Origin of the sequence: Lacticaseibacillus mingshuiensis (assembly GCF_016861785.1) — a bacterium.
Classification (GTDB): Bacteria; Bacillota; Bacilli; order Lactobacillales; family Lactobacillaceae; genus Lacticaseibacillus; species Lacticaseibacillus mingshuiensis.
In genome coordinates this window covers 1-195,154 of sequence record NZ_BOLS01000002.1, presented here as the reverse complement: position 1 = coordinate 195,154, position 195,154 = coordinate 1, and the positions used below count along the sequence as shown (strand labels likewise).

Sequence of the window (195,154 nt, the reverse complement as noted above, 5' to 3'; positions counted from 1 at the left end):
TTCATCCACTACAATCTTCTCGGTGGCTTCCTCTGGGTGACCATGTGCTGCGTCGCCGGCTTTTTCTTCGGCAACCAGCCATTCGTCAAGGCCCATTTTTCCCTAGTCGTCATTGGCATCATCGCCATTTCGCTCGTTCCGGTCCTGATCACCGCGTTGCGCAATTACCGAACCGTAGCAAGATAACGATAAAGGGTATGGTTTCATCACACGTGAGGATGGCAGCGATGTCTTCGTTCATTTTTCAGCGATCCAAGGCGACGGCTACAAGACGCTCGACGAAGGCCAGTCTGTGACCTTCGAAGTTGAGCAGGGCGACCGTGGCGCACAAGCTGTGAACGTCAACAAAGACTAATCGACACGAAATGGCATCGCACACTCGACTTCGGGTGGACGATGCCATTTTGATTCCCAATTATTTTTGAATCATGCGAGGCACGAACGCACCAGGCCTGCTCACAGATCTGTTTCGTCCGGATACGTTACGCCCCATGCCCGGCGTGCCGCGGTGATAATGGTCATTGTGTCGCGGGTCCAGCGCAGCGTTGGGTCACTGCCCGTCGTCACCGCGTTCGCCATGTCTTCGATCTCATAGACAAAGGCCAGACTGTTATCGCCGGCCTCGATCTCCTGGTTTTTACCATCCAGGCCAGTGAAGATCGCCGTGGTGGCCCGGCCATAATCGGTGATCGTCAGATAGCCATTTTCATAAGCGACCACGCCGCGGTTGGGCAGATTGGTCTGAAGTGCTAGGGCGATCTGCGCCTGTTCCTGATGCGCGGTGGTCAGCAGCAGGCTCGAGCGGTCATCGACGCCGGTGGCAGTCGGCACCATTTGTGTGGCGAGAAGGGTCGGCGACTCAGTCATGAAGCGCCGGGCAAAACTCAGCGCATAAATGCCGATATCCAGCATGGCCCCGCCGGCGAGCTGCGGATTGAGCAGGCGGTCTTCTGGGTCATTGGGAACATGGGTGCCGAATGCGACCTGGATCATTTTTGGCCGGCCAAGTTGGTGGGCGGCCTTGAACTCATCAAGTGCGTGATAGAGCGGCATGTGATAAATGGTCTGCGCCTCCATCAAGATCAGACGGCGTTGGGCGGCCAGCAGCACCAACTCATCCAGCTGGGCCTCGTTGAGGGTGATCGCTTTTTCGGCAAGGACATGCTTGCCTGCGTTCAGCGCCGCCTTGATATTGTCATAATGAAAATTATGCGTCGTTGCGACATACACGATATCGATCGCTGGGTCGGCCAAAAGACTCGCGTAATCTGGATAGGCATGCGCCACCTTGTGTTTGGCTGCGAAGGCTGCGGCCCGGCCGTCGTCCTTGTGCGCGGCGACGCCATAAAGATGCTGACTGGTCGGGAAGACCTCGGCAAAATAGTCGGCGATGCGACCCGTTCCGATGATGCCCCAATTATAGGTTGTCATGAGCAAACACTCCTTTGTTTTCGTCCCGTCTATCGTAGCACGCCTGCAACCGCTTGCGGCACTATTTTCTTCCGGTGCGCTTCTGCTACAATATAGAGGAGGTGAGGAAGATGAATGATCAAACATTAGTTGAACTAGCCATCTTAACGACCCAGCAGCAATACGGCGCCCGCAGCACTTATCTGACCGATACGCTGTACATTCCAGTGGGCGCGGTGCTGCGCGGCCATGCCCAGCTGACGGCAAAGCAGCGTGAGAAGTTGCGTTTCCTATTTACTGATTACGAGTGGATGCTCGCGCAAAAAATTGCGGTGCTGGCCGCCAGCGACCCGGATGTCCGCAATGTTGCGTGGCGTTATCAAGACGCAAAATTGCAGATCGCCAAAAAGTGGCTGACATCGCCGCTTTTGGCCACAAGCTATTCAAAATAGCCACGCGCAAACGGGACGGTCAGTGTGCACCTGCAGCTGCGCCTACAATATGGCGACCATGGCTTAGAGGATATCCTGGACTTCGTGGTGTCCAGCCAAGAGGCCAAGCAATTGCAAAACGACAAGCTCGATCTGCTGACCTGGACGAACCAGCAGATCGCGGATAATGCGAGTAGTAAATAATTAGTCCGCCAGCGCGAAGCCTGAACGCCGGCCAAAGAATTTGCACCAAACCACAACGGAAAGAGGCGAGACAATGGCGCGGAAGAGTCATCGAAGACGAAAATTGAAACTGCCGCGCGTGATCTGGATCTTTCTGCTTCTTTTTATCGCGGCGATCGGTGTGGTGGGCGGCCAGATCTTGAGTCAGCGCGCGCAGATCGCCGATGAGGCTCGCGCGCAGTCAGAAGCCACGGCCAAGCAAGAGGCATTTATTTCGCGACTTGCCCCGTATGCTCAAGAGCTCCAGCAGGTCTATGGCGTTTTGCCCAGCATCACGTTAGCCCAGGCCATTCTTGAATCGGATTGGGGCACCAGCACCTTGGCGGCCAACTACCATAATCTTTTTGGCATCAAAGGTACCGATCCGGCGACCAGCCGCATCATGACGACCAAGGAATATCAAAATGATCAGTGGGTGACGGTCCACGCGCGGTTTCGTGTGTATGCCAGCGACCAGGAGTCGATGAAAGATCACGCCTTGCTGTTGGTGAATGGCACCGACTGGAACGCAAACCAGTATGCAGCGGTCTTGGCGGCCAAAGACTATGTCACGGCGGCCAAGGCGCTGCAGACAGCGGGGTATGCGACTGATCCGGATTATCCCAGTAAGCTGATCGCGCTGATTCAGCAATGGCATCTCGCACAATACGATGGGAATTAAAGCGCGACATTGCCTCGGCGCTGGCTGGCGGCCACCTGGTCGGACGAATTTTCACGACAACGCACGCACCAATAAGGAGGCGAGCTGATGACAGTTCCGGAGATCATGACCACGCTGCGGCAAGACATTGTGCGCGTGCCGAAGATCATGCATGAAGCGCCTGGCCTCAAGGTGCTTGGGCACACGATTCACACGCTGTTGTTCAGCACCGATGTCGCCCTAATTCGCAATACAGATGCCGATGGGGTGATCGCCGTTTATCCGTTCACGCCGCATCCGGCGATCATTCAGGCGATCTGTCAGGTCGCCGACATTCCGGTTTTTGCCGGCATCGGTGGAGGCCTGACCTCGGGCAAGCGCTCGGCGGATATCGGGCTGCTGGCGGAGGCGAATGGCGCGATCGGCATGGTCGTCAACGCCCCGACGACGCTGCGCACGGTGCAGATGATCAAAAAAACGGTCGATTCGCCGCTCGTGCTCAGCGTCGTCGCGGTCGATCAGGAGATCGATGCGTTTCTTGAGGCCGGCGTCGCGTTAGTCAATGTGTCGGGTGGGCGGCACACACCCGAAATCGTGGCCCGTTTGCGGCGGCAATATCCGGACTTGCCGATCATTGCAACGGGCGGACCGACGGATGACTCGATTCGCGCGACGCTGGCGGCTGGCGCAAATGTCCTGACGTACACGCCACCGACCAATGGGGAGCTGTTTCGCCACAAGATGGACCAGTATCGCAACCAGATCGCCAAAAACTCAAAATCCGAATGATCGAAGATTCGCAGCGATGCGGATCTTTTTTTGATTCGCCAGTCAAAATAGGCGGCCGCGCGACTTTTGCTGGAAAATCCCGGAAAATGGCCGTGTAAAAAGTCACACATTCACGCCGTTTCGTATTGTTCGAGTGCGTGATTAATGGTAGAATTTGTGAAACTCGAATCTTGAAAAGGGATGTGGCAACGGTGAAGTTATTGGAAGACCGGATCGAAAAGGATGGGCGCGTATTAGGTGAAGATGTCTTGAAGGTGGACAGTTTTCTCAATCATCAGATCGACCCAGATCTGATGGTCGCCTTGGGCAATGAATTCTACGCCCGTTTTAAGGATGAACCGATCACGAAGATCTTGACGGTGGAAAGCTCCGGCATCGCGCCGGCGCTGGCAGCGGGCATGGCGTTTCATGTGCCAGTCGTGTTCGCGCGCAAGCACAAGAGCCTCACGCTCAAGGACAACTTGTACACCTCGGAGGTTTATTCGTTCACGAAGAAGACCGCTAACCAGATCGCGATCGCTGAGAAATTTCTTTCTAGCGATGATAAAGTTCTGATCGTCGATGATTTTCTCGCCAATGGCCAGGCTGTTGAAGGCTTGATCGACATTATCGGCCAGGCTGGCGCCACGCTTGAAGGCGTTGGCATCGTCATTGAAAAAACGTTCCAGAAGGGTCGCCAGCTCCTCGATGACCGGCACATCCGGGTCGAGTCTCTGGCCCGCATCGCAGCGTTTGAAAACGGCCACGTCGTTTTCGCCCAAGACTAAAGAGGAGGAGTCATGCAAAAATCTGCGGATATCTCGAATCCAAAAGCCGCTGTGCTGGGTCTCCAGCACTTGCTTGCCATGTATTCCGGCTCGGTGCTCGTGCCGATTCTGATTGGGAACGGGCTGAACTTTAACGCCGAGCAGATGACGTATCTGGTCTCTATCGATATTTTCATGTGTGGGGTCGCCACGGCCCTTCAGGTATTCGCAAATAAGTTCTTTGGCATCGGCCTGCCAGTCGTCCTCGGCTGTGCGGTCCAGGCCGTCACGCCGCTGATCATGATCGGCCAAAAATATCAGATTCAAACCATGTATGGCGCGATCATTGCCGCTGGGATCTTTGTCTTCTTGATCAGTGGGGTCTTCGCGAAGATTCGGCGCCTGTTTCCGCCATTGGTCACCGGGACGTTAATCACGGTGATCGGGTTGTCACTGATTCCGGTCGCTTTTCAAAATCTCGGCGGCGGGGATACAGCCGCGAAGAGTTATGGTAGCTTGGCCAATCTGGGCATTGGTGTTTTCACCGTCCTGTTGATTCTCGCCCTCAATGTCTGGGGCCGCGGCTTTATTCGCTCGATCGCGATCTTGATCGGGCTTGTCGCAGGGACGCTGCTGGCGGCGGCCTTTGGGATGGTCAGCTTGACGCCTGTGGCCGAAGCCAGCTGGTTCCATGTGCCAACGCCATTTTATTTTGGCACGCCACATTTTGAACTCAGCTCCATTGTGACCATGATCTTGATCTCCCTTGTTTCGATGGTCGAAAGTACCGGCGTCTTTTTTGCCCTCGGCGATGTTGTCGGGCGCAAGATCGGCGAAGAGGACCTGAAAAAAGGGTACCGAGCGGAAGGACTGGCAGTTCTGCTTGGCGGGATCTTCAACACCTTCCCGTACACCACGTTCTCGCAAAATGTCGGCCTGGTGCAGTTGTCCGGCATCAAGACGCGCAAACCGGTCATTTACTCTGCAGGCTTTCTGATTTTGCTGGGACTTTTGCCTAAAGTCGGCGCGCTGGCAACGATTATTCCATCGCCGGTGCTGGGCGGCGCGATGCTGGTCATGTTCGGCATGGTGGCGGTCCAGGGCATTCGGATGCTGCAACAAGTCGATTTTCATAATGATAAAAATCTGTTGGTTGCCGCGATCTCGATTGGGCTCGGCCTGGGCGTCACCGTGCAGCCAGACATCGTGCAATTTTTGCCAAAAACGCTGCAGTTGTTCCTGTCGTCTGGCATTTTGATGGCCAGCCTCAGCGCGGTGGTCCTCAATTGGCTGTTCAACAACAAGGAACCGCAACCTGAGCTTGAGACGGCGGACGGGTTGAACGAACGCGATGACGAAGACGGGGCAGGCGCTGCGCCGGCTGAAAGCGTTGCGGACGCCGCAGCACCGACTGAGGCGATCGCCGAGACGCCGGGTGCATCGGATCAGGACGTCCCGCAAGACACGGAAGACACTAAGAAGCAGTAAAGGAGCGATTTGCGTGGCACAATTCATCGAACCCGGAAGCGTCGTTGGCATCATCGGCGGAGGGGTGTTGGGTTACCGGCTGGCGCTGGCTGCCCGGCGGCTCGGCATGCACACGGTGGTGCTGGCGGGGCAAGGGGATGTCGCGCTTCAAGCCGCCGACATGAGTTTGGCTGGCGAGATCAACAACGAAGAGAACCTGAAGCGCCTGGCCAGTTTGGCAACGGTGATCACGTATGCCGATGAAACGATCGACGGCACGTTGCTCAGTCGCGTGGCGCGGCCGGAGCAGTTGCCATCTGGGACCGACATCCTGGCCGTCACCCAGGACCGTTATCTTGAAAAAGTGTATCTGGATGACTTGAACATGAACATTTTGCCCTATGCCCAGGTGGTCACCCCAAACGATATCGCCAAGGCCGTTGAAACGGTTGGCTTCCCGGCGTTGCTCAAGCCGATACAAAAAGGGGTCGGTGTTGATCAACAGTTGCGCCTGACGCAGCCGCAAGATGTGGCGCGGGCGGCTCAGCTCCTGCAGCAGCGGCCTTATATTGTCGAGGCATGGCTCGATCAGCCGGAAGAGTTTTCCGTTTTGGTCGCTAAGGTCGATGATCAGGTCACTGTTTTGCCCGTGGTGCAGAATTTCTTCGACCAGCATCAGCTGACTGCCTCGCTGGTCCCGCCGGCGTGCGACGACGCGGTTCAAGAGGAGATTCAGCGCGTGGCCGGGGTCCTGGCGAAAAAAATGGCCTACAACGGTGTCTTCGGTGTGGAGCTATTTTTGACGAAAAATAGGACCCTTTATGTGAAACGTCTGTATCCTGGCCCGCAGCTGTTCGGGGATGTCCTCGAGCACACGACGGGGTATTCACCGTATGAGCTCCATCTCCGCGCGCTGTTGGGCTGGCCGCTGCCGACGCCTGTTGTCACGCGGCCGGGTGCCTTGCTGCCGCTGCGACTGGGCGATCGTACCGCTGCGATGACGCAGGTGCAGATCAAACCGGAGTGGCAGTTCCATTTCTTCCCGGAAGGTGCGCCGCTGATTGGGGAGATCGCTGTGTTCGGCGAGTTGGCTGAGCTCAACAGTAGCATCAACGCCACGGAACATTTTCATATCGGCACTGGAAACTAGGGTCAGTTGCGAAATGGCGGGACTATCCCGCGGGTTGCCACACCCTGATAGTTGGGTTTCAGCCCGCATGGTGAGGCCATCTAGCCGACTCGTGCACTCGATGGCCAAGTGCGCCATCAAGCACCCGAGCCAGGTTAGCTGGCTCGCCATCCCGCGGGCTTTCACACCCTGATAGTTGGGTTTCAGCCCGCATGGCGAGGCCATCTAACCGACTCGTGCACTCGATGGCCGAGTGCGCCATCAAGCACCCGGGCCTGGTTAGTTGGCTCGCCATCCCGCGGGCTTCCACACCCTGTCTCATAATAGGAGGAGAACACACCAATGATCGATCGATACAGTCGGCCAGAGATGGCCAGTGTTTGGACGGAAGAGAACCGCTATAAGGCATGGCTCGAGGTCGAGATCTTAGCGGCGGAGGCTTGGTCCACGCTCGGCGAGATTCCAGAAGCCGATGTCAAAGCGCTGCGGAAAAACGCCTCGTTCACCGTCGATCGTATTCACGAGATCGAGGCCGTGACGCGCCATGACGTGGTCGCCTTCACCCGCACCGTGTCCGAAAGCCTTGGCGATGAGAAAAAATGGGTCCATTTTGGCCTGACGTCAACGGATGTTGTTGATACGGCACAGGGCGCCGTTCTCAAGCAGGCAAACGCGATCTTGCGGACGGACATTGAGGCGTTGCTGGCGGTGCTGGCCCGCATCGCCAAGCAGTACAAGCACACGGTCATGATGGGCCGGACCCATGGCGTGCATGCCGAGCCCACAACCTTTGGCCTGGTCGTTGCGACCTGGTACTCCGAGATGAAACGCGATCTGGCGCGCTTCAATGAAGCGGCCGCGGATGTTGAAGCTGGGAAGATCTCTGGCGCGGTCGGCACGTTTGCCAACACCCCACCAGCTGTCGAAGCCTATGTTTGCGAGCATCTCGGCTTGCGCGCCCAAGAGATCTCGACGCAGGTGCTGCCGCGCGATCTGCACGCCCATTACATTGAGATTCTGGGCCTGATCGCAACGTCGATCGAACGCTTTGCGCTTGAGGTCCGCCATTTGCAGCGGACCGAAGTGCATGAAGTCGAGGAACATTTTAATCCTGGGCAAAAAGGTAGTTCCGCGATGCCACATAAGCGCAATCCGATCAGCTCCGAAAACGTGACTGGCCTGGCGCGCGTCATTCGTGGGTATATCACCCCAGCGCTGGAGGATGTCAGTCTCTGGCACGAGCGCGATATTTCACACAGTTCTGCGGAACGGATGATCTTGCCGGATGCGACTGGCCTGCTGGATTATATTTTGCATCGCTTCACGGGCATCATCGACACGTTGGATGTTTTTCCCGACACCATGCTCGCGAACATGCAAAAAACGCACGGCTTGATCTTCAGCCAGCGCGTGATGCTCAAGCTGATCGAGACCGGCCTCAGTCGCGAGGCCGCGTATGACCTTGTGCAGCCAAAGACGGCTCAGGCCTGGGATGAGCACCGCGATTTTCGCCAGTTGCTGGAAGCCGATCCGGCTGTCACGGATCGCCTCACGAAGCCCGCGCTGGATGATGCCTTCGATTATCATTATCACCTTCGCCATGTCGATGAGATCTTCGACCGCATTGGGTTAGGTGACTGAGCGCACTGATCGGCGACGGCAGTGGACGCAAAGAGGGGTAGGAACGATTTTTGTTCCGGCCCCTCTTGATGTTTTACGAGCTTGGTCCTTACAGCGAAATGTAACTTGCTGGGAGACTTGTTTCGATCGGCAGATCCGCGGGCCAGGTGCTCGTCAACGTCGGATTGCGGTGCATCTCACTGGAAACCGCGTTGCGCGCCATTTGGTCGGCCCATTCGTTGAATTTGACCCCGGTGTGGCCCCCGACGTTATGGAAATGGACGTCGATGCCGGTCGCCGCTTGCGGCAGCAATTTTGCATATTCAATGGAGACGGGACTATTTTGGCCCCAGCCATAAGGGGTCGCCACGGTGCCGACATAATCATGTACAAGATCGACGCGGTCATACCCATTTGCCTTTGCCCACTGAATGGCGATCAGCGCGGCATTCAGCTCGCCGGTGATCTGGTTGGAGCTGGAAAACGTGGTGTTGGTGATGGAAAATGCCTGAATCGCGACGCCATCTTTGACCAAGATCACCCCGGAGCCAGAGTTGGCCACGCCCTTTGTGAAGGAGCCGTCGATGAATGCAAACAGGCCCTTGGTGTGGTCAAAAGGACTGAAGAATTCTTTCAGCTGTGGACTGTTGACGAACTTATCGGCCTCGGCTTTTTGCGACTGCGTGAAGCTTTGGATGATCGTGTTGTTCTTGCCGTCGCGACTCGTTGCCTTTAATGCCTTGATCTTCACCTGACGTGCCGGATTGCTTGGAAAAAGTCCGGTGAAGTTCTCCCCAGCCAGTGCATAGTAAAATGGTTTTTCTGCCATTGTGTGACCCTCCCAGAATTTAACTTGTTTGATGGGTCAATTATACCTGATATCAACTATTTTTCGAGGCTTTTGAACACTGTCAGCGCGTGCCGGCTTTTTCCTTATAGCTAGCCGAGTTACTCGACCATCCCGCGCACCTGCGCACCTTGTAACTGGGCTCCGGTGCGCATGAGTGAGACGTCTAACTGTGCTGTGCACTCGGTGGCCGAGTGCGCCACCAAGCACCCAGCCCAAGTTAGCCGTTCACTCATCCCGCGCACCTGCGCACCTTGATTAACTGGGCTCCGGTGCGCATGAGTGAGACGTCTAACTGTGCTGTGCACTCGGTGGCCGAGTGCGCCACCAAGCACCCAGCCCAAGTTAGCCGCTCACTCATCCCGCGCACCTTCGCACCTTGATTAACTGGGCTCCGGTGCGCATGAGTGAGACGTCTAACTGTGCTGTGCACTCGGTGGCCGAGTGCGCCACCAAGCACCCAGCCCAAGTTAGCCGTTCACTCATCCCGCGCACCTTCGCACCCTGATTAACTGGGCTCCGGTGCGCATGCCGGAAGCATCTAGGCAGTTCGTGCACTCGATGGCCAAATGCGCCATCAAGCACACGAGCTGACCTATCTGTTCCACCATCCCGCGCACCTGCGCACCTGCGCACCTTGTTTGTTATACTATGGTGAAGGAGCTGATGGTGATGACGAAGATCAGTTTACAGACGCCGGTGCGTGAGCTTGTTCAAGTGCATCCGGAGGTCGTGCCGGTGATGGTCAAGATGGGCCTGTCCGGGGTGACCGATCCGGCACTGCTCAATACGGTGGGCCGGTTCATGACACTTGAAAAGGGTGCCCGCATGAAGCACATCGCGCTGGCTGATTTGCTGACAGCGCTGACTGCGACGGGCTTTGAGGTGGAAAATAATGACTGAGACACATGCGACTGACAGGCAAAAAAAGATCGTGGAAATTCTTCAGATGCTGCACCAAGGCGGCAGTTTTGAAGACGCGAAAAAGATCTTCGACGAAACATTTGACGGCGTGGATGTCGCCGAGATCACAGGTGCGGAGCGCGAATTGATCGCCAGTGGCCTGAACCCGATGGAGATTCAAAACCTCTGTAATGTCCATGCAGCTGTTTTTCGCGGCAAGATCAACGACCATGCGAAGACGCCGATGGAAGAGACCCCAGGCCATCCCGTTCAAGTGATGAAGCTTGAAAACGTGGTGTTGGAAAGCCTTCTGAACGATGAGCTTTTACCGAGCCTGAAAAAATGGCAGCAGCAAGACCCCACGCAACCGGCCGGCCCAGATGATGCGATTCTGCTCGCCCGCATCAATAACGCCCTGGCGGATCTGACGACCATCAATAAGCATTATCAGCGGAAGGAGAATCTGATTTTCCCGTTGATGGATAAATATGGCATCACCGCGCCGCCAAAGGTTATGTGGGGCGTTGATGACGAGATTCGCGGCTGGATCAAGGCCGCCCAACAGCTCGCTTCCGCGCCGGTCATCCCGGATCGCTATGCAGTCGAGACGGCGATTCAAAAAGCAGCTAAAGAAGTCGACGAGATGGTCTTCAAGGAAGAGGAGATCATGTTGCCGATGGTGCTTGAGGTCTTCACCCCGAGCGACTGGGGCATGATTGCCAAAGAGTCGGATGCAATTGGCTACACCTTGATTCCAGACCCGCTACCATGGCAACCAACCGCAGAAGAGTTGGCCCAAAAACCGAAGCCATCCGCGCTGGCCAAGGAACTCAACGAAATGGCTCAGCAATTGGCTGATAGCCAGCAACTGGGCTCTGCGCGGAAAAATCAGACATCAGACCGCGATGTGATCAATGCGATTCACCAGGATACCCCGATGCCGGTGGCGCCGCCTGAAGTGATGGCAAAATTGCAGGCGGCTAAGGCCGCAGACGCTGGGGCAATGACCGCCCGTGCGCCACTTGCGGCCGGGGACAGCAATGCCCCGCGCATCAACGTCGCCCGGCCAGCTCAGCAACCAGCTTCCGTGGCCAGCGACGCGACATCTGGCACGGAGGAAGGCCGCATCGCAATCGATGGCATTAACCCAGCCAAGATTCTCCTGCCGACCGGGAGTTTTGACCTCGATCAGCTGACCAACGTGTTGCGCCTTTTGCCGCTGGACCTGACATTTGTCGACAACACCGACACTGTCCGCTGGTTCTCAGACTCTGGCAGTCGCGTCTTTCCGCGGACAACGGCTGTGATTGGCCGCCTAGTGCAGAATTGCCATCCGCCAAAGTCAGTGGACAAAGTCGAAAAGATCCTCGCCGATTTTCACAGTGGTAAGGAAACGCACGCCGATTTTTGGATCGACATGCACGGGAAAATGGTCTACATCCGCTATTTTGCGATTACGGACCCAAGCGGCCACTATCTCGGCTGTCTAGAAGTTACCCAAGACATCACAGGCATCCGCGCCCTAGAAGGCGAAAAACGTCTATAGCAATGAACGGCTTCACAGAGGCACGCTGATCTGTGAGGCCGTTTTTCTGTATAAGTTGTGTGTAAAGCTAGACCGGTTTCTCGCATAGTTAAGGTGATTATGCTCTAGAAATTAACTGTTTGAGGCCAGGCCAGTCGCATGATGACGGCCGAAGCCCACCCGGACCCCCAACACTGAGCTAATTTGTTCAGCCGCCGCTCGCTACCGGCCAAGTGCGGTTTCTGGTACAATGGGAAGGACTCAAACGCGTTTTAGAAAGGACGTTATCAATGCCAGCACCGATGCTTAAAGGAATGAACGACAAACAAACAGAAGCGGTCCTCGCCACTGAAGGACCGGTCCTCATCATGGCAGGAGCTGGCTCCGGGAAGACGCGGGTGCTGACTCACCGCATCGCTTACTTAATAGAAGAAAAAAACATCAACCCATGGCGCATCCTCGCGATCACCTTTACCAATAAGGCGGCACGAGAAATGAAAGAACGTGTGGGCAAGCTGCTGGACGCCGAGCTTGCGCAGGATGTGTGGGTTTCGACCTTCCATGCCCTTTGCGTGCGAATCTTGCGACGCGATATTGAAAAACTCGGCATGAGCCGCAGCTTCACCATCGCCGATCCGGCCGAGCAGCGTACGTTGGTCAAACATATTTTGAAGGATCTGAATCTCGATCCAAAGCGATTTGATCCAAAGTCTTTGCTGAGTGCGATCTCCAATGCCAAAAACGACCTGCTGACACCGGAGGACTATGCGAAAACGGCGTCCTCGCCTTTTGCCCAAACGGCGGCCATCGTCTACAAGGAATATCAGAAGCGGCTCCGCGGCGACCAAGCCATGGATTTTGATGACCTGATCATGCAGACGATCGTGTTGTTCCAGCAAGACCCAGAGACCCTGAAGTTTTACCAAAACAAATTTCAATACATTCACGTCGATGAGTATCAGGATACCAACGAGGCCCAGTATCAGCTGGTCCATTTGCTGGCCGACCAGTGGCAGAATCTGTGCGTGGTGGGGGATGCCGACCAGAGTATTTACGGCTGGCGCGGCGCGAACATGCAAAACATCTTGGACTTCAAGAAGGATTACCCCAAGGCGCAGGTGATCTTGCTGGAGCAGAATTATCGCTCGACCAAGACCATCTTAGGTGCGGCCAATGATGTGATCAAAAACAACACCAAGCGTCAGGTCAAAACGCTGTGGACGGAAAACAAATCCGGCGACAAGATCACGTATTACCGCGCACAAAGCGAATTGGATGAGGCTTATTTTGTCATCCGCAACATTGAAAAACAGATGCGCGAGCACCATCGGCGATTTGGCGACTTCGCGATCTTGTATCGGACCAACGCCCAGTCTCGGACGATTGAGGAAGCGTTCATCAAGAGCAGTATTCCTTACAAGATCGTCGGCGGCCACCGGTTCTACGATCGCAAAGAGATCAAGGATGCGCTCGCGTATTTTCGCCTGGTGGTCAATCCAGATGACGACATGAGTTTCAATCGCATCGTCAATGAGCCAAAGCGCGGTATCGGCAATGGCAGTCTGGAAAAATTGCAGGAATTTGCCAACCAAAATAACTGGTCGCTGCTCACCGCGGCGCAAAACGCCGAGCTGTCGAACATCGGTGGCCGCGGGCGCCAGGCACTCAGTGATTTTGGCTTCATCATCAAGCAATTGCAGGCAAAAAAAGAGGCCGGCAGTGTCACGGACCTGATGCAGGCCATTTTGACCGACACCGGCTATTTGCCGGCACTGCAGATGCAAACGGAAAGCGTCGAGGCCGAGACCCGGGTCGATAACTTGAACGAATTGTTGTCCGTGACGCAAAATTTTGATAGTCGTTATGAGCCTGAAGACGAAGACAGCGATATCGACGCGGACTTTTTGGCCGAGTTGTCGCTGCTATCGGACCAAGACGAGATCGAAGAGGAAGCCCAAGAGGTCACGATGATGACGCTGCATGCAGCGAAGGGGTTGGAGTATCCGGTAGTGTTCCTCGTTGGCATGGAAGAGGGTATCTTCCCACTGAGTCGCGCGGCCATGAATGAAAGTGACCTCGAGGAAGAGCGGCGCCTGGCTTATGTCGGCATCACCCGGGCCAAGGACAAGCTGTTTTTGACCAATGCGTATGCCCGCATGCTGTATGGTCAGCGGCAAAATAATCCGGAGAGCCGCTTCATCGCCGAGATCGATGAGAGCCTGCTGGAAACCGCTGGCAGTGCGGCGGCTCCGCGGACTGGGGTACCGTTCGTCGACCGGACGCGCGAAGCCGTGACCCCGGTGTATGGGGCCCATAGCCGGGAAACGGTAAAGACGCGCGGGACCAAGACCGTGGTCACGCATTCGGTCGCGCCACAGACCCATGCCGGGCAAACCAGTTGGGCGGTCGGCGACAAGGTGGCGCACCGCAAGTGGGGAGAAGGCACCGTGGTCCGGGTGTCTGGGACAGGCGACGACCAGGAACTGGACATCGCGTTCAAGGCGCAAGGTATCAAACGGCTGCTGGCCGCCTTCGCCCCGATCGTGAAGGCCGAATCTTAGGAGGAACAAGCGATGGCAGAGCAATCAATCAATGATCACGAAGTTGCGGCCGCCAAAGTGCGCGACCTGGTGACCCAGCTCAATGGCTGGCGCACGCAGTATTACGACCAGGACGCGCCAACGGTTGAGGATCATGTTTACGATGAGACCTACCGTCAGCTGCAGGACCTTGAGGCGGCTTATCCGGATCTGATCACGCCTGAGTCGCCGACCCAGGCCGTGGGCGGCACTCCGAGCGGCGATCTGCCCAAGGTCCCGCATCCGATTCCGATGCTGTCCATGGGGGATGTCTTTTCCCTGGCCGAGTTGAAGGATTGGGCGCAGCGGCTGGAAGCTGGCGTAGACGACCCGGTGGCGTATAACGTTGAACTCAAGATCGATGGCCTTTCGCTGTCGCTTGTTTATGAGCAGGGCCGCCTGGTGCAGGGATCGACGCGCGGCAATGGCCGCATCGGCGAAGATGTGACGGCCAATGTGCGGACCATCGCATCGGTGCCCCAGACCTTGCCGGAGCCACTAGACATCGAGGTGCGCGGGGAATGCTACATGCCCAAGGCCGCGTTTGCCGCGCTCAACGCCCAGCGGGAAGCCGACGGGGCGCCGACCTTTGCCAATCCGCGAAACGCGGCGGCTGGATCGCTTCGGCAGCTCGATTCCAAGGTGACCGCCAGTCGGCAACTCGACACCTTCATGTATACGGTGATCGACCCAGCAACGTATGGCATCACGACTCAGCATGAGGCGCTTGCGTTTATGGCCAAGCTGGGTTTTGCCACGAATCCGACCGCGATCGTCGCCGAGGATCTGACCACGATCGACGATTACATCACCGCCCAAACCGCTGACCGCGACAGTTTGGCCTATGGCATCGATGGGATTGTCGTGAAGGTCAATGACCTCGCCCTTCAAGAAGAATTGGGCAATACGGTGAAGGTGCCGCGCTGGGAGATCGCGTATAAATTTCCCGCCGAGATCGCCAAAACGGTGGTGCGCGACATCGAATGGACGATCGGGCGCACCGGCGTCGTCACCCCAACCGCTGTGATGGACCCCGTCGCACTGGCAGGGACGACGGTCAGCCGGGCGACGCTCCACAACGCCGACTTGATCGCTGCCAAGGATATCCGCATTGGCGACACCGTCTTGCTTTACAAGGCCGGTGACATCATTCCGGAAGTGTCGGAAGTGGTGCTTGCCGACCGACCAGCAACCAGCGTGCCAGCCTTGGCCCCGACTCACTGCCCATCGTGCGGGGAGCCGCTGGTCCATTTGGATGCGGAAGTCGCCCTGCGCTGCGTCAATCCGCGGTGTCCTGCCCAAGTACAAGAGCAGCTGACCCATTTTGCCTCGCGCAACGCGATGAACATCGACGGTCTCGGTCCGAAGATCATCGGCCAATTGCTGGCAAAAAAGATGGTCGAAGATGTGGCGAATCTGTACCAATTGACCGAACCGCAACTGTTGACGCTTGAAAAATTCAAAGAAAAGTCCGTTAATAATTTGTTAAAGGCCATCGATGCGAGTCGGCAAAACTCCCTTGAACGGCTACTATTTGGGTTAGGGATTCGCCATGTCGGCAGTAAGGCGGCGCAGTTGTTGGCGGCACAGTTCGGCGACATGCCGACGCTGATGGCGGCTGACGAAGCGACGATCGCCGATGTGCCAAACATCGGCCCAACCATCGCTGCGGCCCTGGTGACCTATTTTGCCAGTGCTGGCGCCCAGCAGTTGATCGCCGAACTGACCGCGGCCGGGGTGAACATGGCTTACACCTCGGGCACTGCGACGCCGATTGCGACGGATAGCTTCGTGGCTGGAAAAACAGTGGTGATCACCGGCAAATTTTCGGCGTTCAGCCGGCCAGCCCTGACGAAGCGGCTCGAGGCGCTGGGGGCCAAAGTGACTGGGTCAGTCTCCAGGAAGACGGATCTGGTGGTGGCTGGTGAAGACGCCGGCTCCAAGTTGGCCAAGGCACAGACGCTATTAGTGCCGGTGATGAATGAGACAGAATTGATGCAGAACCTGGAAAAGTGAGGCTTATTGATGAAGCGTTTTTGGATGGCGGTGACGCTACTTTTGACCGCTGGCGTGCTTGGCGCGTGCAGCAATCTTGGATTCAATGATTCAAGTGAAAGCACGGCCAGCTCTGGCACGAAAACAGCGACCTACCAAACCACAGGGACCGTGGACTCCGGCATGTACCAAGGGGTGATCAAAAACGGGCGCTACCAGACCAGCAAAACGCGCGGGCTGGCCACGTCGACGAACACCCAAAGCGGGACCTATAACATCAAGAGCATGGAAAACGGGTTGCTCGATCTGGCTAAGAAGCAATTTTCCACCTCGAAGTATGTCTTTCAGGAAGGGCAGCTGATCACCGAAGCAACGGCGGAAAATTGGCTGGGCCGGAAAAGCAAGGACAACGCCAATGGCCTCAATCCGGCCAGCAATGGCAAGCTCGATGAGGACACCCGCGCCCCAATCTACCTTCAGACGCTGCTTGAACAGGACTTCATGACCCAAAGCGGTAGTAAGCTCCAACTCGGCGGCATCGCCATTGCGCTGGGGATGAACGAGTATGATTACTACCAGAAGGTCAAATATGGTGCGACGTACACCACGCACATCAGCGATGCCAAGCTCGTCTCAGAAGGCGAAAGCATGGCGGCCGAGATCGTGGCGCGGCTCCGGCGATTGTCAGGCGTCGGCAAAAACGTTCCGATTCTCGTCACGCTGTATAAAAACGCCGGATCAGACGCCCTGGTCGGCGGGACCTTTTTCCGCTCGGTCTTGTCCACCAGTGGCAGCGACCTCGGCAAATGGTCGACCATCGATCAACAAAATGAGACTCTGCCGACCGTGAACAATGCGAAGCCGATCGACAGCAATGTCTCGACTGATTTCTCGGACTTTTCCGAACAGATCGAGAACTTTTTCCCGACCCTGGCAGGGGTCACGGCCCAGGCGCATTATGAAGATGGCTCACTGGCGGGGCTCAACATCTCGATCAACACCCAGTTCTACAGTGAAACCGAGATCATGAGTTTCACCCAGTATGTCGCGACCACCGCGCAGAAATATTTGCCGGATGGCGCGAAGATCGAGATCACGATCGCCTCGACTGCCGGGACCCAGGCCCTGATCACACGCGAGGCAGGCGCCAAGGGATTTTACACCCATGTGTTTGGAAGCTATTGATTTATGTTAAACTCATAATGGTTTCGCGCAGAAACAGGGCTTGCCGTCATGCGCGGCGGCCCTGTTTTGCCAATTTAAGCGAAGAAAGTAGGGAGCACATGATCACCAAAGAAAGTGTGGCACATGTTGCCGATCTTGCCCGCCTCAGTTTCACGGACGACGAGCTTGAACAATACACCAGCCAGCTCGATGAGATCTTGAACATGGTCGACCAACTGGCAGAAGTTGACACAGAAGGCGTGGCGATCACCACGCAAAGCGTCCATCTGGAAAATGTGATGCGGGCGGATGTTGCCGCAGCGCCGACCGACTTGGCGCCGATTCTGGCTAACGTTCCGACGCATAAGGGGACGCTGATTCAGGTGCCAGCGATCATCGACAAGGAGGAGGACTAAGCGTGGATTTTTTCAAAAATGATCTTTCTGCATTGCATGATCAGCTTGCTAGCGGCGAATTGACGGCTTCCGCCTTGACTGACGAGACGTTGGCGGCCATTCACGCGCACGATGACGTCGATGCGTTTTTGGCGCTGAACGATGACGCAGCAAAGGCACAAGCAAAGGCTTTGGATGAAGCCGGCACATTTGAGCGCCCGCTGGCCGGCCTGCCGATCGCGATCAAGGATAATATCGTCACTAAGGGCTTGACCACCACAGCATCCTCGAAAATTCTGGGGAATTTTGTGCCACCTTATGACGCCACGGTCATTGAAAAGCTCAATGCCGCTGGGGCGATCAATGTGGGAAAGACCAACCTGGATGAGTTTGCCATGGGCTCGTCCACGGAAAATTCGGCTTTCAAGGTCACCAAGAACGCCTGGGATCACACTAAGGTGCCCGGTGGGTCGTCAGGTGGTTCGGCGGCCGCAGTTGCTTCTGGTCTGGTGCCTGCTGCATTGGGCTCCGATACGGGTGGCTCGATTCGCCAGCCCGCGGCGTTCAACGGCATCTTCGGCTTCAAGCCAACATACGGCCGTGTGTCGCGCTGGGGGCTGATCGCTTTTTCATCAAGCCTGGACCAGATCGGCACGTTGACGCGCACCGTGAAGGACTCCGCATTGGTGCTCAATGTGATCGCCGGTCATGATGACAAAGATGCCACCACCGCCGAACAGCCGGTTCCGGATTTCACGGCTAAGATCGGCCAAAGCATCAAAGGGATGAAGATCGCCATGCCGACCGAATATCTCGGTGAAGGTGTTGATCCGAAGGTGGCCGACCAGATTCGCAAGGCCGCCGATCAGTTGCGCGATCTTGGTGCAACGGTGGATGAAGTGTCCTTGCCGCACACGAAATATGCGGTGCCAACGTATTACATCATCGCAAGCTCCGAGGCCAGCTCGAACCTCCAGCGTTTTGACGGCATTCGGTATGGCTTCCGCGCCGAAGATGTCAAAAATCTGAAGGATGTTTATGTGCGCTCGCGCTCCGAAGGCTTTGGGCCAGAAGTGAAGCGTCGCATCATGCTGGGGACCTTCAGTCTGTCCGCCGGCTTCTATGATGCCTACTTCAGAAAAGCTGCCCAGGTGCGGACATTGATCACGGATGATTTTGCCAAGGTCTTTGACAATTATGACCTGATCATCGGCCCGACCACGCCGACCACGGCCTTTACGATCGGGGAAAAAGTGACGGATCCGCTGACCATGTACATGAACGATATTTTGACGATTCCGGCGAACCTCGCCGGGCTGCCGGCTGCGTCTGTTCCGGCCGGGTTCGTTGAGGGGATGCCAGTTGGCCTGCACATGATCGGCAAGCATTTTGACGAGCAGACTGTTTATCAAGTCGCCGCCGCCTTTGAAGCTGCGAATGATTATGTCGCTCAGATTCCGGGAGGTGCGCGTTAATGAACTTTGAAACGACCATCGGACTAGAAGTCCATGTGGAATTGAAGACCAAGTCGAAGATGTTTTCGCCGTCGCCGGTCAGCTATGGCGCAGAGCCCAACATCAACACGAATGTGATCGATTGGGGCTATCCTGGCGTCTTGCCAAGCATCAACCAGGGCGCCTACAGCCTGGGTATCATGGTGGCCTTAGCGCTACATGCCGACATTGCGCACTGGACGCATTTTGACCGGAAGAACTATTTTTACCCGGATAACCCAAAGGCGTACCAGATCACTCAAAGCGAGCAGCCGCTGGCAACGAATGGCTGGATCGAGATCGAAGTCGATGGCAAGAAGAAAAAGATCGGCATCGCGGAGCTTCATGTCGAGGAAGACGCGGGGAAAAACCAGCATGAACATGACGGCTATTCCTATGTCGATCTGAACCGGCAGGGCACGCCTTTGGTCGAGATCGTCTCAAAGCCCGACATCGCCAGTCCGGAAGAAGCCTATCAGTATCTTGAACAGCTGCGCCAGCTCGTGCAATTCACCGGCGCCTCTGACGTCAAGATGGAGGAAGGCTCGATGCGGGTGGACACGAATTTGTCCGTCCGTCCCGTTGGCCAGGATCATTATGGCACGAAGACGGAGATCAAGAACCTGAACTCCTTCAACCACGTGCGCGATGGCCTCGCCTATGAGCAGCAGCGCCAGATTCAGACGCTGATGGCTGGCGGCGCGATTCGTCAGGAGACCCGGCGCTGGGATGTGGACAAGAAGGAAACGATTCTGATGCGTGTCAAGGAAGGGGCGGATGATTACCGCTACTTCCCTGAGCCGGACCTACCGCCGATTCATGTCACTCAGACCTGGATCGAAAAGGTCGCCGCGCAATTGCCAGAGGCTGCGGCCAAGCGCCGTGAGCGCTATGTGAGTGAGTGGAATATCCCCGCCTATGATGCCGGGGTGCTCACGCTGACTAAGGAAATGGCTGACTTTTTCGAAGCGACGGTTGCCTTGGGTGCCGATCCAAAATTGGCCTCAAACTGGCTGATGGGTGAGGTCTCCGGTTATCTGAACGCCAATCATTTGGAACTGGCGCAAGTGGCCCTGACTCCGACGCATTTGGCGAAAATGATCGCGTTGATTCAAGATGGCACCATTTCCAGCAAGATCGCCAAAAAAGTCTTCCAGGAGATCATTGCCAACGACACGGATCCGGAGCAATGGGTCAACGATCAAGGCCTCATTCAGCTGTCCGACCCGGCGAAATTGACCCCGGTCATCGATGGCGTCCTCGATGCCAACCAGCAGAGCATTGATGATTTCAAGGATGGCAAGGATCGTGCGATCGGCTTTTTGGTCGGCCAGATCATGAAGCAGACGCATGGCAAGGCTAATCCAAAAGTGGTCAATCAGCTGTTGATGGCTGAGATCAAGAAACGCTAACGGAGGGCACCTGACGATGACACAGCGTGCACGTTTGATCTATAATCCGACAGCCGGCAACGAGGGCATGACGCGTTACGTGGCTGAGATCTTGAATGTGCTGGAAAGTGCCGGCTATGAAGCCAGCGCCTTTCAGACAACGCCGGAACCATTTTCGGCAAAAAAAGAGGCGTCCCGGGCGACCGAAGACGGGTTTGACCTCGTGGTTGCGGCAGGCGGCGACGGCACCATAAATGAGGTCGTCAATGGCATCGCGCCACATCAACGGCGCCCGAAAATGGCCATCATTCCGGCTGGGACGACGAACGATTACGCCCGTGCCTTGAAAATTCCGCGGGAGGATCCGGTCGCAGCGGCCAAGGTCGTCGCATCCGGCAAAACGTTGCGAATGGACATCGGCCAGGCCAATGATACCTACTTCATGAACATCGCGGCGGGCGGGCTGCTCACCGAGCTGACCTATGCCGTACCATCAGAGTTCAAGTCGATCTTCGGCTATTTTGCCTATGTTATGAAAGGCGCAGAAATGTTGCCGGCAGTGCGGCGCTTCCCGCTGCACCTGGAATATGACGAAGGTACCTATGACGGCCCAGCAAGCATGTTTTTGCTGGCGATGACCAACAGCATCGGCGGATTCGAACAGATTGTGCCGGATTCCGCGCTGGGCGATGGCAAATTCTCCCTGATCGTGGTGAAGACCGCGAACATGGCCGACATTCTGGTCCTCATGGGAAAAGTGTTGACCGGCGGCCGGCATGTCGATGATCCGAATATCATCTACACCAAAACGCGTGTGCTCAAAGCCTCGCGCGGCGATGGCGATGAAATGAAGATCAACTTGGATGGCGAATACGGCGGCTCGGATCCGATGACCTTCACCAACTTGAAGCAGCACATCGAGATGTATGCCAACGTGGATGAGATCCCGGCGGCCGCGATCGGTGGCGCAGCGGATCACGTCAAAGAAGTCGAAACAATTGCCCATCAAGACATCGACGGCGATGGCAAGATCGGCATTAAGTAGCAAGCGGAAAAGCGGCGAAGCGATTCGCTGCTTTTTTGATTCTGGGCGGAAGGACGCTGAAACCCACTTTATGCTAATTAGCGGGTTGAAGAGTGATTAGAAATCGATACAGCAAACTAGGGTGAAATTCAGAGGGCATTCGACCCCCATTGATACAATGGACTGTGTGAGGGTGGGCTGCGGCCGAAAACGGCTCGCTTCGCATCTCTTGGCGTAAGGCATAAATGCCTAACGCCAAGAGCAAGCCCCCTCGTCGTTGTTAGCGGCCGAGCCGCTAACAACGAAAGTGAGCTTTGAGACCGCGTACTTGGCGGGCTCAAAGTCACTTGTCCGCTCTACTCCGGTCGCCAGCCAATTTTCGGCCGCAGCCCACCCGGGGGTTTTCACAAACTTGCATCGAATCGTCAGAAGTCCTCTCCCTCTAGCGTCGCCCGCGCAATTCTGGTACACTGGACGGGACTTTAGGCAGACTAATTAGGAGGCAGCAACGTGCAGACACCGGTGCAAAAGAATCAGGAACTGACCGTGACGATCGCGGATCTCACATATGAAGGCATGGGTGTCGCCAAGATCGACGGCTACCCCTTATTCATCGAGGACGCTTTGCCCGGCGAAGAAGTTCGCATTCACGTGTTGAAGGTGCAAAAACAATACGGCTTTGCCAAAATGGTGACACTGCTCAAGGCGTCGCCGGAACGTGTGGCACCAGTGGATGCGGCGCTTACGCAAACGGGCATTGCGCCACTTCAACACTTGGCATATTCCGCGCAACTTAAATTCAAGCAACGCCAGATCGAGCTGCTCTATCACAAGGCTCATTTGGATGACATTCCGGTATTGCCGACGCTGGGCATGGCGGACCCGACGCATTACCGTAACAAGGCCCAGATTCCGGTGCGCGAGATCAATGGGGTACTCGAGACCGGCTTTTATAAGCGGCGTTCCCATGAATTGGTTCCGCTGACCGATTTTTACATTCAGGACCCGTTGATCGATCAGGCCGTTGTTGTCGTGCGCGACCTGCTTCGAAAATACGGGGTGTCCGGCTATGATGAGGCGCGTGATCACGGGTTGGTGCGCCACATCATGGTGCGGCGGGCGCGTGCGACCGGCGAGATGATGGTCGTGTTGATCACCCGCAACTGGGCGGTGCCGCACCTAGATGAGATCGTGGCCGGCATCCAGGCGGCACTGCCACAGGTCGTTTCGGTGATGCAGGACCTGAACGCCAAGCGCACGAATGTGATCATGGGCAATGAGGTCAAATTGTTGGCCGGCCGTGATCATATTGAAGATGAGCTATTGGGGCACCGGTTCCGAATTTCCGCGCTCAGTTTTTACCAGGTCAATCCCCAGCAGACCGCCGTCCTTTATCAGACCGCGATCGATGCGGCGGCGCTGACGGGCGATGAGGTCGTGATCGATGCGTATTCCGGTATCGGGACGATCTCGATCGCGCTGGCTGAGCACGCGCGGCGCGTCGAGGGTGTCGAGATCGTGCCGGCTGCCGTCGCTGATGCGCGGCTGAATGCCAGTCTCAACGGGCTGACCAACGTCCAATTCACGGTTGGCAAGGCCGAAGAGGTGATGCAGACGTGGCAGGCGCAGGGCATGAAGGCGGATGTGTTAATGGTGGATCCGCCGCGTAAAGGGCTGGCGCCAGAATTTTTGGCGGCCGTGGGTCAACTGTTGCCTCCGAAGATGGTGTACATTTCCTGTAACCCGGCGACACTGGCCCGCGACTTGGTCGAGCTGCGCAGTTTTGGCTATACGGCGCACAGTACCCAGCCGGTGGACATGTTCCCGCAAACGACGCACATCGAATCCGTCACCGTTTTGACGCTGGGCGATCAGGCCACGGAGTAGGGGAAAATTGTTCTCGTCAGTTCAAAGGAGAGGTTCACATGGTTCAAGTGGCGATTCAGGATATTGTGGATGCAATCGGAATGACCGGCACCGAGGATCAGTATTATCTTGATCTGGGCACGGGCGACCTGCTCTTTTATTCAGACATGGCCGCCGATGAAGATGACGTTCAAGAAAGGCTCGACGCGGGGGATGACCAGTTACTGCCCTTGCCCGATCTGTATGAGATCAACGATTATGCGACCATGGCGGCCTTTGTCGACACGCAGGACGATCCAGTCAATGGCGAGTTGGCCCGCGCGATTCAGGGGCGCGGGGCGTTTCGCCGGTTCAAGGATGAGATCATTCGCCTCGGCGTTGCCCAAGCCTGGTACGCGTTTGAAGCGGCCGCGCACTATGAACTTGCGGTTGCCTGGTGCAACGAGAACCACGTGGCCTACACCGAAAAGGCCTGATCTTGACCAAATAAAAAGCCGGCGCGATGTTGCTGCAAGCTTTCGCTTGCAGCTGACACATCGCGCCGGTTTTTGCGTGGCCTTATTTCTTTTGGCCGGTGGTTGCGGCCAGCACTTGGCCAACTGCTGGCAAACTGCCCAGCGAATCGACGGCGGTGCTTGGCAAAACAACGGTGTTGCTGGTCCCTTTGGCAAGGGCCTCAAGTGCTTCAACGTTCTTGTACTTGAGGTACCGATCGCCGTTGTTTTCAAGGCCGGCATTGATCGAGTTGATCTGATCCTTGATGGCGTCCGCGATCAGGCGCTGACTTTCAGCGCGGCCCTGGGCTTCCAGAATCTGGGTCTGTTTATTGGCCTCAGCCTCGAGAATCGCGGATTGCTTTTCACCTTCCGCCTTGGCGATGGCGGCCTGCTTGAGCCCTTCAGCCTCCATGATGTTGGCTTCCTTTTCACGGGAGGCGCGCAGGAGCTTGTTCATCGATTCCTGAATTGTCTTATCGACCTGAATCGAATCGATATTGACGCGATCGACGTTCAGCCCATAGCCGGCCGTGGTCGTCGCGATCTGTTGAAACAGCGTCTGGTTGATGGTCTCGGTACCGTTGAGCACATCGTTGAGGTCCATGTTCCCGATGATGCCACGCAGATTGGCGCGGGTGTCCTGGACCATGGAGAGAACAGAATCCTTGTTTTGATAAACATACGCATTAACGTCGGTGATGTGATATTTCAACGTTTCAGAAATGCGCACCACCACGTTGTCCTTCGTGATCACTTCCTGCTCGTCGACCTTCAGCGGAATCTGCTTCATGTTGACGATCTCGGTGATGCGATAGACCAGTGGCGGCACGACATGAAACCCGGGTTGCAGCGTCTGAACGTATTTACCCAGCCGCTCGACGATGCCAACTTCCCCAGTGTGGATGATCGCGACGCTGGAAAACAGGATGACCAGTAGCGCGATGACAACGATCACAATGACAATACCAATGATGAGACCTGTCATGTCAAATTCCTCCTCGAAGGCTTTTCTCAGTACTTCAACTGACGATCCGCGCGGCGCACTTCAAGGCCGAGTCGACCCACGGCCACAATCACGACCTGGTCGCCGGGCCGCGCGTCGTCCAGCACATGAAAATGGTAATGGATGCCAAACATCATGACAGCTTGTACGGGTGGTTCTGGTAGGATGAAAACACTGCCGATCAGCCGTTCATCAAGCATGGCCGTCCCTCCTTTATGAATGCGCTTCGCCAACACAATCATACGCCAAAACGTGGGAAAAAACAGGGTGCGAAGCCGAGCGGTTTTGGGGTGGGCAGGTAGTTCGGCATGGGCGGTTGATGGCGTACTTGGCCATCGGGCGACCAGGACGACTACATGACCCACCCCTGCTCGGCGAAGCCCAACTCAAAACAGGGTGCGGCGCCGAGTGGTTAGGGGTGGGCAGGTAGTTCGGCCTGGCGATTCACCGTCCGGGATTGACGCTGTTGATGACGTTTTACTTCAGAATGATAAGCCCGCATCCCGATTTCTGAAGAAGGGCTGGTTTTCCGCCCATAGTTCGCTACACTAACAGAAGAGCGTTCGCGAAAGGAGGAACCGAGATGCCGCGCAAACAAGTCAAACCAATCTACGCCGATACCTACCAGCGGCATCACCGCCGCCTCGTGCTGGCGGGTAGCACGGCGCTCGTGGTGGCCGCCTTGCTGGTGCTGGTCGTGGTGGTCATGCACCTGCAGAAGCCGCCTGCCTTGCGCGAGAATCCCGTTCAAGGTGTCGTCCTCAGTCAAGACGACGCGACGCAAGATTTTTCGGCCCTGAAGAAGGCGGGCCTGCGTTTCGCTTATCTCAAAACGACAGAAGGTGCGAGCTATTTTGACGATCGGTTCGCTGCCAATTATGACCAGAGCCGAGGCGGGCAATTGGCGATTGGCGTGTATCATCAATTCAGTTTCGACAGCACGCCTGCCGCACAAGCGCAACATTTCATCGCCAAGGTCGGCCATGACATCGGCACCTTACCCATCGGCATCGCGCTAAGTTATTACGGGGATTATGCCGAAAAACCGCCGGCTGCCGCCACTTTTCAGCGCGATCTGACCACCTTCATCAACCTGCTTCAGGCGCATTACAACCGGGTCGTGATCCTGATGGGCAGCGTGCAAGTTCTCAGGGCGGTGTCGACTGTGGCGCCATCTGCCGGCCGGTGGGTGACGGCGTCTGCCAAGCCAGCCCAGGCGCAGTACTGGCAATATGGCAGTGGCAAGATTGCCGGCCAGTCGCTGACCCGGGTCGCATTTCTTGGGACTGTCGCCAATTTTGCCAATCAATCTAACAAAACTGTTCGCTGAGTGTTCGCCAAAGCCATGGCATCGCCGCCGAATTGTTGGCATACTAAGCGGTGAGGTGAGTTCATTATGAAAAAATTTCTGATCGGGCTAGTTGTGCTCGTGGTTCTGGTCTTCGGCGGGTTGAAACTCTACAGTGTCACGAATTATGGCGGCACGTCGTATTACACCCAGATCACGACGGACGGCAAGAAGATCACGCAAAAAGACGATAACGGCGCGACCTACACCGATTATGAGTACACCCTGGTCGGCTATGACGAAAATGGGGCACCGCGGACCCTGAATTTTAACGCGAACAAGGCTCGGCCCCTGAAGAAAAACGCGTATCTCAAGCTGGTCTATAACGAGAAAAAAGGCGTCACCAGCTGGGAAGCAGTCGATGACGTCGATGTGCCAAAACAGGCAATGACCAAACTCGAACAGGAGTAACAAAAAAAGTGGGAGAGATGCAGGCGCAATTGCGCTGACATCTCTTCCACTTTTTGTCTATCGGTTTTTACCCGCGTTCGTCCGGGTCGTCTTCATCATCGGTCGGCCGGGGGTTATTTGGATTAAAGATCGCATAGGTCGCATCTTCCGCTTCATCATAAACGGATTCCGGCCCATGCGCGCCGTTGGTGATGATCAGCTCATAGCCGTAATGGTCGAGGAAGGTCAGCTTGGCCGTTGTGATCCCGGTGACCTGGCCAGGTAGGGAACGCCCGTCGATCTGAATGTCCAGCTCAGGCGAGACACTCAGCTGATGGCTTTTGTTGGTCAGCTCATCTAAAAACGCATATTTGCCCGTGTAGTGACCGGCCAGCGTCAACGCTGGGTTCGGCGTTGCTTTTGGCTTTTTCCGCAGCGCCTGGCTCAGGCCGCTTGCGAGTCGATGAAAGCCCAATGCCATTTTCGTCCCTCCTCGTTTCGTTCCCCATCATGATAGCACGAAGCAACGGAAGACGGGTAGGTTGGCCTGCTTTCTCAAGCAATTACTGTTAAAATGAAAAGTAATTGCAACAATTGTCATAAAAGGAGCGACGTTATGAAACTCGGTGTGATCGGCACCAACTGGATCTCGGAACAATTTGTCGCCGCGGCAACGGCCAGCGGGTTATATCAACTCACGGCTGTGTATTCCCGGCGACTCGATACGGCGGAAAAATTTATCGCCAAAACGGCGCCGGCGCGAGCCTATGTGGATTTGGGCGCGTTTCTTGCCGCGGACTTTGACGTCCTTTACATCGCCAGTCCCAACAGCCTGCACGCCTCGCAAACAATTGCTGGCCTGAACGCGGGCAAGCACGTGATCTGTGAAAAACCAATGGTCGCGGATCTCGGAGAGCTCGCGGCCCTTGAAAAAACGCGCGCAACTCACCCAACGCTGCTGGTCTTTGAGGCGGCACGGCATTTGTATGATCCAAATTTTGCGGTCATCAAAGATTACGTGCAGAAACAGCCGATCAGTGGTGCGACCTTGTCTTATGTGAAATATTCGTCCCGTTATGATGCCTACCTGGCCGGCGAGCAGCCAAATGTTTTTTCGCCAGCATTTGCCGGTGGGGCACTGATGGATCTTGGGGTCTATCTGGTCTATGCGGCTGTGGCCTGGTTTGGCGTGCCAAACACCGCGCAGTATTTGCCACACCTGTTGGCCAGCGGCGTCGATGGCGATGGGGTGGCGCGCTTTGTGTATGATGATTTTGCCGTGACAATGCTGTGCGGCAAGACGACGAATTCATACGCGCCAAGTGAGATCTATTCCGGGCGGGCCACACTGAGTTTCGACAGTCCCGGGGAATTAAATTCACTGGCGCTGATCGATGGGGCGCGCCAAGATCTGACGCAGCCCAAGGACGACAACCCAATGGCCGACGAGGTGCGGGTGTTTGCCCAAGCCATCGCGGCCGGCGACCAGGCATTTGCCCAACGCCAATTCGACCTGGCGACGCAGGTGCACACGCTGATGTGGCAGCTGCGCCAGCAGGCTGGGATTCATTTTCCCGGCGACCCGGTCAACTAGGAGGAGAACATGACAATTTCAGAGATCTTTCAGCCGCTGTGGCAGGCGGCCGGCTTTCAGGCCCCGACGCCGATTCAAGATGCGGTCTATGCGCCGCTGAAAAATGATGAGAACATCGTCGGCCTCGCTCCGACTGGCTCGGGCAAAACGCTGGCATTTGGCCTGCCATTGCTAGAAAAAATGGTGCCAGGCGATGGGCTTCAGCTGCTGATCTTGGCGCCGTCGCAGGAACTGGCGGTGCAGACGCGCGATGTCTTGCGGCCGTATGCGAAGGCAGCCGGACTGACGGTGCAAAGTGTGACCGGGTCCGCGAATGTGAAGCGCCAACTGGAACAACTCAAAGCCAAGCCGGAAGTGATCGTCGGTACTGCTGGTCGGGTATTGGAGCTGGTCTCAAGTGGCCGGCTGAAGCTCAGTGGCCTGCAGACGATCGTCATCGATGAGGCGGATGAATTGCTGCGCGACCCTGGGCTGGATCAGGTCCGCGAACTTGCGATGGCCGCGCCGGCGGAAGTCCAACTGGCCTTTTTCTCCGCCACGGCGAGCCAGATGATCAACAGCATTCCGCAGTGGTTTGGCCAAGAGGTGCACGTGATCGATGTGCGCGATATCGACCACACGCAAGGCGCCGTGCAGCATCTTTTCATCCAGACGGACAACGCCCACCGCGCGCTGTGGTTGCGGCGCCTCGCCCATCTGGATCACTTTCAGGCACTCGTGTTTTTCAATCAAAACGCGGTGATGGAAAGTGTCGCGCGCACGTTGCGGCATCAGGCCGTGAAATTCGCCATGCTGTCGCGCAATGACCGCTCGATCGTGCGGGCGCAGGCGTTGACGGCGTTGCGCAAGGGCAAGATCACGTTGTTGCTGGTGACCGATCTGGCTGGGCGCGGGCTCGACATTCCGAAGCTGCCGGCCGTGATCAATTATCAGGCGCCGAGTCGCAAGGAAGCTTACATTCACCGCGCCGGGCGGACGGGCCGCATGGGCGTGCCGGGCACGGTGATCACGCTGGGCGATGACCACGACCGCCGAGACCTGCAGCGCCTCTTGCCGCAATACGATATTCAGCGGGGTTATCTGGTCGATGGCAAATTATCGACGGCCGCGCCGGAAAACGAGACACCTGTTGCAAATGACGCGACAGCAACACCGGCAGCCGCCTCGACCCGCCCTGCATCGGCCCACCGCTCGGCCTTGGCCGCAAGTGAGGCGACCGAGCAAACTGTCCGGCCCGCACAGACGCCAAAGCCGCGCACACCGCATAAAAAAAATCGGCTGCGCGACCGAAAGAACAAAGGGAAGCACAAGCCGAAAGCAAAATAATTGGTTAGCGGTCGCCGGCACTCATTTGGCGGGCATCGATCGCCGCGCTATTGAGGAACCAGTGGCGGTGCCAGTCGCCGCTCAAGGCTGTAAAGGGCAGCGGCGTTTGACCGGCCGCAGCCACTTTTTCCAATAGGTAGTTGCGCATGATCCACGGATCTTCAAGTGAGGTCTGAGTCAGCGTCATGATGTGATCGAACTTTGCCGCTGAGATCCGGAGGTCAGCGCAAACCTGCGCTTGGGTCAGCCCGGTTTTGGCAAAATTCTCCGCGAGTTCGTGTTTGGTCGCGGCCTTTTGTTCGGGTGTTAAGGACATGATTTTGCTTCCTTTCAAAAGTCCCGGCTGTGGAAACGGTTTTACTTTCGCAAAGGGGACGTGTAGAGTTATCACTAAAGCGGCGTTCAGTGTAACATAAGCCGCCACTTCACGCCGTGTTTTTTCCCGGTGTGTCATAAGGGGGAACCATAATGGTCATTGAAACGGATGTTGATGTTCCAGTTGCATTTTTCTATCAGCGCGTGATCGCGTCTGTTCTGTACGATATCAAGCAGGCGACTGGCCAGGATGTGCCGGCGTCGAAGCTCCAGGGCTATTCTTACGGCAAGAGTTTTGGCAAAAACAAGAGCGGCCGTATTGTGATCACCAAGAACATCCTGAACAAGGGCTATGCGTTTGAGACGCGGACGGCCAGCGGGACTTACTCGGTCGATTATGACATTCAGGAAACGCAAGCCGGCACGACGCATGTGGTCTACAACGAGACCAGTGAGTTCAATAGCGCCAGTCAAAACGCCAATCAGGGCATCATGGCCTTTGTCTTCGGCCGCCGTCGCAAGCGCCAATTTAAACTGATGATGGACCAGATCGCCGCCAGTTACCGGGACGGGTCGGTCGGGGCGTAAAACCAAGTGAAAGGGCGGTTCACATTGACAGCCTTTTCACTTTTTGGCAAAATGGGTAAGTTCGCACTCTTAGCTCAGCAGGATAGAGCGACCGCCTCCTAAGCGGTAGGTCATCGGTTCGATTCCGATAGAGTGCAGTCGTGGTCGTGGCACTGGCAAAGGTCAGTTGTCGCGGCCTTTTTCATTTAAACGGAGGTGAGTGGATGTCTGTTTGGCAGAATTTACTTGAAACAGCCGGCGCAAGCTTTGCGCTTCTTGTGGTCGCGACGGTTGGATTGTCTTGGCTCAATGGCCTTTTGGTGCAACACATTGTGAACCGGCGCGGTAAGGCCTCTAGTCAGCTTTGGTTGATGAAACCAGGTCTGCTCGTGCATGAGAGTCTGCACGCGCTGGTCGGCAAATTATTCGGGTTGCACATTGCGGAATATTCGTTGCGCCCAGATGCAAATGGCCGAACCGCGGGACATGTGACGTTCACTTATTCAAAAAAATCGTTGTGGCAACGGCTGGGCCTGAGTGTTGCCGCCAGTGCACCGCTGTGGGGCATTTCCGCGATCCTAGTGCTGAGTGGCAAATGGATCTTGTGGCCGGGTCAGCCGTGGCGGGCAATCAGTGTGGCCACAATTTCCGCGCCTTGGTGGCAGATTTTGCTTTGGGTGGGGGTGGCGCTGCTGCTTAGCTTTGGCGCAAATCTGTCATCGCAGGATCTAAAAGGGGCGGCGAAAGGATTGCCGTTTCTCGTGCTCGTCTTGCTTGCGATGTTTGCGCTTAGCTGGTGGCTCGCGCCTGCGTTGTTGCTCGGCTGGCGGCAAGTGAATCTTGTGGCGTGTGGCGTTGTCTTGCTGCTTGGGTGTTTTTCCGGACTGGCTGCGGTGATCACTCGGTGAGCTAAGGCACTCGGCGCCGCTCGCCCGAAAGCCCCGTGCCGCACCCTTTTCAGTCGGGCTCCGGTGCGCATGGTCGAGGTCTCTAGGTACGCCTGTCACTCGGGCTAAATGCGCCCATGCGCCAAGCTAGCCTAGTGACTCGACCATCCCGCGCACCTGCACACCCTTTTCAGTCGGGCTCCGCCGAGCAGGGGTGGGACATGTAGTCAAGCTGGTCGCCCGATGGCTAAGTGCGCCATCAACCGCCCAGCTCGAGCTACCTGCCCACCCCTAAGCGCTCGGCTGCGCACCCTTTTTCAGTCGGGCTCAGCCGAGCAGGGGTGGGACATCTAACTGGCTTGTGCACTCGAGGCGAAGACCGCCTCAAGCACCCAAGCCAAGTTAGCTGCCCACCCCAAAACCACTCGGCGCCGCACCCTTTTTCTATGACACGCGGTCTATATCGGTCCTTGGCCTGAGGTGACTGGGGCGCGGCTGTGCGATGATCGTACCCATGTGACAAAGCGTCGCCCAGGCGGCGTTTGCGGCGTCTTGGCGTCAACCAGCGGATGTGCCTCGTTTCAATTTTTTGCAGGCGAAGTGACAAGACGTAACGTGCTACTATAAAAGAGATAACTGGCAAGATCGATCATTGCGACGGGGGAGTCCTTCAGTCGCCGCCCGACCACTGTCAATTTTTATGAAGGAAGTGCTCACGTGCTCGAACTTAAACACATCAAGAAATACTATCAAGTCGGCGACACGCTCACCAAGGCGCAAGACGATGTTTCGGTGGCGTTTCGCAAGCAGGAATTCGTCGCGATCCTCGGGCCATCGGGTTCCGGGAAAACAACGATGCTCAACATCATCGGTGGGCTGGATCGCTATGACTCGGGCGACCTGCTGATCAAGGGCAAGTCGACCAAGGATTTCAAGGATGCCGACTGGGACGCCTACCGCAATAATTCGGTCGGCTTTATTTTCCAGTCCTACAACCTAATCTCCCATCTCTCGATCATTCAAAACGTCGAGATGGGCATGACCTTGTCCGGTGTGGCCAGTGCGGAAAAGCGCCAGCGCGCCGAAGATGCCCTGATCCGCGTCGGCCTCAAGGATCACATGCACAAACAGCCGAGTCAGCTTTCTGGCGGCCAGATGCAGCGTGTGGCCATTGCCCGCGCGATCGCGAACGACCCTGAGATTCTTTTGGCCGATGAACCAACCGGCGCGCTGGATTCCGAGACGTCTGAAGAGATCATGCAGCTGATCAAAGAATTGTCCCAAGAGCGGCTGGTCATCATGGTCACGCATAACCCGGACCTCGCGCATAAATATGCCGACCGGGTGATCGAGTTTGCCGATGGACGCATTCAGCACGACTCTCATCCCCATGTCGAAGGTACAAAGTCCGACCAGTTCAACCTCAAGCGCACCAAGATGAGTTACTTCACCGCGCTTAATCTGTCGTTTAACAACATTCGGACGAAAAAAGGGCGCACGTTCCTCACTGTTTTTGCCTCAAGCATCGGGATCATCGGCATCGCCGTGGTGCTCGCGCTGTCCAACGGCTTCCAAAAGCAGATCAACCAGACGCAATCCGAGGCGATGGCCTCCATGCCGGTGACGATCTCGCAGGTCGGCTCCGACAACACGGCCATGACGGGCACGTCGCAGAAGAGTTTTTCCAAAGCCGACCAGGTGACGGCCAAGACCTCTGCGGCGGATAAGGCGCAGCATGTCAATAAGCTGTCCGATGCCTATCTGGACTATGTGGAAAAAATGCCGGCGAAGGATGCCAAAAACATCGCGGTCTCATATGGCACCGGCATGAACCTGATGCGCGAAGTCGATGGTAAATACAAGACGGTCTCGTTCTCCAACAGCAATCCGGACAGCACGACCTTCAACGCGTCTGCCATGTTGGCCAGCACCACCGGCGTTGGCGGGAGTATTTACCCGATCGATCGCGATGGTAAGCAGAGTTTTCTGAAGACCTATTACAAGACGATCGCCGGGAAGTATCCGACCAAGGCGACCGATTTGGTGCTGGTGGTCAACAAGGACAACAGCATCAATATCAACGCGCTGAAGAACCTTGGCTTCAACGTCAAGGAAAATGAGCACTTCGATTACGATCAGCTGGTTGGCACTCAGATCAAACTGGTGGCCAACGACGACTACTACACCAAGTTGCCGACGGGGACTTACATCCCTTCCCAAAAGCTCGACGACCTGGCCGCAAAGCCGAAGACCCAGACGCTGACCATCACCGGCATCGTGCGCGTGAAGTCGAAAAACTCGGATGGCCTGTTGGCGGCGGGCGTGGCCTACAGCAGCAAGCTCACCGAAATGGTCCTGAATGAAAACAAGGACTCGGCGATCGTCACGGCGCAAAAGGCAAGCGCGACCAACGTGATGACCGGCCAGACGATGGATGCCTCCACAAAGGCAAGCGTCCTCACCGTGCTTGGCGGCAGCAGTACCCCGTCCTCTATTCAGATCTATCCGACGACCTTCAAGCTCAAGGACAAGGTGCTTAGCTACCTCGACAAATGGAACAAGGGCAAGGACAAGGCGGATAAAGTGATCTACACCGACTTGGCCGGGACCGTTTCCGACATGACAGGCGGGTTGATGGACGCGATCACCTATGTGCTGGTGGCCTTTGCCGGCATCAGCCTGGTCACCTCGATGATCATGATTGCGATCATCACTTACACCAGTGTGCTGGAGCGGACCAAGGAGATCGGTGTGCTCAAGGCGTTGGGCGCGCGGAAGAAGGACATCACCCGCGTGTTCGATGCAGAGACCTTCATCCTCGGCTTTGGTGCCGGGCTGTTCGGAATCTTCGTCGCGTGGCTGTTGACCTTCCCAATCAATATTGTGCTAGAAAATGTGACCGGCTTGGCCGGCGTGGCGGTGCTCAATCCCGTCCATGCCATCGTGCTCGTCATTATCAGTACCATCTTGACCCTGCTTGGCGGCCATGTGCCGGCTCGCATGGCGGCCAAGAAAGACGCAGCCGTGGCGTTGCGCGCAGAGTAAACTTGCTTCAATGCAAAATCGCTCATCCAACCGCAAGTTGCGGAAGATGAGCGATTTTTGCGTGGGACGGACATTGTCAGGTGCGCTTTTGAAAAATAGTTGGCGTTAGGCCCAATCCCCATTGCGGAAAACAGGAACGATGGTGCCGTCCGCCTTGATGCCATCGATGTTCATTTGCGCGGAGCCCATCATGAAGTCGACATGGGTATCGCTGCGGTTGAGGCCATGCGCGGTGAGCGCCGCATCATCCATGCTGGTGCCGCCTTTCACTGAAAATGGATAGGCGGAGCCAAGTGCCATATGATCGGAGGCATTTTCGTCATAAAGCGTGTTGAAAAAGATCAGGCCGGACTGGGAAATCGGCGATGGATCCGGTACCAGCGAGATCTCGCCCAACGAGCGGGCACCGCGAATGGCGAGCAGATGTTGCAACACCGCATCCCCCTGGTCGGCATGCGCGTCAACGACCTGCCCATTTTCAAAGGTGAAGTGCATGCCCTGCAAGATCGTCCCAGCGTAGGAAAGCGGCTTGGTCGAGGCAACGGTGCCATCGATGCGGCGGTTATCCGGCGCGGTGAAAACTTCCTCAGTCGGCATGTTGGCCATGAATGCCTCGCCATGATTATTTTGCGTGCCGCCGCCAGCCCAGACATGGTCTTTTGGCAAGCCGACAGTCAGGTCTGTGCCTGGGGCTTGATAGTGAAGATGGTCAAATTGCTGGGCATTGAGCCAGTCCGCCTTGGCATGCAATTTGGCATTGTGGGCCTGCCATGCAGCCTCGGGATCATCTTGGTCGATACGCGTGGTCTTGAAGATTGCTTGCCACAGGGCGGTCGTTGCGTCTTCGGCGGACAGTTCCGGAAAGACTTTTTGTGCCCATTTTGGCGAAGCCGCCCCGATGATCGTCCAGGAGATATCATTGTTGGAGATCGCATTGATGAGTGGGGCATAGACTTTCTGGAAGGCGTCCTGGTAGCCAGCGATGCGGGCGGCGGGCAGGCCCGCTAAATTGTCCGGATCGGCCGAGATCACGGTGATGCGCTTGGCCTGATGGGCGAGCCAATACTCAAACTGGACGCCGACGTGTGGCGGAATGTTGAACAGGCGCTCCTCGGTCATGTTGGCCATGTCCAGTCGCTTGAGCGTGTCGTCTTGCCACTGCACCTGAACCTCGGCAGCCCCGCGGTCATACGCGGCCTTCACGATGCGGCGCGCCAGGTCGGCCTGGTCGACCGCGACCTGAACATACACCGTGTCGCCTGGCTGGACCTTCACGCCAACATCAACGGCCAATTCGGCATAGCTTTGAAGCGCTTGGTCAAAAGTTTTCTCTGTCATAGTCTCCCAACTTTCTGCTTGTTTGCTTAACTGTACCATAGAAAGGGTGCTCCGCCGACTGGAAAAGGGTGCGGAGGGGCGCGGGATGGTGGTGGGATAGACCGGACTGACAAATGCCAGGGAGGCGCGTCGACCGCGCCACAAAACGCGCCGTAGCCGGCTTGAACCATTCACGGGGCGAATGTATCGAATATAACGAATATAATGTGAGACCCTGAGGCAAATGGCCGCCAGTCCTTGTTATACAAGCTCTTCGGGCAAGGGATGAAGATAAACTTCATAATTCGTGGTATTTAATGATTGCGTTTCCGCTAGACTTTGGTAAAATAACGTTAAAAGTTGCTGTAAATGTAAAGAGTCGGTGTAAAGACAGGACGCGGTCGGCAACTGCTGTCGTCTAGTGTAAGCAACGAAAGTGGGGGAACACTTTGGCACGGAAGAAAACGATCACCAAGGATCAGATTCTGACGGCTGCATATGATCTGGTTGTTGAAGAAGGATTCAAGAGCTTTACAGCGCGAAATATTGCGCGGGCCATGAATTGTTCGACGCAACCGATCTACCTTGAATTCACCTCGATGGGCGAACTCAAGCAAGCTGTCATGGACGAGATCAAATCAACGCTTCGCACGAAAATGGCGCGGCGTTTCACCCAGGATCCAATCGTCGATCTGGGATTGTCCTATATTAATTTTGCGCTGGAAAATCGGCCGCTGTACCGGGCCGTTTTCGTCGAGGACCACTTCGGCGTTGACGAGATGCGCGAATACGCACTTGGCACCGCGATGGAGCGCCTGCAAACATATGCGCCGGCGCAGCATCTCAGCGACGAGCAGCAGCGCAACACCATCTCCGGGCTGTGGATCGTCGCAACCGGCATTGCCAATCTGATGGCGCCGGGCTTCATCGACATCACGCGCGAGCAGATGATCGATATTCTCAAAGCGGTCATTCACGACTTTATCGTCAACGGCCGTTTCTCCGACAAGGCAAGCATTGTGGATCTTTCCACGACCTTGGCCGGCTGAACCGAAAATTGAATGTGGGAACTGGCCATTGGCTGGTTCTTTTTTGATTCTCTAGGAAAGGCTAGGCCACCATCCCGCTCCCCGCCGCACCCTGCCGCTTTTCCCTTGCGCCGTCCCTTTGGTTGTTGTAGCTTAGCTATGAGGTGACCCGTGATGAAAAAGACGATGCTTCAGCAGCTTTTGCGCGATCAAAGCGTGATGAAAAACGACACCGCACTGGATGCGCTCAAGGCGCAGGGCAAGGCGCTGCGGGACACTATTCCGGCGGAGACACTGGGCGAACGGACACTCAGCGGGCGTGATCCGGTGGCTTACATCGAGGCGATCGAACAAAATCTGATTCAGGAACTCATGCCGCAGCGTCATGCCAAAATGGCGGCGAGTCCGGCTGCGTTTTTCCGTGGCACCGCCGAATTGATGGCGTATGACCTGAGCCATGAGCCGCAATCAGGCATTCGTGTACTCAGCGATGGGGATGCGCATCTGCAGAATTTCGGGTTTTATGCTTCGCCTGAGCGCAACTTGCTGTTTGATCTCAATGATTTCGACGAAGCCGCGCCGAACTCATTTGAATTCGATCTCAAGCGGCTGGCCACCAGTGTTTATTTGCTGGGCGCCCAGCGGCATTTTGATGAAGCGCCGATGGATGACTTGGTGCAAAATTTAGTGCGTACGTATCGCAAGGCGCTGAAGCACGCTTTTAAGGAAGGGGCGCTTGAACGGTTTTACGCCTCGTCTAATGTTGAGCAGCTGCTGGCGGCGTTGCCGGATGAAGACGATGTCGAATTCGTGAAGCGGGTGATGGCCAAGGCGCAAAAGCAGACCAATGAATCGGTCGTCGCCAAATACACCGAGCGCGCCACAGCCACGCGCCTTCGTTTCAAGGATGCGGCCCCGCGATCGGTGCATGTGGAGCCGGGGCGGGAGATCGCGTTGATGCGTGGGTACCTGGATTATCAAAAAACCACCCGCGCGGATATCACCTTGCTGCTGGGCCAATATCATGTCTCTGATATTATTCGCCATAGTGTTGGTATCGGCAGCTTTGGCACGTACTGTTACCTGATTCTGCTCACTGGGCTTGGTGGTAGTCATCTGGTCCTGCAGGTCAAAGAGGCACTGCCACGACGGCGCGAGCTTGCGCCAAACAATCTCGCGGTGACCTTGGATCGCGAAGTCAGTGAGGGCCAGCGCATCATCGCGGCCCAGCAAATTCTGCAAAAGGCTTCCGATCCGTTTTTAGGCTGGTTCAACTTGGATGGAAAAAGCTTTTATGTCCGCCAGTTCCGGGATATGAAGGAATCCATCAACCTCGACCGCCTCGAATGGGGGCAGTTTGAAGCCTATTGCCGCATCTGTGCGTACCTGCTGGCGATGGCGCATGCGCAAAGCCCAACCGCCGCGGTGGCCGATGGGTACCTTAACCGCGACGTCGATATTGCCATCCAAGGCTGGGCGAAGGACTACCTGCACCAGGTGGTCGATGACTACGCCGCCTTTGTCGCAAAATACGGCGTGGATCAGTGACCGGCGCAGGCCAGCCATTTTTCAAGCAATTTACTTGTGTCACCCGAAAATGAGTTTTACAATTATCAACAATAACTGAACGCGTAACGGCTCCTTAGACCAAACTAGGTAGGGGAGTAGTGACGCGTTTTTTTTCGAAATAAGGATGTGAGTCAATGTTTACGATCGTGATGCAACACTTGCGCGGCAAGGCCCGCCTCGCATTTTTTGCCGCGCCGTTGATCATGTTGGGCGAAGTCTTCTGCGACCTGCAGCAACCGACCCTGATGTCTCAGATCATCGACAACGGACTGGCCAAAGGGGACATGGGCTATGTGATCAGGCACTCGGCGCTGATGCTGCTGTTTGCGGTGCTGGGGCTGCTGTGCGGCGCAGGCTCCGGCGTGTTTGGCACCATCGCGTCGCTGAAAATGGGCGAGGCGCTGCGCAGCCACATGCTCCAAGTCGCCTTGGAAAATCGGGACCCGGCTGGTTTGAAGCCGGCGACTTTGATCACCCGTATCACCAACGATGTTACCCAGATGCAAAACCTGGTGATGATGGTGACCCGCGGCATGGTGCGCTCGCCGATGCTGTTGTTTGGGGGCATCGTGATGTCCGTCATCGTGTGCCCAAACTTGGCGCCGATTCTGTTGATCGCGATGCCACTCTTGGTGATCTTCATGCTGGTCATCGTGCGCCGCAGCATTCCGCTGTACACGAAGATGCAGCAAGCCGTCGACCGGGTGAACCTGGTGATGCGGGAAAATCTGCAGGGCGCCAAGACCATCAAGGCTTATGTGCTGGAAGATCATCAAAAGACTCAGTTTGACGACGACAACGTCAACTTGCAGGACACGAGCTTACGCGCGGCCATGGCGACGGTTCCGCTTGCGCCGGTCATTCAGTTGGTGTTGAACCTCGGCGTCGTGGCGGCGCTCGCCTATGGTGGCAACCTGACCATTGCCGGCGCGATCAGTGATGGCCAGATCATCGCCTTCGTGAACTACATGATCCAGATCACCAACGCGATGGTCCAGACCGTCAACATCATCACCGCTTTTTCCCGCGCCATCACCAGTGCGACCCGGGTGCAGGCGGTTCTGGCTGAAACGCCGAAGCCGCAGGAATTGCCCACGACGCCGGCGACCCCGCAGGATAGCAGCATTGCCTTTGACAACGTCACATTCGGCTATCAACAAAGCGAGCCGATCTTGGATCAATTGACCTTCACGGTGCCGGCGGGTGGCTGGTTGGGCATTATCGGTGCGACCGGCAGTGGTAAGTCCTCTGTGATCAATCTGCTGACCCGGACGTATGACGCCTATACCGGCTCGATCACGATCGGCGGCGCGGATATCCAGCAGATGCCACTGACGGCGGTGCACCGGGAAGTCGCCGTAGCCTTGCAGGACTCCCTGCTGTTTTCCGGCACAATCAAAAGCAATCTCGTGTACGGTGCGCCGGCTGCGACGACCCCGCAGCTTCAAGCGGCCGCAGACATTGCGGCGGCCACTGAGTTCATCGCCCCGCGGGACCTCGGCTTTGACGCCCCTGTTGAACAGCTCGGGAAAAATTTTTCCGGCGGTCAGCGCCAGCGCCTGAACATCGCCCGGGTGGTGGTGCCGGATGCGCCGATTCTCGTGATGGACGATGCCACCTCTGCCGTGGATCAGGTCACCAATGCGGCGATCAAGGCCAACTTGGCCAAGGCGCGGCGGGATAAGACCACCGTGATCATTTCCCAGCGCGTGACCAACGTGATGGATTGTGATCAGATCATCGTGCTGGATGGCGGACGCATCGCCGCGCGGGGCACGCATGACGAGTTGCTCACTCGCTCGCCGTTTTATGCGCAGCTCGTGCAGACGCAGTTAGGAGGCGAGTAGCATGGACATGAGACGACATGGCCCGCGCAACATCCATCAGGAAAAAGTCATTCTGGTCGATTGGAAACAGACGGTCCGCCGCGTGTGGGGGTACCTCGAAGGCGGCCGGACAAAATTGGTGATCGTGTTTGCGTTGACACTGTTGACGACCCTGGTCACCATTCTCGGCACCCGGCTGAACGGCATCGTGATCGACCAATACATCGCCAAGGGGCTGGTGAAGACCCTGATGCTGGTCTGCGGCGGAATGGCTGTGATCTATGCGGTGTCGGCGGTCTGCACGTATTTTCAAAATGCCTTGATCATCGGCGTCGCCCAGCGCACGTCGACGCGAATCCGGGGCGATGTGTTCGCCAACATGCAGCGCCTGCCGATGCGGTATTTCGACACGCATGACAACGGCGACATCATGAGCCGGCTGACAAATGATGTCGATAACATCAATACGGCCCTGATGCAGACCTTCGTCCAGCTGTTCACCGGCATCATCAGCGTCGTTGGGGTGGGGCTGGCGATGATCTTACTGTCGCCGCTTTTGACCCTGATCGCCTTGGCTGCCTCGTTTGTCACGTTCTTGTTCACCCGCGCGGTGTCGCATGTGACGCAAAAGGCTTTTGCCACCCAACAAGACAAGCTTGGCAGCCTCAACACGCAGATCGAAGAATCCGTTTCCGGCAAACAGGTCGTGCAGCTGTTCGACCATCTCGACGAAACGATGGCGACGTTTGATCGGACCAATGCGCAGTACACCGCGGCGGCCATTAAGGCGCAGACTTTTTCCAGCATGATCGGCCCGTTTTTCAACATGACCAACAATATCGCGTATCTCTTGATCACAGCGGCCGGCGCGATCTCCATCATCACAGGCAACACCGCGGTGACGGTCGGGGTGATCTTCACCTTCCTGATCTACCTGCGCAACTTCACCGGCCCGATCAATAACGTGTTGGATCTGATCAACACCTTGCAGCTGTCGCTGGCTTCGGCGGAGCGCGTCTTCGCGTTGATCGATGAAAAACCGGAAGCGGACGCCCCAGATGCGGTCGCCATGCCGCAAACGACGGGCCATGTCCGCTTCGATGATGTGTCATTTGCCTATGACACGCGGCCGATCTTGACTGATGTCAGTTTGACCGCTGAACCCGGGCAGGTCGTCGCGCTGGTCGGACCGACTGGCGCCGGCAAGACGACGATCATGAATCTCCTGACCAACCTGTATCCGCTGCAAAAAGGGCGGGTGCTGCTGGACGGGGTGGATGTCGCACATATTCGCCGGGCGGATCTGCGGCGCCTCGTCACCGTGGTGCAACAGGAACCCTACCTCTTTTCCCTGTCGATCAAGGAAAATATTCGGCTGGGGCGACCAAGTGCAACGGATGAAGAGGTGATCCAAGCGGCAAAAAATGCTGGGGCGGATTCCTTCATCAGCCAGCTGCCGGAGGGATATAACACTGAGCTTAGCGAAAATGCGGCCAGTTTGTCGCAGGGCCAGCGCCAGCTCTTGAGTATTGCGCGCGCCTTCACCGCCGCTGCACCGGTCCTGGTGCTGGATGAGGCGACCGCGTCGATCGACTCCAACACCGAAGCCGCGGTGCAACGCGCCATGACCGCCTTGATGGCCGACAAGACCAGTTTCGTGATCGCCCACCGGTTGTCGACCATTCGCCGCGCGGATCAGATCTTGGTGATCGACGGCGGACGCGTCATCGAGCGTGGCACCCATGAGGCCTTGCTTAAGCAAAATGGCTTTTACGCGAAGCTCTACTACAGCCAATTCGATACCGCTTCGGCATAAAAAATCAGGCGCACCCGGGTCTTCCGGATGTGCCTGACTTTTTACGGTTCTGTATAGTGGTCATGTTGAGATTCGTCGCCGGCGACCAGCGAACGGAAATTCAAGAAGCCGGCGTTGAGTCCGCGCAGGAGGACCTCCGCGGACCCCAGGTTGGTGGCCAGCGGGACATTGTACACATCGGCGAGCCGGATCAGCGCATTCACATCAGGTTCATGCGGCTGGGCGGTCAGCGGATCGCGCAAAAAGATCACGAGGTCCAACTGATTCTGGGCAATGAGCGCGCCGATCTCCTGGTCGCCGCCAAGTGGCCCGGAGTTGAACGCATGCACCGGCAAGCCCGTCTCCTCAGCGACCAGCTGGCCAGTATGTCCGGTCGCAAACAACTCATGTCCCTGCAAAAAAGGCTGGTACGCCCGCACCAGCTGGCGCATCATTGGCTTTTTCTCATCATGCGCGATCAACGCGATCTTCATTTTTTTCACCTCGCTTCTATTATACAGGATAACTGAAGCGGAAAGGGCGGAGAGAGACTGGCATCTCCTCTCGTCGAACTTCTTTACTTATTTTGCGGAAGCCCCTGGCCGCAGCCCACCCGAGCGAAACCACAAACTCAGCTTTTTGAACTTCTGATGTCTGATGTCGTGGCGAGTCAAAATCTTTGCCTTTTTTGCCAAACGGGGTTAACCTTTTCGGCAAACAGGGAGGCGAGCAAAATGGCGTTGGAGACGGTTTTGCAGGCAATGGCGGACAACGCGGTGAAAGTGGACAGCAGCGATCCGGCTGTGATCGCGCTGGTCTTTGCGTTGTCCGATTACTGGCCAGCCGCGCCGGTGAGCAACCGTGTGGCGACCAAAGTGGATCCTCGGCAGTTCCGCGCCGCGGTGGCTGGGCAGCTGCTGGATCCCGCCAACCAGAACATCGAGCTGACTCTTGCGCCGACGCATGCGGCGCTGGCCCGCTATTTTGACGAAGACGCTGGGGCGGTCCGCGCGCTATTTTCCGCAAGTGCGCCGTATCGCATCCGCCTCCTTGCGCCGACGCACCTTGTCTTCATCAAGAAGGCGCTGCCCTGAGCCACGCAAGAATTCGCCGCTGCGGGTAAAAATCGCGTCGAGCTCGCCCCGCCATCTCTGCTATACTGAAATCAAACGAAGAACGGGGTGGCAATGTGCAAAAAATCAAAGTGATGACCGTATTTGGCACGCGGCCGGAAGCAATCAAGATGGCGCCGGTCGTGCTCGCGCTGAAAAAAGATCCAGCGCATTTTGAAACGGTGGTCACGGTCACCGCGCAGCACCGTGAAATGCTCGATCAGGTGCTGGCGATCTTTCACATCACGCCGGATCATGATCTGAACATCATGAAGCGGCGCCAGACGCTCGATGGCATCACCAGCAATGTGCTCACCGAGCTGGGTAGCGTGATCGATGCGGAAAAGCCCGACATCATTTTGGTCCACGGCGACACGACCACCACGTTTGCGGCCAGCGTCGCAGCGTTTTATCATCACGTGGCGGTCGGCCATGTGGAAGCCGGGCTGCGTACCTGGAACAAGAACAGTCCGTATCCCGAGGAAATGAATCGCCAGCTGACTGATGTCCTGGCTGATCTGTATTTTGCGCCAACGGATCAGAGCCGCGCGAATCTGCTGCAGGAAAATCATCCCGCGGACCGCATTTTCGTGACGGGCAACACCGCCATTGATGCGCTGAAGGAAACGGTGCGGCCAGATTATCACCATGCCGTGCTCGACATGGTCGATCCGGCCAAACGCCTGATTCTGGTGACGATGCATCGGCGCGAAAACCTCGGCACCCCGATGCGGCGGGTCCTGACAGCGATGCGCGCCGTGATCGAGGCCCATCCGGATACCGAAATGATCTATCCGGTCCATCTCAATCCTGCCGTGCAGCAAGTCGCGCATGAGGTGCTGGACGGCTCGCCCCGCATTCATCTGATCGACCCGCTGGATGTGCTCGATTTTCATAATCTGGCGGCTCGCAGCAATTTCATCATGACCGATTCCGGTGGTGTGCAGGAAGAGGCGCCGTCGCTTGGCAAGCCGGTGCTGGTGTTGCGCGACACTACGGAGCGGCCGGAAGGGGTCACGGCCGGCACGCTGAAATTGGTCGGCACCGAGCCGGCCACGGTGACGGCGGCGATGACGCAATTGCTCGATGATCCGGCCGAGTATCAGCGCATGGCCAGCGCAAAAAATCCATACGGGGATGGCCACGCAACGGCGCGTATTTTGCAAGCCGTGCAGTATTATTTTGAGCAAGTACCAGAGGCGCCGCAGCCGTTTCGCGGCGGGGTAAAGGGGGAGCAGGCATGACATACGCAATGATCGGCACATGGGCGATGGCGCTGAGCGGCGTGCAGCGCGCCGCGGCGACACTGGCCGCAGATGGCACCGCGGGGGATGCGGTGGAGACCGCGATTCAGGTGATCGAAGATGATCCGTCGTTGACCTCGGTGGGCTATGGCGGGCTGCCGAATGAACAGGGCATGGTCCAACTGGATGGGGCCTACATGAACGGGGACAATTTTCAGATCGGTGCCGTCGCCGGCGTGGAAGATGTCGCAAGTCCGATCGCGTTGGCCCGGCTGCTGGCTAAGGAGCGCGTCAACAATTTTCTCGTCGGCACCGGCGCTGAGGCCTATGCGGATCAGCACGGCTTGGCACGGAAAAACATGCTGACAAGTGGCGCCAAGACCGCTTGGCAAAAACGGCAGGTGGAAGTCGGCCAAGGCGGGCGGCTGACCCCGTATGACGGCCATGACACGGTCGGCATGATTGCCCTGGATGCGCGCGGCCACATCCGCGTCGGCACCTCGACATCCGGGCTGTTCATGAAGCACGCGGGGCGGGTCGGGGATTCCCCACAGCCCGGCAATGGTTTTTACGCCGACAGCGCAGTGGGGGCGGCCGCCGCAACAGGCCTGGGCGAGGATCTGATGAAGCGGCCGCTGTGCTTTGAAATCGTGTCGCTGATGGCGCAGGGAATGCCGGTCCAAGAAGCGATGGACAAGGCCGTCTATACCTTCATCGATCAGCTCCAGGCGCGCAACGGGGCCGTGGGCGAATTTTCCTATATCGCGCTGGATCATCAGGGCAACTTCGGTGTGGCGACGAATGTTGAGTTCCAGTACGCGGTCTTCAGCGATCGCGTGGCGCCGCGGCTGTATCTGGCAATGCCGGGCAACGACCACCATGTCACCATCACGCCGGCATAAAAAAAATTCGATCAACGGGGGCGTCGCGACGCCTCCGTTTTTGTGCTCAGTTTTCCCCAAAACGGCTGGCGACTGAATTCTAGGCCCCGCTTTGATATAATTAACTTAATTAGGGGAAAGGAGCGGGCGTATGGCCAAGAAAAAGGCAAATCGGCACGCAAAAAAAACCGTCCAACGGTTGACGCCGGCGCAACAGGCGGCGATCAAAGACGGCCGCGTGCCGCTGGCGGATATGAAGCTGCCGCGCAAAGTCAAGTTCCGTGAATTTCTGAAAATGGCGTTCACGCGCATCAACGACGCGCAGATCGGGGCTGCGTCAGCGAGTTTGGCCTATTATGCGCTGCTTTCACTTTTTCCCATGCTGATCACGGTGGGGAACTTGCTGCCGGTGTTCGGCCTGAGTTACGAGAATATCAGCGGGTATCTCACGCAGGTAGTGCCAAGCGACATCATGAAATGGATCGACCCGATCATTTCAAACCTGCTCAATAGCACCAGCGGCGGCATCCTCTCGATTGGGGCCGTCGCCACGTTGTGGGCGGCGGGGCTTGGCATCAGCGGGCTGAAAAATGCGATGAACCGCGCGTACGGGGTGACCTCGTCCTCGAACTACCTGATTCAGCGGCTGCTGGCGATGGTGTCGATGTTTGTGTTGATCTTCCTGCTGGGTTCCGTCATGATTGCGTTTGCGTTTGGCCGCCAGTTCCTGGAATGGCTGGGGCCGATCGTGGGTCTGTCGGATGCCTGGCTGAACACCTTCAATGCGTTGCGGTGGCCGGTCACGGTGGCGGCACTGTTGATCGTGATCTTGTTCATCGATTACTTTTTGCCAAACGTTCGCGTGAAGTTTCGGACGATCTTGCCGGGTACCGCGTTCACCTCGGTAGGCTGGTTGCTGTTGGCTCAGGCGTTTTCTTGGTACATGAAGCAGTTCGGCACCCGGTACAACTCCTATGGGACGATTGGGACGCTGATCGTGTTATTGCTGTGGTTGAATTTTTCGGCGATGATGCTGCTGATCGGGGTGGTGCTCAATGCCGTGATCGCAGAATACTTCACAGGTGAGTTGCACCGTAGCCGCGGCAAGGTCCATGACTTTGTGCGCAAACGCGCAACGCATTTTCGCACCCAGCGCGATGCCCGCGCGGCCGAACATGAGGTCGAAGAAACAACGTCGCTCAATGAATAAAATAAGCCTGTCGCACGCACAATCTGCAATTGCGTTGCGACAGGCTTTTTGGTTTGGGTGAGTGGGGGAAGCTGCTGCGGTTTGAGCGCGTGTCAGTTTGCGAGCAGCTTGGCGATGTCTGGGGCGATCTTATCCGGCGTGGTCTTTGGAGCGTAACGCTTGACCACATTGCCGTTTTGGTCGACCAGAAACTTGGTGAAATTCCACTTGATCGCCTTGCCAAGCGCACCCGGCGCGGCGTCCTTGAGCGCGTCGAACAGCGGCAGGGCATCGTCGCCGTTGACGCTGACCAGGCTGTGCATCGGGAAGGTCACGCCATATGTGGTGCGGCAGGCCTCCGCTGCGGCTTGCCCGTCTGCCAGCTCCTGATGGAATTGATCAGACGGAAAGCCCAGCACGACCAGCCCTTGGTCCTTGTATTCCTGATACAGCGCCTCAAGCCCTGCAAACTGCGGGGAAAAGCCACACTTGGTCGCCGTGTTCACGATCAAAAGCGGATGCCCTGCGTATTTTGCTAGGGTGTAGTCTGTCCCGTCTTCGAGCGTCACTTGTTCATCATAGATCGACATCTCTTTCGCCTTCTTTCTGTCTTCATTATACACTTTCGTTTTGTAAGCGTGCTCGTTGCTTTGGCCAGACGAAAAAAGACCGCCGCAGCGATCTTTTTTGCCCAATTACATGGCGGCTTGTTTATCGACCAAGTCCTTCGTGAATTTTTCAAGGGCGGTGATGTCATCGGCTTCTGGGGCGAGGTCGATCTTGACGTTCGTCGCGCCTTGCGTGGCACCGGTCTCGGCGAATGCCTTGGCGAAGTCGTCGACGCTTGTCGCAAACGCGTCGTAGAATTTATCGCCACTGCCGCAGCAGCCGTACACTTTGCCGGTCAGGTCCAACTCTTTGAGATCCTCGTAAAAATCGACCGCTTCATCGGGCAGAACGCCGTCGCCAACATCCGAATACGTGTATGTTGCGACGACACAGATGTCCGCATCCTCAAAATCTTCGGCGACGGCCTGCGAAACTTCGGTGACCGTGGTGTCGACGCCATATTTTTGCAATTCGTCCTCAACGATGCCGGCGATCTCTTCATTGTTGCCGGTCATGCTGGCATAGACGATCTTTGCCACTACCATGTGCTAACTTCCTTCCATCCTTGCGTTTTGTCCTAAGCATTATAGCAGACAACCGGCGGGAAAAGAAAGGGTGCGAAGGTGCGCGGGATGGTGGGGCAGTCAACTTGGCTCAGGCGCTTGATAGCGTTCCTTGCTATCGAGTGGATGAGACAGTTGAGTGTCCCCACCATGCGCACCGTAGCCCGACTGGAAAGGGTGCGAAGCCGAGCGTTTAGGGGTGGGCAGGTAGTGCGGTCTGGGCGGTTGATGGCGCACTTTGCCATCGAGCGACCGGGCCGACTACCTGCCCCGCGGTGCCCGACTGGGAAAGGGTACGGCGGTGCGCGGGATGGAATGCCCCCCACCAATGCCCCTACCTGTTTTCACTTGCATCTTGTGTTACACTAAGTTTTGAAAATATTGAAGCAGAATGCCATTTTAAATAGGAGATGCGAATTTTGATCACATTAAAGTCGCCGCGTGAAATTGAGGGCATGGCAAAGTCCGGCGCGATCTTGGCCGGGATGCATAAGGCCGTCGCAGAGATCATCAAACCAGGGGTATCGAGCTGGGAGATCGAAAAAGTCGGCCGTGAATATATTGAAAGTCACGGGGCGATTCCCGCGGAACTTGGTTTTGAAGGCTATAAATACGCCACCTGCGTCTCGATCAACGATGAAGTTGCGCATGCGGTGCCGCGCAAGGGCCTCTTTTTAAAGGAAGGCGACATTGTGGCGGTCGATACCGTCGTCGACTTCAACGGCTACTTCAGCGACTCTTGCTGGACATACGCGGTCGGTCAGATCTCTGAGGAAAAACAGAAACTGATGGATGTCACCAAGAAGGCGTTGTATCTTGGCATCGATCAGGCCGTTGTCGGCAACCGGCTCGGCGATATCGGCTATGCGATTCAGCATTATACCGAAGATGAAAATGGGTACGGGGATGTCCGCGACCTGATCGGCCATGGTATTCAGCCCACGATGCACGAAGCGCCAAATGTGCCGCATTACGGCGAGCCCGGCCACGGCCTGCGTTTGAAGGCTGGCATGACCATCACGATCGAGCCGATGATCACCACCGGCACCTGGAAGATCAAGGCTAAGCAGGTCCCGAACGACGATTGGGAATATTATGTGACCGCCGATGGTTCCCCTTGCGCCCAATATGAGCACACGTTGGTCATCACCGATGACGGCCCGAAGATCTTGACCAGTCAGGATCCAGAGTTTGACGCAAAATATCTCCTGTAACGATCACCTATCCAGAGGCGGGTCATCCCAGCGATGACCCGTTTTGTGTGTCAGGGTGCGAAGGCCCGCGGGATGGTCGAGTAGCTAGATTGGCTCGTGAGCTTGAGGCGGTCTTCGCCTCGAGTGCACGAGCCAACTAGATACCTCGACCATGCGGGCCGGAACCCAACTACAAAAGGGTGTGGCGGTCCGCGGTCAGCACCTTGCGCCGTTCATAAGCCAAAAAAGTTGCATGAAAGCCGTTCGTTATCTAGAATGGAAAAGGCTTTTCTTCAAAAAGAGTAACGCTTTTCGCGAGTTCGCCCCGCGGCTTGCGGGCAAGCGTATACTTCAGCATGGAGTTAATCAAAAAGTGAAGGGTTCTGATGGATTGGTAACAGCACAGGCGCCAGGCAAATTGTATGTGGCTGGTGAATATGCAGTCGTTGAAACGGGGTACCCCGCGATCATCGTCGCAGTGGATCAGTTTGTGACCGTGAACGTGACGGCCGCAGCCGATGCCTATGGGAGCATTATCTCCAAACAGTACCAGGAGAATTCCCTTTTTTGGCAGCGCAATGGCGACGAGATGGTCTTCGACAACCGCGATAATCCGTTTCACTATATTCTCTCGGCGATCAAGCTCACCGAGACATATGCCCGCGAGCAGGGGAAAGACCTTGCGCTGTATCGCCTGGACATCGATTCGGACCTCGATTCGACTGATGGCAAAAAATACGGGCTGGGCAGCTCTGCGGCGGTCACTGTGGCGACGGTCAAGGCGCTGAATCTGTTTTACCAATTGAACATGACCCCGGACATGATCTACAAACTCGCCGCGATCGCCCATCTGGACATCCAGGGCAACGGCAGCCTGGGCGATATCGCCGCGTCTGTGTATGGCGGCTGGATCGCCTATCGCAGTTTCGATAAGAGCTGGCTGGCAGCGCAGCGGCGCAATTATTCACTGAGTCAACTGATCACGATGGCTTGGCCGGAGCTGTCGATCGAATTGCTGACGGCACCGGCCGCATTGAAGTTGGTGATCGGCTGGACCGGCTCGCCGGCGTCAACCAGCCAGCTCGTCGACAAGATCGCGATCGCCAAGGCGGAAAAGCGGGCGCAGTACACCCAGTTTTTGGAAGCGAGCCGCGAGACCATCGAAAGCCTCATTCAGGGCTTCCGCGATAAGGCGTTGGAAAAGATTCAGGCGGGCATTCGCGAAAATCGTCGACTGTTGAATGAGCTTGCGGCCTTTTCCGGCGTCGCCATCGAAACGCCGAAGCTGACGACCATGTGTGATCTCGCCGAAGCGGTTGGCGGGGCCGCCAAGTCCTCCGGGGCAGGCGGCGGCGACTGCGGCATCGTCTTGCTGGATGAACAGATCGAGACCGCCCCGCTGTTTGATCAGTGGCGCGAACAGGCCATCGAGCCGTTGACATTTCAAGTTCATGAGTTGGCAAAATAAAGCGAGATAATAGATACACCTGGGCATGCATCGTGGCCTGGGTGTGTTTTTTTCTCGGGCAACAGCCTTTCCTTGGCCGAAAATTGGCCCCAGAAAAATTGCAGGACGCAGGATGATTTTTACCGAAATGTGACGCGCGACTGGCTGACTAAGTATGCGATAATCGCTCTGACAGGAGGGGTTCGCGATGAACAAGGGCAGGTTAGAGGCGTTCACGGATGCGGTGATCGCGATCGCGGCGACCATCATGGTGCTGGAGCTGCGGCCGCCAAAATCGGTCAGTCTCCGCGGTTTGGCGGCGGATTGGCCGATCATGGTTGCTTATGTGTTCAGCTTCACGATGATCTATGTGGTTTGGTATTCCCACCACAATCTTTTCAACAAGGCAAAGATCATCTCGACCCGGACATACCTCTTCAACGGTTTGTGGTTGTTCAGCCTGACCTTGGTGCCGGCCAGCACTGCCTGGGTGGGGCAGCACGCGGACAAAACACTGCCGGAAGTGGTTTACCTCGGGGTGCTCCTGCTATGGTCGCTGGCGTTTCAGCTGATGGACGAATCGGTGATCCAGGATAACCCCGGCATCAGTCGGGATGTCTCGAACAATGTGGCGGCGCGGCTGTGGCTGTATGGCGGGTATCTCGGCGGTATCTTGGTCGCGCTGGTGTGGCCGATCGGGGCGCTGCTCATTGTCGGCGGCATCAGTTTCGGGTTGACGGGCCAATTGTTGCGCACCAAGCCGACGCCGGTGAATAAGTAAAAAAAGATCGTGTCGAGATAATAATAGCCCGCGACGTTTTTTCCCGTCGCGGGCTTCTTCGTGTCAAAGCTTCAGAACCTTGTTGCTTCTAGTTGCAACGATGGTTCGCGACACTGCGAATAGCGGTGCTCTGTGACACTTTTGTCCAAAAACTATTACAGTGTGCTGGCCAAGGTGATCACAGTGCGCTGGCGCCATGGCTCGCCTGGTTGCAGGTGCAAGGCCCCATCATCTGGCGCGACGAGTGGCCGCAGCCCCGCGGCGATGTGGGGCTGGCCGACGATGCCGTTGAAGTTATCAACGGCGCTGATCTGCGGATACGAGCTGACGCAAAGGCCAGGCGCATCGGTCTCAAGGGCGAGTTGCCAAAGCGGCGCAGTTAGGGTGGCTGTCGTTTCCTTCGTCAGGCGGTCGACCACCGGCATCTCAACAGGTTTGCCGCCGAGGGTCAGCTGCTGATCCATGATCGTCTGAGCCGGGTCGCCAGTCAGGGCAAACGCGAGGTCGATCGTCGGCCGCAGTGCGACTGGTTCGCTGATCTCGATCCACCAGTCGATCGTCCAGTGGTTATCATTGTCCAAGGTGTGGGCGATCTTCACCTCGCGTGCGCCAGGCAGGCCATCCGCGCCATCCGGCAAGCGCAGGCTCATGATCAAGGTCGCGCTGTCGCCGTGGCGCTGCAGGTCGCCTTGCCAATTGAAATTCTGCCAGCCGTTGTGGGGATGCGAGGTGGCGTCTTGCAGGTCCGGTCCCAAGACGGCGCCAAATGTGCCCGGCCGCTCCAGATAATCCTGCAAGGTGACATAGCCTAACAACAGATTGGGATTGCCGCCTGGATGATGCGGACTTGGTAGGCGCAACCGCTGGACTCTGGCGCCAAAGGTGATGAAACTGAGCGACATTTCGCGATCATTTTCGATCGTATACTGGGTGATCTCCTGTTTGCCGACGCGCGCAAACAGCTTCGTGGATAATTGCATGCAACCGCTTCCCTTCGTACAGTTTCAAGGATACGGAAGAACAGTCTAAGAATCAATCAATTTTCGCCCTGTGACTAGGTTTTCTCATAATTCTCTGGTAGGGTGGAAAAGGTTCAAAGGGGGGCGTTTGCGATGCTGCATCGCTTGATGCGAAAATGTTATGGGTTATTGACAGCGGCATTCATTCTGGCGCTCGTTTATGCGTTTGGGGGCCGCACCTGGCTGCCGCGCACGGTCAAGCCGGTGCTGGATCCCGCTAGTTTTGCGGCCATCAGCGGCTGGGTCGTGGTCAACGCACTCCTTTTTTATCGGCATCACTTCCGGTTTCGCGACCTGCAGCTTGAGCAGATCGACACAATGGAAGGGCCGGTCTTTGAGGAATTTTGTGCATACCTGCTCAAGCGCAACGGCTTCAAACACATTCAGGTGACCAAACAATCCGGCGATCAGGGCATCGATGTCATCGGCACGAAAAAAAAGGCTCAAGTCGGTTTCCAGTGCAAACGGTATGAAGGCGTCGTCGGCAACAAGGCAGTGCAGGAGGCCTGGGCGGGCCAAAGCTTTTATAAACTCGATCAGGCGGCGGTCATCACCAACTCCGAATTTTCCGATTCGGCGCAGCAACTCGCCGAAGAGCTCGGGGTGATGTTGATCGACCGTAAGCAACTCAAGCGCCTCATGCGCCGGTTGCCGAATTAAAAACGGCAGGGCATGTGTCCTGTCGTTTTGTTTGCGAAATTTCTATTAGTGCAACACCAAGCCGTCATCTTGTTCCTGAAAGCCAAAGATCGCATGCGGCCCTGTGGCGCTGTCGCCGAGAAGGTAGGCGCCGCGCAACTCTGGGCGGTTGATCAAGACGCGCAACTCCCAGACCTTCAGCGGGTGGCCGCCTGTTTGCGGCTCGAAGATCAGCTGGAGGCTCTCGTTTTCGGTGAGCGTGCGAAAGGTGCGGAAGACCGTGCGCGGGCCGTCCGTTTGGAGATAAACATTGGTGTTGTTGCCTTGATCTGCCAGCAAGGCCAGAAGTTCGATCGTACGCATGAGGTGCCTCCTGACGTCCCTGAATCGGGATGAATGGGTGGCGGGCTGATCTCGTGGGCGTCACGAGACACCGCGGACCAGAACGCCCGTCTTTGAGCATAACGCTTCGCCTTTTTCCTGGCGAGCCCATTTTCTAAGTTTTGGTAAGGCCAGTGGCGCGCGGCCGGTGGTATCGTATAATAGGAACAACATCATTTTCAACTCATTTGGAGGCTATCATGGACGCGGTCGTCATTCTCAGTGCAAAACGTACCCCAATCGGAAAATTAGGCGGCAGTCTGGCTGGCATGAACGCCGTTGCGCTGGGCACGATCGCCGCGCAGGCCGCCATCAAACAGGCTGGCATCGAGGCCTCGCAGCTCGATCAGGCGATCTTCGGCAATGTCTTGCAGGCCAATTCTGGCCAAAATGTGGCGCGACAGATCGCGCTGAACAGTGGCATGACCACCGCCAGCACCGCAATGACTGTCAATGAGGTCTGCGGGTCTGGACTCAAGGCGGTGCGGCTGGGCCAAAGCGCGATTCTGCTGGGGGATGCCGATGCCGTTTTGGTCGGCGGCACCGAAAGCATGAGCAACACGCCGTACTACGCGCCCCAGCAGCGATTTGGCCATAAATTTGGGGACTTATCCCTGGTCGATGGCATCGCGCGCGATGGTTTGAGCGACGCCTTCACTGGCCAGCCGATGGGCATGACCGCCGAAAACGTGGCGGCCCAATTTGACGTCACCCGTGCGCAGCAAGATGCTTTTGCATTGGCGTCGCATCAAAAGGCCGTCGCCGCACAGCAGGCCGGCGCATTTGAGGCGGAGATCGCCTCGGTTGCTATCCCAACGCGCGATGGCGATGTGGTTGTGGCTACAGACGAAGCGCCGCGGCCGGACACCAGCCTGGCAAAATTGGCGAAGCTGCGCCCGGCGTTTGAAAGCGGCGGCACGGTCACAGCCGGCAATGCAAGTGGCATCAATGACGGCGCCGTGGCGCTGGTCTTGATGCGCAAAAGCAAGGCCGAGGCGCTCGGGTTGTCTTACCTGGCCACGATTCGCGGCTACAATGAAGGCGGCATCGATCCTAACTTTATGGGTTACGCGCCGAAAAAAGTGATCGAGAAACTTCTGACAAAAACGCAAAGCAGTCTGGCCGACATCGACCTGATCGAGATCAATGAGGCGTTTGCCGCCCAGACGATCGCGGTGGCCAATGAGCTTGGCATTGATGACCAAAAGCTCAACGTGAATGGCGGTGCGATCGCGCTTGGCCATCCGCTGGGCGCATCTGGCGCGCGGGTACTCACGACATTGATCTATGCGTTGCGCGCCCGTGGTCAGCGTACCGGACTGGCGGCGTTGTGTGTCGGCGGCGGGCTAGGGGTGGCGATGCAGATCGAGGTCGAGGCATGAAGTTTTACGAAATGACCGCTGCCCAGCGGCTGGCGCAACTCGTTGAAGAAGGCGCAATGACTGCGGAAACGGCCGCGATTTTTGCCGGCTCCGGCGCCTTGTCCGCAGACGTGGCTGCTTCGCTCAGTGAAAATCAGCTCGGCCAGTTCAGCTTGCCGCTGGGTGTTGCTCGCCAAGTTCCAGTGGCGGGGCGGGTGGTCAATGTGCCGATGGTGACCGAGGAGCCTTCCGTGGTGGCCGCCGCCAGCAACGGCGCACGCCTATTGCGGGCCGGAGCAGGCGTGCAGATCACACTGCCGCCGCACACGGTTCGCGCCGAGATCGTGTTCGATGGGCTGCCCGATCTGCCGGCTGCCCAGGCGCTGGTGGCTGCGCATGAAGCGCTATTCAAGCAAGTCGCAGACGACGCGCATCCCTCAGCCGTCCAGCGCGGCGGTGGGCTGAAGGCACAGACAGTGGCGGTCATCGCCGACCGTTTTTTGAAAATAGGGTTGATCATCGCCCCAGGGCAGGCCATGGGCGCGAATTTGGCGAACACGATCGCCGAGGCAGTTGGCCAGGCGGCTGGTAAGCTGCTCAACAGCCGGCCGCTCACCGCGATTTTGACCAATCGCGACGAGGCGATCGGCCGGGCCACTGTGGCGGTCCCACTCGGCGCGCTGGCCACTGGGACGCGCACTGGCGCTGAGGTGGCGACGGGCATCGCGGCGTTGAGCGCGCTGGCTGAGGTCGATGAGGACCGCGCCGTCACCCATAACAAGGGTATCCTGAACGGTATCGAGGCGGCGGTGTTGGCCACCGGCAATGACACGCGGGCCGTTGCAGCGGCGATCTATGCGCATGCCGGGGCGACCGGGCGGATGAGCCCACTGGCGACTTGGCGGCAGACGGCTACCGAGCTTGTGGGATCGATCGCGTTGCCGCTTCCGGTCGGAATTTTGGGCGGGGCGATTCGCTCATTGCCGGTGGCCCAGGCGAGCCTCGCTTTGGGCGGCTTCACCACCGTCGCCGACTTGCAAGGGGCACTGCTCGCGTTGGGCCTGGCGCAGAACCTGGCCGCTTTGCGCGCGCAGGTTGGCCCGGGCTTGCAGGCTGGCCATATGAAATTGCAGGCGCGCAACCTCGCCATCAGCATTGGCGCGACCGGCAAGGAGATCGGTCAGCTTGCGGCTGCCTTGAGCAGTGGCGTCATGAGCGAGGCCGCGGCGCAGACACTGCTTGACCAGATGCGAAAGGAGCAGCATTCATGACGATCGGCATTGATCAATTGGGACTTTACACCCCGCCATTTTTCATCGACTTACGGGAACTGGCCACTGCCCGTGGAGTCGAGCCGGATAAGTACACGATCGGTATCGGCCAGGACCAGCAGGCTGTGGCGCCATCCAGCCAAGACGTGGTCACGATGGGCGCCGCCGCGGCCAAGGAGGCGCTGGCCGGCCAAGACCTCAGCAAGCTCGGCCTGCTGATTCTCGCCACGGAATCCGGTGTTGACGCCAGCAAGGCCGGTGCGCTGTACATTCACCGCCTGTTGGGGCTGCCGGCCAGCATGCGCGTGTTTGAACTCAAGGAAGCCTGCTACGGCGGCACCGCCGGGTTGATGATGGCCCGCGATTATGTCGCCGCACATCCAGGCAAAACAGCGCTCGTGATCGCCAGCGACATTGCCCGCTATGGCTTGGCGACAGGCGGTGAGGTCACACAAGGCGCAGGGGCGGTCGCGATGGTGGTGGCCGAAGCTCCCCGCATTTTGGCCGTGAACGATGACTCGGCGCTGCACGCCGACGATATTCAGGATTTTTGGCGGCCGATGTACACGGACCAGGCGCTGGCCCGCGGAAAGTATTCCACCGAGCAGTACATCGCGTTTTTCGATGAGGTGTGGGCCACGTATCGTGAGAAAACCGGGCGCACACTGGCGGATCACGCCGCAATGTTGTTTCATTTGCCGTACACGAAAATGGGGCTCAAGGCCCTGAAAACGGTGCTGGCTGAGGCCACGCCGGCGGCACAAGAGCGGCTGCTTGCACAGTATCAAGCCAGCATTCAATACAGCCGCCGCATCGGCAACATTTACACGGGCTCTTTGTATCTGGGTCTCGTGTCGCTGTTGGAAAATAGCGAGACGCTGGCGGCCGGCGACCGGCTCGGCCTTTTCTCCTATGGGTCGGGGGCAGTCGGCGAATTCTTTTCCGCCACGCTTCAGCCGCAGTTCCGCCAGGCGGTGCCGCTGCATGGCCACGCGCCGTTGTTGGCGCAGCGCAAACAGCTGGCTATCGCGACCTATGAGCAGCTCTTTGCGGACAGCTGGCCAAATGATCCCAGTGATTATCAAAGCGAGCCCGCCTGGTTTGCCGGGCCATTCGTGATGAGCGGCGTGACCGGGCAGGAGCGGCAGTACCGCGCAAATGACTAAAAGTTGATCTAAAAAAATAGCTCGAGCAACGCCGCAGAACGCGGGTGCTCGAGCTATTTTTGCGCGGGCCGGGGTGCTGGCTTGGCCTGCTGACCTTGTCTACGCGAAATATCACACCTCTTATATTTTGCCGGAAGCAGCCGAGTCAAAATCCACCGGTTTTCCCCGCCAACGTGCTACGCTTGAATTGTACCGTGTTGGCCACTTGTATTTTGTAAGAAGAGTGTTAATATACTTATATTAAGTAAGCATATATGGAGGAACGACAATGGTAGCGAAAATCAATGCGTCTGATGCAATGATCAAGGTCATCGAGAGCTGGGGTGTCAAGAACATCTACGGTTTGCCGGGCGGGTCGTTCGATTCGACCATGAACGCCTTGCACAATCGCAAGGACACGATCAATTATGTGCAGGTGCGCCATGAGGAAGTCGGCGCATTGGCGGCAGTCGGTGAGGCTAAGATCACAGGCAAGATCGGTGTGACGTTCGGATCAGCCGGCCCAGGCGCCGTCCATCTGCTCAATGGGCTGTATGACGCCCAATATGATCACATTCCAGTGCTCGCATTGGTTGGCCAGGTGCCGACAAGTGCGATGAATACCTCATACTTTCAGGAAATGAACGAAAACCCAATGTTCGCCGATGTGTCTGTTTATAACCGCACCGTGATGACGGCCCAGCAGATGCCGGCGGTGGTGGATGAGGCGATCAGGCAGGCCTATGCGCAGCACGGGGTCGCGGTCATCACGATTCCAAAGGATCTCGGCTGGCAGGAGATCGACGACACCTATGTTTCGACTGCGCCGCTGTTCCAGAAGGCGATCGCGCCGGAGCCAGACGTGGTGAAGGTCGATGAAGCACTGGCCATTTTGAAAAACGCGAAGCACCCACTGCTCTACATCGGTCAAGGCACACGTGGCGCAAGCGCGGAAGTGATCGCACTTTCCGAACAGTTGCATGCACCGATTCTGTCGTCCGCGCTGGCCAAGGGCATTGTGCCGGATGACTACAAGGCGTACATGGGCTCGGCCGGGCGCGTGGCCTCCAAGCCTGGCGTTGAAGTCGCAGGCGGTGCGGATGCCGTCCTGTTCTTGGGCTCTGACATGCCATTCCAGGGCTATTTCATCAAGCCGGACGCAAAGTACATCCAAGTTGACATCGACGGCACCAAGTTTGGCCGCCGCCACAGCGTCGACGTGGCCATCTTAGCTGATGCGAAAAAGACGATCGGCCTGCTCCTTAAACGCGGCGAACAGTTGCCGGAAACGTCCTGGTACAAGGCGCCGTTGCCAACAAGGACAACTGGGTCGAATGGATCCACTCATTCGAAGATGATGCGGAAACGCCGCTGCGCGTGGAGCCTGTTTTCAAAGCCATCAATGACATGGCAACCGACGACGCGATCTTCCAAGTCGATGTCGGCAATGTGACCATCAACGGGATGCGGTATCTGAAGATCGATCAGGACCAGCGCTTCACCACCTCGGGTTGGTATGCGACCATGGGGTACGCGTTGCCCGCGGCGATCGGTGCGCAAGCCGAGTTCCCGGAGCGCCAAGTGTGGTCGATCTCCGGTGACGGCGGCTATGCGATGGTGATGCAGGATATTTTGACCCAGGTCAAGTATCACATGCCGATCATCAATGTCATTTTGACTAACGAGAGCCTTGGCTTCATCGAGGCTGAACAGGATGACACCCGCCAGCCACATTCTGGCGTTGACCTGATCGATGCCGATTATGGCACCGCCGCAGCCGCGCTTGGCGCCACAGGTTTTGAGGTCCACGACTTGCCAGAGCTGAAGGCCGCGTTTGAAGCCGCTAAGCAGCGCAAGGGGCCGGTCGTGATCGATGTGAAGATCTCGGATCTGCGCCCACTGCCAGTCGAACAACTGGTGCTTGATAAAGAGACCCAAGATCCGGCCGCCGTGGATGCTTTTGTGAAGAAGTACCACGCGGAAAAATTGATTCCGTTCCGTCAGCTTTTGGCGGATGCCGGGGATGAAAATTAAGCATGACCATTCCAGACGCACAACAAAAGAATGTCAAATAGAGAGACCAAATAAGCCGCTGTCGGCTGCGAGAAATCGATCGCATCTGACGGCGGCTTTTTGCGTCCGCGGGGGTGTATCAGATGTGTCACGCGGCGGCTGTCTCTCTGCGGCATCCGGTACACTGGGAGCAGGACGATAATGTGGGGTGCCAGCGGTGGCGGCCGATTTGTAAAGAGTCGTCGCATAAGCGGGGAGGATGGGGCAAATGTTTCACCAGCGAAGAACTGTGGCTGAAGCGGCGGGTCGATCGCGGCGTGCCAGGCGATGGGTGGTTGGCATAGTCGCTGGGGTGGCAGCGCTTATGGCGGGCGGACGCAGCGTGTTTTCGCTGAGCGGGCCATGGGCTGGTCAGGCGCAGGTCGTTCAGGCCGCGACGACCAGCGGGACCTGGGGCACGGCGCCGTGGTCGATCGATGCGGGCAATGTGCTGCACATCGGCGCCGGCACTGGGGTCGATACCGGCCGGACCTCGCCGTGGCAAGCGCAAAGCAAGGACATCACCGCGATCTCGATCGACGGGCCCCTGGTGTTGCCGGCGGATTGTTCCTTTCTTTTCGGCACTGAATCCTACCCCGGTCAATACGAAGGCGACTGGCAAAAATTGGCCCAGGTCACCGGACTGGCGCAGGTCGAGACGTCGCATGTGACGACGATGCTCGCGATGTTTCAGTGCGATGCGGCGTTGACCCAGATCGACGGGCTCGCTGATTGGAATGTCTCAAGTGTCACCTCATTGAGCGCAATGTTTGCGAGCACGCCAAAGCTCGCCAGCATTGGGAGCCTAGCGAAATGGAATGTCGAAAATGTGACCAATCTCAACCATCTGTTTGAATCGTCTGGGGTCACGGATGTCGGTGATCTTGGCCAATGGCAGACCGGGCGGGTCACCGATATGTCCTACATGTTCAACCGGACCGCGGCCCTCCAAAATATCGGTGACATCAGCGGGTGGGACACCAGCAATGTCACGGACATGCATTATATGTTTGCCAACACGGCCTTGAGTCGATTCGGTACGGTGGCCGATTGGAATGTGGCCAAGGTGACGACGATCGTCTCGATGTTTATGAATGATGCCAATATCCAGGCGCTTGATTTTACCGGCTGGCAAACAGGGGCGGTGACTGCAGACGGGTTTGAAAGCGTCTTTTTCGACGAGGATGATCCGCAGGCGACTGGCCTGCAACAGGTCACTTTTGGCCCGCACTTCACCATCACGCCAGCGCTACCCAATGCGACGGCGCGGCTCAACTGGCGCGCGGTAGGCACAGGGACGACTGAAAAGCCGCAGGGGCTGATCAATTTGACCACTGTGAGCGGCGCCGCAGTGACGTCTCGTTACACGGGGGCAGATCCGGACACCTATGTGCTTTTTGATCCGGGGCGCGCCACGGCCACGGTGACACTGGTCGATGACGACAGTGGTGGCGCGGTTGTGGGGACCCCTTTTCTGGTGAGCGGGGATGTCGGAGCGACGGCGAGCTATTCGGCGACACTGCCGACAAACTTTGCGCTGGCAGCGGGGCAAAGTTTGACTGGCTCGACGGTGCTCACCCAAGATGCCACGGATAATGTCACGATTCGTCTGGTCCATTTGTTTTCCGCTCCCACAATGATCACGGCGCTGCCAGACGGTGTCACGTTTCCAAGTGGCATGCAACCGAGCACTATTTTTCGCGACCTGAAACGGACCATTCACGTGACTGATCTGGCAGGCACGAACGCAACGATCGCGCAAACGGTGACGTATTTTCGCTATGTGACGTATGACCTGGTGACACTTCAGATCGTCAGCGGGTCCGCCACCGCCTGGCACTTGGCGACCGGCATCGATGCGGCGGGCAATTTGATTGATGGCGGCGTGAGTGGGGATGGGCAAAATGAGGGTGTCTGGCCGGCGTATACACCGCCCAGCATCGTCGGTCACGCAGTCCGCGGCTCTGATGGCTCGACCAGCGCGCCAAAACAGATCGTCGACGCCGCGACTGGCCAAAATATGACGCTTGACTATTGGTATGTGGCCGCAGTCGCCACCGCGACGGTCACGTATCGCGACCAAGACGGCACCGGGATCGCTTCAGTCACACTTAGCGGCTCGATCGGTGAGACCTTGACGTATTCACCGCAGGCGCCAGTCGGATATGACCTGGTCGGCGCCGCAACGCCACTGACGATTACGATCACGGCCGATGACCTAGACAACATCACCATCAAAGTGGTTCGTTGGCGCTCTCAATTTCCGGCGACTGGCAGTGCGATGGGGCTTGTGGCGCCTGGGGTGTTGCTGTTGCTCTTGTTCGCAGGAGCCGGCGGTCTGATGGGTGTGTGGCACCGACGAAAACAGTGAGACCTAGTTTTGCCTCCAGCCAAAAGGGTCTCGAATGCGCATCCACCCGGCAGTGGGTGCGTTTTGAATCCGCACGAGGCGCCGATGATCAGCTCGGAAAAAGGGTGGTTGTCCCCGCCTATGTACCCCAGTTGCCGGCACGACTGGGGGTGACTCACTTGTCTGTGTTGTGCCGGCAACATAAACTTATGAGTCTTTTGCTCTTTGAAAACTTTTGTGGCATCCATGCCGCCGCCATATCGATTGCTGGTGCAGGTTGGAGGAAGTTTTGGCTTAGAATTTCGCTGACCTTCCCACTCCCGAAGAAGCAGGCGTCCGGCTCAAGATGGGCCGCATTCCAGTCCTACAAACAAAGGTGGGCTGCACGACATTGTGTGGATGCCTGTAGAACTTATTCAGCTTTCAAAGAGCGTACGTGGCGTTTCCGCCGGGGACAGAGCAACTATTTTGACCCGCCAAAGCGAGTCGGACGCCTTTCATCTCGGATGGATCTTTGAGTCGCCGCCATATCGGACGCTGGTGCAAGTTGGGTGACATATAGGCTTAGAATTTCGGTGACCTTCCCGCTTCCAAAGAAGAAGGTGTCGTTCTCAAGATGGGCCGCATTCAGCTCCTGCAAACGAAGGTGGGCTGCACGACATTGGGATGAAAGACTATTGGGAACCCGGGCTCCCATGGTGCGTGTGCTGAGTACCTGCTGTACATCAGGCACTCTGTAGGTGTGGTTGTTTCTCCCCAGCCCGGTCAGATAGGGTAACGCGCAGACGGCACTATCTGGATGCCGCCATGCCTCCCAGGGGGTCGGTAAGGCCACCACCTTCTTAGGCCTTACACTATATAAAGCGATTCTCGAGGCCCAAAACGTAAAGTGTTTTCGTGTAAATGTTTTGTATACGAGATCAAATACCGTTGTGTCGGATTTTTAGATGCCGCGAATCTTTTCAAATTTTAATTCTACGGACTAGACCACGCTCCTTTTCGTCGGATCATTTCAGCTGTCAGTGATCCGATATGTACCCCCGATCCAGTCGGGCCTTTGACCGGATCGAGGGCCACACGAGTTGTAATCGACAGGCCCTCGTCAGTCGCAACTTGTGTGAAATAATGCTCTTTGAAACTTGGTTGGCATCCGTGCCGCCGCCATATCGATTGCTGGTGCAGTAAGCTTAGGTCATGTAGGCTTAGAATTTCGGTGACCTTCCCGCTTCCGAAGAAGAAGGCGTCGTTCTCAAGATGGGCCGCATACCCGGTGCTGCAAACAAAGGTGGGCTGCACGACATTGTGTGGATACCTGAAGAACATATTCAGCTTTCAAAGAGCGTACGTGGCGTTGCCGCCGGGGACAGAGCAACATTTCTGGCTCGCCGAGGCAAGCCGTGCGTCTTTCATCATTGTTGGATCTTGGAGTCGCCGCCATATCGGACGCTGGTGCAGGGGGATAGATATATAGGCTTTGTAGGGTCGATGACCTTCCCTCCTCCGAAGAGTTGGGCGTCCATGTCACGTTGGGCCGCACTCTGGTCCTGCAAACGAAGGTGGGCTGCACGACAGTTTGATGAAAGACTACTATGGGAACCCGGGCTCCCGTGGTGCGGGTGGTGCTGAGTGCCTGTTGTACAGACAGGCATTCTGAAGGCGTGTTGTTTCCCCCGACCGTCCATGGAGTCGAATGAATATGCATGCGACAGTCTCCACTTGGGGCATGCTCATCCGGACGTCGGTAAGGAGCCACCTTCCTTCCCCTTACGCTATAGTAAGCGAGTGGGCGCCGGAAAATGTGATCGAGATTTTGAAATTATTTTTTCGACAGCTTGAAAACGTTGACGGGACAACATTCTTGAATCAGACAAAATTTTTGGTTGGCGATCACATTTTGACGAAACAATTTCAAAACTGGGTCTGAAAATCCGTTTCCGGAGACAAATAAATATCCATCAACATCAAGGTGAAAGATATTCCGAAAAATATTCGAATCGGCCATCCCTTTTCGGGTCAGTCAAGATCGAATCAGTCGTAAACAAAAACCCCGCTGACAGGCAGCGGGGGGAGGGTCAGGCAGTCGCCAGCCGATTTTTCAGATCAGCGACGAGTTCGTCTTGGTTGTTGTAGATGCTGCCGTTCAGCTTGATCAAGCCGACGGTGTAGAGGTTCATGTAGTGGAACTGGTTCTCGGCGATTGTCTGCAGGGCCGCGAGCTTCTGTTGATTGGCGGCGCCTTGTTGCCGCGAGTCGGTGTACAGGCCGAGAATTGGGATGTGCTCGGCATATGCGACGCCGATCTCACTAGCCACGCCGGCGTCGATCACCGGTCCATCAAGAACGGCGATCATCAGGTCGGCGGCCAGCACCTGGTCCGTGTCGGCTTGGGCGATCATGCGGGCATCCGCGTACGCATTTTTATCATTGATCGCCGCGTTCTCTTGCGGAAGATAGATGTCCAGCTCCGGCAGCGCGGTGCGCAGCGCTTGGACAAACCGGGCGTTGAATTCAAAATCGGCCTGGGAAAATAGGCCATTGGCAAAATAGATCTTCATGGGCGCAAGCTCCTTTCAGCGACGGGAAAATGCAGTGACGGCCTCGCAGCGGGCGGTGTACGGGAACATGTCGACGGAGCGAATCCAGTCCACGCGCCAATCGCGGGCCAAAACGACAAGGTCGCGGGCGAGGGTCGACGGGTTGCATGAGATATAGACAAAGCGTTTCGGGCGCGCCTCGTGCAAGGCCTGCAAAAAGGCTTTGTCCAGGCCAGTCCGCGGCGGGTCAACAATCATGGCATCTGGGGCAAAGCCCTGCTGTAGCCATTTGGGTAGCAGCTCCTCTGCTTTGCCCACTTCATAATGCGCGTTGGTGACGCCATTCAGTTTCGCATTGGCGTTGGCATCGGCCACGGCTTCGGGCGTAATATCCATGCCGCGGACCAATTTTGCCTGGTCAGCGAGCGTGATGCCCAGGGTGCCAATGCCGGCATATGCGTCGCACAAGGTATCACCCGGCTGCAGCGCCAGCGCCTCAAGCGCCGTTTGGTAGAGGATCTCCGTTTGCGTGGGGTTCAGCTGTAAAAACGCTTGCGGGGAGACCTGAAATTCTTTGCCGAGCAGGCGCTCTGTGATGTAAGGTTGACCAGCCAGCAGTTGACTTTGATTCCCCCAGATCAGACTCGTGCGTCCTGGGTTGATATTTTGCATCACAGTCTTGACCATTGGTAATTGCTCAGCAATGCCTGCTAACAGACCACTTTTGTGTGGGAGCTTTGCACTGTTTGTCACAAAGGTCACTTGGACCTCGCCCGTCGCAAAAGATTCGCGCACAACGAGCGTCTTGACGATGCCGCTGTTGGTCTTTTCGTCGTAGATTGGGACGTTGAGTCGTTCTAGAAGGCCGCAAAGTGTCGTGATCACGCGCATCGTGAGTGGTCGTTGGGTGGGAAAATCGGTCAACGGCACCAGCTCATGTGAGTTTGGCTTGTACAGGCCGGCCTGCACATGGCCATCGATCATGCGAACGGGGAATTGCGCCTTATTACGGTAATGCAATGGATCGGCCATCCCGATCGTTGCGTCGAGGCGATAATGCTGCCAGCCGGCTGGTTTATATTTTGCCAACGACTGTGCCACGACATCCCGCTTGAACGCGAGCTGGGCGGGGTAGGCGAGATGGGCAAGCTCCAGGCCGCCCACCGTATCGGCGCGGGGGTCCAGCGGTGGCACACGGTCCGGGGACGGCTGCTTGATGCGGTGGACCTTGGCTTCCAGGTAACGGTCATGAATGGCGGTGACCTCGGCGATCACGACTTCTTGCGGCAGCGCCCCAGTAACGAAGGTGATCTTCCGGCGAAAATAACCAATGCCGCGGCCATTGATATCGAGGCGTTTGATTGTCAGGGGGAAGCGCTGGCCGAGCGCAATGGGTTCTGGAGAGGTAGGCATAACGGACTCCTTTCGAAAATCAAAACTAACTGGCGTCTATTATACCGTTGTTCGCCGCCAGCCGGTATAATAAGTAAAATAGGATCTGCCAGGTTGCAACAAGCAGCTGGTAATGGTCCACAGGAGGCGCGTGGTTGTCCGCGCCGCGGGACGGAAACGCAAGACGAAGGAGTCACAAACAATAATGAAGATCACTTATGATGCCCTCAGTGGCAGTCGCATGACCACGACGATCTGGCACAACAATGAGGTCCATTCACTTCGCTCCGGTGAGACACTTGATCTGCCTGTGAAGCATGGCGACACAGTTTCGTTTCGAGTCGGCAAATTGAACCGGCGGCAGGCAATTCCTTTTCAGGATGTGAACGGCAGCTTTGCGATTCGCGCGAACCGTCAGCTTCAAATGATCTACTTCACAGCGCTATTGCTGTTGGTGCTCGGGCTGTGGGTGATCAAGTTACCATCCAATGAGATCGCGATCGGTATTGTTTTTGCGCTGATCGGCTATGAGGCGGTGAATTATTTCATCGGCTATCGCGCGGTGCCGCTGCATCATCGCTGACGGGGTGGCAGATTAGTTGCGAGTAAAACGGCGGCAGACCATCGCAGTCTGCCGCCGTTTTACCTTATTCTGATAATAGTTTGAGCTGCTGGTCATGCGCGTCGCACAGGGCACTGTAGAGTGAGAAGAAGTCGTTGTCTCCAGCCTCGTTGTGCCAGCCGATCACCTGCGTATTTTTCAACCGGGCAGGGGTATAAAAATGCTTCACCACAATATCGGACGTGAGCGTCGTGATGACCACATCGGGTGGCTGTGCGGCGTCTGGGAGCTTGATGGTGACAAAATGAATTCGCTCCAAGAAACTCATCAAGTCCCGCGTCGCGAACGTCCCGGGTTCGATCAGGACCGTGACCGTCAACTGGTGGTCCGCATTCAGACCAGGAAAATCGGCCGCAACGATATCACACAGCAGGCTGACCATGTCCGCTTGATAGGTAATGAACACACCGGCTGGTTCGTCTAACCGCAACATCGTGAAGTATTGATCGACAAGCGTGCGCAATTGGCCGCGGGCGTTGCCAGTCATCTGTTCCGGGTAAAAATCGAGCCGCTTGCTGAAGCCACCCTGCAAAACCAAAAACGTGAATGCACAGCGCAGTAGATTGGCGCGAAGCACGGTGTGATCACGCGCCGGCGCATCAGGGCGACTTGCTCGCTCGTGCGTTTGCAGTGTGTTTATCAGGCCGGCTACAAAGGCCCCGACCGGATCCGTTTTTTCATCAAACTGATCGATCAACCAGGTGTCTAGTGCGTCTGGGGTATCTTCAATGGTGAGGAAGTGTAACCGAAGAAAGTAATACGCGGCACATTCAGTGGTCAAGGCCACCGCGTTGAGCTCAGGGAATCGCTCGCTGGTGAAAACGACTGGCAGCGGCTGCGCGTCTTTGTCCGCAAACAATTTTGTCAATTTTGCGTTGGGTGGCAGCACATGCCCAAACTGCATCCGCATCCAGCAGATCGCCAGCGTCAACAGAATCTGTTTGGTCGCGGTCCGCGGGGCGGGGAACCATTGTTGGCTGGCGTCTTCGCTGATGCTTTGATACAGTCCTTGGACCACCTGCAGATTTTGACTGGCAAATGGCCAGCCTGCTCCTCGATACGCCAGCTGGAAAAATGTCAGCATCGCCAATCTGATCTGCAACTCGTCGCCTTCGACTGCCCAAGTACTGGCATTGAGCGAAAGCCCAAGCGACTGAAGATAAGTTTTGAAGGGATCGATGCGCCGGCGCAACGTGGAGATACTATAGTCGCGACTCTTGCAGAAGTCGTGGACATTTGGGGTTTGTGTGCGAAATGCGTAATCATAGAACTGAAAGGCCATGCTGTCCTGAAGCAGTTGGAAACGGTAGCGGTCAACGGTCACGCCGGCGCTGAGCGTGCTGAACTCGGCCGTCGCATCAGCGGGTTGCCCTGACAGTCGCGCAAGGCCGTTGAGGATGTCCTGGTAAGCATTGTAAGCTTGCGAATAGCTGAGCTGGGTCTCTGCGCTGAGCCGATTGACCGTGAAATTGGTGTCTTCCAGCGCCTTCATCACGCGGAACACACGATAATTGATCATGGCCCGCTTATCAAAAAAATAGGACTCGAACATGGGCTTGACCTCCCGTTATTATCGCTTTCAGTATATCATAGATAGAGTCAGAACAAAGATGGAGGGACTGCAATGGCAGAGATCACTCAGATCAGCGCACAGAAGCGCAAAGGCCGCTACAATATTTTTCTCGATGGTAAATATGCGTTCCCCGTCAGCGAAACGACCCTGATCAAATTTCGGCTGGCCAGGGGGCTGGTGGTCGATGCCGCCCTTGAAAGTGAGATCAAGGCCGGCGAAGTGGAAGCCATGGCCAACACGATGGCGCTGGATTATCTCAATCGCCAGGCCCGCACTGTCAAAGAGCTGCGCAGCCACCTGCGCGACCAGCAAATGCCTGAGGATGTCATCAACCATGTGGTGGTGCGCCTCACGGATCTGAATTACCTCAACGATGCCCAATACGCGCAAGCATTTTTGCACGACGCCCTGTTGGTCGGTGACAAGGGCAGCCAGTCTGTGTCTCGCGCCCTGCGCGAAAAAGGGGTGGCGCCGGATGTGATCGAAGATGCCTTGGCCGATGTGGCGCCTGCTGACTGGCACGACGCGTTGATGCGCGCCGCCACCAAAGCGGCCCGGCAAAATCAGCGCCGCGCCTTTCGCGAGCAGACTGGGCGCATCAAACTTGCCTTGACCCAAAAAGGCTTCACGCAGGAACAGGCAACGGCTGCTCTGGCCGCGCTGGACCTGGCCAAGGACGACGACCACGAAGCCGATCTTTTGGCCCGCGAAGCAACCAAACAATGGCGCCTCAAACAGCGCTACACCGGCCGTGATCGAACGGAACGCGTCAAGCAGGCGCTGTTTCGTAAAGGGTTCACAGGTGACGCCATTAACGAAGCGCTCGCCAAACTGGAAAACGGCGAGGAATTGGACTAGGGGAGTTGTTCGGTGGGTTGGGGGACTGCGCAATTGTCGGTAAGATCGTATCGCGTCTTTCAATTGGCACTCAATCTAATCTAGCGAACGATTCGTTGTGCGCGTCAACCTTTACCCAGTCCGGTTGGTTGCCGTCATCTTCCGCAGGGCCGTGCTTTCTGGTATAATCGGTGTGAACTCAGATCGATCAGAAAGCTGGTTACCTATGCAGATCCCCAAAGAGGGCGATTACGTCGCCATTCAAAGTTACAAGCACGATGGGAGCCTGCACCGCACATGGCGGGATACGATGGTCCTAAAGACCAGTGAAGATGCATTGATCGGTTGCAACGATCACACGCTTGTCACCGAGTCGGACGGCCGGCGCTGGCTGACCCGGGAGCCTGCGATCGTTTACTTCCATAAACATTACTGGTTCAACGTGATCGCGATGATTCGCGAGGCGGGCGTGTCGTATTACTGCAATCTCGCCACGCCTTACACGATGGACCAAGAGGCGCTGAAATACATCGATTATGACCTGGACGTCAAGGTCTTTCCAGACGGTGAAAAACGCCTGCTGGATGTCGATGAATATGAGGCGCACCGCCGCAAATGGCAATATCCGGCCACCACAGACCAGATTCTCAAGGCCAACGTGCGGGTGTTAGTCGATTGGATCAATCACGGCAAGGGACCATTTTCCCAGGCCTATATCGACTTGTGGTACAACCGTTATCTGCAGTTATCCCATCGGGTGTAGCTCTTGCTCGGGCGCAGGCTCGAGCTTTTTTCAATTAGGAAGGACACAATATGACATCTTTGATCGACCGGCCAGCAAGTGTGTTTGCTGGCAAGGTATACATGACAGAATCGATGGACCAACTCGGCACGTTTGACCAGGCTTGGCAGGACTTTGAGGCGGCTGGCCACTTTGCGGCACTGGATGCACTGACCAACCAGCCGAACCGGACGGCGCTGTTGATGTTTTCCCCATATGGCGCGTTTCAGTATTGGATCGGCAGCTTGCTTCCGGCAGGCACCGCGGCCCCAGCCGGCCTTGAAGCTGTGCAACTGCCAGCCGCCACAGTCGGGGAGGTCAGCGAAAAAGCGGACAGCGTGCTGGCGAATTTTCCCGTCGAGACGATGTTCAGCCGCGGGCTCGAGCGCCTCGAAAAAGCCGGCTTCCCGCTGCCTGAACACATCGGTCAAACGGACAATCCGTATTACCTTGAAAGCTATCAGCTGACGGAGGGCAAGATCACCGCGGTCAAGCACTTACTCTTCATTTCAATGGATCAGCTGAAGGGCTACGATGAATGGGATTAGCCAAAAAAATCTCGCGATCTGCATTTTGCAGCGCGAGATTTTTTGTATTCAGGGTGTGCAGGTCCGCGGAATGGTGGAACCGATAACATGCCCTAGGCGCTCGGGGCCGCTTATCCCCAAAGTGACTGGGACATTGATATGTTTCCTCCATTCAGACCGGAACCTGATTCGGAAATTTTTGAATTAAGCGCCGTAAACCAAATTCAAATAGGCGGGCGGTGTGGTGTTTTCGCTTTCCGTCACCCAGCCATTGCGCCGGTAAAATTCGCGTGCACGGTAATTGGCGCTTAGACACTTGAGACGGGCTGGACGTCCTGTATGGGTCAGTGCTGTCGTGAGTAGTTGCTTGCCGATTCCGTGACCAAAGCATTGCGGATCGACGAATAATAGATGAATGAAGTTGTCGGGTTGGTAAGTGCTGACGAATCCGAGGATGCACCGGTCGATCGTTGCAACCAGCACTTCCTCGTCGAGCGTGTCGTGTTGGAAATCGCTGCGCTTGAAGTCTGCCTGCGCCATCCATGTAAACGTTGCTTGACGGCTTGTTAAGTAGATGCGTGCTAGTTCAGGCTCGTCATTCTCAGTCATTGATCTGATCTGCATCGGCTTATTCCTCCATGCGCTTTGGGCGAGCTTTGCAAGCAAATGTGGGGTTACGGTGTCGGCTGCTGATAAACGGGCAGAACGGCTTGCAATCAGATCACTGAACTTTTCCAGCCCGGTAATGAAAAGCAGATTGCCACTATCGATATAGCTGGCTGCATTGCGACACCACCCGCTCAGTTTGTTGCGCAGATTTGCCCATCGTCACGCGTTGATTGGCGCTGACGTTGAGGCCGTGTAGCAGGCACTGCAGTCCGCGGTGACCCCCAATCGTCTGGACACTCGAATTTTGCCCGAGCCGATCGGACCACCGATTGTCAAAAAAGTGGACGACTTAGCGTTTTCATTCCGTACAAATTCGTCTATCAAATTCACATCACAGTCGGGGTGCTCGCTTCAGCAGCTATAGATTCCGCATTTTTTTCATCGTCGGTACGAGCGACATGGCATCCAGATCCATATAGGCACCGATGCACAGCGACACGACCATCAGAGCCAGCACCCAGCCAAATGGGGTGCCAATGATGAAGGCGTGTGCTTCGGGAGTTGGGAAGAGGACGCGGACCAGGTCGATGGCGGCAAAGGCCACCGTCAGATCCAGCAGATAATTCAAGATGATCTTCCACAGCTTGGCTTCCTGCAACATGAAAAAGCGTACCGCCAAGTGGATGAATTGAATGGTCGTGTATTTGCCGAGGATGCGCAGCGGACGTTCCAGCGGAATCTTAGCAAAATAGATGATGGTCGCGCCGACGATCGCGCCGACCGCCGTCCGCCAGATACTGTCGGCATGCAGCACCAACGCGTTGTAGGCGATGCCGATCATCAGCTGTGCGCACAGATAGGGAATACCAAAGAAAAAGGTGAAGATCAAGGTAGCCTTGCCATTGCCCATGGCGCACCTCCTAATTGTATTGCGTTCATTATAGCATGTTCTTCGCGGCCAGCGAGGCAGGCGCCCGAACGGAACCGCTGGGGGTCGCTTACGCCGCGATCAATCGGTCAGATTCAGGGCCATTTCGCGATGCCGAATGCCGGCATCCAAGAACTCAGGTTTTTCTGTCAGATGAAAACCCAGCCCCTTGTAAAAACCAACTGCGGTCAGCTGGGCGCCAAGCCGCAATTCACCCGCGTCATGCGCCTGGGCATAGTCCACGATCGCGTCAAGTAACTGGGCACCGATTCCATGATGACGATAAGCTTTGAGCACAGCCACGCGCTGCACATGATAGCCATAGCCTTCTTTGAGCAAGCGCGCGGTGCCCAAGGCGAGCCCTTGGTCATACGCCACAAAATAGATGGCGCGGGCTTCCTCGCTGTCGACTTCCAGGTCTGCCGGGACGTTTTGTTCCTCGACAAAGACGGTGGTACGAATCGCAAGTGCATCTTGGTAGGTGGTACTGGTCAGATCTTTTGTCACTTCAATGGTCATAGTGGTCACAGCTTTCACGTTTCGGTCTTATTTCTGTTATTATAGCACTGAGTTGACATGGCGGGACCACGGCTAACAATGGCTGTCGATCGGGACAGGCAGCCGACTCTCACCCGCCAAGGAGGACGCGTTATGTTTGAAAAATTGCGCCGATCGAAACTGCTCTTTTGGTCACTTGAAGCCCTTATTCTGGTCTTCTTAGTAATTGGACTCACAAATCTGTCGTTTTTGTTTGCACCGATCGCGACATTTTTTTCAACGCTGATGGTGCCGCTTTTGACCGCGGGCTTTATGTATTATCTGTTCAACCCGCTGATCACTTTACTGGAAAAATTGCACATTCGGCGCGGCTGGGGCATCCTGCTTGTTTTTGCGGTGGTGGTGGCACTGGCTGTCTTCACGATCGCAGCCATCATTCCCAATCTGATCACCCAGATCACCCAGCTGGTCGCGGGACTACCGGATTTTGTCAAATTCATTCGCCAAGAGCTGACTCAGTTGTCTCATTATAAATGGTATCAGCAATTCGGCATCGCCAGCATGGTCGCCAATATCAAAGTCGATCCGGCGAAGATTCTGACCAGTCTGCTCGGCAATTTTTCCAGCGGCCTGCCCAGTGTGGTCGGATCCGTTGTTGGCGTGGTGATCACGTTGATCACGATTCCGGTGCTTCTGTTTTACATGCTGAAGGATGGCGACCGGTTCGTGCCCGCGGTGCAAAAATTGCTGCCAGCGCGTTATGGCGATGAGATCGCTGGCGTTTTTCACCGGATGAATGCCACGTTGTCGCATTACATCGCGGGTCAGGTCATTGAATGTTTGTTCGTTGGGACCTTCACGTTTATCGGCTATCTGATCATCGGGATGCCATACGCGTTTTTGCTGGGATTTTTTGCCGGCATCGTGACCTTGATTCCTTACATTGGCCCGTACATTGGCATTGCGCCGGCACTATTGGTAGCCGTGACCCGCAGCTGGACGGAGGTCGCGTTGACGATCGTCGTGGTGATCATCGTGCAGCAGGTCGACGGTAACGTGATCTATCCGAATGTGATCGGGCGGTCGTTGGACATCCATCCGATGACGATCATTATCTTGTTGCTGGTCGCCGGTAACTTATGGGGCTTGCTTGGAACCATCTTAGTGGTACCTGCCTATGCGGTGATCAAAACAGTTGTGACCTATGCGCTTGAGCTCTACCATTTTCACCAGGACCAAAAACGCACCGCGGCCTTGACCGGCACCCTCCCGAACTCAAAGCCCAAACCGTGAAGTGGCGTGGTATACTGGACAAATACAGGGTGCGTAGCCGAGCGTTTAGGTCTGAGCAGATAGTTCGGCCTGGGCGGTTTATGGCGTATTTTGCCATCGGGCGACTGGAACGACTAGCTGCTTCCACCATGCGGGCCGAAGCCCAACTACAAAGGGTGCGTAGGTGCGCGGGATGGTGGAACAGCTAGGTCGGCGGGATGGTCAGGCCTCAAGATAGTAGAACAACATGGGCAGAGTGCCCAATTTTGAAAGGTGTGGATGGTGATGGCAGAAGGCGCCAGTGGTGCGATATGGCCCCAACTGATCTTGATCGTGGTGTTGACGTTGATCAACGCCTGCTTTGCGGCCGCGGAGATCGCGGTGGTGTCGTTGTCGAAAGACAAAATGGCGGCGCAGGCGAAGGCCGGCGATAAAAAGGCGGGGAAGCTCACCGCGATCATGGCGAACTCGACCAACTTTTTGGCCACGATTCAGGTGGGCATCACGTTTGCTGGCTTCTTTGCATCGGCCAGCGCGGCCACGACCTTGGCGGGTTATGTCGAGCCATTGTTTGGCAACTTGAGCTGGGCCCATGAGGCCGCGGTGCTCTTGGTGACGATCATCCTGTCCTATCTGTCGCTGGTATTTGGGGAGTTATATCCGAAGCAGGTCGCGCTTCAAATGAAGGAAAAAGTCGCCAAGGCGGCAGTCACGCCGATCAGCTGGCTGTCTGTTTTGATGCGGCCGTTCGTGTGGTTGCTGTCGGCATCGACAAACCTGTTGATGAAGCTGACCCCGATCGATTTTTCCAAGAAACAAGATCAGGTCACCCGTGATGAAATGGTGTCGATGATCGAGCAGGGCCGTCAAAGTGGGGCGCTGGAAGACGACGAGTACGAAATGTTCGAAGGTGTGATCTCGCTGACCAGCAAAATGGCGCGCGAGGTGATGGTGCCGCGAATCGATGCCTTCATGGTCGATGCGGATGCGCCTGATGCGACGGCGATCGACGCGATTCTGGACAACATTTATTCGCGGATTCCCGTCTATCAAGGCGATAAGGATAATGTCATCGGTATCGTGCATATCAAAAATCTGCTCAAAGAGGCGCGCCGCGTCGGGTTTGAGCAGGTACGGCTTGAAGATGTCATGACTGACCCATTGTTTGTCCCCGAAACGTTGACGGTGGATGATCTGTTGACCGAGATGCGCATCCGCCAGCAACAAATGGCGATCTTGCTCGATGAATACGGCGGCGTGGTCGGCGTCGTCACGATCGAGGACCTGATCGAGGAGGTCGTTGGCGATATCGATGACGAAAGCGACCAGGCCACTGTGATGGTCACGAAGCTCGATGCCGATGATTATCTGGTGGCTGGCAAGATGCCGATCAGCGAGTTCAATGCCTATTTTCACATGACGCTGGAAGCCGATGATGTCGACACGCTGGCGGGGTACGTGATCACCCAATTGGGCAAAATTCCGACGAACCGCCAGCAGGAATCGCTGCCATTGCCAGGCGGCAGTACGTTGACCACGGGCAAAATGGACGGCTCGCGGATGATCAATGTGCATGTGCACCTCAGTCAGCCGGCTTCCGCTGAGCCGACCAGCAAATCAGAAGAATGATCGATTGAAGTCGCGTCGGTTCTTCCTTATAATGGAACAAGACTTGGTCTCGGAGTGTCCGGGACTTTTTTGATGAAAAGAAGGGTTTCGGATGTAAGTCGCAGCGCTGTCCGTCACGACCGCTTTTGAAAGGATCTTTTATGAATAAACAAGAATTACAAGCCGCGGTAGACAAGCGCCGCACCTTTGCCATTATTTCTCACCCGGATGCTGGGAAAACGACGATCACCGAGCAGCTCTTGCTGTTTGGCGGCGTCATTCGTGAAGCCGGGACTGTGAAGGCAAAAAAGTCAGGGCATTTTGCGAAATCTGACTGGATGGCAATCGAACAGCAGCGTGGGATCTCCGTGACGAGTTCGGTGATGCAATTCGATTATCAAGGCAAGCGCATCAACATCTTGGACACGCCGGGGCATGAGGATTTCTCCGAAGATACCTACCGAACCTTGATGGCAGTGGATGCGGCCGTGATGGTCATCGACTCCGCCAAGGGGATCGAGGCCCAGACCAAGAAACTGTTCAAAGTCGTGAAACAGCGCGGCATTCCGATCTTCACCTTTATGAACAAGCTGGATCGCGATGGCCGCGAGCCGCTGGACTTGATCGCCGAGCTGGAGGATTTGCTCGGCATCGAAGGTTACGCGATGAACTGGCCGATGGGGATGGGCAAGGGTCTTTTGGGCCTGTACGATCGACGCGCCAAGCAGGTCGAGTTGTACCGGGAAAACGAAGCCGGTGAGCGCTTTTTGCCGCTGGATGCAGACGGTAAGCTGGATCCAAGCGAACCGATCAGCCAGGAAAGCATTTACCGCGACACCCTGGATGACATTGCGCTGTTGAACGATGCCGGTAATCAGTTTGATCTGAAAAAGGTGATGCAGGGTGATCAGACGCCGGTGTTCTTCGGTTCCGCTTTGACCAACTTCGGCGTTGAGACGTTCCTCAAAAATTTTGTGGACATGGCGCCTTCGCCAAGTGAGCATGTACTTGAGGACGGCCGCAAGCTCAGTCCGGTCGATCCGAATTTTTCCGGCTTCGTCTTTAAGATTCAGGCCAACATGAATCCCAACCACCGTGACCGCATTGCGTTTGTGCGAATCGGCGCTGGCGAGTTTGAACGCGGGATGGATGTGACCCTGACGCGCACCGGCAAAGTGATGCGGCTGAACAACTCGACGGAGTTCATGGCCAATTCGCGTGAGACCGTGGAAAGTGCCGTGGCCGGCGACATTGTCGGGTTGTATGACACGGGCAATTTCCAGATCGGCGACAGTATTTTCGCTGGCAAGGAACCGGTGGAATATGCGAAACTCCCACAGTTCACGCCTGAGCTGTTCATGCGCGTCACGGCCAAAAACGTGATGAAGCAAAAGAGCTTCCATAAGGGCATGCAGCAGCTGGTCCAAGAAGGGGCCATTCAGCTGTATCGCACGTACAGCACCGATGATTACATTCTCGGCGCGGTCGGGCAGCTGCAGTTCGAAGTCTTTAAGTTCCGGATGCAAAACGAGTATAATTCGGAAGTTGTGATGACGCCGATCGGCAGCCGCATCGCGCGGTGGATCGACGAGACGCAGCTCGATGAAAAAATGAGCAGTTCGCGTAATCTTCTGGTGAAGGACTTGGCGGGCGCGCCATTGTTCCTGTTTGAAAATCAGTACGCGATGCGCTGGTTCCAAGATAAGTATCCAGACGTTCGGTTGACGGCTAAGCTTTAGTCGAGAAGGGAGCACCTCATGGCATTGCATGAATTTGGCAAAGACGATGTGAAGCACCAGACCCCAGCAGCGCACGATGGCGTTGATATTTCCGCGAATGTAGAAGGCATCACCAACGATGACCTACTGGCAAAATGGCGGACCTACTCGCTGGAACAAAGCGACACCGCGATGAGTGAATTCTTGGAAGAGCTCATCGAAAACAGTCGCCTGATCGTGATCGCGTTGTCCGACGCCCCGATCAAGGCGGATGCGGAGGGCCACATTCAGGTGGATGAGGACACTGAGATTCAATTTCCGGTCATGACCACCACCGATGGCAAGTCCTTCCAGCCATTTTTCACCGACTGGCTGGCGGTCAACGATTTGTATGACTCTTGGAACAATGCGGGAATCGGTGCAAACGTTGAGCGCGCGCATGGGCTGGCCGTGCGGTTCAAGGACATGGTCACAATGATCGAGCAAAATGAGGATCTCGCCGGCGCCGTGATCAATCCATTCAGCGACAACATCACGCTTGAGCGCGACGCAATGGCGGACCTGGCGAAACAGGCGGCCCATCGCCACAGCGCCACCGACGAAGACATGGCGATCGAAGTCAGCGAAGCTCAAGAGGTGCTGGCAGGGTTCTGGGAAGCTATTGAACCTGCCTTGGCGCAGCAACCGGCCGTCAAGCGTGGGTGGTTGCTGATGATGCGGTATCAGGACATGGCGAATTATTTTATCGTCTTGGATCTTGAGCCGATCGACGAAACGGTTCGCGGCAAGTTTTTCCAGCAGCTGGCTGACTTGGGCCATGCCCATCTCGATGAAGCTGAAAATGGTTTGAATATCGCAGCCATGGATCATGATCTGGCTGGCGTGGTGGAACAGATCACCCCGAAATATACGCGCGGATAACCCGCAACAAAATAGCGCGACCTTTTTTCCAATTGCGGAAAAAGGGTCGCGCTTTTGGTTAGGTTCAGTTTTGCCACTCAACGTAATTGGCGAGGACCAGGCCGCAGTCGGTCTCAAGCCATTCGCTGTGATCAGCCAGGACGGTCTTCGCGCTGATATGAACCGCGGTGCCACTGGCCAGTCGCGCGATCGCCTGACCGTATGGGGCATCCCAAGTGGTGACCCCAGTTGGGCCTGCGGAAATGCGCGCTTGCTGATTCATGGCAGTCGTCGTGCCTTCAAAATGAACCGTTGGCAACGCGAGCTGCATCGGGCCTGGCAAAAATGGGAGGTCGGTCTGTGGCGTCGTGTCGCTTGCCGTGATCCACAGCTCGCCGCCAAGATTGAGCCAGACTGTTTGATTTGGCTCGCGCACCATGGTGTAGACACGCCACGCGGTTCCCGCAGGCAGATAGGCACCATGTGTCGCGGTGTCCTCTGGAGCCAAAAACGCGGTCTTGCCAATGTTCAAGGTAATGTAGGCCTGTTCGGGCGCTTGCGCATTTTCCAGCTGGGCCACATTGTATGTGAAATGCAACGTCTGGGTGTGCGTGGTGAACGTCCCATTTTGGCGCGCCGGCCCCAGCAGCTGATCAGCCATTTCTGGCAGCGCCTCCGCCGTGAACTGGGTGTTGACCGGGCCGCGCAAGATCTCCGGCAAGCTGAGCAGGCGCCCAGTCGTGGTGCGGTGATAGACCAGGACAGGTCCAGCCAAGCGCGGCTCGTAATAATAGGTGATCGTGGTGTTAGTCGCTGGAAAACTTGCGGTGAAGCCCGTGACGGAGACCAGCACATAGCCGGGCAGGACGGTCCATGGCAGGGTCAAGGGCGCACCACTATAGCCGGTGAGCGTGATCGTTTTTTTCAAGGACTGGCTTGAGCGGCTGAGAAAATAGTTCAGCGTCACATGGACTAGCGGCGCGGCTGGCCCATATTGAACGGGGGCGCTTGCGGTGGCGGCTGGTTGCGACGCCGGCATCGGGGCTGGCTGTGGTCGGGTGGCGGCTGGCGCAGTGGCAGGACGTTGGGGCCGAGGGCGGCGAGGCGGCCGGCGATTGGTCAGCCAAGTTTTGATGCGACTGATAACACTCATGGTGACTCCTTTGCTCGAAAACCGAAAAAAAAGCCGGCGCTGCCGGCTTTTTACTACTCCGCTTGCTGGGTCTCGACCCGGGCGGGAAGGGATACCTCGGCGAGGCGGTCGCCTCTGATCACCTGCACGTCTTTAAATTTGACGCTGCATAGCTTCTCTAAAGCAAAGGCGATCTCGGTATCTTTGATATTGCGCGTCTCACTTGTGAACAAGAGCTCTGTGTGAGTCGGTGCTTTGGTATAGATGACGGTGGTGCTGCCAAGCGAATAGATCTTGATGAATTTGGTATCTGTATTGGCCAGCTGCTGGGCGACCAAGTTGGGATAACTGTTCGTAACATCGATCAGACGCATCTGCTCACCCCCTATGTGGGCTAGTCTTGACGTTTGTAGCACCCGCGCTACAAAGCCAGTATTTATTTCCACTCATATTGTAGCACAGCCGCGCAAATGCCATGTGCGAAATGCTTAAAAAATCCTCACGCAAAACAGTTTTTCCATGGGTCTTGGTGACTGTTGGACACTGGCTTCACGCAGTTTGGAAAAAAACGGAAGTGGGACAAATGTCGTTTTTGGGTCCGACAGGTAAGTGTTCCAAGCGCCAGGTCCGAACTTTGGACCAGGTGATTGGGACCTTAGCCGCTCGGACCCGGACATTTGGCCCACGACACTGCTGTAACATTAGTGCACTATACAGGAACTGGGACAAAACAAAAGTTTTGTCCCAGTTCCGTTCATAACCATTGATTATTTTTTCACCTGATCGCTTTTGACCTGGGCAGGGGCGGCATCGGAAATGGCGATGTCACCGTTTGCAATGCGTGCCTCCAAGGCTTTGGCGGTTGGATGATCCAGGTAAAAGTCGGCGACGCGGTCCTCGATCTGCTCCTGAATGACCCGGCGCAATGGCCGCGCTCCCATGGCAGGATCGTAGCCCAGCTCGACGAGTTTTTCCTTGACGGGCTCGGTGACCTTGATTGACAGACCCTGGTTCTTGATGTTGTTATTGGTATCGGCGATCATCAGCCCAACGATCTGCATCAAGCTTTCCTTACTCAGCGTCTTGAATTCGATAATGTCATCAAAACGGTTGAGGAATTCGGGCTTGAAGTAGTTGCCCAACTGATTCATCACGCTCTTCGTTGTGCCGTTCAGCGATGCCCCGAAGCCCACGTTGGCCTCGGCATCGGTGGAGCCGGCGTTTGACGTCATGATGATGATCGTGTCTTTGAACGAAACGGTGCGACCCTGGCTGTCGGTCAGGCGGCCGTCATCCAAGATCTGAAGGAACATGTTCATCACATCCGGATGCGCCTTTTCAATTTCATCCAACAAGATCAGGCTGTACGGATTGCGCCGCACCTGTTCGGTCAGTTGGCCGGCTTCTTCATAGCCGACATAACCTGGCGGCGACCCGATAAGCTTGGACACACTGAATTTTTCCATGTACTCCGACATATCGAAGCGAATCATCGAATCGGTCGAGCCAAACAGCTCTTTGGCCAGTTGCTTGGCGAGCTCGGTCTTGCCGACACCGGTTGGGCCGACAAAGAGGAAGGAGCCAATTGGGCGGCCGGTCTTGTTGAAGCCGATGCGGTTGCGGCGAATGGCGCGGGCGACTTTATCGACCGCCTCATTTTGGCCGATCACATGAGCTTCAAGATCAGGCGCCAAGTTTTGGAGCTGTTGCTGCTCTTGTTGCTTCAATTCGCCGACAGGAATGTGCGTCTTTTCTTCGACGATCTGTTCCATGTCCTTCTCAGTGACGGTCGGGGTCTCGTTTTGACTAGATAGGGCCTGCTTTTTCTGCATGTCATCGAGCTTTGTCACTTGATCCCGGTAGAAGGCGGCTTTTTCATAGTCTTCCTGTTTGAGCGCGGCCTGTTTTTGCTTTTCGGCATCGGCGATCTTGTCCTTGATCGTCTGCGGGTCGGCGACATCGATGGTCAAATTCTTGCGGGAGCCGGACTCATCGAGCAAGTCGATGGCCTTGTCGGGCAAGAAGCGGTCCTGAATGTACCGTGCGGACAGCGAAACGGCTGCGTTGATCGCTTCTGGAGAATACTTGACGTGATGGAACGCTTCGTAGCGCGGCTGAATTCCCTTAAGAATCTCGATGGTCTCTTCCTGCGACGGCTCATCCACCGTGACGGGTTGGAGACGGCGGGCAAGGGCGGAATCTTTTTCGATCTCGCGGTATTCGTTATTGGTCGTCGCGCCGACCAGCTGCATCTCACCACGCGCCAGAGCCGGCTTGAAGACATTACCGGCGTCCATGCCACCACGGGCATCACCGGCGCCGACGATCTCATGGATCTCATCGATGAACAGAATCACAGTGGCATCCTGTTTCAACTCATCGAGCAGCTGCTGGAGCCGCTGCTCAAACTGCCCACGAATACCGGTGCCTTGCACCAGCGAAACAACATCGAGTTGAACGACGCGGCGATCCTGCAACTTGGCAGGCACTTCGCCGTTTGCGATCTTCAGGGCTAAGCCTTCGACGACCGCGGTCTTCCCGACCCCTGCTTCACCGATCAAAACAGGGTTGTTCTTGGTCCGGCGATTCAAGATCTCGATGACTCGGGCGATCTCCTTGTCGCGACCGATCACCGGATCGATCTCGCCATGACGTGCCTTGGCTGTCAGGTCCACGCCAAACTGACCCAAAATGCTTTGGTCATTACCTTGAGGACCACGTGGGTCTCTCGGCCCGCCGCCGCGGCCTGATTGGGTCGGCGGAGTTTGGTCCTGTGGCGCTTGGCCTTGACCTTGGCTCATTGCGCGGAAAATGTCGTCCAGGCTGTTGAAGCCGAATGGATCATTTGTTGCATTTGTTGGGCTCATTTTTCCACCTGCTTGTGCTTTCAGTTGCTGATAGCAGTTCTGGCAAAGATCGATCTCTTTGCGCTGACCGTTAACACTTGTATATAAATGAATCGTGGCTGGGTTTTGATGACAATTCTCACACAGCATCATGTCACGACCTTCCATTGATAAGACGTAAATGGTCGCAAAAAGGTTGTCTGACCTTTTTTGACCTTGACCCTAGTATACACCGGCAAAAGCAAAAATCAAGCACTCGCGCCTGACGAGTGCTAAAAAAGATTGCAACCGCTCCCATCGTGATATTCTGGGAGTTTTGACCAATGACGACTGTTTGCTTGTCTGGTCGTTTGGACAATGCTATCGTAGTCCTGTAGAGAGGAAGGGGGCAAGCAAATGGCACCGGATTACACATCACTGATGGACGACCTGCGCGCAGGGAAACTCGAAGTGCTCGAGATCGACCCAGAACACTTCAACGATTTTCGCCAAGCATGGACGAATTATCCGGCGCGCAAAGAGATCGTCGGAGACGCCCAGCGCGGCGGCAAGATCAACTACCATTTTCGCTCGTCAAATGCGGATTAATAGTGCGTAGCCACTTGTCCAGATGGCCAAATAATGGTAAGGTTTACAAGAAATAGAATCGAAAATTCTATTCGGCAAATGAATTCTTTTAGGCGAAGGAGCAGATTAGTCATGGAAAAACGTGAATTTAACATCATTGCAGAAACAGGGATCCATGCACGTCCGGCCACTCTTTTGGTGCAGGCGGCAAGCAAGTTCAACTCCGATATCAACCTTGAATACAAGGGCAAGAGCGTCAACCTGAAGTCCATCATGGGTGTGATGAGTCTTGGCGTCGGCCAGGGTGCTGATGTTTCCATCTCCGCTGAAGGCGCAGACGAAGCAGACGCGATCGCTGCGATCGAAGACACCATGAAGAAGGAAGGCTTGTCTGACTAATGACAAAGTCACTGAAAGGGATCGCCGCTAGTGATGGCATCGCAACCGCGAAGGCTTATCTTTTAGTGCAACCCGATTTGTCATTTTCTCAGACTTCGATCCAGGATCCGGAAAAAGAAATCGACCGTTTGCACAAGGCGCTTTCGCAAAGCAACGATGAATTACAGATCATCCGCGACAAGGCCGCTAAATCGTTAGGGGAAGAAGAGGCGCAAGTCTTTGATGCCCACATGATGATCTTGGCAGACCCAGAATTTGCTGGCGCCATCGAAAATAAGATCAAAGATGACAAGATCAACGCGGAAGGCGCTTTGAAGTCCGTGTCCGATATGTTCATCGCGACCTTTGAAGCGATGACCGACAACGCCTACATGCAAGAGCGTGCTGCTGATATTCGTGATGTCACGAAGCGCATCTTGGCACACTTGCTGGGCCGAGTTTTACCAAACCCTGCACTGATCGACGAAGAAGTCATTTTGGTCGCACATGACCTGACACCTTCTGACACCGCGCAGCTCGATAAGAATTTCGTTAAGGCGTTCGTCACGGATATCGGTGGCCGGACCGCACATTCTGCGATCATGGCGCGCTCGCTTGAGATTCCAGCGATCGTCGGGACGGATTCCATCACCACCAGTGTTGAGGCAGGCGAAATGGTGACAGTCAACGGCTTGACCGGGGAAGTCACCATCGACCCATCCGAGGCACAGATCGCCCAAGCACAGGCAGATGCAGACGCATTTGCCAAGCAAAAGGCGGAGTGGCAGTTGCTCAAGACGGCGGCATCCGTGACTGCGGATGGCAAACATTTTGACGTTGCCGCAAATATTGGGACACCGAAGGACCTGGATGGCGTTCTTGCCAATGGGGCTGAAGGAATCGGTCTTTATCGGACCGAATTCCTGTACATGGATTCCGCAGAACTGCCGACCGAAGATGATCAGTTCGAAGCCTACAAAAAGGTCCTCGAAACGATGAATCCGAAGCCAGTCGTTGTGCGCACCATGGATATCGGCGGGGATAAGCATCTGCCTTACCTGCCACTGCCGGATGAGCAAAATCCGTTCCTTGGATACCGTGCGATTCGGATCTCACTTGACCGTCAGGATATCTTCCGTACTCAGCTGCGTGCCTTACTTCGTGCAAGTGCATTCGGCAATCTGCGGATCATGTTCCCGATGATCGCGACGATTCAGGAGTTTGAAGCTGCCAAGAAAGTCTTCCTCGAAGAGAAGGACAACCTGGTCAAGGCCGGGGTCAAAGTCTCCGACAGCATCCAACTCGGAATCATGATCGAGATTCCAGCCGCCGCTGTTTTGGCCGACCAGTTCGCCAAGCACGTCGACTTCTTCTCGATCGGCACCAACGACCTGATTCAATACACGATGGCTGCCGATCGTGGCAACGACCGCGTGTCGTATCTCTACCAGCCTTACAACCCGTCCATCCTGCGCTTGATCAAGCACGTCATTGATTCCGCGCACAAGGAAGGCAAGTGGGCCGGCATGTGCGGCGAAGCAGCGGGCGACCCGATCATGGTGCCACTGCTTTTGGGTCTGGGTCTTGATGAATATTCGATGTCTGCGACCTCCGTTTTGCGGGTGCGCAGTCTGATGAAGAAGTTGTCGACTGCTGACATGGCCGAAATGGCTGAGAAGGCACTCAACGACTCCATCTCAAATGATGAGAACAAGGCGCTTGTTGAAAAATACACTGCAGCCAAGTGATCACAACTTGAAGGCGTCGCTCTCTTTTGAGGGTGGCGTTTTTTTGTTTCGCAAAATTTCTGGGGTTGGCCGCGTCCAAGCGCGTTCGTTTCTGATCCCCGGCACTGCCGGCCCTCGTCAAGGCGGCGTGAAAGCGGTACACTGATTAAGTAATCATTCTAAGGGGGAAACAATTATGGCATTAGCAGTGATCGATGTCGGTGGCACGACGATCAAGTTAGCAGTCTGGGACAACAATGAACTAAAGGCGGCGCACGCGATCGCCACACCGAAGACACTGACTGGATTTTATGAGGATCTGACGGCTGAGGTGAAGAAGTTCCAGCAGGCTTACGCCATCACCGGTGTGGCCATGTCGACACCGGGGGCTGTGAACCAGGACACTGGGGTCATCGAAGGTGCCAGTGCCTTGCCTTACATTCATAATTTTCCGATTCAACCGGAACTTGCTGCACATTTCGGCCTGCCGGTGACATTCGAAAATGACGCGAACTGTGCCGCACTTGCAGAAGTTGCTAGCGGTGCAGGGGCTGGGAAGAAACGCGTGATCGTGCTGGTCCTGGGCACTGGGGTCGGCGGTGCGATCATCGCGGATGGCAAGATCGAACATGGCGCGCATCTGCTTGGCGGCGAGTTCGGGTTCATGGTCCAAGGCGACAATACCGTCAGCGGCCTTGGTACTGCCGTCAATGCGGCTAATCGCTACAATGCCGCGACCGGCGAAAACAAGTCAGGTAAAGAGGTCTTTGATCTGGCCGACGCCGGTGATCCGCAGGCGATCAAGGAAGTCGAGACCATGTATCATGCACTGGCTGTGACGATCTTCAATCTGCAGTACAGCTATGATCCGGAGCTGTTTTTGCTGGGCGGGGGCGTGTCGCGTAATCCACGCTTGCTTCCTGGTGTTGAGGCTGCCCTTGATGCGATCATGAAGCAGGTCGAGATCGCGACCGTTCGTCCGGAAGTCGCGATCTGCAAATACAAAGATGAAGCCAACCTGATCGGCGCGGTCGCAAATTTCGAGCAACATCTGGACTAAGCGGGTCGGATAGACCAGGGAAAACGGAAAGCTGAGACAATCAAAATGTCTCGGCTTTTTTTATACAGAAAAATAAACACGAACATTAATTTATAAATAAACGAACAACGTTAGCAAAATTGGTTGAGGCGTTCGAAATTCTGTGCTATATTTTGGCTATCAAATGAAAGAGGTGACCAGCGTGCAAGTGGCGATCGTCATGGGCTCCAAATCGGATTGGCCGACCATGAAAGTAGCAGCAAAGCAGTTGGAACAACTAGCAATACCGTACGTGAAACGGGTGATATCAGCGCATCGAATGCCTGAGACCCTTTCAACGTTTGCCAAAAATGCGGCGACGGCCGGAATCGACGTGATCATTGCAGGCGCAGGCGGGGCCGCGCATCTACCTGGCATGTTGGCGGCGAACACCCTCGTGCCAGTGATCGGCGTTCCTGTTAAAACACGAACATTAAACGGTGTCGACTCCCTTTTGTCGATCGTTCAAATGCCCGCTGGGGTGCCAGTGGCAACAATGGCCATCGGTGAGGCAGGGGCGGCGAATGCGGCACTCTTTGCGGCATCGATCCTTGCAGGCCACGATCCTGCCCTGCTGGCACGCTTGACCGCATTTCGTGAAGCCCAGACCAAGGCAGCAGAAGAAAGCGAGGCAGCCCTTGATGATTGAGGCAATCATTCCACCTGCGACGATCGGCATCGTTGGCGGCGGCCAGCTTGGTCAAATGCTGGCCCAGGCGGCAAAGGAAATGGGGTATCGCGTGGGGGTGCTTGATCCCACACCAGATGCACCAGCAGGCCAGGTCGCGGATTTTCAGCTGGTCAACGATTATGATGACCGCGATGCCTTGATGCGGCTGGCCAAGGCGGCAGATGTCCTGACGTATGAATTTGAAAATGTGGATCTGGCGGCACTTGAGGCGGCCAAGCAGTATGCGGCCTTGCCCCAGGGCACAAACCTATTGGCGCTCACCCGCGACCGGGTTCAGGAAAAAACGACCTTGCGCGAGCTGGGTATTCCAACTGCGGCGTTTGCCTCGGTGCCAGATGAATCGCATTTAGTTGAAGCGATTCATGAGATCGGAGTGCCAGCCATTTTGAAGACGACCACAGGTGGTTATGACGGTCACGGCCAGGTGAATGTGAACGGGCCGGCGGATCTCGCGAAAGCGCAGGCGTTGGCCGCCAAGACGCCATGTATTCTGGAAGAACGCCTGAGCTTCACGCGTGAGTTGTCCCTGATGGTCACCCGCGATGGTCAAGACAAGGTCCGCTGTTTTCCGATCGTTGAAAATCGGCACGCGCAGCATATTCTACACACCACCATTGCCCCGGCGCCGCATCTGGATCCGGCGCTTGGCCGGCGCATCGAGGACATGGCGGCACGCATCGCCACGGCCTTGGATCTGCGCGGCGTGCTTGGCATCGAACTCTTTGAGACGACGCATGGCGTGGTGGTCAACGAGCTGGCGCCAAGGCCACACAATTCCGGCCATTATTCCATTGAGGCCTGCAATTTTTCCCAGTTCCAGGCCCATATCCTGAGTATCTGCGGCTTGCCGATTCCGCCGATCGTTCAGCGGGCACCGGCAGTGATGCGCAATCTATTGGGCAGTGATCTCACTGCGGCACGCCAGCAGTGGCCGCACCATCCTGAGTGGCATTTTCATGATTATGGGAAGGCCGAGATTCGGCCCGCGCGAAAAATGGGCCATTTGACGGTGACAGGGCTAGACACGATAAACCTGCTTGATGCAGTTCAATTGGAGGATGAGACGCGATGAAACGCATGGCACTTCGCTACACAGGTAAGGCAAAGAAAATGTACGAGACGGACGACCCTGACGTGCTCTGGGTCGAATACATGGACCAGGCGACGGCGCTCAATGGCAAGAAAAAGGTGCACATCGATGGCAAGGGCGCGGTCAATCGCCGCATTTCTGCCATGCTGTTCGCGGAGCTGACCGATGCTGGTGTGCCGACGCATTACCTGTCCGCGCCGGATGAGACGACGATGCTGGTCAAAAAAGCAACGATGCTGCCTCTGGAGGCGGTCGTGCGGAATTATGTTTCCGGCTCTTTTGAGCGGAAGTTCGCGTTGACCCATTTGATGCCGCTGACCCCAGCCGTTCACGAATTTTATTTCAAATCCGATGCGCTGGACGATCCATTCATCAACGATGAGCAGATCATCGCGCTGAAGATCGCAGACGCGGCCACCCTCAAACAGGTCCACGCCTTGTCCGACACGGTCAATACGTATCTGTCGCGGCGCTTTGCGGCGATCGGTATCAAGTTGGTCGATTTTAAATTGGAATTTGGTCGCCTGAGTAACGGTATGTTGGTCTTGGCGGACGAGTTGTCGCCGGATAACTTCCGGTTGGTCGACGAGGCGACAGGCGAGTCGCTGGACAAGGATGTTTTTCGGAAAAACGAGGGGCCGCTAACTCCGGTGTATGAGGAAGTCTTCGCTCGGTTGCAGAAAGGAGTCCAACATGTTTAAGGCCAAGATCTTTGTTAATTACAAGCCGTCTGTCCTGGATCCCAAGGCCGAGGTGATTCAAAACACCCTGGCACGTTTGGGTGATGACAATGTGCAGCATGTGCTGGTCGGCAAATATTTTGAACTGCTCCTCAGCGGTGATGAGGCGGCGGTGCGGGCGCAGATCGATCGAATCTGTGACACGATGTTGGCGAATATCAATACGGAGTCCTACCGGTTCACGCTTGAGCCCGTGAGCGACGCAGCGGTGGCCGAATGAAGGCGGCGGTGCTGAGCTTTCCAGGGTCCAACTGCGATGCGGACATGACCTGGGCGATCGGCGACGTTGCCGGTCAGGCCGTTAAGCTTGTTTCTGCCCAGGCAACCTCGCTGGCTGGGTTCGATTGCGTGGTGGTGCCGGGCGGTTTTTCCTATGGGGATTATCTGCGAAGCGGGGCGATCGCCAAATTTGCCCCGATCATGCCGGCACTCAAGGATTTTGCGGCCGCGGGTGGTTATGTCCTTGGCGTCTGCAATGGGTTTCAGATCTTGACAGAAGCCGGGCTGCTACCAGGAACGCTGCAGTGGAACACCTCGCTTCAGTTTATCTGCCAACCAACGCCCCTGATCGTGGCCAATGCGCGTACCGCATTTTCCTCGGCTTATTCGGAAGGGCAGCAGATCACCCTACCGATCGCGCACGGCGAAGGCAATTACTATGCCGATGACGCCACGCTGGCGCAACTTGAGGAAAAAGGCCAAGTGGTGTTCCGCTATGCGGAAAATCCCAATGGCAGCCGAAACGACATTGCCGGGCTGACGAACGCCCGCGGCAATGTTTTGGGCATGATGCCCCATCCGGAGCGCGCAGTCGAGACGCTGCTTGGTGGCACCGATGGCCTCGGCGTTTTTGAGTCTCTGATCAACGCGATGAAAGGAGCACCTGCCGATGTTGCAACGAGAACTTTCGCCTGACCAGATCGCGACTGAGAAGCCTTATTTGGGGCTTGGGTTGAATGAGGACGAATACGATTGCCTGACCACGCTGCTGGGCCGCCGTCCGAATTTCACCGAGGTGGGCTTGGCCAGCGGGATGTGGAGCGAACATTGCGCGTACAAGTATTCCAAGCCGGTGCTGAAGACGTTTTGGACAAAAAACGACCGCGTCCTGATGGGGCCTGGTGAAGGTGCTGGGGTCATTGATATCGGGGAAGGCAAGGCCGTTGTGTTCAAGGCGGAGAGCCACAATCACCCGAGTGCCGTTGAGCCATATCAAGGCGCTGCGACCGGCGTGGGCGGCATCATCCGCGATATTTTTTCCATCGGGGCAAAGCCGATTGCGCTGCTGGATTCGCTGGCATTTGGTGACCCCAAGGATCCACATGTGCGACAGTTGATCGACCAGATCGTGGCCGGCATCGGGGATTATGGCAATGCGATCGGGATTCCGACGGTTGGCGGGGAGACACGGTTTGCGGACAGTTATGCGCGCAACCCGCTGGTCAACGCAATGTGTGTCGGCGTGATGGATACCGACGCGATTCAGCGTGGCAAGGCAGCCGGTGTCGGCAACGCCCTGATCTATGTGGGGGCCAAAACAGGCCGCGATGGCATCAATGGTGCAAGTTTTGCCTCGGCTGAATTTTCCGATGACGAGGCGGCGGATCGCTCAGCAGTTCAGGTCGGCGATCCATTCATGGAAAAATTGTTGATGGATGCCTGCCTTGAAGTGACTCGCGAGCATCAAGACGCACTGGTCGGCATGCAGGATATGGGCGCTGCCGGCCTCGTCTCCTCCAGCGTTGAGATGGCAGGCAAGGCCAATTCCGGCATGACGCTTGACCTTGACCTGATTCCCCAGCGCGAACCCGAAATGACACCGTTTGAGATCATGCTGTCCGAATCGCAGGAACGCATGATGCTCTGCGTGAAGGCGGGGCATGAAGACGAGATCGTCGCGCTATTCAAGCGGTACGATCTCGATACGGTGGTTTGCGGACGCGTCGATGAAGGGCACCAATACCGACTTTTGCATCGCGGTGAAGTGGTGTGCGATGTGCCGGTGGCTGTTTTGACCGACGAGGCACCAGTCTATCACCAAAAGGGCGTTCAACCTTCGCGATTGCAGCAGCCGGCGCCCGATTTTGAGCCAGGGGTGCTGTCATTGCTTGCGACCCTTCGCCAATTATTGGCGGATCCCAACGTGGCCGACAAAAAAGCGATCTACCGGAGCTATGATGCGCAGGTGCAGACAAACACAGTGCTTGGTCCTGGGGCCGATGCCGCGGTTGTGCGGGTGCGTGGCACCCACCGCGCGTTGGCGATGACGACCGATTCAAATGGCCGGTATTTATATTTGGACCCAGAGATCGGTGGGGCGATCACGGTCGCCGAATCCGCTCGCAATTTGGTGGCGACCGGCGCCGAACCGTTGGGCATCACCGACTGTTTGAACTACGGCGATCCGACGAAGCCAGAAAGTTTTTATTCGTTAGCCGAATCGGCCAAGGGCATCACGGCGGCCTGCAAAGCGATGAACACGCCTGTGATCTCGGGGAACGTGTCTTTGTATAACGAGACCAATGGCGAGGCGATCTATCCGACCCCGATGATCGGGATGGTAGGGCTGATCGAGGATCTTTCGACGATCACCACGCCGGCTTTCAAACAGGTCCGCGAGCTGATCTATGTGATCGGCGAGACTGGGCCAGATTTCAACGGCTCCTTATTGCAACAAGTGACCACAGGCGCGGTTGCCGGGGCGCTTGCCCCATTTGACCTGACTCAAGACGCGGCCACCCAGCGTCGACTCTTGGCGGCGATTCGGCAACATTTGGTCACCGCCGCCCATGATGTGAGCGACGGTGGGTTGTTGGTCGCATTGAGCGACATGGCGATCGCCGGTGGCTTAGGGGCGAAGGTGGATCTGCCATTGCCGGCAGGCTGGCTTTTCAGCGAAACGCAGGGCCGCTTTATTGTGACTGTTGCGCCTGAAAATCAAGCAGCGTTTGAGTCTGCAATGGGAGATGATGCCCATTTGACCGGCGTCGTTCAACCGGCAGTGCTGACTGTGGCAACAAATGACCAGACCCTGACCGTGCCAGTTCACGAATTGGCCACCATCAATGAGGAGGCCTTGCCATGCCTACTGAAGTAACCACGACCGGCCCGGCGCCGGAAGAGATCAAAAGCCTGAATGAGGAATGCGGCGTTTTTGGGGTCTGGGGGGATCCGCATGCGGCTGAATTGACGCATTTGGGCCTGCACACCCTGCAACATCGCGGCCAAGAAGGCGCCGGCATTGTTGGTAAGACGCCAGAAGGGCTGCGCCGGCATTACGGCTTTGGCTTGGTGGCGGAGGTGTTCGCTCAGCCGGCTTCCCTGCAGCAATTGCGTGGGGATGCCGCATTGGGGCATGTGCGTTACGCGACGGCTGGCGGCCGTATTTTGGAAAACATTCAACCATTGCTGTTTCGGTTCACCGATTCGGCGATCGCCTTGGCGCATAACGGCAATTTGACCAATGCAGCGTCATTGCGCGCTCAGCTTGAGGCCAATGGGGCGATCTTTCAGTCGACCAGTGACACCGAGGTCTTGATGCATTTGGTGCGGCGAAGTCCCGCACCGACCTTCATCGGCCAGTTGAAGGCGGCGTTGAATCAGGTCCATGGTGGTTTTGCCTTTGCGATCTTGACCGAAAGCGGGCTTTACGCGGCAGTGGATCCCAATGGTTTTCGGCCCTTAGTGGTCGGCCAGCTGCCAAGCGGCGGTTACGTCGTTTGCAGTGAAACGGCGGCGCTGGTTGCGGTCGGTGCGACTTTTTGCTTCGATGTCGAACCGGGCGAGTTAGTCGAGATCACGGATGCCGGGTTGGTGCGGGATCATTTTACGACCCAGACCCAACTGGCGGTGTGTTCCATGGAGTTCATCTATTTTGCCCGACCGGATTCCGAGATTCATGGCGTTAATGTCCATCTGGCTCGTGAAAAAATGGGGCGGCGCCTTGCTCAAGAGCAGCCGATCGATGCGGACATCGTGGTCGGTGTCCCGAATTCCTCACTTTCGGCCGCGCTGGGCTATGCGCAGGAAAGTGGCATTCCATATGAGCTTGGGTTGGTGAAGAGCCAATACATTGCCCGCACATTCATCCAACCGACTCAGGCGCTTCGTGAGCGTAGTGTTCGGCTCAAGCTCAGTGCCGTGCCGGCGGTGGTCGCCGGCAAACGCATCGTGTTGATCGATGATTCGATCGTGCGGGGGACCACGGCCATTCAGCTGGTTCAATTGCTCAAGGATGCAGGGGCCAAAGAGGTGCATCTGCGTATCGCCAGTCCGCCGCTGCGTTTCCCATGTTTTTATGGCATCGATATTCAGACGACAAAAGAATTATTTGCGGCCAATCACAGTGTCAGTCAGATGAAGGCGATTCTCGGCGTCGATTCGCTGGGCTTTTTGTCCGTCGCCGGCCTTGAAGCCAGTGTGGGACTGAAGACCACCGCGCCCAATGGTGGCCTTTGTGTCGCGTACTTCACTGGTGAGTATCCGACGCCGCTGGATGATTACGAGCCGCATCTGAGTGAGGAACTGAGTCATTTGGCGATCAATATCGGGGAGGTGTCAGCGTGACGCATGATTATAAAAGCGCAGGGGTCGATATCGCAGCCGGCGATGAGGTCGTTTCGCGCATTGCCCCGTTGGCCAAAGCCACGCAAAACGACCAAGTACTGGCCGGACTAGGCGGCTTTTCCGCGGCATACCGTTTGCCGCATGCCAAAAAGCCGGTGCTGATGGCGGCGACTGACGGGGTCGGCACTAAATTACTGTTGGCGCTTCAATGTGACCAGCATGATACGATCGGCGTGGATCTGGTCGCAATGGTTGCCAATGACCTGCTGGCGGACGGCGCCACGCCGCTATTTTTCTTGGATTACCTCGCCACCGATAAATTATTGCCGGCCCAAGTCGAAACGGTGGTGCGCGGCATTGCGTATGGGTGTTCGCTGGCGGGCATGGCGCTGATCGGCGGAGAAACGGCCGAGATGCCGGGGATGTATCCACAGGGCCATTATGACCTGGCTGGATTTGCGGTCGGATTGGCCGAGGCGGATGCGATCTTGCCGCAGGGCGTTGCGCCAGGCGATGTGTTGATCGGCCTGCCGAGTAGCGGGGCCCATAGTAACGGGTACTCACTGATCCGGGCCTTGCTGGCGGAAACGGACCTCGACGCAAGACCTTTGTCGGATGGCATCGAATTGAAAAATGCGCTCCTGCGTCCTACCACGATCTACGTGAAGGAAGTCCAACCACTGATCGCCCATGGCTTGATTCATGGAATCGCGCATATCACAGGCGGCGGGTTCACCGAAAATGTGCCGCGCATGCTGCCAAAAGACTGCGCGGCCGTGCTGACGGATTGGGCCTGGCCGGAACTGTTTCAGCGCATTCAAGCGGCTGGGGACCTCAGCTTGGCTGAGATGCGCCGGACCTTCAACCTGGGGTATGGCATGGTACTCGCGGTCGCGCCAGAAAATGCGGCGCGGATCCAGGCGGCCTTGCCGCATAGCCGCCTCCTCGGGACGGTTCAGCGTCGCACCCAGGACGCGGTGGAATGGAGGCAAGCATGACGACGCGCTTGATCGTTTTTGCATCTGGGACAGGCTCTAATTTTGAGGCGCTGGCAACGTATTTTGCCGGGCGCCGCGATGTCAGTCTCGTGGCCCTTGTCTGTGACCACAAAGCCGCGCCGGTGTTGGCCAAGGCCAAAGCGGCGCATGTGCCGACGATCGTGATCGACTACCGCGCGTATCCGACCAAAGCGGCAGCGGAGACGGCATTGGTCGCGCAATTGCCTGAAGCGGATGGGCTTGTGTTGGCCGGCTTCATGCGCATCATCGGCCCGACGCTGTTAGCTGCTTTTCCCGATCGCATCATCAACTTGCATCCGGCCCTGCTTCCGAGTTTTCCAGGCCGCGCTGGCATCGCGGATGCGTTCGAATATGGCGTCACAGTGACAGGGGTGACGGTCCATTTTGTGGATGCCGGTATCGATTCGGGGCGCATCATTGCCCAAGAGCCGGTGCGCATTCGGCCGGATGATACCCTGGCCACCCTTGAAACACGGATTCATGACGTCGAGCACCAACTATTGCCGACAACTGTGGACCACCTCATTGAAAAAGGAGTGTTTTGACTGTGAAACGTGCATTGCTCAGTGTTTCTGACAAAACAGGATTGACGGAATTTGCCGCCGGACTTTTGGCGCGCGGCTTTGAACTGGTCTCAACAGGCGGCACCAAAAAAGTGCTCGAGGCAGCCGGCCTGGCAGTGACAGGCGTCGATGAAGTCACCGGCTTTCCGGAGATGCTCGACGGCCGCGTGAAGACCCTGCATCCTCGTATCCATGCCGGTATCTTGGCGAAGCGAGACGAGCCTGCGCACATGGCGGCACTCGCGGCCCATGAGATCACGCCGATCGATGTGATCTGCGTCAATCTCTATCCGTTTGCTGAAACGATTCAAAAACCGGATGTGACCCGTGCCGAGGCGATCGAGCAGATCGATATCGGCGGCCCAAGTGCCCTGCGTGCGGCGGCCAAAAACAGCGACAGCGTGTGGGCCGTGGTGGACCCAGCCGATTACGAAGCGGTGCTGGCCGGCCTCGATGCCGATGATGCCGCGCTTCGCCGCCAGCTTGCCGCGAAAGTCTTTGCAACGACAGCCGCCTATGACGCCCAGATCGCCGCGTACTTGGATCCTGAGCCTTTTCCCGAGACCTTCACCCCAACCTATGTGAAGAAGCAGTCCTTGCGCTATGGTGAAAATAGTCATCAAAACGCTGCCTTTTACGCCGTTCCAAATCCTCCTAAGGCGTCGCTGGCAAGTGGCACTCAGCTACATGGCAAAGAGTTGTCTTACAACAACATCAAGGATGCGGATGCGGCGCTGGCCATGGTGAACGAATTCACCGCGCCAACTGTGGTCGCCGTGAAGCACATGAACCCTTGTGGCATCGGGGAAGGCGAGACGATCGAGGCGGCTTGGGACAAAGCCTATGAAGCCGATCCGATGTCGATCTTTGGCGGCATCATTGCGCTGAACCGGCCCGTTGATCTGGCCACCGCTGAAAAGATGCACGCGCTCTTTTTGGAGCTGATCATGGCCCCGGCTTTTGATGAGGATGCCTTTGCCGTGTTGGCGAAAAAGAAGAATGTGCGCCTGATTCAGATTCAGCTCAGCGACACGCCGAACGTCCCGCATCTGGAGACCGTCTCCGTGCTGGGTGGTCTGCTGCGTCAGGAGAGTGATGCGGCGATCGAATCGGCAGCGGATCTCACTGTGGTCACGAAGGTACAACCAACCCCTGACCAGATCAAGTCACTGCTTTTTGCCCAGCAGGTCGTCAAGCATGTGAAGAGCAATGCGATCGTGGTGGCAAAAGATGGTCAGACCCTCGGCATCGGCGCGGGGCAAATGAACCGCATCGGCTCCGTTGAACTGGCGTTAACCGAAGCCCAGCAGAAAAAGAATTTTGCCGGCGCGGTGATGGCCTCGGATGCCTTTTTCCCAATGGATGACTGCGTGGAATATGCCGCCAAGCATGACATCAAGGCGATCATTCAACCCGGTGGCAGCATCAAGGACGCGGATTCGATCGCCATGGCAGACCAATACGGCATCGCGATGGTCACGACCGGCGTCCGCCATTTCCGGCATTAGGCGAAAGGAAGGCAATCATGGTCAATGTGTTGATCGTCGGCAGTGGCGCGCGAGAAAGTGCGCTGGGCAAAGCGTTCTTGGCGGCGCCTGAAGTGGATCAGGTCTTTGTGGCCCCGGGTAATGCCGGCATGCCGCTATTGGGGTTGACCACCGTGCCGGTCACGGAAAATGATCAGGCCAGTTTGATCGAATTTGCTCGGCAGCATGTGTCCCTGACCTTCATCGGCCCTGAAGCGCCACTTGCGGCGGGCATCGTGGATGCATTTTCCCAGGCGGGGTTGGCTGTCTTTGGCCCGACCCAGCAGATCGCCCAACTGGAAAGCTCAAAGGAGTTCGCCAAGGCGTTCATGGCGCGGCACCAGTTGCCGACTGCTCAGGCGACGCTTGTCCACTCGCTTCAGGAAGCACAAGCACAGTTGGCCAAGGTCGGCGCGCCAGTTGTGATCAAGGAAAACGGGTTGGCCGCTGGCAAAGGGGTCACCGTCGCGCTTGATCCGGCCACCGCAAATGCGGCACTGGCCAAGGCCTATGCGGATAATCCCTATGCGGCCGTGTTGCTCGAGGAATATTTGAGCGGCGAAGAGGTCTCAGTGATGGCACTTTTCAATGGCATGAGCCGCGTGATCTTGCCACTTTCGCAGGATCATAAGCGGCGCTTCGACCATGATGAGGGCCCAAACACGGGCGGCATGGGGGCCTATTCCCCTGCGCCTCAGTTTTCCCAGGCGCAACGAGACCAGGCCCGTGCGCTGGTCGACCAGACCTTGGCCGGCATGACTGTGGATGGGCTGTACGGCTGCGGGGTACTGTACATTGGCTTGATGTTCACCGCGGCCGGGCCGAAAATTCTTGAGTACAACCTGCGTTTTGGCGATCCGGAGACCCAAGTCCTGTTGCCGCAGATTCAAGATGATTTTTACCAATTGATCATGGCCCTGCTCGCCGGGAAGCAACCGAGGCTCCACCTGGATGGTCAGACCTATTGTGGCGTCGTCGCGGTGCATCCAGGCTATCCGGCAGTGACCCGGCCCAGCGTTGCGGTGGTCCTACCAGACGAGCGCCAACGTACGTGGTGGGTGCCGGCCGGCGTCGTGCGTGGGACAGATGGCCTCAAATCCAGCGGCGGGCGCATCTTCACCGTCATTGGCGCAGGCGCCGACCTCGCTGCGGCCCAAGCCGAGGCCTATGCGCGCATGACCCCGCTGCAGGGAACGCTGGCGTGTCGCAGCGACATTGGTTGGCACGCGCTGGCCTGAAATCGACAAAATTAGCGATGCCCCCATATCTTGTGGGGCCGTCGCTTTTTTTTACAAGCGTGCACGATATCTAGCGGGCTTGTGGTATATTAAACAGGACAAGAGCAAGGGGGGACGGCGATGAATGGGAGTGAACAACGCTCGGCGGCTGGGCCGCTGATCACCATCCGGCCAGGCCAGCTGGACAATGCCGTCAACCGGTGGCTTGCGACCCCAGGCCCTGCGATCTTGGCGCTGGTTGGGGATGCCCCGTTTTCACTTTCGCCGGCAACCGCCGATCAGCTTGCGACCCGTCTGCTGTCCGCCGATCGGCAAAAAACGGTCTTGGTGGGCGGTGAAGGGGTGCTTCAGACAGCCATTTTGACTAAGTTGCTGGCCGGTGTCGGGCCACATCACCGACTGTTTGGCCCTCAGCTTTGGTTCAGCTGGCCCGAGGCAGTTGCGGCGCCGTCCTACCTGCCACTGCTGGCCCAATGCGCGGCCCGCTTTTTGACGCCTGGCTTGTGGACTGGCACACCGGCGGAATTGGCAATGCCCCTGCCGACTGAGACACGCACGGCCGATACCCTTTTTCAATGGGCAGGGGTCTCGCATCCAGTGCGGCTGGTCATGCAGTTGCCAGACCTGACGGAAAATCCGGCGGCGCTGATCGCCAGTTGGCAGTTTGCCCGCCACAATGCGCGCGCCATTTTGCTCGACGCGCCGCGCGACCGCTGCTTTGTCTGCGGCTTTCAGGGCCGCTTCAGCCACATCGGCGGGGTGTATCGCTGCCCGCAATGCGGCGAGGCGGATCCAGCAAAAGGCGAGGTGCGCCGCCTCACCGCCAGCGGGGTCGTGACCCCAGCGCGTCCGGCAACCATCCAGCGGCCCCACCTGCACCTCAGCTTTATCGAAAGGAATGACGACGATGCTCACAAAACCAAATGATCCCCAACCTCAGGAATGGCTGGCCAGCGATCTGTCGCTTGGCAACGTGGCCAGTTATAAGCCCTTCACGTTTGTCGACGGGGAAGGGGTTCGCTGCAGCCTGTATGTCTCCGGCTGCAAGTTTGCATGCCCAGGTTGCTACAACAAGGTCGCCCAGAATTTTCGCTATGGGTCGCCTTATACCCAGGCGCTCGAAGATCAGATCATCGCCGATCTAGCGCAGCCTTATGTGCAGGGCCTGACGCTTTTGGGCGGGGAACCGTTTTTGAATACCCAGGTCTGCTTGCAACTCTGCCGCCGGGTGCGAGCTGAATTTGGCCACACCAAGGATATTTGGAGCTGGACGGGGTACAAATGGGATGAGCTGTTGGTAGAGTCGCAAGATAAACTCGACTTATTGGACCTGCTCGATATTTTGGTCGATGGCCGCTTTTTGGAAGCAGAAAAAGACCTCACCTTGCAATTTCGCGGCAGTGCCAATCAGCGCATCATCGATGTCCCGGCAAGCCTTGAAGCAGGTGAGGTCAAGATCTGGGCGAATCTGAAACGGTAAGACATGGCGCTATTCTGGGTCGTCGACGGATCCGTCATTTTCGCCTAACCATTGGCCGCCATCTTGTTGCAAATAGTGGACCTTGACCGTGGAAGGCGGCTCATAGGTCCGCTTTTTTTGTGCCGGCGCGATGGCCAGGGCAGTGGTGGAAATGTTGTACGGGTCGATGAACCCCAGCTTGGTATAGCGCCGGTCGCTGACGGTGAAGCGGTAGCCGACCAATTCTGTCTTTTTTCCGGGCGCGGTCTGGATCTTCCCCGAGAAGGAAAAGATCTTGTTGGCCAGTTCGAAATACTCGGTGTCGTTTGACTGTCCGAGGTAGTTCACGGGCTGGCTGACGGTCTGCCGCTTGTACATCGGCAGTTTGTCGAGATCACGCCAGTTGTTGAGGCGTGACATAGTCGCCACTTCATTGCCATCTAGGGGCACCAGCCGGCCAAGCTCGACTTTTTCAACGCGCACCCGCGCCGACACATACGGTAACAGGGTCCGGTAAGGTTGAATCAGATGCCACATGACGAGGCCACTGATCGTCGCAACGGCGATCAACGTGATCGAAATTCCGAGGAACCATTTTTTCATCAGGGATCGCTGTTGGTAGATCGCGCTGAACGCGGCGATCAGGATCAAGGCGCCGCCGCCAAACATGCAAACAGGAATCCAGATCGTGCTGAGTTTTTCCATCCAGCCCCATTGCGAAAATGTGAGCGCAGCTGTGAACATGACGCGCCTCCTTACTGATGGACCGCTGGCTTGTGCAGGGTCGCACCTTCCTGGTCGTAATACTTGAGATGGGTAAAATGAATCGTGACCGCCGTCCCTTGCCCGACTGTGGAGGTGAGCGTCAGGGAATGGCCAAGCTTTTCCGCGAGCTGGGCGGCAAGAAAAAGGCCCAAGCCGGTGGATTTTTGATTGGCATTGCGCCCGTTCGTGCCGGTGAAGCCTTTTTCAAACACCCGGTGCAATTCGTCTTGGGGAATGCCGATGCCGGTATCCGTCAACGTCAGGGTGACTTCGTGGCTTTCCTTGGCGATGGTCGCGGTGATCTTGCCGCCGGGTGCAGTATACTTGATCGCGTTGCTGACCAGCTGGGTGAAAATAAAACGGAGCCATTTTTCATCGGTCACCACACTGGCCTTGTCGCCGGTGAGGGCAAAACTCAGCCGGCCGGCGATGAAGCTGTTGCGCTGGCTGACGACCACTTCATTGACCAGGGTGCCGAGATCATATTCCTGGAGTAGGTAATCTCGGGAAAAACTGTCCAGGCGTGAGTAATACAGGACTTGTTCCACATTTTGGTCGATCTTGTCGAGCTGCAAAGCGATCTGATCGAGGGACGCTTCGGGCGCCTGACCATCCAGGCTGTCCGTCAGCAGTTCCACAGCTGCCAGTGGCACTTTGATCTCATGGACCCAGGAGTCGATGAACGTCTTTTGATCCTGCTGGCGGGCGACCAGGGAAGAGAGCTGCTGCTGATGCGCTTGAAGCAGACTGTTGATGCTTTCCGCGATCATTTTTTCCCGCCGTGAGCCGCTGACCGGCATGCGCCAGTTCAGCGCGTCGGGGCCGGCGGTGCGGCGTGCCTGCAGTTGGGCACAAAAGCGGCGCTCCCGGCTGAAGCGCCACAGGCCGAAGCCGCAAAAAAGAAGCGTCAACAACAAGTCGAGGTAGCCAAACGTGGAAAACGCGATGCGATGCTGCGGGTCCAGCCACAGGCCGATCGACAGTAGCAACAACCCGCCGAAGAAAAAGAGGAGATGCGGTAGGTGATCGCGTAGGTAATCCCGAAATGTCATGGCGCAGTCCTTTCTGTGCGGCAGGGGTCAGGGAATCAGATAGCCCTGCCCGACTTTGGTCTGAATGTAATCGGGGAGGCCGGCGTCTGTGATCTTGCGCCGCAGCCGGTTGATGTTCACGGTGAGGGTGTTGTCGTCCACGAACCGCTCGTCCTGCCAGAGGTCCTTGAGTAGCCGGGTGCGAGAAACGATCTGGCCATGGCTACGCATCAGGATCTGAAGGAGCTTGTATTCATTTTTCGACAGGTCGATCTCTTGGCCATTGATGCTGGCGCCGCCGGTCTGCAGGTTCAAGATCAGGCCGTTGTATTCAAGCGCCTCGCTATTTTGGTCACTGTAATTATAGGTGCGGCGAAGCAGGGCGTTGATCTTGGCGAGCAGAACTTCCATCGCAAAGGGTTTGGTGGCAAAATCGTCGCCGCCGAGATTCATCGCCATGATCATGTCCATGTTGGTGTTGCGGCTGGAAATGAAGATGACCGGCACGAGGCTGTCTTGGCGAATCTTTTGGACCCAGTAATAGCCGTCATAAACAGGTAGGTTGATGTCGAGCAGGACCAGGTGCGGTTTTTCACTTTGGAATTGCTCATAGACGCGGTTGAAGTCGGTGGCCACGACCGGCGTGAATTGCCACTTGACTAGATTTTGGGCGATCAAGTTGGCGATCGTCGCGTCGTCTTCTACGATCATGATCTTGAACATAGCGGACCTCCATTTTCTACTATCGTAGCGGTTTTACGCGCGCGACACAAGCGGCGCGGGTCGCGAAAATCTGTTATCATTGGAGCGGATGGCACGCCGCGCGTCGCGGTCGGACGAGGCGGGTGCGCTCACGGTTTGGTGCACCGCAGACGGCGGGGTGCAGCCGGCCACACAACACAAGGAGGCGCCCAGATGCGCATTGTCACAGTCGATCATTTGACAAAGATCTATGGTCACCGGTTCAACCGAATCGGGGCTCTCAACGATCTCAGCTTTCACATTGATGCCGGCGAGTTTGTCGGCATCATGGGGCCCAGTGGTGCGGGGAAATCCACCCTGCTGAATATTATTGCTTCTATTGATACACCGACGACGGGGAGCGTGTGGGTCGGCGGAATCGATCTCACTCAGCTCAATGATGCGGCTCTGGCCAAATACCGGCGCGAACAAGTCGGGTTCATTTTCCAGGAGCTCAATTTGCTTTCGGATCTCACGGTGGCGAGCAATATCACGTTGCCCCTGACCTTTGTCCCGCCTGCACCCAGCGACATCGAGGCGCGGCTCGCCCATGTGGCGGACTTGCTCGATCTGACGGGCTTGCTGGCGCGTTATCCGACCGAGCTTAGCCTTGGCCAACGCCAGCGCGTGGCCGCCGCACGCGCCTTGATCACGCAACCGGCGCTGATCTTAGCCGATGAGCCGACCGGGAGTCTGGACTCCATGGCCGCCACGGAGTTACTAAGTTATCTGACAAAATTGAATCTGGAAGAGGATCGCACCATCATGATGGTCACGCATGATGCGTTCACGGCCAGTTTTTGTAATCGCATCATTTTTATTCGCGATGGGGCGTATTTTGCCGAGGTGACCCGAAGCGGCTCCCGCCAGGCATTTTTCGACCAGATCATCGACATGGAAGCGACCATCAACGGGGGAGGCAAGCGCCGTGAGACACCTCGCGTGGACTAATCTGAAGCGCCATCGCCACAGCACCTTGATCGGCGCGGTGGCGGCCGGGGTGTTGATTGCGCTGGCATATGCGGTCGGCGCCCTGATCGACATGCGGCCGCTCATGCATGCGACCGGCAGCGTGCTTGAGGATTCACGTCTGATGCCGGCGGTGATGACACTGGCCTGGATCCTGCTGTTGATCTTCATTGTGGCCTTTTTGATCTACCTGAACACGCTGCTGCTGGCTCGGCGCACCGAGGAGCTGGACATGTACCGACTGCTGGGAATGCCTAGCAGCAGGCTCGGTGGGGTGCTGATCTGGGAAGCGCTGATGACTGGCGCGGCTGCTTTGGTGATCGGGCTGGTCGGTGGTGTGCTGTTGTCAAAATTGTTGGCGATGGCCCTCGTGCGACTGATGGGCTTTCAGACAGCGATCGGCATTCAATGGTCGCTGCAGATCGCCGGTCAGCTGATTGGCCTGTTCCTGCTGGTGTACCTCATCGTCGGTGCGGTCAACGCGGCATTCGTCCGCACCCTTGGGCACCAGCGCGGCCGCCGCGCTGAGGCACAGCATTTGCCGCCTCGGCTGAGCGGTTGGCAGGTCGTGTTGGCCTGTGCCGGCATGCTCTTAGTGGGCTGGTCCGCGATCGGCACCGGGAACTATTTTGCCTGGGTCCGGCCGCTTCGTCAGCTGACGGGCCTGCCGGGATGGGGGCAATTGGGCCTGCTGACATTTTGCGGCATCCTGGGTACTTACCTGGTCTTTCGTCAATCGCTGCCGGCTGCCGCGTTTCTGCTGGCGCGCTGGCGGGTCGTCCGCCGGCATGCGAAATGGCTGCTGGCGGCGAACACCTTGTATCAGCGTTGGCGCCGCGACCATTTTGCCTTGTGGCTGATCACCTTGCTATCCACTTTGACGATCGCCGTGCTTGGCAGTGCCGCGATGCTCCTGCAGTTGGGCCAACGCGAGGTGGAAAATAGTATGCCACTGCCGATCACCGCTTCCGTGTCAAACGACGCCCTGGTGGAAAAAAAGGCGGCCGGCTTGATCACGCGGCAGGCGAAAGTGACGACTAAACGAATGGTGGGGAAAACAACACTGCGCAGGCAGGGCCGAGACGATACCACCACCACCTTGTATCAGGTGATGCGACTCAGTGATTATCAGCGGATTCGGCAATGGCAACCGAATCTGCCAGCCTTGCAGGTCGCTCCTGGGCAAGCCGCATTGGTGTTGTCGGACCCGGCCTTTTTACGGCGCGGGCCGGCGCAGCGGCTGGTCAATGCGGGCCGGCAGATCACGTTTCCGGCAGACGGGCGAACGCTGGCGATCAGCGATCTGACCACTGCTTTTCCGCTGGGGTCCGCGATCTATTTTGACCGGGGCCTGGTGGTGGCCGACAGCGATTTTGAGGCGATGCGCGGCGTCAATGACCCGCTGGCGATTTATTGGCTGAAGGAGACGGCGGCCGGTCATCGCGTGGAACAGCAGCTCGATGATCAAACGCAGATCGATTATGTGCGCTATGATCAGGCGGTGCGCAAAGGCTCCAAGCTGCCGACCATGACCAAGGATACCGATGATTCCTTTAGCCGTTCAGGATTGAACGTGCGCCGGCCAATGGCTCGTGCGGTGGATACCTTGTTTGGTTTCGCCGTTTTTATCACGCTTTTGATGGGCGGGGCGGTACTGGTCGCGACGGCCTGCATCCTGCTGCTTAAACAGGTGACTCACGCGCAGGGACGCGCCCCGGTGCGGCGAGTGCTGTGGCAGCTGGGAATGCCGACCAGCCAGCTAACAGGTGTGGCTTATGTCTCAACGTTTGGGGTGTATCTCGCGCCGCTGGTTTTTGCCAGTCTTAACGCGTTTGTGATCGTGCATTTCATCGCCTCGGCCACGGCCGGACAAACAGGTGGCTTGGTGCTCGTGGTCTGGGCGATCTATTCGCTCGTCGACCTGGCGTTTGCCTGGTTGGCGGCGCAATTGACGGACCGGTATGGCTAGGTGAAAATTGAGCCGGCGCACCGTTCTCTTGATCGTGCGGGGGGCATCCGAGCCCGCCCAAGACTGAATGCGTTACTTGACTCGGTCAAATAGAAACTGGCCCAAAACAATTGTTTTGGGCCAGCATCTCGTCATTAGTTGCCTTGGTGAAATAGTCGCTTTAAATCAAGCGGTCGGTGCTCTTTTTCCTCGCTATCGGCAATGGCGTCAGGCGTCGTGAAGTGATACTCACTTTCATGATAGCCTTCCCCGGCGGCTGCACGATGCTTGAACGCGCGCAACGGTTCGACCATGGGTAAGGAGCGGTTAGTGTAAGGATCGAGTTTATCATGCCAGGTACTCATGACAACGAATTCGATGTGCTTACTGGCCAGCTTGAGCAGGTGCATGCTTTGCAGGCCGGCAATGCGGTCCGCCTCGTCCAGTAGCCGCTTGACCTGACTCTCAAACACGCTACTTTCGTCCTCATTCAAGCGAAAATACATCAGGTATAGATAGCCGTCTTGCGGCACTTCCTGATAGTGGTCGCGAATCTGGTAACGCAACGGCGCCTCAAAGGGCACGCTGCCAGTTGGATCGAGCAGCAATGAACTTTGCCCTTGAATCATGCCCTCTGCCAGGCGTAGCGACTCTGGCGCCTTTTGATAGAGCTGTTTTAAAAAGTAAGTGGTCCCCAAGACCATTTGCATTTGATGTGACAAAAAATACACCCCCATGCACTCAGTATAACGCTTCCAATCAGCGGAAAGGACGAATGACAATGAAATTGACGATTCTTGGGTATTTAGGCGGCTATCCTGCAAATGGCATCGGGACCTCAGCTTATCTAGTGGAAAGCGGGGACTACCATCTCTTGATGGATGCGGGCTCAGGCGCTTTGCTTGAGCTGGAAAAAGTGTTGCCGGCCAGCCAACTCGACGCGGTGCTGTTGACTCATTACCATCATGATCACACGGCAGACGTCGGCGTTTTGCAGTATTACTGCCAATTGCATCAGGGGCCGGCGAAGGTACGACCACTCCCAATTTATGGCCACACCAAGGACCCGCTGAATTTTGCTGCGCTGACATTCGGCGACTTTACCAAAGGCGTGGGTTACGATGGGGCAACGACGCTACAGTTAGGGCCACTGACGGCCACTTTTTTGGAGACGGAACACCCGGTGCCAGCGTTTGCGGTGCGGCTAGTCGAAAATGAAACGGGGCGCGTGTTGGTCAATACAAGCGATACCCGGGCCTTTACCGGCTTGACCCCATTTGCAAAGGGGGCTGATCTGTTAATGGCCGACACAAACTTCCTGGCGGATAAACCAGCGCCGCGCTGGCATTTGACGGCGCCAGAGGCCGGTCAGCTCGCCCAATCCGCCGGGGTCAAACGCCTGCTGCTCACGCATTTACCGCAGCAGCTCCCCCTCGAGACACTATTGGCGCAGGCACAGGCCGCGGCGTCTGACATTCCGGTTGAACTGGCGACCCAAGGCGCGGCCTTCATCGTCTAACAATATAAAACGATAAATTTCTTTCTGTAATTTATCTAGTTAAGCATATGCCGAAGACACCGTTAATGAACATAACACGGCTAAATGTTCATTAGTTGCGTGATAATGGCCAAAAATGCCAATAATGACAACAGACAGTTGCAGGAAAAACAAAAATATTTTTTTCAATCTGATTGTAAAGACAGGGTTCGTTCCTTTATACTGATAATTGTAGATCAGTGCTTTGTGAATTTATCGTTTGAAGGAGCGAGCGCTTATGGTAACGCTATATTATGCACCTAGTTGCACCTCATGCCGCAAAGCCCGTGCTTGGCTCAAAGCACATAAGATTCCGTTTGTTGAGCGCAATATCGTCGCTGATCCGCTGACTGCTGCGGAGATCAAGGGGCTATTGCGCATGACTGAAAATGGGACCGAGGAATTGATCTCGGTCCGGTCCCGGACATTCCATGAACTCGGGCTGGATCTTGATGATATGTCGATGACGGCGCTGCTTGACCTGCTAGTGCAGACCCCTGCGCTGATCCGGCGGCCGATCATTGCCGATGACAAACGGCTCCAGGTTGGCTTCAATGAAGACGAGATTCGCCGCTTCTTGCCGCGCAAGGTGCGGGCGATCGAGCTTCAGCAGGCCCAATTAATGTCAGGCTACTAATACTGTTGGCGTCCAGTTTTTGGGCGCCTTTTTTTCTGCGCTCAAAGTGACACTGTTTGCCCGTCACAGTTGGGCTTCGCGGGGAAGGCATGAGACGCCAAGCTGTCTCGTGCACTCGCGGCGAAGTGTCCCTCAAGCGTACGAGCCAAGCTATCCGCTCAGAACTAGCTGCCCCGCTGCGCACCTTTTCCTAGTTGAGCTCCGCCGAGCAAGGGTGGGACAGGTAGTTGGCCGGCCCACCCCTGCGCACTCGGCATCCGTCCGATGCGTCCTGTTTGCGTTTTGATGGTGATTGCGGTAGACTATCCGGAAGTTAGTAATCTGGTATAATGATTACAGACACACGATGGCGTTTATGACGCATAACAAAGTGAGGTGCAGTGGTCATGGAAATGCAACGACTCAATGAGAACACGATTCGTGTCCTGCTTGGCAACGATGATCTGGCCGAGCGCGGAATCACTGTCCTTGATCTGTTGGGCAACCACAAGCAGATCGAGAATTTCTTCTATAGTATTCTCGATGAGGTCGATAAGGATCACACCTTTGCGACCAATGATGCGGTCACGTTCCAGGTGATGCCGAGTCAGTCCGGGTTGGAGCTTTTGATCAGCCGTAATGTTGATCTCGGCGAAGACGACGACAATGACGATGTCCAAGACGACGCGCCTGCTGACGATGGTGACCAGGATGTTCCCGATTTCATCAAACAACAATTACGTGCGTTAGATGATGACACGACCAACGAAGCCGTCGATGAGGGCGGCTATATTGATGGCGACGGGGCGGCGCAAGAAGAATTTGTGCTCCGGTTTGGCTCGTTCGAAGACTTTGTGGCACTTGCCAAGCAGTTGCGTCTGGACGGGGCGGCCAGCGACCTTTATCAATACAAGAACGACTATTACCTGGTCCTGACCTTCTACACGGACCACGTCTCAGCCGATGAGGCACAGGATCAACTGGCACTTGCCCTTGAATTTGGTGACCGGACCAACATTTCCGCGGCCCTTTTGTCGGAGTATGGCAAGTCGATCATGGCGACCAGCGCCCTTGAAACAGCGCGGTACTATTTCAAGTAAGTCAATTCAGAAATGAAGAAAAAATGGAGCAGACCTTTGTCTTGCTCCTATTTTTTTGCCCGGTATGGCTTGTGTTTGTGCGATAATGCAGAAAGAAACGAAGATGAGGTGTGACATGGATAAAGCATTGCGATTTCGAAGCGTTTTTGACATCATCGGCCCGGTCATGGTCGGCCCCAGCAGTTCGCACACAGCCGGCGCCGCGCGCATTGGTAAAGTCGTCCGGGATATCTTTGGCGAGGTCCCGGAAAAAGTCGACATCTATCTGTATGAATCTTTTGCCAAAACATATCGTGGCCACGGAACTGACATTGCGCTTGTCGGCGGCCTGCTGGGGATGGACCCGGCCGATCCGCGGTTGCGCGATTCGCTACACCTGGCTTATGAACAAGGCATCAAGGTCAGTTTTGTGCCAAAAAGCGATAAGGTCGATCATCCCAACACCGCGCGGATCGTTTTGACCAAAGGCACGCGGACGATGTCGGTGGTGGGCGTTTCGATCGGCGGCGGCAACATACAGATCAATGAGATCGATGGGTTCAAGATCTCACTTTCCATGGGCACCCCGACTTTTATCACGGTGCATCAAGATGTGCCTGGCATGATCGCGCAAGTCACCAGTATTTTCAGCGAAAATGATGTCAATATTGCGACGATGACGGTGACTCGAGCCGCCAAGGGGGAAAAGGCGATCATGATCATTGAAAGTGACGTGCGCCGCCCGGACCTCGTGCCGCAATTACGCGCATTGCCACACATGCAAAACGTCACGTATTTCGAGTAGGGGGACGCCATGTTTTATTCTATTCAAGATATCATCGAACAAAGTGCCAATTATCCGTCAGTCGCAGACTTGATGATCGCCACCGAAATGGCGACAAGTGGTAAGGACCGCGAGACCATTCGTGCGATCATGGCGAAAAATCTGACCGTGATGGAGGCGTCGGTAGCGGAAGGCGTCGCCGGTGTGCGGTCCGTGACCGGGCTGACAGGCGGGGATGCCAAACGCCTTGATCAGTATTTAGATGCTGGTGATAGCCTGCTTGGCCCAACTGTTTTGACCGCGGTGCGCAATGCGGTGGCGGTGAATGAGGTCAACGCGAAAATGGGCTTGATCTGCGCCACACCGACCGCGGGCTCGGCTGGGGTGTTGGCTGGAACCTTGATGGCGGTGCGCGACCAGCTGCGCATGGATCGAGAGGCCCAAGTGGATTATCTGTTCACGGCCGGGGCGTTTGGCTTGGTGATCGCCAACAAAGCGGGCATTGCCGGCGCAGAAGGCGGCTGTCAGGCAGAGGTCGGCTCTGCTTCCGCGATGGCGGCGGCGGCTTTGGTCATCGCAAAGGGCGGCACCGCAGACATGGCCGCTCAAGCCGTGGCCATCACCCTTGCCAATATGCTCGGCTTGATCTGTGACCCAGTCGCAGGGCTCGTCGAGGTGCCTTGTGTGAAGCGCAATGCGATGGGTGCCTCGCAGGCCTTGGTCTCGGCTGACATGGCGCTGGCCGGGATCCGCTCCGTGATTCCGCCAGATGAAGTGATCACCGCAATGTATCAAGTCGGCCGGCAGATGCCACAGATCTTCCGCGAAACAGCGGAAGGCGGCCTCGCGACCACACCAACAGGCCAGCGCCTGCAAAAACAGATCTTCGGTGACGCGACCAATTAAGTCAATTCGCCTGTCAGAAGAAGATAAACGAAATTGCGCGAGGCCTCCTCATGGTGCGAGGGGGCCTTTTGTGCGTCGAAGGCGTGAAAATTGGCGGGCAATTCCTCTGCCGGGAAGCGTTCGTGACCCAAATTGGCCAGGCCAGAAAGTTATTTTAAATAAATATATCTGGCACTGACAAGACACTAGAAGAAATGCCTGTGAGACGCGGATTTTGCGCATTTAAATCGTTAACAAATAAAGTTGACAAAACCGTTTTCACGGGTGTATATTAATCGACAGTTGAAGAGGTATCTGGTGTGGCCACACAGATTGCTTTCCTCCGAGACGGCGTGCCCGGCGAGGGAGTCCACCCCCGTCGCAAACCTAGAGCAGCCGCTATGAAGGACATCCGAGTCAGTGGTGTCATAAATTAGGCGAGAGGGCGTACCACCAGCACCACCATTGTCCGGCAGCAAAGATCGCATCAAGATCTTGCCGCCCCAAGTCGAAAATCTGGGCGCGCCAAACCCCGCGGCGAGGCGCCGACAGTCTCCTAATTGAAAAGCTTGAATGCACACTGGCCATGGCTGAAAAGACACGTCGACCGGTGTGTTTGTTGTACATATGGGCCAGAATCTGTCATTTCGATTCTGACCCTTTTTTTTTGCCCAAAACAGGACTCGTTGGACCAAGTGAAGCCGCTAGACAAAAAGATCCCCCTCACAAAATCGTGAAGGGGAAGGGGCTTAGTCGAGTGTTTTCAATTTTCCTTGGAAGTCGCTGATCGAGGTGTAGCCTTTTTTCGCCATTTCAGCGGAGAGCTCTTCGGTCAGACGCTGGAAGACCCCGAGACCCTCGATGCCGAGCACGGTGCCGAGTTGGACCATGCTGGCGCCGCAGAGAATCAGATCGTAGACATCGCGGCCAGAGGTGACACCGCCAGTACCGATGATCGCGATCTCCGGACGCAGGCGCAGACGGAAGGCGCGGACGTTGGCCAGCGCGATCGGCTTGGCGTAGGTGCCGCCGATACCGCCGAAGCCGCCCTTGGGTTTGATCAAGGTCGTGTCAGTCTCCGGGTCGATGGCCATGCCGTTGCCGATCGAATTCATCGAGTTGATGAAAGTCAGCGGATAATCGTTCAACACGGCGGCCATGTCGTCGAATTGGGTCAGGTCAAAATACGGTGGCAACTTGATCCCAGCAGGCTTGGTGAAAAACGAGAACATGTCATCCAAGATGCGGCGGGTCGTCGGGATATCATAGGCGATCTGAGGCTTGCCTGGGACGTTCGGGCAGCTGAGGTTGAATTCAGTCGGGCCCGTAAAGTTGCTTGCCTGAATCTTTTTGGCGATCACATGGTAGTCATCGGGGCCAAGCCCAGCAACTGACAGGAAGATCGGCTTGTCAGGATGCTTTTCCTGGAACTTTTCAACGTAATCGATGTAATAGTCGATGCCGAGATTTGGCAGGCCCATCGAATTGATACTGCCAAAGGGAAGTCCGGCCGCGCGGGGGCTAGGATTGCCCGTGCGTGCCTCAGGGGTCCCGCTTTTTGTGATCAGTGTTCCCGCCACGGTGTCTGCGAGTTTATCGAGGTCGGCTGCCGTCATGCAGCGGACCCCACTGGCATTCATCAAAACATTGTCGAACCCAAACGAGCCGATCGTCGTGTGCAAATTGACCAAGTGTGCCACTCCTTTGCTATGCGTCTAGGAAAATTTTCATCTGGTCTATTAAAGCATACCGCACGCTGTTTGACCAGCTGATTTTTACCTAATTCCACACGAAAAGCGCAGCGCCCTGACAAGAATGTTCGGGTCTGCGCTTGTTTGGCTTATAATAACGCGTTAACGGCCAGGGCAAGGATCGCGACGGCCGCACTGCCGATCGTAACACGCCGCGGCCACTTGGGCTCGCGGTTGACGATCATGACGATCAGCCATGTGATCAGACTAACAAGAAAAACAGTGCCCGCGACCAGAAAAAGGCCGAGTGTGATGCGACTAAGCGTCAAAGTGAAGCCACCTTGCTTTGATGAGCAACTAGCTGGGCGAGTTTGCTGGCCTTGCGTCGAATTTCGGCAGGTGGCGCTTGTGGCAATGTGAAATGGGTCACCATCTTGTGTGGATCAAAATCTGGCGTCACGCTCACTAGTGAATAAAAGACGTTGCTGTCTTCAGTGTCAGGCATCTGGTTGAGCGTGTAGGCGGTCAGGGCAGCTTCGTCCTTCGGCAGGTGAGCGAGAAATTCTGCGAGCACGCGGTAGGAATAGTAGACTGTCTCTTCGTAAGTCGTCCCACTTGCTTCTGCTTGCGGAATGTTGACAAAATTGATCCGGTAGCCGTGGGTCGTGCGCTCGTTACGCGCCGCAAAGTAATATCGTCGCGTTGTTTTGGCCATGCCGATCGCTCCCTTCTACTTTTTCTCTATTTATTATAGCACGGTTAAAGAGTTAGGCAAGAAAATTTGACCTTTCTCATAATTTAAAGCTGGTCGAACATTTTGCATGAGGGTCTTCGTGGCTAATTGCGCGGTTGTTTGTCTGAAGTGAGGTGGGCACCAGGACTTTTCGCCGACTTCGCCGCCCCACCATCCCACGGGCCGCCGCACCCTAGTCGGGCTTCGCGGGGCAGGGGTGGGACATCTAAGCCATCAGCCGCCCGAGGCAAAGAGCGCCTCACGCGTCTGCTGGACTTAGCTGCCCACCCCCTAAGCGCCCCGCGCCGCACCCATACTTGGGCTCCGGCCCGCATGGTGGGGACGTCTAACTGTCTCGTGCACTCGAGGCGAAGTGCGCCTCGCGCGCCCGAGCCAAGTTAGCCGCCCCACCATCCCACGGGCCTGCGCACCGTGATAATTTTTCTCTTGCTTATCTTCCTTTTGGCCGCTATAATATTTCATGTTGTTGCGGTCGTAGTTTAGTGGTAAAACTCCAGCTTCCCAAGCTGGTGTCGCGAGTTCGATTCTCGTCGACCGCTTTTTGCTGGTGCGCAAGCGCCGGCTTTTTTTGATATTAACAACCTTCATTGACGAAGAGGAGATCGTTTGTCTGTTTTCAGTGAGGCCGCGGGGGTGCGAGCGGCTGGCGGACGGCGGTGGCGCGCTTTTGAGAAGGAATTTCATATTGAGTGGACGTTCAGTCAACAAGAGTGGTACCGCGGGGCAACTCGTCTCTTTTTCAAATGGAAAAGGGACGGGTTTTTTTCAGCACCCAGAAGGAGGAAAATATGGATTTTAAACAAGAAGTTGTGACGGCATTGGCCGCCGTACTAACAGATGAGGTCAGCGAGGCGGACATCGCAAAGCTGGTCGAGACGCCAAAGAGTTCGGCGATGGGCGATTACGCTTTCCCGACATTCACGCTGGCGAAAATTCGGCATATGGCGCCGCCGATGATTGCCAAGGACCTAGTGGAAAAAATCGATGCCACTCCGTTCCAAGAGGTCAAAGCGGTCGGCGGCTATGTCAATTTCTTCCTTGATAAGGTCAGCTACGCCCATAGTGTTTTGACTACGATCGCTGAGCAGCAAGACAAATATGGCGACCTGACGCTGGGCAAGGGCAATGTGCCGATCGATATGTCCAGCCCGAACATCGCCAAGCCAATGAGTATGGGCCATCTGCGTTCGACCGTGATCGGCAATGCACTGGCGAACATCATGACAAAGGTCGGCTACAGCCCAATCAAGATCAACCACCTGGGCGATTGGGGCACGCAATTCGGCAAGCTGATCGTCGCCTACAAGCTGTGGGGTTCTGAAGAAGAGGTCAAGGCAGAACCGATCAAACACCTGCTGGAATATTACGTTCGCTTCCATAAAGAGGCCGAGACCAAGCCAGAACTCGACGAAGAGGCGCGCGCCTGGTTCAAGAAGATGGAAGACGGCGATGAAGAGGCCAAGCATCTGTGGTCCTGGTTCCGCGAAGCGTCGTTGGCGGAGTTCAACCGAATCTATAAAATGTTGGACGTCGATTTTGATTCTTATAATGGCGAGGCGTTTTACAACGATAAAATGGACGCCGTTGTGCAGACCCTGCAAGACAAAGGCCTACTCAAGGAGAGTCAGGGCGCAGAAATCGTGGACCTCAGCAAGTACGATCTCAACCCCGCCCTCATTCGCAAGTCCGACGGTGCAACGCTTTACATGACGCGTGATCTCGCGGCGGCGATCTATCGCCATGATCACTACGATTTCGTCAAGAGTCTGTATGTTGTTGGTGGCGAACAGCGCGAGCATTTCCAGCAATTGAAAGCGGTCTTGCTGGAAATGGGGTATGATTGGGCTAACGAGATCACCCATGTGCCATTTGGGTTGATCACGGCGAACGGGAAAAAACTGTCCACGCGTAAGGGCAACATCATTTTGCTCGAAAAAGTGCTGAACGATGCCATTACGCTGGCTAAACAGCAGATCGCCGCCAAGCATCCGGATCTTGAAAACGCCGATCAGGTTGCCCGCGAAGTCGGCGTCGGGGCCGTGATCTTCCATGATCTGAAAAACGAGCGGTTGGACAATTTTGACTTCAACCTTGAAGAAGTTGTGCGCTTTGAAGGCGAGACTGGGCCATACGTGCAGTACACCAATGCGCGTGCCCACAGTATTTTAACCAAGGCCACGGCTCAGCCGCTGCCTGAAGTCGCACTCACGGATCCGGCGGCATGGGATGTGCTCAAGGCTCTCGGCGATTATCCGAATATCATCAAGCGCGCGGCCGACACGTATGAACCGTCAGTGATCGCCAAATACGCGTTGCGGTTGGCCAAAGCCTTCAACCAGTACTATGCCACCACCAAAGTGCTCACGGATGACGCGGAGTTGCCGGCCCGGCTGGCTCTGGTTCAGGCAACCAGCGATGTCTTGACCAACGCCTTGGCGCTGCTGGGTGTGCACGCGCCTGCTGAAATGTAGTTGACCCGATAGAGGAGGGTGTCTGATGAATAAAGCGGAACGACAAGCGGCGCTCGCGAAGATCATCAACCAAAAATCGATCAGCACGCAAGAAGAGCTGCTCAGCGAGCTCAAAGACGCGGGTATCGACGCGACGCAAGCGACAATCTCCCGGGACATTCGCGAGATGCGCGTGGTCAAGGCCCAAGATGGCACTGGGACGGTGCGCTACACGCTGTTTCGCGGCGATTCAGAATCCGAACTCGAACGATTGGGCAATTCGGTGCGCGAGGTCGGCTTGTCGATCACGCGCGTCGAGTTCATGAACATCATCAAGACGATTCCGTCTAATGGCAATCTCCTGGCTGCCATCCTGGATACGATCGATTTTCCGCAGGTCGTGGGGACGCTGGCGGGCCACGATACCATCGTGGTGATCAGCCCAGACGTCGCCAGTGCGGAATGGTTCAACAAACAATATAAAAACAACTTTATCGAATAAGGGTGCGGCGGTGCGCACTGAGTCCCAACTAGGCTGTGAATGCCCGCCAGATTCGACAAAAAAAGCGTTGCGCCAAGCTGATCACAGCTTGGTGCGACGCTTTTTTGCTGTCTCCCTAAAATGGTACTGGCGACTCAAAATGTAAGTTGCGACTCGACAACGGCTCGATCAGACGCATTTCGGCCGCATGCAGCATCAGCCGTGAAGCCGGGCGCGTGCTGTAAAGCGGATCGCCAATGATCGGTGCGCCGATCGAGGCCAGATGCACCCGCAATTGATGCGTGCGTCCAGTCTCAAGGGTCAGCTTCAACCGCGCGATGCCATCCCGCACGGCAAGCGTCTCGTAATGGGTGGCGGCCGGCAAGCCATCCGGGCGGACCATGCGCTTGCGCTTGTCGTCGGGATCCTCGCCAATTGGGGCGGTGATCGTACCGCTTGCCGGCAAGCCTGCTGGCACCAGGGCAACGTAAGACCGGGTCATTGTTTTGGCCGCCAGTTCGCGGTCGATAATGGCCTGGGTCAGGGGATCCTTGGCGATCAACATCAAACCGCTTGTCGCCATGTCGAGGCGGTGGGTGATATAGGCGGGGCGGGGGTCCAGATAGCGCGCCGCCTGGTTGAGCAGCGTGCCGTTTTCACCTGGCTGGTTGGGATGGGGTTTGATGCCGGGGGCCTTGTCGCAGATCAGCAGTTGGTCGTCTTCAAAAACGATCGCGGGCGCCTCGGCGGCCAGGACATACGTCGGCGGGTCGTCGTCGCGAAGCGTCAAGGTGACCTGGGCGCCAGCCGCGACAGGTTCATTGAAATTTTGATAACTACCATCAATGGTGACGGCTTTGTTGATGCGCAACAGGTGCTGGGTTTTCTTCGGCACCAGCCACGCCGAAAGCAGCGCGCGCACACTGGCAGCCGCGGGGGCTGTCGCGTGAAGGGTCAAAATGGGCATCGGGTCTCCTTTCCGCCTGATTTAGGCGATGATGTATTGAAAAATCTTTAAACTCCGGCTTGGGTCGGAAGTCCCCATCTCCCTGTATGGTAAAATAGGCAAGATCTGACAGGAGGGGCCGTTTTGCAAAATACGGATACATTTGGCGCGCGGGTGCGTGCGCTACTCAGCCGCATGCGCCATGCGATCGGCTGGTTCTTGAGACGATTTCAGATCGTCCGGTGGCTGATCTTGGTGCTGCTGGTCGTGTTCTTGGCGTTCTCTGCCTTTTTTACCTATAAGGCGAAAACGGCGGATGTGCAAGAGATCAAAAGTACGATGCAGACCAAGACGACGATCTATGATCAAAATAGTAAAGTCGCCGGCACGTTATATGGGCAAAAAGGCACTTATGTGGAGCTCGACAAGATCGCCCCGGCCATGCAAAACGCGGTGATCTCGACCGAGGACCGGACGTTTTATTCCAACTTGGGCTTTTCCATCAAAGGCATCGCGCGGTCGGTGCTCAACCTGGTCATCCACCGCGGGGAGATCACTGGCGGCGGGAGTACCATTACCCAACAGCTCGCGAAAAACACGTTGCTGACGCAAAAGCAGAGCTACCTGCGCAAGGCCCAAGAGATCTTTTTGGCCGTGCAACTCACTAAAGTTTACTCGAAAAAAGATATCCTGACCATGTACCTGAACAATTCCTATTTCGGCAATGGTGTGTGGGGCGTCGAGGATGCCTCCGAGCGCTATTTCGGCAAGCACGCGGCGGCACTCACGGTGAGCGAGGCGGCGACGTTGACGGGGATGTTGCGCAATCCGAGTTATTACAACCCGGCCGATCACATGGACAATGCGGTTGCGCGCCGCGATCTGATTCTCGGACTGATGGTCGACAACAACAAGCTTTCCCAGGCGGATGCAGACGCGGCCAAGGCGACGAAGCTGACCGTCGTCGACAACTATTCTCAGGCGACCGCCGAGAAGTACCCGTGGTTCTTCGACTCGGTCATCGAGGAGGCGCGCGATAAGTACAACATTCAGCCGGATCAACTCCTGAATAAGGGTTATCGCGTGTACACGACGATGGACCCGACCGCGCAGACGCAGCTCCAGAACAGTTTCGCTCAGGACTGGGCGTTTCCAGCGAACGCCTCCGATGGCACCAAGGCGCAGGCCGCCTCGGTCGTGGTCGATCCAAAAACTGGTGGTGTGATCGCCGTTGTTGGCGCGCGCGGCCAGCATGTTTTCCTCGGCTACAACTACGCCACGCAGCTCCAGCGCTCGCCGGGCTCGACGATCAAACCCTTGATGGTCTACACGCCTGCGCTGGAAAATGGTTACTCGTATGACTCGATCTTGACGGACAAGAAGCTCAGTTACGGGACAAATAAGTACACGCCGACCAATCCGACTGGGCAGTATCTCGGCAGTGTGCCGATGTATACGGCCTTGGCCCAGTCCCTGAATGCCCCAGCAGTGTGGCTCATGAACAAGCTGGGCGTGGACACCGGCGTTCAGAGCCTCGCACGGTTTGGAATCGATCTGAAAAAAGAGGATCAAAACTTGGCCGCTGTGTTGGGCGGGGTCACCACCGGCTTTTCCCCGTTGACCATGGCACGGGCGTATTCGGCGTTTGCCAATGGCGGCAAGTTGCCGGAGACGCATTTCATCACCAAGATCGTCGATGCGACAGGCCAGACGGTGGTGGACAACACGAAGACGTCCAGTAAGACGATCATGAAAAAAAGTGTCGCGACCGAAATGACCTCGATGATGATCGGCGTCTTCAAGGACGGCACTGGGCAGACCGCGGCGCCGACCGGTTACACGGTGGCCGGCAAGACTGGCTCCACCGAGGTGCCAAGTAGCTGGGGTTACGGCACCCGCGATCAGTGGGTGGTCGGTTACACCCCGGATGTGGTGGTGGCAACTTGGACCGGCTTTTCCACGACCGACAGCACGCATTTTCTTGAAGGCACCAGCACCAGCGGCGTCGCCAGCATCTTTAAATTGGAAATGAGCAATATTTTGCCGTACACGGCCAAAACGCAATTCAACACCACCGATGCCAAGGCCCGCGCGACGCTTCAAACACCAAGCACGGACGACGATGCGGCGGATTTCTGGTCGGGGCTGCAAAAAGGCGTGCAAGATGGCGTCGACTCGGCCAAGGATACGGTCGGAAAATGGTATAATGACATTCGTGACTGGTTCGACTAGTCAACACTCGGGAAATGAGGCGCGTTATGGCAAACGTATACGATACCGCAGACCAACTGGCAAAGGACCTCGAGGCCAGTGAACAGTTCCAGGACTTGAAAAAGGCATATGACATGCTGAAACTGGACGCCGTCGCTTATGCGATGTTCCAGCAGTTCCAAGACAAGCAAGTCGAGTTGCAGCAGAAACAAGCCACTGGCCAAGAGATCACGCAGGAAGAAATGGCTGGTCTTCAGACGATCGGTGAAAAGATGCAGAACATGCAGCCGATCAACGACTTGCTGGCCCGCGAGCAGGCACTTTCAACGGTGATGGATGACCTCAACCGAGTCATCGCCCAGCCAATCGTGGCGCTTTACCAAGCCAACATGAAAAAGCCTGACGCAGAGTGATCAATGCGCAGACAACGCCGTCCAGCGATGGACGGTATTTTTTTGCGCTTTGCGCAGGTTATCGGTATGATGGGGGTAAATAGAAGACAGGTGGGGCGTATGGCAAAACAGATATTCGATTATCAAAACGGCGATGAGGTCAAGCTGACGGTGCTGGTCAAAACGGCCGAAGTGCGGCAGGCCAAAAACGGCAACAAATTCATCGCCTTCACATTCCAAGACGCAAGCGGCCACATCTCGGCTAAGTTCTGGGATGCCTCTGAGGCTGACATTGCGCAGTACAAAGCCGGCGAAGTGGTGCAGGTCAGCGGCAAGCGCGAGCTGTATCAAGGCAACCCGCAGATCAAGCTTTATTCCGTGCGGCTGGCGACGCAAGAAGAGGGCAATGACCCGAGCAAATATGTTGAGCACGCCCCAGAGACGGCCGACGATATGGGCGAGGAGCTCAACGATTTTATCTTCCAGATCACCAATGCCAACTGGAACCGCATCGTGCGCAAGGTGCTTGGTGACCACAAGCAGGCGTTTTTGACCTATCCGGCGGCGAAGTCTAATCATCATGCGTTCACAGGCGGCTTGGCGTTCCACACGCTGAGTATTTTGCGCTTGGCCAAAAGCGTGGCGGCCCAATACAGTAGCGTGAATAAATCGCTGCTGTATGCCGGCGCGATCTTGCATGACCTGGGCAAAACCATCGAGCTGTCCGGCCCCGTCTCCACGGAGTACACGATGGAAGGCAACCTGATCGGCCACATTGTGCTGATCGACGAGGCCATCGTGGTGGCGGCGCAGGAATTGAAGATCGACCCGGCGAGTGAGGACATGATCATGTTGCGGCATGTGGTGCTCGCCCATCACGGCTTGCTCGAATACGGCTCGCCGGTGCGCCCACAACTCCTTGAGGCGCAAATTCTGCACGACCTGGATGAGTTGGACGCCGAGATCAACATGTTAACGACGGCCTACCAGCGCGTGGAGCCAGGGACTTTCACGGAGCGGCTTTTTGGCATGGACAACCGCCGTTTCTACCGTCCGGAAAAAGGGCAGGGGTACCCGGATCCAAAGTGAGGGCAAACAAGCAACGGAAAATAGCCTCACCAACATTCAATACACTAACAAAATTGCCGATCGCATGGCTCACGGATTTTCCGTGGTTGCCTGCGATCGGCTTTTTGAATTAGGGCAAGGAAACACGTTCTTTCAAGGACGTGATGAATTGCCCTTCTTCTGTGTCCCAAGCATGCTTCACATGGTGCAAGATAACATGTTATAATTACTAGTATGAAGGAGACAAATCGTGTAACGTATGGTAGAACATCTGTCTATAATCTCAATTACCACCTCATTTGGGGCACTAAATACCGAAACCGCGTTCTGAAAGGAAACGTCGAAGCTGTGCTTAAGCGAATCCTCTATGAGGTCGCCGCACAATATGGGTTCAGTATCGACCATATGGAGATTGGTAAGGATGACCACGTTCACTTGTTAGTGAGTGCACCGCCGAAATTGTCGGTGACTAACATCGTTCGGTGGTTGAAGGGTATTTCGGCTCGTCAAATGTTCGTTGCGTGTCCCGAACTTCAACGAAGCTATTGGAAACACCAGGGGCGTCACCTGTGGTCACCCAGCTACTACGTCGAGAGTATCGGAACAACGAACCAGGAGGCTGTTGCTAAATACATTGATGATCAACGGAGTAAGGCGGTGCAGATAATTGACAATGAAGAGCTTCAAGCTACGCATCTATCCGAACGCAACGCAGCGCCAACAGATTGAACGTAACTTCGGTATGTGCCGCTTCGTGTGGAACGAACTACTCAACATGCAAATTCAACGCCACAATAATGGTGGCAAGTACGTCAATGAGTTCCAGATGAACTACCTGATCAAGCCACTCAAACAGCAATATCCATGGCTCAAAGAAGCCGATGCGACTAGCCTGATTGCGGTCAGTCACAACCTGCACTTAGCGTTTCAGAATCTGTTCAAGAAGCATGCCGGGTACCCTAAGTTCAAAGCCCGGCGCTTTGCTAAGCCAACGTACCGGGCCAATGCGGTCAACGACAATATTGTGCTTACCGATGCAAACCATTTGCGCATGCCAAAGCTGGGCCCGATTCTGTTCCGGACAGGGCAGCGCCCAGTTGGCAAAATCAAAACTGCCACAGTGGTGCGCGACCGCGTGGACAATTATTACGTTCTAGTGGTTGCGGAAGTTGAACTAGAATTGTGGCCGAAGAGCGAGGCTACGGTAGGACTGGACATGGGGGTCGCGGACCTGGTCATCACCAGTGACGGCATGAAGTATCCCACCAAACGTTTCGACAAGGCTAACGCCAAGAAAAAACACTACTGGGAAAAACGCCTGGCTCGCCGGCGTGCACAAGCCGAAAAGGAAATCGCCTGGGACCACCATCTTAAGGTGGAAGCTCCGCGGCAACTCAGTGACTTCAAAAACTATCTGAAGGCTAAGCGCATGGTGGCCAAATACAGCGCGAAGGAAGCCAACCAACGTCGCGACTATCTACAGAAGCTCAGTACGATTCTTATACGCCAGTACGACCTGATCAAGCTAGAAGACCTGAAAACCAAGGGCCTCCTGCATAATCACAAGCTGGCTCGTGCCATCGCGAACCAGTCCTGGCGAGAATTACGCCTGATGCTTGAGTACAAGGCGGCCTGGTATGGTAAACAAGTTGTGGCGGTATCGCCATACAAAACCTCGCAACGCTGTTCAAATTGCGGGTACGACGACGGAAAACACGCGCTAGACGTGCGCGAATGGACCTGTCCACAGTGTGGCACGCGCCATGATCGTGATATTAACGCCGCCAAGAATATCTTGGCGGCTGAGCAACAAACAGTTTAAAACCTGATAGGGTTTGTGGCGCGGGACGCGCCTTGGTCAATAGCCGTAACCGCTGCACAGAAGGCTCAATGCTGGATGTGTAAGTCAGCGGTGTTCCCAGAAGCTCAGTCATTTATGGCCGAGTAGTTCACTGTGTAATCAAGTTGAGGGCTGCCATCCCGCGGGCCTGCGCACCCTACAGTTGGGCTCCGGCCCGCATGGTGGAAACATCTAGGCAGCTCATGCACTCGGTGGCAAGGGGCGCCACCAAGCACCTGAGCTGACCTAACTGTTCCACCATCCCACGGGCCTGCGCACCCTACAGTTGGGCTCCGCCAAGCAGGTCTGAGACGTCTAGCTGTCTTGTGCACTCGAGGCGAAGTGCGCCTCAAGCACCCAAGGCAGACTATCCGCTCAGACCTAAACGCTCGGCTGCGCACCCTACAAAAAAAGCCGGCCTCAGCCGACTTTTTCATTGTGCTTAGTTGCTTGCTGTAGAGGAGCTGGTGCTGGTGTAAACGTCCAAGACGTCTGACAGGTCTTTGTCCTTGATGGAAACATTGGCCTTTTCGAGCACTTGCTTCATCACGCTGGTCATCACGGTGCTGTCGGATTCCCAGGTCGTGTAAAGTTGCTCTTTGAGTTCTTTGGTGTGATCGGATTCCTTGCCCTTGCCCGGGTTCTTGATGCTACGAATGACATGGTAGCCATAAGTCGTCTTGACCGGGGTGGTGGTGTATTCGCCTTGCTTCAGCTTGAAGGCCGCAGTCTTGAAGTCGGAGTCGAGGCTGGTATCCGTGTTGTCGAACGCCGCGATCTTGCCGCCGCTGGTTGCGGTGCCGGTATCCGTCGAGTACTTCTTTGCCAAGGCATTGAAGTTCTTTTCGGTGTTGTCCTTGGCCAAAAGCTTGATGATGTCTTCAGCCTTGGCTTTCTTGGCGACCAAAATGTGCTGAACGGTGATCTTTGGCTCGTAAGACTTCCACTGCGTATCGAGCTGCTTTTGGGTGACCTTCTTGAGATCCTTCAAAGCAACTTCGGAAAGAAGGGAAGTGCGAATCTCTTCCTTGAAGCTCTTGGTGGTCAGACCATTTTGTTCAAGGGCAGAGGCAAATGAGGTGCCATAGCTCTTCTTGACGGCGTTGTACTGCTTGGTGACTTGTTTGGTGGTCACTTTTTTGCCGTACTGCTGATCAAGCGCCTTGGCCAAGATCATGTTGCGAAGGGTCGCCTCGCCGCCAACGGAACTGGTCTTCATTTCATCGTAGTACTCCTGCTTGGTGATCTTCGCGCCGTTCATGTTTGCAACGGTCGCACTGTCGCCCGAGGAGCAACCTGCTAAGGTGACGGCCAGAAGAATGCCGGCGAGACCGGCGATCCATTTTTTCATTATCACACATCCTAAGTCCAGATTTTGCTTATGATAAGCACTGGGTCCTAGTTTAGCACATTGAAGCGCTTGTTGGCCCGGTGTTCACAGAACTTTCAAATTTCTATCACGCTGTCTTCTCAGATGACGCCCCGTCGCTTTTGTCCGTAGCGGCGTCATCACTGGCAGTCAGGTCTGACAATGGGGCAGTCGCAGCCTCGATGGCATCCAGGTGTTCCTGCATCGCGGCCGTGGCGCCTTCCGCCTGGAACTGAAAATCGGTGACGTCATCGCTGATGTCTTTGAGCGCTGGCTGAAGCGTTTCTTTGAGTTCGCGCTGCAGGTCCTTGATGGCATTGCCAAGGCGCGTGGTGGCGTGCTGCATATCCCCGGTCGCGCTGGTCACATCATCCACGTAATCGGCGATGGCCCGCTGCCGGTCAGGCCCACTTTTTTTCGCGGTCAAAAGGGCGAAGAGGGTGCCGGCCACTGCCCCAAGTAAAAAGCCTTTGCCAAATTTTGCCATGTTAGTCGCCTACCTTTTCGGTGATGCTGTCTGCGACGGCCTGGAGCTTGGCGCTGTCGTATTGCGCGCTGTGGTCGCCAAAGTGGATGCTGAAGTCATCGCTGGCATCATAGCGCGGAATCAAATGAATGTGGGAATGGAACACGCTTTGATAGGCGACCTCCCCATTATTGATGAGGATATTCATGCCGGTGATCTTCGGGTCACTGTCGCGAATCGCCCGGGCGATCTTTGGTAGCCGGGCAAAAACTTGAGCAGCCAGCTCGGCATCATAGGCGAAAATATCCGGGACATGCTTTTTCGGCACGACCAGCGTGTGGCCTTTCGTGACCTGGGTGAGATCCAAGAAGGCCTTCACAACATCGTCCTCATAGACCACGGTGCTCGGGATCTCGTTGCTTACGATCTTACAAAATACACAATCCGTCATCACTGATTCCTCTTTCCTATTAAATCTGTGGGCTGGTTTCATGTTATCATAAACTGGACGTAAAAAGCGTTGTCAAAACGAAGAGAACGAGGTATTCAAATGAGCTTAGTGATCAACCATCTCACCGGCGGCTACGGGGCCATGCCGGTGATCAAAAACCTGGACTTTTCCGCCCCAGATGGCGAAGTGACTGCCTTGATCGGCTTGAACGGCGCGGGCAAGTCGACGACGATCAAACATATCATCGGCCTCCTAAAGCCAATGAGCGGCGCGATCACGATCGGCGACAAAACGCTGGCCGACGACCCCGATGCGTATCGGCAGGCGATCGCCTATGTGCCGGAAACGCCGGTCCTGTACCCGGAATTGACGCTCAAGGAACACCTCGAGCTGACCATGATGGCGTATCAGCTCGATCAAGATCAGACCTGGCCAAAGGTGAACGCGATGCTGGAGACGTTCCGGTTGGCCAACAAACTGGACTGGTTCCCGGATAATTTTTCCAAGGGGATGAAGCAGAAGGTCATGATCGTCTGCGCGTTCATGACGGATGCCAAGTTGTTTTTGATCGACGAGCCCTTCACCGGCTTGGATCCGCTGGGCGTCCATGACTTACTCGCCTTGGTCGAGGAAAAACGGGCGGCAGGGGCAGCCATTTTGATGTCGACCCATATTTTGAACACCGCCGAAGAGGTCGCGGATCAATTCGTGCTGCTCAAAGACGGCGGCGTGCGGGCGACTGGCGACTTGACCAGCTTGCAGCGTCAGTTCAACCTGCCGGCAGGGCGGCTGGACGACATTTATTTGGCGATGACGAAAGAGGCCGCGCATGAATAAGCTGTGGAAAACGCGGCTGGCGCGGCACTCAAAAGAACAATTCAAATATCTGCAGCTGGTTTTCAACGACCATTTCGTGTTGGCCCTGATCATCCTGCTGGGCGCGCTCTTGTACGGCTACAGTCAGCTGATCCATGATCTGACGCCCCAATGGTGGTTCACCCCGGCCCTGGCCGCTGTTTTAGCGTTGGTCGTTGGCCTTGGCGATCTGGCCACGCTTGCGGAAGGGGCGGATGCGACATTTCTGTTGCCGCGCACCAGCGATTTTGCCGGCTACCTGTTTCGGGCCCGGCGGTACAGCGCACTTTTGCCACTGGCGACCTTGCTTCTCGCCACGCTGGCGGCCTGGCCACTGCTCGGCGTCTTACATCACGGCGATTGGTTGTCGCTGGGGTTGATTCTGCTTGCGCTGTGGTTGTTCAAGGATGTCGATCTGTGGCTACAATTGCTGGGCAATTACACGTTGCATCTACCAATTTGGCTTTCGCGGGCGGCATTGATCTTGGTCGCCTGGGCCGGATTGATGGCCGGCATCTGGATCCATCCGGTGATCACGACGGCGGTGGCCTTGGCCTGCGACTTATTGCTTCGCTGGCGCATCGGCGATTGGTTCCAGCCGGCCCAGCTCGATTGGCAACTTCTGATCAAGCGCGAGTCGGCGCGAATGGGCCGCATCTATCGCTTCTACAATCTCTTCACCGACGTGCCGGGGATCGGCGGCGGCGTGCATCGCCGCAAATATCTGGATGTCTTCACAAAACTGGTGCCAAAACGCTATGCCAGCAGTTGGGCCTATCTCTACGTGCGCGGATTTCTGCGCCGAACCGAATTTTTTGGCCTGTTTTTGCGCTTAGCGGTGATCGGTGCGGCGATCTTAGCCTTTGTCCAGCAGTGGTGGCTGGCCGGACTCTTCGCCCTGCTTTTCGTCTACCTGGTCGGTTTCCAGCTGTTGCCGTTTTACTTGGCATATGACGAGATCGTTTTCACCCATCTGTATCCGTTGTCGCTCAAGCAAAAAAAGTCCTCGTTTGGCCGGCTGGTGCTGGTCCTATTGCTATTGATGGCGGTGATTTTGGCAGTCGGTGCAGCCCTCAGCGGGGCGTGGCTCAAAGTTGGCGTGGTCCTCGCGGCAGGCGTGGCGCTGGCAGTGGTGTTTGCCTTGTGGTATCTACCGCTGCGGCTGGCAAAATTGGACGCAAGGTAGGCAGGAATTTCGTTTTCGCGGGGCAGCTCTGGGGCATCTAGTCGGCCTGAGCAGTCGATGGCCCAGTGCGCCATCAACCGCTCAGGCCGAACTAGCTGCTCAGACCTAAGCGCCCCGCTCCGCACCTGATAGTAGGGCTCCGGCCCGCATGGTGGAAACATCTAGGCGTCTCATGCACTCGGTGGCAAGGACCGCCACCAAGTACCTGAGCCGACCTAGCTGTTCCACCATCCCGCGGGCCTCCGCACCCTTCCTCAATATTGCCTTGACGGTAGGGCTGGCGGCTTGTAATATTGATTTTAGCTCACAGAAGATCGGTGCGTTGGGATGGGAGTTTTGGCAGATGAATTTTGACTTAGACCCCGGATGGTCGCTAGAGCCAGTTGGCGGCACGACCGGTGGGGCATTTATGGGCGTTTATGCCCACGAGAAATTCTTTTTAAAACGTAATGCGTCCCCATTTTTGGCGGCCTTATCAGTAGAAGGGGTGACCCCGAAGCTGATCTGGACCAAACGCATTTCTACCGGTGATGTTTTAACGGCTCAAGACTGGGTCAATGGCAAAACGATGACGCGCGAGCAAATGTGCTCGCCGATCGTCGCGCAACTTTTAGGCAAGGTCCATAATTCGGTGCTGCTTCGCCGGATGCTTCAAAAAGTCGGTGGTCAAGGCCAGTCGTTGCCTGCGCTGCGCGAGCGTGTGTTGGTGAATTTGGCGCCAACGCTTCGGCAGCACGCGGTGGTCGCACAGGCTGTTGCCGCGCTGATGACGTTGCCGCCGCAACGCGAATTGCGTGTGTGCCACGGGGACCTCAATCATAAGAACTGGCTGCTGTCCGACAGCGGGCGGCTTTATCTGGTCGATTGGGATCAGGCGTCGCTCGGCGATCCCGCTTTTGACTTATCCGTCGTTTTGTTCAATTATGTGCCGCGCGCGCAGTGGCAAGAATGGCTCGACGCGTATGGCACGAAATTGACCGCAGATCTCGCGACCCGCCTGCAATGGTATGGCTTGCTTCATCTGTTGGATGAAACGCAGCGGATGTTTGACGCCCAGCGCTACACAGAAATGAATGCCGCGCTACTCAAGATGCAAGAAGTCCTTGATCAACAAGACTAAAATAAGCACCGGTGCGGACGTCGCACCGGTGCTTTTATGAGGAGAGAAGTAATGCGTTTACGCAACCAACCATGGGCGGCTCCGCTGATCGCGGCGAACCCTGATGAGATCTTAACGCGCCCGGATAACATGCCGGGCAAATGGCAGGAACGTTTTGCCAAAAATCAACCGCTGTATCTTGAAGTCGGGTCGGGGAAGGGTGCCTTTATCACGGAAATGGCGCAGCAACATCCCGACCGGAATTTCCTTGCGCTGGAGATTCAAGAATCCGCGATCGGCTATATTCTGCGCAAACAAGTCGCGCTGAAGCTGCCGAACCTGCAATTGATCTTAGGGGATGGGGCCGATCTCACGACTTATTTTGCCCCAGGCGAGGTCACGGGCGTTTTCCTGAATTTCTCCGATCCCTGGCCGAAAACGCGGCACGAGAAACGCCGCCTGACCTACAAGACATTTTTGGCTCAATACCGCGCGATCTTAAAGGCGGCCGGGGTCTTGCAGTTCAAGACCGACAACCGTGGCCTGTTTGAATATTCGCTGGTCAGCATGAATAATTTCGGCATGCAGTTTGACCTTGTCAGCGTGGACGTGCACAATGATGCGCGGCTGCCTGACAATGTCGAGACGGAATATGAGCACAAGTTCAGTGAAAAAGGTGGCGCTATTTATCAACTGACGGCGCGGTTTACTGATCCAGGCGCTGCCCAGTTGCACTAACTGTAAAATTGATCACGGCACCATCTTCGGTCGTCACACCGCCTTGGTAGGCCGCTTGCCAGATCGTCCCATCGGCATGATCCACGGGGGCCATCTCGATCCAGCCGCCAGTCACCGTATGCGTGGTGGCAACGTCTTGTTTCATCTCTTTGAAGAGCCGGTTTGGCAACAGATGGTGCCAGTAATAGCGCCGCGCGCTTTCGGCAATCACGCCCGCCGCCAGCGGGGCCAGTGCGCCGATCAGCAACCATTGATTTTTTCGCATGAGAATCCTCCGAATATCGCCGCCGTGCGGCAAAAATCAAAACTGGTTTCATTATAACCGGCAGGCAGGGAGAATGCATTGCATCTTCTCCGGAAACGTGTAAAATATACTTATCAAATGTAAGCGAAAGGGATGTTGATCATGGAAAAATTCGATAGCAATGAGGCAATTTTGGAGGCAGCGAAGGCTCCTGGCAAGAAGATGCTGTTCTTCAGTGCTGACTGGTGCCCAGATTGCCAATTCATCAAGCCTGCAATGCCGGCAATCGAAGCGGAGTATCCGGAGTTCTCGTTTATCTATGTCGATCGCGATGACAATATCGAGATCGCCCAAGACATGGGTGTGATGGGCATTCCAAGTTTTATCGCGCTGGAAGATGGCAAGGAGATCGGCCGGTTCGTCAACAAGGACCGGAAGACGAAGGCGGAAGTCGAAGCCTTTATCAATAACTTGCAGCCAGCCGCAATCTGATTTTAACCACTCAGGAGGTCCTATTTTGATCACCAGCATGAACAAGGAAGCGTGGGGCGACACTTTGATCGTCGTGCTTGCGCAAGACAGCGCCGTTGAGACTACCACGCAAAAAGGCGATATTGTCGGCATTTTCGACGAAGCCGGTGCGGCACTTGGCTTCAATTTCTTCAACGTCTCACAATGGCTGCCGGCGCTGACCGGCGATGGCCAGGTGCATCTCAGTGAAGCGGATGTGGCCACCCTCAACCAGGCGCTCGAAGCGGCTGGGTTTGAAGGCGTGTTGCCCGTGAATGAGGCGCCGACGCTGGTCATCGGTAAGATCGTCGCGATCGAAGCACATCCGGATGCGGACCACCTGCACATCACCCAAGTTGACCTTGGCAATGGAAACGTCCGCCAGATCGTTTGCGGGGCGCCCAACGCCGCGTTGAACGAAACAGTCGTCGCAGCGCTGCCAGGCACCATGATGCCGGATGGAAAGATCATCTGGCCGGGTAAATTGCGCGGTGTCGATTCTTACGGCATGTTGTGCGCGGCACGCGAATTGGCGGTGCCAGGCGCACCTGCCGCACGGGGCATCTTGTTGATGCCGGCCAACATTCCGGCCGGGACCCCATACGACCCGATCATTGCCGCTGAAGTGGTGGCCGCAGCAAACTAACAGAAGCGAAGTTCGCGATCCATCTGACTGGATGCGATCATGAGAAGACCTTTTAAGGAACTGAGACAAACAGTTTTGTCTTGGTTCCTTTTTTAGTCGTCCCGGTCTTTCGTTGGCAAGGTGCGCCATCGATCGCCCAGGCCGCACTAGCTGCCCGCCCCTAAACGCGCACCTCCACACCCTTTTTTAGTCGGGTTCCGGTACGCAGGGGTGGGACATCTAGTCGTCCCGGTCGTTCGATGGCAAGGTGCGCCATCGATCGCCCAGGCCGCACTAGCTGCCCGCCCCTAAACGCGCACCTCCACACCCTTTTTTAGTCGGGTTCCGGTGCGCAGGGGTGGGACATCTAGTCGTCCCGGTCGTTCGATGGCAAGGTGCGCCATCGATCGCCCAGGCCGCGCTAGCTGCCCATCCCTAAACGCGCACCTCCGCACCCTTTTTTAGTGTTTCGAGCCGGGGCACGCGGCGTTCTATGGTAAAATAGGTCCATTAGCACAAGAGAGGAAGATCGCAATGGCTCATTATGACGGTCCGGCTTTTGGCCGCAAGCCAATTTCGCCGGCAAAATTTGACGACGCCAACGACGACTACGAATTGCCGCCGCGCCAGCAACACCCGACCGCCCGTCCCCAAAAAGAGCCGGTCGCGAACACAAAACCAGCGGCGCACACGCCAACGACGACTGAGACCACCCAGACTGAGGCCAGGCCTGGCGCGGCATTGGCGCGCACGATGCCAATGAGCGCCTTCACCACGCCGGCCAGTTTGGTCGATCGGGCGCAACGCGTGAAGATCGATTACAGCGCGCTTTTGACTCGACTTGAGCGGCCAGACGACGCCGTATTTTTCCTTGCCACCGAAGCGGACGATGAGGAGGCGGCAGTCGAGTCAGAAATCGTTTCGGTGGAAGTGGTCGCTTCCGATGATGACACGCCTGACGACTCAGCATTGCCGACTGTCGACGAAGTGGCAACAGATCAGGACGAGGCCCTGGTAGACGCGGATTCTGAGGCTGAGGATGCGCGCGGCGCAACTCCTGAGCCAAACCTCGATGCCGAGACAATTTCGGATACCACTTCAGAGTCCCAGACTGATTCAGAAATAGCCGCGGACCAGCTCGATAGCGAGACCGCGGACGTCGAGGAAAATGCTGCTGATTCGGCGGACATGGAAGCGCCAGAAGTTGAGGTCGAGCCAACGAACGAAGCGGCAGATGGCGAACCCGCCATATCGACTGATGAAGCGGAAACCACAGACCTCACCACTTCGATTGATGAAGCGACGCCGGCCTCAGCTGAGGCACAGATCAGCGATGAAGACGCGTCACCTCGCCATTCAGATCAGGATGAGACCGCCCCGGCGCCGACCGGATCTGCGCATACTTATGTGGCGGCGACGTTGACGGAAATGATGGACCAGACTCGGCGGCATCCTGAAAAACGGGCCACGACCACGGCAACGCAGGCGGCTAGCCGTGAAGAACGGTCCTTACTGCCGGATCGCCGCGCGGTCAGTCAAGAGGTCCAAGCATACTTAGCGAAGAAAAAGGCGGCTCCGACGTCGGGCGCGTCAACGACTGAAACGGTCACGGCGCAGCCAACTGCGACCCAATCGTCGTCTGCCGTTCCAGAAACTCCTGTCTCACCGACCGATGTCACCGCACCACAGCCCGTTTTGTCGCACCCGAGCGCAAATGGCCTTGGCGACACTGAAGCACCGGCAACCGCTCAAGCCCAGCCTGCACCATACGAATTTCCATCACTTGACCTGCTCGATCCCGTTGCGACCGGCGACGAGGAGGCGCAGGAGACATGGGCGGTCAATCAAATGGGCCAGCTGGATAAAACACTGGCGGCCTTCAACGTCGACGCGCATGTGGTCGATAAAACAATTGGCCCGACCGTCACCCAATTTCAGGTCGCAGTCGGGCCAGGGGTGAAGGTCAATAAGATCACCAATCTGACGGATGACCTCAAGCGGGCATTGGCCGCACGGGATATTCGAATCGAGGCACCGATTCCGGGCAAAACGACGGTGGGCATTGAGATACCAAACCTCCATCCCCGGCCAGTGATGTTGCGTGAAGTGCTCCAGAGCCCTGTTTTCCAAGACGCACGCTCGCCGTTGACCGTTGCGCTTGGGGTCGACTTGTTCGGCCAGCCGGTGGTCACGGATCTCGGGCGCATGCCGCATGGGCTGATCGCCGGGGCAACCGGATCGGGGAAGTCGGTCTTCATCAACAGCATCCTGACGTCGCTGTTGTATAAGGCCACGCCGCAACAGGTGCGGCTGCTGCTGATCGATCCAAAAGCGGTGGAGTTGGCTGTTTATAATGGTCTGCCGCATTTAGTCTCGCCGGTGATCTCAGATCCAAAAGCCGCCGCGGCTGCGTTGAAGTGGGCGGTCCAGGAAATGGATGACCGCTACAAGAAGCTGGAAGCCGCGCGTGTCCGCAATCTGAAGCAATTCAATGAAAAAGCGGCGGCGCATGGTGATTACGGTCTGCAGCTGCCATATCTCGTGATCGTGATCGATGAGTTGGCCGATCTGATGATGGTCGCGTCCAGCGAAGTGCAGGATTACATTGCACGCATCACGGCCAAGGCGCGGGCGGCCGGCATTCATTTGCTGGTGGCAACGCAGCGGCCAAGCGTCGATGTCATCACGGGCACGATCAAAAACAATATTCCGACCCGTATCGCCTTCATGGTCGCCAGTCAGGTCGATTCGCGCACCATCATCGATACCGCTGGGGCAGAGCGTTTGCTGGGCAAGGGCGATATGCTTTACCTGGGAAGCGGGGCCAGCCAAGCTCGCCGTCTGCAGGGGACCTTCATTGACCAGGCAATCGATGACGTGGTCGGGTTCGTCAAGCAACAAGCGCCAGTCCATTATGATTTTCAGCCGGAAACGTTGCTTCATAAATCGGAAGCCGCTGCGGACCAAGATCCGCTCATGCCGCAAGTGATGGCGTATCTCGTGGATCAACAAGAGGTCTCAACGTCCAAGCTTCAGCGCGTCTTTTCCATTGGCTACAATCATGCGGCCAAACTGATCGATGAACTGGAGCGCCGGCATTTTGTCTCGCCGGCTAACGCTTCAAAGCCGCGGGATGTATACTTGACCCAGGAAGACTTAGCTCGCCTGAGTGATCAATAGAACAGAGAGGAAACATCATGACAGAGGACACGTATTATTTTATTGGTATCAAGGGGTCGGGGATGAGCGCACTGGCGCTGATCTTGCATGATCTTGGCCACACAGTCTTGGGGAGCGACATCACCCAGTACACATTCACCCAACGTGGGCTTGAACAGGCCGGCATTCAGTCGTTGCCATTTGATCCGGACAACCTGAAGCCGGGCTACACCGTGATCTGCGGCAACAGTTTCACCGATGAGCACCCGGAAGTTCTTCGCGCGCATGAACTTGGGCTGACCTTCTATCGCTACCACGAATTCGTTGGCAAATTCATGACGCCATACACCAGCATTGGTGTGGCTGGCGCGCACGGCAAAACCAGCACAACGGGGCTGCTCGCGCATACCTTGTCTGGTATCGCCAAGACCAGTTATCTGATCGGCGATGGCACCGGCAAAGGCGTTCCGGATTCCCAGTTCTTTGTTTTTGAGGCGGATGAATATCGCCGCCATTTCCTCGCGTATCACCCGGATTATACGATCATGACCAACATCGATTATGATCATCCGGATTATTATACCGGCATCGAAGACGTCTACTCCGCATTTCAGACCGAAGCCGATCAGACCCAGAAGGCGATCTTTGCCTGGGGCGATGACAAGTGGCTCCGCAAGCTGTCCGCAAAGGTGCCGATCTATTATTACGGCTTAGATGACCGCGATGATTATGTCGCAAAAAATGTGGTGCGCACCACCACGGGTTCGAGCTTTGACGCGTTCCATCATGGCGAACTCATCGGCCATTTCCACGTGCCGTTGTTCGGTGAGCACAGCGTTTTGAACGCGCTGGCCGTCGTTGCCGTGGCCACAACGGAAAATCTCGACCCAGAATTCATTGCACGCGAGCTGGCCAGTTTTGCCGGCGTCAAGCGCCGTTTCTCGCAAAAAACGGTGGCAGATGCCGTTATCATCGACGATTACGCGCACCATCCGAGCGAGATTCGCGCGACCCTTGATGCCGCCCGCCAGAAGTTCCCGAACAAGCAGATCGTGGCGATCTTCCAGCCACACACTTTTTCCCGGACCATTGCCTACCTGGATGATTTTGCCAAGACCTTGAATGCAGCCGACGCCGTTTACGTGACGCCGATCTTCAGCTCTGCGCGTGAGAAATCGGGTGCGGTCTCGGCGGCGGATCTTGCGGCCAAGATTCCAGAAGGCGGACATGTGATCGAGCTTGAAGACATGTCACCGCTGTTGGATTACAAAAATGCGGTCTTCGTCTTCATGGGCGCCGGGGATGTGCAAAAATACGAGAACGCATTCGCCGATCTTTTGAGCGATCTCAGTCCAAAGTCTAACTGACAAGTCAGCCTGCGTTTCGTATAATAACTTCTATACAAACAAAACGTGTCCCAGAAAGGATCTGATTCAATGGATGAACGTCGAGTGGTGAATGACGACGCGGGCGTTGCGTCGTTCTTTAGCAAGGTTTACACGAAGATGGGTCTCGGCCTTGGGTTGACCGGGCTGTTGTCCTATCTGCTGGCAGTACCGTTTCAGCAGCAGTATCTGACCTTCATTGGCCAGCACCAGATCCTGGCATGGATCTTCCTGTTCTTGCCGTTTATCATGACATTTATGGTCAGCGGCCGGCGCGCACAGCAAAATACGTCCTTTGGTAATCTGATGTTCTACCTCTTCTCCGCCAGTTTTGCCTTCCAGATCAGCCTGGTCCTGATGGTCTATCCGACGATCAACATCTTCGCGGCCTTCGTTGTGACTGCGGTGATCTTCGTCTCCATGTCCCTCGTTGGTCGGTTCGGTCACAAGGACCTCAGCAAAGCCGGCAGCATCGCCTACACCGCGCTGTGGGGCGTGATCGTGATGTCCCTCGTCAACCTGTTCATCGCATCGAGTGGCTTGCAGTGGCTGATCAACTACGCCATCCTCGCGATCTTCATCGTGATGACGGCCTTTGACACCCAGAAGCTCAAGCAAGTCTACCTGACAGCAGGCGGCACTGGCGACGGTCTCATTGCGGAAAACGCCCTTGTGACCCAAGGCGCCTTGATGCTTTACCTCGATTTCCTGAACCTCTTCCTCGTCATCCTCCGCATCTTCGGTGGTGTGAGTCGAGACTAGTAAGCATTTGCGTAAGCACTCACCTGACAAAACGGGTGGGTGCTTTTTTTGATTTATGGCGATGATTCTGAACGACCGGAGCAATGTGCGAAAATTAAATGCAAAGTGGAGGAGCTGTTCTTGTCAGTTTCTGATTGATACTTTGTTGGCTTTATTTGTGTAAAGACCAGGGCAATCGGAGTAGACCAGCGTTGTGAGTTTGATGACATCCTTTGTGACTTCATATGGTGTGTATCTCGAGTGTGCAATATGAGGGTGGGCGGAGGGCAGACATGGCTCAGCCCCCTCGTCGGCGTTGGCGGCCAAGCCGCCTACGCCGAAAGCAAGCTTTGAGACCGCGCACTCTGCGGGCTCAAAGTTGCTTGTCCGCTCTACTACGGTCGCCAGCCATGTCTGCCCGGAGCCCACCCGGGTATTTTTACCATCAACCCTCGCCACTGTTTTCGCCAAACGACCCTGTAAAATCTGGTACAATGGAAACGAGAAAAAGGAGGCCACACATGGCAGACAAGGTGAAATTATTATTGATCGATGGCAATTCAGTCGCGTTCCGCGCATTCTACGCGCTGTACACCCAGATGGACCGCTTCACCAACAGCGAAGGCCTGCACACAAACGCGGTGTTCGCCTTCAATAACATGCTCGACAACATTGTCGCCCAGCAAAAGCCCGACAAGATTCTCGTGGCCTTTGATAAAAGTGGCGGCACATTTCGGACCAAGATGTTCGGCGACTACAAAGGCCAGCGCGATGCGGCGCCGTCAGAGTTGCTCGAGCAGCTGCCCGTGATCAAGGAACTGCTCGACGATCACGGCATGGCCCATTATGAATTACAGGATTACGAAGCGGATGACATTATCGGCACCCTTTCCCGCGAAGCGGAAAAAGCAGGGTGGGAGACCACCATTGTGACGGGCGACCGTGATCTGACACAACTGGCCACGGACCACATCACGGTGCAGGTGACCAAAAAAGGGGTCGCGGAACTTGAGACGTACACGCCGGCGCACATCGAGGACAAATTCGGCCTGACCCCGACCCAGATCATCGATATGAAGGGGCTGATGGGCGACACCTCCGATAATTATCCGGGTGTTAGCAAGGTCGGTGAAAAAACCGCGATCAAGCTGGTCACCCAGTTTGGCAGCATCGAAGACCTCTATGACAATCTGGATCAGCTCAAGCCCAGCAAAATGAAGGAAAACTTGGTGAACGACGAGGCCCAGGCCCGCCTCAGCAAGACCCTTGCGACGATCAAAGTCGACGCGCCGCTCACGATCGGCCTGGACGACCTGCATTATGCCGGCCCGGACATCGAAAAATTGCGTGCGCTATACACCCGGCTGGACATGCGCCAGGCGCTGGCCAAATTGCCGGCCAGCGCGCAGGAAACGGCGGTCCACGAAGCCATTACCTACACAGTGCTCGACGACGCCAATTTGGCCGCGCTGCTGGATGTCGACGAACCGGCCGCATTTGAAGTGGAGATGCTGACGGAAAATTATCATACCGCAGACCCGATCGGCTGGTTCGTTGTCACTGCGGATCAGGCTTTTGTCAGCAGTGATGTCACGCTGTTGACCTTGCCGGCTGTCCAGACCTGGCTGACGAAGGCGAGCCTGTCCGTCTTTGACGGCAAGCGTGATATCGTGGCCGCCGCCCGCCTTGGCGTGACCTTGCCCGCGCTTGCGTTTGATGCGCTGCTGGCGTCTTATTTGCTGAACCCTGATCAAAACGCCAACGACCTCGGCCAGATCGCACAAGATCATGGCGTCAGCGTGCCGTTTGATGAAACTGTCTATGGAAAAGGGGCCAAGCGTCACGTCCCCGACGAAGCGGAGCTGTTCACGCATTTTGTTGAAAAAGGGCGGGCGATCTTAGCCCTGCAGCCGCTGTTGACCACCAAGCTGAAGGAACAGGAAGAGACCCATCTGTTCACCGAGCTGGAAATGCCGCTCGCGCAGGTGCTTGCGCAAATGGAGATCACCGGCATCACGCTTGAGCGGGCGACCCTCAAGGCGATGGGGGACCAGTGGCGCAGCACACAGACAGTCCTGGAGGAAAAGATCTACTCCGAAGCCGGGGTGAAGTTCAATCTAAATTCCCCAAAGCAGCTCGGCGAGGTCCTGTTTGAAAAACTCAACCTGCCTGTGATCAAGAAAACAAAGACGGGCTATTCCACCAGCGTCGAGGTGCTCGAGGAGCTGAAATCGGCCAGCCCGATCATTCAGGACATTCTGGATTACCGGCAAGTCGCCAAACTTTTTTCCACCTATGTCACTGGCTTATTAAATGCGCAGCTGGCGGATGGCAAAATTCACACGCGCTATCTGCAGACCTTAACGCAAACCGGCCGTCTGTCTTCTGTGGATCCCAATCTGCAAAACATTCCGGCACGCGACGAAGGTAAACAGGTCCGCAAGGCGTTCATTCCGTCAAAGCCCGGCTGGCAGATCTTTTCCAGCGATTATTCGCAGATCGAGTTGCGCGTGCTCGCCCATATTTCAGGCGATGCGAACATGCAGGAGGCCTTCAAGGAAGATCGCGACATCCACGCCAATACCGCGATGAAGATCTTTGGCCTGGACTCACCGGATCAGGTCACCCCGGACATGCGCCGGCAAGCCAAGGCGACCAACTTCGGAATCGTGTACGGCATCTCCGATTTTGGCTTGGCCAAGAACATCGGCATCACCCGCAAGCAGGCCAAGGCGTTCATCGATGGCTATTTCGAGCAATACCCACAAGTTCACGACTACATGGAAAAAATGGTGAAGGTCGCCCGCGAGCAGGGGTATGTTGAAACGTTGATGCATCGCCGTCGTTATCTGGGCGATATCCACTCGCGCAATTTCAACCTTCGCAGTTTTGCGGAACGCACGGCCATGAACTCGCCGATTCAAGGAAGCGCCGCGGATATCATCAAAGTGGCGATGATCCGGATGCAGGCGATGCTCGATGACCATCATTTGCAGTCGCGGATGTTACTGCAGGTCCACGATGAGCTGATCTTCGAGGGGCCGGCGGAGGAAATGGCGACGCTGGCCGAGCTCGTGCCCAAGGTGATGGATTCGGCCGTTTCACTGGCGGTGCCACTGAAGGTCGAAAGTCATTACGGTCCGACATGGTTCGACGCAAAATAAATGGGAAGTGGGCCAAATGTCGATCTTGGGTCCGACAGGTAAGTGTCCGCATCACCAGGTCCGTTCTTTGGACCAGGCGATGCGAACCTTAGATGCTCGGACCCGGACATTTGGTCCACGACACTGTTGTCAAAGTGGTGGATTCTACTGAAGTGGGCCAAATGTCGATCTTGGGTCCGAGTTGCAAAAGCTCGGGCCCGGATCATGCGGCCGCTTCTAACATGAGATAAAGGAAGAACAAAATGCCTGAATTACCTGAGGTCGAAAATGTGCGCCGCGGCCTGTCCAAACTGGTCGTGGGCAAGACGGTGACGGCCGTCGATACCAACTGGCCCAAGACTTTGATCGGCGGGCTGGCCACGTTTCGCACCGCGCTGATCGGCCGCACTATCACTGGCGTCGACCGCCGCGGCAAATACTTATTGATCCGGTTTGACCAGGACTTAACGCTGGTGTCTCATCTGCGGATGGAAGGTAAATATCAACTGGCCGCCTCTGCGGGTCAGGAACCGCCGCGCTTCATGCATGTCTGGTTCACGTTCAGCGATGGCTCGCAGATGCGCTACGCCGACATGCGCAAGTTCGGGCGGATGCAGCTGGTGCAGACCGGCACCGAAGAGACGGCTGTGTCTGGCTTGGCGAAAATTGGGCCGGAACCGGATGACCCAAGCTGGACTTCGGCGACTTTTTACGATGCCTTGCACCGGCGGAAAGCCCCAATCAAGTCCGTGCTCCTAGATCAAACGGTGGTCGCCGGCATCGGCAACATCTATGCCGACGAAACGCTGTGGCTCAGCCAGCTCTCGCCGCTTCAGCCCGCCGCGACCCTCAAGCGTGAGGAAGTCGCGCGCCTTCATGACAACATCATCCAGGAGCTGGCCACGGCCACCGAACTCGGCGGCACCACCGTCCATTCGTTTTTGGATGCAGGCGGTCACACCGGGCGGTTCCAGGAACAGCTCCATGTATACGGCCAAGAGGGAACGCCGTGTGCGCGCTGCGGGACGGAGATTCAAAAGACCAAGGTCGGCGAGCGCGGGACCCATTTTTGCCCGCATTGTCAGCCGCTGAGAAAGAGGCAACTGCCATGACTTATTGGCTCGGGCTGACCGGCGGCATTGCGACCGGCAAAAGCACAGTTGCGGCCGTGTTCAAACAGCGCGGCTGCCCCGTGGTCGATGCGGATGTGATCGCGCATCAGGTGATGGCCCCGGGTGAGCCCGTCTTGCAGGAGATCGCGGCGGCGTTTGGCGCGGATGTCCTGACCCCAGACGGCGCGCTGAATCGCAAACGGCTAGGGGCGCTGATCTTCGCTGATTCGGCCAAGCGCCGGCAACTGGATGCCATCGATCAGCCCCACATCCGCGTCGCGTTGAAGCGCGCGCTGGACGAGGCGGCCGCAACCGGCGCCCCGGTGATCGTGGGCGACATTCCGCTGATGTATGAAACGAACTGGGACAAGGCGTTTGACGGCGTAGCGGTGGTGACGCTGCCGGAATCTGTGCAACTCACCCGGCTGATGGCACGCGATGGCCTTTCCGAGGCGGCGGCCCAGGCGCGCATTGAGGCGCAGATGCCACTGCGCGAGAAGGTCGCGCGGGCGGATTTTCTCATCGACAACAGCCGCGGCCAGGCGATTCGCGAGAAGCAAGTCGATGCGCTGCTCAAGGCTGTGACCAAAATGGCGTGATGGCCGCGCTTTTCTTGTGAACTCAAGCTTGGCCGCTTATGCAGCAAAATAAATATGCTATAATGACGTATAAACCCTGGATAAGAAGGTGGCGCCTTGTTATGCCCACATTGTCATCACAATAGTTCGCGCGTCGTTGACTCTCGCCCGACAGATGGTGGTCGCGCGATTCGGCGGCGGCGGGAATGCGAGAATTGCGGCTTCCGCTTCACGACCTTCGAGCGCGTCGAGCAGACGCCGCTGTTGGTGATCAAGAAAAATGGGACCCGCGAAGAGTTCAATCGCGAGAAGATCTTGAAAGGCCTGATTCGAGCAGCGGAAAAGCGGCCCGTCACGATGGAGCAGATGCAAAACATCGTCGAGCAGGTCGAAAACAAGTTGCGGGCGATCGGCGACAACGAAGTCTCCAGTCAAGTCATCGGCGAGTATGTCATGAAGCTGTTGGCTGACGTGGACGACGTGGCGTATATTCGCTTTGCCAGTGTCTATCGCCAGTTCAAAGATATGTCCGTTTTCATGTCCGAACTTCAGGACATGATGAAAAAGGAACAGACTGACCAGAAATAGCGCAAAAGCGCCGGGGGCTTGGCTGCGCGCCAGGCCCTTTATTTTGCGGCCAGCGCCTGCCCGCGGTGGTAGAGCGCCTGCTCGCGTTGCGGCGGGCGACCGCGTTGCCGCAGTTGATTGCGCCAGTCAAAAGAAAGGAGCACGCCGATGAAACGGCCCACCACATTTATGGCCCAAGACGGGTATCTCGTCACCCAGGCCACGTATTTAAGCGACCTGGATCAAGACGTCGCGATCTGTTTGTATCAGCCACTGGTCGGCCCGGCGGCGCTCAGTTTGTATTTGACGCTTTGGCGCGAGGCTAAACAGCCGCAACAATTTTCCAAACGGCCACCCCAGACCCGGTTGCTGGATCTGATCGACGTGGATCTAGATGGCTTATTTGAGGCGCGGGTCAAACTTGAGGCGGTGGGCCTGCTCAAAACGTATTCTACCGTCGATCAGCTCGGCCGCTACTTTGCCTATGAGCTGTATGCCCCGGTTGCGCCGGATCGTTTTTTCGCGGACGACTTGCTGGGGATGCTTTTGTATGACAAGGTCGGGGAGACGCGCTACCTTCAGCTGCAAGGGCAATACGAGTTGCATCCGGTGCGCCGCGACACCTGGCAAGATGTGTCTGCCCAGTTTCTGGATGTCTTTCATCTGACGCACGTGCTTCAGCGGCCGGCGCAATCAGACGGGCCAAAAACGCAGCCGGCTGTCAGCTTGGGCAATGGGGATGGCTATGATTGGGCGTTGCTTGCCGCCATGCTCACGCGAACCGGCGTCGATCAGGGTAGCGTGGATGCCCAGCGCGCGGGCCTCTATCAGGTGGCGAAGTTCTATGGCCTGGATGTGCCGAGCCTGGCGCGACTCTTGCAGCGCGCCGCCGATCCGCTGACCGGCAAGTTCAAGTTGAAGGCTGTGCAAAATTTTGCGGAACAGGAGTTTTCCACCGGCCAGGCCAATTTCCGGCCTGCGGAAAATGCGGCCGCGGCGCAGAATCAAGTCCAGGCAGCCGCCCAGCCACAGGCGGGCGGTGCCACTCAAACACAGTCAGGGACAGCCGCCCAGACGCAGACGCAGCCCCGGCCGGCCACCACATACACGCCGGTCGAAACGGCGCTCCTCAAGCAGGCACGCGACTTGCCGGTGCGCGAGTTCATGGAACAGCGCAAGAAGCAAAAAGGGCCGAGCATGTTTGTCTCGCGCGATGAAGAATGGGCGGTGCGCGACCTCAGCCGGCGCCATGTGTTTGACGATGCGACGCTGAATGTCCTGATCGACTTGATCTATCAGACCAACGACACGATCAATGAAAAATACCTGAATAAGGTGGCCAATGAATGGGCGAAGGCCGGGGTCAGCTCACCCGATGCGGCGCTGGCCTATCTTAAAACGGCGGCCGCCAACCCGACGACAGCTTCGCAGTCGCGCACCCGCCGAAACAGCGGGCGCCCGAGTCGACAAGAGGCAGTGCCGGATTGGTTGAAGGATGATTACCAGGCGCAAGGGGATGCGTTGACCCCGGCCCAACAAGCTGAGCTCGATGCGCGGCTCGCGCGGATCAAACAGACGGATAAGAAAGGCGGCAACCAGCAATGAATCTGACAAATGTACGCGACCAGATCGCCGCGATCATGGACCAACGCCAACTGACCGGCAGATATGCCGAGCTGGTCAAACAGGCAGTCGCAGATCCGTCGGTGCAGGCCTGGCTGACGGCGCACAAGGATGAATTGGCGGACGATGCGGTAACTCGCGGCGCGGCCAAGATCTACGAATATGTGACCGCCCGCGATGGCAAAGGCGAGGACCAGGCGTTGCCAAATTCCGGCTACATGCCTCAGCTCGTCGTGTCCAACCGGCTGATCGACATCATGTATGAGCCGACGCCGGCCAAGATCGCGGCTGCCCAGGTGGCACATCAGGCGTCGCTCATCACCTCGGTCAACATGCCCAAGGCGATTCGCACCGCGGCGCTTGAAGACTATGATCGAACCGGCCGGGCCGCGGCGCTGTTAGCGGCGACCCGCTTTACCGACGCGATGGACGAGGCCCCGCAGGCGTTTCACCGCGGCCTGTATCTGACCGGTCCGTTTGGCGTGGGCAAGACTTATCTTTTGGGTGCGATTGCCAATCATCTCGCCGACCGGGGCATTGCCTCGACCATGGTGCATTTTCCAAGTTTTGCCCTTGAGATCAAAAACGCGATCAATGATCACACCACCGAGGACAAGCTCGACCGGCTGAAAAAGGTGCCTGTTTTGATGCTCGATGACATCGGCGCCGAGTCCTATAGCGCTTGGATGCGCGATGAGGTGCTTGGGGTGCTGCTGCAGTACCGGATGCAAGAGGAATTGCCAACGCTTTTCACCTCCAACAAGACCATGGCTGAACTCACCGATTTCTTGTCGGGCAAGGAAGCCGGGAAGGACCTGGAAGAGGTCCGCGCGCGTCGCATCATGGCGCGCATTCGGTTTTTGGCTGATGAGATTCATGTCGGCGGGCAAGACCGGCGAAACGGGCCGCGATGAAGCCTGATCGCACGCCCATTTTTCGCCGAGCCGAAAACTTTTTTCAAACTCGCGCTTGCGCCGTTTTGCTGGCTGTGGTTTAATCAGGGTATCAAAGACGAAAGTTAAAGGATCATGTTTCACCAGAGAGCCCCGGCCGTGGCTGAAAGCCGAGCAAGACCTGATCCGCACCGCTTTCCGAGTGTGCCAGCAATGGCCCAGTGCTCAGGTTACGAGCATAGAGTGGAAAGCAGTGCTTTCAAGTCGGGTGGAACCGCGAGAGATCGTCCCGGGTATCGGTAAAGATATCCGAGGCGTTTTTTTATGGTCAAGTGTTCGAAAATGGACACAGCTTTCAAATTTAAACAAAGGGAGTTTTTACAATGTCGATCAAGCTCACATTTCCAGATAACAGCGTCAAGGAATACGATGACGGCGTGACCGTTGAGGCGGTGGCCAAGGCCATCAGCACCTCGCTGGCGAAAAAAGCCGTCGCGGGCAAATTCAACGGCGCATTCGTCGGCCTTCAAGACAGCCTGACAGCAGACGGCGCCATCGAGATCATTACCAAAGACAGCGAAGACGGCCTTAACGTTCTGCGGCAAACCGCGGCGTTTGTGCTGGCTGCTGCGATCAAGGACCTGCATCCAGAAGTGCGGCTCGGCGAAGGCCAGGCAGATGAGGATGGCTTTTTCTACGACACCGACCGCGATGATGGCCAGCTGACGATCGATCAATTGCCGGCGATCGAAGCCAAAATGGCGGCGATCGTCAAGGAAGCCCCGACAATCGAAAAAGCGTCTCTGACCAAGGCTGAGGCGAAGCAGCTGTTTGCAAACGACCCATACAAGCTCGAGCTGATCGATGCGATCGAAGGCGACACGGTGGAAGGCTTTAAGCTGGGCGACTTTTTCGACTTTGAAGAAGCAGTTCTGTTGCCAAGTCTGAAGGACCTCAAGCATTTCAAGTTGTTGTCCGTTGCCGGCGCATACTGGCAGGGCAAATCCAGCAATCCAATGCTCCAGCGGATCTACGCGACGGCTTACTACAAGGAAGCCGACCTTGAAGCAGACGCCAAGCGCCGCGAAGAGGCTAAGGAGCGTGACCACCGTGTGATCGGGCGCGACCAGGATCTGTTTTTCGTTGATCCAAACGTCGGCGCCGGCCTGCCATACTGGATGCCAAATGGCGCCACCATTCGCCGCGTGATCGAGCGCTACATCATCGACAAGGAGCTCGCGGACGGCTATGAGCACGTCTACACCCCAGTGCTGATGAACCTGAGCGCGTATAAGACATCCGGCCACTGGGAACACTACCGCGAAGACATGTTCCCGCCGATGGACATGGGCGATGGCGAGATGCTGGAATTGCGGCCGATGAACTGCCCGAGCCACATCCAGATCTACAAGCACCACATTCGCTCGTATCGCGAATTGCCACTGCGCATTGCCGAACTCGGCATGATGCATCGTTATGAAAAATCCGGCGCGCTTTCCGGGCTTCAGCGCGTCCGCGAAATGACCTTGAACGATGGCCACACGTTTGTCGCCCTTGACCAAGTGCAGGAGGAATTCAAAAAGATCTTGCGCCTGATCATGGCGGTGTATGAAGACTTCAATATTTCCGATTACAGTTTCCGTCTTTCCTACCGCGATCCGAAGAATACCGAAAAGTATTTTGACGATGAGGAAATGTGGACGCGTAGCCAAAGCATGTTGAAGGCCGCCATGGATGACCTTGGCCTGGACTATTACGAAGCAGAAGGCGAGGCTGCGTTCTACGGCCCGAAGCTTGACATCCAGACCAAAACGGCGCTGGGCAACGACGAAACGATGTCCACCATTCAGCTGGACTTCATGCTGCCGGAGCGCTTCGGCTTGACCTATGTCGGCGCGGATGGCCAGGAACATCGCCCAGTCATGATTCACCGCGGAATCGTCGGCACCATGGAGCGCTTCATCGCGTATCTGACCGAGATCTACAAGGGGGCTTTCCCAACCTGGCTCGCCCCAACGCAGGTCGTGATCGTGCCGGTCAACCTCGACGCGCACATGGCCTATGCCAAGCAGCTCAAGGAAGAAATGCTCAAGAAGGGCTTCCGCGTTGAGCTCGACAGCCGTAACGAAAAGATGAACTACAAGATCCGCGACTCGCAGACCCGTAAGATTCCATTCACGATCGTTGTCGGGGAAGAGGAATTGAACGCCGCGACTGTCTCCGTTCGTAAGTTTGGCCAAAGCAAGGCGGAAGAAATGCCGGCCAACATGTTTATGGATTCCGTCCAAGCTGAGATCAATAACTTCAGCCGCGATGGCAAACACAAGCGTGGCGAAGGCAGCCAGCTCGCTGACTAACAACTAAAATTGTCTGTCTTGAACCGCCGCAAAGCGTGATCGCGTTGTGGCGGTTTTTGCTGCCAGTTAAAAAACAGTCCCGAGACATTTTCCCTGGTGGTTGAAAACAGCTCGAATGATTAAAAAACGGCGTTGCCCCATTTTGCAGGGTAACGCCGTTGTGTTTCTTCTATTATACATATAGGACATCTGGTAGCTATGTGAGTCGCAGTTATCTGCGCCGCTGCTTGGATGCCCGCATGACCTGTTTCATCTGTTTGCGACTGCCAAAGATCTGGTCGATCTTCGCGCGCTCCCGGGCCCGTCCGCGCAACGCCACATTCACGGCTTGCTCTTGTTGCAGGCGGCGGAAACTGGCCAGGCGCTCAGGGTCAAGCGTCTCCGCTGCGATCGCCGCCTGCACCGCGCATCCGGGTTCTTGCTGATGCGTGCAATCATTGAACCGGCAATGCGCGGCCAGGTCCGTGATATCCGCAAAAGTCGTTTCCGTGTCGGCGTCAAGCAGCGACAGCGCCCGCATGCCCGGCGTGTCGATCACGATGCCGCCGCTGGGTAGAAGCAAGAGGTCGCGACTTGTGGTGGTGTGGCGACCATGCGCATCATTTTCGCGAATCGCGCCAGTCGCCAAGCGGTCTTCACCAAGGAGCCGGTTGATCAGCGTGGTTTTCCCCACCCCTGATGATCCAAGGAAGGCCACTGTTTTGCCTGGATCGATCAAGGCAGCCAGCGCTGCGATGCCATCCGTGCGAGTCGCGTCGCAAAATACGACAGCCGCCTCGCCGCTAAGGGCACGGACGGCGCTCAGTTGGCCAGTGAGGTCGGGCGCCTTGTCCGCTTTGGTCAAAACGATCGCCGGCATTGCGCCACTCGCATTGGCCACGGCCAAATAGCGCTCCATGCGGCGCAGGTTGAAATTCTCATCCAGCGCCATGCACAGCATCAGCGTGTCCACATTGGCTGCGACCACCTGTTCTGTGCCGCTACGCCCGGCCGCCACGCGACTGAAAACGCTGGTGCGCGGCAGGAGTCGTTCGATGATCGCCACATCGCCAGCAGTTGGCGTGCCGCGAAGCAGGACCCAGTCGCCGACCGCGGGAAAATCTTCCGGCCCGGCCGCCATATTCGCAAGCCGGCCAGCCACTTCGGCGCGCACCGACCCGGTTTCCACGACAGCGGTATACAACGTGCGGTCCTGCGTGGTGATGCGCGCAAGAGTGAGCCCGGCCGGCTGCTGGGCCGCGCGGGCTGGGGTGAGACCATATTCAGTTAATGTCAATTTCGTGTGTTCCTCCTACTAGATCTGGAGGGCTGCTAGAAGGCGCTTCCCTCCACCGACGGGCCAACGCCCATCACAATGCTCAACTTATTTGTCATAGCATGCACACATCCTTTCCGAAGTCGCCGCGACGTCTGCGCGGCTGTTGTCGCCAGTATAGCATGGTTAATTATAAAATTAATAGTGCCAGCCGGTTTTTCCACTTGCCATTTCCACAGAGCGGCCCGCAATTTTCTGCCCGCACGCTGGCCCCGTTATGATAGACTGGTTTCTTGTGGAGGCGGAAAATGTTGATCGCGCTTTGGGGTTCCTGGCTTCTTTTGTATCTGATCGCAAGGGTGGTCGGCGCCTTGATCACCACGGCGATCATTCTTTTGGCTGCGGTGCTCCCCGGTGATCGCGAGACACGCTTCCAGCGGTTAGCCGCAAAAAATGGGCGCGGGTTAATGACCATTTTGGCAGTCGCATTGGTGTTGGCGCTGGTGGCCACAGGGTTTATCGCCGCGGCCTGGTTCCGCGCCATCCATTTTTACCCAGTCTGGATCGCGGTGTTTGGAGCGGTCGGCATCTGCGCGCTGACCTGGGGGATGCGCTTTTTCCACAGCCGGCAGGACATGATCGACCAGCTGTCGCATTGGAATGATGATGGGGAAGAATGACCCGAGTATTTGAGGCAAAATGAAAGTGCGAATGCCTCCCACAAAGAATCTTGACGCTGGCTGATTTTTCCCGTATACTATTCAAGTTGAGAAAACAAGCAGAAGTTCCCGCTTCTCGCCCACGTGCTTTGCACCGCTAGGCTCATATGTACGGTATATACATACGGCGGGGACCTTTATATGGTCTTCGCCGTATTCTGTTAACGGGCAGATGGCCCCGTTTTCTCGAAATTTATTCGGAGGTGAATTGCCATAGCACGAGATATGATGGTCAATGATGGGATTCGTTCACGCGAAGTACGCCTGATCTCTTCGACCGGCGAACAGCTTGGCGTCAAGGAAACCCGCGAAGCCCTGCAGCTGGCGCAGGATGCAAACTTGGACCTGGTCCTGGTTTCTCCGACCGCGAAGCCGCCTGTCGCTCGCATCATGGATTACGGCAAGTTCCGCTTCGAGCTGCAAAAAAAGCAGCGTGAAGCACGCAAGAAACAGAAAACCATCAGCATCAAAGAAATTCGCCTGTCTCCGACCATCGGTGAAGCGGATTTCAACACGCGCCTCAAAAACGCGACCAAGTTCCTTGAAAAAGGGGACAAGGTAAAGGTCTCCGTCCGTTTCCGCGGACGTGCGATCACCCATAAGGACTTGGGGCAAAAAGTTCTGGAACAGATGGCGACAGCCGTAAAAGACATCGCCAACGTTGAGGCTCGTCCGAAGATGGATGGCCGGAGCATGTTCATGATGCTCGCACCAAAACCTGACACCAACGCAAAAAAGTGATCAGGGAAGAAGTTTAGGAGGAAGATCGTTATGCCAAAATTCAAGACACACCGTGCATCTGCAAAGCGTTTCAAGAAAACTGCTAGTGGTGCGCTGAAGCGCGGTCACGCGTACACCAGCCACCGTTTCCACGGCAAGACTAAGAAGCAGCGTCGTCAGCTTCGCAAGTCCGCACTGGTATCCCATTCCGATATGAAGCGGATCCGCCAGATGCTCAGCCAGATGAAGTAATTGCCTGCCAGTGCAGGACGCATCTGAAAACGAGCGTCGCACCGCAGAACGTATTCGTATTTATTAGAGGAGGAATTTCCTATGCCACGTGTTAAAGGTGGAACTGTTACTCGTAAGCGTCGTAAGAAGGTCTTGAAGCTCGCCAAGGGTTATCGTGGGGCCAAGCATCTGTTGTTCAAGGCAGCCAATGCCCAGGTCATGGTATCCTATCGTTACGCATTCCGCGACCGTCGCGCGACCAAGCGCAACTTCCGCAGCCTGTGGATCGCACGGATCAACGCCGCAGCCCGTATGAACGACATTTCTTACAGCAAGTTGATGCACGGTCTGAAAGTGGCCAACATCGACATGAACCGTAAGATGCTTGCCGACATCGCGATCGCCGATCCAGAGGGCTTCACCGCTCTGGCAGACGCCGCAAAGAAAGCTTTGGCATAACAGATCGATAACCGTCCTTTCGGGGGCGGTTTTTTATTTGCCTTTTTTGCGGAAAAAGGTGTGAGGTTGTGTGCGGTGTGGCGAGTCCGGCCGCCCGTGGGATTGGTATTGTGCGGGTGTGATGGCATCACATTATTTTTTTGGAGCCGAATCGGGGCGTGCGGTGACGCCGCGTACCCCGGGTATGCGGCGTTAGGTTTTTTGGGCATAGAATGTGATATCCGTATACCCGGAGTACGCGGGGTAAAACTGGCGCGGTTGGTGGTGCTCAGTCTGGCAATCTCTGAGATTGCGAGTAGCAATGATTTTCTCGTCTGAGAGCAAGTTTGTGGTCTCTGAGATTGCCGGTCTTAACACTTGGGGGCGATATCAAGTTTTGTGATGGCATCACACTAATGTAGCAGTGACGAGAGGGGGCGGCGACTTGGTGTGATGGCATCACATTATTTTCGGGGGAAATCCGAGAGGCGTGCAACTCCGCAAACTCCGGGTATGCGGAGTTGTGTTTTTGAGGCCCACAATGTGCTATCCGCATACCCGGAGTACGCGCAGGGAAAACTGCGCGGTAGACGGTGACCTGCCTGACGATCTCTGAGATCGCAACTATCAATGATTTTCGCTTCTAAGAGCAAATTTGCGATCTCTGAGATCGTGGGTCTTGGAACGCCCTCCAGATGAACGGTGACCTGGTGTGATGGCATCACATTATTTTCGGGGGAAATCCGAGGGGCGTGCAACTCTGCGAACTCCGGGTATGCGGAGTTGTGTTTTTGGGGCATACAATGTGATATCCGCATACCCGGAGTACACACAAGGAAAACTGGCGCGGTAGGTGGTGCTCTGTTTCGCGTTCTCTGAGATCGCGGCCGCATGCCCCTTGGAGCTCGGTACCAAGTTGTGTGATGGCATCACACCAATATATCGGTGATGAGGGGCGCTAGGCGAATTGGTGTGATGGTATCCCATTATTTGTCCGAGGAAATTAGAGGGCGTATGCAACTCTGCGTACCCCGAGTATGTGGAGTTATGTTTTGACTGGTCAAAGCACGATATTTGCATACCCCGGGTACGCGCAAAAACCTTGTACGGCAAACAGGGCCTTGTCTGGGGTTCTCTAAGAATACGAAGAGCCGCCTATTTCATAAGTTAGTGCAGTTTTTTGTTCTCAGATATTACGACTCGTGGCACGCCAGGATTCTGGCCGGTGAATCGGTGGGATGGCATCACATTATTTGTCAGGGTGATGACAGGGGCGTGCGCCGCGTACCTGCGAATGCGAAGTTTCCTCTTTAGGGTTAAATCAGGATATTCGCATACCCGGAGTACGCGCATAACAAGCAGCTGGTGGCTTTGCATATCTAGTAGAGAACCAACATCTCTGACTGGTATCGCCTGACACTATCAATTGTCATTAAGTTGTTCTCAGTGAATGGGTCCGTTCGCAGTGAACTCGGAGACCGGACAAACCGATCATGATGAGAGCTTGCACTCTCGGAGACTGCCATTCTGCTTTTCCCAGGGAAAATCTCGACATTCCAAGAGGAACTGGTCGTCTATTCAGTGGGCTAAACTGCTTCGATCACAGATCAAGCCTCGACTGTCAAAGCGTTGAGTTGACGGTATTTCGTACAACGTGGATTATCTCTGCATGGGACTTGTCCAGAGAGCTTTGGGGAAAACGCTGATATACCGCTGTTTTCGACTGCTAATTAAGACCCTGAGATTCGCGCTAGAAGGTCGCGTTCGCATCGAAGTCGATGAATTGGTGATGAAAATGTCGTAGAATGCGCGTGAGTGGGTTGCGCCCAAGCAAATGTCGCCATACTTGTAGATCTCTTTTTGGGACATAGAGTCAGTGCCACTGCGGACATTGCGGAATTCAGACAACATCAGTGTGACGCCATCACATAATTGTCGGGGCGCGTGCTAAATAATGTGACAGCATCACAACCGCCAGACGTGTCATTTATCAAACTGTATTTTGTCGTCCTTGACGAGATCTGCCGAGCCACGCGTGTTATGCTTTTACCATTCTGGAAAAAGCGAGGCGCCATGATGACAATTGGTAGACCCACACAAGATGACCAAACAGATCTGCACAATAATAGTGATGAACTGACCGACAACGATGACAATACACTGACAGGTGAGTCGGCGAGCCAGTTGGCCTCCGATGATCGAGTGCAAACGAACGCTCCAGCCAATGATGAAAACTCTGGTGCTGAATCCGTAGCCGGGGCATTTTCAGCTGAATCCGAGGCAGAGGAAACAACCAACATCGCCGCAGTGCCAACTGAAAGGGAAGGTAACGATCCGACCGACTCAAACAGTACTTCGATTCCCGACGTCGGCCAAGTCGCCGTCTCCGAAACAGCGACGGCGCCGACGACACAAGAAGAGGCTGACACAACCGAAGATCTGACGGCCCTGCCATATCTCGCGCGTATTCGCGAAACGCTGAGCGATGACCGTGTCTTGGGCAAGTCGTATTCAGTCAGCACGACCCTCGACCGGATGCTCGCCTGGTATGGCCGCGTCAGCGTGGTCTGGTTTGGCTTTTTGGTCTGGTTTGCGTACCATATGACCTCTAGCACTGGCTTTGACTGGCGATATTTTAAGCTGGAATTCACATTACTCGTTCGGTACCCATTTGACGTGGACTTCTTGTGCTTGGGCTTTTACGCAGTGATGATAGCGGTGATTCTGGCCGCCGCCCGTTGGTATTATGTGAAAAATGCGATCCGTAAATATGCCAGTAGGATGCGCGAAAACCCGACTTTGATCACGATCACGCATAGTATGCCGGTCAAACCGTACCGGCTCGTTTACCAGTTAACAAACGGCGGGCCACTTCTGCCTCAACGGATGAAAAAGTGGCCGGAGTCGGCGCGTGTGGATTGGCACGAGATCGTCGCGATGATCAATGATGGCAGCGATGACAGTGGGGACTCGATGACCACCACTGAAGGACGACTGGAAAATTTGCTGGCAAAAGCCGAACCAGACGTGACGTTCTTGGGCCTCACCGAAGAGCATCGTGATTTGATCTGGCCGAGCAGCGATGGCAGTTATCATGATCTGGTGCTGGTCCTTGATCCGGCGGCGAAACCGGTGCGGGTCGTGCGCAATAATTTTGATCAAGAAACGCAGCGGCCAGCCAAAGATTAGATCGCCTCATGCAGTCGGTGCTTCAACGGCCTTGGTGTCCAAAATTGGCCAAACTAAAAAGACAGGATCCTGCGCAACCGCGAAGTTGCGCAGATCCTGCCTTTTTTCGTGTCAACTACTTCACTAGCACAATTTTCCCTGGAGCATGCCGGGTCTCCAGCAATTCGTGGCCGCGGATCACGCCGTCGAGGTCAAACGGCAGAACATCCGCCAGCGGGACGACCAACGCGCCGGCCGCCACGGCATCGACCAGCTCATGGAGTAATTCCCCGTTGTCGACTTTGATCGTGCCTAGCTGCAGGCGGGTCACATGTGGACGCGTGCTGAGATCGACGTCGACCCAGGCTGTTGTAAGCAATTTTCCATCCGGCTTGACCAATTCGATGCTGGTGGCCAGCTCATGGCCGCCACCGGTCGCATTGATCACGGCGTCGGCGGTGCCAAAAACATCGGCGATCTTGCCCAAGTCATCAGTCGCCAATGCTAAGTCGGCGCCCCATTTTGTTAACAAGGGGAGGTTCGGTCGGCTGGCGATCGCGATCACATGTAGGCCAGCGTTTCGCGCGAGTTGGACCAACAAGCTGCCGACGCCACCCGTCGCGCCTTGAATCGCAAGGGTCGCGCCGGGGCGCAGGTTGACCTGCTTCAACGCCGCAAGCGCCGCCACGCCAGCTTGCGGCAATCCGGCAGCCTGGGCGAGCGGCATCGCGTCTGGCATTTTGGCGACCTTGGAAGCCGAGGCGTTCAAGACTTCACTGTACCCACCGATCGGCCGGTAGTTGATCACCGTGTCGCCAAGCGAAAATTCGGTGACGCCTTCGCCGAGTGCAGTGACCGTGCCGACGACATCCGTTCCCGGCACGATAGGAAAAGTGAGCGGCCGCATTTTGGCTTGTTCACCGCGCCGCAACGCGCCATCATACGGATTGAGACCGACCCCTTGGACCGTGATCTGCACCACTCCCGCTTTTGGCGGAAGCGCCTTGGCATCGATCGCCTCGAAGACTGATGGCGCGCCAAAGGTTGAAAATCCATAGCGTTTCATTGTATCGCTTCCTTCTTTTAAAGATGTAGGCGCCCGGATTCTTGAAGCCAGGTGCGCGCACTTTTCAACTCGTCTTCGTTGAGATTGTGGTCCTGGTCATGGGTAAAAATCGTTGTCCGAACGCCGGCCTGGGTGAGGTCGTCCGTCAGCGCGGTGAAATTGGCGGCCGAAACGATCGCATCGCGGCTGCCATGAGAGACCCAGACTTCGGCGTCGGCGGGCCTGGCAAAACTTGTGATCGCCCCCAAGCTCATCGGGTGGAAAAGGACGGCGGTGCGATATGGCACGGTCCGCGTCATCAGCGCCCGAACCGCCACGTTGGCGCCGTTTGAATAGCCGATCACGATCGCGGCCGCAAGTGGCACCCGATTTTCCGCGGCAGCGGCACTCATTTCATCCAGCAGCCAATCCGTTTGAATGGCCAGGTCGGCGAGGTCAAAGCCGCCCTTTGGCAAATGGCGAAAATAGCGGCTCTGGCCATCCTCGATCAGGGGCGCGCCGATGCTGATGATGGGGCTACCAGGCGCAAGAAACCGGCCGATGGGAATCAGGTCATCCACCGAGCCGCCGGTGCCGTGAAGAACGATGAGTGGCGCGCGCAACGGCGAGCCGGAAACAAATTTGATCTCAGCCATACGTTCCTTTCTCAGCGGCCGCGCCAGCTGGTGTCGATGGGGGTGAGGCCGGCTTCGATGCTGGCCCGCTGCGCTTCCAAAAATGGTGGCAGCTCCAGGTGAATCCCGGCTTCATCATATGTTTCGTCTTGTAAGAAGCCGGGGCCCGCGGTGGCGATCTCAAACAGGATCTGCGGCGCCGCCCGGAAGTATTCGGACTGGAAGTAGTAGCGCTCCACAAATCCGGATTGCGGCAAGCGATAATCGGAAATGCGGTCGATCCAAAATTGCAGGGTCTCACGGTCCTCGGTGTTGAAGGCCGCATGATGAATCTGGCCAAAGCCTTCCACGGCCAGGGGGAGGTCATCGCGATGTTCGACGATCAGCTGCGCGCCGTGGCCACCTTCGCCTGTCTCGTACAAGGTAAAGTTGCCATCTGCGGCCAGCTGTCGATAACCCATCAGATCGGTCACGACGAAATGCATATGTTCCTGGTCGGCGACGGTCACGGTGACCGGACCCAGGCCCACGATCGCCATGTCGGCTGGGACATCGCTATGCCGCCATGGGGTGCCGCCTGCCACGCCTTGATTATTTTCATCAGAAAGGAGCTGATATTCCTGACCGTCTTCATCGCGGAAATTCAGATGGCGGCTGCCGAATTGGCTCTCAGCCGGATCATGCTCGATGCCGCGGTCATTCAACCGGTCTTCCCAAAAATCGAGCGCCGCGTCGTTGGGCACGCGGAAGCTAACACGCGAGATCATATTCGTCCCGCGAATACCCGGCAGCTGATTGGGAAAAGTGAAAAAGGTCATGTCGGTGCCAGCCGTCCCAGTGTCGTCCGTGAAATACAGATGATACGTGTCGATGGCATCCTGGTTGACGGTCTTTTTGATCAGATGCAGGCCGAGTGTTTTGCTCATCAAGTCAAAAATGGTTTGCGGCGAGCTGGCCATCGCGGTCACGTGGTTCATGCCAAGTAGGGGATGTTTGATCATGAGAAATCGACTCCTTTATCGTGAAAATAGGCAGTGATCACTGGTCGTTTTGCCTCTAAAAATGGTGGCAGGCCAAGCCCTTGGCCCAGCGTCTCGACCGGGTCATCCAGCGTAAAGCCGGGGCCTGGCGTGGCAAACTCGATGCGTACCCCGCCCGGCGTGAGCACATACAAACTTGTGAACCAGCCGCGATCCGCAAATTTTTCAATGACAAACTGGTTGGCGGCGGCGCGGGCGGCCAAGTCGTCAAGCGCCGCCTTATCAGGTGCGACAAATGCGACATGATCCATGCTGCCGCGACCGAAGCGATGGGTGCCGGCGTGGCCGGGCCGCAAGATCAGCCCCGGATCATCCGCCAGCATCGTCGAGGAAAACCGCTGCGCCTCGGCGGTCGATGTGGTCTCAAGTGTGGTGTCGACCAGCCCGGTGATCTGATGATCGCCGGGCACAGACCCTGCGACCTGCCGCGCCGCGGGCAACGCCGGCCCATTTTCAACCAACGTGATCGCAACATCATTTGGATCCGTGACCGTCAGCCCACCGAGCCGCGCGGTCCAGTAGGCGGCGGAGCCATCTGGAATGCCCAACGTCACACCGGTCAGAAAATCGCCATCATCATACCGCGGCCCAAGATGATCGATGACAAAAAACGAGATCACCGTTCCCGGTGTGCCGAAGCGGTCGCCGAAAAATAAATGGCGCATCTTCAGATCTTCCTGATTGACCGTATTTTTCACCAACCGCAGCCCCAACCGGTCCTCGTAATAAGCACGCGTGGCCGCGGCCGACCCAGTGAGCAAAGAAACATGATGCAACATCGCCATCGCCTCCTAACTTATTTATAGTAAGTATATCAAGCATGTCATAAAAAGCAACCTACCTTTATTGTATAGGGGGCCGCCCAAAAGAGGAAACAAAAGCACTCGGGGGGATGGCACGGCTGTTGTCGCGGGCAGTCACAACTGGGACCGCCGGCGGATGGCTGCGTGCGTCGATCACGCTAATATAATAGAAGAAAAAAAGTCAGCGCGCGGCGGGGCTGTGAGCGAAAAGTGTTGGGGGACAAGGGATTGGACGATATCTGAACGCAACAATTTGGCAAAAAGATTGCTGCTTTGGCCGATAAAGGCAGGACAAGACAGAGCAGAGGCAAGTGTACGATCATTGTTGATGAGTTCTTTTAAACGGGACAAACCGATTTCATCCTGAGCGGAAATAGTTTTGCAGAATCGAAAATGAAAGTACACTCTTTGGCCTGATTCAAAGAAACAATGGAACCACGATATGAGGGTGGGCTCCGGCCAGAAACGGCTCAGCCCCCTCGTCGGCGTTAGCGGCTGTGCCGCTTACGCCGAAAGTGAGCTTTGAGACCGCGTACTTGGCGGGCTCAAAGTCACTTGGGAGCGTTCCAGCCAGTTTCTGGTCGGAGCCCACCCGGGCGCTAAGCCCAACCCGCAACTTATATGCTTGAACTCACCAGTGCGCCTGAATCCGTTTCCGGTTGGGCAAGACATTGCGCGCGTAGTATAATGAGCTGATATGACCTTTTGTCATGAGGAGGAACAACGTGTCACTTTTCAAACCTACCTGGCTGGTCCAGGCTGTCTACGGCTTGACCGCCGCGCGCTTGAAAGAGCAAGGCATCCGCGCGGTTTTTTGCGACCTAGATAACACCTTGCTGGTGTGGAACAACCCCGACGGCTCCGCAGAACTGCGCGACTGGCTCGCCGCCATGCACGACGCCGACATCACCGTGATGGTCGTGTCGAACAACAACGCCAAGCGCGTCGGCCGGGCCCTGGAAAAATTGGACTTGCCATTTGTCGCGCGGGCGATGAAGCCATTGCCGATCGGAATCAACAAAGCCGTCAATTATCTTGGCCTTGCCAAACAGGAATGCGTGATGGTGGGCGACCAACTGCTGACGGATGTGGCGGCCGGCAATCTTGCCGGGGTGCGCACCATTTTGGTCCAGCCGCTGATCGAAAGCGACGCCTGGAACACCAGCATCAACCGCTTTTTGGAAAAATTCGTCTTCATGACGCTCGGCGGGAAAAAACACCTGCATTATTCGGAGGATCTGAATGGAAAATAACGAAACGGCACTTTTTTGTATTGGCTGCGGTGCGCAGCTGCAGACCACAGATCCGGCCAAGGCTGGGTATCTGCCGGCTGCGTCCCTGGCGAAAGCAGAAGACGGTGAGGAGCTTTATTGCCAGCGCTGCTTCCGCCTACGCCATTACAACGAGGTCGCCGATGTTCAGTTGACCGACGATGATTTTTTGCGCCTGCTCAACACGATCGGTGAAAGCAATGCGTTGATCGTCAACGTGGTCGATATTTTTGACTTCAACGGCTCGGTGATTCCTGGTCTCCACCGCTTTGTCGGCGATAACCCGGTGGTGCTGGTCGGCAACAAGGCGGATGTCCTGCCGCGCGACCTCAATCACAACAAACTGACGAACTGGCTGACGCAGGCCGCCCATGCGCAAGGGCTGCGGCCGGTGAAAACCATTTTGACCTCTGCCAAACGCGGCGATGCGGTCGATGACTTGCTGGAAACGATCGAAGACCTGCGCGCCGGCCGCGACGTGTATGTGGTGGGTGTCACCAATACCGGGAAATCGACGCTGATCAATCGCATTATTAAGGAACTGACAGGGGTCGAGGATCTGATCACGACGTCGCGTTTTCCTGGGACGACTTTGGATCGGATCCAGATTCCGCTGGACGATGGCCATTTTCTCATCGACACGCCGGGCATCATTCACCGCCACCAAATGGCGCATTACCTGGGCGCCAAAGATCTGCGGTTGGTGACGCCGACCAAGACGATCAAGCCGAAAGTCTATCAGCTTGAAGCGGGTCAGACGATCTTCTTGGCGGGGCTTGCGCGGTTTGATTTCATCCGTGGACGCCGCAGTGGCTTCACGATCTATGCGGACAATCAACTGCTGTTGCACCGCACCAAGCTGGCCAATGCGGATGTCTTTTATGAAAAACACCGCGGCGACCTGCTGACACCGCCGCGGCCGGAAGATCTTGCTGATTTTCCCAAGCTGGCCCGATTCGAATTCACGCCTAAGGAAAAATCCGACCTGGTGTTTGCCGGGCTCGGCTGGATCGTGGTGCCGGCCGGTGTCACCGTTGCGGGTTATGCCCCAGAAGGTGTCGACGTCTTGTTGCGCCGCGCCTTGATCTGAAAGGAGTCTCTATGTTAACTGGAAAGCAGAAACGGTATTTACGCAGTTTGGCAATGACCCAAAAGCCGCTGATCAATGTCGGCAAAAATGGGTTGACCACGCAATTTGCCCAGGGGGTGGCGGATGTGCTTGAACCTCGGGAAATGGTGAAGATCGCGCTTTTGCCAAGTGCCGAGGAAACGCCGGCGATGGTGGCCGACTTTTTGGCTGAGGCATTGCCGGGGCTTGAGGTGGCGCAGATCATCGGGCGCACGCTCGTCGTCTTCCGGCCGGCTGAGCACGAAAAACACCGCAAATTGTCCCTTGAAGTCGCCAAGCGCGGGTGAGCCCCATGGCGACAAGGAAGGCTCAAGACACGCATGACGCGGCGGCGGCTCGGACCACGGTTCAGCCGCTGACCCGCCCCGCGGTCCATGCGGTGATCGAGGAAGAAGTCACGGCGCAACCACTTGCTGGCAAGCGCCGTCAAGTCGGCATTTTCGGCGGGACATTCAATCCGATTCACATCGGGCATTTGATCATGGCCGAGGCCGCTGGCACCCAGCTGGGGCTTTCGCAGGTCCTGTTTTTGCCGGATAACCAGCCGCCGCATGTCGACAAAAAAGAGGCGATCGCCGCCCGCGACCGCGTGGCCATGGTGGAATCCGCCATCAAGGATAACCCGCTCTTTGGCCTGGAGCTCGCTGAGATTCGGCGCGGCGGGGTGTCGTACACGGTCGATACGATGCGGGCGCTGACGCACTTGCATCCGGACATCGATTATTACTTCATCATTGGTGCGGACATGGTCGCGTATCTGCCGAAATGGCACGCGATCGATGAACTGGCGAAGCTGGTCACGTTTGTCGGCGTCAAGCGCCGCGGATACGCGCCGCAAAGCCCGTACCCGATCGTCTGGGTGGATGCGCCTCTGGTGGATATCTCGTCCACGCAGATCCGGCAGCGTCTGGCATGCGGCCTCAGCATTCGCTACCTGGTGCCGGATGGCGTGCGGCACTACATCGAAGAAAAGGGGCTTTATCGTGGATGAGATCGTTTATCCAAGCACCTTGACCAATGGCAAAACACGCGACGAGATCGTCCGGCTATTGCAAAAACGGCTGGACGAGGTGCGTTTTCAACATTGCCTGCGGGTCGAAAAAACGGCCCGGGAATTGGCGCGACGGTATCATGAAGACGTCGACCGCGCCGGATTGGCCGGGCTGCTCCATGACTATGCCAAACAGATTCCAGTCGCGGACTATCGCCAGCTGATCAAAACAGGGCCTTATGATCCCGCGTTGTTGGTGTATGGCCGCGGGGTCTGGCATGGGGTGGTCGGCATTGCCTACATTGAACGCGAAGTCGGTATCACCGACAAACGGGTGCTCCAGGCGATCGCCCGCCACACGACTGGCGACCCTGAAATGACGCCGCTTGATGAGATCATTTTTCTTGCGGATTTCATCGAGCCGGCGCGCACGCTGGACAGTGAAAAACAGGCGCGCAAAGCCGCCAAGACGGACTTGACCGAGGCGACCTTGATCGAGCTGTCGTCGACCTTGACGTATCTGGTCGGCGCACGCAAACTGATCTTCCCCAAGACACTTGACACTTATAACGCACTACTTCAAAGGAGTGAGTCAAACTGAACGCAGAAAAGTTACTCGAAACGATCGTCCTGGCCGCTGATGACAAACGCGCTGACGATATTGTGACCCTGGATATGACCAAGGTCTCCCTGCTCGCCGATTACTTTGTGATCATGAGCGCCGGCTCCCAGCGGCAGATCGATGCGATCGTGGATGCGATCGATGAAAAAGTGAAGGCCGCTGGTGGCCCGATTCCGCGCATCGAAGGAACCAAGGATTCCAAATGGCTGTTGATGGACTACACGGATATCGTGGTCCATGTCTTTTTGCCAGAGGAACGCGCGTTTTACAATCTTGAAAAACTGTGGTCCGACGCGCCGCTGGTGGATGTGTCGGCCTGGGTCCAGGAAGCATGATCTACACGACGTTTGCCGAAGTCTATGACCGCTTGATGGATGACAGCTTGTACAGCCGCTGGTGCGATTACGTGACCGCCCGGGTGGCGCCGCGCGGCCAGCGCTTGCTGGAATTGGCTGGCGGCTCCGGCAGTTTGGCGGTGCTGTTGGCACAAGCGGGGTTTGCCGTGACGGATCTTGATCTGTCGGGTGACATGCTGGCGCTGGCTGAGCCAAAGATCGAGGCGGCTGGCGTGGACGTACCACTGGTGCAAGGCGACATGTTGGCACTGGATGCGATCGGGCTGGCCCCATTTGATGTGGTGACCTGTTTTGACGACTCGCTGTGCTACATGCCAGATCTGGCCAGCGTCGCGCAAGTCTTCCAGCAAGTCGCCAAGCTGTTGCCGGCGGGGGGCGACTTCTTTTTTGATGCGCATTCGCTACATCAAATGGATGATATTTTTCCCGGCTTCATGTACAACGACCAGACGGAGACGCAGGCATTTTTGTGGACCAGCTATGAAGGCGAGGTCCCGCACAGCATCGAGCACGATCTGACCTTCTTCCTTTATGACGAGGCGATCGACGCCTACCATCCGTTGGCCGAAACGCACAAGGAGCGGACCTATCCGCAGGCGGATTTTGAAAAGACGTTGGCGCAGGCCGGCTTCAAGCTGGTGTCGGCCACCGCTGACTTTGGCAAGGCAACGATCACGCCTGCCAGCACCCGCTGGTTTTTCCACGCGAGAAAGGAGTAGGCATGCAGGCTGTCGGGATGATCGCGGAGTTCAATCCGCTGCATCGCGGCCATGTGTACGCGCTGGCGCAGGCCCGCAAGCGAAGCGGTGCCGATTGCGTGGTGGTCGCGATGGCGGGCAATTACGTTCAACGCGGCGAACCCGCGCTGGTCGATAAATGGACGCGCACGCAAATGGCGTTGGCCAGTGGCGCGGACCTGGTGATCGAATTGCCACCGGCGCAAGCGGTCCAGGCCGCCCCGCAGTTTGCGATGGGCGGGGTCCAGCTGCTTGCCGCATTGGGCGTCTCATCCTTGGCATTCGGCACGGAAAACGCGGTGCTGGATCATGCGGCGGTCGCGGCGAAGCTAGCTGACTTGCAGGCGGCGCCTCCTGATTTTGCCGATCATACCAAGACGTATGCGACGCAGGTCAACGCGTTTTATGAAAAAACGGTCGGCGTCAGCTTGACCAGTCCGAATCTCTTGCTTGGCATCAGTTATGCCCAAGCAATTCAGACCCTCGGCGCTGCCATGCAGTTGGTGCCATTTGCGCGGCGTGGGGCTGGACACGACGAGACGGCGGTGGACGGCGACTTGGCCAGTGGCAGTCAGATCCGAGCAAAACTGGCGGCCGGCGAAGACGTCAGTGCCCTGGTGCCACCTGCCACTGCGGACGGGCTGAAAACGGCGCGGCAGCTGACCTGGGATGATTTTTTCCCATGGCTACGCTACCGGCTGGAAACGGCGAGCTTGGATGAGTTGCGCGGCATCTTGGGGATGACCGAGGGATTGGAATTTCGGCTGACGCAACAGATCGCCGGTGCTGACGATTTTTCGACCTTCATGGCGCGCATCAAATCTAAGCGTTACACGTATGCCCGGTTGCGTCGGTTGTGTCTGGCCGTGGTGCTCAATTTGCGGGCGACAGACGTGGCCGCGGCGCCGCGACTTATTCACGTGCTGGGCTTTACGCCGGCCGGCCAAGCCTACCTGCATCAGGTGAAAAAAACGGCCAGCCTGCCGCTCATCTCGCGGCCGAGTCTGCCGATGCTGGCTCCAGGCGGCGAAATGGCGCTGACCGCGCGATGCGACCGCCTGATCGAAACGCTGACAGGGACGCAGCAGAATTTTGCACGCAGACCAATTCAACAAGGTGCGTAGCCGAGCGTTTAGGGTCATGCAGGTAGGTCCAGCAGACGCGTGAGGCGCTTTCGCCTCGCGTGGCTGATGGCCTAGATGTCATGACCCTGCTCGGGGAAGCCCAATTAGAAGGTGCGTAGGTCCGCGGGATAGTGGGGTGGCTAACTTGGCTCGGGTGCTTGATGGCGCCCTTCGCCATCGAGTGCACGAGACAGTTAGACATCCCCACTATGCGGACCGAAGCCCAATTAGAAGGTGCGTAGGTCCGCAGCATACAAATCGATGCGTTTTTCGCATCACTCATGAAAGGAGCTCGCCATGCTTAAATGGTCTATCAGTGAACTGGTCAAATATCGCGATCAGCCACTGCATTTTACAACCACGCTCGACTTGAAAAAAGAATTGATGGCCCGCGACCCCGAGATCTTGGATATGACGTCACTGACGGTGGATGGTTACATCTCCTATGATAAGGGTGACTTGCTGGTCTCCGTCACGCTCGGCGGCAAGTTGGTCATTCCGTCGACTCGGAGTTTGACGCCGGTGGATTGGCCACTGGATTTCACCTTTACCGAGATCTATTTGCTGAACCCAGCGGATAAAGATAAATACGATGACGGCCAGCTGTTGATCGACCTGGAAGGTAGCGAGCTGGATCTGCATCCGGCGATCGCGGATCATGTGCTATTGTCGATTCCGATGCAGGTGCTGACACCGGCAGAAGCGGCTGGTGAGGCGATGCCAGAGGGGGATGACTGGTCTGTGGTCGGCGAAGCGGACTATGAGGCCGGCAAAGCCGAACAGCAAACGGCGAACCCGGCATTTGCGAAGTTGAAGCAGCTTTTTCCAGAAGATGACGACGAATCAAAAAAGTGATGAGCTTTCATTAGTGCTTTCATTCTGCTAGGATGAACATGACTATAAATTAGGAGGCAATTGATCATGGATAAACCAACCATCGGCGTTATCGGCATGGCGGTCATGGGCAAGAACTTGGCCCTGAACATCGAAAGTCGCGGATACACCGTTGCAATTTATAACCGGACCGGGAGCAAAACTGAGGCGGTCGTTGCAGATCACCCAGACAAGCATTTGGTGCCAAGCTATACGATCGAGGATTTTGTGGCGTCACTGGAAAAGCCGCGCCGCATTTTGATGATGGTCAAAGCTGGGGCTGGGACGGACGCTGTGATCGCAGAACTCCTGCCACTTTTGGACAAGGGCGACGTCTTGATCGACGGCGGGAACACCTTCTTTGAAGACACCGTTCGCCGCAATCAGGAGCTGGACAAGTCCGGCATCAACTTCATCGGCATGGGCGTTTCAGGTGGCGAGCTCGGCGCATTGCAGGGTCCTTCCATCATGCCAGGTGGCCAAAAAGAGGCCTATGACCTTGTTGCCCCGATTCTGGAGCAGATCGCGGCCAAGGCCCCTGAAGATGGTGCCCCATGCGTGGCTTACATCGGCCCCAACGGCGCAGGCCATTACGTTAAGATGGTCCATAACGGCATCGAATATGGCGACATGGAGTTGATCTCGGAAAGCTATTCCGTGATGCGCAACATGTTGCATATGTCGGTCGACGAGATCGCCGGCGTCTTCAAGGAATGGAGCGAAGGCGAACTGAGCTCCTATCTGATCGACATCACCGCCGAGATCTTGACCCGCAAAGACGACCTGGGCTCCGATACCCCGATCGTGGATCTGATCTTGGATGCTGCGGGCAACAAAGGCACCGGCAAGTGGAGCTCTCAAAGCGCCCTTGAGCTCGGGGTGCCGCAAAGCGTGATCACTGAATCCGTCTACGCCCGTTACATCTCCGCGATGAAGGATGAGCGTGTGGCCGCCAGCAAAGTGCTGCCAAAGCCGGTTGGCAATGTGACGATCGCCGACAAGAAGCAGGCCATTGAGACCATTCGCAAGGCCCTTTACTTCAGCAAGCTCATGAGCTATGCGCAAGGCTTCGAGCAGATGCGTGTCGCTTCTGAAAAATACAGCTGGAATCTCCAATACGGCGAGCTCGCTCGCATCTGGCGCGCCGGCTGCATTATCCGCGCGAAGTTCCTGCAAAACATCACGGATGCTTACAACAAGGATCCTGAACTGAAGAACCTGTTGCTGGATGACTATTTCAAGGACATCGCCAAGAACTATCAGGAAGATGTCCGTGATCTGGTTGGCCTGGCTGTCAAAGCCGGTGTCCCAGTCCCAGGCTTTGAAGCGGCGATCAGCTACTACGATTCCTACCGAAGCGAAGTGCTTCCCGCGAACCTGATTCAGGCCCAGCGCGATTACTTTGGTGCACATACGTATCAGCGCACCGATAAGGAAGGTACCTATCACTACACCTGGTACGAGGAACAATAAGAGTTTTTGCCAAAAATTTGACGACGACCTCCGTCAGCCCAGCATTCATGCGGGCGGCGGGGGTCGTCTTTTTTTGCAAAAAACGACTGGATCTGCGATTTAGGCGGTGCAAAAGGGGGGACAAGCGATACTGTCCCTCCTTTGCACGCGCCCCTGATCAAAAAACTGGTGGAAGATCGGGCATAGACAACTACGCGTCGGTGAGTCGTGTGCAGAGGACTATGCCAATTTAAGTGAGCCAATCTTTATTTAACTTTCGTAAATATCTGGGATAGACCAATGTGAAGGGCCTCTTTTATCTCTCATTTCATCTTATTTTTCAGAATGTGAGACACGTGTGATAGGCAAAATTTGGTCCCTGTGCTACAATAAGCGCAGTATCGATTTGATGAGAAAATATGCGGTGAGAACCGCGGGGTATGAGAATCGAACACAGTCGGCAAATGATAAATCACCTTGATAAGGAGTATTCAGATGAGTCGTATTTTAATTATTGAAGATGAGAAAAACCTCGCCCGCTTCGTCGAACTCGAATTGAAGCATGAAGGTTACGAGACCGCCGTGCATTTCAACGGGCGCACAGGGCTGGAAGCCGCTTTGGCCGAGGACTGGGACGCCATTTTGCTCGATCTGATGTTACCTGAGCTCAACGGGCTGGAAGTTTGCCGGCGCGTGCGTCAGGTGAAAAACACGCCGATCATCATGATGACGGCGCGCGATTCCGTGATCGACCGGGTCTCCGGACTGGATCACGGCGCCGATGATTATATCGTGAAGCCGTTTGCAATCGAGGAGCTGCTGGCGCGCCTGCGTGCCTTGCTTCGCCGCATCAGCATCGAAGGCGAACACAATGCCGCCAAGCAGACGACTATCACGTACCGCGACCTGACTATCGAAAAGGAAAATCGGGTCGTTCGGCGCGGCGATGACATCATCGAACTGACCAAGCGCGAATACGAATTACTGCTGACGCTGATGGAAAACATCAATGTTGTGCTTGCCCGCGACGTGCTTTTGTCCAAGGTCTGGGGCTATAACTCGGATGTTGAGACGAATGTCGTGGATGTGTATGTCCGTTACATCCGCAACAAGATCGATCGCCCAGGCGAGCCGAGCTACATTCAAACGGTGCGGGGAACCGGCTACGTGATGCGTTCCTGATGAAAAAACAGGCGCAGAAGCGGCCACGTCGCTTTTCGCTCAGTGTCAAATGGACCGCAGTCGTCACGACCGGGGTGTTCACCACCTTTATCGTGCTGGCGCTCATCCTCGTCGCGTTCATGCGGGCCATTTTGATTCAAGAGGAACAAAATAATGTGCAGGACACGCTCAATGCAGTCGAGCAGCGATTATCCCCAGTTGCCAGCAATTTGACCATCGCGAGCGTGGTCCCGCGCATCGATGTGTCTGCCACCACAGCGCCGGCGGTCGGTGGCACCAAGGCCGTGCAGCCGAGTACGTCGATTTTTTCCGATTCCGTGGTCACCAAGATCTCGCGTGAGGATATCAGTCTGGCGATCTACAACAAGCAAGGCGAGGTGATCTTTTCCTCCCGGGCAAATGATCAGCCGCTGAACCGGACGTCCGAGATGAAGATCTACGAGCAGCGCGGCGATGGCTTTTCCGGGTTGATCGGTGGCGGGCCGATCACGTCCAGCCGGACTGGCGAGGTGATCGGCTATGTTCAGATCACCGACCAAATGGATGCCTTTCACAGCACCATGCACCAGGTCTATCTCATCATCACCGTGTTGGCGGCGGCCGCCTTGGCGATCGCGCTTGCGCTGGCGTTTTTCATGACACGGCGGTTCATGCAGCCAATCAAGTTGATCACGAATACGATCGACATCGTCAACGAGGAGCCGCAAAGCAGTGTGCGGATTCCGGAACTTCGGCGCAATGATGAGCTCGGTGATCTCGTGAACGAATTCAATGGCATGCTGGATCGCATTCAGCAATTCATTGATCAGCAAGGCGAGTTCGTCCAGGATGTCTCGCATGAGTTGCGGACGCCGGTTGCGGTGCTGGAAGGGCATTTGCAGTTGCTCAACCGCTGGGGCAAGGACGATCCTCAGGTGCTCGATGAATCGCTGGCGGCCTCGCTGCAGGAGATCACGCGCATGAAGCGCCTGATTCGGGAGATGCTGGATCTGACGCGGGCGGATCAGGTCGATGTGCAATTTCCAAATGCGGTCTGCGATATTCACCAGGCCATCGATCAAGTCGTCAACGACTTCAAGATGGTCCACCCTGAATTCACATTTTTGCTGGACAACGAACTGGATGGGCCGGTCTGGGTGCGGATGTATCGCAACCACTTGGAGCAAGTCCTGATCATTTTGCTCGACAATGCGGTGAAATATTCCAAGGACCGCAAAGAGATCCAGGTCTCAGCTGGCGCCGAAGAAGGGGCGATCGCGATCGCCGTGCAGGATTTTGGCGAAGGCATCAGCCCCAAGGATCGCGAGCGCGTCTTCAATCGGTTCTACCGGGTCGATAAGGCGCGCAGTCGCGAGGCAGGCGGCAATGGCCTGGGCCTGGCCATCGCCCAGCGGTTGGTCGAAAGCTATCACGGTCACATCTCAGTGGATTCCGCACTGGGGCATGGCTCGATCTTCCGCATTACGCTGCCGACGATCACCGAGGCGAAAGCCACTGCGCTGCAGGCCAGCGCGCCGGCCAAACCAGAATTGCATGACTAAGTTTTTTCCTAAGCCGCTGACCTCGTCTCGGCGGTTTTTTGCATGGACGAGAAAAAATTGTTGACACCCTTAACAAAAACGAGCAAACTATGAGACTGTTAATGGCATTGACAACTAATGCCGTGACAAATAACTCGTATTTTGGGGGTCATACAATGCACGCAAGCAAGCAACTTGTCAGGCGAGGGAGCCTCATCGCGCTCATCGTCGCCATTCCGCTACTTCTTTTGTTCATCGCGTTAAAGTTTGTCAGCTATGAACAGCAGACGAGCACCAAACACATCGACGTGGCGGTGGTCGATCTTGACCAACCAGCGCAGTTCCAGGGCCAAGCCGTTGCCCTGGGCGAAGGCGTTGAAAGTCAGCTCAAGCGCAGCAAGGAAGTGACCTGGCACCTGGTCTCTGCCAAACAGGCGGACGCCGGCTTGAAAAATGGTGCGTACCTGATGAAGGTGACGTTGCCGGAAGATTTTTCACAAAACGCAACCACCGCGCTGAGCAAGGCGCCGAAGCAAAGCACCATCGGCCTTGATATGTCGGCGCACAACAATTTCACGTCGCACATGATCACAGGCATCGTGGCCGATAAGCTGCAGGCGCAGGTCGCAGCCAAAGTCCAAGAGGCGTACAACAAATCGCTGCTGGACAGTTTCAGCCAGTTGGCGAGCGGCATCGGCGAGGCGGCGGCTGGGACGGACCAGCTGAAGGCCGGCGCCGACCAGCTGGAAGACGGCAGCGGCCAGGTCAGCGATGGCCTCACCACGCTGGCGGGCAAATCCGGCACGCTGCAGGACGGTGTGACGAAACTCGCAGATGGCGGCCAGCAGCTCAATGATGGGCTTCAGACGATCGTCGCCAACAACGCGACTTTGACTGGCGGCGTGGCCAAGTTGCAAGGCGCCATCCAACAGATGATTCCGGGCAACGATTACCTACACGAACAGCTTCAACTTGCTTCGACGAAGATCGAGAAGCAGTTAGCAAGTGGCGCGCCAAAACTCAAGGAACTCGACGAAGGGTTGACCGCGCTTCAAAGTGGGGTCTCCCAGATCACGGCGGGCATCAACGCGAAGCGCAATGATGACCTGTCCGCGGCGATCACGGCCGACATGACCGCGACCGGCACCAGCCTGCAAGCCGCCGGGGCGAATTTCCTCAAGGCGGGGGATGACCTGACGCAACTCAAGTCCATCATGAACGAATTGATGGCGGACAAAGATGTGATGGCGGTTATTTTGAAAAATCACATGGCGTCTGGCTTGAAGCTGTTGACCTTGCAGCCGGATATCGAAAAGAATATGAACGCAGGCAAGACCAATCTCGAAGCAGCCGGCGCTAAGCTCCAAAAAACTGGCGGCGAGTTGACCACGCTGAGTGCTTCGACCGCGAAACTGAAAGCTGCGCTGAACCAGCTCAACGACCAAGTGCCGACCCTGACCGCCGGCACTCGGCAGGCGATCACGCAGCTCAAGGCCGGCCTGGAAGATGTCGATGATGGGTTGACCAAAAAGGGCACCACGATCGAGACGAAGGGCGCCATTCAAGGAAGCGGCGAGATCTCGGATGGTTTGAAGCAGATCTTGGCCGGGCTCAAGGGCACCGATACCAATGCTGGTCTGATCGATGGCTTGGCGCAGTACACGGATGGGGTCGCCCAAGCCGCAAGTGGTGCGACGCAGCTCGATACCGGCCTCGGTCAATTGAACGGCCAGGTGCCGGCGTTGGTCGATGGCGTGGCGAAGTTGAATGACGGTGCGGGGCAAGTGGCCTCTGGGACGAGTCAATTAGCCGCTGGCGTCACGCAGCTGAATGTGAAGTTAGGCGATGGCGCCAAGCAAACGTCAGGCCTGTACACCGGCAAAGCCAACGTGGCGCATTTTGTCACCCCGATCGCGAATAAGACACAGTCCGATCCACTGGCCAAGCCGCTGCTGGATGTGCTGTCGCCGATGGTCCTGCTGCTGGTCGCCTTTGTGGCTGCGTTGCTCACGGAATTGGGCTTCAATCGCTACAGCGCCAGCTTCAAAAAGGCAAACCTGTTGCAACGCAGCTTGTGGATCGCCGGCACCTTGGTGGTCTCCGCACTGGGCATCACGCTTGTTGTGCTGGGCATGGGCATCAGCGTGGCGAGTGCAGTTGGCTTGTTCCTACTTTTGCTGATCGCCGAGGCGCTGTTCACCTTGATCATTTTTGCCTTGGACGTATGGCTGGGCACCGTGGGCGTTCTCCTCTCTTTGGCGATCTTGTTCCTGCAGCTGATCGTCTCGGGTGGGCTGTTGCCAAACGCGATGCTGTCAGGGTTCTACCAGTTCCTGGGTAAATTGATGCCGGGCACCTATCTGCTGGATGGCCTCAATGCCGCCGTGAATGGACTCAACACAATGTCTGTTGTCACCATCGTGGTCTTGGCGGTGATGGCCGCGATTTTTGCCGGCCTGCTGGCGCTTCACCAAAAACGCACCCAAGTGACCGAATAATGTGGTAGGCTTAAAACAGAAGTGGGACAACGATCGAGCGCCGGTTCGCTAGGTAAGTGTTCTTAAGCACCAGGTTCGCGCGTTGGACCAGGCGCTTGAGGACCTTCGCTGCTGACTCGGACAGTTGGCCCACGACAATGAGACTGCGATCTGACCTGAGGAGGCGCCATCATGGCCGACGATAAACTGCTTGAAGATTATATTGAAGTGTATCTGAGTGCGTTCAAATACGTCGGTGAGCTCGTGTCGGCGCCGATGCGGGATGATGACATTTCGTTTGAACAGTTTCTCATTCTGCGCGACATCGCAGCCGGCCACGATCTGAGCTTGTCTGAGATCGCCAAGGCGCGGCATGTAACGCGGGCGGCGATCTCTCGCCAGATCAAAACGCTGATGGAACATCACTACATGATCCAGGTGCGCGACCCCAACGATGGGCGCCGCCAGGAACTGCAGCTGACGACTAGCGGCCAGGCGCTTGTCAGCCGAGTCAATCAGGCGATCAGCACGCGCTTTGCGGGCTGGATCGATGTGATCGGCGAACCAGACGCCCAGGACCTGCTACGCATCATGCGGCGGGTCGGGCAGGAGATCATTGCCAAAGAACAGAAATAAGCATTAAAAAAGTGCCTCGGCGAAATTTTCGCTGGGGCACTATTTATTTGACCTGGTGAAACGACTTAGCGGTGATTTTGCCGGCCGGCGTTTCGGCCATGGCCAGTTGGGCGAGACTTGCCCGTTGTGTGATCGCCGGTGCTCGTTTCAGTTTCATAAAGCGGTTGTGCTGGTTTTGCAAAAGTAGTTTCATCGACGACGATGACTGGCGGATTATCGACCAGGTCGGCGTCCATCTTCTTGCGAATGTTCGGGGTGATGATGTAGGTGACAATGATCTGCTGAATGACGATGATGACACCGCCGGCCAGGAAGTAAAGGCCGAGGCCTGCGTTATACATCAAGCAGAAGAAGAAGGTCATCGCGGGTGACAGCAGGGCGGAAACGCGCATCGCCTGGCGCTGTTCGGCCGGGACGCTTTGCATCATCAGCCAGCTTTGCACCAGATACAACAGGGTCGCAACAATGGTGATGATGATGTTCGTATGGCCCAGCGGAATACCGAAGAAGGTACTCTTGGAGATTTCTGGGGAATAGGCGACCGCCTGATACAGACCGGAGAAGATCGGCAACTGGATCAGCAAGGTCAAGCAACCCATCGATGGGATCATGCTGGTGTTGTTTTTCCGGTAAACTTCCTGCATCGTGGTGTTCAGCTGCAACGTGGCCTGTTGATCGCCCTGGTGCTTTTTCATCTCGGCCTGCAAAATGTCGATCTGCGGCTTGAGCACTTTCATTTTTTCCTGCGAGATCGTCATCTTGCGCTGCTGGTTGAGCATCAGCGGCAACAGGACGAGGCGCACGACCAGCGTGATGACGAGAATCGCGATGCCGTATGCGCTGGGGCCGCCGATGATGCCGGCCAGCCATTGCATCAGGTGCGCGATCGGTAGGCCGAACACCTTGTACATCCAGCCGTAGATCCCGCTTGTCGGCGCCTTGAGCTGCGTCGCTCGTTGTAGCGTCTGGTTACCGCAAGCAGTCAAAAACAGCGCCAGACTGCCCAGCCCGCCGAACGTGAGCCAGCGTTTCATTTTGTGCATATGTTTTATCCCCTTAATAAGTTTGATACTGGAAATAACTATACTTGAAGGGCGCACCGCTTTCAACCGCTCAGCCGGCGTACAGACACGACATTTGGAAAAAATCAGACTAAAGTTGGAGGGCCACTGGCCAAAAAAATGGAACTAGAACAAAACTTTTGTTTGTCCCAGTTCCTGTATAGTGCACTAATGTTAATGCAGTGTCGTGGGCCAAATGTCCGGGTCCGAGCAGCTAAGGTCCCAATCACCTAGTCCAAAGTTCGGACCTGGCGCTTGGAACACTTACCTGTCGGGCCCAAAAGCGACATTTGTCCCACTTCCTTTGGTGGTGGCTGCTTGTGCATGCGGCGATGCGTCACACGATCAGCCGGTCACCCGAAATCTGTCGTACGCGGGAATCGGGTCAAGCGCATGTTCTTCATAGTGGTCGACGCGGCCGCTTGGCGTTGGGCTGGCCTTGATCGCTGCCGCAAATTTGGCCATGTTGACGGGCTCGCCGACCGCTTCGATATACACAGACCCGTCGTCGCGATTCTCGACCTTTCCAGTGATCTGGAGTTTATCTGCGACCATTTTGGCCATCCAGCGGAATCCGACGCCTTGCACGCGGCCGGAGACCAGCATCGATCTTGCGATTTTTGTCATCTGGCGCCTCCTTTCGACAGTGGTCTGCTGTCGATTTCTTCTCTAGTTTAGCATAATCCGGCGTGCCATATGGTAGACTAAACCAGACAAGTCAAGGAGGCTATTATGGAATATATTGCGTCAGCGAAAAACGAGCATATTAAAAATGCGAAAAAATTAACGGTCAAAAAGTACCAAAAGGAGACCGGCTTCTATTTACTGGAAGGATGGCACCTGGTTCAGGAAGCCCTGGCAGCCGGTCAGACGCCGCGCCGCATTTATGCGACCAAAAAGTTCCTCGATAAAATTGAACTGCGCCCATTTTACGAACAGACCAGCGAGATCTCGGAGGCTGTTGCCAAGCATCTGGGCGAAACGGAGACGCCGCAGGGAATTTTTGCGGTGATGCCACTGGTGCTTGGCAGTCTGCCGAAGACCCTGTCCGGCCAATTTCTCTTGCTGGATCAGATTCAGGATCCGGGCAACGTTGGGACCTTGGTGCGGACAGCGGATGCGGCCGGGGTCAAAACAATTGTGTTTGGCGCGGGCACCGCGGATCCTTACAACCCGAAAGTGCTGCGGGCGATGCAGGGCAGTCAGTTCCACGTTAACATTGTTTCGGCGCCACTGCCGCCGCTGGTCGCGCAGCTTCAGACCGCCAAGATTCCTGTCTATGGCACAGAGCTGAACGTGAACGCAAAACCGTATCTGGCAGTTGAGTCTGCCTCTCAGTTTGCGCTGATCGTCGGCAATGAAGGCAATGGGATGAGCCAGGAGCTTCTGGCCGCCACAGACACCAATCTCTACATCCCAATCAAGGGCCAAGCGGAGTCGCTGAATGTGGCGATCGCGGCTGCGGTCGTGCTTTTTCACCTGACCGCTTAAGAAAATCTTGCGAGGATGCACGAAGCGGGGCGGACCTGATATAATAAAGGTGTGTTGAACGACAGTTGAAAAGGAGCGATTGCATGCAGAAGTCTCATGGATGGGAAACCGATACCGAGTACATGAGCTATGTCTCTGACCTGCTGGCCCAGCCAGCGGTGCAAAAGCTCGCGAACTTCCCGCAGCACCATTATTCGGATCGGCTTTCACATTCGATCAGTGTCTCGTATCAGAGCTACCTGCTCGGGAAAAAGTGGCACCTCAACGTGCGCGCTTTGGCCCGTGCCGGCCTCTTGCACGACCTATTCTATTACGACTGGCGGGTCACCAAGTTCTCACTTGGGACACATGCGTATATCCATCCGCGCATTGCCCTGCGTAACGCCGAAAAGATCACCGACCTGTCGCCAATGGAAAAAGACATTATTGTCAAGCACATGTGGGGTGCGGCCTTGGGTGTTCCCAAGTACCGCGAAAGCGTGGTCGTGTCCCTAGTCGATGACTGGGAAGCAGTCGATGAAGTGCTCATTCCATGGTTGCAAAAGGTGCGCCATCCGTTCCGGACTCGTCTTAGTTAGGTCAAGCGCCGACGCTTATATAGGTCGGCGTTTTTTGTATGGCCAAGTGCGCCATCAAGCACCCAGGCCAAACTATTCGCTCAGACCAAAACGGCCCGCGCCGCACCCTTTATAGTCGGGCTCCGGCTCGCAGGGGTGGGACATCTAACTGTCTTGGGCACTCGAGCCTTCGCGCCCTTTTTTCAAAAAGCTTGTTTTCCTTTTTAAATGAGTTATACTGATACTATCTAAATGTAAGTAACGATTTGATGGGGTGAATAAGATGGCTAACGCCGTAGTAGGTACCGAAACTTGTACAGGGGATACGTTGTCGCTGTGTCCAAAGTTTACAAAAACATTTGTCATTCTTGGTAAGAAATGGATGGGCCTGATTCTTGAGGTCCTGATGCAAAATGGGGCGTCTCGCTTTAAGGATATCGCGAGCACCGTCACCAAATGCTCCGATCGTGTGCTGGTTGAACGGCTCAAGGAACTCGAGGCGGAAGGGCTGGTCGACCGTGAGACGCATGCGGACAGCTCCTTGATCGAATATCGCCTGACGGACAAAGGGGCGGCCTTGGCGCCTGTCCTTGAAGCCGCACATGTCTGGGGCGATACCTGGCTGTCAGACGAGGAATGCGAGTAATTTTCAGCAAAAATGCGGTGGGGGCTTGACGCGCCCGCCATTTTTGCTATGCTGAAAGTAATCAAACAACCAAATACGAAGACGGAAGCTCAAGCTGGCGGCCCAGCCAGGGAACGATGGTCATGACTGCAAACCATCGATGGGACCAAGGCTTGTTTTCACTTCTCGAGTAGACTTTTCGCTTGCGGAAAGCTCCGGCATCGCCGTTATCAAGTTGAGTGCACGTTTTTTGCGTGAACAAGGGTGGTACCGCGACGCTTCGTCCCTTCTTGGGCGAGGCGTTTTTATTTTGGTCAAAAACACAAAGGAGGCCACCGGCATGGATCTGAAAACCAAGCTGGAGCAACTGGATCAGGAGAATCAGAAACGAATCAAAAGTGTCAAAGAACTCGATGAATTAAATAAGATCAGGGTGGAACTGCTGGGCAAAAAAGGGCCGATCACCGAGGCCTTGCGCGGCATGCGCGACCTTGCCCCAGAAGAACGGCCAAAGATCGGCGAGTTTGCCAACCAAGTCAAAGCAAACTTGCAAGAATCCATTGCGGAGCGTAAGGCGTTGCTCGAGCAATTGGCGATTCACGCCCAACTGGCCAAAGAAACGATCGATGTCACGCTGCCAGGCGATCAAAAACAGGTCGGCACCCCACATATTCTCGATCAGATCATGGATGACATCGAAGACTTTTTCATTGGCCAAGGCTATCAGGTCGTTGATGGGCCGGAAGTGGAAGAGGATCACTACAACTTTGAGATGCTCAACATCCCAAAGGACCACCCGGCGCGGGACATGCAGGATACTTTTTACCTGGATGACCAGCTGCTGATGCGCTCTCAGACGAGCCCAGTGCAGGCGCGGACGCTGGAGATCCACGATTTTTCCAAAGGCCCGCTGAAGATGATCTCCCCAGGGCGCGTGTATCGCCGCGATAATGATGACGCGACGCATAGCCATCAGTTCCATCAGGTCGAAGGGCTTGTGATCGACAAGCACATCACCATGGCGGATCTGAAGGGGACGCTGTTGGCCCTGGCTCAGCATGTGTTTGGCGCGGACCGCCAGATTCGCCTGCGCCCAAGCTTTTTCCCATTCACCGAGCCTTCCGTTGAGGTCGATGTATCCTGTTTCCGCTGCGGCGGGAAAGGCTGTGCGATCTGCAAGTACAGCGGCTGGATCGAGGTGCTCGGCGCGGGGATGGTGCATCCCAACGTTCTGACCAACGCGGGCGTGGATGCGGATGTTTACGGCGGGTTTGCGTTTGGCCTTGGCCCGGATCGGTTTGCGATGCTCAAATATGGCATCGATGATATTCGGAGTTTTTACCAAGGCGACATTCGCTTCTTGAGTCAATTCCAACAGGAGGGTTAAGCACATGGATGTGTCATATGAATGGTTGAAAGAGTTAGTCGATGTGCCAGTCTCCCCGGAAGAATTGGCGGACAAGGTCTCACGCACCGGCATCGAAGTGGATAGCGTCACACACCCGGATGCGGGCTTGAAAAAGATCGTGGTGGGCAAAGTCTTGAGCCTGGCCGACCACCCCGATTCCGATCACCTTCATGTCGCGCAGGTCGATGTTGGCGAGGAGGCGCCGCTTCAGATCGTTTGCGGCGCCCCAAACATTGCGGCGGGGCAGACTGTGATCGTGGCGCTGCCCAATTCCTGGGTCGGCGGCCACACGAAGATCAAGAAGAGCAAGATGCGCGGCGTGGAAAGCAATGGGATGATCTGTGCCTTGCAGGAGCTTGGTTTCAGCGACTCGGTCTCTCCGAAGGCTTATTCCGCTGGGATCTATGTCTTCAATGAAGCGATCGCGCCCGGCACGGATGCGCTTGAAGCGCTGGGGATGACTGATGCGATTCTCGATTTTGAGATCACGCCGAACCGCGCGGATGCGCTGGGGATGCGCGGGGTGGCGTGGGAAGTTGGCGCCACCTATGATGAAAAGCCGCACTTCAAGGATATTCCTGTGGAAGAAACGGGTAAGCCGATCACCGATCTTTTGACCGCCACCGTGACGGATGAAAATGATGCGCCGGCTTATCAGATGCGGGTAGTCAGCGACGTCACGATCGAAGAGAGCCCGCTGTGGCTGCAGCGCCGCCTTTGGAATGCCGGCGTGCGCCCGGTCAATAACATTGTCGACGTGACCAACTTGATCATGCTCGAATACGGCCAGCCGCTGCATGCGTTTGATTATGACAAGCTCGCTAGCCATCAGATTCTGGTGCGCCGCGCGACAAATGGCGAGCATCTGACCACCCTTGATGGCAATGACCATGAGCTGATCGACGACGACATCGTGATCACCGATGGCACGCGGCCCGTTGCGCTCGCCGGCGTGATGGGGGGCTTGGACACCGAGATCACGGCCAGCACCAAGACCGTCGTGATCGAGGCGGCCAAGTTTGCGCCTGTCAACATTCGGCGCACGGCCCTTCGCTACAACCTGCGTTCAGAAGCCTCTTCCCGTTTTGAAAAAGGGGTGGATGTGGGCAGCATCAATCTCGCGCTGGATGAGGCGGCGCGGCAAATGGCCACGCTGGGTCACGGCGCCGTTGCGACGGGGACCTTATCTGCTTCGGCGATCAAACCGGAGCCTGTGATCGTCAACATTTCGCTGGCCCGCATCAACCACGTGCTCGGCGCAGAGCTGACCGCGGAAACGGTGACCACGATCTTCAAGCGGCTGGGTTTTGGCGTGACCGAAGCGGATGGTCTTTTCACCGTGTCGATTCCAACGCGGCGCTGGGACATCAGTATCGAAGCCGACCTGATCGAGGAGATCGCCCGCATCTATGGCTACGACGAGCTGCCGAGCACCTTGCCGACGACCACGATGACGATCGGCCAATTTACCCCGAGCCAGACGCGCCGCCGCCGGACCCGCAAATTGCTGGAGGGCCTGGGGCTGACCCAGGCAATCACGTACAGTCTGGTGGCCGAAGCGGACGCCCCTGCGTTTGCGCTTGAAGCCAGCGAACCGACCCAGGTGGCCTGGCCGATGACCAATGACCACAGCACGTTGCGGCAAAATCTGGTCACGGGCCTGCTCAACGCGATCGCTTACAATGTAGCGCGCTCGCAAAATGACTTGGCGCTTTACGAACAAGGCCGTGTCTTCCTGCGTAGCAAAGATCAGACGCGCCCGGTTGAAAAAGAATATGTCGCCGGTGCCATCACCGGGCTCACGCGGCAAAAGAGCTGGCACGAAGCCGCGCAAGCTGTCGATTTTTATAATGTCAAAGGCATTGTCGAAACGCTACTGGGTGATTATCGGCTGAACGAACCTGTGCGGTATGTGGCCTTGACCGACGACCCGACCCTGCACCCTGGGCAAAGCGCCAGCATTCTTCTTGGCGACAAACGCATCGGCTTGATCGGTCGGATTCATCCGGGCTACGCCAAAGCGCACAGCCTGCCGGATACCTTCGTGTTTGAGCTGGACCTGGATGCGCTGCTGGCTGCGGATCGCAGCGACATGACTGCGGCTCCTGCGCCGAAGTACCCAAGCGTGACCCGCGACATCGCGATTCAAGTCGGCATCGAAGTCGAGCATGCGGCGATCGAGGCCGTCATTTGGCAAAATGCTGGGAAGTATCTTCAGGACAGCCATTTGTTTGACGTCTATCACGGCAAGAACCTGCCGTTTGGGCAAAAGAGCATGGCGTACACCCTGACGTACCGGCGCGATGATCAGACGTTGACGGAAGATGAAGTCAATGCCGCATTCGCCAAAGTTCAGGCGGCGCTTGAGACTGAGCTGCACGCGGTGATTCGCTAAATCACGGGAGCCTGTCGCTTTTTGCGGCAGGTTTTTGTATAATATCAGCAGTATGTTTGCAATGAGGAGGGCGACTCGTGGATAATCAGACGCCAAATGATCAAGGATCTCGAAAAAAATCGCTGCATCAGGCGGAATCGCGGGTCGTCAACCGCATCGTGCTGTGGGTCGTGGGCATTGTGGTCGTGTTGCTCGTGATCGTCGGGCTCATGGGCTATCGGTATGTGAAGTCTTCGCTGGAGCCGGTCAACGAAAAAGCCACTGACCGCATCACCGTGCACATTCCGATCGGCTCAAGCACCAAAGAGATCGGGGCCACGCTGCAAAACAAAAAGATCATCAAGTCGGCCACTGTGTTCAACTACTATGTGAAATTTCATAGTTATACGAATTTTAAAGCGGGCGACTATACCTTTACCCAGGCGAACACCTTGCAGCAGATCGTCGGTGAGCTTCGTGCCGGGAGCACGGGGGATAACCAGATCGGTACCGTGTTGGTCAAGGAAGGCGTCACAGTCGAGCAGATCGGCGATGTGATCGACAAGCTGAAGTCAAAGAACGCCAATATGTCCAAGGAGAAGTTCCTCGACTTGATGAAGAATGAGACATTTTTCGCCAAGCTGGCCAAGGATTATCCGAAGCTGTTGACGTCGGCGGCGCAGGCCAAGGATGTGCGGTATCGCCTCGAAGGCTATCTATTCCCGGCGACCTACACGATCACCAAGAAAGAGACCTTGAAGACGCTGGTTGCGCAAATGGTGCAAAAGACTGACAGCATCCTGCAGCAGTATTACACCAGCATCAACAAGCAGGGCTACAAGGTCCAAGAAGTGATGACGCTGGCCAGTCTGGTCGAACGCGAAGGCAGCACGGCCAACGATCGGCGCACGATCGCAGGCGTCTTCCTGAACCGGCTTGCGGTCAAGATGCCGCTTCAATCCGATATTTCGGTCATGTACGCGTTGAATACGCATAAAACGCATTTGACCAACACCGATACCGCGGTGGACAGCCCGTATAACCTGTACGTCAATACCGGCTACGGACCTGGGCCGTTTGACTCGCCAAGTGAAGCGTCGATCTCCGCGGTGCTCTCGCCGCTGGATCGCGATAAGAATTATCTGTACTTCGTCGCGAACCTCAAGACCGGTGAGATCTTGTACGCGACAACGCGCGAGGCTCATGATGCCAATGTGGCAAAATTTGCGGCAGATAACGGTCAGTGACCGAGCAAAACTGGATCAGCTGGGCTGATCCAGTTTTTGTTGGCAGTGGGCCAGGTGGCGGGCTTGAGAGATCTGAACCCGTCTCAGAATTTTGATAGTGGAGGCTTTTTAGTGGATGCACAAAAACCGATCGTGATCGGGGTGACAGGTGGCTCAGCCAGTGGGAAGACGTCGGTCGCCCGGGCGATCTTCGACAATTTTTCCGGGCACTCGCTCTTGTTGCTCGAGCAGGATTCGTATTACAAACACAGCGACTTGCCGTTTGAGGAGCGGCGGAAGATCAATTACGATCATCCCCTGGCCTTCGACACGCCGCTACTTCATCAGCAGCTCACCGATCTGATCGCACGGCGGCCGATCGAAAAGCCGGTCTATGATTACACGATTCATAACCGGGCGAGTGAAGTGGTCCATGTCGCGCCACGCGATGTGATCATTGTCGAAGGCATCCTGATTCTGGCAGATGAGACTCTGCGCGACCTGATGGATATCAAGGTCTATGTTGACACCGACGATGACATTCGCGTGATTCGGCGCATCAAGCGGGACATGGCCGAACGCGGGCGCAGTCTGGATGATGTGATTCAGCAGTATCTGACCACGGTCAAACCGTCCTATCATCAGTTCATCGAGCCGACCAAGCGCTACGCCGACATCATCGTGCCAGAGGGCGGGCGGAACACGGTCGCGATCGATCTGCTGGTCACCAAGATTCGGGCGATCTTGGCCGAGCGTGGCCTGCGCGAGTGAATTTTCATTGACATTGCGCACGTCAGCACGTAGCATCGTTGTTTAGATACACAAAAAATGGAATTGAGGGATCGTTATGGCGGATAAAGTCTATCCGATGACAGCTGACGGCAAAGTCAAGCTGGAACAAGAACTAGAAAACTTAAAAACAGTGAAGCGCCCAGAAGTGATCGAACGTATCAAGGTCGCACGTGGATTCGGCGATCTGTCCGAAAACTCTGAATACGAAAGTGCCAAGGACGAACAAAGCACCCTTGAGACACGGATCATTACCATCGAAACGCAGCTGCGTTATGCGCAGATCATCGACGCCAATTCCGTAGCCGCGGATGAAGTGTCGATCGGCAAGAAGATCACCTTTGTTGAAGAAGGCGACGACGAACCTGAAACATATGAGATCGTGGGTTCCGCGGAGGCTGACGCGTTTAACGGCAAGATCTCCAACGATTCACCGATCGCAGCGGGCCTGATCGGCAAAAAAGTTGGGGATGTGGTCACCATTAACACCCCTGGCGGCGACATGACCGTTAAGATCACCAAAGTCGAAGGCTAAGACTTCGCGCTAAAAACACGCTGCGGCGTGTTTTTTTATGCGGTACGGCGCGCGGCGCCCAACTGCGAACGCGGCGGGCCATCCCGCGTGAAATCAGTCGCAAGCCGTAAGCTCAGCGTCGCAGTTTTCGGTATAATAGATGTCAAAAGGGGAGGTGTTGAGAGATGTCACATTGGCGCGTGTTTTGGCTACTTGAAGGCGGGCTACTGCTTTGGCTCGGTTTTCAGATCGTGACGAACCCACCGGCACTGATCGGCGTCGTGCTCGGCGCCTTATTGCTTGCGATCGGGGTGAAGAGCCATCGCGCGGCAGGGGTGTGGTGCACGATCGGCGGCATCACGCTGGCCGTTTCGGTCATGATCAATCCGGCGTTTTGGCTGGTGCTATTTGCGGCCTTGGTCGCGATCATCGCCTTGTCCAGCAAGCCAAATGGCGAAACGACCGTCAAGAAGCCTTGGCAGCAAAAACGCTTTGTCTCGGTGGAGACCACGGATCCGTCTGCCAAAGCGGGTCAGGTGAAGCGGCACCCTTGGTTTGGGAATGAAACGATTGGGGCCGAAGTTTTTGAATGGGATGACATCAATCTCACCGTTGGCATGGGCGACACCATCATCGACCTTGGCAATACGTTTTTGCCGGCCGGCGACAATGTGGTGGTCGTTCGCAAGGGGTTTGGGAAGACCCGCGTGCTGGTGCCAATCGGTGTCGGCGTGATGATCGACCATTCCGCGATGCTGGGGACCTTGACGATCGATGACCAGGAGTTCCATTTGCAAAATGAAACGGTCAAGCATTTCAGCAGCGACTATGATGACACCACCCGCCGCGTGCATTTGATTCTCAACGTCTTGGTCGGGGATGTGGAGGTGTTGCGCGTATGAATTGGATCCGATTGGCTTGGCAATTTTTCATCGCGCTTATCTCGATCTTGCTGTTGGAACTGTTTTTGATGCTGGCGGTTGCCAGTGGCCATCTCGATAAAATGTGGGCGCTGCTTCAACAGACCACTTTTGGCGCGCCACTTTTGACCTATGTGATCGCAGGCGCCTTGTTGATCGCGGTGTTGGTGGCGGCGACTAGTTATGGGCTGGCGCGTTACCAACACAATCAGTTGACCAAACGACTGTCCCAACTGACGGCTGGCCAGCTTGAGGCCCCTGTTTTTGCCCGGCAAGGTGAGGCCGAAACGGCGCTTGGCGGCGATGTTGCAAAGATGCTTGAAGCGTTGCGGCAAAAAATGATACGCTTACAGCGCGAGGTCGCCCGTTATTCGGCGTCGCCTGTCGTGATCGCCGGTGAAACGAAGGAAGAGATTCTGACGCAGGAGCGCCATCGTTTGGCCCGCGAGCTGCACGACTCCGTTTCACAACAGCTTTTTGCCGCGATGATGATGCTGTCGGCGCTGCGTTCAGTTGTGAATCAGAATACGCCGGAAGCGCCGGAGCTCAAACAGATCACGACCATCGAAGGCGTGATCAACGAGGCGCAAGCCGAAATGCGGGCGCTGCTTTTGCATTTGCGGCCGACGACGCTTGAGGGCAAGTCCCTGAAGCAGGGCATCATCGCGCTTTTGCAGGAACTGCAGACGAAGATCCGCATTCAGATCAAATGGGAGCTTGCGGATGTCCACCTGTCCGCGGCCAGCGAAGACAATCTGTTTCGGATCGTGCAGGAACTCCTCAGTAATACCTTGCGCCACGCGAAGGCGAAAACGCTGGAGGTCTATCTCAAAGACCTCGACACCAGCGTTGTATTGCGCGTGGTCGACGACGGGGTCGGCTTTGATCCGGCCACCGAGAATACGACCGGGAGCTATGGGTTGTCGAACATCAAGGAACGCGCTGAAAGCCTCGGCGGAACGGCAAAGGTGATCAGTTTTCCAGACCAAGGGACCAGCGTGGAAGTGCGCGTCCCATTATCAAAGGAAGTAAGCAATGATTAAAGTATTGATCGTGGACGACCACGAAATGGTGCGCTTGGGTATCTCGACCTATTTAGGCGTTCAGCCAGACCTCACCGTGGCCGGCGAAGCCAAAGACGGACAAGAAGGCCTCGATATGGCCTTGGCGTTGCGACCTGATGTGATCTTGATGGACCTTGTGATGCCCAATATGGACGGCATCGAGGCTACTAAGCGCATCTTGGCAGCATGGCCCGAGGCGCGCATCATCATCCTCACCAGCTTTATCGATGATGAAAAAGTTTATCCTGCTCTTGAAGCCGGCGCAGCGAGCTACATATTGAAGACCGCAACGGCCGAGGAGATTGCCAGCGCGATTCGGCAGACCGCCAAAGGGGAATCAGTCCTTGAGCCCCAGGTCACCACGAAAATGATGAACCGGCTGACGCAAAAACCGAAGCAGGAACTCTACGATGATCTGACCAATCGCGAGCGAGAGGTGCTGCAACTGATCGCCAAGGGCCGCTCCAACCAGGAGATCGCGGACGAGTTGTTCATCACGCTCAAAACCGTCAAGACCCACGTCTCAAACATCTTGGCCAAGCTAGAAGTTGAAGACCGCACCCAAGCCGCGATCTACGCCTTCCAGCACGGAATAGTGGAAAAAGAATAGGGTGCGGAGGTCCGCGGGATGGCAGAACAGCTAGGTCGGCTCATGCGCTTGCTGGCGCAGTTGGCCAGTGAGTGCATGAGACGCCTAGATGTTTCTGCCATGCGGGCCGGAACCCGACTGGAATAGGGTGCGGAGGTGCGCGTTTATGGGTGGGCAGTTAGCATGGCCCTGGCGCTGGATGGCGTACTTGGCCATCGAGTGCCAGGGCCAGCTAAATGTCCCACCCATGCGCACCAAAGCCCAACGGAAAATGGGTGCGGAGCGGGGCGTTTAGGCCTGGGCCGACTAGCTGACTCAGGCCTGCCCCGCGGAGCCCGACTGAATAGGGTGCGGAGGCCCGCGGGATGGCGGGTCACCCGCTATTTTGACACCCCTGCTCACCGCAAAGTTACAAGGAGGAATTCAAATGGCCATCACAATGACAGACGCCGCAAGCAAGTGGTTTCGCGACGAGCTCGCGTTGCCAGCCGGCGCAGGCATTCGCTTTTTTGGCAAAGTGTACGGTAAGACAAATGTGCATGATGGTTTTTCCGTTGGTATGACACGGGACGACAAGCCTGCAGAAGTCGTTGAAGACTTTCTTAAAGACGGGATTCATTACTATGTGACGGCCGGCGATGCCTGGTTTTTCAATGGCCTCGATATGGCGGTCGATTATGACGCGCACCGCGATGAGCCCGTCTATACGTTTAGTGAGCAGGGATAAAAAAGAGTCTTGCAAGATCAGACACAAAAAGCGCTAAGCTATGACGCCACCGAAATACTCGGAGGCCCATGGCTTGGCGCTATTTTTTTGACTGTCGGTGGAGGTCGCGCCTGAATCGGTTGGAAGTTGAGGCGTAAGGGGAGTTGCGTCAAACTCTTAAAGGTTGTTGACAGTATTCGTCAACAACGGTATATTTTTGACGAGGTGATCGTTGATGGATCCATTGACACTGACAACAGAAGCGTTGGCGCAGGGGTACCACCAAGTTGGGGATCTCTGGGTGTGCCTTTATTGTTCGCACACCTCGCCTTCTCGTGAGTCGATCACCGCGCATGTCCAACAGGTCCACGGAGGAGCGGATCACGCGCTATTGGCGACCACGGACAAATATAACACGCTCACAGCCACGCAGCAGACCTTGTTAGCCGCGTTTGCCGCAGGGGAGACCGATGCGCAGATCGCCGCAAAACTGCAGGTGAGCTTGGCGACAGTCCGGCACCAGCGCTTCACATTTCGGGAAAAGGCGAAGCAAGCGCGGCTGTATCTCGCGCAATATCAGGCAGTGTTTGGCCAAGTTAAGCCGCAGCGGTGGTTGCCGATGCCACCGGGCGTTGAACGCCAAGATGCGCGCTTCAAGATCACGCCCGCCGAGTATCAGACCATTGTCGACAAATTCTTTGATGAAGAAAATGGTCGCTTGACGCTCACCCGGTTGCCAAAAGGACAGAAAAAGATCATTGCCGTGCTGTACCGGCTCAGGCAGGAATTTATTTTTGACCGGCATTACTCGCGGGCGCAAGTCGATCAGCTGCTCCACACAATTTTTTCCGACCACACCACACTCAAACGCTACCTCGTCGATTATCAATTTTTGGCGCGGACAGCCGATGAGCGGACCTATTGGCGGATCTTTTAAGGAGACGACTATGAACGAAGACCGGAAAGCTAAAATTCGCGACTATAAGCTGCAGCCGACCTATTACGGCGTGATTCAGCTCACGAATACCGTGACTCATAAGATCTATATCGATGCGGTGCCGAACACCAAAAATCGGTGGGGCTATTATCAGACGAACCTCAACAACCACGCGTATGGGCAGACTGCCTTGCAGCGTGATTGGGATGAATATGGCGCGGATGCCTTTTCCTATGCGGTGTTGTGGGAAGAAAAGACCGACGATGTTGTCAATCTGCGCCATGCCGTCAAACTGCTGAAAGAGGAATGGCTCGAGCGCCTGCAACCTTTTGATGACCGCGGGTATAATACCCGGCCGAAAAGCCGCTGACTGTAGGCCGCCTCGTTGCGTCATGACCGCGCGGCAATCATCGCCCTAATTCTAGCACCTACTAAAAAAGCCAAGACACGCTGCAATCGGAGAGAGCTCCGAGCGTAACGGTCTTGGCTTTTTTGAGTCGACCCTAGTTTATTCTGGGCGTATCGCGCCGCGGCTGTGGCGACCGCGCGGGGTCAGCCACCACCACAGCAAAATCAGCAGCAAGGCGATCACTGTGACAACGAGGCCCACCCACAAATAGGGCGGAGTGTAGGTCATCGAGATGCGGTGCGTCCCGCGACTCAACTCGAGTGCCATGAACAAGCCGAGAACCTTATGGGGGGTGACGGCCTGGCCATCGACCGTCACGTGCCAGCCCGGGCTCGTTGGAACGGTGGTCATCAGGACCTGATTTTTCTTAGTGATCGAAACGGTGCCCGAAAGATGGCGGGCGCCTGAATCATCGATGCGCCACGGGGATTGTTTCAAGGTGGCCAGATCGGCTGTGACTTTGCTTTGGTCGAGGCGATACAAGACGACACTGCTGAAATTGGCGGTGTCCTTATTCAGCGTGAAGACCAGCGTCTGTTTTTTGCCGATCTCGCCGGGGGTGATATTTAACAGCTCGCTATCGCGGAAGGTGTCATAGATCGGCACCGCCACCCCATTTTGCGTGAGCGAGACGAGATTATCGGTAAAATCGGATCCGATCTTCAGGTAATACGGGTCGCTGCTAGTCGCTTCGAAGGTGTAGGTCACGGTGGTGGTGCTGGCGATCTTCTTCTTGGAGACGATGCCGGCGCTCCAAGTGCCGCCTTTGATCGCCGGTTTCGCCAGATCGATCTTATCAAAAAGCGTCTGGTAATCACGGTCAGTCAGCGCGGCCATGATCATTTCCTGGTTCGTGACCGGCATGCCATCGATCAATTTGGTCTTCAAGATCTGGTCGCTGGCCGCAAAGCCCAGACCCAGCGCGTTGTCATTTTCATAGCCTGTCAGCCAGCGTGTCTGCCCGCGGTGCGTCTCACGCTGCAGGTCCGGGCGCGGGGAAAGTGGCGGCAGGAATGGACTTTCGCTGGTGGCGATCACGTCGGTCCGGGGCGTCAGCCAGTAGCGGATGTCGAGCAAGGCATCGGTGATCACGGTGCCGTTGGTGTAGGCGGCAAAATTGTCCCCTGCGGATTGGCCGATGTTGCCGAAAAATTGCGGCACGCTGGGCTCAAACAGCGAGCTGAATTGGTCCGTGCCCCAGTAGCCGACCTGCATCGCATCGTTTTTCGTCCGTAAGACTGTTTTGCCGATGCGATCCGGCGTCGTGACGTTCAGCTTGTCGACGCCTTCGCGCAGGGCTTCGGTGTAGGTGTGATAATCGCTGTGCGACACGTAACTGATCTGATTCAGGGAAAGGGCCATGTTGCTGGTACTTTCACCAAGAATGAGCACCATGAATAAAAGCGGCGTCCATTTTCGTTGATCGGCGCGCACAGACAGCAGGACAATGGCCGCGACGCTAAAGAGGAAGGTCGTCAGGACTTGTTGATCAGATAGATACGGAAATTGATCGACATTCAGCCAGACCATGCCGCACAAGGCCAGCACAACCGCCAAGCTGAGGGCCAGCTGCCACACGTTGATGCCATCCGGCAAAAAGCGCAGCGCCCGCGCCGCCAGCAAGATCAGCCAGGCGCAGACGACAAAGGAAAAGCGGTAGTTGTACCAAACGGGGAACTGCATGCCATGCCACAGGAGATCCAGCGGCTCAAACATCAACGACAGCGCCAGAATGCCAGTCCAAACCAGGGCCGTGAGCCGCTCCTGCCAGCGAATTTTGCCCAGGACAAAATACAGGACAAACGCGATCACCACGAGGCTGCCGACGAACACATTCGGCTGGCCATTGGGCATTTGGTCAAAGTTAAAGCTGCCGGCGAAAAATTTGCCCAGCATTTTCCACGGCTGATACTCGAATTTCCAGTGAATGGTCTTGATCGTGTAGGTGCCCTTGCTTTGCGTCAACTGAAACAGTGTCGGCAAAAGTAGCACCGCACTTGCCGCGCCGGCCAGCAAACTTGCCCCGGCGAATCGCAGAAATTCCTTGACCCGCAATTTCCAGGCGCGTTTGCGGGCGCTGGCCGCCCAAAAGAAGTAACCGACGACGAATAGGCAGATCATGTAGCCCATATAATAGTTGGAAACGATCGCGACGGTCAGCCAGAAAATGAAGCGAAACGGGCGCCGCTCTTCGATGAGCCGCTCGACGCCATCCAGCACCAGCGGCAAGAAGACTGCACCGTCAAACCACATCAGGTTCAACTGGTTGGCGACCATCCAGCCGGACAGCGCATAGGCGAAGCCGAACGTGGCGGGCCACAGACTGCGCCAGCCGCGGCGGCGCAGGTAATAGGCCATGGTGAGGCCAGCCGCCCCATATTTGAGCAGGGTCATCACCGCGACGGCGAGATCCAGCATCGTTTTTGGAAAAAGCAGCAGCACGAGATTGAACGGACTGGCGAGATAATACGCCCATGTGCCGAACATGTCGCCGCCAAGCGCGTTGTTGAAGGCGTAAAACAGCTGGCCGGGATGCCCGAGCAGTGTCTGGCGATAATAGCTGTAAAAATCGATGTACTGCTGGCCCATATCCACGGTGAGGACGGAGCTGTTGCCAAATGGCCACACCCCGCGCACGATGAAATACACGCCCATCACCAGACATGGCAGCAAGAAGGCGAGCAGTAAGATATGTCGTTCCCAGAAACGCTTCAGTCGCATGTTTTTCTCCCAACCTAAAGAAACCTTAAAAATGCCGCGACGTCGCGGCACAAAAACACCTTTTACTATACCATAGATGGCGAGCGCCTCGCTTTCGGGCGGGGTTTTTGCTACACTCGTGTTTAGAAACTGACCGTGACGCTGAGTAGGGGAGATCGCTTTTGAAATACATTCGGACACAAAAACCAAAACGCGTGAAGTCGCAGATTCCGCTGCGGCTGAACCTGCTCTTCTTTTTCGTCTTTTTACTGCTGGCCGCCTTGGTCGCCCAGCTCGCCTACCTGCAGATCTTCAATGGGGAAAAATTCCGGACCGAAGTCGATCGCACCGACCAGACCTTGGTCACCGGCGCCGTGCCTCGTGGCTTGATCTTCGACAGCCAGGGCCGGCCGCTGGTCACCAATCAGGCCAACAACGCGATCACTTACACCAAGAGCATGGGCGTGACGGCCGCGTCGATGCGCGCCGTGGCCGATAAGCTGGTCACCTACATCACCGTCGACACCGATAACCTTCAGCCGCGCGACTACGCGGATTATTATCTTTCCGACAGCGATGCTTCAGACGCGGTCATTCAGAAGATTCCAGATGCGGCGACGAAATATAAAAATGATACAGGCAAACTTTATACCGCCCAGACCGAGTATGTCGAAAAGCACATGCCGACCTTCACCGCCAAGCAGAAACAAAGCGTGGCGCTGTACAAGATCATGAACGGGGCGACCTCGCTGACCACAGTCTATCTGAAAAATACTGGATTGACTGAAAAGGAATTGGCGCTGGTCGGCGAGCATTTGACCGAAATGCCAGGCGTGAACTTGGGCACCGACTGGGAACGCCATTATCCAAATGGGGCGTCCATGACCAGTATCATCGGGACTGTTTCCAGCGAAAAATCCGGCCTGCCATCCGATGGCCTGACCGGTTACCTCGCCAATGGCTATGCCCGCAATGACCGTGTCGGCATCAGTTACCTGGAAAAAGCTTACGAAAATGTCCTCAAAGGCGCCAAGAGCCGCACCCAAGTTGAGATAGGCAGCGACAATGAGATCATCAACTCGGTGCAGAAATTCAAAGGCCAACAAGGCGCAAACCTCACCTTGACCATTGATTCGGCTTATCAGCAAAAAGTCGAAGCAATTTTGAAAAAGACATTCGCAAGCGCCGTTTCCGACGGGGAAGCCGCCAATGCGGATGGTGCCTATGCCGTCGCAATGAACCCAAGCACCGGCGCGGTGTTGGCCATTGCCGGCGAAGCGCAAAACACGAAGTCACACAAGGTCTCGGATGATGCCCTCGGCGTGTTAAACCGCGCGTTTGCCATGGGGTCGGCGGTCAAGCCCGCCATGATTCTCGGCGCGCTGCAGGATGGCGTCATCTCCGTTTCAGATAATACGATCGCCGATACACCGATCTATCTGCCAGCCACCCCGGTCAAAAAGTCCGTTTATCCAGTCGGGACGTTCAGCTCACTGAATGCCGCCTCGGCGCTGGAAGTGTCCTCAAACATCTACATGATGCATTTAGCGATGCGCGAAGCCAACGCGAAATATTCGCCAAAGGTCTCCATGACCATGGACAGCGATATTTTTGACAAAATGCGGCGGTACTTTGCCGAGTTCGGACTCGGCTTGACCACCGGCATCGATCTGCCTGGGGAGATCTCCGGGCTGCAAGGCGCCACCACTTTGAATGGCCAGCTGGCAGTCGGCTCGGCGCTGGACTTGTCTTACGGGAACTACGATACGTACACGCTGATGCAAATGGCGCAATACGTCTCGGCTGTGGCCAACAACGGCTACCGCATGAAGCCCTACATCGTCCAGTCGATCAGCCAGACCGCCAACAATGGCAAGGCGACCGCGACGACAAACGTGACCACGCCGACGATCTTGGGCAAGATCCCCAATATCCAGGCCCAGATCGACCTCGTCAAGCAGGGGATGTGGCAGGTCGTCCATGGTACCAACGGTTGGACCACCGCGACCAGCCTGAACACCCTCAACCCAGGCGTTGCTGGCAAAACAGGGACCGCCCAGACCTTCACCCGGGCCGATCCCGAAGACAGCACCTCGAAGCTGCTTGAGACCACGACCCTGAGCTTCGTCGGTTTCGCTCCAGCGACGAACCCACAGATCGCGATCGCCGTCGTCTTCCCGAACCTAGAAGCGGACACAGACGGCAATTACGCCCAAGTCGTCGCCAAGCAAATGTTCAGCGATTACTACAAGATGAACGACGTCAAGGCAGATAAAAATTACACCCCGCACCAAGTCAAATTGAAGAACTAACAAAAGGAAGTGGGACAAATGTCGCTCTTGGGTCCGACAGGTAAGTGTTCCAAGCGCCAGGTCCGAACTTTGGACCAGGTGATTGGGACCTTAGCTGCTCGGACCCGGACATTTGGCCCACGACACTGCAGTAACATTAGTGCACCATACAGGAACTGGGCCAAAACAAAAAGTTTTGGCCCAGTTTCTTTGCGTGGGAGGGGGCGTAAGACGAGATGCAGAGGGGAAGAGAGCAAAGCGTGAGGTTGAACTTAAGGCTCAGAATAAGTATTGTTTTCGCGAGAGCGAGAGTGTGACCGCGAAACAGACTTACCAGCTTCGTGTGCTACTTACTGGGATGGTGGGCGCCATTGTATTGTGTGGTAGTTTTGTATTGATAGATTGAACGTGCTGTATGAGGGTGGGCTCCGGGGCAGAAATGGCTCAGCCCCCTCGTCGGTGTTAGCGGCTGTGCCGCTTACACCGAAAGTGAGCTTTAAGACCGTGCACTTTACGGGCTTAAAGTCACTTGGGAGCGTTCCAGCCATTTCTGGCCGGAACCCACCCGGGCGTTACATCCGACACAACCAATCATTTTTTGCCGTACATGACGGCACACGCGTTATACTAGGCAGCCCTTCCAAAAAATGCTAAACTATTCTGTGAATGTCAGGCGTCAGCTTGGCAAGGGATACGATTTTTCTCGGTTTGAGTTTGCGGCGAGCAGCAGGTTCGCGCCTGTTGCTTTTTTGTTGAGATGCTGAAAGGAGCGGCTATGCAAAATACCCCACGGTGGGTCAGACGCCTTGATGGCACCCCATTTATCACATATGCGTTGCTTGCGATCACGATCATCGTGTTTGCGCTTGAGACACTGGCAGGTGGCAGTGAGTCGGTCACGGTCCTGATTCGATTCGGCGCCCGCTACAACACGGCAATCTGGATGGGGGAATGGTGGCGGTTCATCACGCCGATCTTTCTTCATATTGGCCTGACTCATATTTTGATGAATGGGCTCACGCTGTATTTTCTGGGAGTCTTGTGCGAGCAAGTCTTCGGCCACTGGCGGTTTCTCACGATCTATCTGGTTTCCGGTATTGCCGGGAACGTGGCGAGCTTCGTGTTCAATCCTGATGTGGTTTCCGCCGGGGCCAGCACGGCGTTGTTCGGGTTGATGGGCGCCTTTTTGCTGCTGGGCGATACATTTCGCCACCAGCCGCAAGTGGGGGCCGTTGCCCGGCAGTTTGCGGTGTTCGCTGCGATCAACTTGATCTTCAACCTGTTTTCTTCTTCGGTCGATATTTATGGCCATATTGGTGGGTCGATCGGCGGTTTTTTGATCGCTGGCTTGCTCGGCGCCCCCAACATTGGGGAAATGCCGCGCTGGCGCCAAGTTATCTCCGGTGTTTTTCTCATCGGCGTGCTTGGCTTCCTGCTTCACTTCGGCTACACGCAGGCGCTGCTATGAGGACCTACTATGACGTGCTCCAGCTGCTGAAACGCTATGGAACCTATATCCACGTGGGCGAGCGGCTGTGGGACATTGAGCTGGCTGCAGTGGAAGTGGACCGCTTGCACAAGTTGCAGCTGATCGACGATAAGACGTACGCGACTGCGAAGATCGTGTTGCGCCACGAACATGAACAAGAAGAAAAACATCCCTTAAATACAACCACACGGAGGCAAGAGAATGACTGACAAGAAGCTGATCGGTGTCGATCTTGGGGGCACCACCGCTAAATTTGCGATCTTGACGGCGGATGGTGAGATCCAGCAGCGCTGGAGCATCGATACCAACATTCTGGATGATGGCAGCCACATCATCCCGGATATCATCGACTCACTGAAGGACCACATGAAACTGTACAACATGGATGCATCCGATTTTCTGGGCATCGGCATGGGGTCTCCTGGCACGGTCGATCTCGAACAGGGCACGGTCATTGGCGCCTATAACCTGAACTGGAAAACGCTGCAGTTTCCGAAGCGCGACATTGAAGCCGCAACGGGCATTCCATTTGCCATCGACAACGACGTCAATGTGGCGGCGCTTGGCGAGCAATGGAAGGGTGCCGGCGACAAGTCGAAAAACGTGACCCTGGTCGCTTTGGGTACCGGGATCGGCGGCGGCATTGTTGCGGATGGCCTCTTGCTTCACGGCACGGCTGGCTCGGCGGGTGAGATCGGCCATGTGACTGTCGATCCAAATGGCTATCTGTGCACCTGCGGGAAAAAAGGGTGCCTCGAGACCGTGGCCAGCGCCACCGGTGTCGTTCGTGTGGCGCGCGATATGGCGGAAGAATTTGCCGGTGATTCTCAGCTGAAGCAGATTCTTGACAATGGCGACGAGATCTCCAGCAAGATCGTGTTCGACTGCGCCAAGAGCGGCGACAAGCTGGCCCTGATGATCGTCGACAAAGTGTGCTATTACCTCGGCCTTGCACTGGGCAACCTGGGCAACATGCTCAACCCTGAGTACATTTTGATCGGCGGCGGCGTGTCTGCGGCTGGCGACTTCCTGTTGACGCGCGTGCAGAGCTATTTTGAACAGTTCACTTTCCCGAATGTCCGTAACACGACGCACATTCGCTTGGCGACCTTGGGCAACACAGCTGGCGTGATCGGCGCGGCCAGCCTGGCATTGAAGTAAGGGGCGATCATTTGAACGACATCACTGGATTTTTACTCACCCTGGTCGGCGTTTTCCTGATCGTCTGGGCCGCCAACTGGTTTTATATCCGCATTCGCAAAAATCGCCTGAAGTCTGTCGGCGGCGAGCTCACCCCGGAAGAATTTGAAGCGGGCATGCGCAAGGCGACCATCGCCGACCTGCGTGAAAAAAAGGACTTCGACGCCGGTCATATTCTGGGCGCCCGGAGCCTGCCTGCCAGCACGATCAAGCAGTGGATGAGCGAGCTGCGCAAGGATCTGCCAGTTTATCTGTATGATCTGACCGGCACCGGTTCCGTCAGTGCGGCTTACCGCTTGAAAAAAGCTGGATTCACCCAGATCTATCTGCTGAAGGGCGGCTACAATGCCTGGTCGGGCAAGACTAAGAAGAAAAAAGGGCTCGAAGACAAGAAATAGGTCTGCGGCCATATCAAAAAAGTCCGGGTCGGCGCACGAGTTCAATGTGCTTGCCCGGATTTTTTTGTGTTCGGGTCAGCCAAAACAAGCGGCCGAGCGGAGATCCAGATCTGCGCGACGCCACAAAAAAAGCCAGCATCACGGCTGGCATAAACAGGTTTTCAGCCTTGGTGAGCAGCATGCTGCTTGCGGTTGGCTTTTTTGCGGTTGGTGTTGATCTCGTCGACTTTATCTTCCACAGGTTCGATGTAAGACTTCTTGAAGGCGATCAAACTGCCTGCAACGGCGCTGGCCGTCATCAAAGTGCCAAGAAGAAAACCACCAAAAAATTTGTGCTTCATGAAAATCCCTCCATTCTGCTGAACTTTATCGCTAGGTTCATTATACTAGAAGCTGGTGATGAAATGAATAAAACTGCTTTAAAACCCAAGATCATTCTCATCGGCGGTCCGACTGCCGTGGGAAAAAGTGCGCTGGCGGTCAAGCTTGCGCAACAGTTCAACGGCGAAGTGATCAACGGCGACGCCTATCAAATCTATCGCGGCATGGATATTGGCACCGCCAAAGTGACCCCGACGGAAATGGATGGGGTGCCCCATCATCTCATTGATATTGTGGATCCCGGGACGCCTTTCACTGCGGCTCAGTTTCAGACCCGTGCCGGGACCGTGATTCAAGCGCTGGTGGCCCAGGGAAAACTGCCGATCGTGGTCGGCGGCACCGGTTTTTACCTGAATGCTTTGGCGAAGGGGCTGCCTTTAGGTGTGGCGGCGACGACCTCAGCTCGGCAGCGGTGGGAGGCCGAACTGGCGGCGCATGGGGAGGATTGGCTGCACGACCAGCTCGCGGCGCGCGACCCCGCCGCAGCCGCCAAGATTCCAGCGGCCAATTCCCGGCGCGTGGTGCGGGCGCTTGAAGTGATCGAGCAGACCGGCCAACTGTTTTCCGCCCAATCGCCGCCGACAGAGCCATATCAGCCACTGGTGATCGGCCTGACCACGGACCGCGCGCTGCTGTATCGGCGCATCGAACAGCGCGTTGATCAGATGATGCAGCAAGGGCTTCTTCAGGAAGTGGCCGGCTTGCTTGAAACGGTGTCGCCGGATGCCCAAGCATTTAAGGCGATCGGCTACAAGGAGCTTGTACCGGTGCTCCAGGAGCAGGCGCCACTTGCGCCGGCCGTTGCGCTGATCAAGCAGCATTCACGCAATTATGCAAAACGGCAATTGACGTATTTTCGCAATCAGATGCCGACCAACTGGTTTGACCTGCTTCAAACGCCCACTGCGCTTGAGGCGATCGATCAGCTTGTCGCGTCGTTTATCAAAGGAGAACAAAATGGCTTGGCAAGATAAGTATGACCCAAAGTTAATGGCGCTAGTCGATGCGGTCGATCAAAAGATTGCGCCGCAATTAGCGACGATCGATGCCCAGATCTTGACTAATCAGGCGAAGGTCCTGGCCAGCTTTCAGGCGCATCACGTGGCCGAAAGTGACCTGTCCGGCACCACCGGCTATGGCAACAACGATGAGGGCCGCGATAAGCTCGAGGCGATCTTTGCTGACGTCTTGGGCGGTGAGGACGCCTTGGTGCGGCCGCAATTCGTGTCGGGGACGCATGCGATCGGTACCGCGCTCCTTGGCCTGACCCGCCCTGGCGATGAGATTCTCTACATCACCGGCGAGCCGTATGATACCTTGCAGGAAGTACTGGGCATGGCCGGCAACGGCATCGGAAGCGCCAAGGAATATGGCATCACCAGCGATTTTGTCCCGTTGCTGGCAAATGGCGAGGCGGATCTTGATGCGATCAAGGCGCGCATTCGCCCTGACACGAAGGTCGTTGCGATTCAGCGCTCGCGCGGGTATGCGACGCGACCATCCTTCACCATCGCGAAGATCGCCGAGATGATCAAGGCGGTGCGCAGTGTGGCCCCAGATGTGTGGATCTTCACAGATAACGCGTATGGCGAATTTTCCGAGACCCAGGAGCCGCTGGATGTCGGCGCCGATCTGATGGCAGGCTCCTTGATCAAAAATGGCGGCGGCGGCATGGCCAAAACAGGTGGCTATATTGTCGGCCGCAAAGACCTGGTCGAGCGCGTTTCGTACCGCTTCACGGTGCCGGGCATCGGGGCTGATGAAGGCGCGACGCTCGATATTTTGCGCGACATGTACCAGGGCTTCTTCATCGCGCCGCAGACGACGGGTAACGCGATCAAAGGGGCGATCTTTGAAGCCGCGTTGCTCGAGGCGCTGGGCCTTGATGTCAGTCCAAAATGGAACGAACCCCGCACGGATCTGATTCAGACCGTCAACTTCGGTAATCCCGACGACATGGTCGCATTCGCCGAGGCCCTGCAGGCAAATTCACCGATCGACTCGTTTGTCACGCCGATTCCGGAAGTGATGGCTGGCTACGAGGATGAGGTCATCATGGCAGGGGGCTCGTTTGTCTCCGGTGCGACGATCGAATTTTCCGGCGACGGCCCGCTGCGTGAGCCATACACCCTGTATCTGCAGGGTGGGCTCACCTATGCGCATGTCAAGCTCGGCATCATCGGGGCGGCGCAGGCCACATTTTTCAAATAGCATCAGGAAAGTGTCGGCTGCGGCCGGCCTTTTTTTATGGGACATTTTTTGCCTCCGTGTCAGATAAGCTAACATCATCGGTTGACAGGCGGCGCGCTCGTTTGTTAGTCTGACACCATACAGGAGGCGAGTCCATGGCAGAGACGGTCGATCTACGCAGTCGCGCGGTGCTTCCAATCGGCACTGTCATGACGTTGACAGCACTGTCGGCGCGCCAGATCAGGTATTATGAAAAACAGGGACTGGTCCATCCCCAGCGCACCGCCGGCAATCACCGGATGTATGCGCTCAATGATGTCGATGTCCTCATCGATATCAAGGATCAGTTGGCAAGCGGGCTCAGTTTTGATGACATCAAACGGCTGAACAAGCCGCGCCAGCCTGTCAGCGAGACCAGCGACGCCGCGGTGCGGCAGGCGTTGCGGGCAGAGTTGCTCAATCAAAGTCGCATGAACCAAAATCCCAGTGGTCCCAGTGTCACGCAGGGATTTGGGTTTCGGCCGTAGTCCACAATGGCACGCAGGCGCAAGTCGCCTTGCGGAAAGGAAACAATCCATGGCAAGAAAAACGATCACCGCAGATGATATTCGGACCAGCGTCAAAGAGGAGAACGTTCAGTTTTTACGCCTGATGTTCACCGATATCAATGGCATCATCAAAAACGTTGAAGTGCCTGTTTCCCAGCTGGAAAAAGTGCTGGCGAACAAGATGGCCTTCGACGGTTCCTCGATCGACGGGTTTGTCCGCATCGAGGAAAGTGATATGCTGCTGTTTCCGGATTTCAACACCTGGCTGCTTTTCCCGTGGGAGAACGATCACGGCAAGGTCGCACGGCTGATCTGCAGTGTTCACCGCATGGATGGCACGCCGTTTGAGGGCGATCCGCGTAACAATTTGGTCCGCGTGATTCAGGATATGAAAGACGACGGCTATTCGGCCTTCAACATCGGCCCGGAGCCGGAATTCTTCCTCTTCAAGCTGGACGAGAATGGTGAGCCGTCGATGCAACTGAATGACAAGGGGTCCTATTTTGATTTTGCCCCGCTTGACATGGGTGAAAATTGCCGACGGGATATCGTCCTTGAACTGGAAAAAATGGGCTTTGAGGTCGAGGCCTCACATCACGAAGTTGCGCCTGGCCAGCATGAGATCGATTTTCGCTACACCGATGCGCTCGATGCCGCCGATCACATTCAGACCTTTAAGCTGGTCGTGAAAACGATCGCCCGCAAGCATGGGCTGTACGCGACCTTCATGCCAAAGCCGCTGCATGGTATCAATGGGTCGGGGATGCATATCAACATGTCGCTGTTCAAAGGGGAGAAGAACTTCTTCTTTGATCCCGAGACCGACACCCAATTATCCGACAGCGCAATGCATTTCCTCGCTGGCCTGCTGGCTCACGCACGGGCACTCACCGCGATCAATAATCCCACGGTCAACTCCTACAAGCGGCTGGTCCCGGGCTTTGAGGCCCCGGTCTACATCGCTTGGTCTGGCACCAATCGTAGCCCGCTGATTCGGGTCCCACTTGCCCGCGGGTTAGGGACGCGCCTTGAATTGCGCAGCGTCGATCCGACCGCCAATCCGTATCTTGCCATCGCCGCGATTCTTGAGGCCGGACTTGATGGCATCGAGAACAAGTTGACGCCGGAAGAGGCTGTTGATCGCAACATTTACCGCATGCAGGACTCCGAGCGAAAAGCCAACCACATTCAAGATCTGCCGTCGACTTTGCACAACGCGATCAAGGCACTGGAAGATGATCCGGTGGTGAAGGCCGCGCTTGGCCCGCATTTGTATCAGAGCTTCAAGGATTCCAAAGACTTGGAGTGGGCCGCATACCGGCAAAGTGTTTCGGAATGGGAACGCGATCAATACTTGGAATTGTACTGATCACACCGGTCGCGCGCGAACTGTGAAGTGCGTCATGCCTTCCCAAAAGCCGCAGTCACGCGGACCGCTAATAGTTAGGTAGATAAAAATCGGGTCAGAACTTCGTCGTGAAGTTTCGACCCGATTTTTTGATTTCGGTTCGTCAATGTGCCCAAAATTCGGGCGAATTTTTGGGCATGTTTAGATTTTTTGCCGATTCTCACTTTTTTGAAAAAAAGTCAGAATCGAAAATGAATATTTTGGTCCCTATGTACGACAAACACACCGGTCGACGTGTCTTTTCAGGCATGGCCAGTGTGTTTGCGTGATTTTAGATTAGGATACTGCGGGCGCCTTGCTTGTGGGGCTTGGCGCGATCAGATTTCAACGGCGACAGCGTGATCAA

At 56.2% G+C, this 195,154-nt stretch carries 180 protein-coding genes, 2 tRNA genes and 4 pseudogenes; 144 read left to right on the top strand and 42 right to left on the bottom strand.

What is annotated here, in order from left to right; genetic code table 11:
- Positions 1-186, top strand: a pseudogene (locus JUE67_RS02490) (hypothetical protein); the annotation flags it as partial.
- 1 nt (position 187) lies between these two features.
- Positions 188-355: pseudogene (locus JUE67_RS02485) on the top strand (cold-shock protein); the annotation flags it as partial.
- Positions 356-456: 101 nt separating this feature from the next.
- Here JUE67_RS02485 and JUE67_RS02480 read toward each other — a convergent pair.
- Positions 457-1,431: a Gfo/Idh/MocA family protein gene (locus JUE67_RS02480; RefSeq protein WP_203627076.1), complete on the bottom strand. Its 975-nt coding sequence runs from the start codon at positions 1,429-1,431 to the stop codon at positions 457-459.
- 110 nt (positions 1,432-1,541) lie between these two features.
- Here JUE67_RS02480 and JUE67_RS02475 point away from each other — a divergent pair, with 110 nt between their 5' ends.
- The 8 genes and pseudogenes from JUE67_RS02475 (at position 1,542) to purB (ending at position 8,496) form a co-directional block, all read left to right on the top strand.
- The gene (locus tag JUE67_RS02475) at positions 1,542-1,862 is read left to right on the top strand and encodes a hypothetical protein (protein WP_203636955.1); all 321 of its coding nucleotides are present in this window, start codon (positions 1,542-1,544) and stop codon (positions 1,860-1,862) included.
- Positions 1,863-1,886: 24 nt separating this feature from the next.
- Complete coding sequence (locus JUE67_RS02470) at positions 1,887-2,045, top strand: hypothetical protein (protein ID WP_203636954.1); 159 nt, start codon at positions 1,887-1,889, stop codon at positions 2,043-2,045.
- 73 nt (positions 2,046-2,118) lie between these two features.
- On the top strand, positions 2,119-2,745 hold the full coding sequence (locus JUE67_RS02465) for a glycoside hydrolase family 73 protein (RefSeq protein ID WP_203627072.1): 627 nt from the start codon (positions 2,119-2,121) through the stop codon (positions 2,743-2,745).
- Positions 2,746-2,832: 87 nt separating this feature from the next.
- Positions 2,833-3,513: a hydrolase gene (locus JUE67_RS02460; RefSeq protein ID WP_203627070.1), complete on the top strand. Its 681-nt coding sequence runs from the start codon at positions 2,833-2,835 to the stop codon at positions 3,511-3,513.
- 191 nt (positions 3,514-3,704) lie between these two features.
- Positions 3,705-4,280, top strand: a complete 576-nt coding sequence (locus JUE67_RS02455; protein WP_125696937.1) for a xanthine phosphoribosyltransferase — start codon at positions 3,705-3,707, stop codon at positions 4,278-4,280.
- A 12-nt stretch (positions 4,281-4,292) separates the two neighbouring features.
- A pseudogene (locus JUE67_RS02450) lies at positions 4,293-5,618 on the top strand (nucleobase:cation symporter-2 family protein); the annotation flags it as partial.
- A gap of 142 nt (positions 5,619-5,760) precedes the next feature.
- On the top strand, positions 5,761-6,876 hold the full coding sequence (locus JUE67_RS02445; RefSeq protein ID WP_203627060.1) for an ATP-grasp domain-containing protein: 1,116 nt from the start codon (positions 5,761-5,763) through the stop codon (positions 6,874-6,876).
- A 321-nt stretch (positions 6,877-7,197) separates the two neighbouring features.
- Entirely contained in the window at positions 7,198-8,496 is a 1,299-nt protein-coding gene (purB, locus tag JUE67_RS02440; protein ID WP_203636953.1) for an adenylosuccinate lyase, read from the top strand.
- Positions 8,497-8,584: 88 nt separating this feature from the next.
- Here purB and JUE67_RS02435 read toward each other — a convergent pair whose 3' ends face one another.
- The gene (locus JUE67_RS02435; protein ID WP_203627056.1) at positions 8,585-9,304 is read right to left on the bottom strand and encodes an RNase H family protein; all 720 of its coding nucleotides are present in this window, start codon (positions 9,302-9,304) and stop codon (positions 8,585-8,587) included.
- Positions 9,305-9,994: 690 nt separating this feature from the next.
- On the opposite strand from JUE67_RS02435, the gene JUE67_RS02430 reads away from it, so the two are divergent.
- From JUE67_RS02430 to JUE67_RS02380, 11 genes are all read left to right on the top strand, one after another.
- Complete coding sequence (locus JUE67_RS02430; protein WP_203627044.1) at positions 9,995-10,225, top strand: DUF1858 domain-containing protein; 231 nt, start codon at positions 9,995-9,997, stop codon at positions 10,223-10,225.
- Positions 10,218-11,771 (top strand): DUF438 domain-containing protein, encoded by a 1,554-nt coding sequence (locus JUE67_RS02425; RefSeq protein WP_203627042.1) that lies wholly within the window; start codon positions 10,218-10,220, stop codon positions 11,769-11,771. The genes JUE67_RS02430 and JUE67_RS02425 overlap by 8 nt, the downstream gene beginning before the upstream one ends.
- A gap of 281 nt (positions 11,772-12,052) precedes the next feature.
- On the top strand, positions 12,053-14,311 hold the full coding sequence (gene pcrA, locus JUE67_RS02420; RefSeq protein ID WP_236002618.1) for a DNA helicase PcrA: 2,259 nt from the start codon (positions 12,053-12,055) through the stop codon (positions 14,309-14,311).
- 12 nt (positions 14,312-14,323) lie between these two features.
- Positions 14,324-16,345, top strand: a complete 2,022-nt coding sequence (gene ligA, locus JUE67_RS02415; RefSeq protein WP_203627038.1) for an NAD-dependent DNA ligase LigA — start codon at positions 14,324-14,326, stop codon at positions 16,343-16,345.
- A 9-nt stretch (positions 16,346-16,354) separates the two neighbouring features.
- Entirely contained in the window at positions 16,355-17,509 is a 1,155-nt protein-coding gene (locus tag JUE67_RS02410; RefSeq protein ID WP_203636952.1) for a CamS family sex pheromone protein, read from the top strand.
- A 98-nt stretch (positions 17,510-17,607) separates the two neighbouring features.
- Positions 17,608-17,904, top strand: coding sequence for an Asp-tRNA(Asn)/Glu-tRNA(Gln) amidotransferase subunit GatC (gene gatC / locus JUE67_RS02405; protein ID WP_203627034.1), 297 nt, complete (start codon positions 17,608-17,610; stop codon positions 17,902-17,904).
- Between the two features lie 2 nt (positions 17,905-17,906).
- Positions 17,907-19,358, top strand: coding sequence for an Asp-tRNA(Asn)/Glu-tRNA(Gln) amidotransferase subunit GatA (gatA, locus tag JUE67_RS02400; RefSeq protein ID WP_203627032.1), 1,452 nt, complete (start codon positions 17,907-17,909; stop codon positions 19,356-19,358).
- Entirely contained in the window at positions 19,358-20,788 is a 1,431-nt protein-coding gene (gatB, locus tag JUE67_RS02395; RefSeq protein WP_203627030.1) for an Asp-tRNA(Asn)/Glu-tRNA(Gln) amidotransferase subunit GatB, read from the top strand. Before gatA ends, gatB begins: the two co-directional genes overlap by 1 nt.
- 16 nt (positions 20,789-20,804) lie before the next feature.
- On the top strand, positions 20,805-21,812 hold the full coding sequence (locus tag JUE67_RS02390; protein ID WP_203627028.1) for a diacylglycerol kinase family lipid kinase: 1,008 nt from the start codon (positions 20,805-20,807) through the stop codon (positions 21,810-21,812).
- Positions 21,813-22,301: 489 nt separating this feature from the next.
- Entirely contained in the window at positions 22,302-23,678 is a 1,377-nt protein-coding gene (rlmD, locus tag JUE67_RS02385; RefSeq protein WP_203627026.1) for a 23S rRNA (uracil(1939)-C(5))-methyltransferase RlmD, read from the top strand.
- A 38-nt stretch (positions 23,679-23,716) separates the two neighbouring features.
- Positions 23,717-24,133, top strand: a complete 417-nt coding sequence (locus JUE67_RS02380; RefSeq protein ID WP_203627018.1) for a UPF0158 family protein — start codon at positions 23,717-23,719, stop codon at positions 24,131-24,133.
- An 82-nt stretch (positions 24,134-24,215) separates the two neighbouring features.
- Here the strand turns inward: JUE67_RS02380 and JUE67_RS02375 are convergent, their stop codons facing one another.
- Both JUE67_RS02375 and JUE67_RS02370 read right to left on the bottom strand, forming a co-directional pair.
- Positions 24,216-25,139, bottom strand: a complete 924-nt coding sequence (locus JUE67_RS02375; RefSeq protein WP_203627016.1) for an SPFH domain-containing protein — start codon at positions 25,137-25,139, stop codon at positions 24,216-24,218.
- Positions 25,140-25,165: 26 nt separating this feature from the next.
- Entirely contained in the window at positions 25,166-25,357 is a 192-nt protein-coding gene (locus JUE67_RS02370) for a hypothetical protein (RefSeq protein ID WP_203627015.1), read from the bottom strand.
- A 383-nt stretch (positions 25,358-25,740) separates the two neighbouring features.
- Here JUE67_RS02370 and JUE67_RS02365 point away from each other — a divergent pair, with 383 nt between their 5' ends.
- Both JUE67_RS02365 and JUE67_RS02360 read left to right on the top strand, forming a co-directional pair.
- The gene (locus JUE67_RS02365) at positions 25,741-26,487 is read left to right on the top strand and encodes a GH25 family lysozyme (protein ID WP_203627013.1); all 747 of its coding nucleotides are present in this window, start codon (positions 25,741-25,743) and stop codon (positions 26,485-26,487) included.
- A 66-nt stretch (positions 26,488-26,553) separates the two neighbouring features.
- Entirely contained in the window at positions 26,554-26,916 is a 363-nt protein-coding gene (locus JUE67_RS02360; protein ID WP_125696955.1) for a YxeA family protein, read from the top strand.
- 67 nt (positions 26,917-26,983) lie between these two features.
- Here JUE67_RS02360 and JUE67_RS02355 read toward each other — a convergent pair whose 3' ends face one another.
- Complete coding sequence (locus tag JUE67_RS02355) at positions 26,984-27,376, bottom strand: DUF4828 domain-containing protein (protein ID WP_203627011.1); 393 nt, start codon at positions 27,374-27,376, stop codon at positions 26,984-26,986.
- Between the two features lie 135 nt (positions 27,377-27,511).
- Between JUE67_RS02355 and JUE67_RS02350 the strand changes: the two genes are divergently transcribed.
- Both JUE67_RS02350 and JUE67_RS02345 read left to right on the top strand, forming a co-directional pair.
- Positions 27,512-28,489, top strand: a complete 978-nt coding sequence (locus JUE67_RS02350; protein WP_225877915.1) for a Gfo/Idh/MocA family protein — start codon at positions 27,512-27,514, stop codon at positions 28,487-28,489.
- Between the two features lie 9 nt (positions 28,490-28,498).
- Entirely contained in the window at positions 28,499-29,815 is a 1,317-nt protein-coding gene (locus JUE67_RS02345) for a DEAD/DEAH box helicase (RefSeq protein ID WP_203627007.1), read from the top strand.
- 4 nt (positions 29,816-29,819) lie between these two features.
- Here JUE67_RS02345 and JUE67_RS02340 read toward each other — a convergent pair whose 3' ends face one another.
- Entirely contained in the window at positions 29,820-30,131 is a 312-nt protein-coding gene (locus JUE67_RS02340; RefSeq protein WP_203627005.1) for a DUF2316 family protein, read from the bottom strand.
- Positions 30,132-30,283: 152 nt separating this feature from the next.
- Between JUE67_RS02340 and JUE67_RS02335 the strand changes: the two genes are divergently transcribed.
- From JUE67_RS02335 to JUE67_RS02320, 4 genes are all read left to right on the top strand, one after another.
- Positions 30,284-30,718, top strand: coding sequence for a DUF3284 domain-containing protein (locus JUE67_RS02335; protein WP_125696960.1), 435 nt, complete (start codon positions 30,284-30,286; stop codon positions 30,716-30,718).
- Between the two features lie 63 nt (positions 30,719-30,781).
- A tRNA-Arg gene (locus JUE67_RS02330) sits at positions 30,782-30,855 on the top strand.
- Between the two features lie 66 nt (positions 30,856-30,921).
- Positions 30,922-31,605: a hypothetical protein gene (locus JUE67_RS02325; RefSeq protein WP_203627002.1), complete on the top strand. Its 684-nt coding sequence runs from the start codon at positions 30,922-30,924 to the stop codon at positions 31,603-31,605.
- Positions 31,606-32,301: 696 nt separating this feature from the next.
- Positions 32,302-34,629: an ABC transporter ATP-binding protein/permease gene (locus JUE67_RS02320; protein WP_203626999.1), complete on the top strand. Its 2,328-nt coding sequence runs from the start codon at positions 32,302-32,304 to the stop codon at positions 34,627-34,629.
- Positions 34,630-34,734: 105 nt separating this feature from the next.
- On the opposite strand, the gene JUE67_RS02315 is transcribed toward JUE67_RS02320, so the two are convergent.
- Positions 34,735-35,967: an aminopeptidase gene (locus JUE67_RS02315; protein ID WP_203626991.1), complete on the bottom strand. Its 1,233-nt coding sequence runs from the start codon at positions 35,965-35,967 to the stop codon at positions 34,735-34,737.
- Between the two features lie 428 nt (positions 35,968-36,395).
- Between JUE67_RS02315 and JUE67_RS02310 the strand changes: the two genes are divergently transcribed.
- From JUE67_RS02310 to JUE67_RS02295, 4 genes are all read left to right on the top strand, one after another.
- Entirely contained in the window at positions 36,396-36,995 is a 600-nt protein-coding gene (locus tag JUE67_RS02310; protein ID WP_203626989.1) for a TetR/AcrR family transcriptional regulator, read from the top strand.
- 153 nt (positions 36,996-37,148) lie between these two features.
- Positions 37,149-38,522, top strand: coding sequence for a DUF2252 domain-containing protein (locus tag JUE67_RS02305; RefSeq protein ID WP_225877914.1), 1,374 nt, complete (start codon positions 37,149-37,151; stop codon positions 38,520-38,522).
- Between the two features lie 155 nt (positions 38,523-38,677).
- Complete coding sequence (locus JUE67_RS02300) at positions 38,678-40,390, top strand: ABC transporter ATP-binding protein (RefSeq protein ID WP_203626985.1); 1,713 nt, start codon at positions 38,678-38,680, stop codon at positions 40,388-40,390.
- A gap of 1 nt (position 40,391) precedes the next feature.
- Positions 40,392-42,185 carry an ABC transporter ATP-binding protein gene (locus tag JUE67_RS02295; RefSeq protein WP_203626983.1) on the top strand — a complete coding sequence of 598 codons (1,794 nt, stop codon included), beginning with the start codon at positions 40,392-40,394 and terminating at the stop codon, positions 42,183-42,185.
- Positions 42,186-42,226: 41 nt separating this feature from the next.
- On the opposite strand, the gene mgsA is transcribed toward JUE67_RS02295, so the two are convergent.
- Positions 42,227-42,658, bottom strand: a complete 432-nt coding sequence (mgsA, locus tag JUE67_RS02290) for a methylglyoxal synthase (protein WP_203626981.1) — start codon at positions 42,656-42,658, stop codon at positions 42,227-42,229.
- Positions 42,659-42,898: 240 nt separating this feature from the next.
- On the opposite strand from mgsA, the gene JUE67_RS02285 reads away from it, so the two are divergent.
- The 4 genes from JUE67_RS02285 to JUE67_RS02270 all read left to right on the top strand — a co-directional run bounded on the left by JUE67_RS02285 (position 42,899) and on the right by JUE67_RS02270 (position 46,611).
- Positions 42,899-43,258: a hypothetical protein gene (locus JUE67_RS02285; protein ID WP_203626979.1), complete on the top strand. Its 360-nt coding sequence runs from the start codon at positions 42,899-42,901 to the stop codon at positions 43,256-43,258.
- A gap of 95 nt (positions 43,259-43,353) precedes the next feature.
- Positions 43,354-44,520, top strand: coding sequence for a non-hydrolyzing UDP-N-acetylglucosamine 2-epimerase (gene wecB, locus JUE67_RS02280; RefSeq protein ID WP_308440114.1), 1,167 nt, complete (start codon positions 43,354-43,356; stop codon positions 44,518-44,520).
- A complete protein-coding gene (locus tag JUE67_RS02275; RefSeq protein WP_203626977.1) occupies positions 44,517-45,422 on the top strand; it encodes an isoaspartyl peptidase/L-asparaginase in 906 nt (301 codons plus the stop codon). Before wecB ends, JUE67_RS02275 begins: the two co-directional genes overlap by 4 nt.
- 130 nt (positions 45,423-45,552) lie before the next feature.
- Positions 45,553-46,611 carry a YihY/virulence factor BrkB family protein gene (locus tag JUE67_RS02270; protein WP_125696971.1) on the top strand — a complete coding sequence of 353 codons (1,059 nt, stop codon included), beginning with the start codon at positions 45,553-45,555 and terminating at the stop codon, positions 46,609-46,611.
- A 92-nt stretch (positions 46,612-46,703) separates the two neighbouring features.
- Here the strand turns inward: JUE67_RS02270 and JUE67_RS02265 are convergent, their stop codons facing one another.
- The gene (locus JUE67_RS02265; RefSeq protein ID WP_203626975.1) at positions 46,704-47,180 is read right to left on the bottom strand and encodes a glutathione peroxidase; all 477 of its coding nucleotides are present in this window, start codon (positions 47,178-47,180) and stop codon (positions 46,704-46,706) included.
- A 105-nt stretch (positions 47,181-47,285) separates the two neighbouring features.
- Positions 47,286-47,744, bottom strand: coding sequence for a flavodoxin (locus tag JUE67_RS02260; protein WP_125696973.1), 459 nt, complete (start codon positions 47,742-47,744; stop codon positions 47,286-47,288).
- Positions 47,745-48,181: 437 nt separating this feature from the next.
- On the opposite strand from JUE67_RS02260, the gene map reads away from it, so the two are divergent.
- The 3 genes from map to JUE67_RS02245 all read left to right on the top strand — a co-directional run bounded on the left by map (position 48,182) and on the right by JUE67_RS02245 (position 51,183).
- Positions 48,182-48,976 (top strand): type I methionyl aminopeptidase, encoded by a 795-nt coding sequence (gene map / locus JUE67_RS02255; RefSeq protein ID WP_125696974.1) that lies wholly within the window; start codon positions 48,182-48,184, stop codon positions 48,974-48,976.
- A gap of 370 nt (positions 48,977-49,346) precedes the next feature.
- Positions 49,347-50,423 carry a phosphomevalonate kinase gene (locus tag JUE67_RS02250; RefSeq protein ID WP_203627052.1) on the top strand — a complete coding sequence of 359 codons (1,077 nt, stop codon included), beginning with the start codon at positions 49,347-49,349 and terminating at the stop codon, positions 50,421-50,423.
- Between the two features lie 187 nt (positions 50,424-50,610).
- A complete protein-coding gene (locus JUE67_RS02245; protein ID WP_203626973.1) occupies positions 50,611-51,183 on the top strand; it encodes a TMEM175 family protein in 573 nt (190 codons plus the stop codon).
- A 155-nt stretch (positions 51,184-51,338) separates the two neighbouring features.
- Here JUE67_RS02245 and JUE67_RS02240 read toward each other — a convergent pair whose 3' ends face one another.
- Positions 51,339-52,163, bottom strand: coding sequence for an aldose epimerase family protein (locus tag JUE67_RS02240; RefSeq protein ID WP_203626971.1), 825 nt, complete (start codon positions 52,161-52,163; stop codon positions 51,339-51,341).
- Between the two features lie 132 nt (positions 52,164-52,295).
- Here JUE67_RS02240 and JUE67_RS02235 point away from each other — a divergent pair, with 132 nt between their 5' ends.
- Complete coding sequence (locus tag JUE67_RS02235; RefSeq protein WP_373300908.1) at positions 52,296-52,862, top strand: restriction endonuclease; 567 nt, start codon at positions 52,296-52,298, stop codon at positions 52,860-52,862.
- 45 nt (positions 52,863-52,907) lie between these two features.
- Here the strand turns inward: JUE67_RS02235 and JUE67_RS02230 are convergent, their stop codons facing one another.
- Positions 52,908-53,204 (bottom strand): hypothetical protein, encoded by a 297-nt coding sequence (locus JUE67_RS02230; RefSeq protein ID WP_203626969.1) that lies wholly within the window; start codon positions 53,202-53,204, stop codon positions 52,908-52,910.
- A 218-nt stretch (positions 53,205-53,422) separates the two neighbouring features.
- Between JUE67_RS02230 and JUE67_RS02225 the strand changes: the two genes are divergently transcribed.
- From JUE67_RS02225 to JUE67_RS02205, 5 genes and pseudogenes are all read left to right on the top strand, one after another.
- Positions 53,423-54,604: an acetyl-CoA C-acyltransferase gene (locus tag JUE67_RS02225; protein WP_203636951.1), complete on the top strand. Its 1,182-nt coding sequence runs from the start codon at positions 53,423-53,425 to the stop codon at positions 54,602-54,604.
- Entirely contained in the window at positions 54,601-55,854 is a 1,254-nt protein-coding gene (locus tag JUE67_RS02220; RefSeq protein ID WP_203626960.1) for a hydroxymethylglutaryl-coenzyme A reductase family protein, read from the top strand. The genes JUE67_RS02225 and JUE67_RS02220 overlap by 4 nt, the downstream gene beginning before the upstream one ends.
- Complete coding sequence (locus tag JUE67_RS02215; RefSeq protein ID WP_203626958.1) at positions 55,851-57,020, top strand: hydroxymethylglutaryl-CoA synthase; 1,170 nt, start codon at positions 55,851-55,853, stop codon at positions 57,018-57,020. The genes JUE67_RS02220 and JUE67_RS02215 overlap by 4 nt, the downstream gene beginning before the upstream one ends.
- A gap of 268 nt (positions 57,021-57,288) precedes the next feature.
- A pseudogene (gene spxB / locus JUE67_RS02210) lies at positions 57,289-59,033 on the top strand (pyruvate oxidase).
- Positions 59,034-59,376: 343 nt separating this feature from the next.
- Positions 59,377-61,422: a BspA family leucine-rich repeat surface protein gene (locus JUE67_RS02205; protein ID WP_203626956.1), complete on the top strand. Its 2,046-nt coding sequence runs from the start codon at positions 59,377-59,379 to the stop codon at positions 61,420-61,422.
- Positions 61,423-63,473: 2,051 nt separating this feature from the next.
- On the opposite strand, the gene JUE67_RS02200 is transcribed toward JUE67_RS02205, so the two are convergent.
- Together JUE67_RS02200 and rlmD (JUE67_RS02195) are read right to left on the bottom strand one after the other, a co-directional pair.
- Positions 63,474-63,956 carry a nucleoside 2-deoxyribosyltransferase gene (locus JUE67_RS02200; protein WP_203626954.1) on the bottom strand — a complete coding sequence of 161 codons (483 nt, stop codon included), beginning with the start codon at positions 63,954-63,956 and terminating at the stop codon, positions 63,474-63,476.
- A gap of 15 nt (positions 63,957-63,971) precedes the next feature.
- The gene (gene rlmD, locus JUE67_RS02195) at positions 63,972-65,348 is read right to left on the bottom strand and encodes a 23S rRNA (uracil(1939)-C(5))-methyltransferase RlmD (RefSeq protein WP_203626952.1); all 1,377 of its coding nucleotides are present in this window, start codon (positions 65,346-65,348) and stop codon (positions 63,972-63,974) included.
- Positions 65,349-65,532: 184 nt separating this feature from the next.
- On the opposite strand from rlmD (JUE67_RS02195), the gene JUE67_RS02190 reads away from it, so the two are divergent.
- On the top strand, positions 65,533-65,910 hold the full coding sequence (locus JUE67_RS02190; protein WP_203626942.1) for a hypothetical protein: 378 nt from the start codon (positions 65,533-65,535) through the stop codon (positions 65,908-65,910).
- A gap of 64 nt (positions 65,911-65,974) precedes the next feature.
- On the opposite strand, the gene JUE67_RS02185 is transcribed toward JUE67_RS02190, so the two are convergent.
- A complete protein-coding gene (locus tag JUE67_RS02185; RefSeq protein WP_203626940.1) occupies positions 65,975-67,501 on the bottom strand; it encodes a helix-turn-helix domain-containing protein in 1,527 nt (508 codons plus the stop codon).
- A 72-nt stretch (positions 67,502-67,573) separates the two neighbouring features.
- On the opposite strand from JUE67_RS02185, the gene recX reads away from it, so the two are divergent.
- From recX to JUE67_RS02170, 3 genes are all read left to right on the top strand, one after another.
- Positions 67,574-68,380, top strand: a complete 807-nt coding sequence (recX, locus tag JUE67_RS02180) for a recombination regulator RecX (protein WP_203626932.1) — start codon at positions 67,574-67,576, stop codon at positions 68,378-68,380.
- Positions 68,381-68,585: 205 nt separating this feature from the next.
- Positions 68,586-69,122 carry a nucleoside tri-diphosphate phosphatase gene (ntdP, locus tag JUE67_RS02175; protein ID WP_125698156.1) on the top strand — a complete coding sequence of 179 codons (537 nt, stop codon included), beginning with the start codon at positions 68,586-68,588 and terminating at the stop codon, positions 69,120-69,122.
- Between the two features lie 50 nt (positions 69,123-69,172).
- Positions 69,173-69,688 carry a hypothetical protein gene (locus JUE67_RS02170; protein ID WP_203626930.1) on the top strand — a complete coding sequence of 172 codons (516 nt, stop codon included), beginning with the start codon at positions 69,173-69,175 and terminating at the stop codon, positions 69,686-69,688.
- Positions 69,689-69,871: 183 nt separating this feature from the next.
- Here JUE67_RS02170 and JUE67_RS02165 read toward each other — a convergent pair whose 3' ends face one another.
- From JUE67_RS02165 to JUE67_RS02155, 3 genes are all read right to left on the bottom strand, one after another.
- Positions 69,872-70,291 (bottom strand): GNAT family N-acetyltransferase, encoded by a 420-nt coding sequence (locus JUE67_RS02165; protein ID WP_203626928.1) that lies wholly within the window; start codon positions 70,289-70,291, stop codon positions 69,872-69,874.
- Positions 70,292-70,694: 403 nt separating this feature from the next.
- On the bottom strand, positions 70,695-71,186 hold the full coding sequence (locus JUE67_RS02160; protein ID WP_203626926.1) for a hypothetical protein: 492 nt from the start codon (positions 71,184-71,186) through the stop codon (positions 70,695-70,697).
- Positions 71,187-71,285: 99 nt separating this feature from the next.
- Positions 71,286-71,723: a GNAT family N-acetyltransferase gene (locus JUE67_RS02155; RefSeq protein WP_203626924.1), complete on the bottom strand. Its 438-nt coding sequence runs from the start codon at positions 71,721-71,723 to the stop codon at positions 71,286-71,288.
- A 132-nt stretch (positions 71,724-71,855) separates the two neighbouring features.
- On the opposite strand from JUE67_RS02155, the gene JUE67_RS02150 reads away from it, so the two are divergent.
- From JUE67_RS02150 to JUE67_RS02135, 4 genes are all read left to right on the top strand, one after another.
- Positions 71,856-72,995: an AI-2E family transporter gene (locus JUE67_RS02150; protein WP_203626922.1), complete on the top strand. Its 1,140-nt coding sequence runs from the start codon at positions 71,856-71,858 to the stop codon at positions 72,993-72,995.
- A 264-nt stretch (positions 72,996-73,259) separates the two neighbouring features.
- Complete coding sequence (locus tag JUE67_RS02145) at positions 73,260-74,603, top strand: hemolysin family protein (RefSeq protein WP_203626920.1); 1,344 nt, start codon at positions 73,260-73,262, stop codon at positions 74,601-74,603.
- 140 nt (positions 74,604-74,743) lie between these two features.
- The gene (locus JUE67_RS02140; protein ID WP_203626918.1) at positions 74,744-76,321 is read left to right on the top strand and encodes a peptide chain release factor 3; all 1,578 of its coding nucleotides are present in this window, start codon (positions 74,744-74,746) and stop codon (positions 76,319-76,321) included.
- An 18-nt stretch (positions 76,322-76,339) separates the two neighbouring features.
- Complete coding sequence (locus JUE67_RS02135) at positions 76,340-77,221, top strand: enhanced serine sensitivity protein SseB C-terminal domain-containing protein (protein ID WP_203626916.1); 882 nt, start codon at positions 76,340-76,342, stop codon at positions 77,219-77,221.
- A 64-nt stretch (positions 77,222-77,285) separates the two neighbouring features.
- Here JUE67_RS02135 and JUE67_RS02130 read toward each other — a convergent pair whose 3' ends face one another.
- From JUE67_RS02130 to JUE67_RS02120, 3 genes are all read right to left on the bottom strand, one after another.
- Positions 77,286-78,353 (bottom strand): MucBP domain-containing protein, encoded by a 1,068-nt coding sequence (locus tag JUE67_RS02130; RefSeq protein WP_203626913.1) that lies wholly within the window; start codon positions 78,351-78,353, stop codon positions 77,286-77,288.
- Between the two features lie 53 nt (positions 78,354-78,406).
- On the bottom strand, positions 78,407-78,706 hold the full coding sequence (locus tag JUE67_RS02125) for a DUF1827 family protein (RefSeq protein ID WP_125698177.1): 300 nt from the start codon (positions 78,704-78,706) through the stop codon (positions 78,407-78,409).
- 393 nt (positions 78,707-79,099) lie between these two features.
- Positions 79,100-81,328 carry an ATP-dependent Clp protease ATP-binding subunit gene (locus tag JUE67_RS02120; protein ID WP_203627050.1) on the bottom strand — a complete coding sequence of 743 codons (2,229 nt, stop codon included), beginning with the start codon at positions 81,326-81,328 and terminating at the stop codon, positions 79,100-79,102.
- 246 nt (positions 81,329-81,574) lie between these two features.
- On the opposite strand from JUE67_RS02120, the gene ykzS reads away from it, so the two are divergent.
- From ykzS to nrdG, 17 genes are all read left to right on the top strand, one after another.
- Positions 81,575-81,766: a protein YkzS gene (gene ykzS / locus JUE67_RS02115; RefSeq protein WP_125698181.1), complete on the top strand. Its 192-nt coding sequence runs from the start codon at positions 81,575-81,577 to the stop codon at positions 81,764-81,766.
- A gap of 111 nt (positions 81,767-81,877) precedes the next feature.
- Positions 81,878-82,144, top strand: coding sequence for a phosphocarrier protein HPr (locus JUE67_RS02110; RefSeq protein ID WP_125698183.1), 267 nt, complete (start codon positions 81,878-81,880; stop codon positions 82,142-82,144).
- Positions 82,144-83,871 carry a phosphoenolpyruvate--protein phosphotransferase gene (gene ptsP / locus JUE67_RS02105; RefSeq protein WP_203626912.1) on the top strand — a complete coding sequence of 576 codons (1,728 nt, stop codon included), beginning with the start codon at positions 82,144-82,146 and terminating at the stop codon, positions 83,869-83,871. The genes JUE67_RS02110 and ptsP overlap by 1 nt, the downstream gene beginning before the upstream one ends.
- 175 nt (positions 83,872-84,046) lie before the next feature.
- Positions 84,047-84,910, top strand: a complete 864-nt coding sequence (locus JUE67_RS02100; protein WP_203626910.1) for an ROK family protein — start codon at positions 84,047-84,049, stop codon at positions 84,908-84,910.
- A gap of 163 nt (positions 84,911-85,073) precedes the next feature.
- Positions 85,074-85,577 carry a 5-(carboxyamino)imidazole ribonucleotide mutase gene (gene purE / locus JUE67_RS02095; RefSeq protein WP_203627048.1) on the top strand — a complete coding sequence of 168 codons (504 nt, stop codon included), beginning with the start codon at positions 85,074-85,076 and terminating at the stop codon, positions 85,575-85,577.
- On the top strand, positions 85,570-86,691 hold the full coding sequence (purK, locus tag JUE67_RS02090) for a 5-(carboxyamino)imidazole ribonucleotide synthase (RefSeq protein WP_203626908.1): 1,122 nt from the start codon (positions 85,570-85,572) through the stop codon (positions 86,689-86,691). Before purE ends, purK begins: the two co-directional genes overlap by 8 nt.
- The gene (locus tag JUE67_RS02085) at positions 86,688-87,410 is read left to right on the top strand and encodes a phosphoribosylaminoimidazolesuccinocarboxamide synthase (protein ID WP_203626906.1); all 723 of its coding nucleotides are present in this window, start codon (positions 86,688-86,690) and stop codon (positions 87,408-87,410) included. Before purK ends, JUE67_RS02085 begins: the two co-directional genes overlap by 4 nt.
- Positions 87,403-87,669: a phosphoribosylformylglycinamidine synthase subunit PurS gene (gene purS / locus JUE67_RS02080; RefSeq protein WP_203626904.1), complete on the top strand. Its 267-nt coding sequence runs from the start codon at positions 87,403-87,405 to the stop codon at positions 87,667-87,669. Before JUE67_RS02085 ends, purS begins: the two co-directional genes overlap by 8 nt.
- The gene (gene purQ, locus JUE67_RS02075; RefSeq protein WP_203626891.1) at positions 87,666-88,364 is read left to right on the top strand and encodes a phosphoribosylformylglycinamidine synthase subunit PurQ; all 699 of its coding nucleotides are present in this window, start codon (positions 87,666-87,668) and stop codon (positions 88,362-88,364) included. The genes purS and purQ overlap by 4 nt, the downstream gene beginning before the upstream one ends.
- Positions 88,339-90,546, top strand: a complete 2,208-nt coding sequence (gene purL / locus JUE67_RS02070; protein WP_203636950.1) for a phosphoribosylformylglycinamidine synthase subunit PurL — start codon at positions 88,339-88,341, stop codon at positions 90,544-90,546. Before purQ ends, purL begins: the two co-directional genes overlap by 26 nt.
- Positions 90,531-92,015, top strand: a complete 1,485-nt coding sequence (purF, locus tag JUE67_RS02065; protein ID WP_203626887.1) for an amidophosphoribosyltransferase — start codon at positions 90,531-90,533, stop codon at positions 92,013-92,015. Before purL ends, purF begins: the two co-directional genes overlap by 16 nt.
- Positions 92,012-93,013, top strand: a complete 1,002-nt coding sequence (gene purM / locus JUE67_RS02060; RefSeq protein WP_203626885.1) for a phosphoribosylformylglycinamidine cyclo-ligase — start codon at positions 92,012-92,014, stop codon at positions 93,011-93,013. Before purF ends, purM begins: the two co-directional genes overlap by 4 nt.
- Positions 93,010-93,579, top strand: coding sequence for a phosphoribosylglycinamide formyltransferase (purN, locus tag JUE67_RS02055; protein ID WP_203626883.1), 570 nt, complete (start codon positions 93,010-93,012; stop codon positions 93,577-93,579). The genes purM and purN overlap by 4 nt, the downstream gene beginning before the upstream one ends.
- Before the next feature lie 2 nt (positions 93,580-93,581).
- The gene (gene purH / locus JUE67_RS02050) at positions 93,582-95,105 is read left to right on the top strand and encodes a bifunctional phosphoribosylaminoimidazolecarboxamide formyltransferase/IMP cyclohydrolase (protein WP_203626881.1); all 1,524 of its coding nucleotides are present in this window, start codon (positions 93,582-93,584) and stop codon (positions 95,103-95,105) included.
- A 17-nt stretch (positions 95,106-95,122) separates the two neighbouring features.
- Positions 95,123-96,361 (top strand): phosphoribosylamine--glycine ligase, encoded by a 1,239-nt coding sequence (gene purD / locus JUE67_RS02045; protein WP_203626879.1) that lies wholly within the window; start codon positions 95,123-95,125, stop codon positions 96,359-96,361.
- A gap of 120 nt (positions 96,362-96,481) precedes the next feature.
- Complete coding sequence (locus JUE67_RS02040; protein ID WP_203626877.1) at positions 96,482-97,288, top strand: hypothetical protein; 807 nt, start codon at positions 96,482-96,484, stop codon at positions 97,286-97,288.
- A complete protein-coding gene (gene nrdG, locus JUE67_RS02035) occupies positions 97,260-97,841 on the top strand; it encodes an anaerobic ribonucleoside-triphosphate reductase activating protein (protein WP_373300906.1) in 582 nt (193 codons plus the stop codon). Before JUE67_RS02040 ends, nrdG begins: the two co-directional genes overlap by 29 nt.
- A gap of 9 nt (positions 97,842-97,850) precedes the next feature.
- Here the strand turns inward: nrdG and JUE67_RS02030 are convergent, their stop codons facing one another.
- The 3 genes from JUE67_RS02030 to JUE67_RS02020 are packed head-to-tail and all read right to left on the bottom strand — an operon-like array spanning position 97,851 to position 100,339.
- A complete protein-coding gene (locus JUE67_RS02030) occupies positions 97,851-98,564 on the bottom strand; it encodes a hypothetical protein (protein WP_203626866.1) in 714 nt (237 codons plus the stop codon).
- 11 nt (positions 98,565-98,575) lie between these two features.
- Complete coding sequence (locus JUE67_RS02025; protein ID WP_203626864.1) at positions 98,576-99,637, bottom strand: sensor histidine kinase; 1,062 nt, start codon at positions 99,635-99,637, stop codon at positions 98,576-98,578.
- Between the two features lie 27 nt (positions 99,638-99,664).
- A complete protein-coding gene (locus JUE67_RS02020; RefSeq protein ID WP_203626862.1) occupies positions 99,665-100,339 on the bottom strand; it encodes a response regulator transcription factor in 675 nt (224 codons plus the stop codon).
- A 192-nt stretch (positions 100,340-100,531) separates the two neighbouring features.
- Here JUE67_RS02020 and JUE67_RS02015 point away from each other — a divergent pair, with 192 nt between their 5' ends.
- Both JUE67_RS02015 and JUE67_RS02010 read left to right on the top strand, forming a co-directional pair.
- The gene (locus tag JUE67_RS02015; protein ID WP_203626860.1) at positions 100,532-101,308 is read left to right on the top strand and encodes an ABC transporter ATP-binding protein; all 777 of its coding nucleotides are present in this window, start codon (positions 100,532-100,534) and stop codon (positions 101,306-101,308) included.
- Positions 101,286-103,295, top strand: a complete 2,010-nt coding sequence (locus JUE67_RS02010) for an FtsX-like permease family protein (protein WP_203626858.1) — start codon at positions 101,286-101,288, stop codon at positions 103,293-103,295. The genes JUE67_RS02015 and JUE67_RS02010 overlap by 23 nt, the downstream gene beginning before the upstream one ends.
- Positions 103,296-103,429: 134 nt before the next feature.
- Here the strand turns inward: JUE67_RS02010 and JUE67_RS02005 are convergent, their stop codons facing one another.
- Positions 103,430-103,984, bottom strand: coding sequence for a hypothetical protein (locus JUE67_RS02005; RefSeq protein ID WP_203636949.1), 555 nt, complete (start codon positions 103,982-103,984; stop codon positions 103,430-103,432).
- Positions 103,985-104,055: 71 nt separating this feature from the next.
- Between JUE67_RS02005 and JUE67_RS02000 the strand changes: the two genes are divergently transcribed.
- The 5 genes from JUE67_RS02000 (at position 104,056) to sdaAA (ending at position 108,196) form a co-directional block, all read left to right on the top strand.
- The gene (locus JUE67_RS02000; protein WP_203626854.1) at positions 104,056-104,793 is read left to right on the top strand and encodes an MBL fold metallo-hydrolase; all 738 of its coding nucleotides are present in this window, start codon (positions 104,056-104,058) and stop codon (positions 104,791-104,793) included.
- 256 nt (positions 104,794-105,049) lie between these two features.
- Positions 105,050-105,448, top strand: coding sequence for a transcriptional regulator Spx (spx, locus tag JUE67_RS01995; RefSeq protein ID WP_203636948.1), 399 nt, complete (start codon positions 105,050-105,052; stop codon positions 105,446-105,448).
- A 386-nt stretch (positions 105,449-105,834) separates the two neighbouring features.
- Positions 105,835-106,527, top strand: coding sequence for an adaptor protein MecA (locus JUE67_RS01990; protein ID WP_203626850.1), 693 nt, complete (start codon positions 105,835-105,837; stop codon positions 106,525-106,527).
- 115 nt (positions 106,528-106,642) lie between these two features.
- Entirely contained in the window at positions 106,643-107,311 is a 669-nt protein-coding gene (gene sdaAB / locus JUE67_RS01985; protein WP_225877912.1) for an L-serine ammonia-lyase, iron-sulfur-dependent subunit beta, read from the top strand.
- 9 nt (positions 107,312-107,320) lie between these two features.
- Positions 107,321-108,196, top strand: coding sequence for an L-serine ammonia-lyase, iron-sulfur-dependent, subunit alpha (gene sdaAA, locus JUE67_RS01980; protein WP_203626846.1), 876 nt, complete (start codon positions 107,321-107,323; stop codon positions 108,194-108,196).
- Positions 108,197-108,924: 728 nt separating this feature from the next.
- On the opposite strand, the gene JUE67_RS01975 is transcribed toward sdaAA, so the two are convergent.
- The 3 genes from JUE67_RS01975 to JUE67_RS01965 all read right to left on the bottom strand — a co-directional run bounded on the left by JUE67_RS01975 (position 108,925) and on the right by JUE67_RS01965 (position 110,581).
- Positions 108,925-109,866, bottom strand: coding sequence for a dihydroorotate oxidase (locus JUE67_RS01975; protein WP_125696067.1), 942 nt, complete (start codon positions 109,864-109,866; stop codon positions 108,925-108,927).
- A 149-nt stretch (positions 109,867-110,015) separates the two neighbouring features.
- Positions 110,016-110,195 (bottom strand): hypothetical protein, encoded by a 180-nt coding sequence (locus JUE67_RS01970; RefSeq protein ID WP_203626832.1) that lies wholly within the window; start codon positions 110,193-110,195, stop codon positions 110,016-110,018.
- Positions 110,192-110,581 (bottom strand): hypothetical protein, encoded by a 390-nt coding sequence (locus tag JUE67_RS01965; protein ID WP_203626830.1) that lies wholly within the window; start codon positions 110,579-110,581, stop codon positions 110,192-110,194. Before JUE67_RS01965 ends, JUE67_RS01970 begins: the two co-directional genes overlap by 4 nt.
- Before the next feature lie 507 nt (positions 110,582-111,088).
- Between JUE67_RS01965 and JUE67_RS01960 the strand changes: the two genes are divergently transcribed.
- From JUE67_RS01960 to JUE67_RS01950, 3 genes are all read left to right on the top strand, one after another.
- A tRNA-Gly gene (locus tag JUE67_RS01960) sits at positions 111,089-111,159 on the top strand.
- Between the two features lie 249 nt (positions 111,160-111,408).
- Positions 111,409-113,091 (top strand): arginine--tRNA ligase, encoded by a 1,683-nt coding sequence (gene argS / locus JUE67_RS01955; RefSeq protein WP_203626828.1) that lies wholly within the window; start codon positions 111,409-111,411, stop codon positions 113,089-113,091.
- A 25-nt stretch (positions 113,092-113,116) separates the two neighbouring features.
- Complete coding sequence (locus JUE67_RS01950; RefSeq protein WP_203626826.1) at positions 113,117-113,572, top strand: arginine repressor; 456 nt, start codon at positions 113,117-113,119, stop codon at positions 113,570-113,572.
- A 115-nt stretch (positions 113,573-113,687) separates the two neighbouring features.
- Here JUE67_RS01950 and JUE67_RS01945 read toward each other — a convergent pair whose 3' ends face one another.
- The gene (locus JUE67_RS01945) at positions 113,688-114,518 is read right to left on the bottom strand and encodes an RluA family pseudouridine synthase (RefSeq protein WP_203636947.1); all 831 of its coding nucleotides are present in this window, start codon (positions 114,516-114,518) and stop codon (positions 113,688-113,690) included.
- 174 nt (positions 114,519-114,692) lie between these two features.
- Between JUE67_RS01945 and JUE67_RS01940 the strand changes: the two genes are divergently transcribed.
- The 5 genes from JUE67_RS01940 (at position 114,693) to JUE67_RS01920 (ending at position 119,990) form a co-directional block, all read left to right on the top strand.
- On the top strand, positions 114,693-116,729 hold the full coding sequence (locus JUE67_RS01940) for a PBP1A family penicillin-binding protein (protein ID WP_203627046.1): 2,037 nt from the start codon (positions 114,693-114,695) through the stop codon (positions 116,727-116,729).
- A gap of 26 nt (positions 116,730-116,755) precedes the next feature.
- A complete protein-coding gene (locus tag JUE67_RS01935) occupies positions 116,756-117,121 on the top strand; it encodes a YlbF family regulator (protein WP_203626822.1) in 366 nt (121 codons plus the stop codon).
- A gap of 99 nt (positions 117,122-117,220) precedes the next feature.
- Complete coding sequence (locus tag JUE67_RS01930) at positions 117,221-118,189, top strand: 3'-5' exoribonuclease YhaM family protein (RefSeq protein WP_125696060.1); 969 nt, start codon at positions 117,221-117,223, stop codon at positions 118,187-118,189.
- A gap of 213 nt (positions 118,190-118,402) precedes the next feature.
- Positions 118,403-118,897: an IS200/IS605 family transposase gene (tnpA, locus tag JUE67_RS01925; protein WP_203636946.1), complete on the top strand. Its 495-nt coding sequence runs from the start codon at positions 118,403-118,405 to the stop codon at positions 118,895-118,897.
- On the top strand, positions 118,836-119,990 hold the full coding sequence (locus JUE67_RS01920) for an RNA-guided endonuclease TnpB family protein (protein ID WP_203636945.1): 1,155 nt from the start codon (positions 118,836-118,838) through the stop codon (positions 119,988-119,990). The genes tnpA and JUE67_RS01920 overlap by 62 nt, the downstream gene beginning before the upstream one ends.
- A 460-nt stretch (positions 119,991-120,450) precedes the next feature.
- On the opposite strand, the gene JUE67_RS01915 is transcribed toward JUE67_RS01920, so the two are convergent.
- From JUE67_RS01915 to JUE67_RS01905, 3 genes are all read right to left on the bottom strand, one after another.
- Entirely contained in the window at positions 120,451-121,359 is a 909-nt protein-coding gene (locus JUE67_RS01915; protein WP_203636944.1) for a peptidylprolyl isomerase PrsA, read from the bottom strand.
- 106 nt (positions 121,360-121,465) lie between these two features.
- Positions 121,466-121,864: a YtxH domain-containing protein gene (locus JUE67_RS01910; RefSeq protein ID WP_203628052.1), complete on the bottom strand. Its 399-nt coding sequence runs from the start codon at positions 121,862-121,864 to the stop codon at positions 121,466-121,468.
- A 1-nt stretch (position 121,865) separates the two neighbouring features.
- Entirely contained in the window at positions 121,866-122,294 is a 429-nt protein-coding gene (locus JUE67_RS01905) for an HIT family protein (RefSeq protein WP_203628054.1), read from the bottom strand.
- Positions 122,295-122,393: 99 nt separating this feature from the next.
- Between JUE67_RS01905 and JUE67_RS01900 the strand changes: the two genes are divergently transcribed.
- The 4 genes from JUE67_RS01900 (at position 122,394) to trmB (ending at position 126,172) form a co-directional block, all read left to right on the top strand.
- Entirely contained in the window at positions 122,394-123,131 is a 738-nt protein-coding gene (locus JUE67_RS01900; protein WP_203628056.1) for an ABC transporter ATP-binding protein, read from the top strand.
- On the top strand, positions 123,124-124,335 hold the full coding sequence (locus tag JUE67_RS01895) for an ABC transporter permease (RefSeq protein WP_203628058.1): 1,212 nt from the start codon (positions 123,124-123,126) through the stop codon (positions 124,333-124,335). The genes JUE67_RS01900 and JUE67_RS01895 overlap by 8 nt, the downstream gene beginning before the upstream one ends.
- Positions 124,336-124,678: 343 nt before the next feature.
- A complete protein-coding gene (locus JUE67_RS01890; protein WP_203628060.1) occupies positions 124,679-125,455 on the top strand; it encodes a phosphotransferase family protein in 777 nt (258 codons plus the stop codon).
- Between the two features lie 51 nt (positions 125,456-125,506).
- Positions 125,507-126,172: a tRNA (guanosine(46)-N7)-methyltransferase TrmB gene (gene trmB, locus JUE67_RS01885; protein ID WP_203628062.1), complete on the top strand. Its 666-nt coding sequence runs from the start codon at positions 125,507-125,509 to the stop codon at positions 126,170-126,172.
- Here trmB and JUE67_RS01880 read toward each other — a convergent pair.
- Complete coding sequence (locus JUE67_RS01880; protein WP_203628064.1) at positions 126,141-126,437, bottom strand: hypothetical protein; 297 nt, start codon at positions 126,435-126,437, stop codon at positions 126,141-126,143. The genes trmB and JUE67_RS01880 overlap by 32 nt on opposite strands.
- A 141-nt stretch (positions 126,438-126,578) precedes the next feature.
- Between JUE67_RS01880 and JUE67_RS01875 the strand changes: the two genes are divergently transcribed.
- The 12 genes from JUE67_RS01875 to thrS all read left to right on the top strand — a co-directional run bounded on the left by JUE67_RS01875 (position 126,579) and on the right by thrS (position 143,109).
- Positions 126,579-126,908 (top strand): thioredoxin family protein, encoded by a 330-nt coding sequence (locus tag JUE67_RS01875; protein WP_125696051.1) that lies wholly within the window; start codon positions 126,579-126,581, stop codon positions 126,906-126,908.
- Positions 126,909-126,930: 22 nt separating this feature from the next.
- Positions 126,931-127,572, top strand: coding sequence for a YtpR family tRNA-binding protein (ytpR, locus tag JUE67_RS01870; protein ID WP_203628066.1), 642 nt, complete (start codon positions 126,931-126,933; stop codon positions 127,570-127,572).
- Positions 127,573-128,085: 513 nt separating this feature from the next.
- Complete coding sequence (locus JUE67_RS01865; RefSeq protein ID WP_203636943.1) at positions 128,086-130,731, top strand: DNA translocase FtsK; 2,646 nt, start codon at positions 128,086-128,088, stop codon at positions 130,729-130,731.
- Positions 130,732-130,748: 17 nt separating this feature from the next.
- A complete protein-coding gene (gene murC, locus JUE67_RS01860; protein ID WP_125696049.1) occupies positions 130,749-132,077 on the top strand; it encodes a UDP-N-acetylmuramate--L-alanine ligase in 1,329 nt (442 codons plus the stop codon).
- 69 nt (positions 132,078-132,146) lie between these two features.
- Positions 132,147-132,857: a Bax inhibitor-1/YccA family protein gene (locus JUE67_RS01855; protein WP_203628077.1), complete on the top strand. Its 711-nt coding sequence runs from the start codon at positions 132,147-132,149 to the stop codon at positions 132,855-132,857.
- 500 nt (positions 132,858-133,357) lie between these two features.
- Entirely contained in the window at positions 133,358-136,000 is a 2,643-nt protein-coding gene (gene polA / locus JUE67_RS01850; protein ID WP_203628079.1) for a DNA polymerase I, read from the top strand.
- Between the two features lie 242 nt (positions 136,001-136,242).
- Positions 136,243-137,091 (top strand): DNA-formamidopyrimidine glycosylase, encoded by an 849-nt coding sequence (gene mutM / locus JUE67_RS01845; protein WP_203628081.1) that lies wholly within the window; start codon positions 136,243-136,245, stop codon positions 137,089-137,091.
- A complete protein-coding gene (coaE, locus tag JUE67_RS01840; protein ID WP_203628083.1) occupies positions 137,088-137,690 on the top strand; it encodes a dephospho-CoA kinase in 603 nt (200 codons plus the stop codon). Before mutM ends, coaE begins: the two co-directional genes overlap by 4 nt.
- A gap of 96 nt (positions 137,691-137,786) precedes the next feature.
- The gene (gene nrdR, locus JUE67_RS01835; protein ID WP_125696044.1) at positions 137,787-138,257 is read left to right on the top strand and encodes a transcriptional regulator NrdR; all 471 of its coding nucleotides are present in this window, start codon (positions 137,787-137,789) and stop codon (positions 138,255-138,257) included.
- Between the two features lie 147 nt (positions 138,258-138,404).
- Positions 138,405-139,841 (top strand): DnaD domain protein, encoded by a 1,437-nt coding sequence (locus tag JUE67_RS01830; protein WP_203628089.1) that lies wholly within the window; start codon positions 138,405-138,407, stop codon positions 139,839-139,841.
- A gap of 2 nt (positions 139,842-139,843) precedes the next feature.
- A complete protein-coding gene (dnaI, locus tag JUE67_RS01825; protein WP_203628124.1) occupies positions 139,844-140,773 on the top strand; it encodes a primosomal protein DnaI in 930 nt (309 codons plus the stop codon).
- Between the two features lie 362 nt (positions 140,774-141,135).
- On the top strand, positions 141,136-143,109 hold the full coding sequence (thrS, locus tag JUE67_RS01820) for a threonine--tRNA ligase (protein WP_203636942.1): 1,974 nt from the start codon (positions 141,136-141,138) through the stop codon (positions 143,107-143,109).
- A gap of 211 nt (positions 143,110-143,320) precedes the next feature.
- On the opposite strand, the gene rsgA is transcribed toward thrS, so the two are convergent.
- Positions 143,321-144,385, bottom strand: a complete 1,065-nt coding sequence (gene rsgA / locus JUE67_RS01815) for a ribosome small subunit-dependent GTPase A (RefSeq protein ID WP_203628091.1) — start codon at positions 144,383-144,385, stop codon at positions 143,321-143,323.
- A gap of 287 nt (positions 144,386-144,672) precedes the next feature.
- On the opposite strand from rsgA, the gene JUE67_RS01810 reads away from it, so the two are divergent.
- The 5 genes from JUE67_RS01810 to JUE67_RS01790 all read left to right on the top strand — a co-directional run bounded on the left by JUE67_RS01810 (position 144,673) and on the right by JUE67_RS01790 (position 149,661).
- Positions 144,673-145,044: a hypothetical protein gene (locus JUE67_RS01810; RefSeq protein ID WP_203628092.1), complete on the top strand. Its 372-nt coding sequence runs from the start codon at positions 144,673-144,675 to the stop codon at positions 145,042-145,044.
- Between the two features lie 246 nt (positions 145,045-145,290).
- Positions 145,291-145,824, top strand: a complete 534-nt coding sequence (gene infC, locus JUE67_RS01805) for a translation initiation factor IF-3 (protein ID WP_203628125.1) — start codon at positions 145,291-145,293, stop codon at positions 145,822-145,824.
- Between the two features lie 30 nt (positions 145,825-145,854).
- Complete coding sequence (rpmI, locus tag JUE67_RS01800) at positions 145,855-146,055, top strand: 50S ribosomal protein L35 (RefSeq protein WP_003565872.1); 201 nt, start codon at positions 145,855-145,857, stop codon at positions 146,053-146,055.
- An 81-nt stretch (positions 146,056-146,136) separates the two neighbouring features.
- Entirely contained in the window at positions 146,137-146,493 is a 357-nt protein-coding gene (gene rplT, locus JUE67_RS01795; RefSeq protein ID WP_125696038.1) for a 50S ribosomal protein L20, read from the top strand.
- A gap of 2,055 nt (positions 146,494-148,548) precedes the next feature.
- Positions 148,549-149,661 (top strand): prolipoprotein diacylglyceryl transferase, encoded by a 1,113-nt coding sequence (locus JUE67_RS01790; RefSeq protein WP_203628093.1) that lies wholly within the window; start codon positions 148,549-148,551, stop codon positions 149,659-149,661.
- A gap of 115 nt (positions 149,662-149,776) precedes the next feature.
- On the opposite strand, the gene JUE67_RS01785 is transcribed toward JUE67_RS01790, so the two are convergent.
- From JUE67_RS01785 to JUE67_RS01770, 4 genes are read right to left on the bottom strand one after another with little or no spacing between them, the layout of a single operon-like run.
- Positions 149,777-150,706 carry an NADP-dependent oxidoreductase gene (locus JUE67_RS01785; RefSeq protein WP_203628094.1) on the bottom strand — a complete coding sequence of 310 codons (930 nt, stop codon included), beginning with the start codon at positions 150,704-150,706 and terminating at the stop codon, positions 149,777-149,779.
- A 17-nt stretch (positions 150,707-150,723) separates the two neighbouring features.
- The gene (locus JUE67_RS01780; protein WP_203628095.1) at positions 150,724-151,341 is read right to left on the bottom strand and encodes an alpha/beta hydrolase; all 618 of its coding nucleotides are present in this window, start codon (positions 151,339-151,341) and stop codon (positions 150,724-150,726) included.
- An 11-nt stretch (positions 151,342-151,352) separates the two neighbouring features.
- A complete protein-coding gene (locus JUE67_RS01775) occupies positions 151,353-152,321 on the bottom strand; it encodes a ring-cleaving dioxygenase (RefSeq protein WP_203628096.1) in 969 nt (322 codons plus the stop codon).
- Entirely contained in the window at positions 152,318-153,145 is an 828-nt protein-coding gene (locus tag JUE67_RS01770) for a VOC family protein (protein WP_203628097.1), read from the bottom strand. Before JUE67_RS01770 ends, JUE67_RS01775 begins: the two co-directional genes overlap by 4 nt.
- Before the next feature lie 743 nt (positions 153,146-153,888).
- Between JUE67_RS01770 and JUE67_RS01765 the strand changes: the two genes are divergently transcribed.
- The 14 genes from JUE67_RS01765 to JUE67_RS01700 all read left to right on the top strand — a co-directional run bounded on the left by JUE67_RS01765 (position 153,889) and on the right by JUE67_RS01700 (position 167,533).
- Positions 153,889-154,416 (top strand): YqeG family HAD IIIA-type phosphatase, encoded by a 528-nt coding sequence (locus JUE67_RS01765; RefSeq protein ID WP_203628098.1) that lies wholly within the window; start codon positions 153,889-153,891, stop codon positions 154,414-154,416.
- A complete protein-coding gene (gene yqeH, locus JUE67_RS01760) occupies positions 154,406-155,524 on the top strand; it encodes a ribosome biogenesis GTPase YqeH (RefSeq protein ID WP_203628099.1) in 1,119 nt (372 codons plus the stop codon). Before JUE67_RS01765 ends, yqeH begins: the two co-directional genes overlap by 11 nt.
- An 11-nt stretch (positions 155,525-155,535) precedes the next feature.
- On the top strand, positions 155,536-155,850 hold the full coding sequence (locus tag JUE67_RS01755) for a YhbY family RNA-binding protein (protein WP_203636941.1): 315 nt from the start codon (positions 155,536-155,538) through the stop codon (positions 155,848-155,850).
- A gap of 5 nt (positions 155,851-155,855) precedes the next feature.
- On the top strand, positions 155,856-156,554 hold the full coding sequence (locus tag JUE67_RS01750) for a nicotinate-nucleotide adenylyltransferase (protein WP_203628101.1): 699 nt from the start codon (positions 155,856-155,858) through the stop codon (positions 156,552-156,554).
- A complete protein-coding gene (gene yqeK, locus JUE67_RS01745) occupies positions 156,547-157,155 on the top strand; it encodes a bis(5'-nucleosyl)-tetraphosphatase (symmetrical) YqeK (protein WP_203628102.1) in 609 nt (202 codons plus the stop codon). The genes JUE67_RS01750 and yqeK overlap by 8 nt, the downstream gene beginning before the upstream one ends.
- Positions 157,152-157,511, top strand: coding sequence for a ribosome silencing factor (rsfS, locus tag JUE67_RS01740; protein WP_203628126.1), 360 nt, complete (start codon positions 157,152-157,154; stop codon positions 157,509-157,511). Before yqeK ends, rsfS begins: the two co-directional genes overlap by 4 nt.
- Complete coding sequence (locus JUE67_RS01735) at positions 157,508-158,251, top strand: class I SAM-dependent DNA methyltransferase (RefSeq protein WP_203628103.1); 744 nt, start codon at positions 157,508-157,510, stop codon at positions 158,249-158,251. Before rsfS ends, JUE67_RS01735 begins: the two co-directional genes overlap by 4 nt.
- Positions 158,252-158,253: 2 nt before the next feature.
- Positions 158,254-159,393: a nucleotidyltransferase gene (locus JUE67_RS01730; protein WP_203636940.1), complete on the top strand. Its 1,140-nt coding sequence runs from the start codon at positions 158,254-158,256 to the stop codon at positions 159,391-159,393.
- Positions 159,394-159,690: 297 nt separating this feature from the next.
- Positions 159,691-160,248, top strand: a complete 558-nt coding sequence (locus JUE67_RS01725; RefSeq protein ID WP_203628105.1) for a YceD family protein — start codon at positions 159,691-159,693, stop codon at positions 160,246-160,248.
- Between the two features lie 66 nt (positions 160,249-160,314).
- A complete protein-coding gene (gnd, locus tag JUE67_RS01720) occupies positions 160,315-161,739 on the top strand; it encodes an NADP-dependent phosphogluconate dehydrogenase (RefSeq protein ID WP_203628106.1) in 1,425 nt (474 codons plus the stop codon).
- 474 nt (positions 161,740-162,213) lie between these two features.
- On the top strand, positions 162,214-162,900 hold the full coding sequence (locus JUE67_RS01715) for a response regulator transcription factor (protein WP_125696021.1): 687 nt from the start codon (positions 162,214-162,216) through the stop codon (positions 162,898-162,900).
- Positions 162,900-164,441 (top strand): sensor histidine kinase, encoded by a 1,542-nt coding sequence (locus JUE67_RS01710; protein WP_203628107.1) that lies wholly within the window; start codon positions 162,900-162,902, stop codon positions 164,439-164,441. Before JUE67_RS01715 ends, JUE67_RS01710 begins: the two co-directional genes overlap by 1 nt.
- Positions 164,442-164,596: 155 nt before the next feature.
- Positions 164,597-166,918, top strand: coding sequence for a YhgE/Pip domain-containing protein (locus JUE67_RS01705; protein ID WP_203628108.1), 2,322 nt, complete (start codon positions 164,597-164,599; stop codon positions 166,916-166,918).
- 171 nt (positions 166,919-167,089) lie between these two features.
- Positions 167,090-167,533: a MarR family winged helix-turn-helix transcriptional regulator gene (locus JUE67_RS01700; RefSeq protein ID WP_203628109.1), complete on the top strand. Its 444-nt coding sequence runs from the start codon at positions 167,090-167,092 to the stop codon at positions 167,531-167,533.
- A 65-nt stretch (positions 167,534-167,598) separates the two neighbouring features.
- Here JUE67_RS01700 and yidC read toward each other — a convergent pair whose 3' ends face one another.
- Both yidC and JUE67_RS01690 read right to left on the bottom strand, forming a co-directional pair.
- Complete coding sequence (yidC, locus tag JUE67_RS01695; RefSeq protein WP_203628110.1) at positions 167,599-168,576, bottom strand: membrane protein insertase YidC; 978 nt, start codon at positions 168,574-168,576, stop codon at positions 167,599-167,601.
- 363 nt (positions 168,577-168,939) lie between these two features.
- A complete protein-coding gene (locus tag JUE67_RS01690) occupies positions 168,940-169,221 on the bottom strand; it encodes an acylphosphatase (protein ID WP_203628111.1) in 282 nt (93 codons plus the stop codon).
- Positions 169,222-169,326: 105 nt separating this feature from the next.
- Here JUE67_RS01690 and JUE67_RS01685 point away from each other — a divergent pair, with 105 nt between their 5' ends.
- From JUE67_RS01685 to JUE67_RS01620, 14 genes are all read left to right on the top strand, one after another.
- Entirely contained in the window at positions 169,327-170,085 is a 759-nt protein-coding gene (locus JUE67_RS01685; protein ID WP_203628112.1) for a TrmH family RNA methyltransferase, read from the top strand.
- Positions 170,086-170,168: 83 nt separating this feature from the next.
- On the top strand, positions 170,169-170,663 hold the full coding sequence (locus JUE67_RS01680) for an HD domain-containing protein (protein WP_203628113.1): 495 nt from the start codon (positions 170,169-170,171) through the stop codon (positions 170,661-170,663).
- 262 nt (positions 170,664-170,925) lie between these two features.
- Entirely contained in the window at positions 170,926-171,288 is a 363-nt protein-coding gene (locus JUE67_RS01675) for a winged helix-turn-helix transcriptional regulator (RefSeq protein WP_125696013.1), read from the top strand.
- A gap of 319 nt (positions 171,289-171,607) precedes the next feature.
- Positions 171,608-172,654 (top strand): phenylalanine--tRNA ligase subunit alpha, encoded by a 1,047-nt coding sequence (pheS, locus tag JUE67_RS01670; protein ID WP_203628114.1) that lies wholly within the window; start codon positions 171,608-171,610, stop codon positions 172,652-172,654.
- A 4-nt stretch (positions 172,655-172,658) separates the two neighbouring features.
- Positions 172,659-175,070, top strand: coding sequence for a phenylalanine--tRNA ligase subunit beta (gene pheT / locus JUE67_RS01665; RefSeq protein WP_203628115.1), 2,412 nt, complete (start codon positions 172,659-172,661; stop codon positions 175,068-175,070).
- A 77-nt stretch (positions 175,071-175,147) separates the two neighbouring features.
- Positions 175,148-176,296, top strand: coding sequence for an endolytic transglycosylase MltG (gene mltG / locus JUE67_RS01660; RefSeq protein WP_203628116.1), 1,149 nt, complete (start codon positions 175,148-175,150; stop codon positions 176,294-176,296).
- A gap of 111 nt (positions 176,297-176,407) precedes the next feature.
- On the top strand, positions 176,408-177,046 hold the full coding sequence (gene udk, locus JUE67_RS01655) for a uridine kinase (RefSeq protein ID WP_125696009.1): 639 nt from the start codon (positions 176,408-176,410) through the stop codon (positions 177,044-177,046).
- A gap of 76 nt (positions 177,047-177,122) precedes the next feature.
- Positions 177,123-177,599, top strand: a complete 477-nt coding sequence (gene greA / locus JUE67_RS01650) for a transcription elongation factor GreA (protein ID WP_125696008.1) — start codon at positions 177,123-177,125, stop codon at positions 177,597-177,599.
- 164 nt (positions 177,600-177,763) lie between these two features.
- Positions 177,764-178,480 carry a cell wall-active antibiotics response protein LiaF gene (gene liaF, locus JUE67_RS01645; protein ID WP_203628117.1) on the top strand — a complete coding sequence of 239 codons (717 nt, stop codon included), beginning with the start codon at positions 177,764-177,766 and terminating at the stop codon, positions 178,478-178,480.
- A complete protein-coding gene (locus tag JUE67_RS01640; protein WP_225877944.1) occupies positions 178,477-179,541 on the top strand; it encodes a sensor histidine kinase in 1,065 nt (354 codons plus the stop codon). The genes liaF and JUE67_RS01640 overlap by 4 nt, the downstream gene beginning before the upstream one ends.
- Positions 179,534-180,172, top strand: coding sequence for a response regulator (locus JUE67_RS01635; RefSeq protein ID WP_203628118.1), 639 nt, complete (start codon positions 179,534-179,536; stop codon positions 180,170-180,172). Before JUE67_RS01640 ends, JUE67_RS01635 begins: the two co-directional genes overlap by 8 nt.
- A gap of 406 nt (positions 180,173-180,578) precedes the next feature.
- Complete coding sequence (locus JUE67_RS01630; RefSeq protein ID WP_203628119.1) at positions 180,579-180,878, top strand: HesB/YadR/YfhF family protein; 300 nt, start codon at positions 180,579-180,581, stop codon at positions 180,876-180,878.
- Positions 180,879-181,092: 214 nt separating this feature from the next.
- Positions 181,093-181,794 carry a DUF2087 domain-containing protein gene (locus tag JUE67_RS01625; protein WP_203628120.1) on the top strand — a complete coding sequence of 234 codons (702 nt, stop codon included), beginning with the start codon at positions 181,093-181,095 and terminating at the stop codon, positions 181,792-181,794.
- 10 nt (positions 181,795-181,804) lie between these two features.
- Positions 181,805-182,164 carry a GIY-YIG nuclease family protein gene (locus JUE67_RS01620; RefSeq protein ID WP_203636939.1) on the top strand — a complete coding sequence of 120 codons (360 nt, stop codon included), beginning with the start codon at positions 181,805-181,807 and terminating at the stop codon, positions 182,162-182,164.
- A gap of 138 nt (positions 182,165-182,302) precedes the next feature.
- Here the strand turns inward: JUE67_RS01620 and JUE67_RS01615 are convergent, their stop codons facing one another.
- The gene (locus JUE67_RS01615) at positions 182,303-184,924 is read right to left on the bottom strand and encodes a YfhO family protein (protein ID WP_203628122.1); all 2,622 of its coding nucleotides are present in this window, start codon (positions 184,922-184,924) and stop codon (positions 182,303-182,305) included.
- A 161-nt stretch (positions 184,925-185,085) separates the two neighbouring features.
- On the opposite strand from JUE67_RS01615, the gene JUE67_RS01610 reads away from it, so the two are divergent.
- The 5 genes from JUE67_RS01610 to JUE67_RS01590 all read left to right on the top strand — a co-directional run bounded on the left by JUE67_RS01610 (position 185,086) and on the right by JUE67_RS01590 (position 190,281).
- Positions 185,086-187,215, top strand: a complete 2,130-nt coding sequence (locus JUE67_RS01610; RefSeq protein WP_203628123.1) for a peptidoglycan D,D-transpeptidase FtsI family protein — start codon at positions 185,086-185,088, stop codon at positions 187,213-187,215.
- Positions 187,216-187,969: 754 nt separating this feature from the next.
- Positions 187,970-188,662 (top strand): rhomboid family intramembrane serine protease, encoded by a 693-nt coding sequence (locus tag JUE67_RS01605; RefSeq protein ID WP_203636938.1) that lies wholly within the window; start codon positions 187,970-187,972, stop codon positions 188,660-188,662.
- Positions 188,659-188,892 carry a YqgQ family protein gene (locus tag JUE67_RS01600; RefSeq protein ID WP_125695999.1) on the top strand — a complete coding sequence of 78 codons (234 nt, stop codon included), beginning with the start codon at positions 188,659-188,661 and terminating at the stop codon, positions 188,890-188,892. The genes JUE67_RS01605 and JUE67_RS01600 overlap by 4 nt, the downstream gene beginning before the upstream one ends.
- Positions 188,885-189,844, top strand: a complete 960-nt coding sequence (locus JUE67_RS01595) for an ROK family glucokinase (protein WP_203628620.1) — start codon at positions 188,885-188,887, stop codon at positions 189,842-189,844. The genes JUE67_RS01600 and JUE67_RS01595 overlap by 8 nt, the downstream gene beginning before the upstream one ends.
- Positions 189,845-189,864: 20 nt before the next feature.
- On the top strand, positions 189,865-190,281 hold the full coding sequence (locus tag JUE67_RS01590) for a rhodanese-like domain-containing protein (RefSeq protein ID WP_125696091.1): 417 nt from the start codon (positions 189,865-189,867) through the stop codon (positions 190,279-190,281).
- Between the two features lie 161 nt (positions 190,282-190,442).
- Here the strand turns inward: JUE67_RS01590 and JUE67_RS01585 are convergent, their stop codons facing one another.
- Positions 190,443-190,622 (bottom strand): DUF3042 family protein, encoded by a 180-nt coding sequence (locus JUE67_RS01585; protein ID WP_125695997.1) that lies wholly within the window; start codon positions 190,620-190,622, stop codon positions 190,443-190,445.
- Between the two features lie 63 nt (positions 190,623-190,685).
- Here JUE67_RS01585 and miaA point away from each other — a divergent pair, with 63 nt between their 5' ends.
- The 4 genes from miaA (at position 190,686) to glnA (ending at position 194,769) form a co-directional block, all read left to right on the top strand.
- Positions 190,686-191,636 (top strand): tRNA (adenosine(37)-N6)-dimethylallyltransferase MiaA, encoded by a 951-nt coding sequence (miaA, locus tag JUE67_RS01580; protein ID WP_203628619.1) that lies wholly within the window; start codon positions 190,686-190,688, stop codon positions 191,634-191,636.
- A complete protein-coding gene (locus tag JUE67_RS01575) occupies positions 191,620-192,873 on the top strand; it encodes a methionine gamma-lyase family protein (RefSeq protein ID WP_203628618.1) in 1,254 nt (417 codons plus the stop codon). The genes miaA and JUE67_RS01575 overlap by 17 nt, the downstream gene beginning before the upstream one ends.
- A gap of 134 nt (positions 192,874-193,007) precedes the next feature.
- On the top strand, positions 193,008-193,379 hold the full coding sequence (locus tag JUE67_RS01570) for a MerR family transcriptional regulator (protein WP_203628617.1): 372 nt from the start codon (positions 193,008-193,010) through the stop codon (positions 193,377-193,379).
- A gap of 49 nt (positions 193,380-193,428) precedes the next feature.
- A complete protein-coding gene (glnA, locus tag JUE67_RS01565) occupies positions 193,429-194,769 on the top strand; it encodes a type I glutamate--ammonia ligase (RefSeq protein ID WP_203628616.1) in 1,341 nt (446 codons plus the stop codon).
- Positions 194,770-195,154: the final 385 nt, after the last annotated feature.

What these genes read in the sequence shown, in the direction of transcription:
- JUE67_RS02480 (WP_203627076.1), bottom strand. Translation starts at nt 1,431, where the DNA reads ATGACAACCTATAATTGGGGCATCATCGGAACGGGTCGCATCGCCGAC.
- JUE67_RS02475 (WP_203636955.1), top strand. Translation starts at nt 1,542, where the DNA reads ATGAATGATCAAACATTAGTTGAACTAGCCATCTTAACGACCCAGCAG.
- JUE67_RS02465 (WP_203627072.1), top strand. Translation starts at nt 2,119, where the DNA reads ATGGCGCGGAAGAGTCATCGAAGACGAAAATTGAAACTGCCGCGCGTG.
- JUE67_RS02460 (WP_203627070.1), top strand. Translation starts at nt 2,833, where the DNA reads ATGACAGTTCCGGAGATCATGACCACGCTGCGGCAAGACATTGTGCGC.
- purB (WP_203636953.1), top strand. Translation starts at nt 7,198, where the DNA reads ATGATCGATCGATACAGTCGGCCAGAGATGGCCAGTGTTTGGACGGAA.
- JUE67_RS02435 (WP_203627056.1), bottom strand. Translation starts at nt 9,304, where the DNA reads ATGGCAGAAAAACCATTTTACTATGCACTGGCTGGGGAGAACTTCACC.
- JUE67_RS02430 (WP_203627044.1), top strand. Translation starts at nt 9,995, where the DNA reads ATGACGAAGATCAGTTTACAGACGCCGGTGCGTGAGCTTGTTCAAGTG.
- JUE67_RS02425 (WP_203627042.1), top strand. Translation starts at nt 10,218, where the DNA reads ATGACTGAGACACATGCGACTGACAGGCAAAAAAAGATCGTGGAAATT.
- pcrA (WP_236002618.1), top strand. Translation starts at nt 12,053, where the DNA reads ATGCTTAAAGGAATGAACGACAAACAAACAGAAGCGGTCCTCGCCACT.
- ligA (WP_203627038.1), top strand. Translation starts at nt 14,324, where the DNA reads ATGGCAGAGCAATCAATCAATGATCACGAAGTTGCGGCCGCCAAAGTG.
- JUE67_RS02410 (WP_203636952.1), top strand. Translation starts at nt 16,355, where the DNA reads ATGAAGCGTTTTTGGATGGCGGTGACGCTACTTTTGACCGCTGGCGTG.
- gatC (WP_203627034.1), top strand. Translation starts at nt 17,608, where the DNA reads ATGATCACCAAAGAAAGTGTGGCACATGTTGCCGATCTTGCCCGCCTC.
- gatB (WP_203627030.1), top strand. Translation starts at nt 19,358, where the DNA reads ATGAACTTTGAAACGACCATCGGACTAGAAGTCCATGTGGAATTGAAG.
- JUE67_RS02390 (WP_203627028.1), top strand. Translation starts at nt 20,805, where the DNA reads ATGACACAGCGTGCACGTTTGATCTATAATCCGACAGCCGGCAACGAG.
- JUE67_RS02380 (WP_203627018.1), top strand. Translation starts at nt 23,717, where the DNA reads ATGGTTCAAGTGGCGATTCAGGATATTGTGGATGCAATCGGAATGACC.
- JUE67_RS02375 (WP_203627016.1), bottom strand. Translation starts at nt 25,139, where the DNA reads ATGACAGGTCTCATCATTGGTATTGTCATTGTGATCGTTGTCATCGCG.
- JUE67_RS02370 (WP_203627015.1), bottom strand. Translation starts at nt 25,357, where the DNA reads ATGCTTGATGAACGGCTGATCGGCAGTGTTTTCATCCTACCAGAACCA.
- JUE67_RS02365 (WP_203627013.1), top strand. Translation starts at nt 25,741, where the DNA reads ATGCCGCGCAAACAAGTCAAACCAATCTACGCCGATACCTACCAGCGG.
- JUE67_RS02360 (WP_125696955.1), top strand. Translation starts at nt 26,554, where the DNA reads ATGAAAAAATTTCTGATCGGGCTAGTTGTGCTCGTGGTTCTGGTCTTC.
- JUE67_RS02355 (WP_203627011.1), bottom strand. Translation starts at nt 27,376, where the DNA reads ATGGCATTGGGCTTTCATCGACTCGCAAGCGGCCTGAGCCAGGCGCTG.
- JUE67_RS02350 (WP_225877915.1), top strand. Translation starts at nt 27,512, where the DNA reads ATGAAACTCGGTGTGATCGGCACCAACTGGATCTCGGAACAATTTGTC.
- JUE67_RS02345 (WP_203627007.1), top strand. Translation starts at nt 28,499, where the DNA reads ATGACAATTTCAGAGATCTTTCAGCCGCTGTGGCAGGCGGCCGGCTTT.
- JUE67_RS02340 (WP_203627005.1), bottom strand. Translation starts at nt 30,131, where the DNA reads ATGTCCTTAACACCCGAACAAAAGGCCGCGACCAAACACGAACTCGCG.
- JUE67_RS02335 (WP_125696960.1), top strand. Translation starts at nt 30,284, where the DNA reads ATGGTCATTGAAACGGATGTTGATGTTCCAGTTGCATTTTTCTATCAG.
- JUE67_RS02325 (WP_203627002.1), top strand. Translation starts at nt 30,922, where the DNA reads ATGTCTGTTTGGCAGAATTTACTTGAAACAGCCGGCGCAAGCTTTGCG.
- JUE67_RS02315 (WP_203626991.1), bottom strand. Translation starts at nt 35,967, where the DNA reads ATGACAGAGAAAACTTTTGACCAAGCGCTTCAAAGCTATGCCGAATTG.
- JUE67_RS02305 (WP_225877914.1), top strand. Translation starts at nt 37,149, where the DNA reads ATGAAAAAGACGATGCTTCAGCAGCTTTTGCGCGATCAAAGCGTGATG.
- JUE67_RS02300 (WP_203626985.1), top strand. Translation starts at nt 38,678, where the DNA reads ATGTTTACGATCGTGATGCAACACTTGCGCGGCAAGGCCCGCCTCGCA.
- JUE67_RS02295 (WP_203626983.1), top strand. Translation starts at nt 40,392, where the DNA reads ATGGACATGAGACGACATGGCCCGCGCAACATCCATCAGGAAAAAGTC.
- mgsA (WP_203626981.1), bottom strand. Translation starts at nt 42,658, where the DNA reads ATGAAGATCGCGTTGATCGCGCATGATGAGAAAAAGCCAATGATGCGC.
- JUE67_RS02285 (WP_203626979.1), top strand. Translation starts at nt 42,899, where the DNA reads ATGGCGTTGGAGACGGTTTTGCAGGCAATGGCGGACAACGCGGTGAAA.
- JUE67_RS02275 (WP_203626977.1), top strand. Translation starts at nt 44,517, where the DNA reads ATGACATACGCAATGATCGGCACATGGGCGATGGCGCTGAGCGGCGTG.
- JUE67_RS02270 (WP_125696971.1), top strand. Translation starts at nt 45,553, where the DNA reads ATGGCCAAGAAAAAGGCAAATCGGCACGCAAAAAAAACCGTCCAACGG.
- JUE67_RS02265 (WP_203626975.1), bottom strand. Translation starts at nt 47,180, where the DNA reads ATGTCGATCTATGATGAACAAGTGACGCTCGAAGACGGGACAGACTAC.
- JUE67_RS02260 (WP_125696973.1), bottom strand. Translation starts at nt 47,744, where the DNA reads ATGGTAGTGGCAAAGATCGTCTATGCCAGCATGACCGGCAACAATGAA.
- JUE67_RS02245 (WP_203626973.1), top strand. Translation starts at nt 50,611, where the DNA reads ATGAACAAGGGCAGGTTAGAGGCGTTCACGGATGCGGTGATCGCGATC.
- JUE67_RS02240 (WP_203626971.1), bottom strand. Translation starts at nt 52,163, where the DNA reads ATGCAATTATCCACGAAGCTGTTTGCGCGCGTCGGCAAACAGGAGATC.
- JUE67_RS02235 (WP_373300908.1), top strand. Translation starts at nt 52,296, where the DNA reads ATGCTGCATCGCTTGATGCGAAAATGTTATGGGTTATTGACAGCGGCA.
- JUE67_RS02230 (WP_203626969.1), bottom strand. Translation starts at nt 53,204, where the DNA reads ATGCGTACGATCGAACTTCTGGCCTTGCTGGCAGATCAAGGCAACAAC.
- JUE67_RS02225 (WP_203636951.1), top strand. Translation starts at nt 53,423, where the DNA reads ATGGACGCGGTCGTCATTCTCAGTGCAAAACGTACCCCAATCGGAAAA.
- JUE67_RS02220 (WP_203626960.1), top strand. Translation starts at nt 54,601, where the DNA reads ATGAAGTTTTACGAAATGACCGCTGCCCAGCGGCTGGCGCAACTCGTT.
- JUE67_RS02215 (WP_203626958.1), top strand. Translation starts at nt 55,851, where the DNA reads ATGACGATCGGCATTGATCAATTGGGACTTTACACCCCGCCATTTTTC.
- JUE67_RS02205 (WP_203626956.1), top strand. Translation starts at nt 59,377, where the DNA reads ATGGCGGGCGGACGCAGCGTGTTTTCGCTGAGCGGGCCATGGGCTGGT.
- JUE67_RS02200 (WP_203626954.1), bottom strand. Translation starts at nt 63,956, where the DNA reads ATGAAGATCTATTTTGCCAATGGCCTATTTTCCCAGGCCGATTTTGAA.
- rlmD (WP_203626952.1), bottom strand. Translation starts at nt 65,348, where the DNA reads ATGCCTACCTCTCCAGAACCCATTGCGCTCGGCCAGCGCTTCCCCCTG.
- JUE67_RS02190 (WP_203626942.1), top strand. Translation starts at nt 65,533, where the DNA reads ATGAAGATCACTTATGATGCCCTCAGTGGCAGTCGCATGACCACGACG.
- JUE67_RS02185 (WP_203626940.1), bottom strand. Translation starts at nt 67,501, where the DNA reads ATGTTCGAGTCCTATTTTTTTGATAAGCGGGCCATGATCAATTATCGT.
- recX (WP_203626932.1), top strand. Translation starts at nt 67,574, where the DNA reads ATGGCAGAGATCACTCAGATCAGCGCACAGAAGCGCAAAGGCCGCTAC.
- ntdP (WP_125698156.1), top strand. Translation starts at nt 68,586, where the DNA reads ATGCAGATCCCCAAAGAGGGCGATTACGTCGCCATTCAAAGTTACAAG.
- JUE67_RS02170 (WP_203626930.1), top strand. Translation starts at nt 69,173, where the DNA reads ATGACATCTTTGATCGACCGGCCAGCAAGTGTGTTTGCTGGCAAGGTA.
- JUE67_RS02165 (WP_203626928.1), bottom strand. Translation starts at nt 70,291, where the DNA reads ATGCAGATCAGATCAATGACTGAGAATGACGAGCCTGAACTAGCACGC.
- JUE67_RS02160 (WP_203626926.1), bottom strand. Translation starts at nt 71,186, where the DNA reads ATGGGCAATGGCAAGGCTACCTTGATCTTCACCTTTTTCTTTGGTATT.
- JUE67_RS02155 (WP_203626924.1), bottom strand. Translation starts at nt 71,723, where the DNA reads ATGACCATTGAAGTGACAAAAGATCTGACCAGTACCACCTACCAAGAT.
- JUE67_RS02150 (WP_203626922.1), top strand. Translation starts at nt 71,856, where the DNA reads ATGTTTGAAAAATTGCGCCGATCGAAACTGCTCTTTTGGTCACTTGAA.
- JUE67_RS02145 (WP_203626920.1), top strand. Translation starts at nt 73,260, where the DNA reads ATGGCAGAAGGCGCCAGTGGTGCGATATGGCCCCAACTGATCTTGATC.
- JUE67_RS02140 (WP_203626918.1), top strand. Translation starts at nt 74,744, where the DNA reads ATGAATAAACAAGAATTACAAGCCGCGGTAGACAAGCGCCGCACCTTT.
- JUE67_RS02135 (WP_203626916.1), top strand. Translation starts at nt 76,340, where the DNA reads ATGGCATTGCATGAATTTGGCAAAGACGATGTGAAGCACCAGACCCCA.
- JUE67_RS02130 (WP_203626913.1), bottom strand. Translation starts at nt 78,353, where the DNA reads ATGAGTGTTATCAGTCGCATCAAAACTTGGCTGACCAATCGCCGGCCG.
- JUE67_RS02125 (WP_125698177.1), bottom strand. Translation starts at nt 78,706, where the DNA reads ATGCGTCTGATCGATGTTACGAACAGTTATCCCAACTTGGTCGCCCAG.
- JUE67_RS02120 (WP_203627050.1), bottom strand. Translation starts at nt 81,328, where the DNA reads ATGCTGTGTGAGAATTGTCATCAAAACCCAGCCACGATTCATTTATAT.
- ykzS (WP_125698181.1), top strand. Translation starts at nt 81,575, where the DNA reads ATGGCACCGGATTACACATCACTGATGGACGACCTGCGCGCAGGGAAA.
- JUE67_RS02110 (WP_125698183.1), top strand. Translation starts at nt 81,878, where the DNA reads ATGGAAAAACGTGAATTTAACATCATTGCAGAAACAGGGATCCATGCA.
- ptsP (WP_203626912.1), top strand. Translation starts at nt 82,144, where the DNA reads ATGACAAAGTCACTGAAAGGGATCGCCGCTAGTGATGGCATCGCAACC.
- JUE67_RS02100 (WP_203626910.1), top strand. Translation starts at nt 84,047, where the DNA reads ATGGCATTAGCAGTGATCGATGTCGGTGGCACGACGATCAAGTTAGCA.
- purE (WP_203627048.1), top strand. Translation starts at nt 85,074, where the DNA reads ATGAAAGAGGTGACCAGCGTGCAAGTGGCGATCGTCATGGGCTCCAAA.
- purK (WP_203626908.1), top strand. Translation starts at nt 85,570, where the DNA reads ATGATTGAGGCAATCATTCCACCTGCGACGATCGGCATCGTTGGCGGC.
- JUE67_RS02085 (WP_203626906.1), top strand. Translation starts at nt 86,688, where the DNA reads ATGAAACGCATGGCACTTCGCTACACAGGTAAGGCAAAGAAAATGTAC.
- purS (WP_203626904.1), top strand. Translation starts at nt 87,403, where the DNA reads ATGTTTAAGGCCAAGATCTTTGTTAATTACAAGCCGTCTGTCCTGGAT.
- purQ (WP_203626891.1), top strand. Translation starts at nt 87,666, where the DNA reads ATGAAGGCGGCGGTGCTGAGCTTTCCAGGGTCCAACTGCGATGCGGAC.
- purL (WP_203636950.1), top strand. Translation starts at nt 88,339, where the DNA reads ATGTTGCAACGAGAACTTTCGCCTGACCAGATCGCGACTGAGAAGCCT.
- purF (WP_203626887.1), top strand. Translation starts at nt 90,531, where the DNA reads ATGCCTACTGAAGTAACCACGACCGGCCCGGCGCCGGAAGAGATCAAA.
- purN (WP_203626883.1), top strand. Translation starts at nt 93,010, where the DNA reads ATGACGACGCGCTTGATCGTTTTTGCATCTGGGACAGGCTCTAATTTT.
- purD (WP_203626879.1), top strand. Translation starts at nt 95,123, where the DNA reads ATGGTCAATGTGTTGATCGTCGGCAGTGGCGCGCGAGAAAGTGCGCTG.
- JUE67_RS02040 (WP_203626877.1), top strand. Translation starts at nt 96,482, where the DNA reads ATGAATGGGAGTGAACAACGCTCGGCGGCTGGGCCGCTGATCACCATC.
- nrdG (WP_373300906.1), top strand. Translation starts at nt 97,260, where the DNA reads ATGACGACGATGCTCACAAAACCAAATGATCCCCAACCTCAGGAATGG.
- JUE67_RS02030 (WP_203626866.1), bottom strand. Translation starts at nt 98,564, where the DNA reads ATGTTCACAGCTGCGCTCACATTTTCGCAATGGGGCTGGATGGAAAAA.
- JUE67_RS02025 (WP_203626864.1), bottom strand. Translation starts at nt 99,637, where the DNA reads ATGACATTTCGGGATTACCTACGCGATCACCTACCGCATCTCCTCTTT.
- JUE67_RS02020 (WP_203626862.1), bottom strand. Translation starts at nt 100,339, where the DNA reads ATGTTCAAGATCATGATCGTAGAAGACGACGCGACGATCGCCAACTTG.
- JUE67_RS02015 (WP_203626860.1), top strand. Translation starts at nt 100,532, where the DNA reads ATGCGCATTGTCACAGTCGATCATTTGACAAAGATCTATGGTCACCGG.
- JUE67_RS02005 (WP_203636949.1), bottom strand. Translation starts at nt 103,984, where the DNA reads ATGCAAATGGTCTTGGGGACCACTTACTTTTTAAAACAGCTCTATCAA.
- JUE67_RS02000 (WP_203626854.1), top strand. Translation starts at nt 104,056, where the DNA reads ATGAAATTGACGATTCTTGGGTATTTAGGCGGCTATCCTGCAAATGGC.
- spx (WP_203636948.1), top strand. Translation starts at nt 105,050, where the DNA reads ATGGTAACGCTATATTATGCACCTAGTTGCACCTCATGCCGCAAAGCC.
- JUE67_RS01990 (WP_203626850.1), top strand. Translation starts at nt 105,835, where the DNA reads ATGGAAATGCAACGACTCAATGAGAACACGATTCGTGTCCTGCTTGGC.
- sdaAB (WP_225877912.1), top strand. Translation starts at nt 106,643, where the DNA reads ATGGATAAAGCATTGCGATTTCGAAGCGTTTTTGACATCATCGGCCCG.
- sdaAA (WP_203626846.1), top strand. Translation starts at nt 107,321, where the DNA reads ATGTTTTATTCTATTCAAGATATCATCGAACAAAGTGCCAATTATCCG.
- JUE67_RS01965 (WP_203626830.1), bottom strand. Translation starts at nt 110,581, where the DNA reads ATGGCCAAAACAACGCGACGATATTACTTTGCGGCGCGTAACGAGCGC.
- argS (WP_203626828.1), top strand. Translation starts at nt 111,409, where the DNA reads ATGGATTTTAAACAAGAAGTTGTGACGGCATTGGCCGCCGTACTAACA.
- JUE67_RS01950 (WP_203626826.1), top strand. Translation starts at nt 113,117, where the DNA reads ATGAATAAAGCGGAACGACAAGCGGCGCTCGCGAAGATCATCAACCAA.
- JUE67_RS01945 (WP_203636947.1), bottom strand. Translation starts at nt 114,518, where the DNA reads ATGCCCATTTTGACCCTTCACGCGACAGCCCCCGCGGCTGCCAGTGTG.
- JUE67_RS01940 (WP_203627046.1), top strand. Translation starts at nt 114,693, where the DNA reads ATGCGCCATGCGATCGGCTGGTTCTTGAGACGATTTCAGATCGTCCGG.
- JUE67_RS01935 (WP_203626822.1), top strand. Translation starts at nt 116,756, where the DNA reads ATGGCAAACGTATACGATACCGCAGACCAACTGGCAAAGGACCTCGAG.
- JUE67_RS01930 (WP_125696060.1), top strand. Translation starts at nt 117,221, where the DNA reads ATGGCAAAACAGATATTCGATTATCAAAACGGCGATGAGGTCAAGCTG.
- tnpA (WP_203636946.1), top strand. Translation starts at nt 118,403, where the DNA reads ATGAAGGAGACAAATCGTGTAACGTATGGTAGAACATCTGTCTATAAT.
- JUE67_RS01915 (WP_203636944.1), bottom strand. Translation starts at nt 121,359, where the DNA reads ATGAAAAAATGGATCGCCGGTCTCGCCGGCATTCTTCTGGCCGTCACC.
- JUE67_RS01910 (WP_203628052.1), bottom strand. Translation starts at nt 121,864, where the DNA reads ATGGCAAAATTTGGCAAAGGCTTTTTACTTGGGGCAGTGGCCGGCACC.
- JUE67_RS01905 (WP_203628054.1), bottom strand. Translation starts at nt 122,294, where the DNA reads ATGACGGATTGTGTATTTTGTAAGATCGTAAGCAACGAGATCCCGAGC.
- JUE67_RS01900 (WP_203628056.1), top strand. Translation starts at nt 122,394, where the DNA reads ATGAGCTTAGTGATCAACCATCTCACCGGCGGCTACGGGGCCATGCCG.
- JUE67_RS01895 (WP_203628058.1), top strand. Translation starts at nt 123,124, where the DNA reads ATGAATAAGCTGTGGAAAACGCGGCTGGCGCGGCACTCAAAAGAACAA.
- JUE67_RS01890 (WP_203628060.1), top strand. Translation starts at nt 124,679, where the DNA reads ATGAATTTTGACTTAGACCCCGGATGGTCGCTAGAGCCAGTTGGCGGC.
- trmB (WP_203628062.1), top strand. Translation starts at nt 125,507, where the DNA reads ATGCGTTTACGCAACCAACCATGGGCGGCTCCGCTGATCGCGGCGAAC.
- JUE67_RS01880 (WP_203628064.1), bottom strand. Translation starts at nt 126,437, where the DNA reads ATGCGAAAAAATCAATGGTTGCTGATCGGCGCACTGGCCCCGCTGGCG.
- JUE67_RS01875 (WP_125696051.1), top strand. Translation starts at nt 126,579, where the DNA reads ATGGAAAAATTCGATAGCAATGAGGCAATTTTGGAGGCAGCGAAGGCT.
- JUE67_RS01865 (WP_203636943.1), top strand. Translation starts at nt 128,086, where the DNA reads ATGGCTCATTATGACGGTCCGGCTTTTGGCCGCAAGCCAATTTCGCCG.
- murC (WP_125696049.1), top strand. Translation starts at nt 130,749, where the DNA reads ATGACAGAGGACACGTATTATTTTATTGGTATCAAGGGGTCGGGGATG.
- JUE67_RS01855 (WP_203628077.1), top strand. Translation starts at nt 132,147, where the DNA reads ATGGATGAACGTCGAGTGGTGAATGACGACGCGGGCGTTGCGTCGTTC.
- polA (WP_203628079.1), top strand. Translation starts at nt 133,358, where the DNA reads ATGGCAGACAAGGTGAAATTATTATTGATCGATGGCAATTCAGTCGCG.
- mutM (WP_203628081.1), top strand. Translation starts at nt 136,243, where the DNA reads ATGCCTGAATTACCTGAGGTCGAAAATGTGCGCCGCGGCCTGTCCAAA.
- coaE (WP_203628083.1), top strand. Translation starts at nt 137,088, where the DNA reads ATGACTTATTGGCTCGGGCTGACCGGCGGCATTGCGACCGGCAAAAGC.
- JUE67_RS01830 (WP_203628089.1), top strand. Translation starts at nt 138,405, where the DNA reads ATGAAACGGCCCACCACATTTATGGCCCAAGACGGGTATCTCGTCACC.
- thrS (WP_203636942.1), top strand. Translation starts at nt 141,136, where the DNA reads ATGTCGATCAAGCTCACATTTCCAGATAACAGCGTCAAGGAATACGAT.
- JUE67_RS01810 (WP_203628092.1), top strand. Translation starts at nt 144,673, where the DNA reads ATGTTGATCGCGCTTTGGGGTTCCTGGCTTCTTTTGTATCTGATCGCA.
- rpmI (WP_003565872.1), top strand. Translation starts at nt 145,855, where the DNA reads ATGCCAAAATTCAAGACACACCGTGCATCTGCAAAGCGTTTCAAGAAA.
- rplT (WP_125696038.1), top strand. Translation starts at nt 146,137, where the DNA reads ATGCCACGTGTTAAAGGTGGAACTGTTACTCGTAAGCGTCGTAAGAAG.
- JUE67_RS01790 (WP_203628093.1), top strand. Translation starts at nt 148,549, where the DNA reads ATGACAATTGGTAGACCCACACAAGATGACCAAACAGATCTGCACAAT.
- JUE67_RS01785 (WP_203628094.1), bottom strand. Translation starts at nt 150,706, where the DNA reads ATGAAACGCTATGGATTTTCAACCTTTGGCGCGCCATCAGTCTTCGAG.
- JUE67_RS01780 (WP_203628095.1), bottom strand. Translation starts at nt 151,341, where the DNA reads ATGGCTGAGATCAAATTTGTTTCCGGCTCGCCGTTGCGCGCGCCACTC.
- JUE67_RS01775 (WP_203628096.1), bottom strand. Translation starts at nt 152,321, where the DNA reads ATGATCAAACATCCCCTACTTGGCATGAACCACGTGACCGCGATGGCC.
- JUE67_RS01770 (WP_203628097.1), bottom strand. Translation starts at nt 153,145, where the DNA reads ATGGCGATGTTGCATCATGTTTCTTTGCTCACTGGGTCGGCCGCGGCC.
- yqeH (WP_203628099.1), top strand. Translation starts at nt 154,406, where the DNA reads ATGGAAAATAACGAAACGGCACTTTTTTGTATTGGCTGCGGTGCGCAG.
- JUE67_RS01755 (WP_203636941.1), top strand. Translation starts at nt 155,536, where the DNA reads ATGTTAACTGGAAAGCAGAAACGGTATTTACGCAGTTTGGCAATGACC.
- JUE67_RS01750 (WP_203628101.1), top strand. Translation starts at nt 155,856, where the DNA reads ATGGCGACAAGGAAGGCTCAAGACACGCATGACGCGGCGGCGGCTCGG.
- JUE67_RS01735 (WP_203628103.1), top strand. Translation starts at nt 157,508, where the DNA reads ATGATCTACACGACGTTTGCCGAAGTCTATGACCGCTTGATGGATGAC.
- JUE67_RS01730 (WP_203636940.1), top strand. Translation starts at nt 158,254, where the DNA reads ATGCAGGCTGTCGGGATGATCGCGGAGTTCAATCCGCTGCATCGCGGC.
- JUE67_RS01725 (WP_203628105.1), top strand. Translation starts at nt 159,691, where the DNA reads ATGCTTAAATGGTCTATCAGTGAACTGGTCAAATATCGCGATCAGCCA.
- gnd (WP_203628106.1), top strand. Translation starts at nt 160,315, where the DNA reads ATGGATAAACCAACCATCGGCGTTATCGGCATGGCGGTCATGGGCAAG.
- JUE67_RS01715 (WP_125696021.1), top strand. Translation starts at nt 162,214, where the DNA reads ATGAGTCGTATTTTAATTATTGAAGATGAGAAAAACCTCGCCCGCTTC.
- JUE67_RS01710 (WP_203628107.1), top strand. Translation starts at nt 162,900, where the DNA reads ATGAAAAAACAGGCGCAGAAGCGGCCACGTCGCTTTTCGCTCAGTGTC.
- JUE67_RS01705 (WP_203628108.1), top strand. Translation starts at nt 164,597, where the DNA reads ATGCACGCAAGCAAGCAACTTGTCAGGCGAGGGAGCCTCATCGCGCTC.
- JUE67_RS01700 (WP_203628109.1), top strand. Translation starts at nt 167,090, where the DNA reads ATGGCCGACGATAAACTGCTTGAAGATTATATTGAAGTGTATCTGAGT.
- yidC (WP_203628110.1), bottom strand. Translation starts at nt 168,576, where the DNA reads ATGCACAAAATGAAACGCTGGCTCACGTTCGGCGGGCTGGGCAGTCTG.
- JUE67_RS01690 (WP_203628111.1), bottom strand. Translation starts at nt 169,221, where the DNA reads ATGACAAAAATCGCAAGATCGATGCTGGTCTCCGGCCGCGTGCAAGGC.
- JUE67_RS01685 (WP_203628112.1), top strand. Translation starts at nt 169,327, where the DNA reads ATGGAATATATTGCGTCAGCGAAAAACGAGCATATTAAAAATGCGAAA.
- JUE67_RS01680 (WP_203628113.1), top strand. Translation starts at nt 170,169, where the DNA reads ATGCAGAAGTCTCATGGATGGGAAACCGATACCGAGTACATGAGCTAT.
- JUE67_RS01675 (WP_125696013.1), top strand. Translation starts at nt 170,926, where the DNA reads ATGGCTAACGCCGTAGTAGGTACCGAAACTTGTACAGGGGATACGTTG.
- pheS (WP_203628114.1), top strand. Translation starts at nt 171,608, where the DNA reads ATGGATCTGAAAACCAAGCTGGAGCAACTGGATCAGGAGAATCAGAAA.
- pheT (WP_203628115.1), top strand. Translation starts at nt 172,659, where the DNA reads ATGGATGTGTCATATGAATGGTTGAAAGAGTTAGTCGATGTGCCAGTC.
- greA (WP_125696008.1), top strand. Translation starts at nt 177,123, where the DNA reads ATGGCGGATAAAGTCTATCCGATGACAGCTGACGGCAAAGTCAAGCTG.
- liaF (WP_203628117.1), top strand. Translation starts at nt 177,764, where the DNA reads ATGTCACATTGGCGCGTGTTTTGGCTACTTGAAGGCGGGCTACTGCTT.
- JUE67_RS01640 (WP_225877944.1), top strand. Translation starts at nt 178,477, where the DNA reads ATGAATTGGATCCGATTGGCTTGGCAATTTTTCATCGCGCTTATCTCG.
- JUE67_RS01635 (WP_203628118.1), top strand. Translation starts at nt 179,534, where the DNA reads ATGATTAAAGTATTGATCGTGGACGACCACGAAATGGTGCGCTTGGGT.
- JUE67_RS01630 (WP_203628119.1), top strand. Translation starts at nt 180,579, where the DNA reads ATGGCCATCACAATGACAGACGCCGCAAGCAAGTGGTTTCGCGACGAG.
- JUE67_RS01625 (WP_203628120.1), top strand. Translation starts at nt 181,093, where the DNA reads ATGGATCCATTGACACTGACAACAGAAGCGTTGGCGCAGGGGTACCAC.
- JUE67_RS01620 (WP_203636939.1), top strand. Translation starts at nt 181,805, where the DNA reads ATGAACGAAGACCGGAAAGCTAAAATTCGCGACTATAAGCTGCAGCCG.
- JUE67_RS01615 (WP_203628122.1), bottom strand. Translation starts at nt 184,924, where the DNA reads ATGCGACTGAAGCGTTTCTGGGAACGACATATCTTACTGCTCGCCTTC.
- JUE67_RS01605 (WP_203636938.1), top strand. Translation starts at nt 187,970, where the DNA reads ATGCAAAATACCCCACGGTGGGTCAGACGCCTTGATGGCACCCCATTT.
- JUE67_RS01600 (WP_125695999.1), top strand. Translation starts at nt 188,659, where the DNA reads ATGAGGACCTACTATGACGTGCTCCAGCTGCTGAAACGCTATGGAACC.
- JUE67_RS01595 (WP_203628620.1), top strand. Translation starts at nt 188,885, where the DNA reads ATGACTGACAAGAAGCTGATCGGTGTCGATCTTGGGGGCACCACCGCT.
- JUE67_RS01585 (WP_125695997.1), bottom strand. Translation starts at nt 190,622, where the DNA reads ATGAAGCACAAATTTTTTGGTGGTTTTCTTCTTGGCACTTTGATGACG.
- miaA (WP_203628619.1), top strand. Translation starts at nt 190,686, where the DNA reads ATGAATAAAACTGCTTTAAAACCCAAGATCATTCTCATCGGCGGTCCG.
- JUE67_RS01575 (WP_203628618.1), top strand. Translation starts at nt 191,620, where the DNA reads ATGGCTTGGCAAGATAAGTATGACCCAAAGTTAATGGCGCTAGTCGAT.
- JUE67_RS01570 (WP_203628617.1), top strand. Translation starts at nt 193,008, where the DNA reads ATGGCAGAGACGGTCGATCTACGCAGTCGCGCGGTGCTTCCAATCGGC.
- glnA (WP_203628616.1), top strand. Translation starts at nt 193,429, where the DNA reads ATGGCAAGAAAAACGATCACCGCAGATGATATTCGGACCAGCGTCAAA.